Below are 223,762 nucleotides of genomic sequence, written 5' to 3'. Positions count from 1 at the left end.
CTGGGCGGCGCGGATCCGGTGCATGCTGTTCACCGAGATCGCGTTGTTGTGCATGTTGGTCGGTGCGCGCCGGTTGGCGTTCGCGAACAGGTAGAGGCCGAGACCGTGGTCGACGTGCATCCAGGCGCCGACGTGCTGCTCGACGAACCGGACCCAGTTCGGGTTCCACTGGTCGAAGGCCTTGGACTGCCGGGCCGCCTCGACGTTCTGGGTGACCTGCCGGACGACGTTGGAGTTGTAGCGGTAGAGCGTGAGCTCCCACTCCTCGTTCGGGTCCCGGAACTCGTGCCAGCCGGTCGCCGGCCATTCCTTCACGACCAGCCCGCCGGTTCCCGGGCCCCGCTGCGGTTCGGGCTGGTCCGAACCCCAGGCCTTCAGCGCGGTCCAGTCGAGCGGGTACCCGCCGCGGCCGTCGGAGAAGCCGTACAGCCAGCCCTGCGTGAGGTAGTGCCGCGGATCCGGCTGGACGTCGACCGTGACGTCCTCGTAGTGGCTCTGCTTGCGCTTCTGCGGCTTGTAGTAGTTGTAGCGCCGCTCGTTCGAGTCGGGGAACTCACGGGCGCCCGCCTCGGCGTCGGTGAAGACCGGCTTCGGAACGCTGCGTTCGACCTTGCTCGGGTGGTCTTCTGTGGTCGTCATCGGCTCTCTGCCTCCAGCACCTTCGAGTCACCGGCGTCGCCGGTCGTGGTGAACTTGTCGTAGTAGATGTGCTTCGTCGCGACCCCGAGGCGTTCGAGCAGCGGGATCGCCGCCTCGACCATCGGTGGTGGACCGCACACGTACGCGTCGGCTCCGGTCAGGTCCGGCTCGAGCCGGCGGACCACGTCCGTGATCAGCCCGCTCTCGCCGTCCCACTCCGCCCCCGACGACTCGGACAGCGCGGGCACGTACCGGAACCGCGGCAGCCGCTGCTCCAGCTCGTGCAACTCGTCCTCGAAACACAGGTCGGGCTCCGTCCGGGATCCGTAGTAGAACGTCGTCGGCCGGTCGATCCCGCGCTCGGCCATCGAGCGCAGCAGCGCCAGGATCGGCGCCATCCCGGCGCCACCCCCGACGAAGACCAGCCGGGCGTCCGGGTTGTCCCGGAGGGTGAACACCCCGAACGGCCCGGTCAGGTCCAGGCGGTCGCCGACCTGGAGCCGTCGGTCCAGGAATTCCGAGAACAGGCCGCCCGGGTACACCTTGATCACGAATTCCAGCTGCCCACTCTCCCGGCTGGAGGTGTTCGCCATCGAGAACGACCGGCTGGCGGCCTCGCCGGTGCCGGCGCCCGGGACGGTGATGTCGACGTACTGGCCGGGGAAGAACTTCAGCTCGCCGGGCTCGGTGAGCTTCAGCACCAGGTGCCGGAGGTCGTGCGTCACCGGGGTGATCGCGACGACCTCCGCGGTGCGTTCCTGGATCGGCAGCCCGGAGCGGATCATCTCCTCGTCGTAGTTGAGCAGCTCGATCGTGAGGTCCTCGAAGGCGTGCGCCCGGCAGAGCAGGGTGTAGCCCTCGTCCAGTTCGTACTCCGGCAGCGCGAAGGTCGAGTACCGGTCCAGGTCGATGTCCTCACCGTCGAGGACGAACGACTTGCAGGACGCGCACTGGCCCTCCTTGCAGCCGTGCATCAGCATCACGCCCTGCTCGGCCGCGGCGCGGAGAATCGTCTGGTCCTCGTCGACCTCGATCTCGATGCCGACGGGCTCGAACCTCACGACGTGCTTGTCTCCCATGGGATCAGGCGTCGGCAGGAGCGAAGCGTCCGGCCGGGCCACCCTTGACGTAGCGTGCCGCGAACGCGGTCCGCTCGTCGTCGGACATCTCGTTCAGCAGTACGTTCGGGCTCGCCAGCGGCGGGCACTTGCGCAGGTGGTCGAGGGTCCACATCTTGCTCGGGTCCAGGTCGAGGTGCGGCTGCGCGACCATGGTCTTGCCGTCGTCGCGGACGAAGCCCATGTCCGACACCACGTCGGCCCAGTTCCAGCCGTGGTACAAGGTCTCCCACTCGCGGTGGCCGATCAGCTTGCCCATGTTCGGCGTGTTCCGGCCCATGTACGTCGGGCGGAACGCGGTCTCGTCGGTCCACTTGCACATCTCGTGGCAGTACGTCCGCCACTGGCCGTCGACCTTCGCCATCACCATGTCCTCGCGGACCAGGCAGGGCACCATGCATGTCCAGCAGCGGTGCGGGTACTCGTAGTCCACGTCCTCGAAGACGATCGGCTTGTGCCCGTTCGGCCGCGACAGCCGGTTGTAGTTCTCCCACCACTTGCCGTACTTGTCGTACCAGCCCGGGTACTTGTACTCGAACCACTCGAAGTCCTTGTCGGTCATCGGGTCGATCCGCCAGTAGTTGGCGAGCCAGCCGGTGGCGAAGAACTGCGCGACCTCGTGCACGTAGCCCTTGTTCCAGATCTGGTTCCACGCCTCCTCGATCAGGTCGTGCGGGATCTCGAGTCCGTACTTCTCCAGCGGCACCAGGTAGCTGCGGTAGTAGTCGTCGTAGATCCAGCGGCGCCACATCTCCGCGTACGACTCGCGGTCCTTGCGGCGATCCTTCGTGCCGTACTCGATGAAGGTGCCGATCGCGGCGTCGACGACGCGGTGGTTGTTCCACCAGGCGTACCGCAGGTCGCGGGCGAGCAGCTGGTGGTTGTCCTCGTCGGACAGCGCCATCAGCAGCGTGGCGTACCCGTTGCTGATGTGCCGGGACTCGTCGGACTGCACCGAGTGGAAGACCGTCGGCAGCAGGTAGTCGCCGTTCGCGGCGGCCTCGGCGGGCATCGCGACGAACAGCGTGTTGGTGAACGCGGTCTCGGCCACGATCGTCAGGTAGATGCTGGCCGCGGTGATCGCGTCACCGGTGATGAACCCCTCGGCGAACTGCCGGCCGATGGTGCCGCAGTAGTCGCTCTGGAAGTCCCGCAGGCTGGAGTTGAAGCCCGCCGGGTCGATGTAGTTGTTCATGTACAGGCGTTTGAGGTTCTGCTGGATCGTCGAGTGCCTGACCTCGTCGATCATCTGGATGGCCTGCCCGTTGTGCAGTTCCGGGTTCGGCACGGTCCGGAACAGCAGCGGCATCGCCCGCGCCGCCGAGATCTCCGGCAGCGGAATGATGCTCAGGAACAGCTTCTGCCACTCCAGCCAGCGTTCCTGCACCTGGCGGAACATGTTGCCGCGGATCGCGCCGTCGGAGGCGCCGTACACCCGGTGGTCCTTCTCCTCCTGCATCGGGAAGTACGACCGCAGGACCTGCTTGAGGGGGTCCTTCTTCTGCGCCTTGCGGAACGTGTAGTCCGTTCCGTACTGGGAGACCGGCTCGTGGTACGCCGGTTCCCATGACAATTCCTGGATCTTCTGGTGGGCCTTCGCCACGCTCTGGCGACTCATGGCACTCCTCCCGCTCATGTGGCCGGCTTCGTTCTTGCAGTACATCGCCGTCCGGAGTGCGCCGAGGTCTCAAATTGAGATGGGTGTCAGGGCTCCTCGAGGTACGCCTGCCGGAGCTCCGCGAGGCGGGTCTCGGTCTCTTCGGCCAGTCGTTGGTCACCCTGCGGATCGGGCCGGATACCCAAGCAGCGCAGGAGTTCCGCGGCCGGCTCGCCCGGGTGCCCGGTCACACCGAGGACCGGATGCAGGCCGACGTCGGCCAGGTGCTCGAAGACGACATTGACGACCGTCCAGGGGTTGTACGACTCCGCGGGCTGCGAATCAGTCATCGAAACCTCCTCTGGCATCCTCCTGGCATCACAAGCCCGCCAGGTCCGGATGGTTGTCTCATTCTGAGACGCTGCTTGCGCGGCGGACTGGACTACCCTCGAAGAGGACCGGGTGGGGCCCCGCGATTCCGCCGTACCCACTCGGCGCTCGGGGAGGCCCCATGGACGAACTCGCACCGTCGATGGAAGACAACCGGCGGGCCGCCACGGCTCGGCTGAACTTCCTCACGCTCGATCCGGTCACGCCCCGCGACGTCCGGCCGCCGATCCTCGCCTCCTGGGTGCGATCGCGGCGCTGGAACCTGCCGGCCGACCGGATCACACTGCCGTACGTCGCGGACCCGGATCTGGACGTCCCGCTGACCCGCAGTGCGAGCGGGGTGTTGCGGCAGCTGCACGAGAACCTCGACGGTCAGCCGATCAGCGTGATCCTGACCGACCGCACGGGCCTGGTGCTGCAGCGGCTCACGGCGGACGCCGAGCTGGCCAGGCACCTCGACAAGGTCTTCCTGGCCCCAGGGTTCAGCTATGCCGAGCAGTTCGCCGGCACCAACGGGATCGGGACCGCGCTCGAGGGTGGCGGGCCGATGCACGTGTTCGGTCACGAGCACTACGCCGAGGATCTCGAGGACCTCGCGTGTGCCGGCGTACCGATCAAGCATCCGGTGAACGGCAAGACGGTGGGCGCGATCGACCTGACCTGCTGGCGCAAGGACGCGGGCTCGTTGCTGATGGCGCTGGCGAAGACCACGGCCGCGAACATCCGCGCCGCGTTGCTGAAGGACAGCTCCGCGCGCGAGCTCTCGCTGCTGGAGGCGTACCTGCAGAGTTCGCGCCGGCTCGGTGACATGGTGCTCGCGGTCGACGACGACCTGCTGCTGATGAACGCGCAGGCGCGGCAGTCGCTGGACGCCGCTGACCAGCGCGCGGTGCTCGGGCATGCGGCCGAGATCCTGGCCAGGGGTACGACGGAGTCCGTCACGGCCGAGCTGCCGACCGGCGCGCGGGTCCGGATCACGTGCCGGCCGGTCAGCGGTGGGCCAGGCGCCGGCGTGATCCAGATCAGCCCGCACTCGTCCGGCTCCGGCCTCAGTACGCCGGCCTCGGGCCACCGCCCGCCGCCGCGCCCGGTGCTGCCGGGTCTGGTCGGCCGGAGCGCGCCGTGGCTGGTCAGCAGCCGCGAGGTCGACAACGCCTGCCGGACCGGCCAATGGGTCGTGCTGACCGGCGAGCACGGTGTCGGCAAGGTCGCGCTCGCGCGTGCCGCGCACCAGCAGAACACCCCGGCCGGACTGTTCCATATCGTCGACGCCGCACGACTCGGCGCCGGTTTCGCCGCCGAACTCGAGGCCGAACTGGCCGACGACTCCGTGCAGGCGCTGGTGATCCGGCACGTCGAGTGCCTCGACAAGGGCGGCGTCATGGCCACGCTCGAGGCCTTGTACGACGTCCTCGAGCACCGCCCCGCCGACCCGCCGTGGATCGCGGTCACGCTCACCACCGAGGACACCGAACCACCCGATCTCGGTGAACTGTTGTCGCTCTTCCCGCTGACGATCGAGGTGCCACCGCTACGGCACCACATCGAGGACGTGCGTGAACTGGTACCGCACTTCCTGAACCAGCTGAGTCACGGCGAGCTGACCTGTTCGCCGGACGCCATGCAGCAGTTGCTCCGCTCGGCGTGGCCGGGGAACACCGCCGAGCTGTGCCAGGTCCTCAAGCAGGTCGTCGTACGCCGTCGGCGGACCGGCGTGATCACGCCCGCGGACCTGCCGGCCCGGGCGCAGGCGACCAGCCGGCGCAGCCTGAGCCAGCTCGAGGCGCTCGAACGGGACGCGATCATCCGCAGCCTGGTCGCCAACGACGGTCACAAGGGCCGCGCCGCCAAGTCCCTCGGGATGTCCCGCGCGACCATCTACCGCAAGATCCACGACTATGGAATCCAGCCTCCCTAGCGCCGATCTACGGCGTTGACGGGGCGCTCAAGTGTGATCGGAGCTGCACCGGGATTCGTCACTTTAGGCATATTTGATCAATTTGCCCTTGCCGGGAGCGTTCCGCTCGGGGTGAGATGGGCGAATGACGCAGACGCGCGCCGCCGGGGCGGTGGAGGGCGGGAGTTTCTCCTATCGCCCGTTGATCTGGCTGGCGGTCGCGACGTTCTCGATGGGGATCGACGGCTACGTGCTGGCCGGACTGCTTCCCCAGATCGCCGGCGACCTCGACGTCACCGCGGCCGCCGCCGGGCAGCTGATGTCGGTCTTCGCGTTCACCGCGGCGCTGGCCGGCCCGGTGCTCGGCACCCTCACCTCCCGCTGGGAACGCCGGACGACGATCGCCTTGGCACTGGGCGTGTTCGTGCTCGGCAACCTGGTGGTCGGGATCGCCACGAACTACCCGATCGCGCTCAGCGGCCGGGTCATCGCCGCGCTCGGCGGCAGCCTGCTGAACGCGGCCGTCACCGGGTACGTGATCGCGCTGACACCGGTCGAGCACCACGGGAAGGCGCTGTCGTTCGTCCTCGGTGGCTGGATGACGGCGACCGCACTCGGCGTACCGGTCGGTCTGCTGCTCGGGCAGTCGAGCTGGCGGTTCCCGATGATCCTGGTCGCGGTGGTCGGCACGATCGCGCTGATCGGCATCCTGCTCGGCCTGCCCCGGCTGCACCTGGCCGGCGGAACGCTCGTCGAACGCCTCCGGCCACTCGGCCGGCCGCGGCTCGTCGCCGGACTGCTCGTCACCACCGGCATCCTGTGCAGCAGCTACGCCTGCTTCACCTACGCGACGCTGATCCTCGGGCCGCACTTCCACGCCGGCTGGGCAATCATCGTGATCATGTTCGGGTACGGCGTCGCGAGTATGGCCGGCAATGCGGTGACCGGACGGCTGGTCGACAAGTTCAGTGCGATCCGCGTGCTGACGATCGTCCTGATCGGGCTCCTGCTGAACGCGGTGCTCGGCATGATCGCGTTGATGCTCGCCCCGGCTGTCGTGGCTGCCGTGTGGGGCCTGATCTGGTTCTTCGGCGCCGGGGTCGGGAACGGCGGCGCCGCCGTACCGCAACAGGCCCGGCTGGCAGCACTCGCACCGGACTCGGCGGCGATCGTGATGGCCCTGAACGGCAGCGCGATCTCGCTCGGATCGGCGCTCGGCAGCGGTCTCGGCGGTGTCGCCCTGACCGCCGGCTCGTCGGCGAACGGACTGCTCGGCGTCTCGGCCACGATCCTGGCGGTCACGGTCGGCCTGCACCTACTCGTCGTCCGCGCCTCGCGCAGCGCGGAGCCTATAATTCGGTCATGACCGAAAAACTGCGGATCGTGCTGGCCGCGACGCCGGTGTTCCGGGAGATGGTGTTCGCCCCGGCCAGTGTGGCGCGCCTGGAGGCGCTCGGGGAGGTCGTCGTACTGGACGATCCCGCCGACGCTGAGGCGTTGACGGCGGCGCTGCCCGGGACCGACGTACTGATCACGTCGTGGGGTGCGACACCGCTGACGGCCGCGGTGCTGGATCACGCGGACCGGCTGCGGCTGATCGCCCACAGCGCGTCGTCGGTGAAGCACTTCGTGACCGACGACGTGTTCCGCCGGGACATCCGGATCACGCAGGCGGGTCAGGCGATGGCACGACCGGTGGCCGAGGTGTCCCTGGCGTTCACGCTGAGCATGCTGCACCGCATCCACCGGTTCGACCACGCGATGCACCGTGGCGCCTGGCGCGAAGACGAGCCGCCGCAGCACGGCCTCCCGGCCTCGCGGATCGGGGTCGTCGGCGCGTCCCGGACCGGACTCGAGTACCTCAAGATGCTGGTCGCCCTGGGTGCGGAGGTCGTCGTCCACGACCCGTATCTCACCGACGGGCGCGCCGCCGAACTCGGCGTCCGCCGACTCCCGCTGGACGACCTGCTCCGCACCAGCCGGGTGGTCGCGCTGCACGCGCCCACCCTCCCGGAGACCCACCACCTCATCGGTGCCCGGGAGCTCGCGCTGATGGCTGACGGCACCTCGCTCGTCAACACCGCCCGCTCCTGGCTCGTCGACACCGCTGCCCTGCTGACCGAGCTGAAGTCCGGCCGGCTGGACGCCGCGCTGGACGTCTTCGACGAGGAGCCGTTGCCGGCCGACAGCCCGTTCCGCTCACTGCCGAACGTCCTGCTGACGCCGCACCAGGCGGCCGCGACCGTCGAGTGCTACCTGGAGATGGGCACCATCACCGCCGGCGAGATCGAGCACTACGCGGCCGGACGCCCGCTCGAACACGAGCTGACGGAGGCCGCGCTCGCCCGCATGGGGTGATCAGCAGACGGTCGCCGACGCCGTACGGACGGCTTGGCGGTGCAGCTGGTCGAGGTGGTGCCGGATCTCCGCCGACGTGGTCGACACGAACAAGGCGATCGCGCACCGCGGGCCTGTCCGGCGGAGGTGGTCGACACGGACCAGCTCAGCGAGCAGCTGCGTGGTGAGCGCGTCGAGCTTCTCGCGGATCACGTTGAGGTCCGGGCCGGTGGCCGGCGCCTTGTCCGGGTGAGCCGCCCAGTAGGCGAGCAGGCCGCGCTGGACGACCTTGCTGGCGTCGATCTGCGCCTGGAAGAACTGCGCCGTCGACTCGGGATCGATCCCGAGCTGTACGGCGGACTGCCGCACCGAGTCCAGGATCTGCTGCTCACGCACCGGGTCGTCGACCGGCTTCCCACTGAAGTACTTCGAGGCCGCCACGTCGTCACCGATCAGGATCCGCTGGATCATCAACTCGGTCAGCCCGTCGAAGGACGGCACCCGGCTGCCGACCGGCACGTGCACTCCCCTGTCCTGCACGGTGCCGATGTCTTGCCCGGTGCCGGCCGGTGCCGCGTAGGCCATTGGCGCCAGGAGTGCCGTCGTACCGGCGACTCCGGCCGCGACGGCTCCGGTGATCAGCTTGCGAAGCATGTGGTCCCACCCTCTCGCGTGACGGTCTCGAACGGCACGCGACTGTACGCCGCGCGGGGTGCACAAGCGTTCACTTCGACGACACTCGAACCATCCGCGCCACCGGCGGCCCCGAACACCTGCCATGAACAGGGCACTCGGGGCACTCGGTGGTGTGGTCGCGGCCGGAGCAGCACTCGCGGTCGGTTATCTCGTCGCGGACCTCACCGGCGGGCCGTGGCCGGTCGACGCGGTCGGGGTCCAGGTCATCGACTGGGCGCCCGGATCGGTGAAGGACTGGGCGGTCCGCACGCTCGGCACGGCCGACCGGCCGCTGCTCCGGGTCGGGATCTGTACGGCGCTCGTGATCGTCGCCGCGATCGCCGGGATCCTCGGCGCCCGCGGCCACCGCCGGTTCGCGGTCGGGATCGCCGGCGGGCTGGGTCTCGTCGGCCTGGTGTTCGCGATCACGAGCCGTTCGGCCGCGGGCAGTACGTCCGACCGTTTGCTCCCAGCAATCATCACGCTGATCGTCGCCGTACTCGCGATGGCGCTGGTGGTCCGGCAACCCCGCCACCGAACCGCTGAGCAACCGGAAGGTTTCGACCGGCGCCAGTTCCTGCTCACGGTCGGCGCGCTGGCCGTGGCCGGCGCCGGATCCGCCGGCGCGACCCGCCTCGTCGGGACCTCCGGCGACGAGTTGCGCGCCCGCATCCGCGTGCCTGCACCGCAGAGCTCCGCCGGCCCGCTCCAGCCCAGCCTGAACGTTCCCGGGATCAGCCCGTTCACCACTCCGAACGCCAAGTTCTACAGGGTGGACACGCTGCTCCAGGTCCCGAAGATCGACCCGCGGGACTGGGAGCTGCGCATCCACGGCCTTGTCGACAAAGAGCTCCGGCTCTCCTTCGACGACCTCGTCCGGCGCCGGTTGATCGAACGCGACATCACCCTGACCTGCGTCTCCAACGAGGTCGGTGGCCCGTACGTCGGCAACGCGCGCTGGATCGGCGTACCGATCGCGGACATCCTCCGCGAGGCCGGCGTCCGACAAGATGCGGACGCGGTGAAGTCGACCAGCGTCGACGGTCTGACCATCGGTACGCCGCTCGCGGCGCTCACCGACGGGCGGGACGCGATCTTCGCGGTGGCGATGAACGGCGAACCACTCCCGTTCGCGCACGGCTTCCCGGTCCGGATGGTGGTGCCCGGCCTCTACGGCTACGTGTCCGCGACCAAGTGGATCATGGACTTCGAAGTCACCCGGTTCCGGGACTTCAGCGCGTACTGGACGGATCGCGGGTGGTCGGTGGAGGCACCGATCAAGACGTCCGCGCGGATCGACGTACCCACGGGGTTCGCGAACCTGAAGGCCGGGCCGGCGGTGGCCGCCGGGGTCGCGTGGGCGCAGCACCGCGGGATCGCGAAGGTCGAGGTTCGGGTGGACGACGGTCCGTGGCAGGAGGCCCGGCTGGCTCCGGTCGCCGGGATCGACACCTGGCGGCAGTGGACGTTCCGCTGGAACGCGACGCCCGGCACGCACAAGCTCACCGTGCGCGCGATCGATGCCACCGGCACCGTTCAGACCGACCGCCAGGCGCCCCCGCGACCGAACGGTTCGAGCGGGCTGCACAACACCGTCGTGATGGTCGAGTGATTCGGACCCATCCGGTCCGCGAGCAGCTCCGAAGTACCGATGTCAGCAACGTCCTCAGGAAAGTGATCACCTCATGTCCAAGCACCTCACCCGCGCCGGACTCGCCGCCACCGCGCTGGCCCTCGCACTGACCGCATCCGCTTGTGGGGGCAGTGACGACAACAACTCCAGCGGATCCTCCAGCAGCGCCGCCAGTTCGCCGTCGATGAGCGACTCCACGTCGGCGAGCGCGTCGCCGTCGATGAGCGGTGCCGCCGACATGGTCGGCCCGGGCTGCGCCGACTACGCCAAGGCGAACCCGAGCGGCGCCGGCTCGATCGACGGGATGGCCGCCGCTCCGGTCGCGACCGCCGCGTCCGGCAACCCCTTGCTCAAGACTCTCGTCGCGGCGGTGTCCGGCAAGCTGAACCCGAAGGTCAACCTGGTGTCGACGCTGAACGGCGGCGAGTTCACCGTCTTCGCGCCGGTCGACGCCGCGTTCGCGAAGGTCCCCGCGGCCACCGTGAACACGCTGAAGACCAACGACGCGCTGCTCACCAAGATCCTCACCTACCACGTGGTGGCCGGCCAGCTCGACCCGATGGCCGTCGTCGGCAAGCACCCGACCGTCGAGAAGCAGGACCTCACGGTGACCGGCTCGGGCGACGCGCTCAAGGTCAACGGCGCCAACGTGATCTGCGGCGGCGTGAAGACCGCGAACGCTACCGTGTACCTCATCGACTCCGTACTGATGCCGCCGGCCAGCTGATCGTGACCGAACCCACCGCGCTGCCTTGGCCCGCCGGATCGCCACTGCGATCCGGCGGGGCCTCGGACGCCGACCTACTGACGCTGACCGCGACGGGTGACACCGCCGCGTTCAGCGCGCTTTACGACCGCGTCTCCCCCTGGGTGTTCGGTCTGGTCCGCCGGATCCTCCGCAACCCGGCCCAGTCCGAGGAGGTCACCCAGGAGGTCATGCTCGACGTCTGGCGGACGGCGACCAGGTACGACGCCGGCCGTGGCTCGGCGCACTCGTGGATCCTGACCATCGCGCACCGCCGCGCGGTGGACCGGGTCCGCTCCGAACAAGCCGCCGCCGACCGGACCGAACTCGCGGGCGCCAGGTCCGTCGAGGTCGAGTTCGACCAGGTCGCCGACACGGTCTCCACCCGCCTCGAGGCAGAGCAGGTACGGCGCTGCCTCGGCACCCTCACCGAGTTGCAGCGCGAGTCCATCGAGCTCGCCTACTACAACGGCTACACCTACCCGGAGGTGGCCCAGCAGCTCGGTGCGAAGCTTCCGACGATCAAAGCGAGAATGCGCGACGGCCTGATCCGGCTCCGCGACTGCCTCGGTACCACGAAGGGGCACACGTCATGACGGAACCCGATGTGCACACCCTGACCGGCCCGTACGTTCTCGACGCGCTGCCGGACGACGAGCGGGCCCGCTTCGAGGCACACCTGAGCGAGTGCGCCTTCTGCACGACCGAGGTCGCCGAACTCCGTGAGGCCGCGGTCAAACTCGCCACCCAGGTATCGACACCGCCGCCGCCCGCGGTGAAGGCGAATGTACTGGCCGCGGTCGAGAACGTCCGGCAACTGCCGCCTCAGGTCCCCGGCGAACGCTCCACGTCGAAGGACCGGAGAGTCGGCCGGCGCTCGGTGCTCGCGCTGGCAGCGGCAGCTGTGGTGGTGGCGGCCGCCGGCGGCGTCGCGATCGACCAGTACCGGGACCGGACCACTGCGGAACAGGCCAACCAGCAGATCGCGGCGGTCCTCACCCAGCCCGATGCCCGGACGGTCCACGGCGGCGTCGAAGGTGGCGGTCAGGCCACGGTCGTGGTGTCGGCGGCCGCGAACAAGTCGGTCGTCGTCCTGAAGGATCTCCCGAAGCTCCCGCACGACCGGATCTGGCAGTTGTGGATGATCGACTCCGGGAAGACCGCCCACTCGGTCGGACTGGCCACGGGCGATCTGACCACGGTGATCGACGGTTCGACCACCGGCATGGCTGCCTTCGGCGTCACCGTCGAACCCGACGGCGGATCCGCCAAGCCGACACTCCCGGCAGCCGCGATGATCTCGTTGGCCTGACGCGAAAATCTTCCTCATCGCACCGATGAGTTCGGCACCTCCCGCTGGTCTGTAGGGGTGTGAAGCAATCCTCTGGACGAACGACGAGTCAACAACGATGGGTTCTGGGGCTGACCTCCCTCGGATCGGTCATGGTGGCGCTGGACACCCTGGTGGTGGCCGCGGCGCTGACCACGATCCGCAGCGATCTCGGCGCTTCCGCCGAGCAGCTGGAGTGGACGGTCAACGCCTACGGCCTGAGTTTCGCGATGCTTCTGATGACGGCCGCCGCGATCGGCGACCGCCTGGGCCGACGGCGTACCTATGCGGCCGGGCTGGCTCTGTTCACCGCGTCGTCGATCGCTTGCGCACTGGCGACGTCGCTGCCGTTCCTGATCGCGGCGCGGGCCGTGCAGGGTGTGGGGGCGGCGATGGTGATGCCACTGGCGATGGGCCTGCTCGGTGCGGCGTTCCCGCCGGAGCGGCGCGGTCAGGCGATCGGCGTGTTCAGCGGCGTGACCGGTATCGCCGTCCTCGGTGGGCCACTGATCGGCGGTGCGGTGACCGAGGGATTGTCCTGGCAGTGGATTTTCTGGATCAACGTTCCGATCGGCGTGGTCGCGATCGCGCTGGTGCTGGCGAAGGTCCCGGAGAGCACCGGCCCGGCGCGGCGGCTCGATCTGGTCGGTGCGGTGCTGATCAGTCTCGCCGTACTCGGGCTGGTGTGGGGCACCGTGCGGGGCGAGTCGGCGGGCTGGACGAGTGCCGAAGTACTCGGCGCGTTCGCTGTCGGAGTGGTGATGCTGGCGGCGTTCGGTTTCTGGGAGCGACGGACGGACCACGCGATGGTGCCGCTCGGGTTCTTCCGGAACCGGACGTTCACCGCGGCGAACTCGGCCGGCTTCTTCCTGAGCGCGGCGCTGATCAGCGCGGTCTTCTTCCTCTCGCAGTACATGCAGGCCGTACTCGGATCGGGCCCGTTCGAAGCCGGTCTGCAACTGCTGCCGTGGACGGCGACGCTGTTCATCGTCGGGCCGGTCGCGGGCCGGTTGGTCGACCGCATCGGAGAGCGTCCGCTGGTCGTCATCGGTATGGCGTTGCAGACCGGCGGCATGTTCTGGGTGAGTCGCGGTGCTGATCACTACTGGGAACTGATCGTGCCGCTGGTGATCACCGGCTGCGGGATCTCGCTCGCGATGCCCGCGGCTCAGAGCGCCGCGATGGCAGCGCTGCCGCGGGAGGCGGTCGGTATCGCGTCCGGTCTGTACAGCATGAACCGCCAGCTCGGCGGGGCCGCCGGGGTCGCGGTGCTCGGGTCGGTGTTCACCGCGGCCGGCGGCTACACCGGGGACGGATTCAGCCGGGCGCTGGCGGGTGGCGGCGTACTGTCGTTGCTCGGGGCGGTCTCGGGCCTCGCGATCGCCGCGCGGCGGCGGCCGAAGGGTCCCGTCGAGCCGGTCGAGTCGGGCGCCGTGAAGGTGGTGGAAGGAGCCGGATGAATCTCGAGGAGGAGTTCGCGCAGCACCGGGGCGAACTGGTCGCGCACTGCTACCGGATGCTCGGCTCGCTGCACGACGCCGAGGACGCGGTCCAGGAGACGTACCTGCGCGCCTGGCGGGGCCACGCGGACTTCGAGCACCGTTCGACGGTCCGGACCTGGCTGTACCGGATCGCCACCAACGTGTGCCTGAACCTCTTGCAGCACAGCAGCCGGCGGGTGGTCCCGTCGGCGCTGGGTGCCCCAGGCAACGATCCGGACGAGTTGCATGCCCAGGCCCTGGAGGTCCCTTGGCTGGAGCCCTTCCCGGACCAGTTGCTCGGAGCCGACCCGGCCACGGTGGTCGGCGACCGGGAGAGCCTGCGACTGGCGATGGTCGCCGCGATGCAACACCTTCCGCCGCGGCAACGCGCCGTACTGATCCTCCGCGAGGTGCTCACCTGGCCGGCCGCGGAGGTCGCCTCGTTGCTCGACACGACGACCGCCGCGGTGAACAGCTCGCTGCAGCGGGCCCGCGCCGAGCTGGCCCGGCGGCAACCGCGGGAGGACGAGCTGAGCGAGCCGCACGAGCCGTTACGCCGGGCGTTGCTCGACCAGTTCCAGGCAGCGATGGAGAGCAAGGATCTCGTCGTCCTCGAGGGGTTGTTCACCAAGGACGCGCGGTGGGAGATGCCGCCGATCCCGACCTGGTTCAGCGGGCGCACCGACGTACTGCGGCTGCTGGACTCGAAGCTGCGGTCCGGGCCGGACCGACGGGTGCTGGTCGAGACGTCGGCGAACGGTCAGCCCGCCTTCGCGCTCTACATCCGCGGCACCGACGACGCGTACCACGCGCACTCGATCAAGGTCCTCACCTTGGCCGGGGCCGGGATCTCGGCGGTGCTCGCGTTCCACCAACCTTCGTTGTTCCCAGCCTTCGGGCTGCCGTTGATCCATCGGAGATCTTGATGTCTTTGGCAACTACCCTGCGGGGGCTGCACGTCCCCGGCACACCACTCGTGGTCCCGAACGCCTGGGACGCGGCCTCGGCCCGGCTGATCGAAGCCGCCGGATTCCCCGCCGTCGCGACCAGCAGCAACGCCACCGCGGCCGTTCTCGGGTACGACGACGGCGAGTACGCTCCCGTTGGTGAGGTGCTCACCGCCGCGACGCAGATCGCACGCTCGGTCGCCGTGCCGGTCACTGTCGACTTCGAACGCGGTTACCGCCTGGCGCCGGCCGAACTGGTCGAACGCTTCCTCGCCACCGGCGCCGTCGGTCTCAACCTCGAGGACTCCGAACCGTCGACCGGCGAGCTGGTCGACCCGTCCGAACAGGCCGACTTCCTGGCCGCGGTTCGCGCCGCCGCGGGCGACGCGCTGGTGATCAACGCCCGGATCGATGCCTTCGTCCGCAAGGCCGGTACGGCGGAGGAACAGTTACGGACCGCACTCGATCGTGCGACCCGGTACCTCGCCGCCGGCGCTGACTGTGTGTACCCGATCGGTGTCGGCGATCTCGACCTGATCGGCACGCTGGTGAAGGAAACCGACGGTCCGGTGAACGTCGGCTACGGGCAGGGAACCAACTCGCTCGCCGACTACTCGGCGCGCGGCGTGGCCCGGATCAGCTTCGGGCCGATGTTCCAGCGGCACCTGTACGGAACCTTCGCCGGCAGCGTCCTTCCAGCGCTGCGAGCGGACCGGAATCCGTTTGCCGGATAAATCCGCGCGCGACCCGTGTGGGATCCGGACTTTCGGGTAATGGCGACTAGGTAGGGCAAGGCAACCATCGACGGAACGGGGAAGAAACGATGGGTATGTTCGACAACATGAAGGACAAGGCCGGCGACCTGGCGCAGGAGCACAGCGACCAGGTGGACGAAGGCCTGGACAAGGCCGGCGAGTTCGCCAACGAGAAGACCGGTGGCGAGCACGGCGACCAGATCGACCAGGGCAAGGACTTCGCGCGGGACCAGCTGGACAACCTGGGCGGGGACGACCAGGGCGACGGGTCCTGAACGCTGTCCTGAACCGGCACACCCGAGCGGCCGCGGATCACTCCGCGGCCGCCCTCCGGTGGCCTCTGATCAGCTTTCTCTCAGCTTCCTGAGTACGCTCTCAGTCACCACCGCGTGCGCGCGGTCACCGAGTAGGTGCTCCGGGCAACAACTTGGCTGGGAGTCTGCTGGACGTTTCCTGGTGTCCGGCCGCTTGCTGTTGGTGAAAACGCTGAGAGGTCTTCGCCAACGGGGAAACAGGCCGTAAGCTCTGCTCCCAGGGGATGGGGTTGGGTCGGCAGGGGGGAACTGCATGACGCTGGATTTATGCCTGCACTCGGGGGAGGGCATGACATGAGTCCGTTGCGCCGCGTACTGATCTGGATCTCGGGGGCTTCGGCGGGCCTGGGTGCGGCACTGGCTGCGACCGTCCCGTTCGAGAGCGCGGAACTGGTCGACATCTCGCGCCGTGGCGGGGCGCCCGGTGCCTTGCACGTCGCGGTGGATCTTGCGTCACCGGACGCGTGGACGACCGTCGAAAAGGACTTCAGGCAACGGATCGAGGCGGGTGATCCGGATCTGGTCGTCTTCATCCACAACGCCGGGACGCTCACGCCACTGGGTCCCGCGGACCGGGTGGACACCGAGCAATACACCCGGAACGTGCTGCTGAATTCAGCGGCCGCCCAGGTGCTCGGACACTCGTTTCTGAACGCGGTCGCCGAAGGGGACTTCGAGAAGCACCTGATCATGGTGTCGTCCGGCGCGGCGAAACGACCGCACGAAGGCGAATCGAGCTACTGCGCCGGCAAAGCAGCGATCGACCAATGGGTGCGCACGGTCGGGCTGGAGCAGCGACGCCGCAGCCCGGGCTGCCAGGTCGTGTCGGTGTCCCCCGGTTCGGTCGACACCGATATGCAGGCCGAACTACGGGCGTCCAGTCCGGAGCAGGTGCCGGTGTCGACCCGCTTCCGCGAGATGGCGGCCGACGGCAAGCTCGCCAAACCCGAGACCGTGGCCCGCGCCATCTGGTCACTCCTGGACCGCGACCTCGACAACGGGTCGGTCTTGCACGTCCGCGATCTGACCTGATGCCTACTGCACCGACCTGGCCAATCGGTGCACCTGATCCCTGGTCGCCGGGTAGAGCTCGCCGTACGTCTGGAACAGCTCGGCGTACGGCGTCGCGGTCGAAGGATCGGGGGTGACAACGTGATGTGGTCTGGTCCAGTCCGTGTCGGGCGCAACGGCCCCGATTCCGATCGCGGCCAGCAGCGCGTCGCCGTACGCGGCGCCGATCGTCTGCTCGGGCACGGTCTGGGAGATACCGGCCACGTCGCTGACGATCTGGGTCCAGAGGCCGCCCTGCGTTCCGCCGCCGACGGCAACGATCCGGTCGGCCGGACCGAAGATGTCGAGGATCTGCCGCACGCCGCAGGCGATTCCCTCGTACGCCGCGCGCAGCAGGTGACCGCGACCGTGGCGCAGCGTCAGGCCCGCGATCACACCGCGGGCCAGCGGGTCGTAGACCGGCGTTCGTTCGCCGCTGAAGTACGGCAACATGACCAGACCCTCACTGCCTGCAGGGACTGCAGCCGCCTCCTGCAGCAGCGTGTCGAAGGGCGCACCGCCAGTGAGCTCCTGCAGCCAGGTGGTGACCGTCCCGGAGGTCGCCATACCGGCGGCCAGGGTATGTGATCCGGGCTCGACACCTGATGTCGTCCACAGGCCGTGCACGCTGGTCGGTGCATCGAGCACCTGGACGAAGAACATCGTCGAGCCGTACATCACCATCAGATCGCCAGGACGTCGTACGCCGACGCTGAACGCCTCGGCCCAGGCGTCGACGGTCCCCGCGACGACCGGCGTACCGATGGGGAGGCCCGTGGCCGCGGCGGCCGCTCCGCGCACCACACCGACCTGTTCGGACGGCCACACCAGCCGCGGCAACGCGAGACCGGGCAGCACCGCCTCGACCCAATCGGTCGCCCAGTCCTGGCGGTGGATGTCGTAGAACGGATCGCATTGGCTGGCGGTGTGGTGATCGAGAATCCACTCGCCGGTCAGCCGCGCGACGACGTAGGAGTGCGCGCTGAACCAGCGGTCCTGGGGGCGCCAGGCCGCGCCGGCCTCGCGACGCAACCACGCGAGTTTCGGGCCGATCGCCTGGCTGGACAGGTCCTTGCCGCAGCGTTCCAGGATCGCGTCCGCGCCGAGCTGCTCGGTGATCTCGGCGATCTCCCGGGTCGATCGGGTGTCGACGCCGTACAGGATGGCCGGCCGCCGCGGGCGCAGGTCGTCGTCGGTCTGGACGACGCAGGGACCGAGGCCGGAGACGCACACCGCGGCGACATCTCTCGGTGTAGCGGTCAGTTCAGTGAGGACCTCGGCGACGTCGCCCCACCAGTCGCGCTCGGGATCCATTTCGGCCCAGCCCGGCTGCGGCAGGCTCGGGGCGTGGTCGCGGCGAGCGACCGCCACGACCTCCCCGTCCAGCGTGCTCAACACAGCCTTCGTACTGCCGGTTCCGATGTCGACCCCGATGACGAAGCTCATCCGGTCATTGTCCAGGTGTGCGGAACCCCGGCGGTCAGAGACACCTCCTCGCGGCGATCCCCGTGCCGGAGCACGACCGTGGTGTCCCGATCAGCCGTGAGTACGGCGTTCGCGGCCTCGCTGGACCACGTCAGGTCGACCGCGACACCGCCACGCGCCCGCAGCCCGGTGATCGCACCCTCTGGCCAGGCCGCGGGCAGCGCGGGGAAGATCTCGAGCTCGCCGGCGTGGCTCTGCAGCAGCATCTCCGCGATCCCGGCGGTGGCGCCGAAGTTGCCGTCGATCTGGAACGGCGGGTGCGCGCAGAACAGGTTCGGATACAGGCCCGAACCGTCGCCGACGTAATCCGTACCGGAGTCCCCGGCCGGGGTGAGCAGCTCGCGGACCAGCCGGTGCGCGGCGGCGCCGTCGCGGAGCCGCGCCCAGAGTGAGATCCGCCAGGCGAGCGACCAGCCGGTGCTCTTCTCACCACGCAACTCGAGCGTGCGGGCGGCGGCGGCCGCGAGTTCCGGCGTACCGTCCGGGGTGATCTGGTCACCGGGGTACAACCCGACCAGGTGCGACGTGTGGCGGTGCAGCGGCTCGGCTTCGGGAAGGTCCTCGAGCCATTCCTGAAGCTGACCGCGACTGCCGACCTTCGGGTCCGGGATCCGCTTGCGCGCCGCGGCCAGGTCGTCGATCAGCGGGTCGGCCAGGCCGAGCTCGGCCGCGGTCTGGGCGCAGCGGTCGAAGAGGTCGGCGATCAGGGAGAGGTCCATCGTCGCCGAGGTGGTGACCGACGCCGGGCGGCCGTCGGCGGCGATGTACTCGTTCTCGGGCGAGGTCGACGGCGCGGTGCCGAGCGAGCCGTCGGGGAGTTCGATCAGCCAGTCGAGGCAGAACTCGGCGGCGCCCCGCAGTACCGGCCAGGCGTCGGCAAGGTAGTCGCGGTCGCCGGTGAACGCGTAGTGGTCCCAGAGGTGACGGCACAACCAGACGCCGGCCATCGGCCAGTTCGACCACTTCGGGTTGCCGTCGACCGGAGCGGTCCAGCACCAGGCGTCCGCGTTGTGATGGGCGGTCCATCCGTTGGCGCCGTACAGGACCTCCGCGGTACGACGGCCCGCGCGGGCGAGATCGCCGACGTACCGCAGGAGCGGCTCGTGGCACTCCGGGAGCGACGTGGTCTCGGCGGGCCAGTAGTTCATCTCGGTGTTGATGTTGACCGTGTAGTTGGAGCTCCACGGCGGCCGGAGGTGCTCGTTCCAGATCCCCTGCAGGTTGGTGGGCAGGCCACCGGGACGGGAGCCGGCGATCATCAGGTAGCGGCCGAAGTTGTAGATCAGTGCGGCGAGACCGGGGTCGTCGCCTGCCTGCGTGAGGCGACGGTCGGTGCTCAGCTCGACGGTCGACGGCAGCGTGAGGACCGAGCGCCGGAACAGCGCCTGGTAGTCGTCGACGTGCTCCTGCTTCAGGGCTTCCGGGGCTTTCGCCAGCGCGCTGAGAACGACTGCGTCGGCCGCGTCACGGCACTCGGCCGGCGTCTTGGCCGGGGCGGTGTGCGGGTCTACATAGCCGGTGGCGGTGGACAGCGCGACGGTGAGATCGGTGGCGTTGGCGATCGTCAGCGCTTCGTCGGTCGGCTGGAGTGCGCCGTCGGTCTGCGCGCGCAGGACAGCCGCTGCGCTCATGCCGCGGTCGTCGCCGTCGGAGTACTGGATCGGTTCGTCGACATCGCCGTGCGGAGGCGCGACCGACGACGGGCAGACAGCGAGCAGCGCGAGTCCGTTGTCGCCGACGGCTTCGGTCCCGGCCCGGAGTTGCGAGGTGAGGCGGAGCGTGACGGTGAGTGGTTGCGAGGAACCCAGACGTAGGATCAATGCCTGCGCCGGTGCGCTCACGAACACTTCCTGCCACACCGCGACCCCGCCCACCTCGTACTCGGCACGAGCCACCGCCGAGTCCAGATCGAGGCGCCGACGGTACTGCGTGACCTCGCCGTCGAGCTGGAAGTCGAGCACCAGGTCACCGAGCGGCAGGTACGCCTGCGAATACCCACTGTGGAACCCGTGCGCGAGCTCCTCAGCCTTCCGTACGTCGCCCGCGGCCACGGCTGCCCGCACCCGATCGACCGCCGCGGACCCGAACTCGCCGAGTGGCGTGGCGAGCCGGCGCGTGGTCTCCGGGCCGCCTGACCAGCAGGTCTCGTCGTTCAGGGCGATCCGGTCCCGCACGGGCCCGCCGAAGCACATCGCCCCGATCCGTCCGTTCCCCACCGGCAACGCCTCGAGCCAGTCCGCCGCGGGAGCGTCGTACGTCAGCTCGGTGGCGGCCGCAGTCATCCGATCTCTCATGGGAGGATCCTCCCCCGCCGGACGCCCGCGGCGCGACCGGGGGTCCAGCTCTCGGTCAGGCGGCCTTGGCGAACTGGGTCGCGTAGAGGTCGGCGTACAGGCCGCCCCGCGCGAGGAGCTGCTCGTGGGTACCGCGTTCCTGGATGCGGCCCTCGTCGAGGACCAGGATGACGTCGGCGTTGCGGATCGTGGACAGGCGGTGCGCGATCACCAGCGACGTACGGCCGACGAGCGCATTCGCGAGCGCCGTCTGGACGGCGGCCTCGGACTCGGAGTCCAGGTGTGCCGTGGCCTCGTCGAGGATCACGATCGACGGCGACTTGAGCAGCAACCGGGCGATCGCGAGACGCTGCCGCTCGCCTCCGGACAGTCGGTACCCGCGATCGCCGACCACGGTGTCGAGACCGTCGGGCAGGCTGTTGACGAGCGCCGCGATCTGCGCCGCTTCCAGGGCCCCGTGCAGGTCGTCGTCGGTGGCGTCGGGACGCGCGAGGAGCAGGTTCGATCGGATCGTGTCGTGATACATGTGCGAGTCCTGGGTGACCACACCGATCGCCGCGCGCAGCGAGCTCTGGGTGACTTCCCGGACATCGTGACCGCCGACCAGGACGGCTCCGCCCGTGGCGTCGTACATCCGGGAAACCAGCGACGACAGCGTCGACTTGCCGGCACCGGACGGACCCACGACCGCGACCATCTGGCCGGGCTCGACGGTGAACGTGACGTCCTCGAGAACCTCTTCCCCGGTCTCGGCCGACAGCGTCGCGACCGACTCCAGCGAGGCGAGCGAGACGTCCGCGGCGGACGGGTAGTGGAACGACACGTGGTCGAACTCGATCGACGGCTCGGCAGTCGCCGGGAGCTTCACGGCATCCTTGCGGTCGGCAACCATCGGCGGGAGGTCGAGCACCTCGAGCACCCGCTCGAAGCTGACCAGCGTGGTCATCACGTCGACCTGGATGTTGGACAACGCGGTCAACGGCCCGTAGAGCCGGTTCAGGTACGCCGTGAGCGCGACGACCGTACCGATGCCGAGCGCTCCCTCGACGGCGAACACACCGCCGACGCCGTACACCAGGGCGACCGCGAGCGCGGCGACCAACGTGAGCGAGACGCGGAAGACGCTGGCGTACATCGCGGTGGTGACGCCGATGTCGCGGACCCGGGCGGCCTTGCCGGCGAAGTCCTTCGAGGAGTCCTGGGTACGGCCGAACACCTTGGCGAGCACCGCCCCGGCGACGTTGAAGCGCTCGGTCATGGTCTGCGCCATCGTGGCGTTCAGCTTGTAGGTCTCGGCCGTCGCCTCGCGCAACTTTCCGGCGAGCAACCGGGCCGGGATCACGAAGAGTGGGAGGACGACGAGCGCGAGCAGCGTGATCTGCCAGGACATCACGAACATCGCGCCGAGCACGAGAGCGACGCTGAGCAGGTTGCTCACGACGTTCGACAGCGTCGAGGTGAACGCCTGCTGGGCGCCGAGGACGTCGCCGTTCAGCCGCTGGATGAGGGCACCGGTCTGGGTACGGCTGAAGAACGCGACCGGGAGTTGCTGGACGTGGTCGAAGACGGCGGTGCGCAGGTCGTACACGAGACCTTCACCGATCCGCGCCGAGAACCACCGCTCGGCCAGGGTGATCGCGCCGTTCGCGAGGGCGAGCGCGGCGACGACGAGGGCGAGCCAGACGACGACCTGGGCATGGCCCGGGACGATGCCCTTGTCGATGATCGCGCGGAACAGCAGCGGCGTGACCGCTCCGGTGCCGGCGTCGAGCGCGACCAGGACGAGGAACGCGGCCAGGAAGCCGCGGTACGGGCGGGCGAAGCCGAGGATGCGGCGCAGGGTACCCGCGGAGAGTTTGTGGTGCCGGACGGAGGAGTCCTTCAGGAGCGAGCGCATCGCCCGCCCGCCGCCGCCTCCCCCACCCGGAAGTCCGGACAGCTGTGACATGCGGATCCTTCCGTTGGGCAGTCGGACATTACTGAGCTTAACTCACTATGAGTCAACCTCACAACATGCCCGTTTGTTCCCCCGCGCCGAGGTGCCACACCGAGTGCCGCGCAGTAGGCGGGGGATTGGGAGACACGCCCTAAGCTCTGCACATGACTGCGCCTGACGACGCCGCCGAGCAGATTGCCGGGTTGCTGGACCGGATCGTCCGGCGGCAGCGGCGGGCGTCCCGGGAAGGCTTCGGCGACAGCGTCACGCACGGGCAGTTCCGCGTCCTACGGACCTTGGACAACGCCGAACAGACGCTGCGCCTGAGCGAACTCGCGGCCCGGCTGGGCATCGTGCCCCGCTCGGCGACCTCGGTCGTCGACGACCTCGAGTCAGCCGGTCTGGTGGCCCGTCAACCGGACCCGCACGACCGCCGCGCAACCCTCGTGGACCTCACCCCCGACGGCCGCCAGATCCTCGCAACCCTGCGCGCGAAACGCCGCGACGTGATGGTCAGCCAACTGTCCCGCCTGACCGAGGCCGAACAACAGACCCTGATCACCCTCCTCCAAACCCTCGCCGAGGACTGACCCATGCGCACCGCCACCCGCCCGTGGCCGACGTACGCCGGGCTGACGTGCGGGCTTGGGGAGGATCGGTGCCCGATACGGGCGGATGATCCTCCCCAAGCTCGGGTCAGGCGCGATGGATTGCGGACTTTGCGCAATCCAGCTGGGCCGGGTCTGTGGGCCTGATTGGTTGTCGGTATGCGAACACCGACAACCATGCCGGCGCAGGCTGCCGAGCTGATCCGGCGCGACCAGCGACTGTTGCTGAACCGGGTCGAAGGACAGCGTGAGGACCAGCTGCGAGCGCCGTACGACGTCAGCGCCGGACCGCTCGGCGACTTCTGCGACTCCCTCCACGATCTCGTCGCGCACGTCCTGATGTGGGACGAGATCAATCTCGCTGTACTCCGCGACGCCCGGGCGGGACGTCTGCACTGGAGCCTCGATCCGCGCTGGGAGACCGCCGAGATCGGCCGTGCACTCAACCTCGGCGGGGTCGAGGCCGGACGGCGGATCCCGTCCGAGCTTGTGCTGCACCGGTTCCGCAGCGTCGGCGCCGCATTGGTGGCCGAGATCGAGCAGTACGACGAGCAGACCTGGGCAGACCCGTCGACCGGGGCCGGGTTCGACGGCGGGATCGGCGCCTTGGCCGAGTACGTGTGTACGACGCCGGACGGGTTCCTCTTCGCGCACGCCGCCCGCCACCTGCAGCCGGTGGCCGCGTGAGGGCCGAGCTCGTCGACAGCCCGACGTACGGTCCGGAGACCGACGCGCTGCTGAAGCACCTCGCCAACCAACCGGCAGACCCGACCCTGGACGCCTACCAGGCACTCCTTCTGGACCGCGAGGACCTCCCCGACCCGGAGGTCGCGGGCCTGGTTGATCCGCGGGCAACTGTCGAGGACCTCACCATCGAGCTGCCGGGCCGGTCCCTGGCGGCTCGCAGCTACCGGATGTCGGCAGGCCCCCGGCCGATCGTGCTGTGGCTGCACGGCGGGGGATTCATCGGCGGGCACCTGCGCGACATCGAGTATGCGGCCTCCGGGATCGCCGTCGCCGGTGATGTCACCGTGCTCTCATTGAACTATCGGCTGGCCCCCGAGGACCCCTATCCGGCGGGGCTCCACGACGTCCACGACACGCTCGCTTGGATCCGCGAGCACGTTCACGAGCTGAATGGCGACGGACGGATCGTGGTGGGCGGGCAGAGCGCAGGTGCCGCGCTGGCCGCCGGTGCCTGCCTGCTCGCGCGCGACGAGGGCACCCCGCTCCCCGACCGGCAGATCCTCTGCTATCCGACGCTCGATCTGCATCCGGACGCGGACTGGCACGAGTGGTATTTCCCGACGGACGATGCGCCGCCGACCGCCGTACCGCTGCGCGCGAGCACGCTCGCCGGTCTGCCGCCGGCCCTGGTACTCGCGGCCGGTCGGGACTCGTTGCGCGACGATGCACTGGCGTACGCGGATCGCCTCGCGCGGGACGGCGTACCGACGCGGCTGGTCGAGTACGCCGACACCATGCACGCGTTCCTCAACTTCCCCGCCGCCCTGTCGGCCGGGCGGCACGCGGTGGAGCTGATCGGGGCCGACCTGCGCGCCTTCAGTGGTCGGCGCGGTGGGTGAAGAACCGCGCCGGGTCGCCGGCGGCACGCGGGTTGGAGGCGAGCCAGCTCGCGAACGAGTCGGGATGCCGGCGCTCGAGTTCGTCCAGGTACGCCCGCCGTACGTCGACCATGGCCTGCCGCCGGTCGGGAGCCAAGGCCCGCTGGAGCTGGGTGAAACTGCGGCGCCACGCCAGGCAGAGCTCCTCGTCGCTCAGCTCGCCGACGCTCCGCACCACGGCCGCCAGGTACTTCGGCATCGGCCACTCGGTCCCGGGACGGCTGTCGGCCCGGACGGCGGCCAGCCTCCGACTCGATGCCTTGGGCAACTTGATCGGCGGGCGCCGGCGCAGCCGCCGCGGCGGCCGGTCGGCGCGGCCCGAGCGCAGCCAGCCGACGACAGGTGGGGAGACACCGCCCACCAGGAGCAGCAGGGCGAGGGTGCGCGCGCCGACCGCGGCGGCGTACCCGCAGATCGCGAGCACGCCGAGCCCGCCGAGCACGGCCCAGCGCGGAACCATCTGGACCAGGTCCCCGGACGGTAGGTCACGACCGAGCCCGAGACTCAGGCAAACGGCCCCGACCGTCAGTCCGGCGACCAGGAAGGCCGCCAGATTGGTCGCCGGTGCGACGAACACCAGCGAGGTGATCACGCCGATCGCCACCAGCACGCCCACGGCCGCTCGCCAGATCCGCACATACCGCAGCTCGACGTCCACCATGCTCACCAAGTGCCCCATCGCAGGGACCTCCAACCGGAGTCGCAGCGGCCCCGCTACCCCAGTGTGACTCGTTTCAGGGCTGCAATGAAGGCTGCCGTGGCCGGTGGTTCGGGAGGTTCGCCGTACGTCGCGAGGTGGATCCGGCGGACGATCGGCAACACACTGGTCCGGACCCCTTCGGCGAGATGCGACCGGAGCGCCAGCGCGGGCATCGTGGTGACGCCGAGACCAGCCGCGACGAAGGCCTGCTTGACGATGATGTCGTCGCTGGTGAACGCGATCCGCGGGGTGAATCCCGCGTCCGCGCAGTGGTCGAGGAGCTCACGCCGGCAGTTCACACAGCCTGCGATCCAGTCCGAGTCCCGGTGGTCGGCGAGAGTCTCACCGGTACGCCGGCTGAGCAGGTGCACCGGGTCGTCGCGAAGGTGGGTGTAGCGCAGACCGTCCTCGGGCAGCGCGTCGTCGTACCGGAACACGATCGCGAGATCGAGGTCGCCGGCGCGCAGCTGGTGGGTGGCGATCCGGGGGTGGACGTCGGTGAGCTCCAGCTCGAGGTTCGGGTGCGCGCGGCGGAGCTCGGCGGCGGCCGGTGGGACGAGCACGCTCAGGGCCGAGCTGAAGGCGCCGACCCGGACCCGGCCGGAGCGCAGGCCGACCAGTTCGGCGAGCTCGGCATCGGCCGCGTCGACCCGGCCGATGATCTCCGTGGCGCGGCGGGCGAGCACCTCACCTTCGGGCGTGAGACGGACGCCGCGACCGACCTTCTGCAACAGCTTGGCGCCGGTCGCCGCTTCGAGGCGAGCAAGGTGATGGCTGACGGTCGGCTGGGTGTAGTGCAGTGCCGCGGCCGCCGCGGTGACCGAACCGTGCGCGGCGACCGCGGCCAGCACCCGCAACCGGACGAGATCGAGCATGTATCGATGTTATCGATGTGTTCGCGGCCGGATTGGCATTGGACGCATGGATTCTGCGGCAGGCACGGTGGACGCATGACCGGCAGAGTGATCTGGCACATGACGATGTCCCTCGACGGCTTCATCGCGGACCGGGACGGCGCCGTCGACTGGATGTTCCTCGCGGACGGCGGGCCGTCCGGACTCGGCGCCGAGGTGATCGCGACCACCGGCGCGTTCCTGTGCGGTGGCAAACGCGTCGAGACGGTCGGCGAGAACCGCCCGTACGGCGGGGCGTGGACCGGACCGATCCTGATCTACACGCGCAAAGACCCGGCGACCAACCCGATCCCCGAGTTCACCTACGTCTCCGGCGACATCCGCGACGTCGTGGCCGGTGGGCTTGCGGACGCCGGTGGCAAGAATCTCGTGGTGACCGGCGGCGCCGTACCGCGGCTGGCGCTGGAAGCGGGGCTCGTCGACGAGATCGTCCTGCACATCACTCCGGTGTTGCTGGGCGAAGGCATCCGCTTCTACGACAGTCCTGGCGTGCAGCCGACGAGGCTGAAGGTCCTTACCGCCGAAGGGTTGAACTTCCGCTTCGAAGTACTGAACTGATCAGGCTGCCGACCTGGTCGAGTTCGATCAGGAAGCCGTCGTGGCCGTAAGGGGACGTGATGGTGTGCAGCGGAACGCCCGCGGCGACGGCCAGGGCTTCGGACTGCGCGGGCGGGTAGAGGCGGTCCGAGTCGACGGCGGCCACGACCAAGCGTGACGTCAGCCGGCCGAGCGTGGTGGTCAGGTCGCCCCGATCGCGGGTGATGTCGTGGGAATTCATGGCCCGGGTCAGGACGACGTACGAGCCGGGGTCGAAGCGGTGGGTGAGCTTGGCGGCGTGGTGGTCCAGGTAGGACTCCACCGCGTAGCGGCCGCCGGTGGCGGGGTCCTCGCCGGGCTGCGGATCGCGGCCGAAGCGGGCAGCGAGTTCGTACTCCGAGCGGTAGGTGATGTGCGCGATCCGGCGGGCGATGCCGAGGCCCGCGGTCGGCGTACGCCCAGTGTCGTAGTAGTCGCCGCCCTGCCAGTCGGGATCGGACGTGATCGCCGCGAGCTGCGGTGCGCACCAGGCGATCTGCTCGGCCGAGGCGGCGCCAGTGGAGGCGAGCACGACCGAGGTACCGACGCGGTCCGGGTACATCAGCGGCCATTCCAGTGCGCGCATCCCGCCCATCGAGCCGCCGATCACGGCGGCCCAACGGTCGATCTCCAACGCGTCGGTGAGCGCGGCCTCGGCGGCGACCTGGTCCCGAACGGTGAGCGCGGGGAAGCGACTCCCCCAGGCTCGCCCGTCCGGGGCCGTCGTGGCCGGACCAGTGGTTCCCTGGCAACCACCGAGCACGTTGGCGGCGACGACGTACCAGTCCGCCGGGTCGAGGTAGCCGGTCAGCCCGTCCCACCAACCCGCTGTCGGCTGCCCGGGACCGGCCGGACCGACCACGTGCGCATCACCGGTGAGCGCGTGGCAGATCAGTACGGCGTTGTCCCGGGCAGCGTTCAGCCGGCCCCAGGTCTCGTAGGCGATGCGGACACCGGGAAGCGATGTACGGCTGTCCAGCGACAGGTCCCCGACCTCGGCGAACTGCTTCACGATCAGGCCTTGGCCGCCGCGAACCCGACCTCGAGATCGGCCAGGATGTCGTCGATGTGCTCGATGCCGACCGCCAGCCGGACGAGCCCGGGCGTCACGCCGGACGCGAGCTGATCCGCCGCCGACAGCTGACTGTGCGTCGTCGAGGCCGGGTGGATGACCAGCGACCGTACGTCGCCGATGTTCGCGACGTGACTGTGCAACCGGAGCGCGTCGACGAACCGCTTGCCCGCGTCGACACCCCCCTTGATCTCGAACGCGACCACCGCCCCCGCACCCCGCGGCGCGTACTTCTGCGCGAGCTCGTGCCACGGCGACGACGGCAGGCTCGCGTACGCGACGGAGTCCACCTCGTCGCGCTGCTCCAGCCACTGCGCGACCTTCAGCGCGTTGTCGACGTGCCGCTCGATCCGCAGCGACAGCGTCTCCAGGCCCTGTGCGATCAGGAACGCGTTGAACGGCGACGCCGCCGGTCCGAGGTCCCGCAGCCACTGCACGCGCGCCTTCAGGATGTACGCCAGGTTGCCCAGGTCCGAGCCGACGCCGAGATCCCGCGCGTAGGTGAGCCCGTGATAGCTCGGGTCCGGGTTGTTGAAGCCCGGGAACCGCTCGGGGTCGGCCGCGTAGTCGAACCTGCCCGAGTCCACGATCACGCCCGCGATCGCCGTACCGTGGCCGCCGAGGTACTTCGTCGCCGAGTGCACGACGACGTCCGCGCCGTGCTCGATCGGCCGGATCAGGTACGGCGTGGCGACGGTGTTGTCGACGATCAGCGGCACGCCCGCGGCGTGCGCGACGTCCGCGACGCCGGCGATGTCGAGGATCTCGCTCTTCGGGTTCGCGATCGTCTCGGCGAAGAACGCCTTGGTGTTCGGCCGGACCGCGGCACGCCAGGACTCCAGGTCGTTCGGGTCCTCGACGAACGAGACCTCGATGCCGAGCTTCGGGAACGTGTAGTGGAACAGGTTGTACGTCCCGCCGTACAGGCTCGGGCTGCTGACGATGTGGTCACCGGCCTCGGCGAGGTTCAGCAGCGCGAGCGTCTCGGCGGACTGCCCGGACGCGAGCAGCAGCGCGGCCGTCCCGCCCTCGAGACTGGCGATCCGCTGCTCGACCGCGTCCTGGGTCGGGTTCTGGATCCGGGTGTAGATGTTGCCGAACTCCTGCAGGCCGAACAGGCTCGCGGCGTGGTCGGTGCTGTCGAAGGTGTACGACGTGGTCTGGTAGATCGGCAGTGCCCTGGCCTTGGTGGTCAGGTCGGAGGTCTGGCCGGCGTGGATCTGCCTGGTCTCGAACGACCAGCTGGGTTCGGTCATCTCGTCCTTCTCTCGGGGGTGACGGTCCGTCGTCAAAAGGTACTAATTCGATCGACTTACTTTTCTAAATCTCACGACCTGGACAAGCCGAAGTCTGCAACCGGTTGCAGGCAGGCCTTATGGTGGTCGCATGTCGTCACGTTCGGGCCGGCCGCCGGGGGTCACCATCGGCGACATCGCGGCCGCCGCCCAGGTGTCCCGGTCGACGGTGTCGCGCGCGTTCACCCGCCCGCAGCTGCTCAGTCCGGAGACCGTCGACCACGTCCGCGCGGTCGCGGCCCGGCTCGGGTACGTCGGCAACCAGGCCGCCCGCGCGCTGTCGACGGGACGGTTCGGGAACATCGCGGTCGTCGTCCCGGATATCGCGAACCCGTTCTTCCCGCCACTGGTCCGGAGCCTGCAACTTGCCGCGGAGACCGCTGACCTCGCCGTCTTCCTCGGGGACTCCGACGAGTCCGCCGACCGCGAGGCCACGTTGATCGCGCGACTGGCGCCGCAGGTCGAGGGCTTCGTGCTCGCATCCCCGCGACTGTCCGGCGAGCTGATCCGCGAGCTCGCCGCGACCCGTCCGGTCGTCCTGGTGAACCGGGACCTGGAAGGCATTCCCCGCGTGCTGATCGACTCGTCGGGCGGGATGACCGAGGCCGTGCTGCTGTTGAAGAAACTCGGTCATGAGCGGCTGGCGTACCTGGCCGGCCCGCGGGACTCGTGGTCGGACCAGCAGCGGCGGGCCACCTTGACCCAGACGTCCGAGAAGGCCGGCCTGACGGTCGAGGTCATCGAGGTCGGCCGGCCGAGTTACGCGGCCGGGCGGGACTCGGTGTCGGCGGTCGTCCGGTCCGGCGCGACCGCGGCGATCGCGTTCGACGACGTGGTGTCGCAGGGTGTCCTGGCCGGGCTCGAGCTGCGTGGGATCTCGGTGCCGTCGGACTTCAGCCTGGTCGGCTGCGACGACACGCTCGCCGCGCTGACGACACCAGCCCTGACCAGCGTCTCGGCCGGCGCCGCGACCGCGGGTACGGCGGCCGCGAAACTTCTCGTCCAGCTCCTGGAGACCAGCGAACCGGACGCCGAGCGCGTGACGATCGGCACCCATCTGGTGACCCGCGCGACCACCGCCCAGGCACGCCCAGAGCGTTGACGTGCAACCGGTTGCATGCTGGAATCAAATCCATGACTCGCATCGCCATCGCCGGCGCCGCCCATCCGCACGTGGCCTACGCGACCGCCGAGGTCGATGCGGTCGCGGAGTACCAGCTCGTCGGGGTGGCGGACCCGGACCGGGCGACCGCCGAGCGCTCGGCGACGCCGTACGAGGCCCAGGTGTTCACCGATCACCAGGAGATGTTGCGCGAGGTCGCGCCTGACGTCGTGATGGTGGCCGGGATCTACGGCGACCGCGGCCGGGTCGTCGTCGACGCCTTGGAGGCGGGCTGCCACGTGATCGCCGACAAGCCGCTGTGTACGTCGCTGGAGGACCTCGACGCGATCGCCAACGCCGCCCGGCGTACCGGCCGGCACGTCACGCTGCTGCTCGAGAAGCGGTACTACCCCGTCACGCTCGCCGCGCTGGAGATCGTGCGCTCGGGCCTGCTCGGGACGATCCACGGCGTGACGTCCTCCGGCCCGCACAAGCTCAACCGCCCGACTCGGCCCGACTGGTTCTTCGACCGCGCGCGGTACGGCGGCCTGCTGAACGACCTGGCCGTCCACGACATCGACGCCGCGCTGCTCTTCACCGGACTGACGAGCGGCCGGGTGAGCGGCGCGATCGCGGACAACTCGTACGGCGTCGCGAGTCTGACCGGCGCCAGGACGGTCATCTCGGCCGCGGTGGACTGGATGAACCCGGCGGGGTCGCCGGTGCACGGTGATTACCGGATGAAACTCATCGGCACCAAGGGCACGGCCGACCTGCTGTGGGCCCGCGGGCGGCTCGTCCTGACCACAGGCGAGCTGGCGCCGCACGACGTACCGCTGCCGGATGGATTCCGCCCCGCGGAGCTGCCACTGCAGGCGCTTGCCGCGGGCAACGAACCGGACATCACCACCGCTGGCGGCCTGCTGGCCACGCGGATCGCGCTGCTCGCGCAGCAGTCCGCCGAGAGCGGCGGCGTACCCCTTGCCTGGACGACAACCTGAGAGAGGTCCTATGCGTTTCGCCCTGATCGGTGCCGGCGTGATCGGCGCCGTGCACGCTCGCCTCATCGACACTCTCGGCGACGATGCCACTCTGGTCGCCGTCGTGGACCAGAGCCCGGATCGCGCCGGCAAGATCGTCTCGGAGTACGGCGGGCACGCGTACGCCACCGCGGCCGAGGCGTACGCCGCGGAGGAGATCGACGCGGTCGCGATCTGCCTGCCCAGCGCGCTGCACGCGGACAACGCGATCGAAGCTCTGCACGCCGGGAAACAGGTGATCGTCGAGAAGCCGGTCGACATCACACTCGCCGCCGCGGACCGTCTGATCGCGGCTCAGCGCGAGACGGGCCGGACAGTCGCGGTGATCAGCCAGCGCCGCTTCCAGCCACCGGTCACCCAGATCCGGACCGCGATCGACAACGGCGCCCTCGGCCGGGTCACCTCCGGGATCGCCGAGTCGGCGTTCTTCCGCCCGCAGTCGTACTACGACGGCGACGACTGGCGCGGCACGCTCGCGGTCGACGGCGGCGGCGCACTGATGAACCAAGGCATTCACGCGCTCGACCTCCTCGTGTGGATGCTGGGCCGCCCGGTCCAGGTGAGTGCGCAGACCGGCCGGCTCGCGCACGAAGGCATCGAGGTCGAGGACCTCGCCGGCGCCTCGATCCGCTTCGAGAGCGGCGCGATCGGGCTGATGCTCGCGAGTACGGCGGCCTACCCGGGCCGGCCGGTGCGATTGACGGTCCACGGCGACCAGGGAACGGCGGTCCTCGACGACGACCAACTCGCGTACTTCGCGTCCGCAGAAGGCGCCCGACCTGACGCACCCGTGGTGGACGGGCCGGACGGCTGGGGACCGACCGAGCTCGCGCACCTCGCGCAGTACCGCGACTTCGTCGCCGCCGTCCGCGACGGCCGCGAGCCCGCGGTGACGCTGGAAGCCGGCCGCCGGTCGCTCGCCACCGTGCTCGCCGTCTACGAATCCGCCCGGGAAGGGCGTCCTGTCGAACTGGAAGAGGACTGACCCATGCCGCTGCGCGTCGCCCTGGTCGGCACCGAGAACAGCCACGCCGACCACATCATCGAGCACCTGAACGTCGACCCGGTCGCCGACACCGCACGCATCGTGGCGCTGGTCGGCGCCGACGACGAACGCAACCGCAAGCTCGCCGCCACCGGTGGCATCACCCAACTCGTGCCGACGTCGGCCGAACTGATCGGCAGTGTCGACGCCCTGATCGTCACCAACCGCGACGGCGCCCAGCACCGCGAGCACGCCGTACCGTTCCTCGACGCCGGGATCCCGGTCTGGGTCGACAAACCCCTGGCCGCCGGTACGGCGGATGCGCGCGCGATTCTCGAAGCGGCACAGCGCAGCGGCACCGCGGTGACGTCGTACTCGGCGGTGCGGTGGGTCGCGGACGCCGACGCGGTGGCCTCGGCCGACGTCGGCGAGATCCAGACCGTGACGGTGACCGGGCCGGCGGATCCGGACAGCGAGTACAGCGGGATCTTCTTCTACGGCATTCATGCGGCCGACCTCGCGCAACGACTGGCGCCCGGCGAACCAGGCCCGGTCGAGGTCGAGCGGGTCGGGTCGACGGTGGTCGTGCGGTACCGGAGCAACGGCGTACTGGTCACGTTGCAGTTGGTGAAGCCTACGGACGACGGGCGGGTCCCGTTCCACGCCGAGGTCGTCGGACGGACGGGGCTGGCGAGCCGCGACCTGACGCTCGGGGCGGACTACGTCGTACCTGGTCTGAAGGTGTTTCTGGAGATGCTGGAGAGCGGGCGCCCACCGCTTGACGACGCGACGATGCTGGCTCCGATCACGGTGCTGGAGCAGGTGTGAAGCGTCTCGTCCTGCCGCTCGCGCTGCTGCTTGCCGTTGGCTGTGTGACGCCTGCTGTCGCCGACAGCGGTACGCCGACGGTCACGATCGACTCGCCGGTCGACGGCGCCCGGGCGTTGACCGTCCATGGGCACTACAGCCAGGTGTCGGACATCCAGTTGGTGGTGGACGCGCAGCGGACCGTGCCGGTGACGATGGACGCCGCTACCGGGACGTGGAGCGCGACTGTCGACGTGAGCGACGCGGACGGGACGGTCGGGCTGGCGGCCTACGGCAAGAATCTGCAGACGCTGTACAACCAGTGGTCACAGTTCATCTCGGTGCCGGTGCACAACCCGGGCGCGGCGAAGCCGGTGGTCGCGGTCGTTTCGCCGGCGATGGGCGCCACGGTCGGCGGAGCTTTCGAGGCGACGGTCCAGGTCAGTGGAGCCGCCCGCCCGCTGCGGCGGGTCGAGGCGCGGATCAACGGTGGGGCGTGGCGGACCGCCGTCCACGTGCCTGGGCCGGGTGATCGCTATCGGGTGCGGCTCGACGCGGGCAAGGGGTTCGCCGGTGTGGAGGCGCGCGCGGTCGACATGGCCGGGCGGGTCGGGACGTCGGCCAGCACTTACATGTCGGTGGGCGGAGCCGTGAAGCCGACGCAGCAGCTGTACAACCAGGATCGCGCGATGTGGTTGTGGGAGCAGAACTCGTACCCGGCGGTGTTCGACCAGGCAGCTCGCGACAAGCTCGGCCGGGTCATGGACGACACGTCGACCTTCGGATCCGATCCGGTGCGGACCGTGTACGTGGGCGTCGCGGCGTACGGCGGGAAGGACATGCTGCGTGACTCGCGGAGTCAGGTGGCGGCGTTCGTCCGGTGGGCGCGTGGGCGTGGCTATCACGTACAGGCGGTGATCTCGGGCGGCACCGTGCCGCCGTACCTGGGTGCGTTGCCGCAGTACCAGGATCGGGCGGTCGCGGAGTTCACCAAGGTACTCGACTACAACCTCGCGGTCGGGGCGGATGCACGCTTCGACGGGGTGAACGTGGACATCGAGCCGTACCTCCTGCCGCAGTGGAAGGAGCCGGGGACGACGCTGCCCACGCAGTGGCTCGACTCGCTCGCCGAATTCATGCAGTTGCGGGACGCGTCCGGCCAGCAGTCGCTCGTGGGGCCGGCGATCCCGTTCTGGTTCGACAGCTCGGACTGTTGTACGGCGATCACGTGGCACGGGAAGACCGCTCCGCTGAGCGACCACGTGCAGGACCTCACCGACTACGTCGCGCTGATGGACTACACGGACACCGCGCCCGGGATCATCTCCCGCGCCTCGCACGAGATCGCCTACGGGAAGCCGCTGTCGGTCGTGATCGGAGTGGAGTCGAAAGACCTGTCCGGGACCGGCGATCCGGAGTCGGTGACCTTCTACGAGGAGGGACGCACGTACATGGAGTCCGAGTTGGACAAGGTGTACGCCGCGGAGGCGGGCCAGCCGTCCTTCGCCGGGATCGCGATGCATCACTACGGCAGCTTGCTCGTGCTGCCGTCCGCGTGGGGTGCGGGCGGCGTGTACTACCCGGAGTAGCCCTCACATACCTGTGGTGCCGGCCGTTCCACAGGTATGGACAAGTACGAGCGACGAGTAGCCAAAGCCGATTGGGACAGTGTTGCGGCCTCGGCGAACGACCTCGGGTGTGCGCTGCTCCCACAGTTGCTGACGCCTGCCGAGGCCGCGGGGATCGCCGGGCTGTACGACGACGTACGACGGTTCCGGGCGACGATCGACATGTGTCGGCACCGGTTCGGCGAGGGGCAGTACCGGTACTTCGATCGGCCGTTCCCGGAGGCCGTGGACGCGTTGCGGCAGGCGCTGTACCCGCGGTTGCTGCCGATCGCGCGCGACTGGTATGCCAAGCTCGGTCGCGAGGCGGAGTGGCCGGACACGCTCGACGAGTGGCTCGAAATCTGCCACCGGGCCGGGCAGAACCGGCCGACGCCGATCCTGCTGCGATACGGCGAGGGCGACTGGAACGCGCTGCACCGGGATCTGTACGGCGACAAGGTGTTCCCGCTCCAGGTCGTGATCAACCTGAACTCGCCTGGCGTGGACCACACCGGCGGCGAGTTCCTGCTGGTCGAGCAACGCCCACGCGCCCAGTCCCGGGGCACGTCAACGCTGATTCCGCAGGGGCACGGGTTGGTCTTCACGACTCGCGATCGGCCGGTGCGGTCGGCGCGGGGGTGGTCGGCTTCGCCCGTGCGGCACGGGGTTTCGGTGGTTCGGTCGGGGAGGCGGCACACGCTGGGGCTGGTTTTTCATGATGCTCAGTGAGATTTGGGTTCGCGTTTATTCGAACGTATGATCGAGGGCATGAGTGAGTGTCCGGTTGAGTCGGCGGGCTCGCGGCCGTCGGCCGGGCGAGCGTCGTTGTCGGTCGTGCCTGGTGGCGCTGAGTTCTCGGCGCTGCGGGATCGGTTGCGCGACGAGGCGCGGGTGGCGGCGCGGTTCGGGTTGTTGGCGCGTGACGACGTACCGGATGATCCTGATCGTGGTGTCGGGTTGTTCGAGGCGATCGCGTTTCAGGACACGTCGGAGCTGAACGACTCCGGGTGGCTGGATCGGGTGGAGATGATCGGCCGGACGGAGGCGCGGCTGGCCGCCCTGAAGGCGTCCGCTGTGGCGGGGTACGAGGCCTCCCTGCGTGGCGTGTCCGCTGACCTTGGACATCGCCACCCCGAGCCTGGGGATCGGGACGCGGAGCCGGGTGAGCGTCGATGGGTGGCTGGGGATCTGCGGTCGACTGCTGATGAGCTTGCGCTGGCCTGGCAGCTGCACAAGGGTGCCGCGACCGCGCGGATTCATACATCGTGTGAGTTGGTGCACAACTTTCCTGCGACGTTGCGAGCGTTGGCGGAAGGGGAGCTGACCGAGCGGGCGGCGTTCACGATCGTGCGGGAACTGTCGGTTCTCGATGACCCGGCTGAGATGGCGGCGGCCGAGGCCGCGGTGTTGGAGTGGGCCAGCGAGCACCCGCTGCAGAGGATCAAGCAGGAGGCTCAGCGTGAGGCCGCGCGGCGGTCCTCGACCGCGCGGAGCAAGGCTCACGCGCGGGCGATGGACGAACGGTCGGTGCGGATCTTCCCGACCAGCGACGGTACTGCGGAGCTGATCCATACTCAGGATGCTTTGGATGCGGCCGCGGTGATGAACAGCCTGACGCGTGCTGCGAACCGGTGTCGCCGGAATGGTGATCCGCGGACTATGGATCAACTGCGGGCTGACATCGCGTTGAGTCGGCTTCTGCCTCGGAACAAGGCTGGTGGTGCTCCGGAGGACGTCGGTGAGGCGTCTGTGGGTGCCGAGGCAGCGGTTGTGATCCATGCAACCGGCGCTGAGATCCGGGCGTTGGTCAACGGTGCGAGCGACACCGGTGGTGTGGCCGAGCACCATGGTCCGATCCCTCAGGAGTCGTTGCGTAAGCACCTCACGCGGGTTCTGACGCGGAGCCTCCTCGGTGACGCCGGGAGTCCGAGTCGATCGCGGCTTGCTCTTCGGCTCATTGACGAACCGCCGGCTGGGACCCCAGAGAGGTACACGCCGAACGCGGCGACTGATCGCTTCGTTCGGTTGCGCGATCGCACCTGTCAGTTCCCTGGGTGCAACCAGCCTGCTGAGTTCGCGGACATCGACCATCGGGTCGCCTTCGCGGCCGGTGGCCGGAGCAACACCGATAATCTTCACTGTCTTTGCCGACATCACCATCGACTGAAGCACGAGGGCGGATGGGCAGTCGCTTCCGATGCCGACGGAACAACGACCTGGACCAGTCCTAACGGTCGGCGCTATCGCACGCCTCCGCCTGACTCCGATCCGCCTGACTCCGATCCGCCCGGCGATTCTGATCCGCCGTCTGATGCGAGCGTTACTGCCCCGGCCTGAACCGCCAGGTCGGGGAGGTCATTCGGCTGCGCTCAGGTCTGAGCAGATGTCCCACGCTGCCTCTTGAAGAAGGGCTGCCGTGTCCTGCTCCAGACCCTTCACCGGTGTGTCGACTCCGACCGGGTCTTCGTCGAGCAACGCGATGAGGAACACGCACGCCGCGAGATAACTACCCGCGAGGGCCGGGTGGCTGCTGTCCTCGTCGTGCAGGGCTGGTGCGTCGTGATGCTTCAGGAAGTGCTCCCAGACCATCCCGACCGGGATGAGCGTCGCGCCGAGCTCCGCTGCGGCCGCGCCGTACGCGTCGGTGAGGGCCCGCTGGGTCTCCGGTGCGTTGCGCCGCGCCCACGTCAGGTAGAACGCCGTACGGGCGCCGGCCGCGGTGATCGCCTCGCCGAAGTCGCGCGCGCTCTCCCGGAAGCGGGCCGGGCTCTTGATCGGCAGCGTGCTCTGCTCCTGCAGTACGACGGTGTCGAAGCCGCCGCTCGCGATCTCGTGCAGCGCCTTACCGGCGTTGAGATGCTGCCGCAGCGACGCACCACCCGCCGAGATCAGCTTGTGCTCGATCGAGATCCCACGCGCACCGGCCAGGCCCTTGATCAGCCCCGGCAGGTTGTTCCGCGAGGTGAAGCTGTTGCCCACGAAGAGAATCCGCACGAGTTGGACGGTACTACTGGACCGGCCGGAATGGGTTTGACCAGCCGAGGCCCCGGGCTGTTGGCTGGCGGGATGAGTGGGCTTCGGATCGTCCCGGTCGCGGACGACGTCACGCTGCAGGACTGGCAGCGGGTGCACAACGAGATCATCCCGACGGCCCCGCTGTCCCTCGACGACATCCGGGAGCGCCGGACCCGGAACGTGCTCGAGGTGGCGTACGACGGCGACGTCCTGGTCGGATGCTCGACAGTCCGGCCGCCGGACGAGGACACCGCGGCCGCCGTGGTGATCGCGCGGGTACTGCCGGAGTACCGGCGCCGGGGATTCGGCGCCGCGATCTACGCACACTGCCTGCGGCGCGGACGTGAGCTCGCCGCCGGCATCGAGACCCATATCCTCAGCAGCAACACGGACGGCCTGCGCTTCGCGAAGTCGCACGGCTTCGCCGAGGTGGAGACCTACCTGCTGCCGGGCGACACGATTCCCTTTGTCGAACTACGGTTGGGCGAGTGACCATGCGCTTCAGTGTCAACATCCCGAACTTCGGCGACTTCGCCGACGCCCACACGGTCGCCCGGGTGGCGACAGCCGCCGAGGAGGCCGGGTGGGACGGCCTGTTCGTCTGGGACCACGTGGTGCACAGCAAGGAGCGGCGCCGCGGGCAGGCGTTCGGCGATCCGTGGATGCTGATGACGGCGGCCGCGCTCGCGACGTCCCGGATCAAGCTCGGTCCGCTGGTGACTCCGGTCGCGCGGCGCCGGCCCGAGCAGCTCGCGCGGCAGGTCGCGACCCTGGACGCGCTGAGCGGCGGCCGGGTGATCTTCGGCGCCGGTCTCGGCGGCCCGATCGATGACGAGTTCGGCAGCTTCGGGGACGAGACGGATCCGAAGGTGCTCGCCGAGAAACTGGACGAGGGCCTCGATCTGATGGCGGAGTACTGGTCCGGCGCTCGGGTGAATCACGACGGCAAGCACTACCGCGCCGTCGACGTGGAATTGCTGCCGGCAACGGTTCAGCAGCCCCGCCCGCCGGTCTGGATCGCGGGCTACTGGCCGCGCAAGGCGCCGATGCGCCGCGCCGCGCGCTGGGACGGCGCCGTACCGCTGTTCACCAGCGCGAACCACGGTCAGGCACCTGCGGTCGAGGAGCTGCGGGAGCTGATCGGCTTCCTCGACGAGCAGCGCACGGACCGGAGTACGCCGTACGACGTGATCGTTGGCGGGATCAGCCCGGGAGACGCGGCCGGCGCGCGGGCGCTGGTCGAGCCGCTCGCCGCGGCGGGCGCCACCTGGTGGGACGAGCGGCAGCTGCTCGGCGGCACCGACTTCTACCGCCTGGACCCGGTACTGCGCCGGATCGAGCAAGGCCCGCCGACCCTCGGCTGACCGCTCGGACCACCGATTTAAGCTTGCACGCATGAGTGACGACCTTCCCTCCTGCTGCGCGCCGTCCCGCGGCGAGGCGTCCGCGCCTCCGCCGGCCCCGGCCGAGCGCGGCGAGCACCGGATCGAACAGGTCGAGCTCAGTGGCGGCGTGTTCGCGATGGGTAACCCCAACGGCGACGAGAATGCCGGTGACGGCGAGACCCCGGTCCACCAGGTCGAGCTCGCGCCGTTCAGCATCGACGCGACCAGCGTGACGAACGCCGACTTCGCGCGCTTCACCGACGCGACCGGCTACCGCACCGAGGCCGAGATCTTCGGGTACTCCGCGGTGTTCCATCTCGCCCTCGCCGCCGAGCCGGACGAGGTGATGGGCCCGGCCTCCGGTACGCCGTGGTGGGCCGGCGTCCGCGGCGCCGACTGGCGGCACCCGGGTGGCTCCCGGTCCGATCTCGACGGGCTCGACGAGCATCCCGTCGTCCATGTCAGCTGGAACGACGCCACGGCGTACTGCAAGTGGGCCGGCCGTCGGCTGCCGACCGAAGCGGAATGGGAGTACGCGTCCCGCGGTGGTCTCGAGGGTAAGCGGTACCCGTGGGGCGACGAGCTGATCGGCGACGACGGCGAGTGGCGGTGCAACATCTGGCAGGGCGAGTTCCCGCGGGCGAACACCGAGGAGGACGGCTTCCTCACCACCGCCCCGGTGCACACCTTCCGCCCGAACGGCTTCGGGTTGTGGCAGACGGTCGGCAACGTCTGGGAGTGGTGCGAGGACTGGTTCGGTCCGCGCTACTACAAGTTCTCCCCCGCCGAGAACCCGGCCGGCCCGTCGCTCGGCGCCGCGCGGGTGATGCGCGGCGGGTCGTACCTGTGCCACGACTCGTACTGCAACCGCTACCGCAACGCGGCCCGCTCGTCGAACACCCCCGAGTCCTCGATGGGCAACGCCGGCTTCCGTACGGTCGGTCTCACGCGTCCTGAGTGACGGCGGGCTGCCGCAGTCCCGGCGTGCTGACGGCGACCGCCGCCACCGCCGCGGCGCACAGCAACGCACCGGAGGCGAGGGACGCGACCGGTGAGGTGAGCTGCGCGACCACACCGCCACGCAGGTTGCCGAGGTCAGGGCCGGCCTGACCGACGATCTGCTCGGCGGCGCTGACGCGGCCGAGCAGCTCGGTCGGCGTGTGCAGCTGAACGATCGTGCTCCGCGAGACGACAGCGACCGTGTCCGCCGCACCGGCGACGGCGAGACAGGCCAGCGCCAGCCAAGGCACCGGCGAGAACGCGAACAGCAGCAACGCGATCCCCCACCCCGCCGAGCCGCAGAGCATCACCACGCCGTGCCGCGGCAGCCGGGTGAACGATCCGGAGAACAACGACGCAGCCACGCCACCCACGGCGATCGCGGTCAGGAACAGCCCGAGGGTCCGCGGGTTGTTGCCGAACCGCTCGGCGTTGACGACCGGGAACAGGCTGATCGGCATCGACAGCACGGTCGCGGCGAGGTCGGTGATCAGCGCACCCCGGATCACCGGCGTCGACGCCACGAACGTCAACCCGTCCCACACGCCACGCAGCCCCGGCTTGGCGGTCGTCCCGATCCGCATCCGCGGCAGCCCGAGTACGCCGTACAGCGCCGCCAGGAAACTGAGTGCGTCGATGAGGTAGCAGACACCGACGCCCCAGGCACCGATGATCAGACCACCCAGCGCCGGCCCGAGCAGCATCGCGCCCTGGAACCCGATCCGGTTCAACGCGATCCCGGCGGCGAGTTGATCGCGCGACAGCAACTGCGGCAGCACGGTCCGCGCCACCGGCCCGGCCGTCGCCCCGAACGCCGCCTGGACGGCGATCAGCGCCAGCAGCACCCCAACCGGGACGGGGCCGAACAGCAACTGACTCGCCATCACCGTCGCGACGAGCCATTGCCCGATGGTGGTGACCAGGTAGATCCGGCGCCGCTCGAGCCGGTCGGCGAGCGTGCCCGCGAAGAGGCCGAGGACGATCAGCGGCAATGCCTGCGCCAGCCCGACCGCACCGGTCCACGCCGGGCTCGACGTCTGGTCCCACACCTGGAACATCACCGCGACGAACGTCAACTGCCCACCGATCCCGGACAGCACCTGACCGATCCACAACCGGCGGTACGTCAGAACGCGGAGCGGTCCGAGGTCGATGAAGGCGCGCTTCACTCCGCCACGTCCGCGAGCTTGTCGGTGATGCGGTCGTGGAAGCTCTTCCGGCTCAACGCCGCCTCGATGTCGCGGACGACCTGGGTCATCGGGTACGGCAACTCGGCCTCCAGCTCGGCGATCGCCGCCTCGGTCGCCTGCCACTCCGCGGTCAGCAGCTCGACAAGCTTCTTCGACTTGGCCGTGAGCGTGACCTTCTTGCTCCGCGCGTCCGCTCCCGGCACGGTCCGGACCAGGCCGGCGGTGCGCATCGCGGACACCTTCTGGCTCAGCGCCGAGTGCGTCCGGCCGACGGTGTCCGCCAGCTCGGTGATCGTCAGCGGGCCTTTCAGGTGCAGCTGGATCAGCTCGCGGACGTAGCTCGGCTTCAGTCCCTTGATCTCCCGGTCGGTGTAGATCCGCCCGATCTCGTTGTCCATCCTGGCCAGCAACTCATGCAGCGGCCGCCACTGACTCTGCGCGGTGGGATCGTCCATCCCAAAATCATAACAGTACTTATATAAGCACTGTCGATTCAGCCCGCCGCCAGACCACCGCGTGCTGTCCACCCACCCGAACGAACCACGCGCCCGGGAAGACGGCGCCGTACACCTGCTCGAAGGCGGGCCGGCTCAGGTAGCGGTCGCTGACCCGGTGGTCGAGCCAGTCGCCGGTCCCGAGCCGGAAGATCTCCCAGGCATCCGCGGCGTTCCGGTGGATCAGGTTGCGGGCGAGCTTGCGCACCTCACCGCCGTACAGCCACCAGCGTGGATTCGCGGGGCGCGGCGACACCGTGTCGGCGAGGGCCGCGCAGCCGCCGACAGCGACGAGCGAACGGATGTGCCGCAGTACGGCGGGAAGGTCGGCCACGTGATGCAGGGTCGCGGAACTGGTGACGAAGTCGTACTGACCGGACACGTCGAGGATGCCGGACTCGAGATACGTCACGTTCGCTCGCGGACGCTTGCGCCGGGCGAGCCGGATCATCGGCCCGGAGAGGTCGATCGCGTCCACCTGATCGAAGTACTCGGCCAGTACCACGGCGTGCCGGCCGGCGCCGCAGCCGAGGTCGATGGCGCGGCGCCGGCGGGACGGGAGGACGGTCGGCAGCCAGTCGGCGACCGCGTCGGTGGTCAGCTCGCCGAGGCGGTCATACCGCTCCGCCAGGTGATCGAACGATTGGTCGCGCCTCATGGTGGTTGGATGCGGCACGGGCCGAAATGGTTGCTCGGATGCGGAGCGCCGCCGCGCCTGCCGTCAGCACGCTGATCAGGGCGACGACCGCGAAGCCGTACCGGGTGTCGAAGCGCCCGGTGACGACCGAGGCCATCAGCATGACGACGACGGTCGCGGCAAGGCCATACCCGTTCGCCATCCCGAAGGCGTGCCCGACCCGGGATTCCTCCACCGACGTCATCAGCAAGGACCGCGTCGCGATCCGCGCCTGCCCGAAGAGGAACGCACCGACCAGAACAAGAGACATCAACGCAGGTACGCCGAACAGCGGCTGCAGCGCGAACAATGCGCTGCAGAACAAGAAGCCGCCGACGGCCAACTTCAGATCACCGAGCCGCGCGGCCGACCGCCGATAGGTCGCCGCGGCGAGCAGGAAGCCCACGCCACCCAACGCGTCGACCACACCGAGAGCCGCCGGGCCGCGATGCCACTCCCCGATCAGCAGAACCGGCAGCAACGCATTGAAGACCGTCACGACGACAAGCCCCTGCCCGAACAAGACGACGAGCCCGCCCAGCGGGACGATGCCCACTCGACGCGGTACCGCCGCCTGGCCGGCAACCGGCTCCGGAGACGGACGACCGGTCCCGACCAAGTAGACGAGCACGGCGGACACCAAGAACGTCAGCGCGTTGAAGGTGAAGAGCGGCCGCGGACCGAAGTACTGGAGGGCCAGGCCGCCGACCGACGCGGACAGCAGCATGCCGGACTGCAGAGCGATCTCGTAGTGCGCGTTGAAGCGCCGGAGTTGCCCGGAGGCGACGCGCTCACGGATCAGCGCCGCACTGGCCGGCGTGAACTGCGCGGCGATGACCGCCAGCGCGAAGTTGGTCGCATACACGAGCGGCTGCTGACCCACGCCCAGCGCGAGCCCGACCGGCAAGGCGAGCGCGGCTGTCGCGCTCACCAGGTCGCAGACCACCCACAGCCGGCGCCGGTCGAAGCGGTCCGCGAGCCGGCCGAAGTACGGGGAGAGGAGAGCCTGCGGTACGGCGACGGCGATGAACAGCCACCCGACGTCGAGCATCGAGCCCTGCGCGCGGACGAGCAGCAGCGCGGCGCCGAGGAGCTGGATGTTGTTGCCGAGGGACGTGATGAACGCTGCGGGCAGCAGCAGACGGGGTCTCGAGGTCACGACGGCAACGCTGCCAGCAAACCCTGACAAACGATGGCAGTGATTAAAGCCGCAACCGCAGTCGCGCTCGCGGACACCAGAGCCGGGCATCGGGAGCTTGCACATGTTGCGGGGGGTGAGGACCAGGTATTACCTGTCCGCGGCAACCAATCCCCCTCCACGGGCCCCAGTCCCCTGCCCAGACCCCACTCCCCTGCCCGGACCCCAGATCCCCTGCCCGGACCCCGCCTCTCGTCCTACGCGCGGGACGGGTGCGTCGGCCGGGCGTTGGTGCGGGCGGTTGTCGTGGGTCTGCAGTTCGACAGGAGGTGTCATCTGGCGGGGTAGTGCAGGGAGCCTGGGCGGACTCGCGTGTACGGCGTACAGCGGGTGCACTACCTGTCGAGCTGCAGCGAGAGGGTGCCGTCAGGAGAGGGAGGGGGTGGCGGCTTGGGCGATGAGAAGTTTGGGGGGTGTGGTGAGGCCTACTGACCAGATGTTGTTGTCGCGTGGGTAGAGGAGAGTGGTGTTTCCTGCCCAGACCGGCTGGTCGTCGACGGAGTTGGGTTCGGGTGGGTGGGTGATCCGGCGCGTGGTGAGATCGAGTACGGCCAGGCGCCAGGTGCCGTTGGCAACCTTCTGCTTGTAGGCGATTCGGCGACCGTCCGGGGAGACCGAGGGGCATTCGACGTTCTCGGCGATCGCGGTGCCGCGGTAGGCGCGGAAGCCGGCCTCGATCAGGTACGTCTTCCCCTTGCTCGCCATCGTGACGTAGAAACGGTCGCCGTCGGCACCGAAGGTGATGCCCCAGTAGTTCACGTCCGAGGCGAAGTATCGTTTGCCGCCGACGAAGACGGCCAGTTCCTCGACGGTTTTCACCAGTCGGCCGGTGTCGACTTCGTAGAGACCGGTGCGGGTGGAGAAGCCGGTGGCGGCGTACGAGTCGCCGGTGACGAAGAGGGTCCAGTTCACGAAGCGGCCGTCGGGTGAGACGCGGGCCCGGCTCGGGGTTCCGGGGAGGGTGTCGCGGTGGCGTTCGTGGAGGTTCGCGTCGAGGACGATCAGTTCGGTCAGCGGGGGTAGGGACCCGGGCTTGAGGCGCAGGCAGATCGCTGTGCCGTGGGCTGCGGCGAAGCGGTCGCAGTGCAGGTCGCCGACTCGCCGGGCCGCGGCTGGATCGCCGATGGGTACGGCGGCCAGTTTGCCGGCCTCGGGGCCCGGGGCGAGGTTGCGGAAGAACAGGGTCTTGCCGTCGAGCGCCATGGGTTGACCGGTGACGACTGGTACGGCGTTCTCGGTGGCACCGCCGTCGCGGGCCTGGACGACGTACGTGATCGCACCGCCGACGAGCGCGAGAAGGCCGATCGCGGTGGCGAGGAGCCGGCGGGTCATCGGCGTACCTCCAGGGGTTTGAGGATGGCGGCGGCGATGGTGACCGCGAGCAGTGCAACGGTGATCGCGAGGATCGCCGGACGGAGGTCCCAGAGCGTCCAAAGCAGGCCGACGGTGACGGCCGCGGCCATGCGGGCGAGCGCTTGGCCGGTTTGGAGTACGGCGAGACCGCTCGCGCGGAGGTGTTCGGGGAGGAGCGGGCCGACTGCGGCAGGGAGCACACCGTCGGTGGCCGCGTAGAAGGTGCCGTGGAGGACGAGGACGAGCCACCAGGTGCCGACGGGTCCGCAGACGGCGAGCAGGGCGAGGACGAGGGCGAGGTGGCCGCCGAGAAAGACCTTCCAGCGTCCGATGCGGTCGCCTAGGCGGCCGAGCGGGATGGCGAGCAGGAGGAAGGTGCCGGCGGTGCCCAGTGGGAGCAGAGGAAAGAGGCTGGTCCCGATGTCCCACCGGCGTTGAACGGCGAGATAGACGAACGAGTCGGTGATGGCGAACAGCCCAAGAGCGGCCGCCCAGAGGCAGGACCGGCGAAAGGCGGAGTCCCGGAGCAGGCCGAGAACCGGCAACCGGGACGGCGCGAGGCGGGCGGATGGAGGCGCTGACGGGAGTTGGGGTGCGGCGTGGTCGCGGACGAAGGTGGTGAGAAGGAGGACGGCGCAGACGGCTAGGGAGAAGCTGGTGACGAAGACCGAGTCGTAGTCGCCGAGGCTGGCCCACAGCACGGCCGTCGCCACCAGCGGACCGAGGAACGCGCCGACCGTGTCGAGCGCGCGATGCACGCCGAACGAGCGTCCCAGCGTCTCCGGCGCACTGCTCAAGGAGATCAGCGCGTCCCGCGGTGCCGTCCGGATGCCTTTCCCGGCCCGGTCGACGGCCAGGACCGCGCCGATCGCCGGCACCGCGGACCCGGCGGCCAGGAAGCCGAGCTTCGAGACCGCCGAGAGCGCGTAGCCGATGCCGGCGACGGTCTTCAGCCGTCGCCAGCGGTCGGCCACGTGTCCGCCGACCAGCCGCAGTACGGCGGTCGCTCCGGCGTACAGGCCGTCGAGGAGGCCGAACTGCAAGGGGTTCAGCCCGAGGCCGAAGACCAGGTACAGCGGCAGGATCGCGGTCACCATCTCGGCCGACACGTCGGTCACCAGACTCACGAGGCCGAGGGCAACCACATTCCCCGGGACCCGCCGCAGCGGAGTCCGCAGCGGGCCGACGGATGCGAGGTACATCAGTGGCAGGTGTACGTCGGGCTGCTGTCCAGGACCTTGCCGTCCAGACCGATCAGCTGACTGGCGAACGTCGTGTCGGTCAGCGACAGCTTCAGCACCCCGAAGTCCGAGATGATCTTGGCGGTCGCCGGATGCGCGGCGTGCACCGGGTAGAGCGGCGCGCCGCCCATGCCGCCGATGATTTGCGTCGGGCCGTTCGGGTCGCGCTCACCGTCCGCGTTCTGGGGCAGGAACCGTTCGTAGTGGTGGTCGTGACCATTCAGGATCAGATCGGTCTTGGCCGACACCAGCGTCTGCCACAGCGGATCGGCGTCCGGGTTGTCACCGTGATCCCCCGACGAGAACCGCGGGTGATGGTAGTACGCCGCGATACAGCCCTTGGTGTTCTTCGCCAGGTCCTGCTTCAGCCAGGTCAGTTGCGCCGGCTCGCGCAGGTCCTCCTTCACGAAGTCGTTGGAGTCCAGCGCGATGAAGTGCCAGTTCCCCATCTCCCAGCTGTAGTAGTTCTTCCCGGCCGGCGTCGCGATCGAGCCGAAGTACTTGTGGTACCCCTCGTACGGCGTGTCGTCGTACGTCTCGTGGTTGCCGGGAATCGGGTGCGTGATGCTCTTGAACTTCCCCCACGTCTTCGCGTAGTAGTTCTGGAAGTCCGCGTAGTGCGCGTCGTCGTACTGGTTGTCGCCCATCGTGATCACCGCGGCCGGGTTCATCGCCTCGACCAGCTTGGCGGTCTTCGGATGCACACAGCTCGAGTCGGACGCGGTGCAGCGGTCCGCGATGTCGCCGGCCGCCGCGAGGACGAACCCACCGGTCCCGCCGGCGCCGGTCGTCACGGTCAGCGCCGCGGTCTCACCGGACACGTTTCCGGCCAGGTCGCGCGCACGAATTGTGTAGCGGTACGCCGTGTTCGCGGTCAGCCCAGTGTCGTTGTACTGCGTGTTCGGCGTGGATGCGACGACCTTCCCGTCGCGAAGGACGTCGTACCCGCTCACTCCGACGTTGTCGGTTGCGGCGGACCAGCCGAGCGCGACGGATGTCGCCGTGGTGCCGGTGCTCTTCAGGCCGGTCGGGACGGTCGGGGCCTGGGTGTCACCGGTCGAGTCGGTCGTGCCGTACACCTCGATCTCGAAGAGCGAATAGCCGTACGACGTCGCGCGCTGGGTGCCGACCAGTCGCAGGTACCGGCCGTGCCCTTGCAGGCCGGTCAGGTCGTCGGTCGCTCCGTTGCCGTTCGCAACCTCCTTGACGGTGCTGAAGTTCGTGCCGTCGTCGGAGACCTCGATCCGGTACGCCTTCGCGTACGCGGCTTCCCAGGTCAGCGTGACCCGGCCGACGGTGGCCGCCTGGCCGAGGTCGACCCGGATCCACTGTGGATCGGTTCCTTCGGCGCTGGCCCAGCGGGTCGACGGGTCGCCGTCGACCGCTTTCGTGGCGGCCAGGGAATCGCCTTCGATGCTGGAAGCAACGACCGGTCTGCCCTGCGACAGCAGGGCGTCGGCGGTGGTCCGGGCGTCGGCGGCCGAACCACCGAGCGCGGCCAGCAAACCGACGGGGAGCACCAGCGCGAGCAGGCGCAGTTTCATGGGATACCTCCGGGGGCGCGGAGTTGAATTGTTAGGAAGGTTACCTAACAGTGCACTGGTAGGTAAAGGGCTGATTTTCGTCATATACGTGCAGCGCATGAACTCATGACAAAAGATTCATTGGACGGATGATTGGCGAGCTGGTTGAGTCGGGCCCATGGACATGCGCAGCTTGGGTCGTGCAGGAATCGAGGTCAGCCCGGTCGGGTTCGGGTGCTGGGCGATCGGTGGACCGTTCAGCAACCCGGCCGGTGAACCGTTGGGGTGGGGTGTCGTCGACGACGACGAGTCGGTGCGGGCGATCCGGCGCGCGATCGAGCTCGGCGTGACGTTCTTCGACACCGCGGACGTGTACGGCGCCGGGCACAGCGAACGCGTGCTCGGGCAGGCGATCAGCGGGATCCGCGACCAGGTGGTGATCGCCACCAAGTGGGGCAACACCTTCGACGAGTCGACGCGGGTCATGCACCACCAGGACACGACACCGGAGTACGTGCACAAGGCGGTCCGCGCATCACTCGACCGGCTCGGCACGGACTACCTGGATCTCTACCAGCTGCACTTCGACACGACCGACGAGATCGCGCTACCGCTCCGCGAGGCCTGCGAGGAACTGGTCCGCGAAGGACTGATCCGCAGCTACGCCTGGAGCACCGACACCGTACACAGCGCGGAGCTCTTCGCGCGGGGCGAGCACTGTGCAGCGGTGCAGCACGAGGCGAGCGTCCTGCACGACGCCCCGGACTTCTTCGCGCTCTGCGAGCGGGAGGATCTGGCGAGCATCAACCGGACACCACTCGGGATGGGCATCCTCGGCCGCCGCGACGCGAGCCGGCCGGCTACCGGCGCCGACATCCGCACCCTTCCGCCCTCCTGGCTGCGGTACTTCGCCGAGGGCGGTGTACCCGCACCGCAGTGGTGGGACAAGGTGGCAGCGATCCGCGACGTGCTGGAGAGCGAGGGGCGGACGCTGGCGCAAGGTGCACTCGCCTGGCTGTGGGCGCGGAGCCCGCGGACCGTGCCGATTCCCGGATTCCGGACCGTGGCGCAGGCCGAGCAGAACGCCGGCGCGATGGCCCACGGAGCGTTGCGGGACGACCAGATGACCGAGATCGCGAAGCTCCTGAGCGAATGATCCGGGCCGCCGAGCTCTTGCCCGGCGTGCTGGTTTATCGATATATCTAGGTCCATGCCGGGCCCGCCGACGGACTCACGCCAATGGTTTCGTCGTGCCCCGGATCATCAGCTGAGCGGGGACGACGAGCTCCTGTGGTTCCTTCCGCGGGCTCCCGTTGATCTGCGCTATCAGCAACGACGTGATCGCCTCGGCCATCGCGTCGTGCCCGGGATTGACCGTGGACAGCGCCGGCACCAGGTACGCCGCTTCGTCGATGTCGTCGAACCCGGTCACCTGGACGTCGTCCGGCACCCGCAGCCCGCCGTCGGCCAGCGCGCGGATCGCCCCCATCGCCACGACGTCGGTGAGTCCGAACACCGCGTCGAAACCGATCCCGCGATCGCGCAGCCCCCGAATCGCGTCGTACCCGTCCTGCAGCCGGAACGGGCAGCGGATGTTCAGCTCCGGGTCGACCGGTACGCCGGCCTCGCGGTGCGCGAGCGCGTATCCCTCGGCGCGGAGCGCGGGCATCGTCGCGGTGCCGGCCGGGTCGCCGCCGATCATCGCGATCCGGCGGGCGCCGGTGGCGAGCAGGTGCGCGACCGCCTGCCGGGCGCCGTCGACGTTGTCCATCATCACGTGGTCGAACCGCGACGGCAGCGCGCGCTCGCCGATCATCACCACCGGCGCGTCGGTGCGGAGCTGGCTCAGCTCGGCCGGGTCGATGTCGACCACGCTGAGGATCAGGCCGTCGTACATCCGCAGGCGGGAGAACGCGACCGCGTCCAGCTCGCCCTCACGGCTGGCGCCGGTGCGCTCCGTCACGATCCGCAGGTCGTGCGCCTCGAACCGATCGGCGAGCCGCCCGGCGAGCTGCGCGAAGTACGGCCGCTCCAGCTCCGGTACGGCGAGGCCGACCACGCCCGTCCGGCCGGCGCGCAGATGGCGGGCGGCCAGATTGACCTGGTAACCGAGCTCCCCGATCGCCGCGAGCACCCGTTGGCGCGTGTCGGGACCGACCCGTGGACGGCCGTTGATCACGTTCGACACCGTCATCGTCGACACCCCGGCGAACCGGGCGACGTCGGCCATCGTCACCACGCTCGAGGTTTTCTTCATGCCGACCACTGTAAGGACACAGGAGGGCCCTATGCCTGAAGCGACGACTTCCCGGGTCGTGATCGACCTCGACGTCCCCGGGCCGACGATCAGCCGGCACCTGTACGGACACTTCGCCGAACACCTCGGACGGTGCATCTACGGCGGCTTCTACGTCGGTGCGGACTCCCCCATTCCGAACGAAGGCGGGATCCGGCGGGACGTCGTCGACGCGTTACGCGCGCTGGACATCCCGAACCTGCGCTGGCCGGGCGGGTGCTTCGCGGACGAGTACCACTGGAAGGACGGCATCGGGCCGAAGGCGGACCGGCCGTCGATGGTGAACACGCACTGGGGCAACGTCGAGGAGAACAACCACTTCGGCACCCACGAGTTCATGGCGTTGTGCGAGCTGCTCGGCGCCGCGCCGTACGTGAACGGGAACGTCGGCAGCGGAACCGTCCGCGAGATGAGCGAGTGGGTCGAGTACCTGACCCGCGACGGCGACAGCCCGATGGTGCGGCAGCGGAAGGCGAACGGGCGCGACGAGCCCTGGAAGGTCCCGTTCTGGGGTATCGGCAACGAGGCCTGGGGCTGCGGCGGCAACCAGCGCGCGGAGGCGTACGCCGACCAGGCGCGGCAGTACGCGACGTTCCTCAAGGACCACGGCGACAACAAGCTGTACCGGATCGCGGCCGGCGCGGCCGACGACGACCTCGCCTGGACCGAGGCGCTGCTGAAGGCGGTCAGCTGCCTCGGCTGTGATCGCGGCCCGAAGAACATCTTCCAGGCGATCTCGTTCCACTACTACACGGTCGCCGGCAGCTGGGAGAACAAGGGCAGCGCGACCGAGTTCGACCTCGAGTCGTACTACCGGACGATCAGCAAGGCGCAGGACATCGACCGGGTGATCCGCGCGCACTCCTCGCTGATGGACGCCTACGACCCGGACCGGAAGATCGGCCTGGTGCTGGACGAGTGGGGTACCTGGTGGGACGTCGAGCCGGGGACCAACCCGGGCTTCCTCTACCAGCAGAACGCGATGCGGGACGCGCTGGTCGCCGGCCTGCACTTCGACATCTTCCACCGGCACGCGGACCGGCTGGTGATGGCGAACATCGCGCAGACAGTGAACGTGCTGCAGGCCATGCTGCTCACCGATGACAGTGACACCGGGGGCGGGCTGGTGAAGACCCCGACGTACCACGTCTTCGAGATGAACAAGGGGCATCACGACGCGGTCGCCGTACCGACGCATGTGGTCGAGGGACCCGCGCCGTACCAGCTGGACGGGAAGCCGACGGAGCTGATGTCGGCGTCCGCGTCGGTGAAGGACGGGCGGGTGCTGGTCTCGGTGAGCAATCTCGATCCGGTCGCGGCGCTGGACGTCGTCCTGGACCTGCGCGGCGGCGCGGTCCGCGACCCGGCCGGACGGTTGCTGACGGCATCGAAACCGCAGGCCTTCAACACGGTCGCGGAGCCGGGCGCGGTGGCTCCGGTCCAGCTCGAGGTGGAACCGGAGCCCCGCGGTTTCCGGGTGACGTTGCCGCCCCACTCGTTCGCGACGGTCAGTTCCGCTTACTGATCGGGATCTGGAACTCGTGCACCCAGTTCGCCGGGGTGTCCCTGTCGAACTGGAGTGTCACCTCCCGCGCGTAGCCCTGGCTGCGATAGCCGTTGTCCTCGATCCAGCGGGCCAGCGTCTGCATACTGCGGTCGGCTTCCATCATGTCGCCCTTGTGCACGATGGTCGCGGCCTGGGCGAGCGCGGGAAGTTCCAGGAACTCGAGATCGATCGCCTCCCCGGCACCGACGGGTACGGCGGCATGGACGCGGATCGTGTCGTTGTCCGCGTCCTCGTAGTACGCGACCGGCGAACCGGACGGGGCGACCCCGGCGGCGCCGAGGCGCTCGAAGAGCTGGCCGAACAAGGGCTGCAGCACGGGGCCGATGTCCTCGCCGTCGTAGCTCGGCGAGATCGCGGACAGCTCCGCGACTCTTGTGGCGGCGATGTGTTTCAGGACGACGTCGTCGGTGGGCATGTGACCTTCCCTCTCGATGAGCCGGAGCCTCGCCTCGACGCCGGCCAGCCGGGCCGTGCTGCGGGCCAGGTCGTCCTCGAGCTGGGCCTGCCGCAGCCGCAGCATGCCGCGCAGTTCCTCCGCGGACAGCTTGGCGTCGACGATCTCACCGACCTGCTGCAGGCTGAACCCGAGATCCTTGAGCGCCATGATCCGGTTCAGCCGGCTGAACTGGTCGGCCGAGTAGAACCGGTAGCCGGTCAGCTCGTCGACGACGGCCGGCCGGAGCAGCCCGAGCGCGTCGTAGTGCCGCAGCATCCGCGCCGACACCTGACCGAACGCGGCGAAGTCTCCGATGGTGAACATGCAGCCACCCTCCGCCTTGACACAGTGTCAAGGTCAAGCCGTACCACTCCACGACCGGCTTTGTGCCCCCACCAACCATTTTCTGGTGCGCGAAACGGTAGGTGGAGGCCCAAAGAGGTGGGTCAGGAGGCGACGCGGGTGCGGCGATCGCGGATCGCGGCGATCGCGACGGCGGTGACGATCAGCGCGACACCGCCCGCGCCGAAGCCGGTGACGAGGTTGCCCCGGCTGCTCAGCCGGGCGTCGCACTGCATCGGCGTGATGCCCTTGTCCGGCTGGAAGACCGAGCCGCAGGAGTCGCCACCCGCGTGCACCGGACGCACGGCGAGTACCACCCCGACGATCAGCAGGACCAGACCCACGGCGCCGAGGACCTTGTTCAGCACCGGCCGTCCTCTCGCGCCGTCGCACGCACGTCAACCAGGACCGACCGTAGTCGCTTGGCCCGATCCTGCATACGCACGGTCACACTCCCTGGTAGCGCGGTAAGATTTGATCAAATCTAACGCAGCTAGCAGGCCGCCCTGAAGTTCCGCACGGCCCAGCGGTGGAATCTTCACCCAGTTCTAACGCACATCGGGTCCGTCCGGTTCAGTTATTCATGCCGGTATTCACAGCAGCAATCAATGAGCCACTGGCGCGGCCGTGAGCGAGGTCGGCGAGCGCCCGGTCGACGGCCTCGAACGGCACGACCGTGGTGTGCGCGGCGACCGGCAAGCGCGCGACCAGACGGAACAGTTCCTCACCGTCGCGACGGGTGTTGGAGGTGACGCTGCGCAGGTCCCGCTCGTGGAACAGGTGCCGCTCGTAGTTCAGCACCGGCACGTCGGACAGGTAGATGCCGGCGACCGCGACAGTTCCACCGGGCTTGAGGGCTGCCAGCGCGTACGGGACCACGTCACCGGCCGGCGCGAACACGATCGCCGAGTCCAGCGGCACCGGCGGCGGATCGGCCGTCTCCCCCACGAACGTCGCACCAAGTTCGCGGGCCAGCTCCCGGTTCCCCGCGCCACGCGTCATCACGAACAGCTCGCCCCCCTGGGCGGTCGCGATCTGCGCGGTGAGGTGCGCGCTGGAACCGAACCCGTAGATCCCGAGCCGGCCGCCCGGTGGCAGGTTCGCGCGGAGCAGCGACCGGTAGCCGATGATCCCGGCACACAGGAACGGCGCGAGCTCCACCGCCGGCCGATCGGCCGGCAACGCGTAGGCGTAGTCCTCGGGTACGACGGCGTACTCCGCGAAGCCGCCGTCCGCGTCCCAGCCCGTGTACGTCGACCGCGGGCACAGGTTCTCGGATCCTTTGCGGCAGAACTCGCAGACGCCACACGTGCTCCGCAGCCAGGCGATGCCGACGCGATCCCCGACAGCGAACCGGTCGGCCGACGACCCGCGGCGGACGACCGAGCCGACGGCTTGGTGCCCGGGGACGACACCGGGCCGCTTCGGTGACAGATCACCCTCAGCCAGGTGCAGGTCGGTGCGGCAGATCCCGCAGGCCTCGACCTTCACGAGCACCTCGCCCGGGGCAGGTTCCGGGACGGGACGACGTACCCGCCGGAGTGGACCGCTGTCGATGGGTCCTGGACGGTCCACTGCCCACGCCTGCATCTGGTCAGTCATATCTCCATCATGCGACGCGGCGCAGCGCGCGCTCCCGACGCTCGGCGACCTTCGACCCCGACTCCCGGCGGGCCATCCGCCGCAGTACGACGGGAGCGAACAGCAGTCCCGCGACGGCCCAGAGTCCGAGGACCGCGGCCGTCTCGAGATGCCGCCACGACTCGCCGACCTCCACCACGACCGCTTCGGGCGGCAGCAGGGCGGACCGCATCCCGAGACCCATCCAGTAGATCGGGGTCAGCTGGCCGATCCAGCCGACCCATCCAGGCAGGGCGGTGAGCGGATAGAAGATGCCGGAGATCGCGATCAGACCGAGCATCGGCAGCTGGATGAGGCCCTGCGAGCGGGCCGTGGTGAAGACCGAGCCGAGGATCGCGCCGATCGGCAGCGTCGCGACCAGGCCGAGCAGCAGTACCCAGAGCAGGGTGAACCAGTGCGCCGAGCCGAGCGCGATCCCGTCGACCAGGAACAGGCCGGGGATCAGCAGGATCGCGAGATCGACGAGTAGTCCGCCGGCGACCGCGACGACCTTGCCGACGACGTACCCGGTCATGCCGTTCGGGACGGCCTTGGCGCGCAGCAACGTGCCGTCCTCGCGATCCGCGGTGAGTTGCTGGCTCATGCTGACCATGCCCATCGCGGCGTTCATCCCGAGGATGCTCGGCAACGCGAGCGCACCGAGCAGCAGGCCGGTGGAGCCGAAGCCGTGGTGCCGGAGGAAGAACAGCGCGACCAGCATCAGCACCGGCCAGAGGAAGTGGCTGAACAGTTCAGGCCCGTTGGTGAACGACTGGCGGAGCTCGATCAGTCCACGCCGCCAGCCCAGTCGGATCGTCATCGTTGCTCCCGGACGAGTCTCAGATAGGTGTCCTCGAGCGAGGCCCGGCGTACCTCGAGGTCGCCGAGCGCGTCGCCGTACGTCGTGAACAGCTCGCGGACGAAGGCAGTCGACTCGGTCGTCGACTTGCGGTACGGCAGACCGTCGACCGACCAGCGGACCTCGTCCGCGCCCGCGATCAGCGCGGTGAGCTCGGCCGTCGTGCCCGCGGCGATGATCCGGCCCGCACCGAGGACGAGGATGCGGTGCGCGAGTTTGCTCGCCTCGTCCAGGTCGTGGGTGGTGAGCAGGATCGTCGTACCCTGCTCGGTCGCGAGCCGGCGGACCAGGTCGTGGAACTCGGACCGCGCCTCCGGGTCGAAGCCCGCGGTCGGCTCGTCGAGGAACAGAACGTCGGGGCGACCAACGATCCCGATCGCGACGTCGAGCCGGCGGCGCTGGCCGCCGGAGAGCGTCCTGACTTTCTGCGCAGCGGCCGCGGTCAGGCCGACGGCCTCGAGCAGCTCGCCGGTCGGCCACGGACGCGGGGCCGCCGGTGTCGCGTACGGCGCGTAGTAGCTACCGAGGTGGTGCAGGAGCTCCCGCACCCGCCAGTTGCCGTGGTCGCGCCAGGACTGCAACACGATCCCGATCCGCGAACGCCAGCGCTCGTCGCCAACGGCCGGGTCGACTCCGAGCACCTCGACATGGCCCGCCGACCGTAGCCGGAAGCCTTCGAGGATTTCGATCGTGGTGCTCTTCCCGGCACCGTTCGGACCGAGTAGCGCGAGCACCTCACCGGGTCGTGCGCTGAACGACACATCGTGCAGGACCTCGGTCTCGCCGTACCGCATGCGCAGACCGTCCACTGTCAGAACCATGCTGCGACGCTATGTTGCGTTCACTCTGTCGGCAATCAATCGGTAGCCTCATGGAATCGCGAAACTCTTTAAAACATGGCAATCTGTGCAATGAGACTGCGACGGAACGCAATTCGTTGCAATGACCCTGGCAGTAAACGCGCGGAGGTGACCGATGCCCGGAGGCAGACTGAGTCACCAGGACCGGCTCGACATCGCAGCCGGCCTGGCCGACGGACTCGGATACGCCGAGATCGCGCGGCAACTGCAACGTCCCACCTCGACGGTCAGCCGCGAGATCGCCCGCAACGGTGGTGCGAGCGGATACCGGGCCGACCACGCGCACTATGCGACCGCCGCCCGCGCCCGGCGCCGCCGACCGGTCTCGCCCCTGACGGGCCGGCGTACCACCGATCCACGGCAGGAGTACGTCGAACGGTTCGCCACGATGATGGTCGACGGCGGACTCCCCCGGATGGCCTCCCGCGTGCTCGCACTGCTGTATACCTCCGACTCGCGCACCCTCACCGCGGCCGATCTCGTCCGCGAGCTGCGGGTCAGCCCGGCGTCGATCTCGAAGGCGATCGGCTATCTCGAACGGGTCGGGATGGTCCACCGCGAGCCCGATCCCGTACGCCGCCTGCAGCATTACGTGATCGCCGAGGACGTCTGGCTGAAGGCCTGGGAGGTGAGCGCGCGGACGAACCACAACTGGGCCGAGACCGCCGCCGAGGGCGTCGAGCTGGTCGGCCGGGACACACCAGCGGGCGAGCGGTTGACCCAGATGGCGGAGTTCTTCGAACGGCTCAGCGAGGACATGTCTGGCGGCGCGGGCTTCCAGGACTGCTTTTCGGTCCTCGCCGTGGTCTGGCAGGCGGACCGGCGGCTCGCCGCGGACGAGGTCGCCGCCGCGCTGAGCTGGCCGGTCGAGCGGGTCGAGGACACGCTGGCTTACGCGATCAAGACCTCAGGGCAGGAGCTTGCGCAGCAGGCGGCGAGTCAGGATGCCGTCGGCGAGGCCTAGCTCGACGAGGTCGTCGAAGATGTGCTGATCGGCGGCGGCCGCCCGGATCCCGGCGTCGAGGATCCGCTCGGAGCGACTCAGCTGCGCGACCAGCGCGGTGTGCCGCAAATGTCTGGAGAGCAGACGTGAGGTCCGGCGGCGGTACGGCGTACCCGCGTCGGTGCTGCCTGCTCGAATGGCGTCCGCGATCGACCGGCCCGCGAGTAGTCCGGTGGCGACCGCGTAATAGATGCCTTCGCCGGTCATCGGGTTGATCAGGCCGGCCGCGTCACCGGCGAGCAGCACCGGACCGCGTGCGGGGCGCCAGCCCCAGCCGGCGAGCGGGAGGTGATGTCCCCACCAGGACTCGCCGCCGTCGGTCGATCCCGGGAGCAGCGCCTCGAGGTTGGCGAGCAGGTCGGTGCGGGTCGGGCGCGGCCGGGCGCTGGTCAGCAGTTCGCCGTACCCGACGTTGGACCAGCCGTCGCCGCGGTCGAAGGACCACGCGTACGACGGTTGCCTGCCGGGACCGTACGCGATCACCTGGCTCGCCGCGCGCGCCGCCGGGGTCGGTGCGTACCCACGGATCGCGAGCGCGACCGGACCGGCTTTGATCCCGAGCTCCCGCCGTACGACGGAGTGGGCGCCGTCCGCGCCGACCAGGAACCGGCCGTGCAGGTCACCGTCGACGACAGCGGAGTCCCGCCGCAGCTCGACCTCGCGGACGCGCCGGCGGACGAACTGCGCACCGGCCGCTTGCGCCGCCTCGACGAGTCGCTGGTCGAACACCGTGCGCGGAACCACCCAGGTCGGTCGCGCCATCTCCCGGTCGACGCCTGCCTGACCACGATGCAGCACGAAGCGGCGTGCCGGGGTCCAGTCGTCGAGGATGCCCGTCACGCCCACGCCGGCGAGCAGGTCGAGCACGTGCGGCGCGATCCCGTCGCCGCAGGCCTTGTCCCGCGGGAAGTCGTGCCGGTCGAGCAGCAGGACCGAGAGACTCGGATCCGCCGCCAACGCCCCCAGAGCCGTCGCCGATCCCGCCGGCCCGGCCCCGGTGATCACCACATCCCACACATCCGCCTCCCGTGGTCCCGCTCAGTCTCGCAGCCGCCTGCGAACGCCGGGACTCGGGATCGTCAGGTACCCGGACGGCGCCCAGGCTTGTTGGTACGCCGGGCACTCGTCCGGCGCGCGCGGGGCGTATGGGAACCGACAGAGCCCGACGCGGTCACCGGCCGCGGCTCGTCGGGGTCGACCACCTTCGGGGGTGGCGGGACGAAGACCGGGACAGTCTCCTCGTCGTCCGCGACGACGACCGGAGGAGGTGGCGGTGGCGCGGCGGCGCGGGCCGCCGACTCCTTACTCACCTGCGGCCGCGGCGCGGCGACCGCCGGAGCGGCGATCGGCTCCCGGTGGTGCGCCCGGCGGTGCGGCAGCTTGGTCTGCATCTCGATGCCGAGCGCATCGATCAGCTTGCTACCAGCAACGATCGTGAGGGCGACAGCGAACACCGTGCAGGCCGCGAACAACACCGACTGACCGCCCGACGACCAGTTCGACGGGTTGGTGCGGACCATCGCGGCGATCATCGCCACCACGATCGAGTTCGTGATGCCGAGAGCAACGGCCAGGCCAACGGTACGGAGCAGCACCCCGCGCCGCAGGTCGACGTCGTCGGCCGCGGCAACCAATCCGGCGATCAGACCCGCCAGCACCGGCACCGTGTAGACAAGCGCCAGCGTCAGGCCGGGGCTGGCGACGAGATAGAAGACGTCGAAGACCAGCGCGGTTCCGGTCAGCGCCGCGGCGAAGCACACCACCATCGGTGGGTAGGCGCGCAGGATCGCGACCGCGTCCGCGGGCACGGTCCTGAACATCCGCAGCGCCAAGAGCAACGACTCATCCCCTCTTCCTCCCCATTGTGCATGGACCCCAGCACCCTGAGTGAGATTCACCGGCCAGCGAGTCGCGAGGTCCGGCGGCGATCGAGTCGGGATGGCGCGTCGAGGCGGTACTGCGGCCACTACGCCACTGCGCCAGTACGCCGGTTCGTCGCCAGACCGATCTGGCGACGAACCGGCGGCGAGACCTACGCGGCCGCTTGCACCGGGGCCAGCTTCTCCCGCAGGTCGTCGAGGATCCGGCGAAGGACCCGTGAGACCTGCATCTGGCTGACGCCGATGTCGTTGCCGATCTCCGACTGGGTCCAGCCCTCGACGAACCGCAACTGCAGGATCCGGCGGTCGCGTTCACCGAGACCGGCGAGTACCGGCTCCAGCATCTCGACGGTCTCCAGCTGGTCGATCGTGGCGTCGTCGTCATCGGCGACGACATCCGCCAGGGTGAGTTCGGCATCCGCCTCGGCCGGGCGGTCCAGCGACAACACGTTGAAACAGCCTTTGGCCGCCAGCGCCTGCTCGACCTCGGCCACGTCGACCTCGAGGTGTGCGGCCAGTTCGGCCGGCGTCGGCTCGCGGTTCAGCTCCTGCTCCAGCGCCGGCAGCTTGGTCGCGATCGTGCCTTGCATCTCCTGCAGGCGGCGCGGGATCCGTACCGTCCAGGCACAGTCCCGGAAGTACCGCTTGACCTCGCCCCGGATGGTCGGGATGGCGAACCCGATGAACGGGGTCTCCGCCTCCAGTTTGTAGTGGTGGGCTGCTTTCACCAGCCCCAGGTAAGCGACCTGTTCCAAGTCGTCGGCCTCGGCTCCCCGACCGCGGAAGCGGCGCGCGATGCCCTGGGCCATCTCCAGGTTCAGTTCGACGACCTGCTCGAGAAGTTCCTGCCGCTCGCTTTCCGAGGTACTGGCAGCCCGGCGTTCCATCAGCTCCCGGGTGGCTGCTTCGCGTGCGGCCCGGTCCGTCGGGGCGCCGCTGCGGGCCGAAGCCCGCTCCATCGTGCTCGTAACCATTGGTATGACCTCGCGACTGTTGTCACGGCGTGGCACTTAGCTGAACCACGGTCATGCCTCCAAGAGAAGTCGTACCCACCAGTCCGGATCTCATGCGTCCGATCCGAAGATCGGTCCGAACCGTCACCGATGGCGATCGGGAGCGCCCGTCAAGCGGGCGTTTGAGCGCGACACCATCACAGGAAGTAAGGGTGCGGACACACGCCCCCAAACCGTGTACGATGCAAATGCAAGGCCAAATGCACGTGCATATGCCAAGGACGTATGGAAGGTGCAGCTGATGACTGCGATCTACAACGGCATGCCCGGCGACTCGAACAGTGCGCTGATCTGGAAGAAGAGCCAGCGAAGCGGCCCCAACGGAAACTGTGTCGAGGTCGCGAAGCTGCCGGACGGTGGTGTGGCGGTGCGCAACTCGCGCTTCACCGACGGCCCGGCCCTGGTGTTCACGAAGGCCGAGATCGAGGCGTTCCTCGGCGGCGTTCACGACGGCGAGTTCGACTACCTCGCCTGAGCACCAATAACCGCGGTACCAAGCAGTAGCGAGTAACAAACACGCATCACAGAGCAAGGGCCCCTTCGCCAGGCGAGTGACGAAGGGGCCCTTCTGTATGCCTTGGGACGGGCAGCGCCTCAGGTACGCCGAGACGCCGCCGGCGAGCCCACCGACAACATGGAAACGCCGGGACCAACTCTCCGGCGAGAGTCGGTCCCGGCGTGCCTGAGGGGCAGGTCAGGAGATGCTGACAGCGCTACTGGACGGTGAGCGGCCAGAGCTGTTCGCTCGGCAGCTCGGACGCCTTCCCGGTGACCGAATTGTCAACGGTGATTCGCAATCCGGTGAACTTCGGGGTCATCACCCGCTGGTACCGCGAGGCGCGGTCCGGCTCGGCGGCGTACTCGGCGATCAGGTGATCACCCAGCCAGATCCGCACCATTTTCCGTCCTCCTCCTGAGGTCTCAGTCGTCATGGGGCCAGACTCACGATCGGGTCGCCGTCGAGCTGACGGACACCGCGCAACCAGCCCTCGAAGGCCCAGCGCTGTTGCTCGGGGCAACGCGCGACCAGATCCTGGATCTCCCGCTCCGTCAGCTCCTCGGGCGCGCGGCCGCCGGACAGGGTGGCGGTCTGCTCCACACGTTCACTGTCGTCGTCGTTCATCGACTCGGGTTCCCCAACCAGTCATGCCAACGGGGGGCCGTCGGCGCTCTGTAGGACCGGCCTGCCGGTTCACGCGATGTCACTTTTCGCGAGATCCAGCTCACCTTCTGTGCATGAATCAATCATGGCGTCGGCACGCGGCGAATGCAAGCGCCCGATGCACGTGCATCCGCACGTTTTCCATTTCGAGACCACTTCGCCGCTGTTTCCGCCTGGATCGGGGGTGTCCGGACCCGGACGAACGGTGTTCGACACCCCATGGACCGTCTACTATGTACTGACAAATAAGCTCGATCTCGCGTCGACTACTCTTACGCTCCGTGATCGCAGGTGCGGAGTCGACGGTGTTGGGTAAGAACTTCGGCAGATCGGCTACCTGCCGTGCGATGATGTGCACTCGCGGGTGAGATTTCCGCTGATGACGATCGCTGGGGCCGCTGGGAGGTGGGTGTGACCGAGTCGGGCGCGCAGAGCGGACCGACCGCGCTGCGCATCATTCTCGGCGGGCACCTTCGCCGGATGCGGGTGGCAGCAGGGATCAGCCGATCGGACGCGGGCTGGGAGATCCGGTCGTCGGAGTCCAAGGTCAGCCGGATGGAGCTGGGCCGGGTCGGCCTCAAGGAGCGCGACGTCCGTGACCTGCTCACGCTGTACGGCGTCGACGACGCGGAAGAGCGGGAGCGGCTGCTCGCGCTCACCCGTGAGGCGAACAACCCGGGCTGGTGGCACCGCTACGGCGACGTGCTGCCGAGCTGGTTCCACTCCTATCTGGACCTCGAGGCCGCCGCACAGTTGATCCGTGTCTACGAGCTCCAGTTCGTCCCCGGCCTGCTGCAGACCGCGGACTACATCCGCGCGGTGATCCAGCTCGGCCGCGGCATGATCGCGGCCGAGGAGGTCGAGCGCCGGGTCGCGCTGCGGACCAACCGCCAGATCGTGCTCACCCGTCCGGACCCGGTGCGGATCTGGGCCGTCGTCGACGAGGCGGTGCTCCGGCGCCCGATCGGTGGCGTCAAGACGATGATCGACCAGCTGGACTACCTGATCGACGCGTCCCAGATGCCGAACGTCACGCTCCAGGTGATGCCGTTCCACGTCGGCGGCCACGCGGCCACCGGTGGTGCGTACAGCATCCTGCGGTTCCCGGAGCAGGACCTGCCGGACATGGTCTACATCGAGCACCTGAGCAGCGCGCTGTACCTCGACAAGCTCGAGGACCTCGACCAGTACACGGCCACCATGGAGGCCCTCTGCGTCGCGGCGCCGCCGCCGAACAAGACCCGCGACATCCTCACCGACATCCGCAAGGACTTCGAGGCCTGACCCCCATCCGGTCAGCTGTTGTCGGTCAGCCAGGTGATCAGCGGTTTGGTCGCTCGCCAGTCGCTGCGGATCTGGGCGACCAGGTCCGCGGTGTGGATGACGGGCTCGAAGCCGTAGTTCTTGCCGACGCTCAGCGACTTGTGCCGGAGCAGGTCGATCCGCGGGTGGTCCGCGTCGTAGCCGCGCGGGCTGGTCTTGAGCTTCTCGCCGCCGACCTCCCAGCCGGCCCTGCGGAGGCCGGCCAGGATCTTCTCCAGCTGCCAGCCGCGGCGGTCCTCGTCGATCGCCGCGCGGACCCGGCCGAGCCGTTCGGTGCTCGCCTCGTAGAAGCCGGCCCCGACCCGGACACCGGGCGCGGACACCTGCACGTACCACCCGGTGGCCGGCGCGACCGCGATGTACGCACCCTGATGGGTCTTGTACGGCGTCTTGTCCTTGGCGAACCGGACGTCACGGTACGGACGGAACAGCTTCGCCGGACCGAACTCCTCCTCGAGCTCTGCCAGCAGCTCCGCCATCGGCGCCCGGACCGACTCCTCGTAGACCTGCTTGTGCGCGGTCCAGAAGCTCTTGGTGTTGTCCATTTCGAGATCGTCGTAGAAGTCCAGCGCCGCAGCCGGAAACCCGGTAAAACTCATGGGGCAACGATAGTTCGCCCGACGCGGAGGACCGACACCGAGATGCGCGCCGTCCAGGTCACCGAGTTCGGTGGCCCCGAAGTCCTCGTCCCGACCGAACTCGACGCACCGACCGCCGGCCCCGGCCAGCTGCTCGTCGAGGTCAGCGCGGCCGGGGTGAACTTCGCCGACACCCACCGCACCGACGGTTCCTACCGCGGCGGCGTGACCCTGCCGTTCGTCCCCGGCGTCGAGATCGTCGGCCGCACGAGGCTTCGGCCGGGGCTGGTGAACTACGGCAACGCGGGCTGGTGAACTACGGCAACGCGGGCCGGGAAGGGCGGCCCGCCGTCGACCCCAGCACCCTTGCCCAGCGCAACCTCTCGATCGCCGGCTTCTGGCTGGTTCCCGCGATGGAACTTCCCGGCAAGTACGCCGAACCGCTCGCCGCGCTCCTCGACCTGACCGCCCGCGGGCAGCTCCGTCCACTCGTCGGCGCCGAGTACCCGCTCGCCGAGGCGCGCCGCTCGCACGAGGACCTGCTCGCCCGCCGGACCACCGGGAAGCTCGTGCTCAAGCCCTGAAGAACGAGCGGATGTCGGCGGCCAGCACGGCGGGCTGTTCGAGCGCGGCGAAATGGCCGCCGTGCGGGTGGCTGGTCCAGCGGACGATGTTGTCGCTGTCGGCAACCTTGTGCCGCAGCGGGACGAAGTTCTCGTGCGCCAGGTCGAGCAGCGCGGTCGGCGTCCGCGACGGCTCGGCCGGCTGTCCCCAGTACGGCGCGTGCGCGCGCTCGTAGTAGATCGCACCCGCCGATCCCGCGGTCCGGGTGAGCCAGTAGAGCATCACGTTGGTGAGCAGTACGTCGCGATCCACCGGGCTCGCCGGATCGGTCCAGGTCGCGAACTTCTCCGCGATCCACGCCAGCTGCCCGACCGGTGAGTCGGTCAGCGCGTAGGCCAGAGTCTGCGGTCGCGTCGACTGCAGATCGGCGTACCCCTGTTGCTCGGTCGCGAACTCCTGCTGGCGGCGCCAGGACGCCCACGTCCGTTCGCGCTCGGCCGGGTCGAGCGGCGCGAGCTCCTCCGGCGTCGGCTCGGAGCTCGCCCCAGCACCCGGGATCAGGTTGAGGTGTACGCCGATCACGCGATCCGGATCGATCCGCCCGACCTCCCGGGAGATCGCCGCACCCCAGTCGCCGCCCTGGACGCCGTACCGCTGGTAGCCGAGCCGGGTGACCAGCTCGGTCCACGCGCGCGCCACCCGCTTGAACTCCCAGCCGGGCTCGCGCGTCGGGCCGGACAGCGTGAACCCGGGAATGGTCGGGAGGATCAGGTGGAAGTCCCTGAGCAGGCCAGCGACCTCGGTGAACTCGACGATCGAGCCCGGCCAGCCGTGGGTGAGGACGAGCGGGATCGCGTCCGGGTCCGGCGACGGGATGTGGGCGAAATGCACCCGCGCACCGTCGATCGTGGTCGTGTACTGCGGCCACTCGTTCAACCGTGCCTCGGCCGCGCGCCAGTCGTACGCGTCCCGCCAGTACGCGACCAGTTCCTGCAGATAGCCGAGCGGTACGCCGCGGGTCCACCCGGAGCCCGGCATCTCGTCGGGCCAACGCACCAGCTCCAGCCGCCGGCGCAGATCGTCCAGCTCGCTGTCGGGTACGTCCAGCCGGAAGGGTTCGATCGTCACTCCGGCACCTTCGCGCACCGGATCGGGCTCCGCAAAGGATTTGCGAAGACCCGGGTCAGGCGCCGACCTTCGCGTGGCCGCGGTCCCGGACCACCTTGACCGCGACGGCCGCGATCAGGCAGAGCACGCCGGCACTGATCACGACCGTGACCAGGGTGCTCGCGCCGTTCAGCGCGTTGTCGCAGGACATCGGTGTGATGCCACCGGCCGGCTGGAACGCCGAACCGCAGTCGGTTCCGCTCGCGGAGACCGACCGGAAGCCGAGCAGCGCCCCACCGAGCAGGAGTACCAGCCCGGCGACACCGAGAATCTTGTTCAGCGTGATCACGGCGCGACCGGATCCGCTGATGGGCATGCCGACGGCACGTCCCGTGAGCCCCGTAGCACTTCGTTCACTCCTGACTTCGACGGACCACCCGTCATCGACGGTACGGTCCGGCCTGCGAGGATCCCCACCCCGGCAGCCGGTCAGGATCGATTCTTCACAGAGTCCTTACTCAGAACATGACCGGCTGTGACGGTGATCTCAGATCAAACGGAAGTCACTGTCAACCGAGACGTTCCTCCAGATGCACGGTGACGTGGTCTCCTGGCTGCTTGCCGAGCAGGTTGCGCAGCTCACCCTTGACCGGCAGCTTGTGGGTGCCGTCACCGAGAGCCATGAACGAGGTCTCGAACGGGTGCCCGTCCATCGTGCCGCGCACCTTCACCAGCCCACGCGTCCCGAAGTACTCCGCCGAGTCCGGCATCTGCAGATAGGTCCAACCACCTTTGGCGTCGCTCTGCAGCAGCGGCGCGGTGAAGGTCTTGTCCAGCTTCCCGGTCTTCTCGCTCATCGTGAGCTCCTCTCTACACTCCTCAGTAGAGACTGTTCGCCGTCTTTCGACATCTCCGGCCAACTTATTCTGGATCCGTGCAGATGATGATCCGCCGGGCCGGGCGGGACGACGTACCGGCGGTGCTGGCCCTGCTCGACGGGGCGACGGAATGGCTGGTTGCTCGCGGCCGGATCGACCAATGGGGTACGGCGCCGCATTCGACCAGCCCGCGGCGGGTCGAGCAGATCACCGGGTTCGCGGACGACCACGGATTGTGGGTCGCTCAAACGAATGATCGGGTCGTCGGGGCGCTCGCGGTCGGGGCGGCGATGGAGTACGTGCCGCCGGCAACCGAGCCCGAGTTGTACGTCCGGTTGCTCGTCACGGACCGCGCCTCCGCCGGGCAGAACATCGGCGGCACTCTCCTCGACCACGCCCGCGGTCTGGCCCGCGAGGACGGCGTACACCTCCTGCGGGTCGACTGCTTCGCGGGCGGCGACGGGGCGCTGGTCCGGTACTACGAGCGGCAAGGGTTCACGCGGGACGTCGCATTCGCCGTACCGCGGATCAATGAGCCGGACTGGCCGGGTCAGGTGCTTGCGCAGCGGTTGTGATCGACCGGTGGACCGTCCCGTGCGCGTCGCTGCAATGGGCCGACGGCTCGTCGCCGGTCGCGTGGTCGACCTGGAGCGTGGAGTGCGTCAGGTGGTGGCGATCGGCAAGCAGCTGCTCGACCCGGACCCGGATCTGGTGACAGTCGAGGCCCTCGGCAACCAGGATGTGCGCGGAGGCGGCCGGCTCGCCCGAGGTGATCTCCCAGACGTGCAGGTCGTGCACCTCGACGACGCCCTCGATCGCACACAGCTCGGCGCCGAGCGCCTGCGGGTCGATGGCGCTCGGGGCGGCCTCGAGGAAGATCCGGCCCGAGTCCCGGACGAGTGAGATCCCGGCCTTGAGCATCAGCGCGGCGACCACCAGCGCGGCGATCGCGTCCGCGCGGGCGAAGCCGGTGAGCAGGACGACCAGACCGGCGACCGCGGTCGCGATGAACGCGAACAGGTCGTTCAGGATGTGCTGGAACGCGCCCTCGACGTTCAGGCTGGAGCGGTTCGCCTTGCTGATCAGCCAGGTGGCGAGCAGGTTCACCACGATGCCGGCCAGGCCGGTGATCAGGACGAGCCCACCCTTCACCTCGGGTGGGTGGATCATCCGGCTGACGGCCTCGTAGACGAAGTACACCGCGAGCAGGAGCAGCGTGATGCCGTTCGCCTGCGCGGAGAGGATCTCGACCCGCTTGAAGCCGTAGGTGTACCCGCCGGCCGGTGGCTTCGCGGCGAGCCGGATCGCGAGCAGTGCGAGGCCGATCGCGATCGCGTCGGTCAGCATGTGCGCGGCGTCGGTGACCAGGGCCAGCGAGCCTGCCGCGATACCCACCACGACCTCGGCGGCCATGAAGCCGACGATCAGGGCGAGCGCACCGCTCAGCAGCTTCTTGTCCGCCGCCGCGCTCACCCCGTGGCCGTGGCCGTGTCCGGCGCTCACGACTCGGCCCTCTCCGGGTGGATGGCGTCGGTGTGCTCGGTGTGCGTGACCGCGAGATCCAGCAGCATCCGCACGTGGGCGTCGTCCAGGCGGTAGAACGCGTTCCGCCCGTCCCGCCGTACGGCGACCACGCGGTGCGCCCGCAGCAGTCGCAGGGCATGCGACGTGGCGGACTCGCTCAGTCCCGTGATCGCGGCCAGATCGCAGACACACAGCTCTCCGTCGAGCAGGGCCACCAGCAGCTTCAGCCGCCGCGGATCGCCGAGCAGGCCGAACACGTCGGCGGTGTCGACGATGTCGTCCTCGCCGGGCATCCTGGCATGGACGCTCGCCACCCGCTCCGGGTCGACCAGCCGGACGTTGCAGGAGTCGAGCTGCACATCTGCAGAACTCTTCATATGTTCACGGTAAGGCATCGCTCACCGACCGGCAAGGATCACCGTCAGCGAGTGGTCCACTTCTCTTCGATCCGGCCGTACTTCCAGATCGCCTGTGCGACCAGCCAGGTGACCACGAACAGCCCGACGATCGCGTAGCCGACGTAGTTCAGGTCGACGGCGGCGATCGCGGCCAGCGGACCGTGGTCGATGTGCAGCCGGTCGGTGAGGATCGAGATCAGTTCGATGCTGCCGATCACCAGTGCGACGGCGACGGACAGGCCGGTGATGGTGATGTTGTAGTAGACCTTGCGGACCGGTTTCGCGAACGCCCAGCCGTAGGCGAAGTTCATCAGGCAGCCGTCGATCGTGTCGAGCAGGCTCATCCCCGCCGCGAACAGGATCGGCAGCGTCAGGACGGCGTACCAGGGCAGGCTGAACGCGGCGGCGCCGCCGGCCAGCACCAGCAGGCTGACCTCGGTCGCGGTGTCGAAACCGAGGCCGAACAGGATGCCGATCGGGTACATCTGCCACGGGCGGCTGACCGCCTTCGTGACGCCGGACAGGATGCGGTTCAGGAAGCCGCGCCGGTCGAGGTGGTGCTCGAGCGAGGCTTCGTCGTACTCGCCGGTGCGCATCCGGCGGAAGACCTTCAGCACCGCGACCAGGACCACCAGGTTGAGGACGGCGATCAGGTAGAGGAAGACGCCGGAGACCGCCGTACCGATCAGGCCGGTGATCTGTTGCAGCCGGGACGAGTCGTTGGCGACCTGGCCGGCCAGCGTGCGGACGCCGAGCCCGAGCAGGAAGCACAGCACGAACACCACGGTCGAATGCCCGAGCGAGAACCAGAACCCGACCGACAACGGCCGCCGCCCGTCCGCCATCAACTTCCGGGTGGTGTTGTCGATCGCCGCGATGTGGTCGGCGTCGAACGCGTGCCGCATCCCCAGCGTGTACGCCGTGACTCCCAGCCCGACCCCGAACACCCCTGCCGACCCCAGCAGGTAATGACGCGGCGCCACCACCAGCGCCAGCACTCCCCACCCCACCAGATGCAACAGCAGCACAAACGCCGCCATCGCCCCCACCGAGCCCCACTCCCGCCCGGTAACACCCATCCGCCTCACAAACCGCAGTAAACGCCTGCCCCGATTCAGATGCAACCCAGTCGCAGAAGGATCAGGCCAGGCCGAGGCGGTAGGCGTAGGCGACTGCTTGGGCTCGGTCTCGGAGGTTGGCTTTGGCGAAGAGGTGGTTGATGTGGGTCTTGACGGTGGCCTCGCTGACGACCAGGTGGCGAGCGATCTCGGTGTTGGACAGGCCCTCGGCGATCAGGCGGAGGACCTCGAGTTCGCGTGGGGTGAGGCCCGAGTCGGAGGCTGCCACCGGTCGTGACGAGGCGGCGGTGCCTTCGATCAGGCGGCGCTGGACGTCGGCGTCGAGGATCGACTGGCCGGCCGCGGCCGCCTCGAGTGCGCGGCCGATCGACTCGGCGTCGGCGTCCTTGGTGAGGAACCCGCGCGCCCCGGCCCGTAGCGCGGACAACACCGAGTCGTCGTCGCTGTACGTCGTCAGCACGACGACCTCCGTCCGCGGATGCTCGGCCCGCACCCGCCGCGTCGCCTCCACCCCGTCCATCGTCGGCATCCGGAGATCCACCAGCAGTACGTCGGGATCGTGCTCGGCCACCAAGTGAACGGCCTCCTGACCGTCCGACGCCGCCGCGACCACGTCGATCCCGGGCAGCAGCTTGAGCAGCGTCACCAGCCCGTCCCGCACCACGGTCTGATCGTCCGCGACCACCACTCGCACACTCATGCCGGCACCTTCAGCTCGACGCGCCAGCCCGTCGGCACCGGGCCGGCCTCCAATGATCCACCGGCCAGGTCGGCCCGTTCCCGCATCCCGAGCAGACCGTAGCCACCCGGCGCCGCCCGTTCCGGCCGCTTCCCCTGCTGATCCTCCACGGTCAGCCGCAGCGGATCGCCGTACGCCAGCTCCACCCGCACCGCGGCGCCCGGCGCGTGCTTGCGGGTGTTGGCCAGCGACTCCTGCAGCGTCCGGTACAACGTGCCCATCACGTCGCCCGACAGCTCCCGCTCGTCCCCCTCCACCACGAACTCCCCTGCCGCACCCGTCTCCAGCCGGTACGCCGTCACCAGATCCGCCAGCGCCCGTACGTCGGGAACCGCGTCCTCCCGCAACGCCGCCACCGCCCGCCGCGCCTCGGCGAGCCCGTCGGCGGCCAGCCCCTGCGCCCGCGTGACCTGCTCGATCGCCTCCGGTGACGCCCCGTCCCGTACCAGCATCAACCGGGCCCCCTGCAGAGTCAGCGACAGCCCGGCCAGCGAGTGCGCGAGTACGTCGTGCACGTCGCGCGCGATCCGGGCCCGCTCGGCCAGCGCCGCGGCCCGCTCGTGCTCCTCGATCGCGGCCTGCTTCCGCGCCAGCGACACCTCGAGGTCCTCGAGCTGCTGTTCGCGGGTCCGCCGGTTGATCGACGCGAACGTCAGTGCGATCACCCCGAACGCCGCCCCGAACGCGACGGTCCACGACCGGCTGGTGGCGTACAACGGGAGGCTCGCCCCGAGGACGCCGATCCCGACGATCACCCAGGCCAGCCGGCCGGGCTTGTAGTACCTGACCGCGGACCGGGTGACCCAGAACGGGGCCACGATCATCACGCTTCCGGGCAGTGCGTACCAGAGCAGCGAGCCGGCGATCGCGAACACCAGCAGGCCGTAGCCGGCGCGGCCGAGGGGTTCGCCGTACCGGAGCCAGAGCGTCGAGATGTTGCTGACCACAACGATCACGCCGAGGGCGACGATCACGGCGTACGGGAACCGGTGCTCGTCGTGGTTCCGGGCGGCGACCACGACCGAGATGATCGTCAGCACGCTCGGGACCGCACGCAGCAGCAGACCGGGCACGGACGAATCCGGGGCCCGGTCTGCCAGCGTCCATCTCATGACGTCATCATGCCCGGTCGACGGCGAACGGGATGCGCAGCGCCTGCGAGCGGCGGTAGATCACCGCGTTCTGGGCGGCGATCGTGACGCCGATCGTCAGCGCCAGCGTCGCCTGGCTGAAGCTGTTGTGCGGCCACAGCGCGGCCGACGCGAACGACGTACCGACGCGGAGCGCGATGGTCACCAGCCAGAGCACCAGCGTCATCGCGGTGCCCTTCTGGAACAGGCCCTCGTCGGTCTGCGTCAGCCGGATGCTGGCGCCCCGGGCGAACCCGAAGCCGATCAGCAGGACGCAGTCGAGAGCCAGGAAGGCGATCTCACCGGTGGATGCGGTGTGCACCGCGGACGACGTCGACAGCAGTCCGACGCACAGCAGGATCCCGGGCATCAGGAACAGCGACCGCTGGGTGACCAGCGAACCGGTCACCTGCCGGCCGACGACCCGGAACAGCACCAGCAGGCCAAGCAAGATACCGATCACGGCCGACATTTCTGGGGTCCTTTCGGAGGAGTTGTTGTTGGTGACAACACTCCTCGCACCGGGCGTCCGGAACGTCAGCCCCGAGGTGAGACCCGGGTGGAACCGGGCCTCAACCCGAGGGTTGACTCAGGACACTAGGCCAAGGACACCAGGTCCAAGTAGTCGTCCGACCAGAGGTCCTCGGTGGCGTCCGGGAGGATCAGCACCCGGTCCGGGCGGAGCGCCTCGATGGCCCCCTCGTCGTGGGTGACCATCACGATCGCGCCCGGGTAGCTGCCCACCGCACCCAGTACTTCGTCCCGCGAGGCCGGGTCGAGGTTGTTGGTCGGCTCGTCCAGCAGCAGCACGTTCGCGCTGGAGTGCACCAGACCGGCCAGCGCGAGCCGGGTCTTTTCGCCGCCGGACAGGACGCCGGCCGGCTTGTCCACGTCGTCGCCGCTGAACAGGAACGAACCGAGCACGTTCCGGACCTCGCCGTCGGTGAGCCCGGGCGCGACCGCCGCCAGGTTCTGCCGCACGGTCCCGGCCAGATCCAGGGTGTCGTGCTCCTGGGCGAAGTACCCGAGCCGCAGACCGTGACCGGGTACGACGCGTCCCTCGTCCGGCTGTTCGCGGCCGGCGAGCAGCCGGAGCAGCGTGGTCTTGCCCGCGCCGTTCAGTCCGAGGATGACGACCCGGCTGCCCCGGTCCACGGCCAGGTCGACACCGTTCAGTACCTGCAGACCGCCGTACGCCTTCTTCAGGCCGACGGCGGACAGCGGCGTCCGGCCGGACGGCGCCGGGGCCGGGAGCCGGATCTTGGCCACCCGGCCGGCCCGGCGGACCGGTTCGAGGCCGGCGAGCAGTTTGTCCGCGCGCCGGGCCATGTTCTTGGCCGCGACCGCCGTCCCCGCGCTCGCCTGCATCTTCGCCGCCTGGGCGTGCAGCACCGAGGCCTTGCGCTCGGCGACCGCGCGCTCGCGCTGCCGCCGCCGCTCGTCCAGGCCGAGCTGTTCGACGTACTTCGTGTAGCCGGTGTTGTGCAGGTCGACCGTGCGCCGCTGCGGATCGAGGTGGAACACCCGGTTGACCGTTGCCTTGAGCAACTCGCGGTCGTGGCTGATGACGATCAGGCCACCGGCGTACGACTGCAGGAACTGCCGCAGCCACAGCACCGAGTCGGCGTCCAGGTGGTTGGTCGGCTCGTCGAGCAGCAGCGTGTCGTGCTGCGCGAACAGGATCCGGGCCAGCTCGACGCGCCGGCGCTGCCCACCGGACAACTCACCGATCGGCTGCACCAGCGCGCGATTCGGCAGCCCGACGCCGGCCGCGAGCCGCGCCGCTTCCGCCTCGGCCGCATAGCCACCGCCTGCTTGGAATTCGGCCTCGGCCCGCGCGTACGCCGCCATCGCCTTCTCCTGGGCCTCGCCGGTGGCGGTGCTCATCGCCGCCTCGGTCTCGCGCAGCCGTCGTACGGCGGTGTCGAGGTTCCGTGCCGACAGGATCCGGTCGGTGACGGTGATCGCGGGATCGGCCGCCCGCGGGTCCTGCGGCAGGTAGCCGATGGACCCGGTGACGGCGATGTCGCCCGCCGCCGGACGTTCCTCACCGGCCAGCGTCTTCATCAGCGTGGTCTTGCCGGCGCCGTTGCGGCCGACGAGCCCGACGCGGTCGCCGATGCCGACGGTGAACGAGATGTCGGCCAGCAGCAGCTGCGCGCCGACGCGAAGTTCTACACCGCGAACGGTGATCATGATGGTTACTCTCCGTGGTAGCTAGTGGACACACCTCACCTGCAGAAGCGGGTGCGTCAGCTAGACACAGAGGCAAGTAGCCATATGCCCACGGTAGCCGGGCGGGCCAACAGCCGTCAGCTGATTTTCGCGGGCAGCTCGACGACGAAGCGGGCGCCGCCGCCCGGGCGGTCGGTGACCTGGATGCTTCCGTGATGCCACTGCACGTGCCGGGCGACGATCGCCAGGCCCAGGCCGACGCCGCGCCCACGACCGGAGGTCCCGCCGCGGCCGAAGCGTTCGAAGATGCTCGCCCGGTCCTCCACCGGGACGCCCGGCCCCGCGTCGTCGACCGTGATCACGACCCCCAGACCGCCGGCCTGGACACCGACGCCCTTGCAGCCACCGGCGTGGTCCTCGGCGTTCTCGACCAGGTTGGCGATGACCCGCTCGAGCCGGCGCTTGTCGGCCTGCAGGGTCAGCCCTTCGGCCTCCGGCTCGACCGTGGTCACGTCGCGACCGGCCGTCGCGTCCGCCGCCGCGCGCACCAGGTCGGCGATCCGGACGATCTCCCGGCTCCCCCGGTCGCCACCGTCGTCGCGGGAGATCTCCAGCAGGTCGATCACCAGCCGGCGGAACCGGTCCAGGTCGTCGCCGAGCAGCTCGACCGGCTCCCGTACGGCGGCCGGCAGCTCCGCACTGTGGTTCTGGATCAGCTGCATCGAGTTCAGCATCGTCATCAACGGCGTCCGCAGCTCGTGGCTCACGTCGCCGGCGAACCGCGCGTCCGCCTCGACCCGCCGCTCCAGATCGGCGGTGGTCTGGTTGAACAACCGCGCCAGGCCGCCGAGGTCCTTGTCGCTCTCCGCCTGCAGCCGCGCGTCCAGCTTTCCGCGCGCGACGGCATCCGCGGCCCGGGTGAGCTCTGCCAACGGCCGCAACGCGAGGGTGCTCGCCAGCCTCCCGACCGCGAGCCCGATCAGCGCGGTCGCGATCGCCGCCGCGACCAGCGTGAACTTCAGCGTGCGCAGCGTGTTGTCCAGGCTGGTCAGCGGGTGCCACTCGAAGAACGCCTCGCCCTGCCGTCCCATCGGCACGCCGACCGCGAGCACCGGCCGCCCGCCCACCTCGATCCGCCGCTGGACGACGGTACCGGCGAGCGCGGTCTGGATCAGGTCCGACGGCAGGTCGGACGGCTTGCCGGTCAAGGCGTACCAATGGTCCTCGATGTAGACCATCGACGCCGCCGCGTCGGTCGACGGCAGGCTGTTCATGACATTGATGACAGACACCCCGGGCTGCAGGGTCGGGCCGCTGCACTCGGCCCGTTCGTGCCCCGGGCTGCACGGCACCGGTGCACCGAACAACCCGTACCGCAGCGCGGCGGCGTTGTCGGCGGTCACCGTCACCGCCGACGACTCGCGCTGGTCGGTCAGGTAGTTCGAGACGACTTTCCAGGTCACGATCGCCAGCACCGTCGACAGGCCGAGCGCGAGCAGGCCGTACGCCAGCATCACGCGGCTCCGCAGGCTGAACCGGCCCAGCAAGGTCAGCTCACCAGTCGGTAGCCCAGACCGCGGGCGGTGACGAGATGCTTCGGGCTGGCCGGGTCGCGTTCGATCTTCAGCCGGAGCCGCCGGACGTGCACGTCGACGATCCGGCTGTCCCCGAAGTACCCGTACCCCCAGACCTTCGACAGCAACTGCTCCCGGCTCAGCACCTTGCCCTCGGCACCGGCCAGCTCGGCCAGCAGCTTGAACTCGGTCCGCGTCAGCGCCAGCGGCTCGCCGTCCCGCGTCACCTCGGCCCCCGGTACGTCGATCCGCAGGTCACCGATCTCGAGCAGGTCCGCCTGCCGCGCGTTGGACGGCTCGACCCGCCGCAGCAGCGCCCGGATCCGCGCCGACAACTCCTTGGCAACAAGCGGTTTCGTCACGTAGTCGTCCGCACCGGCCTCCAAGCCGGCGACCACGTCGTGACTGTCGGTCCGCGCCGTCACCATGATCACCGGTACGTCGCTCGCGCGCCGGATCTCCCGGCAGACGGCGAATCCGTCCCGATCCGGCAACATCAGGTCCAGCAGCACCACATCCGGTGTCTCCCGGCGCAGAGCCGCCAACGCGTCGTACCCGTTCGCCGCCTCGGCGACCAGATACCCCTCGTCCTCCAGGGCAAGCCGCAGCACCCGCCGGATCCGCGGCTCGTCGTCAACCAGCAACAGGCTGTGTGCCACGGGACCAGTGTCGCTCATGCGGAGGGCCCCGCACCGGTTACGGCTGTCATGAATCCGTCATGTTCGCGCCTGGCGTGGTTGACATCCTCTTGACGGTTACGTGCTCGCTGGTTCCGGCTGCGCCCGGAAGTCCTAACTTCGGCGCTATCGAGTCCCGGAGGAGGACCAATGGCCAGAAGACGGCTGGCGGCATTTTCTCTTGCCGCCGCCGCGAGCATCGCGCTCGCGGCCTGTAGCGGGGGTGGCACCACACCGTCCGGATCCGGCACCAGCACAGCCGGTACTCCGGTCACCGGTGGCACCCTGAACTTGCTCGGCTCGGGTGACGTCGACTATATGGACCCGAACGTCAGCTACTACTCGGTCGGGTACATGAACCTGCGGATGTGGAGCCGCCAGCTGTTCACCTACCCGGCAGATCCGGGCAAGGACAACACCGACCCGGTGGCCGACCTCGCCACGGAGATCCCGACCACCGCGAACGGCGGGATCAGCGCCGACGGCAAGACGTACACGATCAAGATCCGGCCCGGCGCGAAGTGGAACACCACCCCGGCCCGGGCGGTGACCGCGGAGGACATGGTGCGCGGCGTGAAGCGGACCGCGAACCCCGTCCAGCCGTTCGGCGGCATCCCGGACTACGCCAGCCTGCTCGTCGGGTACCAGTCGTTCCTCGACGGGTTCTCCAAGGCACCGAAGACGATCGCGGGCATCAAGGACTACATCGACAAGACGCCGCTGCCGGGCGTGGTCGCCAAGGATGCGAGCACGGTCGAGTTCCACCTCGTGCACCCGGCGACGTACTTCGTCGGCATGCTGACGCTGACGGCGTTCTCACCGGCGCCGGTGGAGTCGCTCAACTACCTGCCGATCAGCACCGAGCTCGGGAACCATTACCCGTCCGACGGCCCGTACAAGGTCGACAGCTGGGTGCCGACCAAGTCGATCTCGTACTCGCGCAACCCGGCCTGGGACCCGGCGTCCGACCCGGTGCGTAAGGCTTACGTCGACAAGATCCTGGTCAACGAGACGGTTGCCCAGGACTCGATCCAGCAGCAGTTGCAGACCGGGACGCCGACCGCGGACCTCGAGTTCGACATCGGCCCACCACCGTCCCAGCTGCCGGCTCTGATCGCCAAGAAGGACCCGGGCCTCAACCTCGGCCTGACCGCGTCCAGCAACCCCTACGTCGTCTACAACACCGCGTCACCGAACAACAACAAGGCGCTGGCGAACGTGAAGGTGCGGCAGGCGATCAGCTACGCGATCAACCGCGACCACATCCTCCAGGTCATCGGCGGACCGACGATCAACCCGCCGCTGACCCACGTGCTGCCGGACAACATCCTCGGTTCCAAGCAGAACGACCCGTACCCGTACAACGTGGACAAGGCCAAGCAGCTGCTGCAGGAGGCGGGCTTCCCGCACCTGACGCTGAAGTTCCTGTACCGCAACGCGTCCGAGGGCAGCAGCAAGACCTTCCAGACCGTGCAGCAGGACCTGTCCAAGGCGGGGATCACCGTGACCGGCGTCCCGTCGCCGAACGCGGACTTCTACGTGAAGTACCTGCAGGTGCCGACCGTCGCGCAGCGCGGCGTCTGGGACCTCTCGCTGGCCGGCTGGGGCGCTGACTGGTACGGCAACGCCGCCCTGTCGTTCTTCAACCCGCTGTTCTCCGGTCAGCCGTCGTTCCCGCCGATCGGCAGCAACTTCGGGCTGTACAACAACCCGCAGACGAACACCATGATCCAGCAGGCCGCGATGGCGACGAGCGACCAGCAGACGGCGGATCTGTGGGCGAAGGCCGACGCGCAGGTGATGGCCGACGCGCCGTTCTACCCGCTGACCAACCCGAAGAACGCGAACTACCACGCCCCGCAGGTGCAGAACGCCGTCTACGTGCCGGCTCTGCAGGGCTTCGACCCGACGAACGTCTGGCTCACCAAGGACAAGCAGGGCGGCTGACAACCTCATGGCTGTACTGAATGCCGCGCCTCCAGGACGGGAGGCCCCATGGCCCTGCTCGAAGTAAGGGACCTCAAGGTCTCGTTCGACACCCCGGACGGCACCGTCCGTGCCGTCCGGGGGGTGTCGTTCGACGCCGAAGCCGGTCAGACGCTCGCGATCGTCGGCGAGTCCGGGTCCGGCAAGAGCGTCGCCACCCAGACGATCACCGGCCTGACCCGTGGCGCGGAGGTGTCCGGTACGGCGTTCTTCGACGGGACGGACCTGATCACCGCGGACGAGGCCACGCTGCGGCGGCTGCGGGGCGCCCAGATCGGGATGATCTTCCAGGATCCGCTGTCCAGCCTGCACCCGCTGTACCGGATCGGCTGGCAGATCGTGGAGATGATCCGGGCGCACGACCTGGAGATCAGCAAGCAGGCGGCCCGGAAGCGGGCCGCCGACCTGCTGACGATGGTCGGCATCCCGCGCGCCGAGGAACGGATCGACGACTATCCGCACCAGTTCTCCGGGGGCATGCGGCAGCGGGTGATGATCGCGATGGCGATGGCCCTCGACCCGGCGCTGCTGATCGCGGACGAGCCGACCACGGCGCTCGACGTGACCGTGCAGGCCCAGGTGCTGAACGTGATGCGCCGGCTCCAGGAGGAGTTCGGTACGGCGATCATCCTGATCACCCACGACCTCGGGGTGGTCGCCGAGATGGCCGACGAGGTGGTGGTGATGTACGCCGGCTCGGTGATGGAGCGGGCGCCGCGCCGGGAGATCTTCTACCACAACCATCACCCGTACACCCAGGGTCTGCTGGCCTCGCTCCCGTCCCGCAGCGGTGACCGGCTGACACCGATCCCGGGGACGCCACCGAGCATGATCGGCGAACGCAAGGGGTGCCCGTTCGCGCCCCGCTGCGAGCACGTGTTCGACAAGTGCCGCACCGAGGTGCCGCCGCTCACCGATGTTGCCCGCGATCCGCGGCACCAGTCGGCCTGCTGGCTCCCGCACGACAAGACCGAGGCGGCCGCATCGTGAACGACGACGTACTGCTCAAGGTGGACAACGTCCGCAAGGAGTTCCCGACCCATTCCCGCGAAGTGGTCCAGGCGGTCGCCGACGTGACTCTGGACGTGCACAAGGGCGAGACGCTGGGCCTGGTCGGCGAGACCGGCTGCGGCAAGTCCACGCTCGCCCGCTGCATGGCCCGGCTGTACGACGTGACATCGGGAACGGTGTGGTTCGAGGGACAGGACATCACCACGCTGTCCCGCAAGGCGATGCGGCCGCTGCGGCGCGACATCCAGGTGATCTTCCAGGACCCGTACGGCTCGCTGAACCCGCGCCGTCGGGTCGGCTCGATCATCGGTGACCCGTTCGCGATCCACAAGCTTGCCTCGGGCAATGACCGGAAGAAGAAGGTGCAGGACCTGATGGAGCTGGTCGGGCTGAATCCCGAGCACTACAACCGGTTCCCGGCCGAGTTCTCCGGTGGCCAGCGGCAACGGATCGGGGTCGCGCGGGCGCTCGCGCTGCGGCCGAAGCTGATGATCTGCGACGAGCCGGTGTCCGCGCTGGACGTGTCGATCCAGGCCCAGGTCATCAACCTGCTGGGGGATCTGCAAAAGGAGTTCGACCTGACGTACGTGTTCATCACGCACGACCTGTCCGTGGTCAGGCACGTCAGTGACCGGATCGCGGTGATGTACCTGGGCAAGATCGTCGAGCTCGCACCGACCGACGAACTGTTCGGGCAGACCCGGCACCCGTACACCCGGGCGTTGCTGTCGGCGTTGCCGGTGGCGGACCCGGACACCGCGGACAGCCGCGAACAGATCATCCTGGGCGGCGACATCCCGGCCGCGACGAACCCGCCGGCGGGGTGCCGGTTCCACACGCGGTGCCCGAAGGCCCGGGCCGACTGTGTCCAGAGCGAGCCGCCGCTGATTGCCGTACTCGACGACACCGACGAACACCGCACCGCCTGCTTCCATCCACTCACGGTGGGCGAAGACTTGTCCACCGCCGTCCCCGACTTGAAGGCATCATGACTGAGCTATCTGCCGGGCCTTCGGCACCGGCGTGGTCCTGGGGCCTCGGCTCCCGGTCTTCCCTCGTCGCTCCAGTCGCTGCGCTCCCTCCACTCCTCAGTCCAGACCGGGAGGCCCCATGACCTCAACCATCGAACTCGTCGATGTGGTCGACGAGCCGCGGGCGATCGAGGGGCGTAGTCCGTTCTCGCTGGCCATGCGGAGGTTGCGCAAGGACAAGGTGGCGATGATCTCGCTGGTCGTGATCCTGCTGATCGTGCTGATGGCGATCTTCGCGCCGGTCTTCGCGGCCGTCACGGGCCATCCGCCGAACGAGCAGTACCGCGACATCGGACTGACGCCGGACGGGTTGCCGCGCGGACCGAACGGCACGTTCTGGCTCGGCACCGACGACCTCGGCCGGGACATCCTGGTCCGGATCGCGTACGGCGCCCGGATCTCGCTGCTCGTCGGCGTCGCCGCCACCGCGATCACCGTCGTCATCGGCGTCGTACTGGGTCTCGCGGCGGGGTTCCTCGGGGGGATCACCGACACGCTCCTGGCCCGGCTGATCGACGTCATCCTGTGCGTACCGTTCCTGCTGGTCGCGGTCGCGCTGGTGGCGATCACCGGCCCGAGCCTGACCGTCACGGTCCTGGTGATCGGCTTCTTCAGCTGGGCGGCAGTGGCCCGGATCGTCCGCGGTCAGGTGCTGACGCTGCGGGAGCGTGAGTTCGTCGAAGCGGCCCGCTCCCTCGGGGCGAGCGACCGGCGGATCATGTTCGTCGACATCCTGCCGAACGTGCTCGCGCCGGTGATCGTCTACACCACGCTGCTGATCCCGGTGGTGATCGTCGTCCAGGCCACCCTGTCGTTCCTCGGCCTCGGCCTGCCGCCACCCACCGCCGACTGGGGCGGCATGATCAGTACGTCGCAGAACTACTACACGACCGCCTGGTGGTTCATCCTGTTCCCCGGTCTGGCTCTGCTGATCACCACGCTCGCCTTCAACCTCTTCGGTGACGGGGTCCGGGACGCCTTCGACCCCCGCGCGGATCGGACCTGACATGGGTAGGTTCCTGCTGCGCCGGATCGGTCACGGGATCCTGGTCCTGTGGCTGGTCACGGTGGCCGTCTTCGGACTGTTCTTCATCGCGCCGAACAACGTCGCCCAGACCCTCGCCGGCCGGCAGGCGACACCCGAGACGATTTCGCTGATCAGGCATCGCCTCGGTCTCGACCTGCCGCTGTGGAGGCAGTACCTGGACTTCCTCGGCAACTCGTTGAAGGGGAATCTCGGGTACGACTACTACCACCAGGTGCCGGTCACCCACATCATCGCGCAGGCGCTGCCGATCACGCTGTCGCTGGCCCTCGGCGCCGCCGTCCTGTGGATGGTCCTGGGGGTCTTCAACGGCGTGGTCTCGGCAACGCACCCGCGAACGTTCGCCGACCGCGGACTGACGCTGTTCTCGCTGGTCTTCTACTCGTTCCCGTCGTTCCTGCTCGCGCTGTTGCTGCTGTACTTCCTGTACTTCCGGCTCACCGTCGCGGGGTTCGCCTGGTTCCCGGCCGGTGGCTACGCGCCGCTGACCAGCGGGATCGGTCCGTGGTTCCAGCACCTGATCCTGCCCTGGGTGGCGCTGGCCTTGTTGCTGGCGGCCACATACACCCGATTGACCCGCGGCTCGATGCTGGACGTGCTCGGCGAGGACTACATCCGGACCGCGCGCTCGAAGGGGATCCGCGAGCGCCGGGTGGTCTACCGGCACGGTCTGCGCAGCGCGCTGACACCGGTGCTCACGCAGTTCGGTATCGACCTCGGGCAACTGATCGGAGGTGTGGTCGTCATCGAGACCGTGTTCAGCATGCCCGGTCTGGGGCAGACGGCCATCGTCGCGATCAACCAGCAGGACCTGCCGGTGATCATCGGCATCGTGCTGTTCGCGTCCGCGGCGGTCGTGGTGGCGAACATCCTGGTCGACATCGGGTACGCCGTCCTGGATCCGCGGGTGCGCCTGCATTAGGAACGACTCCCTGGGGTTCCTTGGTCGGGTTGGCCCCGGGGCCGGTACCGAAGAACGGGCAGTGGGTGCGCCGGAGGACCCGCCGGAACGGGTCTCTCCCGCACACCACCCGTTCTTCGGTACGTTGTCGGGGTGCGGATCGCGGTCTACGGTGCCGGCGGCATCGGTTGCTACGTCGGCGGCCGGCTCGCCGCGACAGGGACGCCGGTGACGTTCGTCGGCCGGCAGCGGATGGCTGCCGAGGTGGCGGCGTCCGGGTTGCGGCTTACCGACTACCTCGGCGCCGACCTGCGGGTCGGGGACGTGCGGTTCGAGACGACACCCGCCGGAGCCGCCGCGGCCGATCTGGTGCTGGTGACCGTGAAGTCCGCGGCGACGGACGGTGCCGCGGCCGAACTGGCGGGCGTGCTGAAGCCGGGCGCGGTCGTGGTGAGTTTCCAGAACGGGATCCGGAACGGCGAGGTCCTCCGCTCACGATTGGGCGCGCAGGTCGTCGTACCGGGGATGGTTCCGTTCAATGTCCTGAACCGGGGTGGCGGGGTGTTCCACCAGGGAACGGAGGGCGCGCTCGACGTACAGCGGGACGAGGCGCTGGCGCCGTACGTCGAGGCCTTCGCGCGGGCCGGACTGCCGCTGAAGCAGCACGACGACATCGTGCCGGTGCAATGGTCGAAGCTCTTGCTGAACCTGAACAACCCGGTCAACGCGCTGTCGAACCTGCCGTTGCGGGACGAGCTCTCGCAACGGGCGTACCGGCGCTGTCTCGCGGCCGCGCAGAGCGAGACGCTCGGGCTGCTCGCAGCGGCGGGGATCGAGCCGGCGCAGCTGCTGCCGTTGCCGATGCGCCGCTTCCCCGCGATCCTCCGGCTGCCCGACTTCGTGTTCCGGCGGGTGGCCGGGAAGATGCTCGCGATCGACCCGCTGGCCCGCACGTCGATGTGGGAGGACCTCGAGGCCGGTCGCCCCACCGAGATCGACTACCTGAACGGCGAGGTCGTGCGGCTCGCGGAGTCGCTCGACCGGCCGGCGCCGGTCAACCGTAAGCTCGTCGCGCTGATCCGTGAGGCCGAGCGCAGCCGTCGGGTCTGGTCAGGACCCGAGCTCCTGCACGCCCTTCAGGGGTAGCTCCGCGCGGACGTTGACGCTCACCTGCTGGTAGCTGAACCCGAGGTGCTCGTTCAGGCGCCGCATGTTCGCGTTGCCTTCCTGCGTCCAGGTGTAGATCTCGGTGATGCCGTGCTCCGCCGCCCACGCCATGCTCGACCGCTTGAGCGTCGACGCCACGGCCTTGCCCCGCCAGTCCGGCCGGACGGCGGTGTAGGCGACCTCGGCGCGGTCGGGATTGTCGGTGTCGAGCATCAGCCCGGCCACACCGATCACCTCATCGCCGGCCACGGCCAGGAACATCGCGGCCGGGTCGTTGATCCACTCGGTCGCCCACTCCTCCGCGGTCACGTCCATCGGCGACGTGGTGTCCAGGTCCGGGAGCGTCGGAATCGCGACCTGCTCGTACGCCGCGGCCCACAGCTCGGGACGCTCCGCGACCGAGACCACGTCGTACTCCGCCGGCTTGGCGGGCCACGGCTCGTCGGCGATCCGGCGTACCTGCTCGACCTGGCGGAGGAACTCGGTGAACCCGAAGCGTTTCGCGAACGCGAGCGAACCCTCGTCGTCGATGCTGCAGCCGGCGATCCGGAAGCCTTGTCCGTACGCGTGATCGGCCAGCACCGGCAGCAGCGCGGTGCCGACGCCCTGCCGCCGGGCGTCGGGGTGCACCCGCGCCATCACGAAGGCGCGGTCAGCCTCGTTCGAGCGGTCCGCGGCGCCGTGGGCGACGACCTCGCCGCCCAGCTCCGCGAGCAGGTACAGCCGCTGGGGCGTCTCGGCACGCCGGAGTTCGGCGACGCTCGGGGCGCGCTCGCCGGGCAGTACGGCGAGCCGAATCTGGCGCCAGGCCTCGTAGTCCGCGTCGGTCTCGACGGGCCGGATCTCGATCATCCGGCCATCAGACGGTCCGGACCGTCTCGGCGGCCAATGGATTTTAGAATATGAGACGAACTCTCTCGTATAGTGAACGCATGGAGCGTAAGGACATCGCGGTGATCGGAGCGAGTGTGGCGGGCCTGCAGGCGGCGCTGACGCTCGGACGCGCGCGGCGGAGCGTGGTGCTGTTCGACGACGGACAGCCGCGGAACCGCGCGGCGTCGCACGTGCACAACTTCCTGGGCGCCGAGGATCTCGCGCCGAGCGAGTTGCTCGCCGTGGGGCGCCGGCAGGTGGCGGAGTACGGCGTCGCGCTGCGGGAGACGAGAGTCTCGGAAGTCGCTGTGGACGACGACGGGTTCGTCGTCGACGGGGAACCCGTCCGGGCTGTCGTGCTGGCGACCGGGCTGTGGGACGAACTGCCGGATGTGCCCGGAGTGGTCGAGGGCTGGGGGCAGTCGGTGGTGGCGTGTCCGCATTGCCACGGGTGGGAGGTACGGGACCGGCCGTTGGTGCAGTTGGGCCTGCGTGGTGCGCCGGATCGGTCCGTGGCGCGAGCGCTGCTCCTCAGCCGGTGGAGCGATGACGTCGTACTGTGCACGGACGGGGACGAGCCGACTGACGCACACCGTGTCCAGTTGGCTCGGGCTGGTGTGAGCCTGCGCACTGAGCGCGTCGCCGCACTGTCGGCCGGTGAGCACGAGACACAGGTTGCGCTGAAGGACGGATCGGAGCTCCAGGCCGCGCGGGTGTTCGCCGTGGTGCGCCAGCATCAGCAAAGTGACCTCGCGGAGCGGCTCGGGTGCCAGGTGACCGACGGCGCGGTGGTTGCCGATGACGGCGGACGGACGACGGTTCCTGGCGTCTACGCGGTCGGTACGGCGGCCAGCCCGGCGCTCCTCGCGATCGGGGCCGCGGGTCACGCGAGTACGGCGGCGGTCGCCGTACACGGGGATCTGCTGGAGCTAGATCTGGGCGGCCGGTGGTAGCCGGGCGGGGTCTGCGATCGGCCAGTCGGTGGGCGGCGTGGTGAGCTCGTCCAGTTGCAGCAGGCACCATGGCGAGAGGTCAGGGACGGCGCGCAGCTCGTCCCAGTGCGCCCAGCGGTAGCCCGCGACCTCGGCCGGGTTCGGCGTCGGGTCACCGGTCCACCACACTCGGTAGACCGGGCAGATCTCGTTCTCGACCAGGCCGTTCGGCATCTCCGCGCGGTACCGGAACTCGGGCAGCACCAGGTCGACCGCCTGGGCCGGGTCGACCACGATCCCGAGCTCGTCCGCGAGCCGGCGCCGTACGGCGTGCTCGAGCGGCTCACCCGGAAGTGGGTGCCCGCAGCAACTATTCGTCCAGACGCCGGGCCAGGTCGGCTTGCCGAACGCCCGCTGGGTGAGCAGCACCCGCCCGGCCGCGTCGACGACATAGCTGGAGAACGCGAGGTGCAGCGGCGTCGCCGTGTGATGGACCGCCGCCTTCGCCTCGGTCCCGAGCACCCGCCCGCCGTCGTCCACCAGCACAACCCGCTCCTCGATCACGCTCCGAGCCTAGGCCACCGTCTGTTAGCCTGAGGACGTGATCAGGATTCGCGTGACCTATCGACCGGCTCTGGGAGGAGCCGGCGTCCGGTAGTTCGCGCAGTCGCTCCACCCAGAGCCTCCGAGGCAGGAACCGTCCGGTTCCTGCCTCTTTCCGTTGCCGGAGGCACTGGCGATCGTGATCGGGGTGCCTCGAGCTGTGCTGCCGAGAGGAATCCCATGAACGCTGTGATCGAGCGATTACGCCGTACCACCGACACCGTCGTCGGTGCCGACGACCTGCGGGAACGGCTGGAGTCCGGGCGCCCGCTGCGGATCAAGTACGGCGTCGACTGCACCGCGCCCGATCTGCATCTCGGGCACGCGGTCAACCTGTGGATGATGCGCCAGTTGCAGGACGCCGGGCACCGCGTGGTGTTCCTGCTCGGGGACCTGACCACCCGCGTCGGCGATCCGACCGGCCGCTCCGAGACCCGGCCGGTGCTCACGCCGGAGCAGATCGACGCGAACGCGGCGTCGTTCCTCGAGCAGGTCTCGCTGGTACTGCGCACCGACCCCGAGGTCTTCGAGGTGCGACGGAACTCAGAATGGTACGACGCGATGCCGGTGGCGGAACTGTTGAGTCTGTTCGCGCAGGTCACGCAGGCGCAGCTGATGAGCCGGGACATGTTCCGCGCGCGGGTCGCGGCCGGGCGGGAGATCGCCGTCCACGAACTGGTGTACCCGGTGCTGCAGGGCTACGACAGTTTCGCGATGCGCAGTGACCTGACGATCGTGGGGTCGGACCAACTGTTCAACGAGCAGCTCGGGCGGCACTTCCAGCAACGCCTGGGCGCGCCGCCGCAGGTGGTGATGACGACCACGATCACCCCCGGGATCGACGGCCGGGCGAAGCAGTCGAAGTCGCTGAACAACTACATCGGGCTGACCGACAGTCCGCGGGACAAGTTCGGGAAGCTGATGAGCATTCCGGACTCGCTGGTCGAGTCGTACGCCCGGGTGTACACCGAGCTCCCACTGGACGATGTCGCGGCGCTCGGCGACTCCGCGGCGGCCGGTGGTCCGGCGGCTCGCGACGCCAAGCTCCGGCTGGCGGCCGCGGTCGTGACCCGGTACCACGGCGCGGGCGTGGCGAAGACCGAGCTCGACACGTTCCGGCACACGTTCTCGGAGCGCGCCGAACCGGCCGAGATGCCTGGGATCGTCCTCACCACCGAGGCCGCGACCGCCCTCGACCTACTGCGAGCGGCCCGCCCGAACGACAGCAACTCGGAGCTCCGCCGGCTGCTCCGCCAGGGCGCCGTGACGATCAACGGCGTCCGCACGGACGATCCGGCCGCGGCCGTCGACCTCAGCACCGACGTCGTCCTGAAGTCGGGCGCTCGCACTTGGCACCGATTCACGCGACAGTAGCCGGATGGACACCAAGACAGTCGAGGCCTTGGTCAGCGTCGGCGCCCGCTATATCGGCCGGGCGCCGACGTTCGAGGTCGAACCCGGCTGGTGGTCGGAGGTCGAAGCGATCACCCGGCAACTCGAGGAGCTGCTGGGCGTTCCGACAGTGGTACTCCGGCTTGTCCACGCCGACGACGCCGCCCGGGGACGCGGTGGACGCGTCGTCTACCACGTCCAGGCGCTGGATGAGCCGTCGCCAGGCGTACTCGACACGACGCCGCCCCCAGAGTGGGACTCGATCGTCGCGCCCGATCCGCTACGGGCCGGCTGGGCGGAGATCGACGGGCCCGGCCGGTTGATCGACTGGGCCCGAAGCGTTGTCGGCCCGCTCGACGCCGTCCAGGTGAAGACGTGGAACCTGTCCTGCCTGATGCGGCTCCCGGGTGCATGGGCCAAGGCAAGCAGCAGGTTCTGCAGCCTCGACGCCGACATCATCGAGCACGTCCGGCGGTACGACGAGACTCTCGCGCCGGAGGTCCTCGCGGCCTCCCGCGAGGACCGTTGGTCGCTGCTCGCCCATGCCGACGGGGTCGACTGCTGGGATCCCGACCTGCCGACCATCGAGACCGTCGTGGACCGCTGGGTCGCGGTGCAGGTCGCGCTCGCGGCGCAGGTACCTGACTTCAGCGCACCACGGGTGACACCGCAAGCGCTGGCAGCCGGGCTCGACGAGCTGATACCGCGCGTCGCCCTGTCCGGCAACGAGGTCGACGGCCTGTGCCGCCTGGCCGCGCGGCTTCCCGCGATCATCGACGAACTGGACTCCGCGGGCTTGCCGACCACGCTGGTGCACGGCGATTTCCATCCCGGGAACTGGCGGTCGGACGGGACGCACGCGGTGATCGTCGACTGGGCGGACACGGTCGTCGGTCATCCCGGGCTCGACATCAAACGCCTGCGGGACTTCCTGCCGCCGGAGAAACGCGACTATGCGACCGAGGTCTGGGCAGCAGCTTGGCGGCGGGAGGTCCCGGGGTGCGATCCGCTCCGGGCGCTGTCTCCGATGAATGTGCTCGGGCCGCTGACCTACGCGCTGACTTACCAGCGGTTCCTCGACACCATCGAGCCCAGCGAACGGGTCTATCACCAGGACGACCCCGGCATCTGCCTCCGCGAAGCCCTGCGGGGCGGGCTTTTGGTGTGACAAGGTGATCGTGTGACGATTCTGGTGACGGGCGCGAGTGGGAATGCCGGTGGTGCGGTGGTTCGATCGCTTGCTGCACAAGGGGTTCCGGCTCGGGCGCTGGTTCGTTCGGCGATCGAACTGCCTGCCGGTGCCGAGGCGGTGTACGGCGATCTGAATCAGCCCGACACGTTCGCCGACGCGTTGGCCGATGTCACCGGCATCTTCCTGCTGAGCGGGTACGACCGGCTCGACGAACTGCTCGCGAACGCGGTGCGCGCGGCGGTCCGGAGGGTCGTGGTGCTGTCGAGCAGTTCGCTCGACGGTGACGTGACGAACGCGATCGCGGCGTACCACCACGCGACCGAGGAAGCGGTCCGGGCGGCCGGGCTGGAGTGGACGTCCCTGCGGCCGAACTCGTTCATGTCGAACACGCTGCGCTGGCTCGACCAGCTGAAGGCCGGTGACGAGGTGCGGGTGCAGTTCCCCGACGTACCGGTGTCGACGATCCATCCGCTGGACATCGGCGACGTTGCGACCCGGGCGCTGCAGGGCGAACACGACGGCGCCGTACTGCGGCTCACCGGCCCGGTCGCGCTGACGCCGGTCGAGCAGGTGGCGATCCTCGGCGCGGGGATCGGGCGGGCGCTCACGGCGTACCCCATGAGCCGGCAGGAGACGCACGACGCGCTGTTCGCCGCGATGCCGGAGCCGTACGCCCAGGCGATCGAGGGCTTCTTCGGCGACGGCACGGTCGACGAGACCACGGTGAACAACACCGTCGAGGAGGTCACCGGCCACCCGGCCCGGACCCTCGAGCAATGGGTCCGGGAGAACGCGGCCCGGTTCGCCTAACCGAGAGCAGCCTCGTACTCGGCGGCGGTGCAGACCGCGCCGAGGCGAGGGAAGACGTACGAGACGGCGAAGTCGTGGGCGTGTCCGTCCAGGCCGGTCATCGCGTCGGTGACGAAGAACGTCTCGTACCCGAGGTCGGAGGCCTCGCGGCCGGTGGACTCGACGCCGAAGTTGGTGGCGATGCCGGTCAGTACGACGTTCACGATGCCACGCGACTGGAGTTCGGCGTCGAGCGGTGAGCGCCCGAAGGCACCCACCGCACGCTTCACGATCTCCAGGTCCCCCGGCAGCGGAGCGGCCTCGGGTGCGAAACCACTCCCCTCCGGTTGTACGTCGACGCCGGGCCGCTCGACCCGCACAGGCACGACCAGTCCGCCGGCCGACCGCGTCGCCGCGGCCAGCGCGACCGACCGTTCCAGCACCTCCGGCCCACTCAACGGCGCGGTCTCCAACGCGACGATCCGCGGCATCAGATCGATCAGGACGAGAGCGGTACGACGGGGATCCAAAGGGTTCACGTCGCGAGCTTAAGGTCCAGGAAGTCGACCCCGACCAGGTAGCCGGTTGCGGCCGGGTTCTTGCCGGTAACAGTCACCACATACTGATGGGTGCCCGCGCCGAGCTGGACGGACCCGAGGTCAACCGTCTGCGTGCCGACCCCCGAGGCCTGGTAGCCGTCGAAGCTCACTGGCGGGTTGCCGTCGATCTGCACCTGGACCGTCGCGTAGTCGCCCGCTTTGGTCAGGACCGTCGACAAGTTGTACGACCCGGCCGTTGGGACGGTGAAGCCGAACACCGTCTTGTCACCCGCCTTCGTGCCGTGGATCCACGCCTGCGCACCACCCGACCAACTGACGCCACAACAGTTGCCCTGCGGGTCGACGGCGACCGTCGACGACACCGGGGGCAACATCGCCTCGCCCTCGATCCGCAGCGTGCTCCCGCTGATGGCCTGCGCCGCCGCCGACTTCGGTCCCGCGTGACCGGCGAGGTCCACCGCCGCGACCCGGTACGTCCAGGTCTCGTGCAGTCCGAGACCGCGATGCAGGAAGCCGGGCAGCGGTGTGGTGCCGAGCAGCTTCTCCGCTCCCCCGGCTTTGGTCCCGAACACCTGGTACGCCGAGATCCCGCTGTCGTCGCTGGTGTCGTTCCAGGTCACGTTGATCGCGTTGTCGGTCCGCCCCGTCGCGGTCACGCCGTCCACCGCGCCGGGAGCCCGCTTGTCGGCGTACGGGGTCACCAGGGACTGGACGACGTACGACGACGCGGTCCAAGCCGGTCCGGTCGGGCGGAGCTCGATGTCGAGGCGATTCCGGCCGAAGGTGAATGCGGCGGGCAACTGGTAGTTGTCGTCGAGCCACCGCTGGTGGGTGTTGCCGAGAGGCTGCAGCCAGGTGCCGGCGTCCTGGCCGTTGACGATCACCTGGGCGGACTGGCCGGCGGTGTTCTGATCGCTCGTCCGGCGCAGCGTCACACCACGGTTGGCCGGGTCGATCTTCACGCTGAAGCGGATCGGCTGCGTGCTGGATCGCACCTGGTCGGCGAGGGTGATGTCGTCGTGATCGCCTTCATACACGGCGCTCAGGTCGGCCTGCGTGCCGTTGTCGGCGTACCCGTGCTGGTCGCGGCTGGTGGCTGAACCGGTGTCGATGCGGTCGGTCTCGCGGGCGCCGAACTTCGCCGCCGTGTAGAGGAAGGCCGTCGAGCCGTAGGTCGCCGGATGGTCGTCCTGCTGGCCGTGCTCGATCCCGAAGTCGAGCTGGTTCTCGAACGCGACCGAGTCGGTGATGTGCAGCCGCCAGGCGCCGTCGCACTCATTCGTACAGAAGCCGGCCCGCACCTCGTGCGCCGAGTTTCCGTGGAACGGCGTGGAGTAGGTGCCGGCGTTGAAGTACCAGCCGGACTCGTAGAAGTCCTCGGTGCCGGTGCCGTGGATCGCCGGCGTCCGCTCGCCGTCGACCGACACCCGCTCGTCGCCCTCGAGGTACCCCCGAGTGTTGCCGTCGGCAAGCAGTCCTTCCATGGTCTGCGAGACGCCGACGAACTTGCCCCGGCCGGCGACGTCCGCGAACATCCAGTCGCTGCCTTGCGTGGTCTCGCCGCGTTTCGAGATCGCGGTGAAGTAACCGATCTTCCCGGTCGCCAACTGGACCGCCTTGCTCGCGTCCCGAGCCGACGTGACTTCCGCCCGACCCTTCAGCGGGTACGTCGTGGTGTTGACGAGGGTGACCGTGGCGCGGGCGACGTACGGCATCGGCCACCAGGACGAGTACCAGCCGTCGGGGTCCATCGCGAAGAACAGCGAGTGGACCGGGTTCTCGCCCAGGCCGGAGCCGAAGAACTCGCCGAGCGGGGCGTCGACGCGCTGCTGGCCGTCGATTGCCACCTGGACGCGGACGCCGGCCAGCAACGAGTCGGAGGGCTTGACGCGAGCGGCGTCCGCCTCAGTGGCGGCGTACGCCATCGCATGTTCGCCGCTCCAGTTCTGCTTGGTGATCGCGTAGCCGTGGGCCTGCTCATCGGCGATGTGATTCGGGCCGACGTCGAGCGTGTCGGTGCGCTTCGCCTGAGCGCCGACCGTCGAGTCGGCCGTGTAGAGGAACTCGTTGAAGTCCAGATCGGACGACACGAACTGGTTGGTGACGGTGATCCGCGACTTGCCCGCGGTCAGCGCGGCCGGGAGGTCGACGGATTGGTCGTACCACTGCGCGCCTTGTGCTTTCAGCGGTGCCCACTCACCGGCCGGAGCGCCGTCGACGAGGATCTTCGCGCGCTGGTTGCCGATCCGCAGGTCCATCCGCCGGGTCAGTTTCACGCCGGTGTTCGCCGGATCGATCTTCAGCGTGAACGTACTGCCGCCGAGGAACGCACGGCCATCGTCGGCGAGGTTCTTCAGGTCCAGGCCGACGATGTCCGGCAGCTTCAGCCGGAGTGCACTCAGCTCACCGGGACCGTTGGCGTTGGCGAGCGTGACCTGCTTGCCGGGGGCAAGGTTCAGCGAGGTCTTCGCGGTGGTGCTGTTCGGCTGCGCGGGCTTCGGGTCCTTGGTACCGGCAGCGTTGAGCAGTGCCAGGACGTCCTCGGCCTTGTCCGCCGGGTCGAAGGTGCGGATGCCGTTCGCGTCCGGGAACTGGCGGTAGTCGACGTGGTAGAAGAGCGGGTTCGCCTGCGTGGTGATCCGCATCGAGGAGCGGTACGGCATCGGGACGCGGATGTAGACGCCCCCGCTGGTCTGTACGCCGTTCGCGACCAGCGGATAACTGAACGGCGCACCGAGCTTGCCGTCGACGATGTCCTGCAACGAGCCCTTCAGCACCTGCTTGCCGTCGAGTTCGACGGTGATCGTGCCGGTCTTCGTCACGTTGCCCTCGTCCCGGGTGAACCAGATCGAGGCGACCTCCCCCGGTCCCGAGTCCTCGGCGATCACGCAGCCCGCGTCCGTCGTACGGAGGCAGGAGTAGGTGCCGTCGAAACCGTCGTTGTTGGTCCCGTCGCGACCGAAGCTGGAGAACTGCTTGGTGCGGACGCCGGTCTGCAGCTCGGGCAGCCGGTCGAGGTGGCGGTAGACGTCCCAACCGACAGGTCCGTTGTCGTTACCGGGCGGGGCTGCCGCGGCGCCGTTGACGGGCAGGGCGAGGAGCGCGCAGGCGGCGAGGGCGATGACACGACGGAGCATGGGCGGCCTTTCTCCGTGGCGGGAAATCGATTTCTGAGATGTCTACCATCGATGCACGGTGATTGAGAAGGGGTCGCGGCCGGTCAGTTACTGTCCAGGACTTGGCACCCGCTGGACCACGCCCGTGCTTTTGGCAGCAGACTGGACCCTGCACACAACTTGAGACCGCGGGAGATTCGATGACCTCAGGCAAAGCCCAGATCGGCGTCACCGGCCTAGCGGTGATGGGCCGCAACCTGGCCCGGAACCTCGCCCGGAACGGGTTCCGTGTCGCCCTGCACAACCGGTCCCAGGCGCGCACCGACGCGCTGGTCGCGGAGTTCGGCTCCGAGGGTGACTTCGTCCCGTCGACGGACCTGGCCGGCTTCGTCGAGTCGCTGGAGCTGCCGCGCCGGATCATCATCATGGTCAAGGCCGGCGCCCCGACCGACGCCGTCATCGACGAACTGGTGCCGCTGCTCGACGAGGGCGACATCGTCGTCGACGCCGGCAACGCGCACTTCCTGGACACCCGGCGCCGCGAGGCCGCGCTGAAGGAGAAGGGCCTGCACTTCGTCGGCTCCGGCGTGTCCGGTGGCGAGGAGGGCGCACTGAACGGCCCGAGCATCATGCCGGGCGGCTCGCCGGAGTCCTACGCCGCGCTGGAGCCGATGCTGACCAAGATCTCCGCGCACGTGAACGGCGAGCCGTGCTGCGTGCACGTCGGCCCGGACGGCGCGGGGCACTTCGTGAAGATGCTGCACAACGGCATCGAGTACGCCGACATGCAGCTGATCGCCGAGGCGTACGACCTGCTGCGGCACGTGCTCGGACTGTCTCCCGAGGAGCTGGCCGACGTGTTCCGCGAGTGGAACACCGGCGACCTCGAGTCGTTCCTGATCGAGATCACCGCGGAGGTGCTCAGCCAGACCGACCCGACCACGGGCGGCCCGTTCGTGGACGTCGTACTGGACCAGGCCGAGCAGAAGGGCACCGGCCGCTGGACCGTGCAGTCGGCGCTCGACCTCGGCATCCCGGTCAGCGGTATGGCGGAGGCCGTGTTCGCGCGGTCGCTGTCCGGTGACGTCGTACGGCGGGAGGCCGCGGCCGGCGTACTGCCTGGCCCCGCGGACACGAAGGCGGATGTCGACCGCACCGCGTTCATCGACGACGTACGGCACGCGCTGTACGCGTCGAAGCTGGTCGCGTATGCGCAGGGATTCGACGCGATCCGGGCCGCGAGCGACGAGTACGGCTGGGACATCGACCTCGGCGCGATGGCGACCATCTGGCGTGGCGGCTGCATCATCCGGGCCCGCTTCCTCGACCGCATCAAGGAGGCGTACGACCGGAACCCGGACCTGCCGTCGCTGCTCGTGGACGACTACTTCCGGGACGCTGTCGCCGGCGGCCAGGAGGCGTGGCGCCGCGTCGTGGCGACCGCGGCGACCGTCGGCGTACCTGCTCCTGGATTCTCGGCGGCGCTGTCGTACTACGACGGGCTGCGGGCCGAGCGGCTGCCGGCCGCGCTGATCCAGGGGCTGCGTGACCTGTTCGGTGCGCACACCTACAAGCGGGTCGACCGTGAGGGCAGCTTCCACCTCGAGTGGTCGGGCGACCGCTCCGAGAGCACCCAGTAGACCGCTAGCGCCGCGACACAGAGGAAGCCCGCTGCTCCGAGGCTGGCCACGTTGAAACCGTGCACAGCATCGGAGCGGGCGGCTACCGCGCCGGCGACCGTACTGAGCAACGCCGTACCGAGCGAGGCTCCTATTTGCTGGGACGTCATCACCATGGCGCCGGCCACCGCACTGTCGGAGCCGGCGCCCAGGGTGGCGGTGCTGTTGGCCGCGACCAACACCCATCCAGCGCCCAGCCCGACCAGCAGGAACACCGGCATGACATGCAGCCAGTAACTGCTGTCCGCCCTGAGCAAACCCAGCAATGCGAGCCCCGCTGCGATGGTGAGTAGGCCGGGACAGATCAGCGAGCGCACCGCCGCCTTGGCGAGCAGTCTGCTCACCGCACGCACTCCGACCATCAGACCCACTGTCAGCGGCAAGAAGGCTAGTCCAGCCTTCACCGGTGAGTAGTGCTGGATGGTCTGCAGGTAGAAGGTCAGGAAGAACAGGGCGGCGAACATCCCGACCGCGAGGCTGAAGACTGCCAGGTAAGAACCACCTCGCCGACTGTCGGCGACAACTCGCAGTGGCAGCAGTGGGGACTTCACTCGGGCTTGCGCTGCCAGGAACGCGGCGAGCAACACCACTCCGGCCGCTAGCGGGATGTACGTCGCCGGCGCGCTCCAACCGTCCGACTCCGCTCGCGCGAACCCGAACACCACGGCCATGAGGCCTGCGGTCGCCAGCAGTGCACCTACTACATCGACTCGCACCCCACTGACGGGCGGGACCGAGCGTACGGCGTACAGGACTCCTCCTGCGGCCAGTGCGGCGATCGGGAGGTTCACGTACATGCACCAGCGCCAGTCGAGGTACTCCGTCAGCACTCCACCGGCCAGCACGCCTAGGCCGGAGGCGCTGCCCATGACGGCGCCGTAGATCCCGAACGCCTTGCCACGCTCGGCCGGCAACGGGAACGAAGCGGCGAGGGTTGCCAGCACCGCCGGTGTCAGCAGGGCGCCGAAGACGCCTTGCAGGGCGCGTCCGCTGAGCAGCATCGCCGAGCCGTTCGCGGCCCCACCCAGTGCTGAGGCCAGGGCGAAACCGGTGAGCCCGATCAGAAGCGCGCGGCGGCGCCCGATCAGGTCGCTCATCCGTCCACCGAGCAGCAGAAGTCCGCCGTACCCCAGGGCGAACAGGGTAATCACCCACGGCCGGGTCGGATCAGACATCCCCAACTCCCGCTGCACCGACGGCAGCGCGATGTTCACGATCGTCAGATCGATCCCCACCATCAACTGGGCCGTCGCCACCGCTCCCAACGCCAACCACCGCCGCGTATCGACCTCAGGCGGCACTTCGGTCTGTTTCATGCGTCCGCTCATGATCATCCTTAAGTGAACAGCTGTAGTGCTACGACTGTAGGGCAACGGGCGTTGCAATACAATCGACTCATGGACGCTGGAACGACGCGGAGCCGGAACCGTCGCGGCCAAGGTGAGCTGCTGCGACGCGAGATCATCGACGCGGCCCTACGGATGCTGAACGAGCTCGGCGACGACGAGGCGCTCTCGCTGCGCGCCGTCGCCCGCGAGGTCGGCATCGCGGCAACCTCGGTCTACATCCACTTCAGCGACCGCGACGAGCTCGTGTTCGCCGCGCTCGAACAGAGCACGACCGACCTCCTCCGCGACCTCGAGCAGGCCGAAGCGACCGGCGGCGACAACCCGGTACGCCGACTGCGCGCGCGACTACTGTTCCTCGGCAGCTGGGTCCGCGACTACGCCGGCCTCTACAAGGTGCTGCACGAGAGCACGCTGAACCGGCGCATGCATCTGGTGTTCAAGGAGGAGCTGTCGACGCGCGCGACCGCCGCCGTACAGGCGTGCATGGACGCGGGCATGGCACCGATCGACGACGCGGCCGCGGTGGCACTCGATCTCCGCGCGGCGGTGCACGGCGCCGTCTCGATCCGGATCAACGAACCGGAGGCCGACCTACCACCGCTGGCGGACCAGATCGATCGCTTCCTGGACAAGCTGGTTGGCGTGCGAATCGAACATGTGTTCTAATAGTCGCACTGCGCCAGTTCCGAAGGAGATCGCCGCAACGATGACTGTAGATACTCTGGCAGTAGAGACGCCGTCCGACCTCGCCGACACTCCCGACGCGGTGAACCTGTCGACGGCCGCCCCTGAATCCAGCACCGACACCAGCACCGACACGACGCCGGCCGAGGCCGCGAGCACCGAGCCCGCGACGGCCGAGCCCGCGAAGCCGAAGAAGGCGCCGGCCAAGAAGGCCGCCGGTAAGAAGACGAAGACGCTCGAGCTCACGCTGACCGTGACCGGCACGGCCGACGGCGAGTGGAAGGCCGAGCTCAAGCAAGGTACGACGTACCTCGCCCGCGACCTGGCCGTCGCCGCCGCCGCGGTCTCCCGCGCCGCCAAGGAGCTGCACGAGGACCTCTCGACCCCGATCGACGAGGTCATCGAAGAGGCCCGCGCCCAGCAGGCCGCCAAGGTCGCCGCCCTCGAGGCCGAACTCGAAGCCGCCCGCAAGGCCCTTGCCGACCTCGACTGAGCTCCCGCTCCCACCCCCAGCTCCCGTGGTCGATCACCTTCCCTGATCAACCACGGGCACCAACCCCAGAACCCGTCCGCACCTGTGAGGTGGCCGCGGACGGGTTCTGCGCATTCCCCGCACCCCACCGTTCCGGCACCCCGCACCCCGCACCCCGCACCCCAGCGTTCCGGCACCCCGCACCCGGCAGCCGCAGCCGCGCCTCTCCCGAGCCCTCACCCAGGGCCACCTGGCAACGCACCCCAGCACCACCACGGGCCGCCCGAACACCGCCACTCCACCCCCACCTCCGCACCACACCCCACCACGCGCCGCCACCTGCTCACACCGAGCACCCACACCCACCACGCGCCGCCACCTGCTCACACCGAGCACCCACACCCACCACGCGCCGCCGCCTGCGCCCACCTACGCCCGGCGACGCGCCGCTAACTTCGCCCGCACCCAGCACCCGCGCCCCGGCCACGCGCTGCCACCTTTGCGCAGGCCCAGGCACGCCTCGATCGCGAGCACCAGCGTGCGCAGCTCGGCGAGACGACCACGAGCGCCAAGCGCAGCCGCCCTGCACGCCCGCCCGTTCGGCACCACCAGGAAGCCTCAACGCCAGCACAGCCCCTGCGGGTGCCACCGCGCAGCCCCAGCCTCCCCACGAGTGCCACCGCGCAGCGCCAGCACAGCTCCTGCGGGTGCCACCGCGCAGCACCAGCCGTCTGTGGTGCCACCGCACAGCGCCAGCCGTCTGCGGTGCCACCGCGCAGCGCCAGCCGTCTGCGGTGCCACCGCGCAGCGCCTGCGCAATCGCCGACACCGAGTGCCTCGCGGCGTGATCGAGAGCGCGACGCCTGGCCGCGCCTCGACGACCCCGCCCGCCTCGCACCCACTCTGCACAACACCTTCGCCAAACCCGCCGCACCGCCTGACCCCACCCTCGGCGTTCGAGGGGTTATCCGCCCGCGTTGTGGGTTCTTCGTCGTCATACCAACGAAGAACCCACAACAAGAAGGGATAACCCCTCATGTGACATCGGCCGGCCGGGCGCACAATGTCTGAATGCTGGGCGCGGCGGGCCGGCGCCGGGGCTAGCCGCACACCTCCGGCGGGACGCTCGGGCAGGTCGGTGGTTGTTTGGAACCGCTGCGGCCGGCAGCGGGCTGCCCTTGGGCTGGCGGGTGCGCTGGGCTTCGCACAGGTGCTGGGCTTCGCGCAGGTGCTCGGCTTCGCACAGGTGCTCGGCTTCGCACAGGTGCTCGGCTTCGCACAGGTGCTCGGCTTCGCACAGGTGCTCGGCTTCGCTCAGGTGCTCGGCTTCGCTCAGGTGCTGGGACTGGGCACAGGTAGTCGGGACTGTAGACCCGCTGCTGGGCTTCGCGCAGGTGCTGGGACTGGGCACAGGTAATCGGGACTGTAGACCCGTTATTGCCTATCCGCAGTCCCCGTTGCCTGTGCCCGGACCCCGCATCCGCACCTCCCGGCCGCTCGGCTGGCTGGCTTCGCCGGTGTGGTCGGCGGCGGCTGGGGTTTCGCGAACCTGCAGGTCGGCAGGAGTCACGTGGTTGCCCCTGGTGGACGCGGAGCCGAACGGTCTCGCGCTTATCTGGCCGCAGCGCAGCGTGAACCCATTGCTGCATCTGCTGCTCACCGAGAGCCGTCGTACCCTGCAGCCGATCTCTTTGCCGTCAGCAACGACCTAGCGGCCGGCTACCTGGGTGGTTTGCGTGGACGGGGGCTCCTCGGCGGCCGAGCTGAGGGCGCTCGTCACCAGGATGACGACGAGCGTCGTGCTGGCCAGGACCCCTACCAAGGTCCAACGGGCTGCGGTGTTGCTCATGTCCTCATCGTGGCGTGTGCACCGGCGGCGCGGAACAGCTGTACGCGGGTTTCAGGGACCGCTCCGGGGCCCGCTCAGGTGGAGTCCTGACCGCTGCCACGCAGTCGAACGCGACATGAACGGGATGTGACCGAAACGGCACGCCGAAACTCTGGGCGGGTCTGCGGGGTTGGCCTTACCGTGGGTGACCTGGGCCGGTCCGAGGGCCCTGGCCGCTCCGGGGTGAGAAGGGGTCAGATGAGCACTTTCGAGGACTTGGGTTCGCTGCTGCTGGTGCGCGGCGCCGACGAGATCGACCACGCGGGCGGAAGTCTCTACGTCCATCTGCACCGGGTCGCGAAGCGGCTCGGCTCCCTCGGCGCCGGCGACACGCTGGTGCTGGCCGGCCTCGCCCACGCCGCGTACGGGACCGACGGTTTCCCGACCCACCTGTTCGACTGGCAGACCGAACGCCCGGTCCTGCAGTCGGTGATCGGCACCGACGCCGAGGCGATCGTTTACCGGTACGGCGCCTGCGACCGGGAGACCACCTGGCGCGACCTGGCCGAGCACCGCACGGTCACCGATCGCTTCACTGGTACGTCGGAAGAACTCGGCACCGAGACGCTCCGGGACTTCGTCGACCTGACGATCGTCAACGAGCTCGACGTCCTCGACCACGACCCGAAGCGCGCGCTGAAGCTCCGCCCGTTCCTGCAGGAGCAGATCCCGCGCTGGCAGTCGCTCACGTCCCCCGGCGTACTCTCCGAGGCTCAACGCATCCTCGGGTTGTAACCGGCGGGCACACTAGGAGCCGTGAAACGGTTCCTGTGGCGGGGGTTTCTGGGACTCCTCGGGCTGTGGCTTGTCGTCACCGCCGCGTCGTTCGGCTACAACCTCGCCACCAACGGAACCACCGCGCCACCACCCGGCCTGAAGTTCGTCGAGGCCGGCGACGTCACCACGCGCTACGACTCCTGGGGTACGGCGGGAACGCCCGTCGTACTCGTCCACGGTGCGGCGGAGTCCGTCGACACGTGGTCGCGACTCGTCCCGCTGCTCGCGAAGAACCATCGCGTCTACGCCTACGACATCACCGGATACGGGTACTCCGAGCGCAAGGCGCCGTACACGATCGAGCATCTCGCGGGACAACTGCTCGGGTTCCTGGACGCTATGCACCTGGGCGGCGCGGGACAGCCGAAGCCGATCCTGGTGGGGCACTCGCTCGGCGCGGGTGTGGCGGCCGAGGCGACCTTGGAGGCGCCGGAGCGAGTCGGCGGGATCATGTTCCTGGACGGCGACGGGCTACCGCTGCCGGGCGGTCAGGCCGGACCGCCACGCTGGCTGATCGTCCCGCCGTACCGCACGTCGTTGTTCCGGTTGGTGCTCGACCAGGGCTGGCTTCTGAAGAAGATCTACAACAGCGTGTGTTCGCCGAACTGTCCGGTGATGGATGTCGACGAGTGGACCCGCCCGTTCCGGCAGCCAGGTGCCGAGGACGCGCTCTGGCAGATGACCGCGCACGGGATCCCGGCGGTCGCTCCCGATCGGCTGGCCACGCTGCGTGATCTGCCGGTCCCGAAGTCGGTGGTGTTCGGCGCGCTCGACACCAACGGTGGCAACCCGACCGAGACCGCGAAGCGGATCGGTGCCCCGGCGCCGACACTGATCCCGAACGCGAACCATCTGACGCCGATCTCCAGCCCGGCCGAGGTGGCGGCGGCGATCGACGCACTTCGCTGAGCGCAGATTCCTGGAAATCGCCGCGGCCGCGAGTGATGATCGGTACATGGCCCGTTACGAAGTGGTTGCGCGCGCGAAGACCGATCGACGGCTGTCCAACTCCGACTACATCGACCTCGCCCTGAAGTCCTGGTCGCTGGACAAGGGCCTGCGGTTCCAGCGGGTCGAGGATCTCCCCGACGGGACGATCGCGGTGGTCCTGCAGCAGAAGCTGTCGCCGCGCAAGCACGACGCAGCCTGCGCGATGGCGAACCGCAGCCTCGCCCAGCTCGGGATCCCAGCGGCTCACGTGCAGCAGATCGACCTGCACCGGATGACTCGCAAGGGTGGCCGGACACTGGTCCGCTCCTGGGTCGGCCCGGGCGAGGGCCCGGGCGGCACCGCTGGGGATCGCGAGCCGCGCCGGCCGAAGCCGACGCCGCCGCACCTGCGGGCCTATCTCAAGGAGTGAAGACCTCGAAACGCGCGGCGTACTTCGTTCCGAGCAGGGTGCCGGCCGGACGCGACGTGCCCTCGAGGAACTCCTCAGGGTCGAAATCCGGCCAGCCGAGGCCGTCGATATAAGCCTTGTGCGCCTTGAGTGACTCGACGCCGAGCTCGAACGCGTCGGTCGTGTCCACGCCGTGCTTCGAGTTCGGCGAGCCGGACGCCCACACCTGCCGGACACCGCTCCACTTCTCCCCCGCGTCCGGGAAGATCCACCGGTTCGCGGCGTCCCGGACCGCGTCGAGGGTCGCGCGGCCGGTGTTGATGTGGTCGGCCTGGTTCAGCAGTACGTCGCCGTCCCAGGTGTCCCGAAAGTTGTTCGTGATCACGATCTCGGGCTGGTGCCGCCGGATCGCCGCCGTGATGACGCGACGCAGCGCTACGCCGTACTCGATGGTGCCGTCGGGCTGGCCGAGGAACTCGACCGCGGAGACGCCGACGATCCGTGAGGACTCGATCTGCTCGGCCTCCCGCAACGGGCCGCACTCGGCCGGGTCGACCCCGTCGATCCCGGCCTCGCCGGACGTCAGCAGGCAGTAGACGATCTGCTTGCCCTGACCGGTCCAGCGCGCGACCGCCGCCGCCGCACCGAACTCCAGGTCGTCCGGGTGCGCGACCACCGCCAGCGCCGTCTGCCAGTCCTCGGCCACCGGTTCCAGCCGGTCCACAGTGCTCATGCTCGCAGGCTAACGCCCGAAGACCTGGGCGGTGTAGGCGTTCTCGAAGGTCCGCTGCGGATCCAGCCGGTCGCGGACGGCGACGAAGTCGTCGAAGTGCGGGTACCGGGCGCGCAGATCGGTCGCGGTCAGTGTGTGCAGCTTGCCCCAGTGCGGCCGCCCGTCGTAGTCGGCGACGATCTGCTCGAAGGCCTGGAAATACGCGTCGTGCGGCAGCCGATGGTACTGATGGATCGCGATGTACGCCGTCTCGCGCCCGGACGCCGTGGACAACCAGATGTCGTCCGGCGCAGCCACCCGCACCTCGATCGGGAACGGGATCCGCGACCCGGACGTATCGATCCAGTCCCGCAGCCGGCGCAGCACCTCCACCACCTGCTCCCGCGGTACGGCGTACTCCGACTCGCGGAACACCACGTTGCGCTCGGAACAGAACACCTTGTACGACGCGTCGACGTACTCGCGCGCGGACAGCGCCCGCGAGGCGATCCGGTTGATCCGCGGCACCATCGCGGGTCGCCGGACCGAGAGCCGGTTGGTCAGCTCGAACACCTTGTTGGACAGCAGTTCGTCATCGACCCAGCCGCGGACCCGCCCCACCGGCGACGCGTCGACGCCGGCGCCGACCCGGTTGTTCCGCTTGGTCAACGCGATGCCGGTATGCGGGAACCAGTAGAACTCGAAGTGATCGTTGCCGTCGGCAAACTCATCGAACCCGTCCAGTACGTCGGCCAACGGCAACGGCATCTCCTGGGCTCGCAGGAGGAACGCCGGCACGCACTGCAGGGTCACCGAACTGATCACGCCGAGCGCGCCGACCGAGACCCGCGCCGCGGCGAAGACGTCCGGGTTCTCGTCCGCGGAGCAGTGCAGCACCGAGCCGTCCGCTGTCACCAGATCGAGTGCGACGACCTGCGTGGCGAGGCCACCGAGCTTCGCACCGGTTCCGTGGGTGCCGGTGGAGATCGCGCCGGAGATGGTCTGCTTGTCGATGTCGCCGAGATTCGCCATCGCGAGATCGAACGCCGCGAGGCCCGGGTTGAGCTTGCGCAGCCCGGTGCCCGCGCCGACCGTGACGAGGCCGGATTCCTTGTCTGCGTTGACGATCGAGGACAGTCCGTCCAGCTGGACCATCACCTGTTGCGGCACCGAGCACCCCGTGAACGAGTGCCCGGAGCCGACCGCTTTGAGCTTCTTGCCCTGGTCGGCGGCGGACTTGACCGCGGCCGCCAGTTCGTCGGTCGAGCCCGGACGCAGGATCTCGAGACCGGTCGCCGACTCGGTGCCGGACCAGTTCCGCCAACTGCTCATCCGAAGTTCTTCCCTTCGCCCCGATACGTCATGAGCTCGGTCACCTCGTCACCGTCGATCGCGTGGACAACATCGAACCGCTCCAGCATCTCCCCGGCCTTCGCGTATCGCATCCACACTCTGTCTCCAAGACGTAGCCGTTCGGCCGATTGTCCCTGGACCGGAGTCTGCACCTCGCCGGCGCCTTCGGTCCCGAGCAGCTTCAGACCGGACGGCCAGGCAGGCAACGGCAGCCGGGACTTCTTCGCCGGCCCCGAGGCCACGTAGCCGCCGCCGAACAGCGTGGCGATCCGCGGCGCGGGACGGCGTACGACGTCCAGCGCGTAGGCCATCGCGGGCGCGGGCTGGAAGACGTCGTACTTGTCGAACAGGGTGGGGCCGTAGAGACCGGAGCCGGCGGTGACCTCCGTGACGACCGGATCGGCGCTGCTGATCTCGAGGCTGCCCGTCCCTCCGCTGTTCACGATCCGGAGCGGCGCGATCTGCTTGACGGCGTCGACGACCGCGCCGCGGCGGTCGGCGAGTTCGGCGGCCGAGCGGCGCTTCACCCAGCGGACGGCCGGTGACGTGTCCGGCAGACCGGCGATCTGGGCCTCGTAGAACATCACCCCGGTCAGCTCGAACGCGTCGTCCGCGGCAACAGTCCGGGCCAGTGCCGCCACGTCGACCGGGCTCCGCAGCGGCGAGCGGCGTACGCCGAGGTGCTGGCCGAAGACCCGCAGCGAGGCGTCGACGTCGAGGCAGACCTGGATCCGCGCAGTGCCGGTCGTGGCGGCCTGGATGTAGGCCAGGTGCTCGGGCGAGTCGATCATCAGCGTGATCCGGGCGGCCGCCTCGGGATCCCCGGAAAGCTCGCGTAGCGCTGTCCGGTGCGTGGTCGGGTAGCCAAGCAGGATGTCGTCGACGCCGTTGCGCGCCAGCCACAGCGCCTCGGGAAGCGCATAGCTCATCACGCCGTGGAACCCTGGCCGCTCGAGCGCGGCCGAGATCAGTGCCCGGCAGCGGACCGACTTGGAGGCGATCCGGATCGGCGTCCCCGCGGCGCGTCGGACCAGGTCGTCCGCGTTCCGCCGGAACGCGTCGAGGTCGATCACCGCGAACGGCGCGTCCAGGTGCGTGGTGCTGCGGGCATACCGGTCGAAGTCACCCATAACCGGAGTGTAGGTCACGAAATACTGAAAGGTAATACAACTTCTGTGCCAACTTCGCACCCCCGTGGTGCTGGACCAGGGGGTCTCACTGGCGCGAGCCGCGCGGCGCCCGGGCGAAGGTTGAGGCATCAACCCCTCCCCGAAAGGCCCGTCATGAATCTCAGCCGCCGCACCCTCCTCCGGACCACCGGCGTCGCCGCGGTGACCGCTGCCGTTGTCCCGGCCGTCACCGGCGGCGCCGGCGCGACCCCCAACCTGTCCTTCGGCCCGGTCCGGCAGATCGACGCCGGCGTCCTGAACATCGGGTACGTCGAACTCGGGCCGGCGCAGGGCACCCCAGTACTCCTCCTGCACGGCTTCCCCTACGACATCCACAGCTTCGAGCGGGTCGCCCCACTGCTCGCCCAGCGTGGGTACCGCGTCATCACGCCGTACTTCCGCGGACACGGGAGCACGACGTTCCGCTCGGCGTCCACTCCGCGCAACGTCGACCAGGCCGCCTTCGCGCTCGACACGCTGGCGCTGATGGATGCCCTCGGCATCGAACGGGCCGTGCTGGCCGGCTACGACTGGGGATCGCGTACCGCTGACATCATCGCGGCGCTCTGGCCGGAGCGGGTCAAGGCGCTGGTCTCGGTGACCGGTTATCTGATCACCAACCTGGAGGCGAACAAGAAGCCGCTGCCGCCCGCGGCGGAGAACGCCTGGTGGTACCAGTACTACTTCGCCACCGAGCGCGGCGTGCAGGGCCTGCACCAGTACAAGCGGGAGATCGGCGAGTTCATCTGGAAGTTCAACTCACCGACGTGGAAGTTCAGCGCGGCGACCTACGACCGGACCGCGGCCGCGTTCGCCAACCCGGACTACGAGGCGATCGTGATCGGAAACTACCGCTGGCGGCAGAGCCTGATCCCGGCCGAGCCGGAGTACGCCGAACTGGAGGCGAAACTGCAGAACGCCCCGAAGATCGGCGTACCGACGATCACCATCGACGGCAAGTACGACCCGTTCACGCCGGACGGCAACGGGAACTCGTATCGAGCGCACTTCACCGGGCGGTACCAGCACCGGACCTTCGCCGTCGGCCACAACGTGCCGCAGGAGGCACCGCGGGAGTTCGCGCAGGCAGTAGTAGACGCCACGCGGCTCTAGTCGATCACGGCCTCCAGACCAGGTACGACGCTCCGCGCCCAGTCCGCCTGCTGCTCGGGGCGGGCGGAGGTGGTGGCGAGCAGAGCGACTGTTGATCCGTGCAGGACGGACAGGTCAACATACGACTCTGCACCGGCGTAGGAACGGACCGCTGCGGCTGCTGACTCCTCGGACCAGAGCTGCTGGACAGACAGATCACCACCCGAGCCGCACGCCTTGATACGTGCCGCATAGCCCTCGTAGTAGCTCTTCGCCTTGCCTGCGTCGCTGAAACGTAGGAGCAGTGCGGTGGCGGGCAGTGCGTCGCCGGTGCGGTAGCTGCCCGTCAGCGCGTACGCCGGGACTGGCAGCGAGCCTGCAACGGGCTCACCGGCGCAGCCGGACGGGAGCGCTTCATAGGACGCCTGGTGCGCGTCGCGGCGACGGGTCCACGTGTTGTTGCCGATGAAGCCGGCCTCAGCACCACCTGGGTCGGTGTAGGTCTTCCAGCCATCCCCCAGCTTCTCCGGTGCGGGCAGGTTGCTTGCTGACAGCGGCCCGGCGTTAGCGGGCGGCGGTGCAGTCGCTTGCTCGGGCACCTCCGGCGGGACGGCGGCATCTGTCGGTTCAGTGGTGTTGAGCGTGTTCGTGGGCACCGGGACGGTTCCACCAACCACACTGGGGATCGGCGTAGGAGTCGGCGTGCTCTGCTGGGCCACGGAGTTGGAGCTGCATCCGACCAGCGCCGCAGCCAGCAGGCACCCGCCTAGTAGGGCCCTCACTTCGGCTCGAAGTGCTGGTAGTCGGGCTTGGCCCAGCCGGCACCCCAGAAGTAGCCCTGGCCGACCAGGGACTTCGTGGCGGTGCTGCTCGCGAACAGCATGCCAGGACGGGACACCGATCGGTTGCGGTACGCCAGCCCGTTCGACGGGTACCAGACGCCGTTCGCCGCCAGGTACGGGTTCTCCACGGTGTTGATGTCGATCGCCCACCCGTAGGAGTGCGGCGACAGCGAGTACGGGTCACCGGTGACCCGGCGGCAGTTGAACATGGAGGTGTTGTCGGCCGCCATCGACCTGACGTCGTTGCCGCCGTACACGTCCACCCGGCGCATCTGCCGGATCGGGAACTTGGCGGCGAACGTCGACGTCCAGACCGTGATCATCTTGGCCACCGCGGCGTCCCGGAGGATCAGCTCGCCGCGGTGCACGTGCCCGTCGAAACCCCAGTAGTTCAGCTGCAGCAGCCGCAGCGACGTGGGCTTCACCGGACAGCCGGCCCGGTACGTGTTCGGCACCATCGCGGCCGAGACGGCGTACACCTTGGGGTTCAGGGCCGCCTTGACGACGATCTTCGCGAGGCCGGAGTACTCCATCGCGGTCTGGCTCACGTTCCGCGTGACCACGCGCACGGTGCGCGTGGACGGCAGGTCGTCCGGGACCCGTAACCGGAAGTTGCCCTTGGCATCCATGGTGGCGACGTTCAGCAGCCGCCACGTGCCGCTGCCGAGGTACTCCTGCAGCGCGAGCTCCTTGCCCGGCTCGGCCGGCACCATCTTCCCGGTGACCGACACACCGGTGAGCGTCGCGTACCAGGCGGCCGGGGTGTTGATCACGATCTTCCGGTCCTGGATCGGCACGGTCCGGTAGTCCGAGATCGCGAGCGCCGTCTCGGCCTTGACACCGATCATCGTCCGGAACGCCCACGTCCCGGTGTACGGCGAGACCCAGCTGAACCTGTAGACGCCGCCCGCCGTGGTCCGGGTGGATGCCCGCAGCACCCACGCGCCGGGAACGCGCTGCCACAAGGTGATGTAGGACCCGGTGATCGCCTGGCTGATCTTTCCGGTGAAGACCGTCGGCTTGTCCTCCCAGGACGCGGCCGGCTGGTTCAGCGTGATCGACCAGGCAGGCGCCGGCGTCGCCACCGCCGGAGTCGGCGTGCTCTTCGGCTCCGGCGTGGGTGACGGCGTGGGTAATGGCGTAGGTGTTGGCGTGGGTGAAGGAGTTGGCGCCGGAGTTGGCGACTCGGCTACAGACGGCGTCGCGCCAGGCGTCGGACTCTCGTCCGCGTAGGCGACACCGATCGATCCGAGACTCAACAGAACCGCAACCGCCACCCCAGCAAAGCGTCGCATCCGCCCACCCTCCCTGAACATCACCTACCCCTTTTAGAGGCAGTGACAACAGGGAGACGTCACACGACACGGGGAAGTTCTTTATTCCTGCAGTCGCTTCACCGCGGCGTCGATGCGCTCATCGGTCCCGGTCAGGGCCACCCGGACGTGCCGTTCCCCCGCGGTCCCGTAGAACGCCCCGGGGGCGACCAGGATGCCCCGGTCGGCCAGTGCGCCGACGGAGCCGTACGCGTCGTACGACGGGTGCGAGGCCCACAGGTACAGGCCGCCGTTGGACAGGGTGATCTCCCAGCCTGCGTCGGTCAGCGCGTCTCGCAGTACCGCTCGGCGACGTAGGTACCGGGCCCGCTGCTCCTCGACGTGCGCGTCGTCGGCGAACGCGGCTGCCATCGCGGCCTGGATCGGCGACGGCACCATCAGACCGGCGTGCTTCCGTACGGCGAGCAGCTCGGCGACGACCGTCGGGTCGCCCGCGACGAAGCCACCGCGGTAGCCGGCCAGGTTGGAGCGCTTGGACAGCGAGTGCACCGCGAGCAGGTTGTCGAAGCTGCCGCCGGACACGTCCGGGTGCAGCACCGACACCGGCTTCTCGTCCCAGCCGAACTCGGTGTAGCACTCGTCGCTGACCAGCAGTACGTCGTTCGCGCGCGCCCACTCGACCGCACGCCGCAGGTCGGCCGCCGGGGTGATCTCACCGGACGGGTTGCGCGGCGAGTTCAGGTACGCGACCCGAACCGGACCGTCGTACGCCGTGGGGTCCGCGACCGGCACGCTGGTGGCCCGCGCGAGCGCCGCACCGGCCTCGTAGGTCGGGTAGGCCAGGTCCGGGATCAGGACCGTGTCACCGGCGCCGATGCCGAGCAGCGTCGGCAGCATCATGATCAGCTCCTTGGTGCCGATCACCGGGAGCACCTCGGTCTTCGGGTCCACCCCGGTCACGCCGAGCCGGCGGGCCATCCAGTCCACGGCCGCCTGCCGCGCCGCCGACGTACCGATGGTCGTCGGGTACGCCGGGGCGTCCGCAGCGTCGGCCAGCGCCTGCTTGACCAGCGCCGGCACCGGGTCCACCGGACTGCCGACCGAGAGGTCGACGATGCCGTCGGGATGCGCGGCCGCCTTCTGCGTGTAAGGGGCGAGCTTGTCCCACGGGAAATCGGGCAACCGGCTGGAGGTCTCGAAGATCACCCGTCCATTCTCCCCCGTCCCGCACCGGCCCCGCCTCCGACCGCCCGCTCTGCGAGAAGCAACTAGGCTTTCGAGTCTCGATCAGAGGGGGTCGGATGACGTACGACGTGGCAGTGGTGGGAGCCGGGGCGATGGGATCGGCGGCCGCGCGGGCGCTGGCGGCCGCGGGGCGGGAGGTCGTCGTACTGGAGCAGTTCACGCTCGGGCACGAGCGGGGCGGCTCGCACGGCGCGACACGGCTGTTCCGGCCGGCGGCTGACGACGCCGAGGTCGCCGCACTGACCGAGCGGTCGCGTCCGCTGTGGCGGGAGCTGGAGGCCGAGTCAGGCGAGACGCTGCTCGAGGAGACCGGTGGGATCGACCACGGCCTGCACGACGCGTCGGTAGAGGCGTTCCGGTCGTTGCACGGGGCAAACGGCACGGTGCTGAGCGCGGCGGAGGCTGCTGAGCGCTGGCCTGGCTTCCGCTTCGAGACACCCGTGCTCTACCAGCCCCGCTCCGGTCGTTTGTACGCCGATAGGACAGTCCACACGCTGCACGTCCTGGCTGAGCGTCGAGGTGTCGAGTTCCGCGTGCAGTCCCCAGTGCGCGCTCTGCGGACTCACAACGGTCTGGTGGAACTCGACGTACCAGGTGGTGCGGTGCGGGCGCAGCACGTCGTGGTGACGGCTGGACCGTGGTCCCCGAAGCTGCTGGGCAGCCTGGTCCTGTTACCGCCGTTCACCGTCACGCAGGAGCAGCCCCGGTTCTTCGCGCCGCGGTCCGCGGACCTGGAGTGGCCCAGCTTCGTTCACTGGGGTCCGGACGCCTACGGCCTCTTCGAGCCCGGCTCCGGCGTCAAAGTCGGCCTGCACGCGTCGGGTCCCGAAGTCGATCCGGACACCCGCGACTTCCGCCCCGAGCCGCAGCGGGACGCCGAGCTACTGCGGTACGTCGAGCAGTGGTACCCCGGGCTGGACCCGAACCGCTCCACGGCGATCAGCTGCCTCTACGACAACACTCCGACGTCCGACTTCGTCATCGACCGCGCCGGACCGATCACGGTCGCGGCCGGCTTCTCCGGCCAGGGCTTCAAGTTCGTACCGCTGGTAGGTGCATTGGTCCGCGACCTGGTCATCGGCAGCGCGGACACACCGCGCCGTTTCCGGTTTCAGAGGTAGAGACCGGTCTGGCCGTCCTCCAGACGGCCTGCCGCGACGGCGTGCAGGTCACGCTCGCGCAGCAGGATGTAGTCGTCGCCGCGCACCTCCACCTCGGCGCGGTCCTCCGGGTCGAACAGCACCCGGTCGCCGACCTCCACGGTGCGCACGTTCGCACCGACCGCGACCACCTTCGCCCAGGCGAGCCGGCGGCCCATCTGGGCGGTGGCCGGGATCAGGATGCCCGCCGACGACTTCCGCTCGCCCTCCTGCTCGAGGGAGACCAGGACCCGGTCGTGCAGCATCCGGATCGGCAGTTTGTCGTCGTCGAGCTTCTTACGAGACGTCACCGGCGACCCACCAGCCGGCGGATCACCAGCAGCACGCCGACCACGCCGACGACGGCACCGGCGACCGCGGCGATCTTCTGGGTCCGCAGCTGACCCTGCTCGTCGAAGACCTGGGACTTGGCCTGCTCCACCTGCCGCAGCGCCACGTTCTTCGGGTTCGCCCGGTCGACCAGCTCGTCGACGGTCGAGGCCAACCGCACCCGGGTGGCGGCGATGTCCGCCTCGATCTGCTCGGCGGTCCTAGCTTTCGTGTCCGACACCTGTCGGCGCTCCCTTCCGTCGGTGGGCCAACCCGGGGAAGCCCCGATCTGCCCCTCGTCACCACCATCCTCGCAGGTCATCCCCGCAAGTCCACGACCACCTTGATGTCGTCGGGATCACGCACCAGCGCGTCCGGCCACCGCGACAGCGGCACCGACCGGGTGATCAGCCCCTCCAGCCAGGCCCGATCCGCCGCGAGCAGCACCTCCACAGCCTGCACGTAGTGTCGCTTCGCCGCATTGACGGTCCCAACCAGCGCGGCGTTGCGCACCACCAGCTGCCGGACCAGAGCGTCGAGTTGTACGTCGACAGTCGCCGGACCGGGGTGGATCCCGGCCAGGCACATCACCCCGGCCGGCGGGAGCAGCGACGCGCAGTCGAACACCAACTGCCCCACTCCGGTTGCCTCTATAACCACATCGGGTACGGCGTCCAGTTGTCCCAGGTCGGTGATGTATGTCCCGCCAAGCGCCCGTACCAGCTCCGGCTTCGGCCCGTCCTGCACACGGTCCAGCACGTGTACGTCGTACCCGCGCTGCCGGGCGATCAGTGCGGCCAGCAGACCGATCGGACCGGCACCTGTGACCAGCACCTGCCGCGGACCGAACCACGAGCGCGACCCGACCTGGTCCACCTGCTCCCATGCTTTGGTGAGGATGCTGGCGGGCTCCACGAGTACGCCGAGCTCCCCGAGTACCGCGGGCACCGGCGCGGCGAAGTACGGGTCGACCCGCCAGCGTTCGGCGCCGTACCCGTCCATTTCCTTGATGCCGCGCTCGGTGTACAGACCGTTGCGGCAGAAGTCCCACTCGCCGCGCGCGCACGCCGGACAGGGTAGCGGGTCCGGCCGGCGCACGATGCCGGCCACCAGATCGCCGGGGTCGAAGCCGGAGCCGACCGGTGCCTCCAGTACCCGTCCGAGCGACTCGTGACCGATGACGAGGTGATCCGCACCGGGACGTCCGCTGCCGAACGCTCCGGAGACCATCTCGATGTCGGTCCCGCAGATGCCCGTGAGCAGGCCCTCCACGAGGATCGAACCGTCGACGACCGGAGGCTCCGCGACCTCACCGACTGCCGCCGAGTCGGACTTGCCCGGCGTGATTGTCATGGCCCGCATGGGCTCAGGCTAGCCGTGCCGTTGCGCACGTAGCATTGCCACACCAGAACTACTCGTGGAGGACCTGATGTCCGATCGTCTGTCCGTCGGCGACACCGCGCCCGACTTCACCCTGCCCGATGCCGACGGCAACGATGTGGCGCTGGCGGACCTGCGCGGGAAGAACGTGATCGTCTACTTCTACCCGGCCGCGATGACACCTGGATGCACCAAGCAGGCCTGCGATTTCCGAGACTCGCTGGACTCGCTGCAGGCCGCCGGGTACGCCGTCCTCGGGATCTCACCGGACAAGCCGGCCAAGCTGGCGAAGTTCCGCGAGCGCGACGGCGTGACGTTCCCGCTGCTCAGCGACCCGGACAAGGAAGTACTGACGGCGTACGGCGCGTTCGGCGAGAAGACGATGTACGGGAAGAAGGTGACCGGGGTGATCCGGTCCACGTTCGTCGTCGACCCGGAGGGGAAGATCGCGGTCGCGCAGTACAACGTGAAGGCCACCGGGCACGTCGCCAAACTGCGCCGCGATCTGGGGCTGTGACTTGGATTGTGACTTGGGCTGTGACATGGGCTGTGACATGGCAACACCGCGGTTCGCGGAGGGAAACCCTCGACCGTTTCATGGGGATGGTCCATAGAACGGTCGTTTGACCAAACTTTTGTTGTGATTTGGGTCACACAAACTTCTGAGCGGACCGGAGCGGAGTCGGCACGCAGGGTGAGTTTTTCAGCCCTCCTGCGAAAGAGCCGTACTCCGCGGCCGGTTCCGGTTCAGCGACGGGTGTGTCACGACCGTTCCAGACCTTCGCGGTGACCTCGCGAAACCGGGTAATCTGCGCGCGCAGTCAGCCTCTGGGAGGGAGGGACCTGCCGCGATGGGAAAACACTCCTCTGCGGTGACGCGAAGTAACAACAACCGTCGATCGGTGTACATCACCGCGATCGGGCTCTTGGTGCTGTCGCTGGGCGCGGTCTTCGTGGTGCGGTCCTTCGGATCCTCGAGCGGCGCCGACGGCCTGCTCGCGGGCGGCAAGGCCTGCGAGGACCCGACGCAGATCCAGCTCGCGACCACGCCGGAGATGCAGTCCGCGCTCGAAGCCGCGGCCAAGTCGCTGGCGGCCAAGGGCGGCAAGGACGGCAACCCGTGCCTGCAGTTCACCATCAGCCCCGCCCCCTCGGCCCAGATCGCGCGCGACGTCGCGCACGGCGCCGACACCCGGCCCGACCTGTGGGTGCCGGACTCGTCGCTGTGGGTCGCACAGGCCGACGACGGCGAGAGCGTCCCGAGCATCGCGGTGGCCTCGATCGCCACCTCGCCGATGGTGCTGGTCGGCCGGAGGTCCAACTTCGGCGACACCTCGTCCTGGCTGCGGCTGCTGGCCGGCTCCGAGCCGGCTCTGCTGGACCCGCTGAACACCTCCCCCGGCGCGCTCGCCCTGCTGGCGGTACAGATGGAGCGGCAGAAGACTTCCGCGGCGGACGGTCAGGTGGCGCAGGTCGTCGTACCGCTGGCGCAGCGGCTCGGGTCGATGGCCAAGCCGTACACGGATGTCAACGCACTGTTCGGTCGCGCGGACCAGGACGGCAGCACGACCGTCGTACCGGCGTCGGAGCAGAGCTTCGTGAAGTACCAGGAGGACCATCCCGACGCGCAGCTCCGGGCGGTCCTTCCGGCCACCGGCACCCTGTCGCTGGACTATCCGATCGTCGTGACCGCGAAGTCCGACACCGAACAGGCCGACGACGCGGCCAAGGCGCTCGCGGGCGAGCTGCTGAGCGACGGGGCCGCGCAGTCCCGCGACCAGGCCGGGTTCCGGGACACCACGATGAGCCCGCTGAGCGGCGGCCGCGGCGTCGGTGACGTCACGCAGCTCAGCAAGCCGACCAGCGCGGCGATCGACACGACGCTGCAGAACTGGACCCGGCTGTCGCTGTCGACGCATTCGCTGGCCGTCATCGACGTCTCCGGCTCGATGGCCGAGAAGGTCGGCAACAAGACCCGCTGGCAGCTCACGGTCGAGGCGGCGGCGGGCGGCCTGAAGCTGTTCCCGGACACCGCCCAGCTCGGCCTGTGGACGTTCTCGACGACGATCGGGACCGACAAGGCCGACTACAAACCGCTGGTGCCGATCGCGCCGCTGTCGAAGAACCAGCGCGCCAAGATCATCGGGCAGCTCAGCACCCAGCACCCGATCGCGGGCGGTGGCACCGGGCTGTACGACACCGCGATCGCCGCGGTCCGGACGGTCCGCCAGGACTACAAGTCGAACGCCGTGAACACGATCCTGCTGTTCACCGACGGCAAGAACGACGACCCGGGCAGCCCGACGCTGCAGCAGGCCGTGCAGACCCTTCAGGGCCTGCAGGACCCGTCCCGACCGGTCCGCATCATCGCCCTCGGCATGGGCCCCGAGGCGAACGCGGACGAGCTCAGCACCCTGGCCCAGGCGACCGGTGGCCAGGCGTACGTCGCCCGCAACCCCAGTGACCTGAAGAACGTCTTCATCGACGCCCTGCAGAGCCGCTGACCCCACCCGAGGCCGGAGCCTCCCCTAGGATGTCTGTCCAAGGGGAGGCACGCGCCTCCTCAGCCAGAGTGGTGGAACGGCAGACACACCGGCTTTAGGTGCCGGCGCCCCCGGGCGTGCGGGTTCAACTCCCGCCTCTGGCACAACTAGGTCGTGTCTAGTCGCGCAGGTCGGCGACGAGCTTCTCCACGTGGTCGCGGATCTCGTCGCGAACCCGGCGTACGACGTCGATCGGCCGGCCGGCCGGATCGGTCAGTTTCCAGTCCTCGTAGCGTTTGCCGGGGAAGTACGGGCACGCGTCACCGCAGCCCATCGTGACCACGACGTCGCTGGCGTGCACAGCCTCGGTCTCGAGGATCTGGGGTACGGCGCTCGCGATGTCGATCCCGACCTCGCGCATGACCTCCACCGCGACCGGGTTGATCTGATCGGCCGGCTCGGAACCCGCGGACCGAACCTCCACGGCATCTCCCGCCAACTCCCGCAGCCAGCCCGCGGCCATCTGGGAACGGCCGGCGTTGTGAACGCAGACGAACAAGACGCTGGGTTTACTCACGAGGATTCTCCCGCAGTGGTTTCGATGACGGCTCGGTCGGCGGCAATGCCCGCACCCGGGTAGAGGACCTTGACGAGGGCGACGCCGACGATCGCGCCGAGAAGCTGGAAGGCGATGAAACCGGGGACGGAGCTGGGTGCGATACCGGCGAACGTGTCGCTGAACGCACGGCCGACGGTGACGGCCGGGTTGGCGAACGAGGTCGACGAGGTGAACCAGTACGCCGCTCCGATATAGGCCCCGACGGCCGGCGGTGCGAGGTGGGCACGCCCGGTCGTGGCGAGGGTGAAGATGAGCAGCACGAGGCCGGCCGTGGCGACGATCTCGCCGATGTAGAGGTGTCCGGCGGATCGGTGGGTCGTCGACCAGGTCACGGGGGCTTCGCCGTACATCAGGTTCGCCAGGATCGCCCCGGTTGCACCGCCGACGACCTGAGCCGGGATGTAGACGGCGACGTCCTGAGCGGTGAGGCCGCTTCCGGTGCGTCGGCCGAGCCACCAGTCGGCCAGGGAGACGACAGGGTTGAAGTGAGCGCCGGACACCGGGCCGAAGATCAGGATGAGGACGGTGAGCCCGAGTGCGGTCGCGAACGAGTTCTCCAGCAGTTGCAGGCCGACGTCGCCGGGTGAGAGGTGGGCGGCAGCGATTCCGGATCCGATGACGACGGTCACGAGCAGTCCGGTACCGAGTCCTTCGGCCAAGGCTCTGCGCCACGGGTCCCTGCGCGGCTCACCGGTACGGCGAGTTCGTCCGGGACCCGGGTGCCGGGCAAGTTCGGTCATCACTCGCTCGCTTCAGGTGTAAGGGCCGGGGCCAACCGGTCGATCCGCTCGGTGATCTCGGCGTAGGCGGCCTCGAAGGCCGCGTCGGTGTCCAGCGGCGCGGGGTCCGGGATGGACCAGTGCAGCCGGGGCCGCTGTTCCGCGGGCAGGTGTTCGTGGGCGTTGTCGCAGACCGCGATCAGCAGGTCATCCCGGTCGACGACATCGCGCAAGTTCGCGGTACGCCAGCCGGACGGGTCGAGACCGTGGCGACGGGCCACCTTCAACGCACGCGGGTGGACGCGTTCGGCGGGTTCGGTGCCGGCCGAGACCGCGGGGACGTGGCTGCGCCGGGACCAGATCGCGGCGGCGAGCTGTGAGCGGGCGGAGTTCCGCGTACAGACGAACACGACCCGGTCGGCCGCGAGCCGAGCGGGCGTAGCGATCGCTGCCAGCGCCTCGGGCTCGAGCCGTACATAGGTACGGCGACGGTCGCCCTCGGATCGGGTCCGCACGACGAGGCCCGCGTCTTCGAGCACCTTGAGGTGATGGGCGACGAGATTGGTCGGCAGGTCGAGTGCGGCGCCGAGCTCGCCAGGCGCGGCATCACCTGCGACGAGGGTGTCGACGATCGAGAGCCGCGCGGAGTCGCCGAGCGCCGCGTAGATCCGGGCTCGGTCCGCCAGGGTAAATCGCTCAGCGTTCATTGACTCAATGATCGTTGAGCTATTTGCCGCCGTCAAGCGCCGGCCCCGAGCACCGGGGCCACCGAATCAGCGCGTAGGCGCGGGGTCCGGTACGGCGAGGAGGCCGGTGACCCACCGCAGTTTCTCGGGGACCGGCCAGTAGTAGACCCAGGTGCCGCGGCGCTCGCAGTCGACGAGGCCCGCGGCGCGGAGCACCTTCAGGTGATGGGAGATCGTCGGGCCGCTCACGTCGAACCGCGGCGTCAGATCGCACACACAGATCTCGCCGCCGGCCGAGGTGATGATCGAGAACAGCCGCAGCCGGATCGGATCGGCCAGCGCCTTGAAGACGGACGCGCCCTCCGCGGCGCCCGCCTCGTCCAGCGCGACATCGGAGATCGGCGCACAGCAACCACCGACAGCGACCGGAGTCAACGCGATCTCTTGTTTCGACATGGATCTATCTTGACTCTTGTCTAATCAGGAGGCAAGCTGACGTTGTTTCGATGATCTTCTAGACAGGAGCTGGATCGTGGGCGAGCAGACAGCAGCGCCGATCGTCGTCATCGGCGCGGGCCCGATCGGCCTCGCGGCGGCGGCACACCTCGCAGAGCGTGGCCTGGACTTCGCCGTACTCGAATCGGGGCCGGGCGTCGCGGCGGCGATCGGGGAATGGCGGCACGTGAAGCTGTTCAGCCCGTGGCGCTACGACATCGACAGCGCGGCCCGGCGGCTGCTCGAAGGCATCGAGTGGACCGAGCCGGATCTGGGCACGCTGCCCACCGGCGGCGACCTCATCGACTCCTATTTGACGCCGTTGACCAAGACGCCGCAGTTGAACGACCGCATCCGCTACAACGCGCACGTGGTCGCCGTGACCAGGGTCGGGTTCGACCGCATCCGCACCGCGGGCCGCGAGAACGCGCCGTTCCTCATCCGGCTCGCTGATGGCGCCGAACTGCTGGCCTCCGCCGTGATCGACGCTGCGGGTACGTGGCGAAAGCCCAACGTGCTCGGGGGTTCGGGCATCCCGGCCCGCGGCGAAGGAGACGTCGATGGCGTCGCGCACGCGCTGCCCGACGTACTCGGCGCGGACCGAGAGCGGTACGCAGGCCGTCGTACCGCGGTCGTCGGTGCCGGCCATTCCGCCGCGACGACGCTGCTCGACCTCGGCCGGCTCGCAGATGAGGAGCCCGGTACCGAGATCGTGTGGGTCGTGCGCGGGACCGACCAGGCCCGCACGTACGGCGGCGGTGACGCCGACGAGCTCCCCGCCCGCGGCGCACTGGGCTCGCGGTTGAAGAAGCTCGTGCAGTCCGGACGCGTCGAGCTGGTCAGCTCGTTCCGCATCGAGTCCATCGGTACGGCGAACGGCCGCGTCGTACTCACGTCCGGCGAACGAACCGTCACCGCCGACACCGTGGTCAACTCCACCGGGTTCCGCCCCGACCACGAGATGGTCTCGGAGCTGCGTCTGGACCTCGACCCGATCATGGGTTCGACCCGCGCCCTCGCCCCGCTCATCGACCCCAACCAGCACTCCTGCGGCACGGTCCCGCCGCACGGCGTCGACGAGCTCGCGCACCCCGAACCCGGCTACTACGCCATCGGAGCCAAGTCCTACGGCCGCGCCCCAACCTTCCTGCTCGCCACCGGCTACGAACAGGCCCGCTCCGTCGTCGCCGCACTGGCCGACGACTGGGACGCGGCCCGAGACGTGCAACTCGATCTCCCCGAGACCGGCGTCTGCTCGTCCAACCTCGCATACGGCGGCACGGCGGACGAGGCCGGCGGCTGCTGCGGACCCGCGCCGCAGGCTGTCGAAATCGGCGCTCCTGCGAGCCGCGGACTCGCGACCGGGATCAGCGGCGGCCTCCTGACCGTCATCGAGAACGACACCAAGTCGTCGGGCTGCTGCGGCTGATGCACGCCATCACCTCCGCGACCGGTCGCAGGCCGGCTGGTCGCGGAGGTATCCGGCGGGAGGTGATCGCCGCCCTCGCCATCACCACAACCGTCAGCTACGGCACTCTGTACTACGCGTTCAGCGCGCTCCTCGAACCGATGCGTACCGAACTGGGGCTCTCGGCAACCACCGCCACCGGCGCACTCACCACCGCTTCACTGATCAGCGCCGTCCTCGGCATCCCGGTAGGCCGCCGGCTCGACCGGCACGGCGGCCGCGGCCTGATGACTCTCGGCTCGGTCGTCGCGGCCTTGTCGGTCCTCGCGTGGTCGCGCGTACAGACACCGGCCGAGCTGTACGCCGTGTTCGTCGTACTGGGCATCGCATCGGCGATGGTGCTCTATCCGCCGGCGTTCGCGGTCATCGTCGCGGTCACCGCACCGGATCGTCGTACGACTGCACTGCTCAGCGTCACTCTCGTCGCCGGGTTCGCCAGCTCGATCTTCATCCCGCTCACGGGCCAGCTCATCCACGCGTACGGCTGGCGCCACACTCTCTTCATCCTTGCGGGCGTACTCGCCGTACTCACGATCCCGCTGCACGCCTTCGCGCTGCGCTCGACCGGCCACGCCGTACGGACGACCCAGCAGCACGCCATGAGACCAGGCCGCGTACTGCGCGACACCGGATTCTGGCTCCTCGCCGTAGCCTTCGTGCTCCACAGCGCCGCACTGGCCGTCATCGGCGTACACCTGGTCACCTACCTGACCGAACTCGGCCACACGCCCACCACCGCGGCCGCCCTCGCCGGCCTCCTCGGACTGCTGTCCGTCACCGGCCGCATCACCGTCACCATCCTGCGCCGATGGTTGCCTATGACATCCATCAGCGCCGTCATCATCGGACTCCAGGGTGTCGCGCTCGGCTTGCTGCCGACCGCCGGCCACAGCGTCGCCGGAGCCGCGATCTGCCTGATCGTCTTCGGCCTGGGATTCGGCGTGGCTTCCCTCGCCAAACCCGCCATCATCCTCGATCGGTACGGCGACCACGGCTACGCCACGAACGCCGGAATCCTCGGCACCCCGACGACCATCGCGGGCGCCACCGCACCCCTCGCCGCCGCAGCCATGGCAACCGCCCTCGGCTACACGCCACTCATCCGCACCGCGGCATCCGCCTGCCTCCTCGCCGCAGTCGCCCTCATCACGACCCGCTACCTACCGACGCCAGCCCCAGCCTGCTGCGACTGACCGCGCCATGGTCGCCCGACTCGCACGGCACCCGAGGTACGTCGTACCGCGTCGTGCGTTCAGTGGATATTGGTCCAGGGGCCGCAGTAGCGGGTTTCGAAGGCTTTGTCGGTCTTCTTGATGGTGATGACCTGATTGCCGCCGTTGCCGTTGGCAATGATGGCGTCGAGGTCGCCGTTCGTGGTCTTGAGGCGGGCCCAGTAGCAGTCGGGCTCGTTGCCGTTGCGGTAGGTGCCGGGCTTGATGTCGGTGCCTACGAGGTAGGTGCCGTCCTCGGAGATCGCGGCCTTCGGGACCGGCAGTGCCGCGGTGACGGTCCTCCCCCTGTCCCCGAGCCCCTCGGGATCCAAGGGAGCACAGTAACTGGGAGTAATCGCGCCTCGCGAGTCCGGATGTCCTTCAGAGGTGGATGGTGCCGGTGGTGCCTTCGATGGTCAGGTGGGGGTGGTTGCGGAGGCGGGTGGTGGCGTGGGGGACTCCGAGGACGGCGGGGATGCCGCGTTCGCGGGCGACGATGGCGGCGTGGGAGAGGACGCCGCCGGTCTCGGTGACGACGCCGGCGGCGATCGTGAGGAGCGGGGTCCAGGCGGGGTCGGTGAACCGGCAGACGAGGATGTCACCCGGGCGGACCTGTGCGAAGTCGCCCTGCCCCAGGACGACCCGGGCAGGACCAGTCGCCGTACCTCGGCTACCAGGAGTGCCAGTCAGAACCCGCTCACCCGTGACAGGTTCGGCGGGGGTTGGTGGGTTGGTAGTGATGGGGCGGGACTGAAGGAGCCAGGGGGTTTCGCCGGTGAGGGCCCATTCGATGTCCTGGGAAGGGCCTAGAAGGGTGGTGACCTGCTGGGCCAGGCCGGCCAGGTGAGTGGCGGCTGCGGCAGACAGCGTCGGGGCGCGGCGTTGGATGGTGGGTACGTCGCGAGTCACCACGCGGGAACCTTCGCGGTGCAAGGACGTTGGCTTGTCGGCGATGGTGCTGGTGACAGAGCCGTCTGGCGCGACGCGGTAACTGTCGGGCGTGACGCGGCCCTCGGCGACACTCGGCCCGAGTCCCCAGGACGACTCGATCAGAGTTGAACCAGCCGGGTCGGTGAACATCACGCCGGAGACATCCGCGTCGACGTGGAGCTGGACGATCACAGCCATCGAAGCGTCGGAGGCACCGCGGTAGGCAGTCGCACGTGGAGACCACAGCGACGCCAAGCACGCCCGTACGGCATCGGCGACAGCCGCAACCCCTTGTACTCCGAGGAAACTGTCGTGCTGCCCCGCCGCGGACCTACCCGCGGTGTCCTCGTTCGACGCCGACGAGCGCACGGCCACCGGCGGGTTGCCCACACTCTCGAGCCACCGGCCGAGGCCGTCGCCAAAGCTGCTGTTGAACGGGATCACGACACCGTCGGGCACCGGCAGACCAGCACGGAGGAGCGTCCCCAAAGTCGCTGCCTTCGCGCCACAGCGGTCCGGTGTGGCGGCGGTCAGCGGGACCAGCATCAGCGCTCCTATCAACGAAACGTTGACAACACTCTGTTGACAACGTTCTGTTGATGATCCACTGTGTGGCCATGCGACGCAACCAGGACCAGGCGGATCAGCTGCAGGCGCAACGCCAGCGCGAGGCCCGTGACCGGCTGCTCGAACGCGGCGCGAGCGAGCTTCCCGAAAGGCCTTGGCGCCCGGCGCCGGTCCCGATGTCCGCCGTGGATTTCGTGCAGTTCGCGCTCTGGCGTGCGGCCGAGTTGACCAAGGACGACCTGCTGGACGCGCTGGCCCTGCTGCCGGCCGCGCGAGCCGAGGTCGACGAACTGGAGTCCGGCCTGCTGTTCCTCGCGCGGAGCGAGGGGCTGACCTGGGCGGACATGGCGGACGCGATGGGCTTCAGCTCACCGCAGGCCTGCCAGCAACGATTCAACCGCCTGGCAGCCCGGCAGGACACAGCGCCGTGATGCTTCTCGTCCTGCATGCGGTCCGGCTGCTCGGGTTCGCGGACGAACCGCAGATCGCACAGCGGTTCGACCTACCGCACCCCAAGGTCGCAGATGCACTCCGGACCGCCGAAGCACACGGCTGGGTGACGCACAGCTCGTTCGCCGGTACGTCGGGATGGTCCCTCACCGACACGGGCCGCACAGAGAACGAGCGCCTACTCACCACCGAGCTAGGCGAAGGCGCAAACCCCGTGCGACAGGTGTACGACGACTTCCTGCCCCTCAACGCCCTTCTGCAACAGGCCTGCACCGACTGGCAGCTGCGACCGTCGACCACCGACCCGCTGGCCCCGAACGACCACTCGGATCCCGCCTGGGACGCCGGCGTCCTGCACGAACTGGCGGTGCTCGACCGCGCCCTCGGCCCGATCACCGCCCGGCTGGTCGCCGTACTCCCGCGCTTCCGCGACTACGACACCCGCTTCTCGGCCGCACTGAAACGCGTGACCGCGGGAGAGCCGGCGTACGTCGATCGCAGTGACGTGGATTCGTGTCACCGGGTCTGGTTCGAGCTGCACGAGGATCTGCTCGCGACCCTCGGACTACACCGTTAGTTGCCCTCGGCATCCAGGTACGCCGCACCGCGCGGCGACAACCGGTAGCCGACCTCGAGACTGTAGGTCAGCCCAAGGTTCTTCAGCTTCCGCACGTCCAGCTTGAACGGTGCCGTCTGACGCCCGACCGACGCCGCCAGATCACCCGCCCGGGTCGCCGGCCTGGTCTGGATCAACCGCAGTGTCTCGATCGTCCAGGGTCCGTGCTGGCTGAGCGCGTCGAACTGGGCCAACCGCTCGCGCAGATCGGCCAAGTCCGCCGCGGAGAGCTCCGACTGGGCGGCCAGCTCCTCCCGGGGATCCGGCCCCTCCACGAGGTGGAACCGGATCAGGAACGTCGGCAGGGTGTCGTCGCCACGCAGTCGCCGGCGGACGTCCTTCGCGTTCCGGCGGTCGGCGAGCGTGAGGTCGGCGTCGGTGTCCGCGATCAGGTCGGGGTTCACCTCACGGATGCTGTCGATCTCGATCCGCCCCGCGTTGGTGCGGTACACCCGCCCCTCGACCACCCGCGGCTCGGCCCAGCGCCGGTACGCCACGGTGATCTTGCCGTCGGCAACACCATCTCGATCAGAGCCCGCGAACAACATGACTAACTCCCCAACGCCTTGGCCACGATCGGCGCCAGCGTCCGCAGCGCCTTGCCCCGATGGCTGATCGCGTCCTTCTCTTCGATCGACAGTTCCGCGGTCGTCCGGTCATAGCCTTCGGCCTGGAACAGTACGTCGTACCCGAACCCGCCGGTGCCGCGGAGCTCCCGGATCACCGAGCCGCGCATCTCGCCGAGGACGATCTCGTCCGGCCCGTCCGGGCGCACGAATGCGACGGCCGCGACGAACGACGCCCCGCGGCGCTCGTCCGGCACGTCCTCCAACTGGCCGAGCAGCAGCACGTTGTTCGCGTGATTGTCCTTCGCCGGACCCGACCAGCGCGCCGACAGCACGCCGGGCATGCCGTTCAGCGCATCCACGCAGATCCCGCTGTCGTCCGCGATCGACGGCAGACCGGTCGCCTTCAGCGCGGCATGCGCCTTCAGCAACGCGTTCCCCTCGAACGTCGGCTCGGTCTCGGGCGGCTCCGGGTACGGCGGGACGTCGCCGAGCCCGAGCACCTCGATCCCCGGCACGATCGGGGTCAGGATCCGCCGCAGTTCCTCGAGCTTCTTCTTGTTGTTCGACGCCAGCAGTACTTTGGTCACGCCAGCGCCTCCTGCTGGATCTTGGCGAGCTCGGCGCATCCCGTCGTACCCAGTGCCAGCAGGTTGTCCAGCTCGGCCCGGTCGAACGGTGCGCCCTCGGCCGTCCCCTGCACCTCGATGAACTTGCCGTCGCCGGTGATCACCAGGTTCATGTCGGTCTCGGCGCGGACGTCCTCCTCGTAGCAGAGGTCCAGCATCGGCGTCCCGTCGATGATCCCGACCGACACCGCGGACACCGTGCCGGTCAGCGGCTCGCTCTTCAGCAGCTTCCGGTCGCGCAGCCACGAGACCGCGTCCGCGAGCGCGACGTACGCGCCGGTGATCGCTGCCGTCCGCGTCCCGCCGTCGGCCTGCAGGACGTCGCAGTCGAGCAGGATCGTGTTCTCGCCGAGTGCCTTGTAGTCGATCACGGCCCGCAGCGAGCGCCCGATCAGCCGGGAGATCTCGTGGGTGCGGCCACCGATCTTGCCCTTCACCGACTCGCGGTCCGAGCGGGTGTTGGTGGCCCGCGGCAGCATCGCGTACTCCGCGCTGACCCAGCCCAGGCCGGAGCCTTTCCGCCAGCGCGGTACACCCTCGGTCACGCTCGCCGCACAGAGCACCCGGGTGCGCCCGAACTCGACCAGCACGGAGCCCTCGGCGTGGTCGAGCCAGTTCCGGGTCAGCTTCACCGGTCGGAGCTGATCAGCAGTACGTCCATCGATACGGGCCATGCCCTGACCCTATGCCTCCAGGCGCTGGACCTCCGCATTGGCTGCGAGGGGCGAAGAGCCCGGCCTGAGCTGCGTGACCGCCATCCGGGCGGCCCACGGCAACAAGTCGTTGGCGCGGCGTCCTACCCATGGCACGCCTTCCTTCACCAGCCACACGGCGTCCGCCCACCGGCTCGGCGACCGGTGCGCACAGTCCAGCTCCGGCCGTACGTCGATCCGCATCCCGCGGACCGCGAGCTCGTCGGCGAACGCCCGGGCGAGCTTGCGGTGCCCGAGTTCGCCCGGATGCAACCGGTCGATGCTCCAGAAATCCCGCCGGTACACCTCGGGGTAGTCGGCCATGTCGAGCCGGATCCCGCCGTAGCGGGCGTGCAGGTCGTCGAACGCCACGTTGACCTGTTCGATCCGGTGCCACAACGGCCTGCGCAGCCAGCGTGGCAGGCCGAACACCTTGCCGTGGTCATGGAACCGGACCGTGAGCAGCAGGGCGCCCCGATTGGTGAGCTGTTCCGCGCACTCGTACAGGTGCTCGCGGATCCGCCCCGGGTCGAAGGTCGAGCGCAGTGTGTCGTTCACCCCGACGATCAGGGAGGCGAGGTCGATGGGACCGTCGCCGGTCTCGGGCAGTTGCTCGGTCGCGACGACCGGCACGGTCGCGCCGCTGGTCGCGAAGTTGGAGAACGTCACACGGTGGGTGCTGGCCAGGGAGTCGGCGAGCAGCGAGGCCCAGCCCCGCCACCCCTCGCCCGGGCGCGCACCGGCACCGGACAGATCCGTCGTACTGCTGCCGTTCATCGGGTCCCCGACGCCTACGGTGGTCGAGTCCCCCAGTGCCACGTAGTGGAGGTTCACATTCCGCCATGGTCCGCGCACGGAGCGAGACCCCGATGTTCGCTGGATGTCTTCTCAGCCAATTCCAGCTGGAGGACGGGTGATTGATTGGCAGAATTGCTCGGAGTTAGGCTGCTACAAACAACTATGTGCAGGAGTTGCCTGGTATGACTGATCTTCGGTTTGGCGTGGTGGGGCTCGGCGCCCGCAGCCGCATCGCGCAGTACGCGCACCGTCCCGGCGAGGGGTCCGAGGTCGTGGCCGTCGCCGACCCGTCCGCACCGCAGCGGGACGGCGCCCTCGAGCTCTATCCGCAGGCGACCGCGCACGCAAACCACACCGAGCTGCTGGACCAGAAGCTCGACGGCGTGTTCCTGACCACCCCGGACGACCTGCACGAGGGACCGGCGGTCGACTTCCTCGAGGCCGGCGTCTCGGTGTTCGTGGAGAAGCCGCTGGCGATCACGACCGAGGGCTGCGACCGGGTCCTGCGCGCGGCGTACGAGTCCGGCGCCCGGCTGTACGTCGGCCACAACATGCGCCACATGCCCGTCGTCCTCACCATGCGCCAGCTGATCCAGGACGGCGCGATCGGCGACGTGAAGGCGATCTGGTGCCGGCACTTCGTCGGGCACGGCGGCGACTTCTACTTCAAGGACTGGCACGCCGACCGCAGCCGCACCACCGGACTGCTGCTGCAGAAGGGCGCCCACGACATCGACGTGATGCACTGGCTCGCCGGCGGCTACACGACCCGCGTGAACGCGATGGGCGCACTGACCCTGTACGGCGGCATCACCGACCGGCTCGACCGCAGCGACCAGCGGTTCCGGGAGTTCGTCTCCAACGACAACTGGCCGCCGCTGGAGCAGAAGGGCCTCGCGCCGGTGATGGACGTCGAGGACATCTCGATGGCGAACCTCCTGCTGGACAACGGCGTCTTCCTCACCTACGAGCAGTGCCACTACACGCCGGACTACTGGCGCAACTACACCGTGATCGGCACCCACGGCCGGCTGGAGAACTTCGGTGACGGTCCCGGCGGCGTGGTGAAGGTCTGGAACAGCCGCCGCTCCGGGTACCGCGAGGACGCGGACCAGGTCGTCGAGATCGGCGGCGACAACGAGAACCACGGCGGCGCGGACCCGCACCTGGTCGCGGAGTTCGTGAACTTCGTCCGCGACGGTGGCGCGACGCTCACCTCCCCGGTCGCCGCCCGCGCCGCGGTCGCCGCCGGTTACGCCGCGACCGAGTCCCTGCGCGCGAACGGCGTACCGCAGGACATCCCGGCGCTCGACCCGGCCCTGGTCAGCTATTTCGACAACGGCCAGGCAAAGTGAGGGTGCTAACATCCTTGACGTGACCAGGTACGCCGCGATGCGAATGCTGAGCCCTCGATGCGGAGGACTCTAGCGGCGTAGGCACGTGTGCTTGCAGCGAGAGGCCCCCGATGTCGGGGGCCTCTTTCGTTTCCCACCACTGCCAGCATCCGGAGCCACAGACCCATGTACCCGATCACCTACATCACCGACTGTCACGACGCCAACGCCCGTGCCAGACTCAGCACCCGGATCGGTGCGCTCTTCGGCCAGTCGCCGACGATCGTGGCCGCCGACGGACCCGATCCGGAGTCGTTCGCCGCGCTCACCCTGCTCGACTGCCTGATCGCCACCTCGCTGCTCGGCGAGGACGGTCACCCGACCATCACACTGCTGAACATCGCGCCCCGCGACGGCGTCTGGCCGAACGGCGTCCCGTTCTGCTTCTTCTGGTTCGGCAAGCACCTGATCGCGAGCACCTTCAACGCCCGTGCCCTCTCCCTGGTACGCCGGGAGCTCGGGATCGACCGCGTCGAGGTCACGGACATCCGCGAGGTCGTCGCGGCGGCCGGCTTCGACGCGAACGACACCGCGAAGATCGCGGGCACCCAGTTCCGCAGCCTGTGGTATCTCCCGTTGCTGGCCAAGTGGGTCGCGGACGGGCGTGCGGTGCCCGCGACCGAGACCGCCGTACCGGAGGTCCTCGACGCGGAGCCGGTGGTGAGCGTCGTCGACAACTTCGGCAACTGCAAACTGGACCGGGCGCTCGACCTGGCGCCGGGCGACACACTGTCCGTTGCCCAGCGCAACGATGACGGCTCGGTCACGATCGTCGACGTGACCTGCTACCCGCACCTGACCGCCGTACCGCGGAACGCACCGGGCATCGTGCCCGGCAGTTCCGGCGCCGGGTTCACCGAGCTGGTCATCCGCGGCGGCTCAGCAGCCGAGGCCTTCGGTCTGCAACCGGGCGACCCGCTGATCGAGCCCGTCACCGAGCAGGTGGCCTAGGAAACCACTACCCCCGGACCGCTGCTCGCAGCACCTCCCGGACCAGATCGGGCTGCTCCAGCCAGGGATCGTGACCGGCCTCGGGGATCAGCTCGAAGGTGTGGTTCGGCGTGTGCGCGGCGAGATCGCGGACCGCGGCGGCAGGCCGCGGGTCACCCGCACCGTGGACGAAGGTGACCGGCGCGGTGATCGCCGTGGCGCGAGCGGCGATCTCGTCGTCCGACCAGGTCGCGACCTCGGAGGTCAGCGCGCGATTCACAGCGAAGTTGATCGGCAGGTCCACGGACGCGCTCTCGTGGGCCCAGGCCATCGCCCGCTCACGATCGAAATGGTCGGTGAACCACGACAGCACGCGGAACTCGGTCTCCTCGGCGGGCGTGCGTGGCCGGCCGGAGAGGTCGTCGAGCCGCGCCACCTGCTCCGGGGTCATCCGTCGCAGTTCCTCCGCGTGGCACGGCGTACGCCAGTCGCCGATGCCGACCCCGTCGAGGTAGACGACGCCGGCCACGTGATCGCCGTACGACGCCGCGTAGCTCATCGCCAGCGTCGCGCCGAAGGAATGCCCGATGACCACGATCCGCTCGTGACCGAAGTACGCGCGGAGCTCGTCGATGTCCTGGGCGTGCCGCGCCATCGTCTGGGTGTCGGACGGACCCGACCGCCCGCAGCCGCGCTGGTCGTAGCGGTGCACGACGGTGATGTCGTCGAGCATCTCGGCGAGGGCCGCGTGATCACTCCAGAGCCCCGGCCCGCCGTGCACGACCACGACCGCGGGTACGCCTTCGGTCGCCGCACCGGTGGTCGCGGTCCACAGACGGACGCCGTCAGATGTCGAAAACGGCATGCGGCGTCGCGATCTCGACCGGACCGGAGAAGGTACGCCGAGCGTTCTCGGCCTGGGTGACGCGGTCGTACCACGGGGGGACGTGGGTGATGATCAGCCGCTTCACGCCGGCCTTCTTCGCATGCTCGCCCGCATCGGACGGCGTCAGGTGCAGGTCGACCGGGTTGTTCGGATCGTTGTCGGGTAACGCGGCCTCGGACAGCAACACGTCGGCGCCCCGCGCGAGCTCGGTCAACGCATCGTTCGGCCCGGTGTCTCCGGTGTAGACCAGCGACTTGGCGCCGTACTCAACCCGAATCGCGTACGCCGGCACCGGGTGCACCATCGGCGCGGTCCGGATCGTGAACGGGCCGACCTGCTGAACTTCCTTCCAGGCATGGAATTCCAGCTCCTCCTCCATCCCGGGATCGAGCGGCAGGTCGTACGCCAGCGCCATCCGCTCCGACGTACCCGGCGGTCCGAACACCGGGATCCGCGGGATCGGCGAGCCCGGTGCGTACCGCGCCGCGACGTACAACCCGCAGAGATCCATGCAGTGGTCAGGATGCAAGTGGGACAGGCCGATCGCACCGATTTCCGGAACGGCCAGGTGCCGTTGGAGAGCACCGAGCGCGCCACTACCGAGGTCGAGGATCAGGTGGAACCCGTCAGCCGTGACCAGATAGCTCGAGGCGGCCGAGTCCGGCCCGGGTACGGACCCGGAGCAACCGATCACGGTGAGCTTCATACCTGGAACATTACCGGCGAGTCGGCCGGTTCGCAGGACCACCGGACGCGTCGATTCGGTTACCACACAGGCATCGCCGACATTCATGAGCAGGTGCCGCTTTCCGGTGCCTTGGACAACGGGTCGGTGGGATGCAAGTCACACGGCTGCTCTGCCCACTGTCGCGATCAGCGGACCCAGGCGAACTGGTCGACCGCCGACAGCACCGGCCCGAGGAAGCGCGAACCGATCGCGGCGAACTCGTCCGGGCTACCGGTGGTGACGAAACGGTGCTGCGGGTCCGGGAGGTTGTCCGGGCGGAGCAGACCGGTCTTCGTGAGTACGCCGTACACGTCCTTCGCGCACTCCTCCGCACTGCTCACGAGCGTCACGTTGTCACCCATCACGTACGAGATGACGCCGGTCAGCAACGGGTAGTGCGTGCAGCCGAGAATCAGCGTGTCGACGCCGGCCTCGACCAGCGGATCGAGGTACTCGTGCGCGGCCTCGAGCAGCTCCGGACCCGACGTCACCCCGGACTCCACGAAGTCGACGAACCGCGGGCAGGCACGCGTGAACAGCTCCACCTGCGGTGCCGCCGCGAACCCGTCCTCGTACGCGAGCGACTGCGCGGTGGCACGCGTGCAGATCACGCCGACCCGCTGGTTCCGCGTGGCGGCGACAGCACGGCGCGCCGCCGGCAGGATCACCTCGACCACCGGTACGTCGTACCGCTCGCGCGCGTCCCGCAGCATCGCGGCGCTCGCCGAGTTGCACGCGATGACGAGCATCTTCACACCGGCCTCGACCAGATGATCCAGACACTCCAGCGCGTACTCGCGGACCTCGGCGATCGGCTTCGGGCCGTACGGCTGCCGCGCCGTGTCGCCGAGATACAAGATCGGTTCGTGCGGCAACTGGTCGAGTACCGCGCGGGCGACGGTGAGTCCCCCGAAGCCTGAGTCGAAGATCCCCACCGGTGCATCTGCCACACCGCAGAGCTTATACAGGTCCGCTCGCGGGCAGACCCGAAGGCAGCCTTACCTAACCGCCGCGAACGACACGCCGAGGTTATCCACATCTTTACGTTATGGAATTGCCTTTTCGCGTGATGCACGCCACTCTGGAGCGATGTTTGTTCGACCGCCCCTCGTGATGCCATGAACCTGGCGCACCACATCGCGGTGGTGCTGACTACCACCGCACCAACTCCACAGCCCGACCACGTGACTGCCGCGGGGCAGACGGCGAGTCAGGCCGCGGAGACGAACAACAGCACCGTGACAGACGTCGCGACGGCCATCGGGCCGACCGGGATGCTGCTCGTGGTGCTGATGGCGGCGTTCGCTTTCTACGTCGTCTCGCTGTCCCTGCACCCGAACGCCAAGTGCAACAGGTGCAAAGGTGCCGGCCGGCACCACGGCAGCCTCTTCAGCTACGCCCAGCGCCCCTGCAACAGCTGCAAGGGCCGCGGCGTCCACCCTCGACTCGGTCGCCGAGTCCTGTTCAAAGAACCGTAGGCGGACATGACGTGATGATCCTTTAGGTGCCTAAGGCAACAACAGGCGCCGACGGCTCGGACCGGCCCCTCCGCCCGCCGGCCCGGCCGCCGAGGCTCAGGCCCAGAGTTGGCCCTCGAGCCGGTCCTCGGCCTCGTCGATCGTGCCCTCGTAGGCGCCGGTCGACAGGTACTTCCAGCCGCCGTCCGCGACCACGAACGCGATATCCGCGGACTCGCCGTCCCGGACACACTTGGCCGCCTGGCCGAGCGCCGCGTGCAGGATCGCGCCGGTCGAGATGCCGGCGAAGATGCCCTCGTTGTCGAGCAGTTCCCGAACCCGGCGGACGGCGTCCCGCGGGCCGACCGAGAAGCGGGCGTCGATCAGCGTCTCGTCGTACAACTCCGGGACGAAGCCCTCGTCGAGGTTGCGCAGGCCGTAGACGAGTTCGCCGTACCGCGGCTCGGCGGCGACGATCTTCACCTCCGGCTTGTGCTCCCGGAAGAAGCGGCCGGCGCCCATCAGCGTGCCGGTGGTGCCGAGGCCGGCCACGAAGTGCGTGACCGACGGCAGGTCGTCGAGCATCTCCCGTGCGGTGCCGTCGTAGTGCGCGAGGGCGTTCGACGGGTTGCCGTACTGGTACAGCATCACCCAGTCGGGGTGCTCCTCCGCGACCTGCTTCGCGACCCGGACCGCTTCGTTGGACCCACCCGCGGCCGGCGACGAGATGATCTCGACGCCCCACATCCGCAGGATCTGGCGGCGCTCCTCGGAGGTGTTCTCCGGCATCACACAGACCATCCGGTACCCGCGCAGCTTGGCCGCCATCGCCAGCGAGATGCCGGTGTTGCCGGAAGTCGGCTCGAGGATCGTGTTGCCCGGGCGCAGCCGGCCGTCCTTCTCCGCGTCCAGCAGCATCCGCAGCGCCGCCCGGTCCTTGATCGAACCGGTCGGGTTGTGGTCTTCGAGCTTCGCCCACAGGCGCACGTCGCCGGACGGCGACAACCGCGGCAGTCCGACCAGCGGCGTACCGCCGACCGAGTCGAGCAGGCTGTCGAAGCGCATGATCAGCCGCCGGCGACCGCGGGCAGCACGACGACGACGTCGCCGTCCTTGACGCCGGTCTTCAGGCCGCCGGTGAACCGGACGTCCTCGTCGTTCACGTACACGTTCACGAACCGGCGCAGTTCCTCCGGCTCGCCCTCCACGATGCGCTCCTTGAGGCCCGGGTGGTTGCCGTTCACGTCGTCGATGAACTCGGCCAGGGTCGCGCCGGCGCCGTTGACCGCCTTGGCGCCACCGGTGTAAGTGCGCAGGATCGTCGGCACGCGCAGCTCGATCGCCATATCAGTGCTCTCCTTCTGTCTCTTCGTAAGAACCAACCACGCGTACTTCTTCTTCCTCGACCTCGCCGTCGATGATCCGGTACGAGCGGAACTCGACCGGACCGTCGTACGCCGGGGAGTCCGCACCGTCCCTCGTCGACACCAGCACGTAGTGCGCGCCGGGCTCCTGGGCCAGGTTGATGTCGGTCCGCGACGGGTACGCCTCGGTGGCGGTGTGCGAGTGGTAGATCACCACCGGCTCCTCGTCCCGCTCGTCCAGCTCCTTGTACAGCCGCAGCAGATCACCGGAGTCGAACTCGTAGAACGTCGGCGACATCGCCGCGTTGAGCATCGGGATGAACCGGGTGGCCCGATCCGACCCCTCGGCCCCCGCGACCACCCCACACGCCTCGTCCGGATGATCCTTCCGCGCATGCGCCACGATCGCGTCGTACGTATCCCTCTCGATGACCAACACGCCTCCACGGTACGGCGACCGCGCGACCGACCCCGCCAACCACGGAGTCGGTCCACATGGCGGACAGTGCGTTACCAGCGGTGGTGGATCTGGGGCTTGAGGAGGGTGTTGTAGGTCTCGCGGACGGTGGATTGCTGGGCGGGGGTGAGGGGCGGGAGGGCGGCGGCGGAGGCGTTGGCGGCTACCTGGGTGGGGTTGCGGGCGCCGGGGATGACGACCGTGACGCCGGGCTGGTCGAGGATCCAGCGGAGGGCGAACTGGGGCATCGTGACGCCGGCGGGGACGGCAGGCGCGAGGCGGCGTACGGCTTCCAGGCCGGTACCGAAGTCGACGCCGGAGAACGTTTCACCGACGTCGAAGGCCTCGCCGTGGCGGTTGTAGGTCCGGTGGTCGTCGGCGGCGAACGTGGTGTGCTCGTCGTACTTGCCGGAGAGCAGACCACTCGCGAGCGGGACGCGCGCGATGATGCCGACGCCCGCCGCCTGGGCCGCGGGCAGGACCTCGTCGAGCGGCTTCAGGCGGAACGCGTTCAGGATGATCTGCACGGACGCGACGTTCGGCCGCGCGATCGCGGTCAGCGCCTCCGCGCAGGTCTCGACGCTCACGCCGTACGCCGCGATCCGGCCCTCGTCGACCAGCGTGTCGAGCGCGTCGAAGACCTCGTCGTTCGAGTACACGGGCGTCGGCGGGCAGTGCAGCTGGACCAGGTCGATGGTGTCGACGCCGAGGTTCTGCCGGGAGCGGTCGTTCCAGGCGCGGAAGTTCGCCAGCGTGTAGTTCTCCGGTACCTGCTCGACCCGGCGCCCCATCTTGGTCGCCACGGTCAGCCCGTCGTACGCCGCGAGCACCTGCCCGACGAGCCGCTCGCTCCGCCCGTCGCCGTACACGTCGGCGGTGTCGATGAACGTCACGCCGCCCTCGACCGCGGACCGCAGTACGGCGAGCGCGTCGCTCTCGTCGACCGATCCCCAGTCCGCGCCCAGCTGCCACGCCCCGAGCCCGACCACACCCACGTCCCGCCCGGTCCGCCCGAGCCTGCGCGTCTCCATACCCGCCAGCCTAGGCGACCCACCGCCGCGCCAAATCGGCAGCTCGACAGGAGGTATCAGCCGGTCGGGTAGTGCACCTGAGCGCAATCGGCGCCGCGCGTACAGCGTCACGCCGGTGCACTACCTGTCGAGCTGCCGATCTACGCCGTCACGCCGACCGACAGCTCGGGCCCTTCCGCGACCTCGAGGGCGGTGGCCAGCGTCTCGTCCATGATCAGCGTGCGATGGGTCTCGACCGCGGCGAGTACGGCGGGCTCCGCGGTCAGCGTCAGCCGGACCCGGTCGGCGATGTCGAGCCCGGCGTCGCGCCGCGCCTGCTGGATCGCCCGGATCACGTCCCTCGCGACACCCTCCGCCTCCAGCTCCGGCGTCGCCGTCGTGTCGAGTACGACGAACCCGCCGCCGGCCAGCAGCCCGCTCGCGGAACCGCCCTCGGCCAGCGTGGTCTCCAGGGTGTACTCCCCCTCGACCAGCTCGATGCCACCGGCAACCACCACGCCGTCCGGGGAAACCGACCAGTCGCCGCTCTTCGACGCCTTGATCACCTGCTGTACGTCGCGCCCGAGCCGCGGACCCGCCGCTCGCGCGTTCACGGTCAACCGTTGTGACACCGGTGCATCGACGGCGTCCGCGGTGGTCAGCACCACCTCGCGAACGTTCACCTCGGCGGCGATCAACGGCACCAGCGACGCGAGGTCGACCGAGGTCGCGACCGTCAACGTGGGCAGCGGCTGCCGTGCGCGGATCCCGGCGGCCTTCCGGATCGAGGACGCGACCGAGCACACCTCCCGCGCCTTCTCCATCCGCGCGACCAGTTCCGGGTCGTCCGGCAGTTCGTCCACCGACGGCCAGTCGGTCAGGTGTACCGACCGCTCCCCGGTCAGCCCACGCCAGATCTCCTCGGTCACCAGCGGGAGCAGCGGCGCCGCCGTCCGGCACAGCACCTCGAGCGCGGTGTACAGGGTGTTGATCGCGTCCTGCGAGCCCGCCCAGAAACGGTCGCGGGAGCGGCGGATGTACCAGTTGGTGAGGACGTCGACGAAGCCCTGGACCGAGTCGCAGGCGGTCGCGATGTCGTACCGGTCCAGGTGTTCGGTGACATCGACGACGAGACCGCGCAGGCGGGCGAGCAGGTAGCGATCGAGGACATCACTGGACTCGGTCGACCAGCGCCCGGTGAGTCCGGCCGTGTTGGCGTAGAGCGTGAAGAACGACCACGCGTTCCACAGCGGGATCAGGGTCTGCCGTACGCCGTCCCGGATGCCGTCCTCGGTCACGATCAGGTTGCCGCCGCGCAGGATCGGGCTGGACATCAGGAACCAGCGCATCGCGTCCGCGCCGTCGCGGTCGAACACCTCGGTGACGTCCGGGTAGTTCCGCAGCGACTTGCTCATCTTCTGGCCGTCGTTGCCGAGCACGATCCCGTGACTCAGACAGGACGAGAACGCGGGCCGGTCGAAAAGCGCTGTCGCGAGAATGTGCAGCGTGTAGAACCAACCCCGCGTCTGGCCGATGTACTCGACGATGAAGTCGCCCGGGAAGTGGCTCTCGAACCAGTCGGTGTTCTCGAACGGGTAGTGCACCTGCGCGAAACTCATCGACCCGGAGTCGAACCACACGTCGAGCACATCCGGCACGCGCCGCATCGTCGACCTGCCGGTCGGGTCGTCCGGGTTCGGACGGGTGAGCTGGTCGACGTACGGGCGATGCAGGTCGGGGACCTTCACGCCGAAGTCGCGCTCGAGGTCCTCGACCGACCCGTACACGTCGATCCGTGGGTACGACGGGTCGTCGGACCGCCAGACCGGGATCGGCGAGCCCCAGAACCGGTTCCGGCTGATCGACCAGTCGCGCGCGTTCGACAACCACTTGCCGAACTGCCCGTGCTTCACGTGCTCCGGCACCCAGGTGATCTGCTCGTTGAGCTCGACCATCCGGTCCCGGATCCGGGTCACCTCGACGAACCAGCTCGAGACCGCCTTGTAGATCAGCGGGTGGCGGCACCGCCAGCAGTGCGGGTAGCTGTGCACGTAGCTGTCCTCGCGCACCAGCGCACCGGCCGCGCGCAGGTCGCGAATGATCGGCCGGTTCGCCTCGAAGACATGCATCCCCTGGTACGGCGGAACGATCGACGTGAACAGTGCGCCGTCGTCCACGGTCAGGATCGTCGGGATCCCGGCGGCGTCACACGCGAGCTGGTCCTCCTCGCCGTACGCCGGGGCCATGTGCACGACGCCCGTACCCTCGTCGGTGGTCACGTGCTCCGCCGCGATCACCTGGAAGGCGTTCGGGGTGTCGGCGAGGAAGTCGAACAGCGGGGTGTAGCGGCGTCCGATCAGCTCGGAACCCTTCAGCCGGCGCAGCACCTCCGGCCCGAGACCGGCGGAGTCGCCGTACGCCGCCAGGCGGGCCTCCGCGAGGATCGTCGGGCGCCCCTCGGCATCGTTCACCACGACGTAGTCGACATCCGGTCCGACGGCCATCGCGAGGTTGCTCGGGAGCGTCCACGGAGTGGTGGTCCAGGCGAGCAGGCGCTCACCGGTCTCCAGCTCGACCGCGACCGTCACCGACGGGTCCTGGCGCGGCTGGTAAACGTCGTCGTCCATCCGGAGTTCGTGGTTGGACAGCGGGGTCTCGTCGTTCCAGCAGTACGGGAGCACCCGGAGGCCCTCGTACACCAGACCCTTGTCGTAGAGCGTCTTGAACGCCCAGATCACCGACTCCATGTAGTCGCGGTTCAGGGTCTTGTAGTCGTTCTCGAAATCGACCCAGCGCGCCTGCCGGGTGACGTAGCTGCGCCATTCGTCGGTGTACTTCAGCACCGACGCGCGGCACGCCTCGTTGAACTTCTCGATCCCGAGCTCGAGGATCTCCGCCTTCGTCTTCAGCCCGAGCACCCGCTGCGCCTCGAGCTCGGCCGGCAACCCGTGCGTGTCCCACCCGAACCGCCGGTCCACGCGGTGCCCGCGCATCGTCTGGTACCGCGGTACGACGTCCTTCACGTACCCGGTCAGCAGGTGCCCGTAGTGCGGCAGCCCGTTCGCGAACGGCGGCCCGTCGTAGAAGACGAACTCGTCCGCACCCTTCAGCGAGGCGCGGAACGTCTGGTCACGGTCCCAGTAGTCCAGAACGTCGCGCTCGATGCCCGGGAAGTCCGGCGTACCAACCTTCGGATAGCTCACTCACCGCATGTTATGCAGCAGCGCGGACTGCAAGTACCCCAGCCGTCCCCCACCACCCGCGCGAAGCGCGGAACTGCTTCTCACCGCATGTTGTGCAGCAGCGCGGATTGCAAGTACCCCAGCCAGTCGTACAGGTCGTACGTCAGGCGGCGGGGGTCCTCTTCGGGGAGCTTCTCCCAGGTGCTGTAGTCGTCCTCGTCCTTGATGTCCAGGCGGGTCCCGATCGCCAGCCGGAGGTCGTTCAGCGCGCGCAACCAGGACAACTGCTCGTCCGGCTCCAGCGCGATCTCGTCGGCGCCGGACTCCTCCAGCGCGGACAGCACCCGCTTGGCGTCGGTGACCTTCCCCTCCCGCAGCCCGCGCTCGGTGAACCGGCGGAACTCGGCCGACGCCAGGTCGTCCTGCTTGTACGCGTCCGGCAACAACCGCTGCAGTACGACGTCCTCGGGCGGCGACGTCGGCCCGTCCGACTCCAGCAGCGCGGCGAGCGGGTCCGACGACTCGGCCGAGCGCGGCGGCAGCCCGTCGTACAGCAGCTCGACCAGGTTCCGGAGCAGGTTCGCCAGGATGTCCGCCTCGTGTTCGGCGAAACTGACGACGACGGTCTTACGGCGCTTGCGGAACCGCGTCACGACTTCTCGCAGGTGGCCCACAGGCCGTAGGTGTGCATCGCTTCCACGTCGCGTTCCATCGCTTCCCGGTTGCCGTTCGAGACCGCCGACTTGCCCTCCTGGTGCACCTGCATCATCAGCTTCTCCGCCTTCTGCTTGGAGTAGCCGAAGTACGTCTGGAACACGAACGTGACGTAGTCCATCAGGTTGACCGGATCGTTCCAGACGATGGTCACCCAGGGCGGGCTCAGCTCGATCGCCTCGTCGACCTCGGCGCTCTCGAGCTCGCTTGGTGCGGTGGTCACCTGTCCATTCTCCCCATCATCGCTTCCGGTCTCGCAATAGGCTGCTCTCGTGAGCCACTCGACGGCGTTACTGACAGACCACTACGAGCTGACCATGCTGCAGGCCAGCCTGGCCGACGGCACGGCCCAGCGCCGCTCGGTGTTCGAGCTGTTCGCCCGCCGCCTCCCGGACGGCCGCCGGTACGGCGTGGTGGCCGGCGTCAACCGGCTCCTCGACGCGCTCGAGCAGTTCCGGTTCGACGAGCAGACGATCGCCTTCCTGGCCGATCGCGGCATCGTGGACCAGGCTACCCGGGACTGGCTGGCGGACTACCGGTTCACCGGCGATGTCTCCGGCTACGCCGACGGCGAGATCTTCTTCCCCGGCTCACCGGTGCTCGTGGTCGAGTCCAGTTTCGCCGAGGCAGTGATCCTGGAAACCGTTTTCCTCTCCATTCTGAACCACGACTCCGCCGTCGCGTCGGCAGCCTCCCGGATGACCTGGTGGGCCGGCGGCCGCCCGTGTATCGAGATGGGCTCGCGGCGCACCCACGAGGAGGCGGCGGTCGCCTCCGCGCTGGCGGCGTACATCGCCGGCTTCACCGCCACCTCGAACCTGGAGGCGGCCCGCCGGTTCGGCATCCCGAGCACCGGCACCGCGGCACACTCGTTCACGCTCCTGCACGACCGGGAGCAGGACGCCTTCCGGTCCCAGGTCGACGCGCTCGGCAAGGGTACGACGCTGCTCGTCGACACCTACGACGTCGCCGAGGCGGTCCGGACGGCGATCGAGCTGACCGGCCCCGAGCTCGGCGCGGTCCGGCTGGACTCCGGCGACCTCCCGTCGCTGGCCGGGCAGGTCCGTGAGCAGCTCGACTCACTCGGTGCGGCGAAGACCCGCATCATCGTGACCAGCGACCTCGACGAGTTCCAGATCGCCGCGCTGGCCCCGGCCCCCGTCGACGGGTACGGCGTGGGGACGTCGCTGGTCACCGGCTCCGGCTACCCGACGTGCGGTTTCGTCTACAAGCTCGTCGCCCGGGAGGACGCCGGCGGTGAGCTGGTCCCGGTCGCGAAGAAGAGCCCGGACAAGATCTCGATCGGTGGCCGGAAGTGGGCGCTGCGGCGCCGGTCGGCGACCGGGGTCGCGGAGATCGAGCTGATCGGCGTCGGCGAGCAGCCGGTCGACGACGGCGACGACCGGGTGCTGCTCCGCCCGTTGGTCGAGGCCGGCAAGGTCGTCGGCCGGACCACCCCGGCCGAGTCCCAGGCGCACCACGAGAAGGTCCGTGACGAGCTCCCGCGCTCCGCGAGCCAGCTCAGCCGTGGCGAGCCCGCCATCCCCACCGAGTACGTCGGCGACTACGACGCCCGGAACCCCTTCCGCTCCCGGACTCACACGTGACCTCCGCGGAGCCGCAACCAAACACCGCGGACGCGCGGGCCGCTGTGCGGGAAGAGGACGGGTCCGGGCGGGAGGAGTGGTCGGCGGACGCGCCGGCGGATGAAGCCGACGTGCTGATCGCTCTCCGGTTCGCGGACCGGGCGGCGCGCAAGGCGGTCGCCGAGGAACTCGCCGGGACGGAGCTGCACACCGGTCAGGAGCTCGTGCTCGCGAAGCTGCTCCACCACGGCTCTCTGCCGGTGGCGCGGCTCGCGAAGGTCCTCGACGTCGAGGTACCCACGGCGACCAGGACCACCCAACGCATGGAAGCCGCCGGCCTGGTACGCCGGGTTCGCAACGCGACCGACGCTCGCCAGGTCGGCATCGAACTCACCGACCGCGGCATCGAACTCGCCCACACAGTCCAAGAGGTCTACGACCGTGCGGGCCGCCGCGCCCTGGCCCGCCTCACCCCCGAGCACCGCCGTACCCTCCGCAACCTCCTCTGGACAATCACCACCACCCTAGAAGACCACCCCTTCTAACCCCCCGCCCCGCCCCGCCACCGCGGCTCTGCTGGCGGGGTTAACCACCCGCGTTGCCCGTTCGCCGCTCGTATGTAGGTGGGGAACGGGCAATACGAGTGGTTAACCCGACGAGGGGTCAGGGGCGTGGGAGGGTCAGGGGCGTGGGAGGGTCAGGGGCGGGGGAGGTACGTGTCGAGGTACGGGTTGCGGAACTTGCCGGCGGGGTCGTGCCGGGCTGCTAGCGCGATGAAGTCGGGGAGCTTCGGGTAGCGCTCGGCGAGCGTGGCTGCGTCGGCCTCGAAGACCTTGCCCCAGTGCGGCCGCGCGTCCAGCGGTGCGAGCCGTTCCTCCAGCGCCGCGACGACCGGCCGGACGACTGCCTCGTCCTGGACCCAGGTGAAGTGCAGCGCGACCGTGTCCCGCCCCTGGCTCGGGCTCAGCCACAGCTCGTCGGCCGCGATCGTCCGCACCTCCGACACCTGGATCACCGGCGCGAACTGTTTGCCCAAGGCCCGCAGTACGTCGAACGCCTCCACGGCCCGCTCGCGCGGCACGAAGTACTCCGACTGCAGTTCGTCCCCGTTGCTCGGGGTGAACTCGAGCCGGAAGTGCGGCAGCCGCTCGTTCCACGGACCGGGAACCCCGCCCTGCTGGGTCGCGTAGTCGGCCGGCATCACCTTGATGGGGTGCCGCGGTCCGTCGGCGAGGCGCGCGCCCAGCCACTCGGGGTCAGGCGGGGTGAGGTCGCGCTGCTTCCGCCAGACCATCACGTCCGGGTCGAGCCAGTCGGTGAACGCGCTCACGCTGTACGCGCTGCCCGTCACCGCGTCCAGATCCGTCGACAGCCGCTCGACCGGCAACCCGTCGTACACCACCTGGCTGATCTGGTACGTCGGTTGTACGTCGAGCGTCAGGCTCACGGTCACCCCGAGCGCGCCCAGCGAGACGATCGACCCCGCGAAGTCCGGGTCGTCCCGGGTGAGCGTGACGAGTTCGCCGGCAGCGTTCACGAAGGTGATCGAGCTGACCGCGTCCGCGAGCGGACCGTTGCCGTCGCCCGACCCGTGCGTACCCGTCGAGCACGCGCCGGCCACCGAGATGTGCGGCAGCGAACCGAGGTTGTGCAGCGCCAGCCCCTGTGCCTGCAGAGCCGCGGTGATCTCGCCGTACCGGAGGCCGGCGGAGACGGTCACGCCACGCTCGCCGATCTCGACGACCTTCGGCAGGTCCTGCACGCTGACCAGGGCACCGGAGCTGTCGGCGATCCGGTTGAAGGAGTGTCCGGTGCCGAGCACGCGGACCTTCTGCGCGGCGGCGACCAGCTCCTGCAGTTCCTCGACCGATCGCGGCCGCTGCAGCTCGCTCGCAAAGCTGACGTTCCCTGCCCAGTTCGTGACAGCGCTCACGACGCCCCTGCCTCTCCTCGACCACCCGGCCCCGTCCCCCGCAGCCTCGCACACCGGCGCCCGGAACGGACCGCCCGTCCATCCCCCGAGCCTCCCCCACCTCGGCGACCGAGCGTGCTTTGATGACGCCCGATGGTCATCTGCTTCGGCGCCGCCGCCTTCTGGTTCCTGATCTTCGGCGTCAGCTTCCTGCGCGACCGGCGGCTGTTCAAGAACGGGATCTTCCTGGTCCTGAGCCTGATGTTCGCCGTCCTCGGTGTGGTCTTCACGGTCGCGAAGATCAACCAGACCGCCGGCAGCTGGCTGATCGTGGCGATCCTGGCCGCGATCCCGGTGACGATCGCCGTCCTCGCGATCTTCCTGGTCGTCAACGGCGTCACCATGCTCCGCCGCGAACGCCGCCGGCTGTCCAACCTGCTGTCTCTGCTGGTCGGCCTGGGCCTCATCGGTTTCGTCGTCTTCAGCGTGCTGGTCCAGACCATCGGCTGGGAACCACTGGCCGCCGTACGGTCGGTTCTGCTCGGGGTGCTGACCTACATCTCGTTCCTGTTCTTCTGCTTCCTGGTGTACGCGTTCGTCTACAGCCGGATCCGCTCCTCGCGGAAGGTGGACTTCGTCGTCGTCCTCGGTTCGGGCCTGATCGGATCGCGGGTCCCGCGGCTGCTGGCCAGCCGCCTCGACCGCGCGCAGCAGGTGTACGAGCGCGCCCTCCGCAAGGGCCGCTCGCCGCGGATCATCACGTCCGGTGGGCAGGGGCCGAACGAGGATCTTCCCGAGTCGCACGCGATGGCGGCGTACCTGGTCGAGCGCGGGGTGCCCGACGACCAGATCCTCCGCGAGGACAAGTCGACGACCACCTGGGAGAACCTGACGTTCAGCCGCGACCTGATGGTGCAACTGCGGCCGGAGTACCGCTGCCTGATCGTCACGAACAACTTCCACGCCTTCCGCGCGGCGCTCACCGCCCGGAAGGCGAAGATCAACGGTCAGGTGGTCGGCTCACCGACCGCGGCGTACTACTGGCCGACGGCAACGATCCGGGAGTTCGTGGCGATCCTGGTCAGCCACCCGTACATCAACGGCGGGATCTGCCTGCTGATCGCCGCCGGCGCGATCCTCCAACACGTCTAGTGTCCTGGGGACACTAGAGCAACATCAGTACGGCGGCGATCACGCCCGCCGAGACGATCAGACCCCGTAAGAGTGTGGCGGGGAGCCGGCGTCCGATGTGCGAGCCGACGTACCCGCCGACGATCGAACCGGCCGCCAGCAGTCCGGCCGCGGCGAGATCGAGGTCCGCGACGAACACGAAGATCACGCCGGCGACCAGGTTGGCCACGCACAGTGCCAACGTCTTGAGCCCGTTGACGACCCGTAGCTCCAGGTCCAGGCCGAGCCCGAGGACCGCCATCATCATCACCCCGGCGCCCGCCCCGAAGTACCCGCCGTACACGCCGGTCAGCGCGGTGAAGACGGTGGTTGCCGGTGACATCGACCGGCGGACGCCGTGCGGTTGCCGGGAGCGGGACCGCACCCAGCGCGAGATCCACGGCTGCACGCCGACGATCAGGCAGGTGAACAGGATCAGCCACGGCGCCGCCGTCGCGAACACGCGAGACGGCAGCGCGAGCAGTAGCGCGGCGCCGCCGATCGCCCCGGTGGCACAGATCACCACGACAGCGACCGTCTGCCGGCGCGGGATCTCCCGTAGTTCGCGCCGGTAGCCGAACGAGCCACTCATCGTGCCGGGCAGCAGACCGAGCGTGTTCGACGCGTTCGCGACCACCGGCGGGATGCCCATCGCGATCAGCACCGGGAAGCTGAGCAGCGACGCGACGCCGACGGTCGACGTCAGGATGCCCGCGCCGAATCCGGCTCCGACGACGGCCAACTGCTGCAGACCCGTCACGCGTACCTCACCTGTGTGCTCACTGTCGTCGATTATCGGCCAGAGGTCCGGCCCTTCGCCGGTGTGATCTCACCGGCCGAAACTGCCCCGGCCCGGCGTGAGTCATCGCCGCCGCGGCTGCACCAGGTTTTATTCGTAGGCGGCGATCACCAACTGGGCGCGGTCGCGCGCGTGCAGCTTGGCGAGCAGATGTCCGATGTGGGTTTTCACCGTGCCGCGGCCGACGTTCAGGTGCGCGCAGATCTCCTCGTTCGACAGCCCACGGGCGATCAGCCCCAGCACCTCGCGCTCGCGGTCGGTCACCCCGTCGAGTCCGGCGAGCGGCGTCTGGCCAGGCTCCGCCGTACGGGCGAACTCCGCGATCAGCCGTCGCGTGATCGACGGCGCGAGCAGTCCCTCGCCGGCCGCGACGACCCGGATCGCCTGCAGCAACTCGGCGGGCGGCACGTCCTTCAGGAGGAACCCGCTCGCGCCGGCGCGCAACGCGGCGTACACCGAGTCGTCCAGGTCGAACATCGTCAGCATCAGCACCCGGGCGGCCTCGTCCTGCTGACAGATCTGCCGGGTCGCCTCGATGCCGTCGAGGTGGGGCATCCGGACGTCCATCAGCACGACGTCCGGCCGCTCCTGGCGCGCGAGCTCGACTGCCTCGGCTCCGTTCGCGGCTTCGCCGACCGTGGTCAGACCGGGCGTCGTGTCGATCAGCACCCGGAAGCTCCCGCGCAACAACGCCTGGTCGTCCGCGACCAGCACCCGGATGTCGTTCACCGCGCCACCCGCCGATGGGGCAGCTCGACGACCACCTCGAAACCGCCGTCCGCGCGCGGGCCGGCCCGATGCGTCCCGTCGTACATGCTCACCCGCTCCCGGATCCCGATCAGCCCGTGCCCTTCCACCGCGGCCCCACCGGCCCCGTCATCGGTCACCTCCACGCGTACGCCGTTCGCGGACGAACTGATCGCCACGCGGCAGCGTCGCGCCCGCGCATGCTTCGTCACGTTCGTCAGGCACTCCTGCACGATCCGCTGCACCGTCAGCTCGACGGCCTCCGGCAGCCCGTCCGGTACGTCGATTGCGAGCTCGACCTGCACGCCCGTCGATTCCACCCGGGACACCAGCTCGGGCAAGGCAGCCAGCCCGGCCGGTGGCGCGAGGTCCGCCGGTTCGCTCGTCGTCCGCAGCAGGCCGAGCATGTGCCGCAGCTCGACCAGCGCGTCCCGGCTCGTCGACTCGATCACCGACAGCGCGTCCGACACCTCCTCGGGGCGCACCGCCAGCACATGATTCGCGACGCCGGCCTTGACCGCGATCAGTCCCATGCTGTGGGCAACGATGTCGTGCAGCTCACGCGCGATCCGCAGCCGTTCCTCCGCGACCGCCTGCTCCGCCAGCACCCGTGCCGCTCGCGCGGCCGCCGCGCGCCGGTCCCGTACGACCCGCCCCAGGATCCACGCTCCGTACAGCGCAGCGATCCCGGTCAGCACCAGTGCGACGTCCGCCCGCCCGGCCGGCGCCCCGGCCACCATCGCGAGCACCAGTACGAGGAACCCGACGCTCCCCGCCAGCCAGATCAGTCGACGGCTGGACAACGGCCGCGCTGACGCCCGGGTGAGCGCCACGACGTACAGCACGTAAGCCGCGGCGAGCAGCGGATCGCGCAACAGACCGGTAGCGATCGCGATCACGGACACTACGGCGACGACAGCGAAGGCGTGGACCGGCCAGACCCGTCGTACGGCGATCGGGCCCGCGAGACCGATCACCACGAGCACGCCGGCGCCTGTCGGCGTCATCGTGAGCTGGACGAGGACGGCGTACCCGAGCGCGACGATGCAGTCCGCGACGATCAACTGTCGCCGGCTCAGGCCGTACTCCTCGGTCACGCGTCGAAACTAGCCGACGCGGCGGGCGATCACCTCGGCCCCAGGTCCGTCGGCCCCTGGTCCGATGTGCCGGCGGGCGATTCACGGAAACGTGGCCGGCATGCTGAAACTACTCTCCCTCGCGGCGAGCGGCCTGCTGACGACCAGCGCCCTCACCCCGCCCGCGCCGACGCTCACCTGGGGCGAATGCCCTGGCGGACCAGGTACCGTCGGCATCGAATGCGCCACCCTGAAGGTCCCGGTCGACTGGGACCGTCCGGACGGGCGGCAACTCACGTTGACGCTCGGCCGGTTGCGCTCGACCGCGCCGAAACCGCAAGGACCGGTGATCGTCAATCTCGGCGGTCCGGTCGGTTTCAGCATCGACCTGATGCGTTCGTACGGCGGCGGCGAGGCCTTCGCCGGCCTGCGCCAGACGATGGACATCGTCACCTGGGACCTTCGGGGCGGACCGAACGCACCCGGTCTGAGCACCAATCTGCCCTGTGAGTGGACCGGCATCCGTCAGCCACGGGTACCCCGGACCGTGGGCGAGTTCGACGCGCTGGCCGCCGCGAACCGGGCGATCGCGGCCAAGTGCCGGGCGAAGGATCCCGAGCTCTTCGCGGCGATGGACTCCGCCAGTCACGCCCGCGACGTGGACGCGATCCGCCGTGCCCTCGGCGAGTCGACGGTGAACTTCTACGGGGCGTCGTACGGCGGGTTCATCGGGCAGACGTATGCGCGGCTCTTCCCGCAGCACGTCCGCTCGCTCGTCCTCGACGGCACCTGGAACCACAGCACGAACAACTGGGACCGCGAGCTGACCCGGCTGGCGCGCGACGTGCAGACGTACCTGACGCGCTTCTTCAACTGGTGCCGTACGCAAGGAAACTGCGCCGAGGCTCCTGCGCTCTGGCAGCGCGTGGTGGCCCGGGCGCAACACACTCCGCTGCCCGCCGGAAGCACGACGTACGACGGGAACGAGATCCGGGCGACCGGTCTGAGTCTGGCGCGCGGCGGCGAGGCGTCGTACCCGAAGCTGCTGGCCGCGCTACGGAAGGCCGCCACGAGTGGTGACGCATCGGGCTTCGTGCCCGCGCCGCCGAACTCGCCGTACCCGGTCTTGCCGGCGCCAGGGGTTGTGGAGTGCACCGATTGGCCGCACCCGACCACTCAACGGCAGCTCACGCAGCAGATCCGGCGGATGGAGGCCGCCGCGCCGTTCACGGGGGCGGCGGGGACCATCCAGCTCTCGATGCTGTCCTGCATCGGTTGGCCGGTCCCGGTACAGAACGAGCCGGCCGCGCTGCCGAAGGGTCTGCCGCCCCTGCTGATGGCCGGCAACTGGAGCGAGTACGACACGGCGGCGCGCGTCATCGACCAGGTGCCGGGTAGCGGGTCGATCTACCACGACGGTCCCGGCCACACGCTGTACCTGTCCAACGAGTGCGCCCGAGCGAAGATCGACGCGTACCTCGCCGACCTCGCCGTACCTCCGCGCGGGAGCCGCTGTTGATTCAGCGCACGCGGACCGAGACCGACGGGCCTTTCCGGACATTGCGGCCGTCACTGACCTCGACGTGGTACGACAGCTTCTGGCCGCTGGTCAGACGCGAGTCAGTGACCGATGTGACGATCGGTTTGGTCCACCACGTCGACGACCGCGACCAACTGCCGATCCGAGTGCTTCCGCGATAGACGAAGTACGTGAGCGCGATGTTGTCCCGGTCGAGCACGGTGTCGAAGGCGATCGTCACCTTGTTCGGCCGGGCGCTCGCGACCTTCGGCGCCGCCGGCCGGGCCGGTGCGGCACCACCCGGCGCGCTGCTGAACCACGTCAGGCCTTCCTGCGGTACGCCGTTCACCTCGGTGAAGTCACCACCCGCCCAGAGGTCGTCGCCACCCGACGCGAACGCCAGCGGACCGACGAGCGTCGTACCGCCCGCATCGGTGTTCGGGAACCACGGGCCCAGCTTGCCGGTGATCGTGCTGTAGACGAGCAGGTGATGCATGCCGGTCTTGTCCGGGAACGCGCCGTCCGCGCTGCAGTCGTGCGCGTGCGAGCCCTTGTACAACCAGTTGCCGATCGCCTTGATCGCCTCGGTCGCGCCCAGGCACTTGCTCTGCCAGAGCAGCTTGCCGGTCTTGGTGTCCGCGGCGAGCACACCGTCGTAGCACTGCTCACTGTGGGTGCCGGCGTTGGACGCGAAGACCTTGTTTCCTTGGACTTCCAGGTCCTTGACCCGGCTGTCGCACTCCTCGGACTTCGGCGGGATCGCGGCCGCGGCGGGCATCGAGAGCGCGGCGCCGGTGGTGGCGTTCAGCATCGCGAGCGCGTGCTGGTCGCGGCCGCCGATCCGGGTGAACCCACCGCCCACGAAGACCCGCGACCCGTCGGTCGACACCTCGATGGCGTGCACGTCGTCGTCCGCGTCCGGATTCCAGGGCAGCAGCGCGCCGCTGCTGACCGTCACCGCCGCGACCCGGCTGCGGGCCTGCTTGTCGACGGCGCCGAACGACCCGCCGAGGTACACCGTGGTCCCGGTGATCCGCAGCGCCGCGACCCGGTAGTTCACCACCGGGTCCCAGTTGGCGACAAGCTTGCCGGTGGCAACATCGAACATCGCGACCTTCGACCGCGGCACCCCGTCGACGACGGTGAAGTCACCACCGATGACGACGCGGCGACCGTCCGGCGAGGTAGCCACGCTCCACACCGGTCCGTTCACCTGCGGCGCGAACCGCGTCGGTACACCGGTCGACCGGTTGAACACCGCGAAGTACTTCCGTGCCGCGTCGCCGACCCCGCGGGCGTTCCCCGGCGGCCGGACCCGGGTGAACAACCCACCCGCGAACACCAGGTTCCCCGCGACGGCGAGCGCGTTCACGCTCGCGTTCGTCTGCCAGGACTTGGCCCGCACCGACGACAACGCCGACCCGAAACCTCGCGGCGCGCTCTGCACCGCGGTGTCCTCCGTCGCCGCCTGCACCGCGGGCCCCGAAGGAACCAACGCCGCGGCGACCACGGCCGCACCTGTGACAACAGCCAGAACAGCCTTCTTCATGAGCGAACCCCCAGGGCCCGCTCCGGCGGAAGAGGCCGACCCATGACTTTGGTGACAATGCGCCGTCAAACGATAACGGTCAGCACATGGCACACGGAAACCCGCCGCGGCTTGCTCCTGGTTTATTAGTCGGCTAAGTTTCATGATTAGCCGACTAAAGAATACGGAAGGACGGGTCATGGACCTGGGACTCGAGGACGCGGCAGTACTGGTCACCGGCGGGTCGTCGGGGATCGGGCGGGCCACCGCGATCGCCTACGGGCGAGAGGGTGCGCGGGTCGCGATCACCTACAACTCCCGCAAGGATGCGGCCGAGGCGGTGGCCGAAGAGATCGAGGCGGCGGGCGGCACGGCGTACGTCGTACCCCTGGATCTGGGGGCGCCGGAGACGATCAAGACGGCGGTGGCGTCGGTCGTCGAGCACTGGGGCGGGCTCGACGCGGTGGTGGCGAACGCGGTCAGCTGGGGCACGCTCGGGTACGACGAGCGGCCGGAGAAGGTCGAGGACTCCAACCCCGAGTGGTGGACCGGAATCCTGCGGGCGAACCTCGAGGGGAACTTCCATCTCGTCCAGCAGGTCGCGCCGGCGCTGCGGCGGTCGGGCCACGGGCGGCTGGTGCTGATCTCGACGGACCTCGCCGAACGCGGGATGAAGGGTTCCTGGGCGTACGGCGCCGCGAAGGCCGGACTGCACGGGCTAGCGGCGAGCCTGCAGCACGATCTCGGCGCGGACGGCGTACTGGTCAATGTCGTGCTGCCCGGGATCACACTCGAGGACGGCGAGCACCGGGTCATCCCCAAGCCCGCGCTCGAGCGGATCGCGGCCGGGTTCACCGCGCGGCACCTGCCGGACGCGACCGAACTGGCCGACGCGATCTTGTTCCTGACGTCGCCGCGGACCAGGGCGATCCAGGGCCAGCGGCTGCACGTCACGGGCGGCGATCTGATTCCCGGATGAGCGCGCAATACGGCGCCGACGGGTCCGACGCTTGTACGGTGGGCTCAGGGAGTACCCCGGCATAAGGAGCGTCGCGATGGCTCGGGCACTGATCGTGGTTGATGTGCAGAACGACTTCTGCGAGGGCGGAAGCCTGGCCGTCGCCGGTGGCGCCGACGTCGCGTTCCGGATCGGCGAGCTGCTGCACCACTGGCACGAGGCCGAGCCGCGGGACCGCCAGTACGCGTACGTCGTGGCCACCCGGGACCACCACATCGACCCGGGTGACCACTTCTCCCGCGAACCCGACTACGTGAACTCCTGGCCGCCGCATTGCATCGCCGGCACCGACGGGGTGAGCTTCCACCCGAACCTCGACCCGCAGCCGTTCGACGCGATCTTCGACAAGGGCGAGTACTCGGCGGCGTACTCCGGTTTCGAGGGCAAGTCCCACGAGGGCGGCCACGCGCTCGTGGACTGGCTCCGCGACAAGGGCGTCACCGACGTCGACGTCTGCGGCATCGCCACCGACTACTGCGTCCGCGCCACCGCCCTCGACGCCTGCCAGGCCGGCTTCGGCACCACCGTCCTCACCCCCCTCACCGCCGGCGTAGCCCCCACCACCACCGCCCAGGCCCTGACCGACCTCCGCCACGCCGGCATCACCGTCACCTGAGAACTGAGCGCAGCCTACGAGGACCTCGGACAGGCTATTGCTTGTCCGAGGTCCGCAAGCGGGGTGCAAGGTCAGCACATCCGGGCGCCGCGCGGGGCTATCTGACCGGAGCTCCGGGGCCGAGGGGGATGCCTAGGGCCCACCAGGCCAGGAAGAGGAGGGTCCAGGCCAGCGTCATCGCGATGGCCAGGGGGACGGTGTACGACGCCAGCGTGCCGACGCCGGCGTCTTTGCGGTAGCGCTGGAGGAAGCCGAGCGCCATCACGAAGTACGGGCTCATCGGGGTGATCGCGGTGGAGCCCGAGTCGGCGATCCGGAAGAGGGCCTGGGTGGTCTCGGCGGGGACGCTGAGCAGCAGCATCATCGGGACCAGGATGGGAGCAGTCAGGGCCCACATCGCCGATCCGCTGGTGACGAGCACGTTGATGATCGTGAGCAGCGCGAGGATGCCGAGGAAGATCACCACCTTCGGCGCCCCGAGATCACCGAGGACCCGGGCCGACTCGGCCGACAGCAGGTCGCCGAGGTTGCTCCAGTCGAAGTACGCGAGGAACTGGGCGATCGCGAAGAACAGCACCAGCACCGGCGCCATCTGCTTGATCCCCTCCCCCATCAGCTTCGGTACGTCGGCCGCGCGCTCGATCTTCCGCACCGTCACGCCGTACGCGATCCCGACCAGGCCGAACAGTACGGCGACCACCATCGCGATCCCGTCCAGGAACGGGGAGTCGACTATGCTCCCGTCCTTGCCCCGCAGCGGCGAGCCGTGCGGGAGCAGTACGGCGACGATCGCGGCGGCCGCGACCAGGAAGACGATCCCGGCCCGACGCAGCCCGCTGCGCTCGTCGTCCGACACCGCGAGTTGGTCAGGACCGTCTCCGGGCGCGTCGGGGTCGGCGTCGAGGTCGGTCCGCTTGCTCAGCACGAGCCGCGTCACCAGCGTGATCACCAGTGCGAGCAAGACCGACGAGGCGATGTTGAAGAACCAGTTCGACAACACCGACACGTGCGCGTTCGGGTCGATCGTCTTCGCGGCGGCGGTGGTGATGCCGGCGAAGATCGCGTCGTTCGGGGTCGGGATCGGACTCGCGTCGTACCCGGAGGCGATCGCGGTGTACGCGACCACGATCCCCAGGATCGGCGACCGGCCGACCGCGCGGAACGCGAGCCCGCCGAGCGGCACCAGGATGATGTACGCCGCCGCGGACGCGACATGCGCCATCGTCCCGGCGAAGGCGACCGCGAACACCACCATCGACTGCGGCACCCGGGACACGCTGACCCGCATCAACGTCTGCAGGAACCCGGTGCGCTCGGCCAGCGCGACGCCCATGATCACGACCACGATCGTCGCCATCGGCGGGAACTCGGCGAAGTTCGAGATCGCCGTCGAGACCGCCATCTGCAGGCCGTCCCCGGACAGCAGGTTCTGGACCACGACCTCCTTGCCGTTCTTCGGCGAGATCACGGACACGTCGAACGCGGCCAGGATCGCGCTGACCACGGCCAGGATCGCGGACAGGATCCAGAACAGCCAGAACGGATGCGGCAGCGCGTTGCCGACCCGCTCGATGACCGCCATCGCGCGCACCAGGCGCGGCAGCTCCCTCGTATCGGTCGCGGTGCTCATCGCGTGTGCGCCTCGAAGAAGTCACCGATCAGCTCCGACGCCTCGAACGTCTGCGTGACGTATCCCGGGCCCGACGACGAGTCGGAGCCGGGCCAGCTGTGTCCGCCGTCGGTCACCGCGACGTGCACGACATCGGCCTTGCAGCCCTTGTAGGTGAACGTCAGTACGTCGTCACCGAGCTGACTGGTCCGCGGATCCTGCTTGCAGTGGTCGCGGACCGCCCAGTCCCGGACCCACGTCCGGACATCAGGCAGGTCCCGCTCGCCGTCACCGCCGTACGGGATCGTCGTGTCGCCGGTGCCGTGGATGTCGAGCACCGGGACCGGGCGGCTCGGAGCGCAGTGCGTGCCCTCGATGTAGAACGCTCCGGAGACCGGGGCGATCGCGGCGAAGCGGTCCGCCATCCGACAGGCGAGGATCCCGGTGAAGCCGGCACCGTTCGACTTGCCGGTCGCGTAGACGGCGTTCGTGTCGACGCAGTACTTCGACTCCAGATCATCGAGCAGGTCGCCGGTGAACTTCACGTCGTCGACCCCTTTGGCGGAGTACGGCGCTCCTTGCCATGCCTGCTTGTTCTCGTCACCGATCACACCGTTGGGGTAGGCAACGACCGCGTCGAGTCCCGAGAGGCCCGAGAACGCCTCGGTCTGCGCGCCGGTCTTGCCGCGGCCGTGGTACACGACGATCAGCGGGTAGGACTTCGACGGCTTGTACTCGTCCGGCACGTGCAGGCGGTAGGTGCGGGTGATACCGCCGGAGACCAGGGTGTAGTCGCCGGTCGGAGCCGCCTGCGTCCCGCATCCGGCGCTGCCCGTGGCGGCGGCGGTTGCTGATGGCAACGTGGTGGCGGCGGTCACCAGGCCGGCCGCCGCCAGCAGTGCGCCGACCCGGCGACGGATCGGGCGGCTGTCACGGCTGGAGGTTCTGGGGCGTGCGAGGTTCATCAGGGGTCCCTCCTCGGGGCGTGCGGCCTGCGGGCGGGCAGGCTCGCGCCTGGGCCTCCCTGAGCGGAGGTCCAGTGTTCGGGGGTGCGGCGTCAGGCCGAGAGCAACTCGTCGGCGAAGGCGGCTATCCGGTCGGCGGCGGTCTCCACCAGGAGACGGCCGTCCGCGGCAGTGGCACGGCGGGGATCACCCAGCACGCCACGCTTGTGGTACTCGTCGAACCCGACGGACAGCCGCGGGCCGCGCGACCCGCGGGCCAATCGGGCCGCAACGGTGAGCTCGTCGAGCGTCAACGCGCCCGGCTCCAGGCGATCCGCCTGGACCAGCTCCGGGGCGAGATACAGCATCTGCGCGGTCTCCGCTTCACCGGCGTGACCGTGGACAGCGCTGACATCGGTGATCAGGTCCGACACCACGGACGTGACCGGGGTCCAGGCGAACGTGACGTCGCCGCGGACGTACTCCTGCGCGAGCACGGACAGCGCGGGGTTGTTGCCGCCGTGGCCGGTGATCACCAGGAACTGCTTCCAGCCGTGTTCGTGCAGGCTGGCGACGAGGTCCCGGAGTACCTGCTGGAATGTTGCCGGGGACAACGTCATCGTGCCGGCGAAGGCCATGTGGTGCGGCGAGACGCCGTACGGGACGACCGGGGCGATCACCGCGCGGCCGGCCAGCCGTTCGGCGACCCGCTCGGCGACGCCGACGGCGCGGACGGTGTCGGTGGACATCGCCATCCCGCCGCCGTGCTGCTCCTGAGCGCCGACCGGGATGATCACGAGTGGCGCGCTGCGGACGGCCTCGAGAGCCTCGTCGGTCGTCATCTCGGCGAGTCTCATGAGAACTCCGGGGCGGCTTCGACGGCCTGACGGATGTTGTCCAGGTGCTCGCGGGTCAGGCGCTCCGCCCGTACGGCGTCCTGCGCGCGGACCGCGTCGACGATCGCCTGGTGCTCCTCGTGGTCGCGTTCACGATTGTCGTACAGCGCGCGGATCTGCTGCTGCTCGCGGACCCGGACCTTCAGCAGCGAGGCCAGCACCTCGTGCAGCAACGGGTTGCCGGACGCGGCCGCGAGCTCAATGTGGAAGTTCAACGCGAACGCCGGACCGCCGGGCGGAACCAGTGCGTTGGTGACCGCTGCCTCCAGGCGCTCCAGGTTCTCCGGTTGCCGCGCCACGGCGGACTGCGCGGCGACGGCCGGCTCGATCACCAGGCGTGCGCCGATCAACTGCAGCACGGAGTCCTTGGTGATCGGCGGTCGATGCGGGTTCGCCAGTACGACGTTGTTGATCGTCGGGCCGACGTACGTCCCGGAGCCGTGCCGGAACTCGACCGCGCCGGTGGCCTCGAGCTTCCGGAGCGCTTCCCGCACGGTCGGCGTGGTGATCGCGAACCGTTTCGCCAGCTCGCGGGCCGACGGGATCGCGTCCCCTGGCCGGAGCCCGCCGTCCCGGATGATGCCGAGGATCGACTCGGTCAACCGGTCGGACAGACTGGGCAGCGCCTCAGATGCTGAGTAAGTCACAAACTGACTAAATCACTTAGCCTTTCCGCTGGTCAAGCCCTCGCGCCGATCCGAAACGATCCCCCGGTCGCTGCCCTGGAGCGGACAGGGACCGGGGGTCGCGGGGACTACGCGGGGAGCAGCCGGATCGGGTTGCCCTTGGCGTAGTTGTAGAGGTTGAAGTAGCCGTCGGCACCGATCGGGTTGTTGGCCTTGGTGTCGACCTGACTCCACACCGTTCGGCCGTCGACCTTCAGCACCACCCGGTTTCCGCCGCTGGTGCCGAACGCGATCTCGTGGGTGCTGTTCGGCGCGATCACGTCGTTCGGGATCACGTCGAGCAGGGTCTGCCCGGGTGTCCAGCTCTGCAGCTCGATGGTGTCCTCCTTGATCACCACCAGGTAGCCGGTGTTCGAGTTCTGCCAGGCCGGTACGCCGGTCTCGTGCGATCGCACCTGGAAGCCGTACCAGCCGCCCGCGAACGCGCCGACCTCGGCCTTGAACCGGAGCAGCCCGTCACCGAATTTCTGCGCCTTGTACCCGAACACGCCCTCGCCGGTCGCCCGCACCGTGCCCTGGCTGAAGTCCAGGTTGGGCGAGGTCGTCCAGTTCGCCTGGTCCGAGAGCTGCGTGGTCAGGTCGGAGACGGCGTACTGGCCGTCCCGGACTGTGACGGTCAGCGTGGCGGAGACCGCCGGGTTGGACACCGAAGTGGCTTTGACGGTCGCCGTCCCGGCCCCGGCCGCGGTGACCTTTCCGGTGCTGTCGACCGTCGCCACCGCCGGGGTGTCGGAGGTCCAGGTCAGTCTCGTGTCCGACGCGCCGGCGGGCGAGACCGTGGCCTCGACGGTTCGGCGCTCGCCGGTCTCCATCGCGAGTTGCGCCGTACCGAGATCGATGCCGCTGACCTGGGTCGAGACGATCGAGAAGCCGACGTCGTCGAAGTCCAGCCGGCTCGCTCCGGACACGTAGAACCCGACCTTGCCGGCGGCCGCGGGAGCCGGGTTCGCCCCGGTGACCACCTGCTGCCCGTTGACCGACACCGTGATCCCGCCCGGCAGGACGGCGACCTTGACCGCGTACGTCGTGCCCGGCTTGAAGGCCGCGTCCGCGCCGAGGGTCACCTGCTGGATGACCGCCCACTTGCTGTCATAGATCGTCCACACGGGTCCGGACGCCAAGTGGCGATACCTGATGTAACCACCCGGGGTGGTCCCGGTCCGGTCGTAGACCAGCATCACCGCGCCGTCGGGCAGATCCGCGGGAGTCGTCACCGTGAAGTCGAGGACGTACTCGGTGAAGTCCCGCGGGAGCTGCGCGTTGGCGCCGTTGACGATCCGGTACACGTGGTTGCCCGAGCCGTCGTCCACGACAGTGCGGTTGGCATCGACGGGCCACCCGTTCGCGCCCGACTCGAAGTCGGTGTAGTGCAGCACCCCGTCACCCTCGTGCACCACGAGATTCGTCTCGTCCTTGATCGACGGATCGGCCGTGGACGTCACGGTGAGCGTCGCGGTCCCCGGGGCGACCGCGGTGACGAGTCCGTTCGCGTCGATCGTCGCGATCGTCGGATCGCTGGAGGCGTAGGTGACCGTCGCGTTGGTGCTGTTCCACGGTACGGCGGACGCGGCGAACGGCACCTGGTCACCGAGATCGATCGAGAGGTCGCCGGACGGGAACGCCAGCGACTCCAGCGGGACCGTCTCCGGAGTCCGCGTCTGCCCGATGTGCCCGTGGGTACCGATCCGATCGAACGCGATCGGCGTGAACCCCGGGATGTGGTCGAAGACCGGAGCATCCGCGCGCAGCCGGAAGTCACCCTGCTGCCAGTCGACGAAGCCTGGATCATCGGTCGCGACCCAGTTGCCGGCGTAGTTCAGCAGGTTCTTCACGTCCCGCGCGCCGTTGGCGTTCACGTCGGACTGGCGGGCGAGCGTCGGGTTCCAGACCAGGTTCTTCGCGAACGTGTTGTTCGCCGGGTAGTAGTGGTTGTCCTCGAAGAAGTGCCCGAGCTCTGGGTACTTCCGCAGGTACGGCGTGCCTTCGAAGTTGTTGTTGTCGGCGAAGAGCTTCTTCCAGGCCGGCAGGTACGACCGGTCGACGACGTTGCCCTCCTGGTTGCCCATCCACATCTCGTAGTTGTCGTACGGCACCAACGTGTCGACAAAGATGTTGTTGGTCGCGGTCACGTAGTCACCGGACCCGCTCTTCACCGCGTCGTTGCCCATGTCGGCGAAGACGTTCTGCTCGATGGTCAGGCCCATCGTCAGGTTGTCGGCATAGATGCCCTCGACGCCGGCGCGACCCTTGCCGATGTCGTGGAAATAGTTCCGCCGGAACACGTTGCCGCGCTGCTGCGGTGTCGACCCGGCGTTCATGTAGATCGCGCCGAGATCCTGGAACGTCTTGCAGACGTCGTAGATCTCGTTGTCCTCGATCAGCTGGTCGTTGCCCTGCACAATGATGCCCGGATGTGGCGCGTCGTGGATCTCGTTGCCCCGGGCGATGTTGCCGACCCCGTCGAACATCACGCCGGCGTTGTAGGCCTTGTGGTAGTAGGCGAAGTCGTGGATGTGCGAGTTCTGCACCTTGTTCCGGCCGGGTGCGAGCGTGGTCTTGTTCCCGCCCTGCAGCACGACCGGGACACCGCCGATGTGGCTGAGCTCGGTCGACACGATCGCGTGGTCCGTCCCGCCGCGGTTCACCGGGATGCCGTCGTAGGTGTAGCGGCCGGGTGAGTTGATCAGGACACCGCCGTCGGTGAAGTTGCGGATGTCGCTGCGCGAGATCGTGACATGACTGCCGCCGAGGACGACCGCCGCGGTCGCCCGCCCGTACTCCATCACCAGGTCGTCGAACGTCACGTACGACGTGTTGTCGGTGCGGATCATCGGCTCGTCCAGCGTTGTCACCGTTACCGCGCCGCGCTTGGCCAGGAAGGACGCGTTCGGCACCAGGTAGAGCACGCCCTTGTCGCGGTCGATGTAGTACTCACCCGGGGCGTCCAGTTCCTCGAGCAGGTTCTGCGCGAAGTGGAAGTCCGGGAACCACGACTTCATCAGCCCGGACATCTCGCCGTACCGCAGGGTGATCGTCTTGGCGGTGGTGTCGATGGACTGGATCTTGTTGTACGACCACTCCCAGCTGTACCCGAAGATGCCGTCCAGCCAGATGTCCTTGGCCTGGGTCCAGTACTTCGGGCGGTCGTAGGAGTAGCTGAAGGTGCCGCCGCGGTCCTGCAGGTCCGGGTCGTTGTGGGTCGGGCCCGGGTCGATGATCTTGTTCATCTGCACGGTGCCGTTGTTGGGCCAGCGGGCGAGTGTCTGGCCCTCGCCGTCGACGTACAGCTCCATCGGCGGAGTCTTGCTGACATCGTTCGCGTGCCAGTAGCCGTGCCGGCTGATCGCGCCGTAGTCGGTGAGGCCGAGCGCGCGGAGGTCGACCTGGAGGATCTTGGGACGGGCGGACTTGTCGACCACGCGGTCCAGGACCGATTCGTCGGTCACTGGCGCGAAGCCGTCGTACGGGAGCTGGGTGCCACCGGTGAGCGTCGCGGTCTCACCGGGATAGGACTTGTAGGTGATCGGGGAGTCCGCGGTGCCGGAGTCCTGATCGGTGAGGGAGAACGTCGCATCGCGCTGGTAGCTGCCCTGGCGCAGGTAGACGGTCACACCTCCCTTGGGCAGGTGTGTCTTCTTGAGCGTGCGGATCGCGTCGCGGGCGCCTTCCAGGGTCCGCAGCGGCTTGTCGATACTTCCCCGGTTGTGATCGTCGCCGGTGGTCGAGACGTAGAGGGCGCGCGGGCCCGGGCCAGTAGTGGAGCCGGTAGTGGCGGCTACCGCTGGAGTTGCGGTCGCCAGCAGACCGGCGGCGAGCACGGCTGCCAGATATCGCTTCATCGCAGAACATCCTTTGGTCGATTATCGATTACAACTACTCGCAAGAGCCCCTTTCTCGAAAACGGGTCACGCCCTAGACCAACGACTGCGGGACGAAGCCTTCGAGCGCCAGCCGCTGCCAGAGCTCGGCAGGTACCGGCTGCTCGAGTGCGGCGACGTTCGCGGTCACCTCGGCCGCGGAGCGACAGCCGACGACGACGGACGTCACCGCCGGATGCAGGTACGGGAACTGGATCGCGGCGGCCGGCAGCGGTACGCCGTACCGCGCGCAGAGCTGGCCGCAGCGCTGGGCTCGGGCGAGCGCGCCCGGGTCCACCGGGCGGTAGTTGAACATCGCGGCGGGGTTGGGATCCGCGAGCAGACCGGTGTTGAACACTCCCCCGACGACGACCGACGTGCCGCGACGTCGGCACAACGGCAGCAGGGTACCCATCGCATCGTGGTCGAGCAGCGAGAACCGTCCCGCGATCAGCACCACGTCGACGTCGTACTCGTCGACGAACGCGGCGAGCGGCGCACTGTGGTTCATCCCGAAGCCGATGGCGCGCACGAGGCCCTCGTCGCGCAGCTTCCGCACGGCCTGATAGCCGGTACGACGGATGTCGTCGGCGTACTCGTCCGGGTCGTGCAGGTAGAGGATGTCGACCGAGGAACGGTTGAGCCGCTCGAGACTGGACTCGAAGGACTCGCGAATCCCGCGCTCGCTGAAGTCGGCACGAGCGCCGCCATCGGGCTCGAGCCGCCAGCCGGTCTTGGTCGAGATCACCGGCTCCTCGACGGCACCGAGGGTTCGGCCGAGGCGTTCCTCGGCGAGCCCGTGGCCGTACCGCGGTGCGGTGTCGAAGTAGCGGATACCGGCCTCGGCCGCGGCCTTCACCGTGGCGGCAGCGTCCTCCTCGCTCACCTCGCGGAACAGTCCGCCGAGTGGCGCCGTACCGATGCCCAAGCGCGGCAGCATCACGCCTCCCATGGCGATCGGTTCACCGGCTTCCGGCCGTGCAACGTCATCGCGAGGGTCAACCGCACCTCTGACGAGGCCGGGAGCTCGACCCGCACGTACTGGCCGTCGACAGGCGCCGGGGCGGCGTCGTCCACGGCAACAGTCCGTACGACGTGCTCGCCGAACGACCCGGCCTGGACGAGCAGTGAGCGCGGCGCGGCGCCGAGGTTCACGAGCTCGACGACCGTGTGCTCGGGGCGAATGTCCGACACCAGCGCCGCGACGTCGTCCGGCAGTCCTGGTCGTTGGGCCGAGGCGTCGAAGTACCGGACATGTAGTTGTGTGAGGCCGCCGTTGTACAGGACCTGGGGTGAGCCGGTGGTCAGTTGGAGAAGCGCCTCGGTGACGACCGGGTTCACGTTCTGCCAGTGGTGGATGCCGAGCGCGTCCGGACCGACCGCCGGGTCGATGCCGTCGTTCTCGATCAGGTCCAGACGGGCGGCGGAGATCGCGAGCGCGGAGCGCAGCATCCGCTCGGGGAAGTCCGGGTTCCGCGCGGCGAGGAACTCGTACCAGGGCTCCTCGTGACCGCCCTCGTCCTTGTTCCGCTGGTCGTGGACGGCGGTCCAGTCCCAGTCGGATCCTTCCCGCAGCCGGTCGATCCGCTCGGCGTCGACCGGGTCCCGGCTGAAGTGCCAGAGCGCGATCGGCAGCTGGGTCGGCATCACGTTGTAGTCGAACCAGCCGGAGTCGTTGTAGCGCTGCGGCACCGCCAGCGTCGGCCGCTCCGGATCGAGGTGCCGCAGCCAGCGCTTCGTCAAAGTCCCCAGGTCGGCGAGCGTCCGGTACTCCGCCTGCTTCAGCACCGCATCGAGCGGGTTCCGGCCGAGCTCGAGGTACCCGCGATCGCCCGAGACGAGCGTTGCGTTGACCGCGCCAACGACCGCCGACGAGCCGACGGACTCGATCCCGTGCGGCCAGGCCCAGCCGTAGTGACCGCCGTACCATCGACCGTCGAGGTGCTCCCCCACCACACCGTTCAGGCCGGCGTTGTCGGGGATCACCTCCCGCCCGGCGAGGCGGTCCTGCCAGGTGCCGACGTACTCGGTGACCCAGTCGGCGTACGACGTGTCGCCCTGGAAGAGGTAGGCGTTCGTGGCGAGGCCGGTCGCGGCGAGGTTCGCCACGGTGTCGCCGCGGCCCATCCGGTCCCACATGATCCGCCCGTACTCACGGGCCTTGGAAGGATCGTCGACGAGTTCGTCGAAGGACGAAACGCCGATCCAGTCCAGCGGCAGACCGTACGGGCGCAGCGGGAGGCTCCACGGGAAGTACTTCTCGCCGTCGATGAACCCCCAGCGCGGACCCTCGGCACCGTTGTGCGGCGCCCGGATCACCCGGTGCCCGGCGTCGTAGTTCGGGCCGCCCGGGAGGTAGAGGTCGGCGAACTGGCCGGCCAGCCGACGCAACTCGGCGTCGTCCGGACGGGCCAGACACAGCGCGTAGAACAGCACCATGCTCTCGCCCTGGTGGAACCAGTCGTAGCCGCGCTCGTAGCCGTCCACCAGCATGCCCATCTCGGACAGTTGGTTGGTCACGCCGTGCCAGTGCCGCAGCGAGGCGTCGAGCAGGTCGGCGCTACCACCGAGCAGGTACAGCGTCGGCCAGTTGAAGAACGGTTCGTAGAAGTCGTCGACGCCGTCGCGGCCGTCCAGCCCGACCCCGAGCCGATCCCGGAACACCAGCCGGCCGTCGCCCTCGGTGTACCGATCGGCGAACACCCGCCAGGCCCGGTCCTGCTGGGCGAACAACTCCCGTTCCAAGGTGGCCCACGCCGGTGGCGTGGTCAGCCGACGGGTCGCGTGCACGGGTTCCGTGCTGAGCATGAGGAGACACACCCCTTATCGCTGATCGATACCCGATGATTTAGCCTGATCCGACGCGACGGTGTCAAGACCGCGAGAGGGGTACGACGATGCGCCTGATCGACTGTCACGCGCACCTGTGGCACGCCGGCCACGGCTTCGGCTGGATCACGCCCGGATCCGTGCACGACACGACCTTCACGGTGAGCGATCTGGAGCGCAGCGGCGACGGCCTGGAGCTGGCCGGATCGATCCTGGTGGAGGCGTCCCGCGGCGATCGCGGCGAGACCCTCGCCCTGCGCGAGCTCCGCCTCACCCGCCCCGACCTGGTCGCCGGATACGTCGGGAACCTCAAGGTCTACGAGGGAATCGCGCCGTCGACGTTCGCCCAACTGCTGACCGAGGCCCGCCCGAACGGCATGCGTCTCGGCGGCGCCGGACGGCCGGAACCGCACGAAACAAGGCTGTTGCCGGTCCTCGCGGAGCTCGGCGTGACGCTCGACCTGAACCTGCTGACCGACGCGCTCGGCGTGGCCGCCGCGCTGGCGCAGGCGCATCCGGGGCTCACGGTCGTCGTGAATCATCTCGGCAATCCACCGAATCTGCGGACTGGTGATCTCTCCGAGTGGGAGCGTGGACTGCGGCTGGCGGCACAGGAGCCAGCCGTGTTGCTGAAGATCTCCGGGTTGCTCACGCAGCAGAGCGGCGTACCGCTCGGGCAGGTTGTGGCGCTGGTGGAGCGGGTGCTGGACGCGGTCGGACCGGAGCGTTGTCTGGTCGGATCGGACTGGCCGATCTGCCTGCCGCGGGGGTCGCGGGCGGACTCGCTGGAGCTCGCGTGCGGTGGGTTGGCGAGATTGACGAGCGACGAACGGGCACAGGTCCTGCACGGCACCGCGGTTCGCGCCTATCGTCTGGCCGGGAACCTGATGGAGGGGACGAACGTTATCGATACCTGCTAGGCGATCAGAGAAGTATGATGACAAGGGTTTTCGGGACATCGCACGAATCGGGGCTTTCATGGCTAAGGGTGACTTCGCCTCCACGCTGGCGAGCAACAAGGACCAGTTCCGCGCCACACTGATCTCGGAGCGCGCGTACGAGCTGCTCCGGCAGGCCATCGTCGACGGCGACCTCGGGCCGAACGAACGCGTCGTCGAGTCCGAGATCGCCCGCCAGCTCGGGGTCAGCCAGGCTCCGGTGCGCGAGGCGGTCAAGCAACTGGCCCGCGAGGGGCTGCTGGTGCACATCCCCCGGCGCGGCAACTTCGTCGTGGAGATCTCACAACAGGACGTCGAGTACGCGCGCCAGGTGCGCGAGCCGCTCGAGCGGCTCGCCGCGCAGCTCGCGGCCACCCGGATGAGCGAGCAGGACCTCCGCGAGCTCGACGACCTCGTCGAGCAACTGCACAAGGCCGCCAAGTCCGGCGACCTGAGCATGTTCCGGGATGTCGACATCGCCTTCCACACCCGGGTGATCCAGCTGGCCGGCAACCCGTTCCTGACCCGGATGTGGGAGGTCCTGGAGCCGAACCTGCGGGCCCTACGGGCGATCAGCGATCCGCTGTTCGAGGGCGACTGGGACGCGATGGCAGACGAGCACGGCCGCCTTGTCCAGCTGCTGCGCGAGTCGGACGCCACCGAGGCGGCGGCCGCGTTCGCCAACCACGCGGGCGGTCGCGGACCGGTGCCGGACGCGCGGACAGCCAAGAAGAAGGCGAAGCGCGCCACCAAGAAGTGAGAGCGGAGGTGCCCCGCGGAGCACCTCCTTCTCAGCCCTTCACCGCGCCGACGGTCAGCCCGCTGATGATGTGCCGCTGCATGTAGATGAAGAAGACGATGACCGGCGCGATCGCCAGCAACAGGTTCGGGAACACCTTCGTCATGTCGGTCGAGTACTGACTGATCCCGGCGTAGATCGCCGTCGTCACCGTGTACCGCCCCGAGCCCGGACTGAGCAGGATCTGCGGACTGACGAAGTCGTTCCAGATCCCGATCGAGTTCAGGATCAGCACCGTCACCACGCCCGGTCGCATCAGCGGGAAGATGATCGTCCAGAACGTCCGGTACCGGCCCGCGCCGTCGATCTGCGCCGCGTGGTCGATGTCGACCGGGATGGTCCGGATGAAGCCGACGAACAAGAAGATGCTCACCGGCAGCGTCGACGCCACGTCGTGCGCGATCAGTCCCGCGACCGTGTTCGCCAGCCCGAGCGAGCGCAGTACGTAGATCACCGGGATGATCAGCGCCGCGCCCGGGATGAAGGTCCCGGCCAGGAAGTACAGCAGCAACAGCTGCGTACGGCGTTTCATGCTCCGCGCGATCACGTACGCCGCGGGTCCGGCGAACAGGATGCACAGCACGTCAACGGTCACCACCAGGAACAACGTGAACCCGTAGCCGCGGATCACGTTGAACTGCGGGCTGCTGATCGCCGCCTGCAGATGCTCCAGGGTGAGCTTGCCGAACGGGATCGAGAACGGTCCGCCGAGGATGTCCTGCTGGTCCTTGAAGCTGTTCACGAGCAGCAGGTAGACCGGGATCGTCATCAGCACGAACAACAGTCCGAGCATGATCGGGCGGACCACGGACCGGCGTACCGCCGGTGGTGGCTCCCGCCGTGGGATCGCCTGGATCGTTGGTTTCGTCTCGAGATCGAGTGCCATCGCGTCTCCTACCCCGTCGCCGCTCGGTCCTGGCGGTTCCGCAGCGCGGTCACCAGCAGCGCCAGCGCGGCCGACACGATCATCAGGAACACCGCCTGCGCCGTCGCATAGCCGACCTTCGTTCCCTCGAACGACCGGGCCAGGATCAGGTAGCCGTAGGTCTGTGTGGCGCCGGCCGGTCCACCGCCGGTCAGGCTGACCACCAGGTCATAGGTACGGATCAGGCCGATCAGGTTCAGGACGGTCGCCACCGTCACCACCGGTGCGATCATCGGGACGATCACCTGGGTGTTGATCTGGCGAGCGCTCGCCCCGTCGATCTGCGCCGCCTCGAGCAGCTCGGCCGGAACCGTCTGCAACGCGGCCACGAACAGCACGACGTTGAACCCGAAGCCGGCCCAGGCGATCACGGCGATCAGCGTCACCAGTGCCAGCCTCTCCTCGAACAGGAACCCGACCGGCCCGACACCGAACTTCTGCAAGGTGTTGTTGACCGCGCCGTTCGTGCCGAGGATCGCCGCCCACAGGTAGCCGAGGATCAGCGCGCTGATCACGTGCGGGTAGTAGGCCAGCGCCCGGAAGAACGAGTTGACGACCGACTTCTCCTTCAGGATCAGCGCGTACGACAGACCGCCGCCGAGCATCAGGATCGAGCCGGCCACCGCCACGATCGCGGTCACGTACCACGCCCGCGTCGAGTTCGGGTCGTCGAACAGGTGCCGGTAGTTGCCGAGCCCGATGAACACGGCGTCCGAGAAGCCGTTCCAGTTCGTCAGGCTCAGGTAGACGGCGACGCCGACCGGCACGATGGTCATCACGGTGTACAGCAGCACGGCCGGGCCCGCGAGACCCACGGAGATCGCCGTCTCCCGGAGCCTCGCGGTCCGCACCTGCCGCCGGTGGGTCAGCTCTGCGAGTTCCACCACTTGTCCAAACCGTCGGCGACCTGCTCCGGCGAGGCGCCGGTGAACAGGGACTGGATCCGCGTGTTCAGCTCGCCCGAGAACCCCTCGATCGGCTGGTGGGTGCCGGACTTGACCAGCACCGACGGCGCACCGTCGAGGATCTTCTGGACGCCGGTGCCGAGGCTGGACGTCTTGTACGTGAAGCCCTTGCGGAGGTTGCCGTCCGACGCCAGCTGGCTCTCGACCGCGGCCGGGTCGGTGACCAGCCACTTCACGAACTCGATCGCCTGCGTCTTGTGCTTGGAGTTGTTGACGACGACGTACGGGCTGGCGATGTTGCCGAACTGGCCGGACGGGTAGGCGCCGTCGGTCGGCATCGTGAAGACACCGATCTGGTCACTCTTCTTCGCCTGGTCGACCGCGGGCACGAAGTACGAGCCCATGATGTACATCGCGGACTTCCCGTTCAGGAACGCGGTCTGCCCGTCGGCGTAGGTCAGACCGAGCGCGCTCTTGTCGAGGTACCCCGCGTCGATCCAGGACTTGTAGGCCTTCAGGTACGGCAGGTACCCGCTGTCCTTGAACGTGGCCTGCTTGTCGTTGCGCTTCACGGTCCAGTCCGGGTCGGCGGTCAGTACGCCGGCGTCGGCCATCATCGAGAACTGCGCGCCCGGCACCCACTGGCCCGCCGTCTGCAGCGGGGTGAACCCGGCCGCCTTCAGCTTCGCCATCGCGGCACCGAACTGCTCCATCGTCTTGATCGTCGCCGGGTCCAGACCGGCCTTGGCGAACGCGGCCTTGTTGTAGAACACCAGCGACTGGATCTGCTCGCCGACGCCGACGACGTACCGCTTGCCGTCGATCGCGTACTGCTCGCTCAGCGGAGTGTCCTTGACCCACGCCTGGTCGGTCAGGTCGGCGAGCAGGCTGACGTTGTCCTTGGTCGGCGTGATCTGCTGCGCGATGTCCGGCGGGTCACCGGCGGCCAGGTCCTGCGTCAGCTTGGCGCTCGCGGAGATCGTCCCGGTCAGCTCCAGCTTCACCTTGACGTCCGGGTGCGCCTGCTCGTACTTGCCGAACAGCTCGGTCCAGTACGCCTCGGTGAGGTTCGGGGTGATGTTGACGATCACCCGCAGCGTGGTCGGCCCGGGCTGGCCCGACGACCCGGACTCGCCGCCACCACAGGCCGCCAGTCCGATCAGTGCCGTCGCCGCAACCGCGGCGATTGAGGCACGACGCCACAGTTGTCTCATGTCGCTCACACTCCAGTGCTTAGTCGTTGTCAAGGGCAAGCGGTGACCTGGTCACCACGTGGCCCCCGGGATCCAGAACGTTCCCCCGTACTGGTAGGCGCCGAGGCTCGGCACCGGGTCGGTCGATCCGTCCGTGACGCCGGCGATCGGCGTCGCGGCGTTCCGCGCGGGTGACGTCGCCCGCAGGCGATAGTCGAGACCCGCCGGATCGACGTACTGCGGATCGGTACTGGCCGGCAGGTTGTTCGAGATGGTGATCCCGGAACCGGCCGCGGGCGGGTTGGCCACATCGCCGAGGTTGTTGACGATCTGGGTGCCGGACGCGCTCGTGATGCCGAGCAGGTAGACCCCGCCGTCGTTGTTGTAGACGAGGTTGTTCGGGCTGGCGCCGTTCAGGCCGTGCAGCATGATCGTGTGGTGCAGGTTGCCCCAGCCGACGTTGTTGTGGAAAACCAGATTGCTCTGCCCGTTGTCGGCGTACGCTCCGGCTTCGGCGAAGGCGTTGATCCCGGGCAGGTTGGCCGCGTCGTGCAGCCAGTTGTGGTGCACCGTCGTACCGGCCATGTCGGAACCGCAGCACAAATAGACGGCGGCGCCGTCGGTGCTGAGGTGGTCGTAGCCGGACAGGTCGTTGTACGAGATCGTGGACGGGCTGAATCCGTTGCCCCAGACAAGTGACACATCTGCTCGGCCGACGTCGGTGACTGTGTTGCGGGTGACGGTCGCTCCGCTGCCGGTGACGGCGATGCCGGACGCGTACGTGCCCATGTAGTCGACGTAACTGATCTTGTTGTTGTCGACCCGGTTGTTCGTTCCGGCCAGCAGTACGCCGGATCCCGCGCTGTAGGCGATCGTGCTGTTCTGCAGCACGTTGTTCGAGCCGCGGAGCTGGAGGCCGGTACTCACGCCGACCGAGACGTTGCAGCTCGTGCCGGGGGCGGTGAGCTGGGTGTAGTGCGTCAGGTAGCGGGCGTCGAGACCGTCGAAGAGGTTGTTCGTGCCGGACGTCTTGAGCGTGGCGCCGAAGATGTCGAGGTTGCGGACCGTCGTATAACTGGCCGACGTCAGGTTGAAGGCGAGATCGCGCGCCTTCGCCCGTACGGCATGGCCCGCGGGATCGCCGTACAGGTAGAGGGCACCGGCGTTGTAGAACCATTCGCCGGGGTGCGCGAGTTCGCCGAGTTTGCCCCAGAGCGCGTAGCGGGTGTCACCGGCGTTGATGCCCGCGCAACCGGCCGCTGCGTTCAGCGTGATGGAGCCGGGTGACGAGCTCGCGACCGTGCCGGTCTGGGAGGCGTACCAATAGCTCATCAGGACGGTCGCGCCGTTCCAGTAACCGGCCGGCCGGCTCTGGTTCGCGTCCACGATCGTGGTGTTGGTGGTGCCGGTCTGGGTGCGCTCGATGGTCGGGTTTATCAGGTCGAGACCGGGGTACGGCCACTGCGCCTGGATGTACATCTGGTCGTCGACGAAGATCTGCGGGTCGGCGCCGAGCGTCACGTTCGCGCGGTAGATCTGGCCCTGCCCCACGGCGGTCGCGAAGTCCGAGCCGGCGAGGTAGGCGTCGGAGGCTTCGAGGGACGCGAGGTCCGCCGCGGTCACCTTGGCGAACCCGGTGACCGGCTCGGTGCCGTCGACCCGGACCGTGGCCCCGGCCGCGGCCTGGTACGTGATCGGCGCGGACGACGTACCGGAAGCCGCAGGTACGACGGTCTCGTGGTAGGTGCCGGACCTGATCTCACAGGTGTCGCCGGCAACCATCACCGTCGCGCACCGCTGGATGTGCTGGAAAGGCGCCGTCGACGTTCCGGCTGCCGAGTCGTCGCCCGCGGGCGCGACGTAGTAGGTGGTCGGACCGGCCGCCTGCGCCGGAGCGACGACCGGAGACGCGAGCAGGGACACCGCGAGTGCCGCCGACCAACGACGTACTGCCATCCGCCTCACCTCCTATGATCGCCTATCGATAGATGATCTTATGGAGAAGCTGTCCGGAGTCAAGATCCAGTTGACAGCGAACCTGTCTCGGCAGTTACATCTATCATCGATAGGCGATAAAGTCATCGGCGCAGCGAAAGGCAGCACATGGACCTGAACGGTGATCGCGCGGCGGCGCATCCGGAGACCTACGACGCACAGCTGTCCCCGGTGCAGACGGCGACGTTCTCCCGGCCGACCGCCGAGATGCTCGGCGCGCTGACCGACGTCAGCGCGGCGACGGCGTGCGCCAAGCTGCACCAGCAGGGCATCACGCGGACCTTCATCAACGGGCCGGTGCCGCTGCACCGGACGCCCGATGTGAAGGTGTTCGGTGGTGCGGTGACGCTGCAGTTCCTGCCGCAGCGCGAGGACATCTTCACCAGCGCGGACCAGGAGTACGCCGAGCGGAAGACGGCGTTGTGGGGCGTGCTCGAGTCCATTCAGCCGGGTGACGTGCTGGTGGTGTCGGCGTACGCGAGTCAGTTCACCGGGTGCCTCGGCGACATGCTCGTTCGGTACTTCAAGCTGCGTGGTGGCGCCGGCATCGTGGTCGACGGCCGGGTCCGCGACGCGGCCCGGATCCGGGCGCTCGGGGTGCCGGTGTGGTGCACCGGCGTGACACCGCACTACGCGTCCCAGACCGAGCTCTTCCCGGCCGCGTTCAACGTGCCGGTCGGTGTCGGCGGGACGCTGGTGACCCCCGGAGACATCATCGTGGCCGACGAGGACGGCGCGGTCGCCGTACCGCAGAAGGTCGCCGTCTCCCTGTCGGCCGACTCCCTCGAGCTCCAAGGCCGCGAAGAATTCGCCCGCCGCCGCCTCGACGAAGGCGGCCGCCTCTCCGACTACTACCCCCTCAACGGCCCCGGCCTGGACGAATACCTAGCGACCCAAGCCCGCTAACCCACCACGGCACCCCGAGCACGCGGCGGACCGGAGCGCCCTCTTACCCACCGCGGACCTCCGCTCAGGACCTCGGACAAGCTATTGCTTGTCCGAGGTCCTCCCCGGGTGTTCGAGCGGCTCGCGTCGACGGCGGGGGCGGCGTTTGGACACCACGAGGTGTCAGGGGGTGACTGTGATGGGGGTGCCGTTGGAGACCAGGGACCAGTCGGTGGTGTGGAAGGTTTTGGGGTCTACGGTGCCGGTGGTGGTGACGTAGTCGATCATCAGCTGGCGGATCTCGACCTGGCGGTTGTAGACGACCGGCGCGGTCTTGACGTGCGGGAAGTTGCCGCCGCCGGACTGGCGGTAGTTGTTGACCGCGACCACGAACTGCTGATCGGCGGCCAGGGGTACGCCGTCGTACGCGAGGTCCGTGATGCGAGAGCCGACGGCCTTGGCGATGTCGATCTTGTACGTCAACGGCTTCGTCAGCCCGCCGAGGATGTCGTAGTTGTAGTCCGGCGTACCGCTCGGCGCGGTCGAGGTCGGCGCGTTGGTGACCTGGTCGGACGGGAACGGGCCCGTCCCGGTGACCTGCTTGAAGTACTGCGCGGAGAACTCCAGGTACTCCTTCACCTGCGCCCCCGTCATCGTCACCGCGAGCAGCGTGTTGTCGAACACGTACAGCCCCGCAACATCGCGGACCGACACGTCACCGGCCGGGATCGCGGCGTCCCGGTTGAACGGCGCCGCGATCGCGAGCACCGGCAGCGTCGCCTGCGGCGTACCGGCGAGTGCTTTCGAGACCGCGTCGGCCTGGATGAAGTTCACGAAGTCGAGCGCGGCGGTGTCCTCCCACGGCGCGGTGGCCGCGGACATCGCCTCGGTGCAGGTGCCGATCTTCGAGTTCACGTACTCGACGACCTTGTCGTGGTCCTTCTGCAGCAGGGCCACCACACGAGGATCGGCGTCGACGGTGTTCGCGTTCAGTACCTGGCTGTGCCGGCCGACCACCTTCCACTGCCCGCGGACCTTCTGCAGGTCCAGGTCGAACAGCGACAGCCGCATGCCCCACTTCAGCGGCTCGCTCAGCACCACCTGCTCGCCGCTGGTCTTGTTCGTCACCAACCGCTCAGGGATCTCCTGGTGCGCGTGCCCGACGAGTACGGCGTCGATGCCGGGCACCGTCTCGGCCATCAGCACCGACGCGTTCTCCGGGAACGGCAGCGCGTCGCCGTACGACGAGGACAGGTCCATCCCCGAGTGCACGGAGACGATCACGAGGTCGGCGCCGGCCTTGCGGACTCGCGGCACCCACACCTTGGCCTGCTCGACGATGCCGCCGAACGTGAGCTTGTTCTCGACGTTCGCCTTGTCCCAGATCGCGATACCCGGGTTCGTCAGGCCGAGGATGCCGACCGTGATCGGCTTCTCGCCCGGCACGTGCACCCGCTTCAGCACGTACGGCGGGAACGCGGGCAGACCCGTGGTCGAGTCCTGCGCGTTCGCCCCGAGCAGCGGGAACTGCAACTGCCGCTGGAACTTGCGGAGGATGTCGAGGCCGTAGTTGAACTCGTGGTTGCCGAGCGCGGCGGCGTCGTACCCGATCCGGTTCATCGCGGCCGCCATCGGGTGCAGGTGACCGCCGGTGATGGGCTCGATCTTCGCGAAGTAGTACGCCAGCGGCGTGCCCTGGATGGTGTCACCGGCGTCGAGCAGCAGCGGCGGCGGCGCGTGCCGATCCTCGGCGATCCGGTCGCGGACCGCGGTGACCAGGGTGGAGACCTTGGCCAGGCCGATGTCGTTGTGCGCGGAGTCGTCGTACTCGGTGTTCTTGAAGTAGTCCCAGTTGAAGACGTTGCCGTGCAGGTCCGTGGTCCCCATCACGGTCAGCCGGACGGTCTTCCCGGATCCGCCCGGTGCACTTCCGGCGTACGCCGGAACGGCCTGGAACCCGGCCGCGGCCAGGGCGGTCGCGCCACCGATCAGGGTTCGTCTGGTCATCGTCGTACGCTCACCGCTGTCCGTCATCGGCCGCCTCACTGGTCCTTTCGCCGGGATCTCCGGCACGGGAGCCCACGATACGGGCGACACACCCCCACCCGGTGGACGGATGGCCCGGGTCGCAGGAGAAGATTCCCCCCATGACCAAGCCGCCCGGCAAAGTTCTGCCGTTGGTCGCCGCCCTGCTCTGCGGTGCCGTCCTCGCCCAAGCCGCCACGCCCTCCTCGCCGCCGGTCACGTCTGCCGCCGCACCCGTCGCGCAGACGCCCAACCACGGGTTGCTGAGCGTTCCGGTGACCTCCAAACGCGGCGAGCCGTCGTCGACCGCGACCCGGAAGCCTCCGGCGCCGAAGCCGCCGGCTCCCAAACCGCCGGCCGACGACTGGAACCTGGCCGCGCACGGCAAGGTCCTGTACCTGACGTTCGACGACGGACCGCAGCACGAGTGGACGCCGAAGGTCCTGCAGGTACTGCGCAAGCACCACGCGCAGGCCACGTTCTTCGTGCTCGGGATCCAGGTCGCGCAGTACCCGGAGCTGGTCGCGGCCGAGCGCGCCGCCGGTCACCACGTCGGGAACCACACGTTCGACCACAAGACGCTGACGCTGCTCCCGGACGCGAAGATCCGGCAGGAGATCGGCACCGGCGTGAAGTCGAAGTGCCTGCGTCCGCCGACCGGTGCGACGAACGCGAAGATCCAGGCGATCGCGGCGGCGTACCACCAGCGGCAGGTGCTCTGGGACGTCGACACGTTGGACTGGGAAAAGCCCGGCACCGCCCACATCGAGCACGCGATCATGTCGGGTGCGCGGCCCGGCGCGATCATCCTGATGCACGACGGCGGCGGTAACCGCTCCCAGACCGTCGCCGCGCTGGACCAGGCCCTCACCAAACTCACCAAGCTCGGCTACACGTACCGACCGCTCCCCTGCTGAGCGCGGTACTGCGCGGCGGTCGGCGTCGGCTGCTGACCACTCAGCGGGCTTGATCGCGGAGTGACTTCCGCAGCTTGCGGAGGCGGGCGGCACGAGTGGCTGCCGCGCCGTACACGAAGAACGCGCTCAAGGCGACGAGCAGGCCGGGCAGGGGAGTGTCGAGCAGGAACAGCAGCACCAGCCCGGTCGCGACGAGCAAGCCGGTGGCGATGCGCAGGCGGATCACTTCCGTCCACAGCCTGCGGGCCGCCCAGACCTGCTCCTGGGTCATCGGTCGATGCCTGCCCTGCCGTCGGAGAAGTGCTTCATGGCCTCGTCGATGATGTGGACGGGCTGGTCGAGGGCGGTGACGAGGAACAGGCCGATCGGGCGGAGCAGCGGGTTCGGCTTGACGACAGTGCGGACGGACGGCTGGTCGAGGCCCCGTACGCCGGCGGTCGTCGCGCTCACGCCGCGCGCCAGCGACAGGTCGAGCACGTACTGGCCGAGGAGCTTCTGCTGGCGGAACCCGCGCACCGTCGCCCACGGCAGCACGACCGGGTACGCCGCTCCGTCGCAGGCGAGCTCGAGTCCTCTCGCCGAGATCCGCATCGCGACGGGCGGGAGCTCGTTGGCGGCGTACCATTCCTGCCGCTCGGCCTGGATGCGGAACACCATCACGGTGCTGAGCGCGAGCGGGACCATGGCGAGGATCAGCAGCAGCGCGAACGGCCACATCCCGGCGCCCCGGAACGCGACGAGCGCGTAGAGGGCCGCGACGGTCCCGATCACCGCGATCGCCAGCGTCACCCAGGCGCCGCGGCGCTCGACGGTGCGCACGACCGCACGCCGGTGCACCACCGCGTCGCGGTCGATCCCGACCACGAACGGCCGGCCCAGGTCGTGCTGTTGTCCCGGCGGCACCTCCACCTGCACCTCCGGCGGTCCGGCCGCCTCAGGCGGCGCCTCTGACGTCAGCTGCGGTGAAACCTGTTCCGAATCCTGGTCCGAGTCCTGCTCCGGATCCTGCTCGACAACCTGTTGCGATGTGTCCCCGTCCTCACTCACGGGGAAAGAATCCCACACGCCGGCCGGGGACACGCCCGCACACTCAGTTCTTGCGGCGCCCCGCCCAGGTCCAGGCGTAGACGCCGTCGTCGACGGCCTGACCGGCTTCGCCCAGTTCGAGCGGACGGAAGGTGTCGACCATCACCGCGAGCTCATCGAACCGCTCCGCACCGAGCGAGGCCTCGATCGCCGACGGCTGCGGTCCGTGCGCGTACCCGCCGGGGTGCAGCGAGATCGACCCGAGCCCGATCCCGGAGCCCTTCCGCGCCTCGTAGTCGCCGCCGCAGTAGAACATCACCTCGTCGGAGTCGACGTTCGAGTGGTAGTACGGCACCGGCACGGACAACGGGTGGTAGTCGACCTTCCGCGGCACGAAGTTGCAGACCACGAAGTTGTACCCCTCGAACACCTGGTGCACGGGCGGCGGCTGGTGCACCCGCCCGGTGATCGGCTCGAAGTCGCTCACGTTGAACGTGTACGGGTACAGGCACCCGTCCCACCCGACCACGTCGAACGGATGCGTCGCGTAGGTCATCCGCGTCCCGACGATCCCGGCGGGCCCGTTCCCCCGGTGCTTCACCAGCACCTCGACGTCGGTGCCTTCCTCGACCAGCGGCTCACCCGCGGCGTGCAGGTCCCGCTCGCAGTACGGCGAGTGCTCGAGGAACTGCCCGTACCGGGACAGGTAGCGCTTCGGCGGCGCGATGTGCGAGTTGCCCTCGATGCAGTACGCGTGCACGCCCTCCGGCCCCGGGATCCACCGGTGCGTGGTCGCGCGCGGGATGATCACGTAGTCGCCCTGGACCGCGTTCAGTACGCCGAACACGGTCTCGACGGTCGCCGAGCCCTTCTCGACGTACACGCACTCGTCGCCGATCCCGTTGCGGTAGTACGGCGATGGTTGCTCCGCGACGACGTACGAGATCCGGACGTCACCGTTGCCGAGCACCAGGCGGCGGTCCTCGACCGCGTTCGTCTTCGAGGTGTCGGTGAACAGGTCGTGCAGTTTCAGGTGCCGCGGAGTCAGCGGGTGGTTGGCGACGGTGGCGAGATCCGGCAGGTCCCACACCTGGGAGTCGACGATCGCGGACGGTACGCCGGCGTGGTACAGCAGCGACGAGTCGGACGAGAAGCCCTCCTCCCCCATCAGTTCTTCGTAGTACAGCTCGCCGTCCGGTTTCCGGAACTGCGTGTGCCGCTTCGGCGGAACTTCCCCGACCTGCCGGTAGAACGCCATCGTCTCCCACTCCACCCGTACGATATTCGAACGCGAGCGTCCGCTTAACGAAAGCATCCGTTAGGCTCGGACCCATGTCAACCGTCCCCCCGCTGTACCGGCACCTGGTCGACGACGCGTCGATGTTCCCGCCGGGCAACCTGCCGCTGCCCGCGGCGGTCGCCGCACACCAGTCGCACCTGCAGGCGCCGTACGCCGGCCTGGTCGGCCCGTTCATCTGCACCGACGACGACCTGATGAAGGTCGCCGCCGAGGCCGCGCGCTCCGGCGCGGCCCCGCTGCGGGTGTCCGTGGTGATCTCCGGCGGCGCCGGCGGGATCGAGCCCACGGTCCGCTGGGGTGACCGATCGAAGGACGTCGAGGTGACGGCCGTCGAGGTCCGGCTGCGCGCCGAGGACGATCTGTCCCGGAACGCCTTGCGCGTGGTCCGCGCGTGCGACGACTGCCTCGACGAGGAGTCGGCGTACGTCGAGGTCGGTCTGGACGGTGGGTGGGAACGCGCCCTCGACGTGATCGCCGACGCCGGGTACGCCGCGAAGCTCCGTACCGGCGGACTCGACGCCGTGCTGTTCCCGACCGAGCAGCAGGTCGCCGCGTTCATCACGGCGTGCCTCGATCGCGAGGTCGCGTTCAAGTGCACGGCGGGGCTGCACAACGCCGTCCGGCACACGGCCGCGGACACCGGCTTCGAGCACCACGGCTTCCTCAATGTCTTGCTCGCCACCCGAGCCTCACTCGACGGTGCGAACCAGGACGAGCTGGCGGCGCTGCTCGGTGAACGCGACGGCGAGACGCTCGCCGAACGGGCCCGGAACCTGTCCGACGACCAGGCGGCGAGCACGCGCCGCTGGTTCACGTCGTTCGGGTCGTGCAGTATCGACGAACCGCGTGCGGACCTGACGACCCTGCGGTTGCTGGAGGACTGAATGACCTGGATCGACATCCCGGCGGGCTCGCCGTTCGGGCCCGGCAACCTGCCGCTCGGCGTGTTCCGGCTCGGCGACGAGGAACCGCGGGTGGGTGCCGCGATCGGCGACCAGGTCATCGACCTCGCCCCGGTCGCGTCGGCGCAGATGCTGGACGGCGCACAACTGTTCGCCGAGCCGACACTGAACGCGTTCCTCGCACTCGGCCGCCCGGCCTGGCGCGCGACCCGGAACTGGCTGCTCGACCTGGTCCGGAACGAGAACGACCGCGACACCGTCGAGCCGCACCTGATCCCGCAGTCCGCCGTCACCATGCAACTCCCGTTCGAGGTCGGCGACTACGTCGACTTCTACGCCTCCGAGGAACACGCCTCGAACCTCGGCCGGCTGTTCCGCCCCGACTCCGAACCGCTGCTGCCGAACTGGAAACACCTCCCGGTCGGCTACCACGGCCGGGCCGGCACGATCGTTGCCAGCGGCACCGACATCGTCCGCCCGTCCGGCCAGCGCAAGGCCCCGGACGCCCCCGCCCCGACCTATGGCCCGTCCCAGCGCCTCGACATCGAGGTCGAGCTCGGGTACGTCGTCGGTACGCCGTCCTCGCTCGGGCGGCCGGTGTCCGTGGACGAGTTCGAGGACCACGTGTACGGCGTCGTGCTCGTCAACGACTGGTCCGCGCGTGACCTGCAGGCGTGGGAGTACGTCCCGCTGGGCCCGTTCCTGGGCAAGTCGTTCGCGACGTCGATCTCCCCGTGGGTCGTGTCCCTCGACGCGCTGGCGGCCTCCGCCGTACCGCTTCCGGCGCAGGACCCGCCCGTTCTCCCGTATCTGTCGGGCGAGAGCCTCGTCAACTACGACATCACGTTCGAGGTCTTACTGAACGGACATCTGGTCAGCACGCCGCCGTACAAGGACATCTACTGGTCCCCCGCCCAGATGCTCGCGCACATGACCGTCAACGGTGCCAGCATCCGCACCGGCGACCTCTACGCCTCCGGCACGGTCAGCGGCCCCGGCAAGGACCAGCGTGGCTCGTTCATCGAGCTCAGTTGGGGCGGTCGCGAGCCGCTGATCGTCGACGGCAAAGAGCACACGTTCCTCGAGGACGGCGATGTCGTCACCATCACAGCCTGGGCAACGGGACCCGACGGCTCCCGCCTCGGCCTAGGCGAGGTAACCGGCCGCATCACCCCCGCCCCCGCACCCCCGCATTTCAGTGGTTAACCACTGAATCAGCCCCTTCGCCGTCCGTATACGAGCTGCGAACCGGCAACTTCCGGGGTTAACCAGTCAAATCCGACCGCTCTGCCACCCGACACCCCGGCGCCCAGCCGTCCCTGCCGCCCGAAGCGCTCCGTTTTCCTTCGCAGATGCCGGCGGCGAGGCGAATGTTGTTCATTACTGTTCGTTTCTCTTGACCTCTTAGCGGTTACGTGCGAACTTCTTCGGCATGAAACGTTCAGTGGGGTGTGGAGTACTGGCTGTAGCCATGGCTGCTGGTGTGCTGGGCGTGCCGTCGGGTGCGCAGGCTCAGCTCGCCGATACCGCTCCGGCGCTGCGGTCGCCGGAGCTGACGGTCACCGTCGGAGCGGACTTTCCGCGGGTGATCACGTACGTCGACAACGCGTCCGGGCAGGTTCTCGGTGGTCAGCCCGACGCGATCTCGACCATCACGATCGACGGGGTCGCCCGTACCGCGCACCTCGTCGAGCCGCCGGCGATCGACGCGACGAAGGCGTCGTACAAACTTGGGTTCGACGCGTTGCCCGGTGTCGAGCTGGATGCGAGCTTGAGTGTCGCGGGGCGGGTGACGACGTTTGCGGTCGATGCGGTGCGGGATGCCGAGGCGGGTCGGGTGCACACGATCGACATCCCGAATCACGACCTCGTGTCGGTGGCCAGTACGGATGCCGGCGCGACGACCGCGTTCACGACCCTTGATCCCGACTCGACCCGGACGGCGGACAAGATCACGCCGGTGACCGCGAGTACGCCGGCCGAGACGGCCGCGACCGGGGCGGCGTACGCGTTCGTCAACACGAGTGGGCTGGCCGCGGGCATCGAGTCGAACTCGACGTACGACAAGCCGTCCGGTCCGTCGGTCGACGACGGCGCGCGGTTCTGGCACCAGGCGCGCAAGGCCGCGGACGGCAGTACTCGGGTCGGCGTGTGGAGCGGGCAGTGGACGTACCGCGCCGACACGTCGCCGTACACCGAGCCGCTGCCCTGGGCGAAGGTCGTCGTGACGCCGGACGCGAACAACGACCAGACCGTCGACTGGGAGGACGGCGCGGTCGCGTTCCGCTCGATCATGACCGAGCCGAACGGTGGCGACCAGGTCAGGGACCGGGTGGTCACGCACATCCCGTTCAACTTCGCGAGTCAGGCCACCCACCCGTTCCTGCGGACGCTCGACGACGTCAAGCGGATCTCGCTGTCCACCGACGGGCTCGGCCAGATGGCGATCCTCAAGGGGTACGGCGCCGAGGGCCACGACTCCGCCCACCCGGATTACGGCGGCAACTACAACACCCGCGCCGGTGGCCTCACCGACCTGAACACGCTGCTGAAACAGGGCAAGTCCTGGAACGCCGCGTTCGGTGTGCACGTGAACGCCACCGAGTCGTATCCCGAGGCGAACGCGTTCAGCGAGGACCTGGTCGACAAGTTCTCCAAGGGCTGGAACTGGCTGAACCAGAGCTACTACATCAAGCAGCGCCCTGACCTTGCCTCCGGCAACATCGTGAAGCGGTTCCAGCAGCTCCGCGACGAGACCGACAAGAATCTGCAGGAGCTGTACATCGACGTGTACTACCAGTCCGGCTGGCTGGCCGACGGCCTGACCCGGCAGCTGTCCGGCCAGGGTTGGCAGATCGCCACCGAATGGGCCGACCGGCACGAGCGCACGTCGCTGTGGTCGCACTGGGCCAACGACCTCGACTACGGCGGCGCGACCAACAAGGGCCTGAACAGCAAGATCATCCGGTTCGTTCGCAACCACGAGAAGGACGTCTGGAACAACGACCCGATCCTGGGCCAGTCCGCGATCGTCGAGTTCGAGGGCTGGACCGGTGAGACCGACTGGAACGCGTTCTATGCCAACATCTGGCAGCGCAACCTGCCCGCGAAGTTCCTCCAGCAGCAGAAGATCGTGGACTGGAACGCGAACGACATCGCCTTCACCGGCGGCGTCCGCGGCGCCGTCGAGAACGGCAAGCGCACCGTGTACGTCGGCAACGCGAAGGTGCTCGACGGCGACAAGTACCTGCTCCCGTGGGACAACAACAAGAAGCTGTACCACTACAACCCGGCGGGCGGCCGCACCACCTGGCAGGTCCCCGCGGCCCTCGCCGGCGCGGGCACGTTCTCGGTCTACAAGCTGACCGACACCGGCCGCGTCAAGGTGACGAGCGTCCCGGTGCACGGCGGCACGATCACGCTCGACGCGGTCAAGGGCCAGCCGTACGTGCTCTACCCGGTCGTCGCTCCGCCGCAGAAGCCCGCGAACTGGGGCGAGAGCTCGCACCTCAAGGACCCCGGCTTCAACGCCGGCGACCTCGAGGCCTGGAACGCGACCGGTGGCGCGACCATCGCAACGCTCGAGAACGGGCAGCACGTGGCCCAGCTCGGCACCAAGGCCTCGTCGGTTCGCCAGCGCATCACCGGGCTGACCAGCGGTCGGACCTACAGTGCGTCGGCGTGGGTCGAGGTCGAACCGGGCACGTCCCGCCCCACGACGATCAGCGTCGACGGGGTCAAGAACGTGGTGACCCGATCGACCGCTCAGAACATGGTGGCCGCCGACGACAAACACGATGCGTACTACCAACGCGCCCGCGTCGTCTTCCAGGCCAAGGGCACCGGCGCCGACCTGACGATCGGAGCAGCAGCGGATACGGCGCGAGTTCGGTTGGACGACGTCCGCGTCGTCGAGACCACACGGCCCGCGGCGGGACTCGTCGACGACTTCGAGAACGTCGATCAAGGCTGGGGCCCGTTCGTGAAGGGCGATGCCGGCGGGGTGACCGACCCGAGGACCGTGCTCGCTCGCAAGCACGCGCCGTACACGCAGGCCGGCTGGAACGGGAAGCTGGTCGACGACGTGCTGGACGGCGACTGGTCGTTGAAGTCGCACGAGGAGAACCAGGGTCTCGTCTACCGGACCGCGCCGTGGACGGTGAACTTCCAGCCGGGCCACAAGTACAAGGTCAGTTTCGACTACGAGAGCGGTCGAGCCGGACAGTACGCCTGGGTCCAGGGCGTCGACCGTCCGGATTCGGTTGAGGTGAAGTCCACTCCGATCGGCGAGCAGCGGAGCAAGGCGACGTACAACCAGGAGTTCGTGGCCGGCTGCGGTGGCGACTACTGGGTCGGGTTGCGCAAGCTGACCGACGGTGGCGACCAGTCCGACTTCATCATGGACAACTTCGCCGTCACCGACCTCGGTACGACGTCGGAGCCGGCCGACTGCACCTCGGTCGCGATGTCCGGTCTGACCGGTCTCGTCTCGGGTGAGGCGAACACCGTGACGACGACGTTCACCAACAACGACGTGGTTGCTGCCAGCAACATCACGCTGGGTCTGACGGCACCGGAAGGCTGGACTGTCGCGGCGACGACCCCGGTGACGCACGCCACCGTGGCCCCGGGCGCGACCGCCACGACCACCTGGAACGTGACGCCGCCCGCCGGAACGCCCGAAGGAAAGTACGTGCTGACGGCAACGGGTGGCCAGGCGACGATCACCGGCGAGGCGACGGTTCTACCGCCGGGCATCGTCCCGCAATCCCGGATCAAGGTCGCCGCCGTGGACAGTGAGGACACCGCGACGGGTGGTGCCGCGACCTCGGCACTCGACGGAAACCCCAGCACCATTTGGCATTCCGCCTGGTCCGAGGTCAGTACACCGGCCGGTTTCCCGCACTTCATGACCCTCGACCTCGGGTCGACGTACCAGGTGAACGGCTTCAGCTACCTGCCCCGGCAGAGTGGCACGAACGGGATGTTCAAGGGGTACGAGATCTATGTCAGCGCGGACGGTCAGGACTGGGGTACGCCGGTGGCGAGCGGGCAGTTCCCGAACTCCACCGCCGTACAGCGGGTCGACTTCACCGCGAAGCCCGGCCGGTACGTGAAGTTCGTCGGCACCAGTTCACTCAACGGCGCGGTCTTCGGCTCGGCCGCCGAGTTCAACGTCTACGGAACCCACTAACAGGGGCCAGATACACCAACCGGGGGCCTTGAACAGGTTATTGCCTGTTCAAGGCCCCCAGTAGTTGTCCCCACCCCCGGCGTATGGCCGGCGCCGGACTACTTGGTGATGGTCACCGAGACCGGCGCGGACGCCGTGTTCGCCGCGACGACGCGGAACTTGTTCACGCCGACCCGGCCGCTCTGCACCCAGACGGAGTACGTCGCCCGGCTGGTCACCTTGGTGGTGGCCGGGAAGTTCACCCACTTGCCGTTCTGCAGCCGCTGCACCTGAACGACGGTGTTCGCCGCGATGCCGGAGGTCTTGCCGGTGAAGGAGACCTTCGCCCACGCCTTCGCGGTGGCCTTGTCCGACTTGATCGTGATCGACTTCGCCGCGGCCGGCGTCGAGACCGCCGCCAACTGCGTGGTGGCGGCGTTGGCCTGCAGGGCGCCGGCGACACCGAGACCGGCGGCGGCCAGCGCGACACCGGCGAACGTGGCAGCGGTACGACGAACGAACTGAGTACGCATGATGATTGGTTTCCCCTCGTTTTGTTGGTGTTACGGAGAGGAAGACGCGATGGGGTGCGGAAAGGTTGTGTTACGACTCCGTCTCAGGTCCGACCGGGAGCACCAGTCGGGCCAGCGCACCGCCACCAGGTGATTCGCCGAAGGTCAGCTCCGCACCGAGAACCTTGGCGTGACCGGCCGCGATCGTCAGCCCCAGACCGTGGCCGACGCCGCGCTCGGCCATCCCGGACCGGAACCGGCGCGGGCCCTCGGCAATCAGCTCCTCCGGGTAACCGTTGCCGTGGTCAACGACCTCGACGATCCGGCCGCAGACCGTCACCTCGACCGGCGGCTTGCCGTGCCGCAGGCCGTTGACGATCAGGTTGGCCAGGATCCGCTCGATCCGGCGCGAGTCGGTGGACACGGTCTCGTCCGGGCCGGCCTGGTGCACGATCACGCTGTCCGGAGCGAGCGCCTGCTGCATCCGCAGCCGGCCGACCGCAGACCCGACGAACGCACCGAGCCCGACCAGTTCCAGATCGGCCTGCTCGACGCCCGAGTCGAAGCGGGCGATCTCCAGGAGGTCCTCGACGAGCCGGCGCAGTACCTTGGCGCGATCGCGGACCAGCTCACTCGGTCGCCCGGGTGGCAGCAGCTCGGCCGCGGTGGTCAGCCCGGTGACCGGCGTCCGGAGGTCGTGGGCAACGTCCGCGGTGAAGCGGCGCTCGGCTTCGAGCTGACCGCGCAACGAACTGGCCATCGTGTCCAGGGCGTTCGCGAGTGACTGCACCTCGTCCTTGCCCTTGCCAACGGCCTCGGACGCGGACGCGTCCAGGTCGCCGGCCGCGATCCGGCGGGCCGTGCCGGCGACGGCGACGATCCGCTTGGACAGGCTGCCCGCCAGGATCACACTCACCAGGCCGACCAGCGCCACCGTGCCGATACCGCCCAGCAGCAAGGCCTGCTGCAGGGCCTTCATCGAGTCGTCGCTGTTCTGGTAGTCCTGCTCGATCGAGAGGATCTTGCCGTCCTTGACCGCGACCGCCGCCCACATCTTCGCGTGCGGCGACCCGGTCTTGAACGTGGCCCGCTTGCCCTCGAGCACGGCGTCCCGCAGCTGCGGCGGCAGATCCGGATCGTCGAGCTTCGCCCCGAACACCGGTACGTCGTTGGTGTCGTAGCTCTGCGCCGCGAGCTGGATCCGCTCGTCCGCGAAACTCCGCGTCCGGTCCAGCCGGGCCGACTGGGCCTGGGTGTAGACCGCGACGCAGAGTACGAGGATCGCGAGCGCCGAAACCAGCAGGAAGATGAGACCGAGCTTGCCTCGGAGGCCCATCCCCTAGGCTCGCAGCTTGTACCCGAAGCCGCGGACGGTTTCGATGCGGTCGGCACCGATCTTGGTCCGCAGCCGCTGCAGGTGGACGTCGACCAGCCGGCCGTCGCCTCCCCACTCGTAGTCCCAGACCCGCTGCAGCAGCGTGGACCGGCTCAGCACCACACCGGGGTTGTTGGCGAACTCGATCAGCAGCTTGAGCTCGGTCGGCGTGAGCTGCACGGTCGCGCCACCGCGCCGTACCTCCAACGCCTCGCGGTCCAGCTCGAGATCGCCGAACGACTCCACGCCGGAGCCGGCCGCCGGTGCCGGGCGCTCCGGGTCCGAGACCGCGCGCCGCATCACCGCCCGCAGCCGCGCCACCAGCACCTGGGTGTCGAAGGGTTTGGTCACGTAGTCGTCCGCGCCGGCCTCCAGACCGAGGACGACGTCGAGCGCGTCACCGCGCGCGGACACCATCACGATCGGGACCGTACTGGTCTCGCGGATCCGTCGGCACACCGAGATCCCGTCCAGCCCGGGGAGCATGATGTCGAGCATCACGACATCCGGGTGGATCTTCTCGAATCGCTCGATCGCCTCCAGGCCGTCCTCGGCCGTGGTCACGTCGTAGCCGTGCCGCTCGAGGGTCAACTGGGTCGCCTCACGGATCACCGCGTCGTCCTCAACCATGAGAATGCGCGCTGCCGGTTCTTCCGGTACCACCGAACTTCAGTCTCCCTACTGGTCCGTCGAGCTCACCTTGATCATCTGCCGACCGTTCCAACGGTAGACCTCGACCCGCCGGCCCGACGGGCAGCAGACCGGGTCGTCGATCGCGAAGATCTTCGACTCGACCACCAGGTCCCCTTGCGGGCTGGCGTTCACGGTCGGTTGCTCGACGTTCAGACTCCAGATCGGTCGTGGACCCGAGGGTTCCACGGCGATCAGGAAGAAACCGAAGACGAACTTCTCCAGGGTGTGGATCAGGACGATCTGCTGAGGTGTACCGCTGTGCAATACATCAACGGTCTTACCCCTGCTGAGGCAACGCGAAATCACGGTGCAATTCGAAAGGACTGTCCGGGAGTAGCTCGACAGGCGCCGATCGGCGAGCAACCGGGCCCGGACCTTGTACAGGTCGAGGGCCACTTCCGGGGTCTCCTCGGGGCGTGGCGAGGTGCCACCGGTGCCCAGCGCCGGCGTCGGCGCGGTGCTCGACGGCGGCGGTGTCTCGGGCCCCTCGACCCGCAGGCCACTGCCGTTCCCACAGGCGGACAGGCCGGCCAGCGCGAGCACGGCCGCGACAGCAGGCAGCAAAGTACGGCGCCACTGACCCATCGGGCGCCTCCTACCCTGCATCCAGTCCCCCCGCGTTCAGATCACTGCCATCCATGGTGTCGGCCGGACGTCACATTCGACGGGCATGGACATCGAGTGGGCTCGACAGTTGTATTGCGGTTGCGTCACAGTGTCAGCCGGCCACGATCTTTCCGGGATTCAGCAGGTTCTTCGGGTCCAGCGCCGTCTTGATCGCGCGGTGTACGTCGAGCGCGACCGGCCCGATCTCCTCGGCCAGCCAAGTGCGCTTGAGTACGCCGACCCCGTGCTCGCCGGTGATCGTGCCGCCGAGCTCGAGGCCGATCGCCATCACCCGGTCGAACGCCTCCTGCGCGCGCTCGGCCTGCGCCTGGTCGGTCTGGTCGAACACCACGGTCGGGTGCATGTTGCCGTCGCCGGCATGCCCGAGGACGCCGATGGTGATGTCGAGCTCGGCCGACAGCTCCTCGATCCGGCCGATGAACTCCGCCAGCCGCGAGCGCGGTACGGCGACGTCGTCGATCATCGTCGTACCCAGCTGCTCGAGCGCGGTCAGTGCGGCCCGCCGGCCTTCGAGGAGCAGCTCGCCCTCGGCGTCGTCCTCGGCCTCGATGCACTCCAGCGCGCCGTGGTCGCGGCACAGCTTGGCGACCGCCGCGACGTCGGCCGCGCCGGCCTCGCCACCCGCGTCGGACTGCGCGATCAGCATCGCGCCCGCCTCGTCGGGCAGGTCCATCCGCTTGTACTTGTTGACCGCGCGGATCGTGGTCCGGTCCATGATCTCCAGCAGGCTGAGCGAGACGCCACTGCGGATGATCTCGAGAATCGCGTTACCGGCCTCGACGCCGGAGCCGAACAGCGCGGCCATCGTCCGCGGCCGGGCCGCCTGCGGACGCAGCGCCAGCGTCGCCTCGGTGATGATGCCGAGCGTGCCTTCACTGCCGACGATCAGCTTGGCCAGGTCGTACCCGGCCACGCCCTTGACGGTCTTGCGGCCGGTCCGCAGCACGCGGCCGTCGGCCAGCACGACCTCGAGACCGAGCACGTAGTCCGTGGTCACGCCGTACTTCACGCAGCACAGGCCACCGGAGTTCGTGGACAGGTTGCCGCCGATCGAGCAGAACTCCCAGCTGGACGGGTCCGGCGGGTAGAACAGCCCGTGCTCGGCGACGGCACGCGACAGCACCGCGTTGTACACGCCCGGTTGCGTGACGACGTACCGGTCGACCGGTTCGACGGCCAGGATGCGGTCCATCTTCTCCAGCGAGACCACGATGCAGCCGTCCAGCGCGTTCGCCGCGCCGGACAGGCCGGACCGCGCGCCCTGCGGCACGATCGGTACGCCGGTCTCGTTCGCCACCCGGACCGCCGCCTGGACGTGCGACGTCTCCCGGGCCAGCACGACAGCGAGCGGCATGCCGGCCGGGCAGAACATCGCCCGGTCGTACCGGTAGCTCTCCATCCGGTCCGGATCGGTCACCAGCGCCTCGGGCGGCAGCACCTGACGCAGCTTGTCGACAACCTCACTCATACAGCGAGCCTACGGTCTACTGCGCGGTACTGCGCCCTTCTCCGGTGACCGTCTCAGGTCAACGGGCGCGTCTGGTGGCGTTCTCCGAGATCTCCTCGTAGCCGCCGCCGTAGTTGTGGTACTCGCGGCCGATCGCGACGAACGTGATGCTCCCGCTGGACGCCTTCACCTTCGGCGTCCGGCAGGTGCGCTGGCCGGCGATCACCGAACCGTTGCCGCCGCTGCTGTCACAGCTGAGCACCCGGCCGTTGCTGCCGCCGCCGTACTGCACCAGGAAGGCGTTGGCCTTCGCGTTCGCCACCACGGGCGACGCCATGGTGATCTCGGCCCAGTACTGCGAGCAGTTGTCGCGGACGAGCCGGATGGTGCCCCAGCTCGGCGGTTGGTGGTTGCGAAGCATCGGCGCCGATGCGATGGATGTCGCGCCTGAGCAGCTGGCGGCCGTGACCGCCTCGGCGGGTGTGGCGGAAAGGGCGATCGCGCCCACCCCAGCCAGGCCCGCGGTGCTGAGCAGAATGCCCAGTGTCTTCATGACGAAACCCTTCCTGAGTGCACGCCCCGACGTCCACTCAGGAAGGCACACTACGCGAACGGAGCTTGCCCCGACAGTCATTCCGGTAATCGGACGGCGACACGCCGTGTCCAGTTGCTCCGGGCAAGGTTCTGCGCCTGGCTTACCCGATTAACCTCGCCCAGGAGCCGCCGGACGGGCGCCGTCAGAGGTTGCCGCGGCGCTCTTGTTCGCGTTCGATCGCCTCGAACAGCGCCTTGAAGTTGCCCTTGCCGAAGCCGAGCGAACCGTGCCGCTCGATCAGTTCGTAGAACACGGTCGGACGGTCGCCGAGCGGCGCGGTGAAGATCTGCAGCAGGTAACCGTCCTCGTCGCGGTCGACCAGGATGCCGCGCGACTGCAGCTCCTCGATCGGCACCCGCACCTCGCCGATCCGGGCCCGCAGCTCCGGGTCCTGGTAGTAGGAGTCCGGGGTGTTGAGGAACTCGACACCGTTCGCCCGCATGATGTCGACGGTCCGCAGGATGTCGTTGGTGGCCAGTGCGATGTGCTGCGCGCCGGCGCCGTCGTAGAACTCCAGGAACTCGTCGATCTGCGACTTCTTCTTCGCGATCGCCGGCTCGTTCAGCGGGAACTTCACCCGGTGGTTGCCGTTGGCGACGACCTTGCTCATCAGCGCCGAGTAGTCGGTGGCGATGTCGTCACCGATGAACTCCGCCATGTTCACGAAGCCCATCACCTTGTTGTAGAAGGCAACCCACTCGTCCATCTTGCCGAGCTCGACGTTGCCGACCACGTGGTCGATCGCCTGGAACAGCCGCGTCGGGTGTCCCTGGGGCCGCGTCACGTTGGTGGTCGCCACGACGAAGCCGGGCAGGTACGGACCGTCGTACCGGCTGCGGTCGATCAGGGTGTGGCGAGTGTCGCCGTACGCCGCGATGGCGGCCCGCCGGATCGTGCCGTGCTCGTCGGAGACGTCGTTCGGCTCCTCGAGGACGACCGCGCCGACGCTGCGGGCGTGCGCGATGCACTTGTCCACGTCCGGGACCTCGAGTGCGATGTCCGCGACGCCGTCGCCGTGCTTGCGGTGATGGTCGTGCAGCGGGCTCTTCGGGCTCACGCCACCGGTGATGACGAAGCGCGCGGAGCCGGCCTTCAGGACGTAGGCCTTGCTGTCCTTGAGCCCGGTCTCCGGGCCGGCGTACGCGACCAGGTCCATGCCGAACGCGAGCTGGTAGTACTTCGCGGTCTGGGTGGCGTTGCCGACCACGAAGACGAGCGCGTCCATCGAGGTGACCGGGAACGGGTCGGTGCTCTCGTCGTACGGCACCAGGCCGACGAGCTGCTTCAGCTGGTCGAGGTCGAGATCGGCGTCGAGCTCTGCGGGGGTGAGGTCGGTGCTGGTCATCGGGGTCCTCCCGGGTCGGGTACGTGCACCGAGCCTCGTCGGAGGGGGACAGGTTGTGCAACAGTTTGTTATTTCACTAGGCAGGTTGTGCAGTATTGTGGGGACTTCGCTGGACTGTTTGGTCAGGCTGACTATCTCCCCGGAGGTGCCATGTCGGTGGATGCGCTGGATGCCCGGATCCTGGAGTTGTTCGCCGCCGAGCCGCGGGTCGGCGTCCTCGAGGCGTCCCGGCGGCTCGGGGTGGCGCGCGGGACGGTGCAGGCGCGGCTGGACCGGCTGCAGCGCGACGGCGTGGTGCGGGGCTGGGGTCCGGACATCGACACCACCGCGATCGGCTATCCGGTGACGGCGTTCGGCACGCTGCAGATCGAGCAGGGCTCCGGACACACCACGGTCGCCGAGGCGCTCGCGCGGATCCCCGAGGTCCTGGAGGTCCACACGATCACCGGCGCCGAGGACCTGTGGTGCCGCATCGTCGCCCGCTCCAACGCCGATCTGCAACGCGTGATCGACCAGGTGGTCAAGGTCCGGGGCATCCAACGCGCCTCCACGGTGATCGCCCTCGCCGAGCAGATCCCGCACCGCGTCCTCCCGCTGGTCGAGGCCGCAACCCGGACCGCCACCACTCACTAACCGCTCAGGATCGGTCGGCCCACCGGCTCGCCAGGCGGGCGGCTCGGCGCGGGGCCGGGGTTGTTGAGTGGTGGACGTCCGCCCCATCACCATCCCGTCCGCGACTCGCGCCCCCGCGGGACAGCGGCGGGAACCGCGGATGTGGTGGCCTGGCGGCCCCGGCGGTGGTCAGGCCAGGCGCTTGGCGACCTCGACCGCGGCGCGGGCGACGCGGGGGCCGACGAAGTCGCGGTCGAGTTTGCCGAGGACGACCACGCCGATCGAGGCCTCGACACCCGGTACGCCGAGTACGGGCGACGACACACCCTGCGCGCCGGCCTGGAGCTCGCCGGACGTGATCACGAACGGCCGGCCGGCCGGATCCGGCTTGCGACGACCCGCCAGGATCGCCTTACCCGCCGCACCCTGGTCGAGCGCATGCCGCGAACCCATCCGGTACGACACGTGGAAGTCGGTCCAGCTCGGCTCGATCACGGCGATCGCCAGCGCTTCCTCACCGTCCGCGACGGTCAGGTGCGCGGTCGCACCGGTGTCCTCCGCGAGTGAGCGCAGTACCGGCAGGGCGGCGTCACGGAGCGTGGGCTGCACGCGCCGGCTGTAGTGCAGGACGGCGAGACCGAGGCGGGCCCGGCCCTCGCTGTCGCGGCGGACGAGCCGATGCAGCTCGAGGGTGTTCACGAGGCGGTACACCACCGTCCGACTGACTCCCAGCGCCGCGGCGAGCTCGGTGATGGAGAGCCCGTCCGGTGCGTCCGCCAGCAACTCGAGGACGGTGAGTCCCCGGTCGAGCGTCTGCGAGGTCTCGGCTGGCACGTTGTCAGGGTATCCGTTATTCGGGCGCGGACCGATGGGCCCGTATCTTGCTGCCGTGCGAAATTACTGGTCGCTGCTCCCCGCCGTCCTCGTGGCCGTGGTGTTGATCCTGGTCTACGCCGTCCCGACCATCATCAATCCGCAGTGGACGAGCTCGATCACCGCACTGTTCCGGAGCACGCCGGTGCCCGCCGACGCGACCCCCGAGGAGGCTCGCCGGGCGGCCGGCATCCTCGGCCCGCAGCAGCTGAAGTCGCGCCGGATGCTGGCGATCGCGATGGTGATCGGCGCGCTGATCCTGGTCGGCTTCAACATCTCGTTCAACCGCGAGGCGGTCGGCTGCTACAAGGCCGCGCGGGCGTTCGGCGCGATCGACGGCCCGGACATGAAGGACCCGTGCGTCGACATGATCTTCGGCACGTTCCTCGGCGACGGTACCGGCAGCACTTCGGAGAAGAACCCGCAGCCGGTGCAGTACTACCAGGTCGTGAAGGGCAACAAGCCGAAGTACCTGAAATGGATCCAGAACGCCCCGAAGTACGACGAGGCGGACCTGCTGATCGCCACCACCCTGAGCTGTTCCGGGGACCTGCGCGTCGAGCAGGAGGAGGACAAGATCCTCGCGTACGTCGACGTCGACACCCCCTGCCCACCGGACAGCAACGCCTCGGTGACCCCGATCAAGCTGAAGAAGCCGCTCGGCGACCGGAAGATCGTCACCGTCGGCGACAAGCCGATGACCGAGATCAACCCGGACATGGACTCCTGGTTCACCGTGCTGGGGAAGCTCGCGACCGGGGGCTAGCAGTCAGCTGAGCTTGCGGGTTCGCGAGTCGTAGAGCCGGAACGGGCGGTTGCGGGCCAGCAGGATCAGCAGGCCGGTGATGCAGACCGCGGCCCCACCGAGCAGCGCGACGGTCGGGCTGGTCAGCGACGCCGTCGTCCCCGCGACGAAGTCACCGAGCCGCGGACCGCCGGCCACGACCACGATGAACACGCCCTGCAGCCGGCCGCGCATCGCGTCCGGCGCCGCGGACTGCAGCACGGTGTTGCGGTACGCCGAGCTGACCATGTCCGCCGCGCCGGACAGCGCGAGCAGCGCCACCCCGAGCCAGATCGTGCGGGACAACCCGAACAGCCCGACCGCGGTCGCGTACGCCGTGATCGCCAGGACAATCGCCACGCCCTGACGCCGTACCCGGGTCACCCAGCCGGAGAAGATCACGCCGATCAGAGCCCCGATCGCCGGCGCGGCCTGGAGCACGCCGACCGTCCGGATGCCGCCCGCGAAGAACGCGCCCGCGACCGCCGGGAACAGCGCCCGCGGCTGCGCGAACACCATCGCGAAGATGTCCGCGAGGAACGTCGCGAGCAGCGCCGGTGCCGCCCGCAGGAACGCGAACCCCTCGAGTACCGACCGCAGACCGGCCCGCCGGACCGCTCCGGTCGGCGGCACCGCCGGGAGCCGGAACAGCGCGTACAGCGCCGCGGTGAACGTGACCACGTCGACCAGGCACGCCGCCGCGAAGCCCCGCCACGCGATCACCGCCGCACCGAGCAACGGTCCGGCGGTGAAGCCCAGGTTGAACGCGGCCTGGCTGAGCGTGTTCGCGGCCGGCAGCAGTTCGGGCCGGATCAACCGCGGGATGATCGCCGACCGGGCCGGGTTGTTCACCGCGAAACACGCCGACTGACAGGCCACGACGGCGTACAGGACCCCGACCTGTCCCCAGCCGAAGTGCGCCTGCAGCACCAGGACCATCGACAGCAGCCACAACCCCGTCGACGAGACCAGCGAGAGGGTACGGCGGTCGATCGCGTCGGCCATCGCCCCGCCGTACAGCCCGAAGACGATCAGCGGGACCAGCGAGAACAGGCCCACCAGTCCGACCGAGAACGTCGAGTGCGTCAACGCGTAGACCTGGATCGACACGGTGACGGCCGTCATCTGCTGGCCGAGCTGCGACACCGTGGACCCGATCCACAACCGCCGGAAGTCGGCGGACTCACGCAGCGGGCGGATGTCGGTGAGCAGACGCACGATGACAACTTATGCCACGGTGTAAACGCTCACACGCGCGGGAACATCTCATGTTCGAAGGGCTCGCCGACCGGCAGGTCGAGGCCGTCGGTGCAGACGTGACCGCCGCCGGTGAACGTCGCGTCCGCGTCGATGTAGATCGCCACGTGCGCGATCCGCGGGTCGTCGGTCAGGTTCGGCGTCGCCGAATGCGCGAGATAGGCGTTGTGGAAGGTGCAGTCGCCGGCCTGCAACGGGATCGTCAGCCGCTCCTCCCAGCGCAGATCGGGCGCGGCGCGGAACATGTCGTCACGATCCGACAGGTCCTGGCTGCGCAGGTCCTGGTGGTTCTGCGAGCCGGGGATGAACGTCATACAGCCCTTCTCCACCGGTACGTCGACCAGCGCGACCCACGCCGACAGCGACGCCCGCGAGCCGGCATGCGGCCAGTACGGCGCGTCCTGGTGGAACTCGGTCGCGGCCCCGTTGTGCGGCGGCTTGATCAGCAGCTGGTCGTGCCAGATCCGCAGCGGTACGCCGGCCAGCGCGGTGGCGGCCGCCGCGAGCCGCGGGTCCAGCGTGAGCTCCCGCAGTACGTCGTTCTGCCGCCAGACGTTGACGTACTGGTTGAAGATCTTCGACTCCTTGAACAGGTCGTCGGCGTTCGCGGTCCACTCGGTCGCGGCGGCGGCGAACCGGGCCGCATCGTCGCGGCTGATGATGTTCTTGATCCGCACCACGCCGTCGCGGCGGTAGGCGGAAATGGTCTCCTCATCGACGGTCACAGGTGCCGTAGGCTCGGTGGTGGTCATCGGCGTACTCCTCGGATTCCGTTGGCCTGGAAGGTGGTTCCAGGTTCGCGGACGGCTACTCGCCGGGGACAGGCGGTGGTTGACCAGGACTTGACTGATCTTGACCTCCTGGAGGCGGCGGTGCACAACGTGCTGAGCAGTGCGGTCTTCCCGGATCCACGGCTGCCGGTCGCGGGTGAGCGGATCGAGGTCGTCGCGGACGTCGCGCCGCACAGTCATGCGTTCTTCGAGGTCGCCGTGGTGCTGGCGGGGCGTGGGACGCATGTGTCCGCGGCGGGCGAGGTGGAGTTGGGGCCGGACGCGCTGGTGGTCATCCGGCCCGGGGAGTGGCACGGGTACACCGGGTGCGACGGGCTGGTGGTGCGGAACGCGTACCTCGGTCCGGACGTGTTCGCATTGCTGTCCGGCGCGCTCGTGCCGGGGGCGTTGGCCGCGGGCAGTGCACCGCCGGCGCATCCCGCCGTACAGCACGCGATGCGGCTGCTCGAGGCGGATCTGGCCGAGGCGTGGACGCTCGAACGGCTCGCGGCGGCCGTCAACCTCGCGCCCGGGTATCTGGTCCGGCTGTTCGGGCGGACGGCCGGGATCTCGCCGATGGCCTACCTGAACCGGGTCCGGGCCGAACGCGCGGCCGGCCTGCTGATCGAGACCGAACTCCCGGTCGCGACCATCGGCACGATGGTCGGCTGGCACGACCCGAGCCACGCCACCCGCCGCTTCCGCACCACCTTCGGCCTGAGCCCCACCACCTACCGAGCCACCTTCCGCCCGACCACACCCCCACCCCACTAACTTCCCAGCCATACGCAGATTCACCATCTGTGCCCATCCCGGTAGCTTCGTGGTTCGCCACCCACCTCCCTCCCCCACTCACATTCACCATCTGTGCCCATCCCGGTAGCTTCGTGGTTTCGGGGGGTAAGCGAAGATGTCCCCATGACGTCGTCGTTGCGCACGCCTGACCCGAACCCCGGCTGGCTCTCCGAGTTCGCGCTCGCCGAGACCCGCACGCGGGTGCCGATCCTGTACGTCGAGGCGGTCCCGGCCCGGGTCGACACGCTCGGCCAGATCGAGCACATCGGGGTCCTGCTCCGGACCTCTCCCGCGACCGGCGAGATCACCCGCACGCTGGTCTCCGGCCGGGTGCTCCACAACGAGTCGATCCGCGACGCGCTGCAGCGCAACATCGAGAAGGACCTCGGCCCGGCCGCGTTCCCGCGGCTGCCCGCCACGCTGGTCCCGGTCACGGTCGCGGAGTACTTCCCGTTCCCCGGCATGACCCCGCTGCACGACCCCCGCCAGCACGCGGTCGCCCTGGTGTACGTCGTCCCCGTCACCGGCGAGTGCAACCCGCGCCAAGACGCCCTCGAACTCACCTGGCTGACCCCCGAGGAAGCCCTCGCTCCGAGCCTCCTGAACGACCTCGAAGGCGGCCGCGGCCAGCTGCTCAAACAAGCCCTCGCCTGGTCCGGCGCCATCGTCTGACCAGCTCTGCGCGCCTCACCAGGGGAGGCGGCCCGCTGCGGCGTACACGTGGCCGGTTGGGCCGGCGGCGTTCAGCGTTGCGAGCTCGACCGCGACTGCTGCGCCCTGGGCGGGGGTGCGCTGCGCGGTCCAGCCGCCCATGTCGGTGGCGCAGTTGCCGGGGTCGGCGGCGTTGACCAGGATGCCGGTGCCGCGCAGCTCGTTGGCGAGCATCACCGTGACCATGTTCACCGCCGCCTTCGACGCGTTGTAGCCGAGCGTCAGCACCGTCGACATCCGCGATTCCGGATCCCCGACCTGCGCGAACGACGCCAGCGACGTCGACAGGTTCACGATCCGCGCCTGCCCTGCCTTCTCCAGCAGCGGCAGGAACGCCTGCGTCACCGCCACCAACCCCACGACATTCGTCTCGAACGCGGACCGCAGTACCTCGGCGCCGATCCGCGTCACCGCATCATCCCCCTCGGGAATGATCGCCGCGTTGTTCACCAGCACGTCGAGCCGCCCGTACGCCGACACCCGCTCGACCGCCGCCCGCACCGATACCGGATCCGTCACGTCCAACTGCAGGCCGACCACATCCAGGCCCTCGGCAACCAACTCCCGCACCGCGACCTCCCCGCGCCGCAGATCCCGCGACCCGACCAGCACGCGGAACCCACGCTCCCCCAACTGCCGCGCGATCTCCTTGCCAATCCCTTTGTTGGCGCCCGTCACGAGCGCAATCTTCGTCATGCCGTCCACGCTGCCCGCACCCGATCACCCGAGGCAGAGCGAGCCGACCCTGGGACCGGCGCTCCCTGGATACGTCCGGCCAGGCCTGCGATCCTGGACGACGTGGATCGCGACGGACTGGCCGAGTTCCTCCGGGTACGCCGGGAAGCGCTGCGACCGTCCGACGTAGGCATCCCGTCCGGACCGCGCCGCCGTACCCCGGGCCTGCGCCGCGAGGAGGTCGCGGCCCTCGCCACCATGTCCACGGACTACTACACCCGCCTCGAACAGGGCCGCGGCCCGCGGCCGTCCCGTCCGGTGCTGACCGGGCTGGCTCGCGCACTGCGACTGTCCGACGACGAGCGAGCCCACCTGTTCCGGCTGGCCGGCGAACAGCCCGGTCCCCCTCCTGGTCCACCCTCCGACGTGCGCACCGGCGTACTGCGGATGCTCACGCGCCTCGACGTACCGGGTCTGGTCCTGGACGCGAAGTACGACGTCCTCGCCTGGAACCCGCTGGCGGCGGCCCTGATCACAGATTTCTCCGCACTCCCGCCCCGCGACCGCAATCTGCTACGGCTGCGTTTCCTCACCGACCGGCAGACCGAACTGTTCGGCGAGGACGCCACCCGCGAGTTCGCCCGGGAGGCAGCGGCCGACCTGCGCGCCGCGACCAGCACCTACCCGGACGACCCGGAACTCGCCCGTCTGGTCCGCGATCTGCAGAACGGGAGCGCGGAGTTCGCGGAGATCTGGGCGCGGCATGCAGTCGGGCGCCAGCAATCGTTGTGCCAGACGATCTTCCACCCGCAGGTCGGCCGCATCGACGTGATCTGCGAGGTTCTCGTCGTCCCCGAACGCGACCAGCGCGTGGTCCTCTACACCGCCGAGCCCGGCTCGCCGTCCGACCAGGCGATCCAGCTGCTGGAAGTGATCGGAATTCAGAAGTTGACAAGCCGCGCCTGATCAAGCGACTGTTTGATCCGTTGGATTCCGACGGAAGGATCTGCTTGATGCGTAAGTTACTTACGATTCCGGTGGTTCTCGGGCTGCTGGTCATCCCGGCGGCCGCGGCGGTGGCCGATCAGCGCAGCGAGCCTACGGTGCCGGCGGGTCCGGGCACGCTGGTGTTCGCCGACGAGTTCGACGGGACGGCGATCGACCGGAGCAGGTGGGCCATCCACTCGAACGCGGAAGCCGACCAGTGCCTCGGCAACAAGGGCAACCAGCAGCTCGAGTGGCACACCTGGGACGCACTGTCGGTTGCCGACGGCAAGCTGACGATGACGGCGCGGAAGAACAACCCGGCGAACGGGTACGAGTGGTCCGGCGCGCTGATCACGACCGGTCAGGCGTGCGGGCACGAGCCGTCGAAACCGTTCGCCGTGCAGACCGGTGACTACATCGAGACCCGGCTGAAACTCCCGGCGGACAAGGGATTCTGGCCGTCCACCTGGACCTGGAACGGCAACGGTTCCAACGAGCAGGACACCTACGAGTTCTACAGCGACAACCACAAGGCGCTGTACCTGACCAACCACCAGTCGCCCGGCGGCGGGTGCACGTACCAGTCACCGACCGACCTCACCACGGACTGGCACACGATCGCGCAACAGCTCGGACCGGACCAGACGGTCTGGTACCTCGACGGCAAGGAGATCTGCCGCCAGGGCGCGTACACCGCCGGCAGCAGTGACGCACTGATCCTCGACCTCTTCGTCTACGGCAAGATCCCGCCGGCCGTCACGTCCGGCTCCGTGCAGATCGACTACGTGCACGTCTACCGCCCGTAAAGGCTGAGGCCCAGCACCCCGACCTCGTGATGGGGTGCTGGGCCTCGGGGGAACACCGGGCGGGGCTGTGCCCGGTGCGTGCGTACCTATTGCCCGGTGATCGTGAAGGCAGACCCGGGCTCCTTGAGAATGTCGCCGTCGCGGGAGTTCGTGATCGTGACATTGCTCAGGCCGGCGCTGCCGCGCGCTCCGGACATCGCGAGGATCCCGGAGCCGTTGTTCGACTTGTCGATCTTCACGTTGCTGACCGCAACGTTCGGCATCTCCCCGCCACCGGTCTTGAACTGAATCCCGTCGTACGTCGAGTCGTAGATGTCGGTGTCGCGGATCGTCACCCCGGGGATCGGAAGGTTCGACGGGAACAGCGTGATCGCGCCGAACTCCTGCGCCTCGCCCCAGAACACTCCACCACAGCGGTACAGCGCGTTGTTCGCGATCGTCGTCGTACCGGAGAACGGCAGCGGGTCGTGGTCGGTCGCGAGCATGATGCCGGGGTAGTTCATCGTGTCGGAGACCAGGTTGTTCTCGATCTTGTTGCCGTAACCGCCGTAGATCGCGATCCCGTTCGCCCGCCACGGCAGCTGGACGGTGTTGTTGGCGAACGTGTTGTCGTGGCCGATGTCGACCGACTGGTCCTTGACGTACTTGTTCGCCCAGACCGCGAGCGCGTCGTCGCCCGTGGTGCGGAAGGACGAGTTGAACACCTTCGAGTTCCGGGTCCCGTTGGAGAAGTTGATGCCGTCGGCGTAGGTGTCCCGGATCCGCATCCCGCTGAACTCGAGCCCGTCGGCCGGTCCCCACAGCTCGGGGATGTTGTCGTAGTCGCGGCCGACCCAGACCCCGACGTTCGAATGCTCGATCCAGACGTTGCTGATCTTCGTCCCGGTCCCGAACCGGCCGTTCAGCCCGACCCCGCCCTCGGCGTTCCCGTCACCGCCGCGGATCCGTCCGGAGCCGAAGATCGCGATGTCGCTGAGCTGGACATTCTTGTCGATGTCGAACCCGAAGTTGCCTTCGTGCGGGTGGTTGATGCCGCCGGCGTTCTGCGGCTCGATCGTCGAGTACAGCTGTGAGTACCACATGCCCGCGCCGCGGATCGTGGCGTTGCTGATCCCGACCTGGTTGTACTGGCCGCGGTTCTGCGGGTCGTCGGTGAGGATCTTCTGCTCCTGCCGCCACTGCCCTTCCGGGATCCACACGCAGCTGATGACGCCGTTCTGGTCGTCGGTCACCGCGCGCTGGATCGCGTCCGCGTCGTCGATCCCGTCGTTGGGCACGGCGCCGTACTGCGTGATCGACGTGCAGCCGGCCGGCTGGCTCAGCGGCGGCGCGACCTGCTCGAGATCGACCAGGTCGATGACGTAGTACGCCGCGGAGTCGCCGGCGTCGCGCTGCAACCTGAACTTCGTGCCCGCCGGGTACGACTGGTTGAGCAGGGCATGTGATTCGTCGAAGAGCCGGCGGGCGTCGCCGCCCGGCGTGTTGGTCAGGCCTTCGGGTTGGTCGGTGTTGCCGTAGAGCCAGCTGTTGTGGCTCGACAGAGTGAGCTTCTGCTTGAACGTGCCGTCGACGTACAGGCTGATGGTTGCCTGCAGCCCCTGTCCGTCGGCGGAGTCCGGGATCGAGTTGCGGACCACGATCGAGTTGGTCGGGACGGTCGACGTGAACTCGACGTACTGGCCGCTCGAGTTCAGCCGCACCGACTGCCGGCCGGACGACTCGGTCGCGAAGTTCGTGTGCCCGAAGGTCCGCTTCGCGTCCGCGGTCAGCAGGGTTCCGGTGTAGTCACCGGCCTCCGCCTCGTACGAAGTGAACGGGACCGCCGCACCGCGTCCGACGACGACCGACTTCGTGAAGATGTTGTTGGTTTCGTTGGTCTCGGCAACAGTATCGGTCGCGTCGGCCGTTCCGACGAGAGTCGCGCCGCCGTTCGCGGCCGTCCAGGTGCCGCTGATCGCTACGTTCGCGGTGGATCCGGCAGCGATCGATGGCGTGCTGCCGTTGAGCGTGGTGGATCCGATGGTGAGACGGGTCACGCTGGTCGCCGCGGCCGTGGTGCCGCGGTTGTTGACGGCGACGGTGAAGGAGACCTGGTTTCCTGGCGCCGGGTTGGCCGGGTTCGACGTGACGCCGGTGATCTGGAGGTCCGGGCCCGCGGCTTGGGCGATGGCCAGTTGGGTTGGGGCCTGGAGGGTGTTGTTGTCGTCGTTCTGCTCGACGACCGAGTTGGCCGGATCGGCGACGGCGGCGACGGTGTAGTTGCCTTGGGCATGTGTACCGGTCGTGGCGGTGACCGTGCTGGAGGCGCCGGCTGCGAGGGCCTGGACGTTCGCGGTGCCGGCGACCGAGCCGCCGAGGAGGAAGTTCAGGCTGCTGGCCGGGGCGGCCGCGGAGCCCTCGTTCTTGACGGTCGCGGACAGCGTGATCGGGGTGGTTTCGGTCGGGTTCGCGGGTGACCAGTCGACGTTCGTGACCACGAGATCGGGATTCGGAGCCGCCGTACCGAACACCTGGAACTCGGCGACCTGACCGCCGGGCGCGCCGGAATTGCCGAAGAACTGCAGTCGAAGGTCGGCGTACCGGCCAGTGACAGGGATGGTGACCGTGTTCTGGTTGGCCGACGGGTCGAACTGGTAGTCGGTGCGTGCGACGACCGAGGTGAAGGTTGTTGCCGACTGTTCGCGGCCGAGGACCTCGATGCTCTGGGCGCGTGCACCCCAGATCTGGTCGGGGTCGAGCCGGACCGCGACCGAGGTGACATCGGCGTTCGCGCCGAGCTTCACGGTGAGCGTCGACGGGTAGCCGTTGGACTCCCAGTAGGTGCCGGCGTTGCCGTCGTTCGCGTTGGTGGCGACGAAACCGGCGACCGAGGTCGACGCTTCGATCGTCTTGCCGGCGGCGAGATCTGTGCCGGTCGGCGGTTCGACCGGCCCGCCGCTGGGCCCGGCCACATCGAACTCCGAGAGTTGCGCGGCCGCCCAGCCCGTGTTCGCGGTGAATGTCAGCCGCACAAAGCGTGCCGAGGTGGCACTGAAGTCGATCGTGACGACATTCGTCCCGCTGAAGCTGTACGCCGTACCGCTGACGACTGTGGTGAACGCCGAGCCGTTCGCGCTGGCCTGGACCGTCAGCGTCTGGGTCCGCGGGCCCCAGGCGGCGGGCAGCTTCAGCGTGACCTGATCGACGTCCCTCGTCGCGCCGAGATCGGCCTGGATCCACTGCGGAAAGGTGTTGTTGGCGCTCTCCCAGTAGGTGTTCTGGTTGCCGTCGCCGGCGTTCGCGCTGGGGTATTCGGGGAGTGACGTGCTGGCGGAGAGGGTCTTCGCCAGGTTGGCGGCTGTCGCCTTGGCGGCGGCTGTCGCTTTGGCGGCGGCCGGGCCAGGGCTCGAGCCGAGGGTGAGCAGGACGGCGGCGAGTAACAGCCGCAGCAGGATCTTCCGGCGCATCGAGAGGTCCTCCATCGGGGGCGGTAGGGAGGTTTGTTTGAGAAATTGCGTTAGATTGACGACTTCTTGCAGCTTGGTAGTCGAAGCTTGCAGGACCACTAGCACTACGTCAACACTTCGCCACGCACGGAAACACCCCGTCCTGGATCCCAGGACGGGGTGTCAGGTGTGCTTGGTGCGGGCGGGCTCAGGCTCGGCGCTGGGCGGCCCAGTCCCGGATGAGTTCGATGCGTTCCTTGAGCTGGATCGAGGAGGCGTGCGCGGCCGCGGGACCGCCGAGTTTGCGGCGCAGGTCGTTGTGAATGACGCCGTGTGGCTGGCCGGTGCGGTGATGCCACGCGGCGACCAGGCCGTTCAGCTCGCGGCGGAGCAGTGCGATCTGCTCGTGGGTGGCGAGCTCGGCCGGGGTCGGGTCCTCGCGCTCGGCCGCCGCCGGCCGGGACTTCTTCTGCGCCGCGAGCGACTTCTGCTGCCGCTTGTGCAGCAGCTCCCGCACCTGATCCGGCTCCAGCAGTCCGGGCAGGCCGAGGAAGTCGAGCTCCTCGTCCGACGCGTTCTCGCCGCCGGTCCCGTAGTCGCCGCCGTCGAACACCACGCGGTCGAAGCTCGCGTCCGACCCGAGCGCCTCGAAGTTGCCCTCGATCTCGTCGCTGGCGCCTTCGGCCTGGTTGGCCTGCTTCAGCAGGTCGTCCTCGAGGGCGAAGATGTCGCCGTCCTCGTTGGTGTTCTTCCGCCCGAGGACGTGGTCGCGCTCGACCTCCATCTCGGCCGCGAACCCGAGCAGCCGGGTCACCGACGGCACGAACACCGACGCCGTCTCACCCCGCTTCCGCGCTCGGACGAACCGGCCGACCGCCTGCGCGAAGAACAGCGGCGTCGAGGTCGGTGTCGCGTACACGCCGACCGCCAGCCGCGGCACGTCGACACCCTCGGACACCATCCGTACGGCGACCATCCACCGGGACTCGTCCTCGGAGAACTTCGCGATCTTCTTGCTCGCCGCCTTCTCGTCGGACAGCACGACGGTCGGCGACTCGCCGGTGATCTCCCGGAGCGTCTTCGCGTACGCACGGGCCGTGTTCTGGTCACCCGAGATCACCAACGCGCCGGCGTCGGGCATGTGCCGCCGGACCTCGGTCAGCCGCTTGTCGGCCGCCGAGAGCACTGCACCCATCCACTCACCGGCCGGGTCGAGCGCGGTACGCAGCGCCTGCGCGGTCAGGTCCTTGGTCAGCGGTTCGCCGAGTCGTGCGGCGACCTCGTCACCGGCCTTCGTACGCCAGCGCATCTCGCCGGAGTACGACATGAAGATCACCGGGCGGACGACGTGGTCACGCAGGGCGTGCCCGTACCCGTAGGTGTAGTCCGCCTTGCTCCGGGCGACGCCGTCGTGACCCGTCTCGTAGGTGACGAACGGGATCGGGTTGTCGTCGCTGCGGAACGGCGTACCGGTCAGGCAGAGCCGGCGAGCGGCGGGTTCGAAGGCCTCGCGGACGCCCTCACCCCAACTGAGCGCGTCACCGCCGTGGTGCACCTCGTCGAGGATCACCAGGGTCTTGAACCGCTCGGTCCGGACCCGGAACGCCAGCGGGTTCACCGCGATCCCGGCGTACGTCACCGCGACGCCCTGGAAGTCCTTGTTGGTCTTGCCCCGCCGTCCGGCGAAGGACGGGTCGATCGCGATCCCGGCGCGGTCGGCGGCCTCGGCCCACTGGACCTTGAGGTGCTCCGTCGGCGTCACCACGGTGATCCGCTCGATCTGCCGCCGATGCAGCAGCTCGGCGGCCACGGTCAGTGCGAAGGTGGTCTTGCCCGCACCCGGCGTCGCGACCGCGAGGAAGTCCCGCGGGTTGCTGTCGAGATAGAGCTGGAGCGCCTCCGCCTGCCAGGCTCGCAGTTTGTTCGCGGTTCCCCAGGCGGCGCGATCCGGGTACGCCGGGGGGAGCACACCGGGGCTGGCCGGCACATGCGAATCCACAGAGAGCTACTCCCCCGAAAGACGACAGTGAGCCGGGCAGGAAGGTTACCCGAGATCCGTTACGAGATCAGATCCGCCGGCACCACCGTCACGTCGAACGGGCTCGTCAACCGCACCGATTCCTCCCCCGTAGCCTTCGCGACCTGCGTATATGCGCCGTCCCGCAACTCCCAGGCGATCAGACTCGGCGTGTCGGGATCCACCACCCAGTACGCCGGACACCCCGCCGCCTCGAGTCGCGAGAACTTGACCATCACGTCGAAGCGCCGCGTGCTCGGCGACAACACTTCGACCGCAAGCAGCGGCGGCCCGGGCAGGTCGCGCTTCGTGAACGCGTCACGGCGAGCGACCAGGAGGTCCGGGATCATCACCGTGTCGTCCGCCAGCACCACATCGAACGGCGCCGCCATGACATAGAGCTCCGGCGGGCACGCCTGCCTCAGCTGGATCAACAGGTTGACGGCCATATCCTGGTGGTTGAACGACGGGCTCGGTGTCACGAGGAGCGCCCCGTCGATGAGTTCGTGCCGGTACCCGTCATCGAGCATCCGATCGAGATCGGCTCTGGTCATCGGCGCGGCCACTCGGGTCAGGACGTCCGGCGGGTCGGGAGTGGGTTCCACGAGACTCATACTGCCTCCTTCGATCGGTCACGTCAGAGAACATGCCGCGATCTGCCCCGGGTTGGCCCGCGAATCGTCCGGCTGTGGAAAAGTTCCGGATCGGCTGGTGACGCGGCCTACACTCGGGGGTATGAGTACTCAGCTGACCCCCGGCGCGGAGACGGTCGTCGACGAGCGCACCAAGCCGTCACTGGACGACGGGGACCACGAACGGTTCTCGCACTACGTGCCCAAGGACAAGCTGACCGAGGCGATGGTGATGGGCACGCCGGTCGTCGCCCTCTGCGGCAAGGTCTGGGTCCCGAGCCGCGACCCCGAGCGCTTCCCGGTCTGCCCCGAGTGCAAGGAGATCTGGGACTCCCTCAACCCCGGCGACGAAGGCAACGACGGCGGCGAGGAGTAGCCCGCCACTGCGTCAGGCCGCGCCGGCTCCCGTCGCTGCCGCACGCCTGGCGGGTTATGTGGTCGCTGGCGTGCTGCAACACGCTAGCGGTCACATAATCCGCCACCGCTCACAGCCGCCCACCCAACCGAGCACCTCACCCACCGCGGTCGCCTCAGGCGGCGCTCGTTCGACAGGTCAGGGTCAGTTCTGGGTGGGGTCGTCGGGGTAGGTGGCTAGGTAGGCCATTTGGTCGTTCTGGCGGCGGAGGACTCGGCGCCAGAGGGTTTCGGGGGCGTGGCCGAAGACGTCTTCGGGTTCGGACTCGACGACGTACCAGGCGCCTTCGGCGATCTCGCCCTCGAGCTGGCCGCTGGACCAGCCGGCGTACCCGGCGAAGATCCGCATCCGGGCGATGGCGCCCTCGAGCAGCTCCGGCGGTACGTCGAGGTCGACCAGCCCGATCCTCCCGAAGCAGCCACGCCACCCGGGTGGGTCGGTGGACTCGATCACCTCGGCGACCGCGAGGGCGCTGTCGGTGCCGACCGGGCCGCCCATGAACAGGACGCCGGGCTCGTCGACCGTGGACGACCAGTCCGGCAGTACGCGGTCCACGGACAGGTCCGCGGCGCGGTTGACCACCACCCCGAGTGCACCGTCGTCGTCGTGGTCCAGCAGCAGGATCACGGACCGGCGGAAGGGCGGTTCGTCGAGCAACGGGGTCGCCACCAGCAGCGAACCGGTCAGGGTCGAGACCGTCATACCCCCATCATGGCGTACGACGGTTCGCGCGGAAGCCGATCCAGGCGCCGAACGCGACCCCGGCCAGGTCCGCGAGCGCGTCGAGCGGGTCGCCGTCGCGCTGCGGAAGCAGCCAGTGCTGGACGAGTTCGCTGACGATCGCGTTCGCGGCGAGTGCCCCCAGCAACCAGCGAGCGGGTACGCCGACCTTCAGCCCGGTGAACGCCACGGCCGCGAACAGGAAGAAGTGCGCGACCTTGTCGATCTGCGGGATCCCGACGTGCGGACCCGCCTCGCGCGGCGCGTACACGCCGTACAGCTGCAGCGCGACGGCCGCGACGAACGCGATCCGCCAGAGCCAGACGGTCCGCCGGCTCGCTTTGGTCTCCCCCGCCACGGACACGGTCACGCCGGCGCGTCGTCCGGGTAGTTCTCGTGCGCCGGCGCCTTGCCGCCGGCGGCGTCGCGGACGGCGTGCGCCACCATCGTGTGCACCTCGGGGTGGAAGACGCTCGGCACGATGTACGCCGCGTTCAGCTCCTCGTCGGTCACCACGCCGGCCAGCGCCCGGGCGGCGGCCAGCTCCATCTCGACCGACACCTTCGAGGACTGCGCGTCGAGCAGACCGCGGAACACCCCCGGGAAGACCAGTACGTTGTTGATCTGGTTCGGGTAGTCGCTGCGGCCGGTCGCGACCACGGCGGCGTGCTCGCCCGCCTCGGCCGGGTCCACCTCGGGGGTCGGGTTGGCGAGCGCGAACACGATCGAGTCCTTGTTCATCGTCGCGATGTCGGCACCGGTCAGGATGTTCGGCGCGGAGACGCCGATGAACACGTCCGCCCCGGCGACCGCGCCCTTCAGATCGCCGCTGTACTTGGCCGCGTTGGTGTTCTCCGCGATCCAGCGCAGCTCCGGCGACAGCCCGGCGCGCTCGGTGTGGATGACACCGTCGATGTCGGCGACGCAGGTGTCCTTGACCCCGGCCGCGAGCAGCAGCTTCAGGATCGCCGTACCGGCCGCGCCGGCGCCGGACAGCACCACCCGCACGTTCGTGATGTCCTTGCCGACCACGCGGAGCGCGTTGTACAACGCGCCGACCACGACGACCGCCGTACCGTGCTGGTCGTCGTGGAAGACCGGGATGTCGAGCTCCTCGCGCAGCCGGGCCTCGATCTCGAAGCAGCGTGGCGCGGAGATGTCCTCCAGGTTGATGCCGGCGAAGCCCGGCGCGATCGCCTTGACGATCGAGACGATCTCGTCGGGGTCCTGGGTGTCCAGGCACAGCGGCCAGGCGTCGATCCCGGCGAAGCGCTTGAAGAGCGCGGCCTTGCCCTCCATCACCGGCAGCGCGGCCTTCGGGCCGATGTTGCCGAGCCCCAGTACGGCGGAACCGTCGGTGACCACCGCCACGCTGTTGCGCTTGATGGTCAGCCGGCGGGCGTCGTCGGGGTTGTTGGCGATCGCCAGGCAGACCCGCGCGACGCCCGGCGTGTAGACCATCGAGAGGTCGTCGCGGTTGCGGATCGGGTGCTTGGACTCCATCTGGATCTTGCCACCGAGGTGCATCAGGAACGTCCGGTCCGAGACCCGGGCGATCTCGACGCCGGGTACGGCGCGCATCGCCTCGACCAGGCGGCCGGCGTGCTCGGTGTCGGCCGCGGCGCAGGTGACGTCGATCCGCAGCCGCTCGTGCCCGGACGCGGTCACGTCGAGCGCCGTGACCAGGCCGCCGGCCTGCTCGACCGCGGTCGTCAGCTTGCTCACCGTCGAGCCACCCGCGGGCACCTCGAGGCGAACGGTGATGGAGTACGAAACACTCGGCAAGGCAGTCACGCGGGTGATCCTCTCATGTCACTGGTAAGCCCTGGAGGTTACGTACGTAAAGTGCACGACAGAGGTCCGGGTGCACCGCGCGGCCCTCGATCTGCTCAGCCGGCCCCGGTCGCCGGACGCCCTGCTGTCGGCGAACAGACCCACCCACCGCCTCAGCTTGGGGGGGTTCACCTCGCCCGTTGCCCGTTCACCCGCTGCACGCAACTGGTGAACGGGCCAAGTGACGGGTGCACCCCTCAAATGCCTGGGCGGCCGGGCGGCCGGTAGGCGGGCGGCGGGGCGGGCGGTGGGGTGAGCGGGTGGGGTGGATGGGGTGGGTGGGTGGTTAGCTGGTGGGGTTTTCTTCAGCGTAGATCTTGGCCGCGTTGGAGGCGTCGATCAGCCGCGTCGGGAGCGTCTGGGTCTTCTCGATGGTGCCGCAGTCGACCAGGATCTTCTTGGCCGCGGCGATCGCTTCCTTGCCGTTCGTCGGGTAGGTGAAGGTGGCGGACAGCCGGCCCTGTTCGACGGCCTTGATACCGCCGGACGGGATCGGCAGCGCGTCGATACCGGTGAACTTCATCTCCTTCTCGCGGCCGACCGCCTTCGCGGCCAGGTAGGCGCCCTCGGCCATCGGGTCGTTGTGCGAGAACACGACGTCGATCTTCGGGTTCGCCTTCAGCAGCGCGTCCATCTGCGACTGGCCCTTCTCCCGCAGCCAGTCACCGCTCGCGCTCGCGATCACCTTGACCTTCGGGTTGCCCTTGATCCCCTCGACGAACCCCTCGTGCCGCTCGGCCTGCGGCGTCGCGCCGGCCAGGCCCTTGAGCTCGACCACGTTGCCACCCTGCGGGAGCAGCTTCTCGGCGATGTACTTGCCGGCCTCGCGGCCGATCTGCACGTTGTCGCCGCCGATGAACCCGGTGTACGCGTCACCTTCGACCTTGCGGTCCAGCACGATCACCGGGATGCCCTTGTCGTAGGCCTTCTTCACCACCGCGGTCAGCGGCTTGGCCTCGTTCGGACTGATGATCAGCAGGTCGATCTGCTGGGTGATGTAGTTCTCCACGTCCGCGACCTGCTTGGCGTTGTCCTGCGCCGCGTCGGCGAACTTCACGTCGAACTGTGGCACGTCCTTGGCGGCCGCCTTGATGTCGTCGTCCATCCGCTGCCGGTACGGCTCGGCGACGTTCGCCTGGCTCATCCCGATCGTGTACTTGCCGTCGGCCCCCTTGCAGGACTTGGAGGCCCCGGGCGACGCACCAGACGTCCGGTCGTTCGTCGTACCGCAGCCGGCCAGCGCGAGGGCAGCAACGGTGGTGGCAACGGTGGCGGTGGCGATCGGCAACTTCAGTGAGCGCATGACAGAGCCTTCCTTACGAAGTGGGGCGGAGTCGCTGCAGCGCGGCCGCGGCAACGATCACCAGTCCCTTGATCAGGAGCTGGATGTTGGAGTCGATGTTGTTCAGGGCGAGGATGTTGTTCAGTACGCCGAGCAACAGCGCCCCCGCCACGGTCCCGGCCACCGAACCGCGGCCACCCGCCAGGCTGGTCCCGCCGATCACCACCGCGGCGATCGCGTCCAGCTCGTAGCCGAGGCCGTCGTTCGGGCTGCCCTGGTTGAGCTGTACGGCGTGCACGATGCCGGCCAGCGAGGCGAGCAACCCGCAGATCGCGAACACCGCGATCTTCACCCGGACCACCGGTACGCCGGACAGCCGCGCGGCCTTCTCGTTGCCGCCGACGGCGTACAGGTGCCGGGAGAACGCGCTGACCCGGAGGAACACCACCGCGGCGATCGCGACCACGGCGAAGATGATCACCGGGATCGGGACCAGACCGCCGAACGTGCGCTCACCGAGCAGCGCGAACGACGCCGGCGCCTCGTTCGGCCCGTCGCCGTACGCGATCGCGACGCCTTGGCCGCCGGACCAGATTCGGGCCAGACCTCTGGCGATCTGCAGGCCGGCGAGCGTGACGATGAAGGACTGGATGCCGATCATCGCGGTCGCGATGCCTTGCAGCGCACCGAAGAGCAGGCCGATCACGAGCACCAGCACGACCGAGGGCAGGAAGCCCCAGTTGTTCTCGACCATCAGCACGGCCGACCCGACCGCGGCGAGCCCGAGCACCGCGCCGACCGAGAGGTCGATGCCCCCGATCAGGATCACGAACGTCATCCCGACCGCGATGATCCCGATCTCGGACACCGCCCGGACCACGTTGGCCAGGTTGTCCGCGCTGATGAAGAGGATCTCGCCGTTCTTGCGTGGTGAGAACACGATCGCGGCGACGAACACCGCGATCAGCCCGAACACGCTCTGGAACCGGAACAGCGTCGCCGCGACGCTGCGCTGCTCCCGCGGCGCGGCCTCGACGGTCTTGTCCTGTACGTCGGTCACTGCACTCCTCCGACCTCGTCGAACACTGCTCCCTGTCCCATCGCCGCCGCCAGCAGATCGCCTTCACCCGAATCCGCCGTACTGAACGACGCCACGTCGCGCCCGTCCCGCAGGACGACGACGCGGTCGCAGACACCGACCAGTTCGGGGAGCTCGGACGACGCCAGCAGTACGCCGAGTCCTTGCGCCGCGAGCTCGCCGAGCAAGCGGTAGATCTCTGCCTTCGCACCGACATCCACGCCGCGGGTCGGCTCGTCGAGCAGCAGCAGCCGCGGCTCGGTGAGCAGCATCCGGCCGAACACCACCTTCTGCTGGTTGCCACCGGACAGCGTGCCGACCTGGTCCTGCAGGCGGCCGAACTTCAACCGCAGCCGGTCCGCCATCCGCACCGACGCGGCCCGCTCCATCCGCCGCGCGACCACCCCGAGCCGCCCGTACGCCGGGAGACTCGAGACGACCGTGTTGGCGAGGATCGAGTGGAAGAGCACCAGGCCGGACGCGCGCCGGTCCTCGGGCACGAATCCGATGCCTTGGGCAAGCGCCTGCCGCGGACCCCGCGGGCGGATCGGCTTGCCCTGCAGGAGGATCTGGCCGGTTCGGGTGCCGCCCGGCGCGACGCCGTACAGGGTCTCGAGGAGCTCGGTGCGGCCGGCGCCGAGCAGGCCTGCGAGTCCGACGATCTCGCCGGAGCGGACGGTGAGCGAGATTCCGTCCGGGTCGCGGCGGCCGGGGCGCGGGCGACGGGGCTTCAGGGCCAGGTTGTCGACACGGAGTAGTTCGTCGCCGGTGGCGGTGTCCGGCGTGGTGAACATCGTCTGCACCGGTCGGCCGACCATCGCCTCGACGACCTCGGCGGTACTGAGTTCGCGCGGGTCGAAGCTGGTCACGATCCGGCCGTTGCGGAGCACGGTCGCGCGGTCGGCGACCTGCGCGATCTCCTCCATCCGGTGCGAGATGTAGACGATGCCGACGCCGTCGCGGCGCAACTCACGGATCACGTCGAAGAGCCGCTCGACCTCGGTGGTGGTGAGCGCGGAGGTCGGCTCGTCCATGATCAGCACCCGCGCGTCGAGCGAGATCGCCTTGGCGATCGTGACGAGTTGCTGCTCGCCGACCCGCAGCTCGCCGACCGGGCGGCGCGGGTCGAGCCTGACGCCACCGCGATCGAGCAGCTCGCGGGCGGCGCGTTCCATCCGGCGGCGGTCGACGGTGCGCAGCGGGCTGCGCAGTTCGCGACCGAGGAAGATGTTGTCGGCGACGGACAGCGCGGGGACCAGGTCGAGCTCCTGGTGGATCATCGCGATCCCGGCCGCCTGCGCGTCGGTCGGCCCGTTGAACCGGACCGGGGCGCCGTTGATCGCGATGGTGCCGTCGAACTCGGTGACGTCGCCGGACAGGATCTTCATCAGCGTGCTCTTGCCCGCGCCGTTCTCGCCGAGCAGCGCATGTACCTCGCCCGCGCCGAGGGTGAAATCCACCTCGTGACACGCCTGGACACCGCCGTACCGCTTCCCGATCCCGACCATCCGGATCAGGGCAGGTGCTTCGGTCATGCGGCCTCCGCGCTCGGCTGAGCAATCGATTTCCCGGACGCTAGACCGCGCCCCTCCGGCCCGTCAACCCCTGACCAGGTCAACGGTCGGAACCGTGACCAAGCTTCGGTGCTGAACGGGCGGGAGGGGCAGCTTTTCCATGTCACTCGAAAGGTGTCGCTCGAAAGGCGCGGACCTGCATCACTCACCAACTTGCCCGGACCGGCACCGGCGCCGTGGCCGCGAGCGTGAACTCGCGGGCGCGGCGCCGGTTACTGGGTGCTGCAGGTCCGCTAGCTTCCCGAGACCGAGACCTTCGCGAACAGCGGGCGGCCGCTCGGCGGCATCACGAAGTCCTTGACCCGGTTCCGGACGGCCGCGTTGGAGGCGAGGTCGGCGGGGAACACCCCGACGGCGTCGTCCCAGATGATCTGGCCGGCCTGCTCGTAGAGCTTCGGGCGGGCGGCCTGGTCGACCGACGAGCGGGCGTCGAGCAGCAGCTTGTCGAGCGCGGGGTTGCAGTAGCCGTTGCGCTTGGCGGAGCACACGTACAGGCGGGCCAGTGTGTAGTCGGCGTCACCAGTGCCGGTCACGTTGGTCTGCAGGTTCATGTCCCAGTTGAGTTTGCCGAAGTCCTCCAGCCACTGGGCACGTTCCTTCTCCAGCGGCTTGACCGTGACGCCGATCTTCGCCCAGTCCGAGATCATCGCCTGCGCCAGCGCGCGGATGTTCGGCCCACCCTCGAGCGGCCACTGCATCGACGTCGTGAACCCGTTCGGGTACCCGGCCTCGGCGAGCAACTGCTTCGCCTTCGCCGGGTCGTAGCTGTACGGCGCGAGCTTCGGCGCCCCGATCACGCCCTGGGTCACCGGCGCCTGCGCCACCGACGCCAGATCGCCGAACAGGTCCTTCACGGTGCCGTCGAGGTTGAGCGCGTGCCACATCGCCTGCCGCACCCGCTTGTCGTTGAACGGCTTGCGGTTCGAGTTGAACCAGTCGAAGTAGTACGTCCAGCTCGGTGTGGTGGAGTAGGTGATCGCGTCGCTCCCCTGCACCGACCCGACCTGGTCCGGCGGGATCTGGGTCAGCACGTCGACCTCGCCGTTCTCCAGTCCGGTGATCCGGCCCGCCACCTCCGGGATGTTCACGAACTCCAGCTTGTTCAGTTTCGGAGCTCCGTCCCAGTACGTCGGGTTCGCGGCCAGCTCGAGCTTCTCGTCGGGCTGGAACGCCGTGACAGTGAACGGTCCGGTCCCGATCGGCTTGCTGAAGAACCCGTCGGTGTTGATTTTGTCGGCCGGCCCGATGAACAGCAGCGTCAGCGAACTCAGCAACGTGCCGAGCGGCTTGCTGGTCTTCACGGTCACCGTCTGGTCGTCGGTCGCGGCGAACGAGGTCACCGTCGAGTACAGCGGGACGAGCGGACCGTCGAGCTTCTGATGCCGCTGGTACGACGCGACGACGTCCTTCGCGGTGAACGGCGTACCGTCGGAGAACTTCACGCCGGAGCGGAGTTTGAAGACCCACGTGTTCGGGTCCGGGTTCTCCCACGACGTCGCCAGTACCGGGACGATCTTGCCGCCGTCGACGCGGACCAGCGGCTCCATGATCTGCTGGATCGCGGTCTGCACCGCCTCCTCACCCGCGTACTTGTGGGTGTCCAGCGACACCGGGAACATCGCCGGCGCGTACCGCAGGATCTGTTCGCCGTCACTGCCCGGCTCACTCGCCGGTGAACAGGCACTCAACGCCGCGAGGGCGGCCACAGCCAGCGCCGCGACGATTCGCTTCCTCAACACAGGGGTCTCCTCAGGGGTGCTGCAGGGTGTAGGTGGCGACGACCGGGTAGTGGTCGGAGGGTGCGCGGCCGTCGTGGAAGAAGTCGACGACCTCGCTGGACCGGGCGGCGAGCGGGCCGCGGCCGAAGATCCAGTCGATCGCCTTGGGGGGCGAGGCGAGCGGTGACAACCGGGTGCCGATCGGGCCGGTGGCCACCGTCGGCACGACCGGGTGGGTCACCGGGGAGTGCCGGCCGAGGGCGGTGAAGCTGTCCAGGAACCCGGCGTTGCCGAGCTCCCACTGCGGTGGTCCGATGTCGTTGATGTCGACGGTGAACAGGCAGGCGTGCGCGCCGGCCAGGCGTTCGAGCGCCTCGCCGATCGCACGCGCCTGCGCGATCCGGCGGTTGACGTGGTCGGCCCGCTCGTCCGGGTGGCCGGGCCAGGTGAGGTGCGCCGTACTGAAGAGCAGTTCGGTGCCGTCCGGGGTGCGGAGCCGGACCCAGAAGAGCCGGGCGTCGGGCGACAGGATGCCGACGTCCTCGGCGCCGTGCTCCAGGTAGCCGAACAGGTCGCGCCGCCACCAGAGGTTGCTCTGGGTCTCCCAGCCGGCCGTCCCGTCGACGCGGTCGTGCTCGGGAAGGGCGTCGTCGAGGAGCTTGCGGGTGACGGGCCGGAGTTCCTGTACGGCGAGCAGGTCAGGCGGCCGCGTCGTGAACAGACTGGTGAGTGCGTCCCGGCGCTGGTCGAGGTGGAAGTCGGCCCACAGGTTGTAGGTCATCGCGACAAAGGTGAAGGTCATCGGTCCGTCCCGGTCGGTACGTTGTACGCCGCGAGTCCGTCGAGGCGCAGCGTGGTGAGCGAGCAGTTCAGCGGCGGATCCAGCGCCATCTCGGCCCCCGCCGGCAGCCCGAGCGCCGCCGCAGCCGCCACTCGAATCGGCCCGCCGTGCGTTACGACAAGCACCCGCCGAACGCTCCGGCCGACCCTCGCCCCCGCGTCCGCATCCACCCCGCCCCCGGCGCCGGTTTCATGCCCGGCAAGCTCACTTACCGCCTCCCACACCCTGGTGCGGAGTTGTGCGAACGTCTCCCCGCCCCCGCGGGCGAGGTCTTCGCCTCGGGCGAAGGCGTCGACGACCTCCGGCTCGTCGGCGTACACCTCGGTGAAGGTCCGGCCGCCCCACGTCCCGACGTCGATCTCCCGCCAGCGTCGATCGACGCGGACCAACGGCTGGTCGAGCGTGTCGAGGTACGGCTGCAACGTCTCGGTCACGCGCTGGAGATCACTGGCAACGATCGCGTCGAACGAGTACGACCGCAGATAGTCCGCCGCCTGTTTCGCTTGTTGCCGTCCACGAGCGCTGAGGCCCGTACCCTGCTGGCCTTGGTACCGGTGTTCGGCGTTCCACACGGACTCGCCGTGCCGGAGGAGGACGAGTTCGGTCATCGGGCGGCTCCTGCGAGCTCGGTGGCGAAGTGGCACGCGGCGGGGTGCGACTCGAGGCGGGTCGTCAGCTCGGGAACGTCGTGCGCACAGCGGTCTTCCGCCTTCCAGCACCGCGTGCGGAAGCGGCACCCCGACGGTGGATCCGCCGGAGACGGGACGTCGCCGCCGATGATGATCTGCTCACGGGCCGGCTTGTCCCAGGGCTTCGGGTCCGGCACCGCCGACAGCAACGCCTGCGTGTACGGGTGCAGCGGGCGCGTGAACAGCTCGTCCTGCGACGCCGTCTCCACCACGCGCCCGAGGTACATCACCGCCACCCGGTCCGAGATGTGCCGGACGACGGACAGGTCGTGCGCGATGAACAGGTACGCGAGCCCGAGGTCGCGCCGCAGGTCGTCGAGCAGGTTCAGTACCTGCGCCTGCACCGATACATCCAGCGCGGACACGGCCTCGTCGCAGATCACCAGCTTCGGTCGCAGCGCGAGCGCTCGCGCGATCCCGATCCGCTGCCGCTGCCCACCGGAGAACTGGTGCGGATAACGCTGCGCGTGGTCGGGGTTGAGCCCGACCCGCTCGAGCAGTTCCCGGACCTCGACGCGATGCCGGTTCCGGGGTACGACGTCGGTGTGGATCAGCCACGCCTCGGCGATGATCTGCTCGACGGTCGCCCGCGGGTTCAGCGACGCGTAGGGGTCCTGGAAGATCATCTGCAGCTGCCGGCGGACCCGCCGCATGGAGGCCTTGGGCAACGAGGTGAGCTCCTCGCCGTCGAAGACGATGCTCCCCGACCGCGCCTTCTCCAGCCCGATGATGGTCCGCGCGACGGTCGACTTCCCGGAGCCCGACTCCCCCACCAGGCCGAGCGTCCCGCCGGCCGGGATGTCGAACGAGACCCCCGCCACGGCCTGGATCTGACCGACCGTACGCCGCAACACCGACGACCGCATCGGGAACGAGGTGTGCAGGTCCCGTACCGACAGCAGCGGAGACTCAGTGGACATCGGCGAGGGCTCCTTCCGGGTGGTGACAGGCGGCGAGGTGGGTCGCGGGCCGGTCGGCGAGCTGCCGCAGGGCGGGTTCCGCTTCGGCGCACAGCGCGTCGGCGTACTGGCAGCGGGGACGGAACGAGCAGCCGGACGGGAGCGCCAGCAGGTCCGGCGGTGATCCCTGGATGGGGACGAGGCGATCGCGGGGACCGTCGAGGGCGGGGACGGAACCCATCAGGCCGGACGTGTACGGGTGCCCGCTGTGCTCGTAGACCTCACGCAGCGGGCCGGTCTCGACGACGCGACCGGCGTACATCAGCACCACCCGGTCGGCGACGTCCGCGACCACGCCGAGGTCGTGGGTGATGAGGACCAGCGACATGCCTTCCTCGGCCTGCAGCCGGGTGAGCAGGTCCATGATCTGCGCCTGCACCGTGACGTCCAGGGCGGTCGTCGGTTCGTCCGCGATCAGCAGCCGGGGCGACAGCGCGAGTGCCATCGCGATCATCACCCGTTGCCGCATCCCGCCGGAGAACTGATGCGGATAGTCGTCCAGCCGCTTCGAGGCGGCCGGGATCCCGACCCGCTGCATCAGCTCCAGCGCGGCCGCCCGGGCCTCCTTCCGCGATGCACCGCGGTGTCTGCGGAACATCTCCCCGATCTGCGCCCCGACCCGGAACACCGGGTTCAGCGAGCTCAACGGGTCCTGGAAGACCATCGCGATCTCGCGGCCGCGCAGGCCCTTCGCCGTACCCGGGGCGAGCAGGTCGCGGTCGTCGTACGTGATCGAGCCGCCGCTCACCCGGCCGGCGGGCTTCGGCACGATGCCCATCACGGCCTGCGCGGTGACACTCTTGCCGCTGCCGGATTCGCCCAGCAGGGCAACGGTTTCACCGGCGCCGACCTCGAACGACGCACCGTCGACCGCGGTCACCACGCCGCCCGATGTGGCGAACTCGACGCGCAGGTCGCGCACGCTCAGCAAAGCCATCACATGCTCCTCAGCCGCGGGTCGTAGCGGTCCCGGAGCGCGTCGCCGAGCACGCCGAGGGAGATCACCAGGAAGGCCAGCGCGATGCCCGGAATCGTCGAGATCCACCAGGCGTCGGCGAGATAGTTCCGGCCGTTCGCGATCGTGACGCCCCAGCTGGGAGTCGAAGCCGGCGTCCCGAGACCGAGGAAGCTCAGCGACGCCTCGGCGAGGATCACGTGCCCGATCTCGACGGTCGCGACGACCAGCACCGGCGCGACGCAGGCCGGTAGCACGCAGCGGGTGATCAACCGCCAGGTGCCGGCGCCGAGCGTCCGCGACGCGTCGACGAACTCTCGCCGCCGGGTCGCCAGCGCCTGACCGCGGGCGACCCGCGCGAAGGTCACCCAGTTCGCGACCGCCAGCACGATCACGACGTTCACCACCGACGGGCCGAGCAGCGCCGCGATGAAGATCGCCAGCAGGATCGACGGGAATGCGAGCTGGATGTCCGCGAGCCGCATCAGAACGCCGTCCAGCCAGCCGCCGAAGTACCCGGCGGCAAGGCCGATCGTCACCCCGATGGTGCCCGCCAGCAGCAGCGTCGCGAGTCCGACCGCGATCGAGATCCTTGCCCCCTGCAACATCTGCGCCAGCAGGTCCTGGCCGACCTGGTCGGTGCCGAAGATCGCGAACGACCCGTCGGACAGCCGGCTGAACGGCGGTTTCAGCCGGTCCGCTGTACGGGTTGCGACCGGGTTGTAGTGGATCAGCCACGGTCCGATCACCGCGGCCACGACGTACACCGCGATCACCGCGAACCCGAAGCGGATCCGCACCGATCCGGCCTTGGTACGGCGGCGCGCGGTCGCCGGGGCCGCTATCGAGAGTTCTGCAGTCACGTCAGTCACCAGCCAGCCGGACCCGCGGGTCCAGGAATCCGTAGAGCAGGTCAACGAGCAGATTGATCACCACGAAGATGGTTGCCACCAGCAAGATCGAGGCCTGGACGACGCCGTAGTCGCGGCGGCCGATCGAGTCGATCAGCAACCGTCCGACGCCCGGCCAGGCGAACACCGTCTCGACGATCACGGTGCCGCCGAGCAGCGCGCCGAACTGCAGCCCGACCACGGTCACGATCGGGATCAGCGCGTTCCGCAACGCGTGCACCAGGACGACGACCCCTTCGCCGAGCCCCTTCGCCCGCGCGGTCTGCACGTAGCCCTCGTGCACGACCTCGAGCAGACCGCTGCGGGTCAGCCGGACCAGGATCGCCAGGAACGGCAGCGCCAGCGTGATCGTCGGCAGCACCAAGTGCGACCACGTCCCCGATCCGGCGCTCGGCAGCACCTTGAGACCGCGTGCGAACACGAGGATCAACACGATGCCGAGCCAGAACGACGGCGTCGACTGGCCCATCAGCGAGAAGACCGAGATCGCCCGATCCACCCAGCTGTGCGCCCGCAGCGCGGCGATCACCCCGAGCGGCAGACCGATCAGCAACGACAGCAGCAACGCGGTCGTCGCCAGCTGGATCGTGGCCGGAACCCGTTGCAGCACCAGCGTCATCGAGTCCGCGTTCAACCGGAACGACTGCCCGAAGTCCAGGTGCACGACGTTCGCCAGGTACGTCGCGTACTGCTGGATCAGCGAATGGTCGAGACCGAGCTGCGCCCGCAACGCGGCCACCTGCGCCTGGTCCGCGTCGGGCCCGAGCATGATGTACGCCGGGTCGCCGGGCACGAGTCGCAGTACGACGAAGATGATCGTGACGGCGCCCCACAGGACGAACAGCGAGAAGAACAGTCGCCGGACGACGTACGCCGCCATCAGACGCCGCTCCGCAGTACGGAGACCACGCGGCGGAGTTCGTCGACGGAGCCCGGCTGGATCAGCTCGGCGCCCAGAGCGCCCGCGCAGGAGCCGTCGTTGGCCCGCACCGGCACCGCGACCATCCGCGGCAGCGAAGCCACCGGTCGCGCGTTGTGCGCGAAGCCGGACACCCGGATCCGCTGCAAGGCGTCGAGCAGATCAGGCGTTCCCGTCACCTGGTCGACCGGCAGAGCGGAGAGGTAGGCGCGACCGAGCGCGCTGCGCCGCAGCGAGACCGCATGACCCGGCTGAACCGGTGAGCGGCCGGCAACGCTGCTGGCGGCCGGCCCAGAACCGCTCACCGCTGCACCACCCCGCGGCGGTAGCGCGTCGAGCGCGTAGTCGGCACTCGCACGTGCACCGCCGCCTGCCACGTCGGCGACTTGGAGGACCAGGCCGGCGCTCTTCGGCAGCGGCTTCGCGAGTACGACCAGGCGACCGAGGCGGGCGCCGAGCTCTGCCAGCGAGTGCTCCGGCGACGCCTGACGTGCTGTTGCCTGCCGCAGCGCGGCCAGACCGTCCTTCGCGGTGTAGCGGTGGTCGTCGACCTGCGCGGCCAGGCCGTGCGCGCAGAAGGTCGCCAGGATGCGATGCACGGTGCTCTTGTGCAGACCGACGGTGCCGGCGAGTTCGGTGACGCCGTACGGGCGATCCTCGCGGTTCAGCTCGGCGAGCACGGTGAGGGCGCGGCTCAACGACTGCATGCTGCCTCGATTCCGTGAACGTTAACGGTAGCGTTAATGCACCGTAGAAGTGTGTGATTTACGTGTCAATAGACCGCCGTTGCAGGGGGCGGAACAGTCGATTGACGGTCATTTCCCGTGAACGTTAACTTCACCCAATGACGACCTCCGACGTCCGGGCCGCCTTACTGTCCGCCGATCCGAAGCTGTCCAAGTTCTCGCCGTTGCCGCGCATCCTGGCGTTCGACGAGTTCGACAGCGGGACGCACGGCTGGACCGAGCTGCTCGGCAACTACAACGGCCGCGGCGACCTCAGCACGGTCGACGACCACATGCGCGACTTCCGGCCGCCCCAGCTGTCGGCCTGCAACTTCTTCGACATCGGTACCCACGGAGCCCTCAGCGGCACGTACGCGTTGAAGCTCGCGACCCGCCCGTACAAGGGCCACACCGCGGTCGCGATCCGCCGGCTCACGATGAGCGGCCGCGGCCTCGTGCAACTGGAGACGTACTTCGCGTTCAAGTCCGAGGCAACCCTCGGCGGCGGCGCGGAACTGGACAACTTCGGCGACGTGCAGTGGGACGGCAACACCCACCCGTCGGAGGCCCAGTTCGGCGCGTTCACGGTTGCCACCGACCTGTGCGGCGACGGCGGGCTGCGCTACCACACTGTCGCGCGCTACCAGAACACGGACCTGGACAACCACTTCACCCGGCAGTGGATGGCGCCGACCGTCCCCGAGCCGACCCCGCGCGAGCACTTCGAGGGCAAGGTGAAACTGGAGTACGCCGCCGACTTCACCGCGCCGAACCCGGAGGACTGGCAGCCGTTCGGCGAGCCGCAGGAGCTCTGCTACAACGAAGTACCGACCAAGGTGAACTGGCACTACCTGCGCTGGCTGATCGACACCGAGAAGCGACAGAACGTCGAACTGCAGGTCAACGACCGCGTGATGGACATGCGCGACGTCCCGGTTCCGCCGTACGAGGAACGCTACGAGACGCTCGAGAACCTGCTGAACTTCTACTTCTCGGTGCGCACCCACAGCTCGGTGCGGAACTTCCTCTTCCTCGACTCCGTCCTCATCTCGGTTGATTGGTAGGCCCATGCGACAGTCCATGACGGCGGTGCTGGAACGCGACACCACCTTCGACACCCGGTTCGCCACCGAGCCGTACGAGGTCGCCTGGGCGAGTGAGGCACGCTGGTTCGTGCAGCACGTCGGCGGCGACGGTACGGCGACGTACGTGACCCAGGTGTCGCCCGACGGCCTCACCTGGTGCGATCTGGACGACACCGAGCACGTGGTCGAACCAGGCAAGCTGGTCAGCTGGCCGGCCAGCGGGTTCGGCCACTGGCTGCGGCTGCGCGCTAAGGTCGAGGGCTCGGTCCAGGTACGCATCCACCTGGCTGTGAAGGCATAGGAGAGGACGATGGGCGAGGCACGGCGGCCGACGCTGCGGGACATCGCGTCGGCGCTCGGGCTGTCGGTGAACACCGTGTCGCGCGCGCTCGGCGACAAGGACAGTGTGAGCGCGCGGACGCGGGCCGCCGTACAGGCCGAGGCCGCGCGGATCGGGTACGTCCCGAACACGCTGGCCCGGTCGCTGGTGCTCGGGTCCGCGATGACGCTGGGCCTCGTCATCACCAACCCCTCCAACCCGTTCTACGCACAACTGATCAGCAGCATCGAGCTCCGGGTCCGCGCCCAGGGGTACTCGTTGCTGCTGCTCGTCACCGACGAGAGCGCGGAGAACGAGCAGCGCGCCACCGAGGCGTTGCTGCGCTCCGCGGTCGACGGCGCCGTGGTCGTCCCGGTCCAGGCCGAGTGGGACCACTGGCGCCGTGTCCGGGACGCCGGCATCCCGCTGGTGTTCGTCAACCGTGACGTGCCCGAACTCGACTGCGACATGGTCGGCGTCGACAACGAGCGCGGCGCGTACGAAGCGACCAGCCACCTGATCGCGGGCGGTGCACGCAAGTTGCTGGTACTCGAGGAGGACCTGCCGATCACGACCACGGCGGACCGGGTCATCGGGTTCCGGCGGGCGATGGCCGACGCCGGCCTGCCCGTCTCGGACGACCAGGTGCGCGCGGTGCCGACGAAGCGGTACGACTCCCTCACGCTGCCGTGGCAGCCGGAGGAGGCGTACCGCTTCGCCCAAACCCTGCTGGCCGACGGACACCCCGACGCGATCATCACCGGGAACGACTACTTCGCCCTCGGTCTGCTCCGGCTGCTCGCCGAGCAGGGCCTCGATGTCCCCGGAGACGTCGCGATCACCGGATACGGCGACCACCCGTACGCCGCCTACCTGCAGACACCGCTCACCACGGTCCGGCTCCCCGCGGCCGAGGTCGGCTCGACCGCTGTCGACCTGCTGATGCAGCGGCTGAAGAGCGACGCGAGCGAGCGGCCGCGCAAGACGCTGATCCGCCCGGAGCTGGTGATCCGCGCGTCGACGGGCGGACCGCCAGCACTCACCAAGCGCCGCGAACACTCGCGTTCGGCTCCCGGCTGAGCGTGGGCTCGGCGGCTTCTCGGTGGTTGGTGAGTGGTGCAGACCCGCCTACTCGTCCAGCCAGCGACGCACCGACACGTTGTGCTCGCCGAGGCGGGGCGGCGGGAGGTTCGTCTCGCGAGCGCCGGCGTACGGGTTGTCGTCGAAGCGGAGTGGCGGCCCCGGGAGCTGGATGGTGCCGAGCGTCGGGTGGTCGACGTCGATCAGCAGACCCTGCGAGAGCGTCTGCTCCCACTCGTAGACCTGCTGGAAATCGCGGACCTTCCCGGCCGGGATGCCCTTCTGCGCAAGGCGTTCCAGCCACGCGTCCGCCGACTCGGCCGCGAACGCGGTCTCGATCGCCGCGGTCAGCTCGTCCCGCCGGGCGACGCGCTCGGAGTTCACCGCGAACCGCTCGTCGTCCGGGTCGAGCCCGACGATCGGCGCGAACAGCCGCCAGAGGCCTTCGCTCCCGACCGCCACCTGCACGATGTCGTCCCGCGTGCGATAGAGCCCGTACGGCGCGATCTGCGCATGGTGATTGCCGACTCGCTCGGGGAGCTGGTGCGCGACCGTCCACTTCGTCCCGTGGAAGGCGTGCACGCCGACGACCGCGGCGAGCAGGCTGGTCCGCACGACGCGGCCCTTGCCGGTGACGGCTCGTTCGTGCAGCGCGGCGAGGGCGCCGTACGCGCCGTACATGCCGGCCAGCAGGTCCGCGATCGGGGCGCCGACCTTGGTCGGTTCGGTCTCGCCGGTGATGCTCATCAGACCGCCTTCGCCCTGCGCGATCTGGTCGTACCCGGCGCGGCCGCCCTCGGGGCCGTCGTGGCCGAAGCCGGTGATCGAGAGGATCACCAGGCCCGGGTTCAGCTCGTGCAGCCGCTCGGTCGAGAACCCGAGCCGGTCGAGCACGCCCGGCCGGAAGTTCTCGATCAGCAGGTCGGCCTTGCGGACGAGCTTGGTGAGGAACTCCTTGCCCTCGTCCGACTTGAGGTCGGCGGTCACCGACTCCTTGTTCCGGTTCGCCGACAGGTAGTACGTCGCCTCGCCGTCGACGAACGGCGGACCCCAGCCGCGGCTGTCGTCGCCACCGTTCGGCGTCTCGACCTTGATCACCCGCGCGCCGAGATCCCCCAGCATCATCGCCGCATGCGGCCCGGCCAACGCCCGCGTCAGATCGACGACGACCACATCGGAGAGAAGATTCTGCACACCCGCGAGCCTAGGCCAGGAATCCGCCGCCGGCCGTGACGCGCTTCTCAGTCGCGGATCTTGCGGACCAGGGAGGCCAGGCGGTGGGTGACGTCGCGGGGGCGTTCCTGCATGAGCATGTGGCCCGCGCCGGGATAGATCCAGAGGCGCGCCGTCGGGAGCTGGGCGGCCATCCGGTTGGCGTGGCGGGGCGGTAGCAGGCGGTCGCGGGTGCCGTGCATGATCTCGACCGGGAGCTGGTCGAGGACCTTCAGTGCGTGACCGCGGTCGTGCTCGAGCATCGTCTCGAAGAACCCGCCGTACGACAGGCCCGGGACGACCGCGAGATCTTGCAGGAACAGGTCGACCTCGGCGGGGTCCGCCTTCTTCCCGAACACCACCTGCCGCAACGCCGGTCGCTGCAGGTTCGCCGCGAGCACGGCCGCCCGCCGAGCAGCACCCGCAACCCGCGAAGACCTCGCACCCGCTTCCGCCTGCTCGCGGGCCGCCTCGTCTGCCCGTGCCTCGATACGGCGGGCGATCGCATCGGCACGGCGGTCTGCTCGGGTGCCTACCAGGTTGAGGACGCGCGGTGCGATCCGGGACGCGGCCGGGTCGAACCGTTTGGGGATGCCCAGTGCACCCTCGGTGAGATGCCCCGACGTCGTGCTGACCAGGGCCGCCGCCCGGATCCGGGACCCGAACAGCTTCGGGTACTGATCCGCGGCCGCCATCAGCGTCATTCCGCCCATCGAGTGCCCGGCGTACACCACCGGCCCGTCGCCGACGACGGTGTCCATCACGGTGACGAGGTCGTCGGCCAACTGATCGAGCCGCGTCGACCCCGCGGGCGCGGCGTCGGACCGCCCGTGACCCCGGTGGTCGTAGGTGACGATCCGTACGCCGTCCCCCATAATCTCCGGCAGGTTCTCGACCTGGTTGTGCCAGGACCGGGTGGAGCAGGTCCAGCCGTGCACGAGGAGCACCGTCACGGGGGCGTCGGCGCGGCCGGTGACCTCGACGTTCAGCCGTACTCCGTCCGGCGTCGTGATGCCGGATCGCTCCAACTGGATCGTCACGCGGTCTCCCGTTCCCGTTCGCCGGCGGCCAGGTGGGCCGCCCGTAGCCGCCCGCCGCGGGCACCACGCCCGACCAGCCAGGCGATCCCGATCACCTCGAGCAGCCCGACCACGCCGAGCAGCGCGTAGCCGCCGTTCCACATCCATCGTGGCACGTCGGTCCGCTCCTCGCGACGCAGCACCGTCTGCTCGTTGACGAAGTCGACCGTCTGCCCGTTCGACACCTGCACCGCGGGCTTGGCGATCGCGAGGTCCTCCGGCGCGTACACCCAGGTCGCCACCATGTCCCGCTGCCCCTGGTGCAGCCGGATCATCGACTTCCACTTCCCGTACATCGGCAGCGCGTCCGCCGACCGGTACGTGCCGTCGGCAACCTTCTCCATCGGGTGGTACACCAGCCCGCCGCCCTGCCAGGCCATCGCCTCGAACCACCGCGCGCCGTCGGCCGCGTCCGCGGGCGACAGCGTGATCGTCACGTACGCCGTCGGCTCGGCCCCCGTGGCCGCCCTTTCCAACGTCACGACCCCCGACACGCCCGGATCCGCGGACCGCGGTACGCAGAAGAACACGGTCGCGGCGACCGCGACCAGGCCGGCCGCGCCGAGCTGATGGGTACGCCGGACCGCGACCGGCCGGATGTGCTTGATCCCGACCGCCCGTTCCTCGCCCGCGACCTCGGCGTACCGGGTCGCCAGCCAGGCCCCGGCGAGACCCGCGCCGATCCCCGCGACCACGCCGTACCCGATCGCGGACGGCAGCGTCGAGGACGGCCACGCGATCGGCATCCAGACGTGACTCCAGGCGTACTCCGCGACGACGCCGACGGTCCCGATCAGCAGACCGGAGACGGCGCCCAGACGGAAGCGGAACTTGTTGCCCAAGGCAAACGCGGTGAGCTCGACCAGGAGCGCCTCGACGACCAGCAACGGGAAGTGCCCGACGATTTCGCCGAGCGGCTCGGCGACGGCCCACGCGATGCCGCCACGGATGATCAGGTACACGGCCAGCGCGGCGAACGTCGACCCCGGACCACGCCGCGCCCGCAGGATGGTGAAGGCCATCGCGGCGCCGAACACGATCAGGATCGGCTGCAGGATCAACGGGAACTGCGGTACGCCGTAGTTGAACTCGGTGCTGAACAGGTCCCACGCGATCAGCAGCGCGCCGACCGAGACGATCTCCTGGAACCGGCGGCGGACGTTGATGCCGATCAACTGCTCCACCTCGGCCAGCGCGAGCAGCCGGGCGAAGATCGAGAAGACCACGCCGCCGATCATCAACAGGTGGGTCGGGCCCCACAGCGTGACGTCCTCACCGAACAACCGGTGCCAGACGTCGTCGAGCGGGAACCCGACGAGCGCGAACGTCCCGCAGACGGTCACGAGCGCCGCACTGCACGGGATCCGCCAGCCCTTGGTGAGCTTGATCGTCCTGGCCGGCAGCGGTTTGCCGGCCAGCGCGATCGGCAGGACGCCGGACACGATCACGCCGAGGATGCCGAAGAAGATCGGGTAGTGCGCCGGCGTCCCGAACGGGCCGGTGTCGCGGCCGCGGTCGATGTGCACCGCGATGTCCCACCAGACGCCGAACGCGCAGGCGAGCAGCGAGACCGCGTGCAGGTACGGCGTCAGCGCGGCCCACCGGGGCACTCCGTCGAGTCGCCCGATGAAAGCCGCGAACCGTCCGACGAGCGTGACGCGGCCGGTGCGTTCGCGCCACAGCAGGACCGCGAGGGAGAGGTACAGCAGCGACACGACGCCGGTGACGATGGCGATCTGGTCGAAGCTCGCCGTACCGGTGGTCGCCAGCGGGATCGCCATGGACAGTCTCCTTCAGGACATGAGGCATGCGCCATGGAGCATGTTACATCTACTATGTAACGTGGAGTCTGCAAGACTGTCAAGGGTGGAACGGAACGCGGACGAGGAGCTCACCGTCGACCAGCTCGCCGCCAAGGTGGGCATGACGGTCCGGAACGTGCGTGCCTACGCCGGGCGCGGGCTGATCCCGCCGCCGCGGCTGGTCGGCAGGACCGGGTACTACGGTCACGACCACATCGCCCGGCTGACCCTGGTCCGGGAGCTGCTCGACAAGGGCTACACGCTGGCCGCGGTCGAGCGGATGATGGGCGAGCTGCCCGACGGAGCGATGGCGCTCGGGGTCTTCGAGACGCTGGTGAACCCGTGGACCCCGGCGGAGCCGGAGGAGCTCGACGAGTTCCAGTTGGCCGAGCGGGCCGGCGTACCGCACGACCCGGCGGTGATCGCGCAGATCGTCGAGCTCGGGATCGCGGAGCGGCTGGACGACGGCCGGCTGCGGATCCACAACCCGGACCTGCTCCGCACCGGTCTCGAGGTGATCAAGCTCGGCGTCCCGATGCAGGCGATCTTCGAGATGCTCCCGAAGCTGTTCGCGCAGGCCGACGCGGTCGCCAAGATCTACGTCGAGCTGTTCCGCTCGACCGTCTGGCGCGAGTTCACCAACGCGGGCATGCCGGCCGACGGCTGGCCGGAGATCCAGCGCACCCTGGAAGGCATCATCCCGCTCGCCGGCCAGGCCCTCGTCGCGGCCTTCCGCGAGGCAATGGGCCGCGAGATCGAACAGGTCGCCTACGAAGAACTCGGCTTCGACCCCAAAGCCCTCCCCTCAACCGGCTGACCTCCCCCAGGTGGCGTCAGGGATTCGTGGGGAGTGGGATAGGTAATCCTCCGCATGCGTGAACCGGGTTGCGCGCGGGACCGTGTAGCTGGCAGAACGGCCCGCACCGAAAGACCACGATCATGAGACTCCGGCTTCACGTTCACCACACGCGCGGCGGGGGTTGGTGTGCCGACATCGACGACGACAACGATCGGCAGCCCGACGACCCGTACTGGTGTGTCGACGACTGGCCGACGCTGGAGTCCGCTCTGATCGCCGGTTGCGCGCGGCTCGCCGAGCTCGTCAGCGCGCCTGGCATCTCGCGCGTCAGCGGGTACTACGAGCCGGCGCTGGCTGCCTGAGCCAACGGGGCAGGAGGCCCGGCGAACCGCAGGGGGTTTGCCGGGCCTCACTGAGGCTACTGATGATGCGCGCGCCGATCGGACGGCCTGTCCGGGAGATCCCCGAGGTCGGCGTCCCAGTCGTCACCGTCGTCGGGAAGGTTCGACTCGTTCCGGCGGGCGATCCGGATGAACGCGACGATCAGGAAGATCGGACCGAGAACCATCGCCGTCTCCGGGATGCCACCCATGTGCAGCGCGATCACGAGGCCGTCACCAACGCGATCCCGCCGGCCGTGAACGCGACCATCGCCGCGAGCATCGGGTACTGCGCCCGGCGCAGCTGCCGGCGACGGAACAGATCGGCAGCGCGATCGTGCGCGGACACCACCCCGAGTACGTGTCCGAGCACGATCGCACCGATCTGGACCCCCGCGATGAATCCGGTCCCGAGGAACGCATAGTCGATCCGCGTCCCGTCCGTCCCGAGCAGGTCCCAGCCGCGCCCGAACGGGTCGGTCGCGAGCAGCCAGCCCTCCTGCCCCTGGAACATCGCGAACGAGAAGTAGTGTGCGACGGCGTACCCGATCGCGATCGGGACCAGCGAGTGCACGAACGCGCCGGGCAGTCCGGCGTTTCCGAGGGCGCCGGGGCGTACGTCCGCGGTCGTCCGCGCCGCGAGTAGGAAGAGCCCGGTCACGACCGCCACGGCGACCATCAGACCGAGCGTGTAGACGATCAGGTGCTGCGGGCGACTGAGTTCTCCGGTGCGTCGCGTCCAGACGGACCAACGCGAGATGCCGTCGAAGGCCGTTGACCCGAGCAACAAACACAGCAGTCCGACGATGCCGGGCCGCTGCGGTAGTTTCGCCAGGCCGGCCAGCGGATTCCGCAGGACCAGCCGGCCGTTCTCGCGACCGAGCGGGCTGAGGTGCGCGAGCGTTTCGGCGTACACCTCGAAGCTGTCGCCGAGCGCGAACCAGCTCGGGCCGAAGACGATGCCCGCGGCAACATTCGCCACGGCGTACACCATCACGGCGAGCGCGACCGTGCGCGGCTCCGAACCGTCGGGATAGACCAGCTCGAGCCAGACGAACACGGCCAGCCCGCCAACCGCCGGCCAGTACGCGACCCGCTCCGGCAGTCGTCGGTACGTCGTCCGTCGCGCGAGCCTCGCGATCGTGCGGAACGGATTCGCGAGCCGCCAGATCGGGCCGCAGAGCAGCGAGAGCGGGATGATCCCGACCCAGATCCACACGTACAGCCAGGTCGGCGCCGGGTTCCGCGACGGCTCGGGATCACCGAACCACGCGGCCCCCAGCAGCAGCGCGAACGCCACCAGCCCGGCCGCCCGCAGTACGCCGCGCGTCGCCGGGTGATCGACGACGCGGGTCAGGACACCGAGCGGCCGCCCTACGGCCGGTTCGAACCGTGGGCGCGACCAGAACGCGGCGAGCGCGAAGAACGACACCGCGACCGCGGCGCCGGCGGAGTAGATCGCCAGCCACAGCGGCACCGGCAGGTCCCCTCGACCTCCGATCCCGTGCAGCGGCAGCAGCAACTCCGGCACCGCGGCATCCTCCGATCAGCCGGTCTATCCGACCGATCGAATGTAACACGCACGATGTCACATAGCGAGAGTCTGATACTCGCCGGCATCGAAGCGCCGGGTCCGCCGCCGGAACGTGAATGTGAACGACGGCCAGAGGGTGGTGTTGCGGCCCTGCGAGTCGAGGTACCAACTGGTGCAGCCGCCGCGGGTCCAGACCGTGTTCCGCATCGACGACCGGACGCCGTCGACGAACGCGCGCTGGACGTCGCGGCGTACCTCGACCTGCTTCAGGCCCTGGGCGTCCATGGTCTTCAGGGCGTCGATGATGTAGGCGATCTGGGACTCGATCATGAACACCATCGAACTGTGCCCGAGACCGGTGTTCGGGCCGATCAGCATGAAGAAGTTCGGGAAGCCGGCGATCGCCGTCCCGAGGTGCGCCTCCATGCCGTCGGTCCAGGCCTCGCGCAGCGAGACGCCATCGCGGCCGTGCACCATGTCCATCACCGGCAGGTCGGTGACCTTGAAGCCGGTGCCGTAGATGATCGTGTCGACCTCGTGCTTCACGCCGTCGGTGGTGACGATGCCGGTCGGGGTGACCTCGGCGATGCCGTCGGTGACCACCTCGACGTTCGGCCGCGCGACCGCCGGGTAGTAGTCGTCGGAGATCAGCACGCGCTTGCAGCCGAGGGTGAAGTCCGGCGTCAGCTTGGCGCGCAGCAACGGGTCGCGGACCTGGTGCGCGAGGTGCTTCTCGGCGACCTTCTGTGCCTGCTTCATGATCGCCGGCAGCTTGGTGAACCCGAGCACCATCGACTCGCGACCCCAGTAGATCCCGGCCCGGACGGCCTTCTGCACCATCGGGAAACGCCGGTACACCGCCTTCTCGACCGCGGTGATCTTGCGATCCGGCCGCGGCATCACCCACGGCGGCGTCCGCTGGAACAGGTGCAGTTCCTCGACCTCGGGCTGGATCGCCGGCACGAACTGGATCGCGGAGGCGCCGGTGCCGATCACGGCGACCTTGCGGCCACTGAGGTTCAGGTCGTGGTTCCAGCGCGCCGAGTGGAAGACCTCACCCTCGAAGTCGTCGATCCCCGGGAGCTTCGGGTACGACGGCTCGGCCAGCGGACCCATCCCGGACAGGACGATGTCCGCCGTGAACTCGCCTTGGCTCGTGCGGATCCGCCACCGGCCGTCCTCCCAGTTCGCCGACTCGACAGCGTGGCCGAAGCGGATGTGCGGGCGGACCCCGAACGCGTCGGTGACGAGCCGCAGGTAGTCCTCGATCTCGGGCTGCGGCGAGAACGTCGACGACCAGTTCGGGTTCGGGGCGAACGAGAAGGAGTACAGGTGCGAGGGGACGTCACACCGGCAGCCCGGGTAGGTGTTGTCCCGCCAGGTGCCACCGACGTCGTCGGCGCGTTCGAGGACCACGAAGTCGTCGTACCCGGCCTGCTTCAGGCGGACGGCCATGCCGATCCCGGCGAATCCGGTGCCGATCACCACGATCCGGTGCTGCTCGCTCATCCTGGCCTCCTGCTCGGCTGAACTTACTCGTAGTAAGTTACTCGGAGTCAGTTAGACTGCGCAAGTGACGTCGACCACCGTTCCGCAAGGCCCGCCGAAGCGCCGCCGTGACCGCGCCGCGCGGGAGCGGGAGATCCTCGAGGCGGCCGAGCGGATCTTCGGCGAGCGCGGGTACCAGGGCACGTCGATGGACGACATCGCCGCCCAGGTCGGGGTCTCGAAGCCGCTGATCTACCAGTACTACGGCTCGAAGGACGGGCTGTTCCTCGCGTGCCTGGCGCGGCTCCGCGGGCACCTGCTGGACACCGTGTCCGACGCGGTCCTGGCCGCCTCGGACGCCGAGGACGCGCTGTACGCCGGGTTCCTCGCGTGGTTCCGGTTCCTCGACGAGCACCCGCAGGCGTGGTCGGTGCTCGTCGACGAAGGCATGCTCAGCGCCGGCCCGGC

219 protein-coding genes, 1 tRNA gene and 2 pseudogenes (2 of these 222 cut by a window edge) are annotated in these 223,762 nt (G+C 69.0%); 89 read left to right on the top strand and 133 right to left on the bottom strand.

Annotation, left to right across the window (positions count from 1 at the left end; genetic code table 11):
* The 4 genes from ACFYRH_RS33205 to ACFYRH_RS33190 all read right to left on the bottom strand — a co-directional run.
* A protein-coding gene (locus tag ACFYRH_RS33205) for a hypothetical protein (RefSeq protein ID WP_387783568.1) crosses the window boundary here: on the bottom strand, positions 1 to 639 show its 5' portion. The gene continues 552 nt to the left of window position 1, outside the view; 639 of the gene's 1,191 nt are visible here — the first part of the coding sequence; its start codon is at positions 637 to 639; its stop codon lies off the left edge, out of view.
* Positions 636 to 1,700, bottom strand: coding sequence for an NADH:ubiquinone reductase (Na(+)-transporting) subunit F (locus ACFYRH_RS33200; protein ID WP_387783566.1), 1,065 nt, complete (start codon positions 1,698 to 1,700; stop codon positions 636 to 638). Before ACFYRH_RS33200 ends, ACFYRH_RS33205 begins: the two co-directional genes overlap by 4 nt.
* Positions 1,701 to 1,722: 22 nt before the next feature.
* On the bottom strand, positions 1,723 to 3,375 hold the full coding sequence (locus ACFYRH_RS33195) for a hypothetical protein (RefSeq protein ID WP_387783564.1): 1,653 nt from the start codon (positions 3,373 to 3,375) through the stop codon (positions 1,723 to 1,725).
* An 86-nt stretch (positions 3,376 to 3,461) separates the two neighbouring features.
* On the bottom strand, positions 3,462 to 3,704 hold the full coding sequence (locus tag ACFYRH_RS33190) for a hypothetical protein (protein ID WP_387783562.1): 243 nt from the start codon (positions 3,702 to 3,704) through the stop codon (positions 3,462 to 3,464).
* A gap of 161 nt (positions 3,705 to 3,865) precedes the next feature.
* On the opposite strand from ACFYRH_RS33190, the gene ACFYRH_RS33185 reads away from it, so the two are divergent.
* From ACFYRH_RS33185 to ACFYRH_RS33175, 3 genes are all read left to right on the top strand, one after another.
* Positions 3,866 to 5,662, top strand: a complete 1,797-nt coding sequence (locus ACFYRH_RS33185; protein ID WP_387783561.1) for a sigma-54-dependent Fis family transcriptional regulator — start codon at positions 3,866 to 3,868, stop codon at positions 5,660 to 5,662.
* A gap of 124 nt (positions 5,663 to 5,786) precedes the next feature.
* On the top strand, positions 5,787 to 7,007 hold the full coding sequence (locus tag ACFYRH_RS33180) for an MFS transporter (protein ID WP_387783559.1): 1,221 nt from the start codon (positions 5,787 to 5,789) through the stop codon (positions 7,005 to 7,007).
* Entirely contained in the window at positions 7,004 to 7,999 is a 996-nt protein-coding gene (locus ACFYRH_RS33175) for a hydroxyacid dehydrogenase (RefSeq protein WP_387783557.1), read from the top strand. The genes ACFYRH_RS33180 and ACFYRH_RS33175 overlap by 4 nt, the downstream gene beginning before the upstream one ends.
* Here ACFYRH_RS33175 and aroQ read toward each other — a convergent pair whose 3' ends face one another.
* Complete coding sequence (gene aroQ, locus ACFYRH_RS33170; protein WP_387783555.1) at positions 8,000 to 8,632, bottom strand: gamma subclass chorismate mutase AroQ; 633 nt, start codon at positions 8,630 to 8,632, stop codon at positions 8,000 to 8,002. It lies immediately after the preceding gene.
* A gap of 124 nt (positions 8,633 to 8,756) precedes the next feature.
* Between aroQ and ACFYRH_RS33165 the strand changes: the two genes are divergently transcribed.
* The 9 genes from ACFYRH_RS33165 to ACFYRH_RS33125 all read left to right on the top strand — a co-directional run bounded on the left by ACFYRH_RS33165 (position 8,757) and on the right by ACFYRH_RS33125 (position 16,890).
* The gene (locus tag ACFYRH_RS33165) at positions 8,757 to 10,265 is read left to right on the top strand and encodes a molybdopterin-dependent oxidoreductase (RefSeq protein ID WP_387783554.1); all 1,509 of its coding nucleotides are present in this window, start codon (positions 8,757 to 8,759) and stop codon (positions 10,263 to 10,265) included.
* A 73-nt stretch (positions 10,266 to 10,338) separates the two neighbouring features.
* On the top strand, positions 10,339 to 11,013 hold the full coding sequence (locus ACFYRH_RS33160; protein ID WP_387783552.1) for a fasciclin domain-containing protein: 675 nt from the start codon (positions 10,339 to 10,341) through the stop codon (positions 11,011 to 11,013).
* 2 nt (positions 11,014 to 11,015) lie between these two features.
* Entirely contained in the window at positions 11,016 to 11,627 is a 612-nt protein-coding gene (gene sigK / locus ACFYRH_RS33155) for an ECF RNA polymerase sigma factor SigK (RefSeq protein WP_387783550.1), read from the top strand.
* Entirely contained in the window at positions 11,624 to 12,343 is a 720-nt protein-coding gene (locus ACFYRH_RS33150; protein ID WP_387783549.1) for an anti-sigma factor domain-containing protein, read from the top strand. Before sigK ends, ACFYRH_RS33150 begins: the two co-directional genes overlap by 4 nt.
* A gap of 131 nt (positions 12,344 to 12,474) precedes the next feature.
* Positions 12,475 to 13,821 (top strand): DHA2 family efflux MFS transporter permease subunit, encoded by a 1,347-nt coding sequence (locus ACFYRH_RS33145; RefSeq protein WP_387783547.1) that lies wholly within the window; start codon positions 12,475 to 12,477, stop codon positions 13,819 to 13,821.
* The gene (locus ACFYRH_RS33140; RefSeq protein ID WP_387783545.1) at positions 13,818 to 14,768 is read left to right on the top strand and encodes a sigma-70 family RNA polymerase sigma factor; all 951 of its coding nucleotides are present in this window, start codon (positions 13,818 to 13,820) and stop codon (positions 14,766 to 14,768) included. Before ACFYRH_RS33145 ends, ACFYRH_RS33140 begins: the two co-directional genes overlap by 4 nt.
* Complete coding sequence (locus ACFYRH_RS33135) at positions 14,768 to 15,523, top strand: isocitrate lyase/phosphoenolpyruvate mutase family protein (RefSeq protein ID WP_387783543.1); 756 nt, start codon at positions 14,768 to 14,770, stop codon at positions 15,521 to 15,523. Before ACFYRH_RS33140 ends, ACFYRH_RS33135 begins: the two co-directional genes overlap by 1 nt.
* Positions 15,524 to 15,612: 89 nt before the next feature.
* Entirely contained in the window at positions 15,613 to 15,819 is a 207-nt protein-coding gene (locus ACFYRH_RS33130) for an antitoxin (protein WP_387783541.1), read from the top strand.
* Between the two features lie 333 nt (positions 15,820 to 16,152).
* Complete coding sequence (locus ACFYRH_RS33125; RefSeq protein ID WP_387783539.1) at positions 16,153 to 16,890, top strand: SDR family NAD(P)-dependent oxidoreductase; 738 nt, start codon at positions 16,153 to 16,155, stop codon at positions 16,888 to 16,890.
* A 3-nt stretch (positions 16,891 to 16,893) separates the two neighbouring features.
* Here the strand turns inward: ACFYRH_RS33125 and ACFYRH_RS33120 are convergent, their stop codons facing one another.
* The 3 genes from ACFYRH_RS33120 to ACFYRH_RS33110 are packed head-to-tail and all read right to left on the bottom strand — an operon-like array spanning position 16,894 to position 22,635.
* Complete coding sequence (locus tag ACFYRH_RS33120; RefSeq protein ID WP_387783537.1) at positions 16,894 to 18,354, bottom strand: FGGY-family carbohydrate kinase; 1,461 nt, start codon at positions 18,352 to 18,354, stop codon at positions 16,894 to 16,896.
* A complete protein-coding gene (locus tag ACFYRH_RS33115; protein WP_387783535.1) occupies positions 18,351 to 20,687 on the bottom strand; it encodes a glycoside hydrolase N-terminal domain-containing protein in 2,337 nt (778 codons plus the stop codon). Before ACFYRH_RS33115 ends, ACFYRH_RS33120 begins: the two co-directional genes overlap by 4 nt.
* Positions 20,688 to 20,742: 55 nt before the next feature.
* Positions 20,743 to 22,635, bottom strand: coding sequence for an ABC transporter ATP-binding protein (locus ACFYRH_RS33110; RefSeq protein WP_387783533.1), 1,893 nt, complete (start codon positions 22,633 to 22,635; stop codon positions 20,743 to 20,745).
* A 152-nt stretch (positions 22,636 to 22,787) separates the two neighbouring features.
* Between ACFYRH_RS33110 and ACFYRH_RS33105 the strand changes: the two genes are divergently transcribed.
* The 3 genes from ACFYRH_RS33105 (at position 22,788) to ACFYRH_RS33095 (ending at position 24,817) form a co-directional block, all read left to right on the top strand.
* Positions 22,788 to 23,213, top strand: coding sequence for a MarR family winged helix-turn-helix transcriptional regulator (locus tag ACFYRH_RS33105; RefSeq protein ID WP_387783530.1), 426 nt, complete (start codon positions 22,788 to 22,790; stop codon positions 23,211 to 23,213).
* Between the two features lie 177 nt (positions 23,214 to 23,390).
* Positions 23,391 to 23,918, top strand: a complete 528-nt coding sequence (locus tag ACFYRH_RS33100) for a hypothetical protein (protein WP_387783527.1) — start codon at positions 23,391 to 23,393, stop codon at positions 23,916 to 23,918.
* Positions 23,915 to 24,817: an alpha/beta hydrolase gene (locus ACFYRH_RS33095; protein WP_387783524.1), complete on the top strand. Its 903-nt coding sequence runs from the start codon at positions 23,915 to 23,917 to the stop codon at positions 24,815 to 24,817. Before ACFYRH_RS33100 ends, ACFYRH_RS33095 begins: the two co-directional genes overlap by 4 nt.
* Here the strand turns inward: ACFYRH_RS33095 and ACFYRH_RS33090 are convergent.
* Both ACFYRH_RS33090 and ACFYRH_RS33085 read right to left on the bottom strand, forming a co-directional pair.
* Entirely contained in the window at positions 24,795 to 25,535 is a 741-nt protein-coding gene (locus ACFYRH_RS33090) for a hypothetical protein (protein ID WP_387783521.1), read from the bottom strand. The genes ACFYRH_RS33095 and ACFYRH_RS33090 overlap by 23 nt on opposite strands.
* 35 nt (positions 25,536 to 25,570) lie before the next feature.
* Positions 25,571 to 26,431, bottom strand: a complete 861-nt coding sequence (locus ACFYRH_RS33085) for a LysR family transcriptional regulator (protein WP_387783519.1) — start codon at positions 26,429 to 26,431, stop codon at positions 25,571 to 25,573.
* Positions 26,432 to 26,506: 75 nt separating this feature from the next.
* Between ACFYRH_RS33085 and ACFYRH_RS33080 the strand changes: the two genes are divergently transcribed.
* Positions 26,507 to 27,028 (top strand): dihydrofolate reductase family protein, encoded by a 522-nt coding sequence (locus ACFYRH_RS33080; protein ID WP_387783517.1) that lies wholly within the window; start codon positions 26,507 to 26,509, stop codon positions 27,026 to 27,028.
* Here the strand turns inward: ACFYRH_RS33080 and ACFYRH_RS33075 are convergent.
* Together ACFYRH_RS33075 and ACFYRH_RS33070 are read right to left on the bottom strand one after the other, a co-directional pair.
* Positions 26,985 to 28,058, bottom strand: coding sequence for a homoserine O-acetyltransferase (locus ACFYRH_RS33075; protein WP_387783514.1), 1,074 nt, complete (start codon positions 28,056 to 28,058; stop codon positions 26,985 to 26,987). The genes ACFYRH_RS33080 and ACFYRH_RS33075 overlap by 44 nt on opposite strands.
* Positions 28,059 to 28,060: 2 nt before the next feature.
* Positions 28,061 to 29,374: a bifunctional o-acetylhomoserine/o-acetylserine sulfhydrylase gene (locus ACFYRH_RS33070; RefSeq protein ID WP_387783512.1), complete on the bottom strand. Its 1,314-nt coding sequence runs from the start codon at positions 29,372 to 29,374 to the stop codon at positions 28,061 to 28,063.
* Positions 29,375 to 29,504: 130 nt separating this feature from the next.
* Between ACFYRH_RS33070 and ACFYRH_RS33065 the strand changes: the two genes are divergently transcribed.
* Genes ACFYRH_RS33065 through ACFYRH_RS33035 form a run of 7 tightly spaced genes read left to right on the top strand, consistent with a single transcriptional unit; the run spans position 29,505 to position 37,291 of the window.
* A complete protein-coding gene (locus tag ACFYRH_RS33065; RefSeq protein WP_387783510.1) occupies positions 29,505 to 30,515 on the top strand; it encodes a LacI family DNA-binding transcriptional regulator in 1,011 nt (336 codons plus the stop codon).
* 32 nt (positions 30,516 to 30,547) lie between these two features.
* Positions 30,548 to 31,516, top strand: coding sequence for a Gfo/Idh/MocA family protein (locus ACFYRH_RS33060; RefSeq protein WP_387783508.1), 969 nt, complete (start codon positions 30,548 to 30,550; stop codon positions 31,514 to 31,516).
* Between the two features lie 10 nt (positions 31,517 to 31,526).
* Positions 31,527 to 32,540, top strand: coding sequence for a Gfo/Idh/MocA family protein (locus tag ACFYRH_RS33055; RefSeq protein WP_387783506.1), 1,014 nt, complete (start codon positions 31,527 to 31,529; stop codon positions 32,538 to 32,540).
* Between the two features lie 3 nt (positions 32,541 to 32,543).
* On the top strand, positions 32,544 to 33,368 hold the full coding sequence (locus tag ACFYRH_RS33050) for a Gfo/Idh/MocA family protein (protein WP_387783504.1): 825 nt from the start codon (positions 32,544 to 32,546) through the stop codon (positions 33,366 to 33,368).
* The gene (locus tag ACFYRH_RS33045; RefSeq protein ID WP_387783502.1) at positions 33,365 to 34,936 is read left to right on the top strand and encodes a hypothetical protein; all 1,572 of its coding nucleotides are present in this window, start codon (positions 33,365 to 33,367) and stop codon (positions 34,934 to 34,936) included. Before ACFYRH_RS33050 ends, ACFYRH_RS33045 begins: the two co-directional genes overlap by 4 nt.
* Positions 34,937 to 34,972: 36 nt before the next feature.
* Positions 34,973 to 35,683 (top strand): 2OG-Fe(II) oxygenase, encoded by a 711-nt coding sequence (locus tag ACFYRH_RS33040; protein ID WP_387783500.1) that lies wholly within the window; start codon positions 34,973 to 34,975, stop codon positions 35,681 to 35,683.
* A gap of 27 nt (positions 35,684 to 35,710) precedes the next feature.
* Positions 35,711 to 37,291 carry a DUF222 domain-containing protein gene (locus tag ACFYRH_RS33035; protein ID WP_387783498.1) on the top strand — a complete coding sequence of 527 codons (1,581 nt, stop codon included), beginning with the start codon at positions 35,711 to 35,713 and terminating at the stop codon, positions 37,289 to 37,291.
* Between the two features lie 18 nt (positions 37,292 to 37,309).
* On the opposite strand, the gene ACFYRH_RS33030 is transcribed toward ACFYRH_RS33035, so the two are convergent.
* Complete coding sequence (locus ACFYRH_RS33030; protein WP_387783496.1) at positions 37,310 to 37,948, bottom strand: hypothetical protein; 639 nt, start codon at positions 37,946 to 37,948, stop codon at positions 37,310 to 37,312.
* Between the two features lie 72 nt (positions 37,949 to 38,020).
* On the opposite strand from ACFYRH_RS33030, the gene ACFYRH_RS33025 reads away from it, so the two are divergent.
* Genes ACFYRH_RS33025 through ACFYRH_RS33015 form a run of 3 tightly spaced genes read left to right on the top strand, consistent with a single transcriptional unit; the run spans position 38,021 to position 40,315 of the window.
* Entirely contained in the window at positions 38,021 to 38,461 is a 441-nt protein-coding gene (locus ACFYRH_RS33025; RefSeq protein ID WP_387783494.1) for a GNAT family N-acetyltransferase, read from the top strand.
* A 2-nt stretch (positions 38,462 to 38,463) separates the two neighbouring features.
* A complete protein-coding gene (locus tag ACFYRH_RS33020) occupies positions 38,464 to 39,333 on the top strand; it encodes an LLM class flavin-dependent oxidoreductase (RefSeq protein WP_387783968.1) in 870 nt (289 codons plus the stop codon).
* 31 nt (positions 39,334 to 39,364) lie between these two features.
* Positions 39,365 to 40,315: a formylglycine-generating enzyme family protein gene (locus tag ACFYRH_RS33015; RefSeq protein WP_387783492.1), complete on the top strand. Its 951-nt coding sequence runs from the start codon at positions 39,365 to 39,367 to the stop codon at positions 40,313 to 40,315.
* Here the strand turns inward: ACFYRH_RS33015 and ACFYRH_RS33010 are convergent.
* From ACFYRH_RS33010 to ACFYRH_RS32980, 7 genes are all read right to left on the bottom strand, one after another.
* Positions 40,299 to 41,522, bottom strand: a complete 1,224-nt coding sequence (locus ACFYRH_RS33010) for an MFS transporter (RefSeq protein ID WP_387783490.1) — start codon at positions 41,520 to 41,522, stop codon at positions 40,299 to 40,301. The genes ACFYRH_RS33015 and ACFYRH_RS33010 overlap by 17 nt on opposite strands.
* Positions 41,519 to 41,998: a MarR family winged helix-turn-helix transcriptional regulator gene (locus tag ACFYRH_RS33005; RefSeq protein WP_387783488.1), complete on the bottom strand. Its 480-nt coding sequence runs from the start codon at positions 41,996 to 41,998 to the stop codon at positions 41,519 to 41,521. The genes ACFYRH_RS33010 and ACFYRH_RS33005 overlap by 4 nt, the downstream gene beginning before the upstream one ends.
* Before the next feature lie 19 nt (positions 41,999 to 42,017).
* The gene (locus tag ACFYRH_RS33000) at positions 42,018 to 42,695 is read right to left on the bottom strand and encodes a class I SAM-dependent methyltransferase (protein ID WP_387783486.1); all 678 of its coding nucleotides are present in this window, start codon (positions 42,693 to 42,695) and stop codon (positions 42,018 to 42,020) included.
* On the bottom strand, positions 42,652 to 43,872 hold the full coding sequence (locus ACFYRH_RS32995) for an MFS transporter (RefSeq protein ID WP_387783484.1): 1,221 nt from the start codon (positions 43,870 to 43,872) through the stop codon (positions 42,652 to 42,654). The genes ACFYRH_RS33000 and ACFYRH_RS32995 overlap by 44 nt, the downstream gene beginning before the upstream one ends.
* Positions 43,873 to 44,277: 405 nt before the next feature.
* Positions 44,278 to 45,243 (bottom strand): hypothetical protein, encoded by a 966-nt coding sequence (locus ACFYRH_RS32990; protein ID WP_387783482.1) that lies wholly within the window; start codon positions 45,241 to 45,243, stop codon positions 44,278 to 44,280.
* Entirely contained in the window at positions 45,240 to 46,466 is a 1,227-nt protein-coding gene (locus tag ACFYRH_RS32985) for an MFS transporter (protein WP_387783480.1), read from the bottom strand. The genes ACFYRH_RS32990 and ACFYRH_RS32985 overlap by 4 nt, the downstream gene beginning before the upstream one ends.
* Positions 46,466 to 48,049, bottom strand: a complete 1,584-nt coding sequence (locus ACFYRH_RS32980) for a discoidin domain-containing protein (RefSeq protein ID WP_387783478.1) — start codon at positions 48,047 to 48,049, stop codon at positions 46,466 to 46,468. Before ACFYRH_RS32980 ends, ACFYRH_RS32985 begins: the two co-directional genes overlap by 1 nt.
* A gap of 157 nt (positions 48,050 to 48,206) precedes the next feature.
* On the opposite strand from ACFYRH_RS32980, the gene ACFYRH_RS32975 reads away from it, so the two are divergent.
* Complete coding sequence (locus ACFYRH_RS32975; RefSeq protein ID WP_387783476.1) at positions 48,207 to 49,184, top strand: aldo/keto reductase; 978 nt, start codon at positions 48,207 to 48,209, stop codon at positions 49,182 to 49,184.
* Between the two features lie 75 nt (positions 49,185 to 49,259).
* Here the strand turns inward: ACFYRH_RS32975 and ACFYRH_RS32970 are convergent, their stop codons facing one another.
* The gene (locus ACFYRH_RS32970) at positions 49,260 to 50,285 is read right to left on the bottom strand and encodes a LacI family DNA-binding transcriptional regulator (protein WP_387783474.1); all 1,026 of its coding nucleotides are present in this window, start codon (positions 50,283 to 50,285) and stop codon (positions 49,260 to 49,262) included.
* 31 nt (positions 50,286 to 50,316) lie between these two features.
* Here ACFYRH_RS32970 and ACFYRH_RS32965 point away from each other — a divergent pair, with 31 nt between their 5' ends.
* Complete coding sequence (locus ACFYRH_RS32965) at positions 50,317 to 51,849, top strand: alpha-N-arabinofuranosidase (RefSeq protein ID WP_387783472.1); 1,533 nt, start codon at positions 50,317 to 50,319, stop codon at positions 51,847 to 51,849.
* On the opposite strand, the gene ACFYRH_RS32960 is transcribed toward ACFYRH_RS32965, so the two are convergent.
* The 5 genes from ACFYRH_RS32960 to ACFYRH_RS32940 form a co-directional block, all read right to left on the bottom strand.
* Positions 51,833 to 52,651, bottom strand: coding sequence for a MerR family transcriptional regulator (locus ACFYRH_RS32960; protein WP_387783470.1), 819 nt, complete (start codon positions 52,649 to 52,651; stop codon positions 51,833 to 51,835). The two genes, ACFYRH_RS32965 and ACFYRH_RS32960, sit on opposite strands and share 17 nt — an antisense overlap.
* Positions 52,652 to 52,773: 122 nt before the next feature.
* Positions 52,774 to 53,037, bottom strand: a complete 264-nt coding sequence (locus ACFYRH_RS32955; RefSeq protein WP_387783468.1) for a hypothetical protein — start codon at positions 53,035 to 53,037, stop codon at positions 52,774 to 52,776.
* A gap of 205 nt (positions 53,038 to 53,242) precedes the next feature.
* Positions 53,243 to 54,271 carry a zinc-dependent alcohol dehydrogenase family protein gene (locus ACFYRH_RS32950; RefSeq protein WP_387783466.1) on the bottom strand — a complete coding sequence of 343 codons (1,029 nt, stop codon included), beginning with the start codon at positions 54,269 to 54,271 and terminating at the stop codon, positions 53,243 to 53,245.
* 7 nt (positions 54,272 to 54,278) lie between these two features.
* Positions 54,279 to 55,109 carry an ABC transporter permease gene (locus tag ACFYRH_RS32945; protein ID WP_387783464.1) on the bottom strand — a complete coding sequence of 277 codons (831 nt, stop codon included), beginning with the start codon at positions 55,107 to 55,109 and terminating at the stop codon, positions 54,279 to 54,281.
* Entirely contained in the window at positions 55,106 to 55,969 is an 864-nt protein-coding gene (locus ACFYRH_RS32940) for an ABC transporter ATP-binding protein (RefSeq protein ID WP_387783462.1), read from the bottom strand. Before ACFYRH_RS32940 ends, ACFYRH_RS32945 begins: the two co-directional genes overlap by 4 nt.
* A 154-nt stretch (positions 55,970 to 56,123) precedes the next feature.
* Here ACFYRH_RS32940 and ACFYRH_RS32935 point away from each other — a divergent pair, with 154 nt between their 5' ends.
* The gene (locus tag ACFYRH_RS32935; protein WP_387783460.1) at positions 56,124 to 56,972 is read left to right on the top strand and encodes a MarR family transcriptional regulator; all 849 of its coding nucleotides are present in this window, start codon (positions 56,124 to 56,126) and stop codon (positions 56,970 to 56,972) included.
* On the opposite strand, the gene ACFYRH_RS32930 is transcribed toward ACFYRH_RS32935, so the two are convergent.
* From ACFYRH_RS32930 to ACFYRH_RS32920, 3 genes are all read right to left on the bottom strand, one after another.
* Complete coding sequence (locus ACFYRH_RS32930; protein ID WP_387783458.1) at positions 56,916 to 58,028, bottom strand: geranylgeranyl reductase family protein; 1,113 nt, start codon at positions 58,026 to 58,028, stop codon at positions 56,916 to 56,918. The genes ACFYRH_RS32935 and ACFYRH_RS32930 overlap by 57 nt on opposite strands.
* A 62-nt stretch (positions 58,029 to 58,090) precedes the next feature.
* Positions 58,091 to 58,831 carry a hypothetical protein gene (locus ACFYRH_RS32925; RefSeq protein WP_387783456.1) on the bottom strand — a complete coding sequence of 247 codons (741 nt, stop codon included), beginning with the start codon at positions 58,829 to 58,831 and terminating at the stop codon, positions 58,091 to 58,093.
* Between the two features lie 212 nt (positions 58,832 to 59,043).
* On the bottom strand, positions 59,044 to 59,865 hold the full coding sequence (locus ACFYRH_RS32920; protein WP_387783454.1) for a SigB/SigF/SigG family RNA polymerase sigma factor: 822 nt from the start codon (positions 59,863 to 59,865) through the stop codon (positions 59,044 to 59,046).
* Positions 59,866 to 60,145: 280 nt separating this feature from the next.
* Between ACFYRH_RS32920 and ACFYRH_RS32915 the strand changes: the two genes are divergently transcribed.
* A complete protein-coding gene (locus tag ACFYRH_RS32915; RefSeq protein ID WP_387783452.1) occupies positions 60,146 to 60,379 on the top strand; it encodes a DUF397 domain-containing protein in 234 nt (77 codons plus the stop codon).
* Positions 60,380 to 60,617: 238 nt separating this feature from the next.
* Here ACFYRH_RS32915 and ACFYRH_RS32910 read toward each other — a convergent pair whose 3' ends face one another.
* Positions 60,618 to 60,803, bottom strand: coding sequence for a hypothetical protein (locus ACFYRH_RS32910; RefSeq protein WP_209700137.1), 186 nt, complete (start codon positions 60,801 to 60,803; stop codon positions 60,618 to 60,620).
* A gap of 29 nt (positions 60,804 to 60,832) precedes the next feature.
* The gene (locus tag ACFYRH_RS32905; protein ID WP_387783450.1) at positions 60,833 to 61,027 is read right to left on the bottom strand and encodes a hypothetical protein; all 195 of its coding nucleotides are present in this window, start codon (positions 61,025 to 61,027) and stop codon (positions 60,833 to 60,835) included.
* Positions 61,028 to 61,477: 450 nt separating this feature from the next.
* On the opposite strand from ACFYRH_RS32905, the gene ACFYRH_RS32900 reads away from it, so the two are divergent.
* Complete coding sequence (locus tag ACFYRH_RS32900) at positions 61,478 to 62,350, top strand: helix-turn-helix domain-containing protein (protein WP_387783448.1); 873 nt, start codon at positions 61,478 to 61,480, stop codon at positions 62,348 to 62,350.
* A gap of 11 nt (positions 62,351 to 62,361) precedes the next feature.
* Here the strand turns inward: ACFYRH_RS32900 and ACFYRH_RS32895 are convergent, their stop codons facing one another.
* On the bottom strand, positions 62,362 to 62,988 hold the full coding sequence (locus ACFYRH_RS32895) for a DUF2461 domain-containing protein (RefSeq protein ID WP_387783446.1): 627 nt from the start codon (positions 62,986 to 62,988) through the stop codon (positions 62,362 to 62,364).
* Between the two features lie 42 nt (positions 62,989 to 63,030).
* On the opposite strand from ACFYRH_RS32895, the gene ACFYRH_RS32890 reads away from it, so the two are divergent.
* Together ACFYRH_RS32890 and ACFYRH_RS32885 are read left to right on the top strand one after the other, a co-directional pair.
* Positions 63,031 to 63,282, top strand: a complete 252-nt coding sequence (locus tag ACFYRH_RS32890) for an alcohol dehydrogenase catalytic domain-containing protein (protein ID WP_387783444.1) — start codon at positions 63,031 to 63,033, stop codon at positions 63,280 to 63,282.
* Positions 63,279 to 63,551: a zinc-binding dehydrogenase gene (locus ACFYRH_RS32885; RefSeq protein ID WP_387783442.1), complete on the top strand. Its 273-nt coding sequence runs from the start codon at positions 63,279 to 63,281 to the stop codon at positions 63,549 to 63,551. The genes ACFYRH_RS32890 and ACFYRH_RS32885 overlap by 4 nt, the downstream gene beginning before the upstream one ends.
* On the opposite strand, the gene ACFYRH_RS32880 is transcribed toward ACFYRH_RS32885, so the two are convergent.
* The 3 genes from ACFYRH_RS32880 to ACFYRH_RS32870 form a co-directional block, all read right to left on the bottom strand.
* Positions 63,541 to 64,659: an epoxide hydrolase family protein gene (locus tag ACFYRH_RS32880; RefSeq protein WP_387783440.1), complete on the bottom strand. Its 1,119-nt coding sequence runs from the start codon at positions 64,657 to 64,659 to the stop codon at positions 63,541 to 63,543. The genes ACFYRH_RS32885 and ACFYRH_RS32880 overlap by 11 nt on opposite strands.
* Positions 64,660 to 64,714: 55 nt before the next feature.
* Positions 64,715 to 65,014, bottom strand: coding sequence for a hypothetical protein (locus ACFYRH_RS32875; protein WP_387783438.1), 300 nt, complete (start codon positions 65,012 to 65,014; stop codon positions 64,715 to 64,717).
* A 193-nt stretch (positions 65,015 to 65,207) separates the two neighbouring features.
* Positions 65,208 to 65,495 (bottom strand): DUF1905 domain-containing protein, encoded by a 288-nt coding sequence (locus ACFYRH_RS32870; RefSeq protein WP_387783436.1) that lies wholly within the window; start codon positions 65,493 to 65,495, stop codon positions 65,208 to 65,210.
* Between the two features lie 83 nt (positions 65,496 to 65,578).
* Here ACFYRH_RS32870 and ACFYRH_RS32865 point away from each other — a divergent pair, with 83 nt between their 5' ends.
* Positions 65,579 to 66,091 (top strand): GNAT family N-acetyltransferase, encoded by a 513-nt coding sequence (locus ACFYRH_RS32865; protein ID WP_387783966.1) that lies wholly within the window; start codon positions 65,579 to 65,581, stop codon positions 66,089 to 66,091.
* On the opposite strand, the gene ACFYRH_RS32860 is transcribed toward ACFYRH_RS32865, so the two are convergent.
* The 9 genes from ACFYRH_RS32860 to ACFYRH_RS32820 all read right to left on the bottom strand — a co-directional run bounded on the left by ACFYRH_RS32860 (position 66,045) and on the right by ACFYRH_RS32820 (position 74,794).
* The gene (locus ACFYRH_RS32860; protein WP_387783434.1) at positions 66,045 to 67,019 is read right to left on the bottom strand and encodes a cation diffusion facilitator family transporter; all 975 of its coding nucleotides are present in this window, start codon (positions 67,017 to 67,019) and stop codon (positions 66,045 to 66,047) included. The genes ACFYRH_RS32865 and ACFYRH_RS32860 overlap by 47 nt on opposite strands.
* On the bottom strand, positions 67,016 to 67,417 hold the full coding sequence (locus ACFYRH_RS32855) for an ArsR/SmtB family transcription factor (RefSeq protein ID WP_387783432.1): 402 nt from the start codon (positions 67,415 to 67,417) through the stop codon (positions 67,016 to 67,018). The genes ACFYRH_RS32860 and ACFYRH_RS32855 overlap by 4 nt, the downstream gene beginning before the upstream one ends.
* A 44-nt stretch (positions 67,418 to 67,461) precedes the next feature.
* On the bottom strand, positions 67,462 to 68,478 hold the full coding sequence (locus ACFYRH_RS32850; RefSeq protein WP_387783430.1) for a HoxN/HupN/NixA family nickel/cobalt transporter: 1,017 nt from the start codon (positions 68,476 to 68,478) through the stop codon (positions 67,462 to 67,464).
* A 100-nt stretch (positions 68,479 to 68,578) separates the two neighbouring features.
* The gene (locus ACFYRH_RS32845; RefSeq protein ID WP_387783428.1) at positions 68,579 to 69,217 is read right to left on the bottom strand and encodes a response regulator; all 639 of its coding nucleotides are present in this window, start codon (positions 69,215 to 69,217) and stop codon (positions 68,579 to 68,581) included.
* Positions 69,214 to 70,368 carry a sensor histidine kinase gene (locus ACFYRH_RS32840; protein ID WP_387783426.1) on the bottom strand — a complete coding sequence of 385 codons (1,155 nt, stop codon included), beginning with the start codon at positions 70,366 to 70,368 and terminating at the stop codon, positions 69,214 to 69,216. The genes ACFYRH_RS32845 and ACFYRH_RS32840 overlap by 4 nt, the downstream gene beginning before the upstream one ends.
* 7 nt (positions 70,369 to 70,375) lie before the next feature.
* Positions 70,376 to 70,858 carry a hypothetical protein gene (locus tag ACFYRH_RS32835; RefSeq protein WP_387783424.1) on the bottom strand — a complete coding sequence of 161 codons (483 nt, stop codon included), beginning with the start codon at positions 70,856 to 70,858 and terminating at the stop codon, positions 70,376 to 70,378.
* 125 nt (positions 70,859 to 70,983) lie between these two features.
* A complete protein-coding gene (locus ACFYRH_RS32830) occupies positions 70,984 to 72,582 on the bottom strand; it encodes an ABC-F family ATP-binding cassette domain-containing protein (protein ID WP_387783422.1) in 1,599 nt (532 codons plus the stop codon).
* 116 nt (positions 72,583 to 72,698) lie between these two features.
* Complete coding sequence (locus ACFYRH_RS32825; RefSeq protein WP_387783420.1) at positions 72,699 to 74,075, bottom strand: ATP-binding protein; 1,377 nt, start codon at positions 74,073 to 74,075, stop codon at positions 72,699 to 72,701.
* Between the two features lie 35 nt (positions 74,076 to 74,110).
* The gene (locus ACFYRH_RS32820) at positions 74,111 to 74,794 is read right to left on the bottom strand and encodes a response regulator (protein WP_387783418.1); all 684 of its coding nucleotides are present in this window, start codon (positions 74,792 to 74,794) and stop codon (positions 74,111 to 74,113) included.
* Between the two features lie 168 nt (positions 74,795 to 74,962).
* Here ACFYRH_RS32820 and ACFYRH_RS32815 point away from each other — a divergent pair, with 168 nt between their 5' ends.
* The 6 genes from ACFYRH_RS32815 (at position 74,963) to ACFYRH_RS32790 (ending at position 81,932) form a co-directional block, all read left to right on the top strand.
* Positions 74,963 to 76,759 carry an ABC transporter substrate-binding protein gene (locus ACFYRH_RS32815; protein ID WP_387783416.1) on the top strand — a complete coding sequence of 599 codons (1,797 nt, stop codon included), beginning with the start codon at positions 74,963 to 74,965 and terminating at the stop codon, positions 76,757 to 76,759.
* Between the two features lie 48 nt (positions 76,760 to 76,807).
* Positions 76,808 to 77,788, top strand: coding sequence for an ABC transporter ATP-binding protein (locus ACFYRH_RS32810; RefSeq protein ID WP_387783414.1), 981 nt, complete (start codon positions 76,808 to 76,810; stop codon positions 77,786 to 77,788).
* Positions 77,785 to 78,801 (top strand): ABC transporter ATP-binding protein, encoded by a 1,017-nt coding sequence (locus ACFYRH_RS32805; protein WP_387783412.1) that lies wholly within the window; start codon positions 77,785 to 77,787, stop codon positions 78,799 to 78,801. The genes ACFYRH_RS32810 and ACFYRH_RS32805 overlap by 4 nt, the downstream gene beginning before the upstream one ends.
* A 118-nt stretch (positions 78,802 to 78,919) precedes the next feature.
* On the top strand, positions 78,920 to 79,846 hold the full coding sequence (locus tag ACFYRH_RS32800; RefSeq protein WP_387783410.1) for an ABC transporter permease: 927 nt from the start codon (positions 78,920 to 78,922) through the stop codon (positions 79,844 to 79,846).
* A 1-nt stretch (position 79,847) separates the two neighbouring features.
* On the top strand, positions 79,848 to 80,807 hold the full coding sequence (locus ACFYRH_RS32795) for an ABC transporter permease (RefSeq protein WP_387783408.1): 960 nt from the start codon (positions 79,848 to 79,850) through the stop codon (positions 80,805 to 80,807).
* 132 nt (positions 80,808 to 80,939) lie between these two features.
* Entirely contained in the window at positions 80,940 to 81,932 is a 993-nt protein-coding gene (locus tag ACFYRH_RS32790; RefSeq protein WP_387783406.1) for a 2-dehydropantoate 2-reductase, read from the top strand.
* On the opposite strand, the gene ACFYRH_RS32785 is transcribed toward ACFYRH_RS32790, so the two are convergent.
* Entirely contained in the window at positions 81,897 to 82,805 is a 909-nt protein-coding gene (locus ACFYRH_RS32785; RefSeq protein ID WP_387783405.1) for a GNAT family N-acetyltransferase, read from the bottom strand. The two genes, ACFYRH_RS32790 and ACFYRH_RS32785, sit on opposite strands and share 36 nt — an antisense overlap.
* An 80-nt stretch (positions 82,806 to 82,885) precedes the next feature.
* Between ACFYRH_RS32785 and ACFYRH_RS32780 the strand changes: the two genes are divergently transcribed.
* Positions 82,886 to 83,779, top strand: coding sequence for an NAD(P)/FAD-dependent oxidoreductase (locus ACFYRH_RS32780; RefSeq protein WP_387783403.1), 894 nt, complete (start codon positions 82,886 to 82,888; stop codon positions 83,777 to 83,779).
* Here the strand turns inward: ACFYRH_RS32780 and idi are convergent.
* Positions 83,756 to 84,322, bottom strand: a complete 567-nt coding sequence (gene idi / locus ACFYRH_RS32775; RefSeq protein WP_387783401.1) for an isopentenyl-diphosphate Delta-isomerase — start codon at positions 84,320 to 84,322, stop codon at positions 83,756 to 83,758. The two genes, ACFYRH_RS32780 and idi, sit on opposite strands and share 24 nt — an antisense overlap.
* Before the next feature lie 219 nt (positions 84,323 to 84,541).
* On the opposite strand from idi, the gene tyrS reads away from it, so the two are divergent.
* From tyrS to ACFYRH_RS32760, 3 genes are read left to right on the top strand one after another with little or no spacing between them, the layout of a single operon-like run.
* Positions 84,542 to 85,735, top strand: coding sequence for a tyrosine--tRNA ligase (tyrS, locus tag ACFYRH_RS32770; protein ID WP_387783399.1), 1,194 nt, complete (start codon positions 84,542 to 84,544; stop codon positions 85,733 to 85,735).
* 4 nt (positions 85,736 to 85,739) lie between these two features.
* On the top strand, positions 85,740 to 86,921 hold the full coding sequence (locus tag ACFYRH_RS32765; protein ID WP_387783397.1) for an aminoglycoside phosphotransferase family protein: 1,182 nt from the start codon (positions 85,740 to 85,742) through the stop codon (positions 86,919 to 86,921).
* Positions 86,922 to 86,933: 12 nt separating this feature from the next.
* On the top strand, positions 86,934 to 87,755 hold the full coding sequence (locus ACFYRH_RS32760; protein ID WP_387783395.1) for an NAD(P)H-binding protein: 822 nt from the start codon (positions 86,934 to 86,936) through the stop codon (positions 87,753 to 87,755).
* Here the strand turns inward: ACFYRH_RS32760 and ACFYRH_RS32755 are convergent.
* Both ACFYRH_RS32755 and ACFYRH_RS32750 read right to left on the bottom strand, forming a co-directional pair.
* Positions 87,752 to 88,273, bottom strand: a complete 522-nt coding sequence (locus ACFYRH_RS32755; RefSeq protein ID WP_387783393.1) for an isochorismatase family protein — start codon at positions 88,271 to 88,273, stop codon at positions 87,752 to 87,754. The genes ACFYRH_RS32760 and ACFYRH_RS32755 overlap by 4 nt on opposite strands.
* Positions 88,270 to 91,431, bottom strand: coding sequence for a DUF2961 domain-containing protein (locus ACFYRH_RS32750; RefSeq protein ID WP_387783391.1), 3,162 nt, complete (start codon positions 91,429 to 91,431; stop codon positions 88,270 to 88,272). Before ACFYRH_RS32750 ends, ACFYRH_RS32755 begins: the two co-directional genes overlap by 4 nt.
* 179 nt (positions 91,432 to 91,610) lie before the next feature.
* Between ACFYRH_RS32750 and gndA the strand changes: the two genes are divergently transcribed.
* Positions 91,611 to 93,050 carry an NADP-dependent phosphogluconate dehydrogenase gene (gene gndA / locus ACFYRH_RS32745; protein WP_387783389.1) on the top strand — a complete coding sequence of 480 codons (1,440 nt, stop codon included), beginning with the start codon at positions 91,611 to 91,613 and terminating at the stop codon, positions 93,048 to 93,050.
* Here the strand turns inward: gndA and ACFYRH_RS32740 are convergent.
* A complete protein-coding gene (locus ACFYRH_RS32740) occupies positions 92,978 to 94,417 on the bottom strand; it encodes an MFS transporter (protein WP_387783387.1) in 1,440 nt (479 codons plus the stop codon). The genes gndA and ACFYRH_RS32740 overlap by 73 nt on opposite strands.
* 69 nt (positions 94,418 to 94,486) lie before the next feature.
* Between ACFYRH_RS32740 and ACFYRH_RS32735 the strand changes: the two genes are divergently transcribed.
* Both ACFYRH_RS32735 and ACFYRH_RS32730 read left to right on the top strand, forming a co-directional pair.
* Complete coding sequence (locus tag ACFYRH_RS32735) at positions 94,487 to 95,104, top strand: TetR/AcrR family transcriptional regulator (protein WP_387783385.1); 618 nt, start codon at positions 94,487 to 94,489, stop codon at positions 95,102 to 95,104.
* 40 nt (positions 95,105 to 95,144) lie between these two features.
* Positions 95,145 to 95,615: a DUF6319 family protein gene (locus tag ACFYRH_RS32730; RefSeq protein ID WP_387783383.1), complete on the top strand. Its 471-nt coding sequence runs from the start codon at positions 95,145 to 95,147 to the stop codon at positions 95,613 to 95,615.
* A 1,687-nt stretch (positions 95,616 to 97,302) separates the two neighbouring features.
* Here ACFYRH_RS32730 and ACFYRH_RS32725 read toward each other — a convergent pair.
* Complete coding sequence (locus ACFYRH_RS32725) at positions 97,303 to 97,443, bottom strand: hypothetical protein (protein ID WP_387783381.1); 141 nt, start codon at positions 97,441 to 97,443, stop codon at positions 97,303 to 97,305.
* A gap of 237 nt (positions 97,444 to 97,680) precedes the next feature.
* Between ACFYRH_RS32725 and ACFYRH_RS32720 the strand changes: the two genes are divergently transcribed.
* The 3 genes from ACFYRH_RS32720 to ACFYRH_RS32710 are packed head-to-tail and all read left to right on the top strand — an operon-like array spanning position 97,681 to position 99,619.
* A complete protein-coding gene (locus ACFYRH_RS32720) occupies positions 97,681 to 98,217 on the top strand; it encodes a DUF6817 domain-containing protein (protein ID WP_387783379.1) in 537 nt (178 codons plus the stop codon).
* Between the two features lie 21 nt (positions 98,218 to 98,238).
* The gene (locus ACFYRH_RS32715; RefSeq protein WP_387783377.1) at positions 98,239 to 99,168 is read left to right on the top strand and encodes an alpha/beta fold hydrolase; all 930 of its coding nucleotides are present in this window, start codon (positions 98,239 to 98,241) and stop codon (positions 99,166 to 99,168) included.
* Positions 99,169 to 99,214: 46 nt separating this feature from the next.
* Positions 99,215 to 99,619, top strand: a complete 405-nt coding sequence (locus tag ACFYRH_RS32710; protein ID WP_387783375.1) for a hypothetical protein — start codon at positions 99,215 to 99,217, stop codon at positions 99,617 to 99,619.
* Here ACFYRH_RS32710 and ACFYRH_RS32705 read toward each other — a convergent pair.
* The 3 genes from ACFYRH_RS32705 to ACFYRH_RS32695 are packed head-to-tail and all read right to left on the bottom strand — an operon-like array spanning position 99,609 to position 102,793.
* Complete coding sequence (locus ACFYRH_RS32705; RefSeq protein ID WP_387783373.1) at positions 99,609 to 100,331, bottom strand: PIG-L deacetylase family protein; 723 nt, start codon at positions 100,329 to 100,331, stop codon at positions 99,609 to 99,611. The two genes, ACFYRH_RS32710 and ACFYRH_RS32705, sit on opposite strands and share 11 nt — an antisense overlap.
* Positions 100,332 to 100,340: 9 nt before the next feature.
* Entirely contained in the window at positions 100,341 to 101,642 is a 1,302-nt protein-coding gene (locus tag ACFYRH_RS32700) for a D-arabinono-1,4-lactone oxidase (RefSeq protein ID WP_387783372.1), read from the bottom strand.
* Positions 101,639 to 102,793 carry an amino acid deaminase/aldolase gene (locus tag ACFYRH_RS32695; protein WP_387783370.1) on the bottom strand — a complete coding sequence of 385 codons (1,155 nt, stop codon included), beginning with the start codon at positions 102,791 to 102,793 and terminating at the stop codon, positions 101,639 to 101,641. The genes ACFYRH_RS32700 and ACFYRH_RS32695 overlap by 4 nt, the downstream gene beginning before the upstream one ends.
* A gap of 153 nt (positions 102,794 to 102,946) precedes the next feature.
* Here ACFYRH_RS32695 and ACFYRH_RS32690 point away from each other — a divergent pair, with 153 nt between their 5' ends.
* On the top strand, positions 102,947 to 103,945 hold the full coding sequence (locus ACFYRH_RS32690; RefSeq protein WP_387783368.1) for an alpha/beta fold hydrolase: 999 nt from the start codon (positions 102,947 to 102,949) through the stop codon (positions 103,943 to 103,945).
* Here ACFYRH_RS32690 and ACFYRH_RS32685 read toward each other — a convergent pair.
* From ACFYRH_RS32685 to dapC, 3 genes are all read right to left on the bottom strand, one after another.
* On the bottom strand, positions 103,942 to 104,580 hold the full coding sequence (locus tag ACFYRH_RS32685; protein WP_387783367.1) for a hypothetical protein: 639 nt from the start codon (positions 104,578 to 104,580) through the stop codon (positions 103,942 to 103,944). The two genes, ACFYRH_RS32690 and ACFYRH_RS32685, sit on opposite strands and share 4 nt — an antisense overlap.
* Before the next feature lie 122 nt (positions 104,581 to 104,702).
* On the bottom strand, positions 104,703 to 105,851 hold the full coding sequence (locus ACFYRH_RS32680) for a M15 family metallopeptidase (RefSeq protein WP_387783365.1): 1,149 nt from the start codon (positions 105,849 to 105,851) through the stop codon (positions 104,703 to 104,705).
* A gap of 291 nt (positions 105,852 to 106,142) precedes the next feature.
* Positions 106,143 to 107,243 carry a succinyldiaminopimelate transaminase gene (gene dapC, locus ACFYRH_RS32675; RefSeq protein WP_387783965.1) on the bottom strand — a complete coding sequence of 367 codons (1,101 nt, stop codon included), beginning with the start codon at positions 107,241 to 107,243 and terminating at the stop codon, positions 106,143 to 106,145.
* 98 nt (positions 107,244 to 107,341) lie between these two features.
* Here dapC and ACFYRH_RS32670 point away from each other — a divergent pair, with 98 nt between their 5' ends.
* The gene (locus ACFYRH_RS32670; protein WP_387783363.1) at positions 107,342 to 108,406 is read left to right on the top strand and encodes an FAD-dependent oxidoreductase; all 1,065 of its coding nucleotides are present in this window, start codon (positions 107,342 to 107,344) and stop codon (positions 108,404 to 108,406) included.
* Here ACFYRH_RS32670 and ACFYRH_RS32665 read toward each other — a convergent pair.
* The 3 genes from ACFYRH_RS32665 to ACFYRH_RS32655 form a co-directional block, all read right to left on the bottom strand.
* Positions 108,397 to 108,690, bottom strand: coding sequence for a GroES family chaperonin (locus ACFYRH_RS32665; protein WP_387783963.1), 294 nt, complete (start codon positions 108,688 to 108,690; stop codon positions 108,397 to 108,399). The genes ACFYRH_RS32670 and ACFYRH_RS32665 overlap by 10 nt on opposite strands.
* Before the next feature lie 41 nt (positions 108,691 to 108,731).
* Positions 108,732 to 108,995: a DUF3618 domain-containing protein gene (locus ACFYRH_RS32660; protein WP_387783361.1), complete on the bottom strand. Its 264-nt coding sequence runs from the start codon at positions 108,993 to 108,995 to the stop codon at positions 108,732 to 108,734.
* A gap of 77 nt (positions 108,996 to 109,072) precedes the next feature.
* On the bottom strand, positions 109,073 to 110,116 hold the full coding sequence (locus ACFYRH_RS32655) for a glucose 1-dehydrogenase (protein WP_387783359.1): 1,044 nt from the start codon (positions 110,114 to 110,116) through the stop codon (positions 109,073 to 109,075).
* A gap of 67 nt (positions 110,117 to 110,183) precedes the next feature.
* Here ACFYRH_RS32655 and bcp point away from each other — a divergent pair, with 67 nt between their 5' ends.
* The 3 genes from bcp (at position 110,184) to ACFYRH_RS32640 (ending at position 112,781) form a co-directional block, all read left to right on the top strand.
* A complete protein-coding gene (bcp, locus tag ACFYRH_RS32650) occupies positions 110,184 to 110,651 on the top strand; it encodes a thioredoxin-dependent thiol peroxidase (RefSeq protein ID WP_387783357.1) in 468 nt (155 codons plus the stop codon).
* 355 nt (positions 110,652 to 111,006) lie between these two features.
* A complete protein-coding gene (locus tag ACFYRH_RS32645; protein WP_387783355.1) occupies positions 111,007 to 112,638 on the top strand; it encodes a substrate-binding and VWA domain-containing protein in 1,632 nt (543 codons plus the stop codon).
* 62 nt (positions 112,639 to 112,700) lie between these two features.
* A tRNA-Leu gene (locus ACFYRH_RS32640) sits at positions 112,701 to 112,781 on the top strand.
* Between the two features lie 14 nt (positions 112,782 to 112,795).
* On the opposite strand, the gene ACFYRH_RS32635 is transcribed toward ACFYRH_RS32640, so the two are convergent.
* From ACFYRH_RS32635 to ACFYRH_RS32620, 4 genes are all read right to left on the bottom strand, one after another.
* Positions 112,796 to 113,200 (bottom strand): arsenate reductase ArsC, encoded by a 405-nt coding sequence (locus tag ACFYRH_RS32635; RefSeq protein ID WP_387783962.1) that lies wholly within the window; start codon positions 113,198 to 113,200, stop codon positions 112,796 to 112,798.
* Positions 113,191 to 113,976, bottom strand: coding sequence for an MIP/aquaporin family protein (locus ACFYRH_RS32630; RefSeq protein WP_387783353.1), 786 nt, complete (start codon positions 113,974 to 113,976; stop codon positions 113,191 to 113,193). Before ACFYRH_RS32630 ends, ACFYRH_RS32635 begins: the two co-directional genes overlap by 10 nt.
* The gene (locus tag ACFYRH_RS32625; protein ID WP_387783351.1) at positions 113,976 to 114,662 is read right to left on the bottom strand and encodes a helix-turn-helix domain-containing protein; all 687 of its coding nucleotides are present in this window, start codon (positions 114,660 to 114,662) and stop codon (positions 113,976 to 113,978) included. The genes ACFYRH_RS32630 and ACFYRH_RS32625 overlap by 1 nt, the downstream gene beginning before the upstream one ends.
* 66 nt (positions 114,663 to 114,728) lie before the next feature.
* On the bottom strand, positions 114,729 to 115,097 hold the full coding sequence (locus ACFYRH_RS32620; RefSeq protein ID WP_387783349.1) for an ArsR/SmtB family transcription factor: 369 nt from the start codon (positions 115,095 to 115,097) through the stop codon (positions 114,729 to 114,731).
* A 76-nt stretch (positions 115,098 to 115,173) separates the two neighbouring features.
* Between ACFYRH_RS32620 and ACFYRH_RS32615 the strand changes: the two genes are divergently transcribed.
* Together ACFYRH_RS32615 and ACFYRH_RS32610 are read left to right on the top strand one after the other, a co-directional pair.
* On the top strand, positions 115,174 to 116,565 hold the full coding sequence (locus ACFYRH_RS32615) for an FAD-dependent oxidoreductase (RefSeq protein WP_387783347.1): 1,392 nt from the start codon (positions 115,174 to 115,176) through the stop codon (positions 116,563 to 116,565).
* Entirely contained in the window at positions 116,565 to 117,797 is a 1,233-nt protein-coding gene (locus ACFYRH_RS32610) for an MFS transporter (protein ID WP_387783345.1), read from the top strand. Before ACFYRH_RS32615 ends, ACFYRH_RS32610 begins: the two co-directional genes overlap by 1 nt.
* A gap of 59 nt (positions 117,798 to 117,856) precedes the next feature.
* On the opposite strand, the gene ACFYRH_RS32605 is transcribed toward ACFYRH_RS32610, so the two are convergent.
* The gene (locus ACFYRH_RS32605; protein WP_387783343.1) at positions 117,857 to 118,147 is read right to left on the bottom strand and encodes a hypothetical protein; all 291 of its coding nucleotides are present in this window, start codon (positions 118,145 to 118,147) and stop codon (positions 117,857 to 117,859) included.
* 49 nt (positions 118,148 to 118,196) lie between these two features.
* Positions 118,197 to 119,291 carry a PEP/pyruvate-binding domain-containing protein gene (locus ACFYRH_RS32600; RefSeq protein ID WP_387783341.1) on the bottom strand — a complete coding sequence of 365 codons (1,095 nt, stop codon included), beginning with the start codon at positions 119,289 to 119,291 and terminating at the stop codon, positions 118,197 to 118,199.
* Positions 119,292 to 119,362: 71 nt separating this feature from the next.
* On the opposite strand from ACFYRH_RS32600, the gene ACFYRH_RS32595 reads away from it, so the two are divergent.
* The gene (locus ACFYRH_RS32595) at positions 119,363 to 119,743 is read left to right on the top strand and encodes a hypothetical protein (RefSeq protein ID WP_387783339.1); all 381 of its coding nucleotides are present in this window, start codon (positions 119,363 to 119,365) and stop codon (positions 119,741 to 119,743) included.
* Positions 119,743 to 120,339: a transcriptional regulator gene (locus ACFYRH_RS32590; RefSeq protein WP_387783960.1), complete on the top strand. Its 597-nt coding sequence runs from the start codon at positions 119,743 to 119,745 to the stop codon at positions 120,337 to 120,339. Before ACFYRH_RS32595 ends, ACFYRH_RS32590 begins: the two co-directional genes overlap by 1 nt.
* Here the strand turns inward: ACFYRH_RS32590 and ACFYRH_RS32585 are convergent.
* From ACFYRH_RS32585 to ACFYRH_RS32570, 4 genes are read right to left on the bottom strand one after another with little or no spacing between them, the layout of a single operon-like run.
* Complete coding sequence (locus ACFYRH_RS32585) at positions 120,336 to 120,926, bottom strand: hypothetical protein (RefSeq protein ID WP_387783337.1); 591 nt, start codon at positions 120,924 to 120,926, stop codon at positions 120,336 to 120,338. The two genes, ACFYRH_RS32590 and ACFYRH_RS32585, sit on opposite strands and share 4 nt — an antisense overlap.
* 2 nt (positions 120,927 to 120,928) lie before the next feature.
* Complete coding sequence (gene rdgB, locus ACFYRH_RS32580) at positions 120,929 to 121,534, bottom strand: RdgB/HAM1 family non-canonical purine NTP pyrophosphatase (protein ID WP_387783335.1); 606 nt, start codon at positions 121,532 to 121,534, stop codon at positions 120,929 to 120,931.
* A complete protein-coding gene (rph, locus tag ACFYRH_RS32575) occupies positions 121,531 to 122,247 on the bottom strand; it encodes a ribonuclease PH (RefSeq protein WP_387783333.1) in 717 nt (238 codons plus the stop codon). The genes rdgB and rph overlap by 4 nt, the downstream gene beginning before the upstream one ends.
* A gap of 9 nt (positions 122,248 to 122,256) precedes the next feature.
* Complete coding sequence (locus tag ACFYRH_RS32570; protein ID WP_387783331.1) at positions 122,257 to 123,099, bottom strand: SGNH/GDSL hydrolase family protein; 843 nt, start codon at positions 123,097 to 123,099, stop codon at positions 122,257 to 122,259.
* A gap of 146 nt (positions 123,100 to 123,245) precedes the next feature.
* Here ACFYRH_RS32570 and ACFYRH_RS32565 point away from each other — a divergent pair.
* The 3 genes and pseudogenes from ACFYRH_RS32565 to ACFYRH_RS32555 all read left to right on the top strand — a co-directional run.
* A pseudogene (locus ACFYRH_RS32565) lies at positions 123,246 to 123,599 on the top strand (Gfo/Idh/MocA family protein); the annotation flags it as partial.
* Positions 123,600 to 124,418: pseudogene (locus ACFYRH_RS32560) on the top strand (Gfo/Idh/MocA family protein); the annotation flags it as partial.
* Between the two features lie 165 nt (positions 124,419 to 124,583).
* Complete coding sequence (locus ACFYRH_RS32555) at positions 124,584 to 125,408, top strand: SAM hydroxide adenosyltransferase (RefSeq protein WP_387783330.1); 825 nt, start codon at positions 124,584 to 124,586, stop codon at positions 125,406 to 125,408.
* A 7-nt stretch (positions 125,409 to 125,415) separates the two neighbouring features.
* On the opposite strand, the gene ACFYRH_RS32550 is transcribed toward ACFYRH_RS32555, so the two are convergent.
* From ACFYRH_RS32550 to murI, 3 genes are all read right to left on the bottom strand, one after another.
* Positions 125,416 to 126,252: an alpha/beta fold hydrolase gene (locus ACFYRH_RS32550; RefSeq protein ID WP_387783328.1), complete on the bottom strand. Its 837-nt coding sequence runs from the start codon at positions 126,250 to 126,252 to the stop codon at positions 125,416 to 125,418.
* The gene (locus tag ACFYRH_RS32545; RefSeq protein ID WP_387783326.1) at positions 126,233 to 126,979 is read right to left on the bottom strand and encodes an MBL fold metallo-hydrolase; all 747 of its coding nucleotides are present in this window, start codon (positions 126,977 to 126,979) and stop codon (positions 126,233 to 126,235) included. Before ACFYRH_RS32545 ends, ACFYRH_RS32550 begins: the two co-directional genes overlap by 20 nt.
* 167 nt (positions 126,980 to 127,146) lie before the next feature.
* On the bottom strand, positions 127,147 to 127,950 hold the full coding sequence (gene murI / locus ACFYRH_RS32540; RefSeq protein WP_387783324.1) for a glutamate racemase: 804 nt from the start codon (positions 127,948 to 127,950) through the stop codon (positions 127,147 to 127,149).
* Positions 127,951 to 128,118: 168 nt separating this feature from the next.
* Here murI and ACFYRH_RS32535 point away from each other — a divergent pair, with 168 nt between their 5' ends.
* Entirely contained in the window at positions 128,119 to 128,478 is a 360-nt protein-coding gene (locus ACFYRH_RS32535; protein WP_387783322.1) for a hypothetical protein, read from the top strand.
* A gap of 96 nt (positions 128,479 to 128,574) precedes the next feature.
* Here ACFYRH_RS32535 and ACFYRH_RS32530 read toward each other — a convergent pair whose 3' ends face one another.
* The 7 genes from ACFYRH_RS32530 to clpS form a co-directional block, all read right to left on the bottom strand.
* Complete coding sequence (locus ACFYRH_RS32530) at positions 128,575 to 129,525, bottom strand: PLP-dependent cysteine synthase family protein (protein ID WP_387783958.1); 951 nt, start codon at positions 129,523 to 129,525, stop codon at positions 128,575 to 128,577.
* Positions 129,525 to 129,803: a MoaD/ThiS family protein gene (locus ACFYRH_RS32525; RefSeq protein WP_387783320.1), complete on the bottom strand. Its 279-nt coding sequence runs from the start codon at positions 129,801 to 129,803 to the stop codon at positions 129,525 to 129,527. Before ACFYRH_RS32525 ends, ACFYRH_RS32530 begins: the two co-directional genes overlap by 1 nt.
* Position 129,804: 1 nt before the next feature.
* Positions 129,805 to 130,260, bottom strand: a complete 456-nt coding sequence (locus tag ACFYRH_RS32520; protein ID WP_387783318.1) for a Mov34/MPN/PAD-1 family protein — start codon at positions 130,258 to 130,260, stop codon at positions 129,805 to 129,807.
* A 71-nt stretch (positions 130,261 to 130,331) separates the two neighbouring features.
* On the bottom strand, positions 130,332 to 131,309 hold the full coding sequence (locus ACFYRH_RS32515) for an aldo/keto reductase (RefSeq protein ID WP_387783316.1): 978 nt from the start codon (positions 131,307 to 131,309) through the stop codon (positions 130,332 to 130,334).
* A 140-nt stretch (positions 131,310 to 131,449) separates the two neighbouring features.
* A complete protein-coding gene (gene ileS / locus ACFYRH_RS32510; RefSeq protein ID WP_387783314.1) occupies positions 131,450 to 134,491 on the bottom strand; it encodes an isoleucine--tRNA ligase in 3,042 nt (1,013 codons plus the stop codon).
* A gap of 80 nt (positions 134,492 to 134,571) precedes the next feature.
* A complete protein-coding gene (locus ACFYRH_RS32505) occupies positions 134,572 to 135,123 on the bottom strand; it encodes a DUF2017 domain-containing protein (protein WP_387783312.1) in 552 nt (183 codons plus the stop codon).
* On the bottom strand, positions 135,120 to 135,407 hold the full coding sequence (gene clpS / locus ACFYRH_RS32500; RefSeq protein ID WP_387783310.1) for an ATP-dependent Clp protease adapter ClpS: 288 nt from the start codon (positions 135,405 to 135,407) through the stop codon (positions 135,120 to 135,122). Before clpS ends, ACFYRH_RS32505 begins: the two co-directional genes overlap by 4 nt.
* Before the next feature lie 94 nt (positions 135,408 to 135,501).
* On the opposite strand from clpS, the gene ACFYRH_RS32495 reads away from it, so the two are divergent.
* Positions 135,502 to 136,791: a nicotinate phosphoribosyltransferase gene (locus tag ACFYRH_RS32495; RefSeq protein WP_387783957.1), complete on the top strand. Its 1,290-nt coding sequence runs from the start codon at positions 135,502 to 135,504 to the stop codon at positions 136,789 to 136,791.
* Positions 136,788 to 137,315, top strand: a complete 528-nt coding sequence (locus tag ACFYRH_RS32490) for a MarR family winged helix-turn-helix transcriptional regulator (RefSeq protein ID WP_387783308.1) — start codon at positions 136,788 to 136,790, stop codon at positions 137,313 to 137,315. Before ACFYRH_RS32495 ends, ACFYRH_RS32490 begins: the two co-directional genes overlap by 4 nt.
* 152 nt (positions 137,316 to 137,467) lie before the next feature.
* Here ACFYRH_RS32490 and ACFYRH_RS32485 read toward each other — a convergent pair whose 3' ends face one another.
* Positions 137,468 to 138,703: a D-arabinono-1,4-lactone oxidase gene (locus ACFYRH_RS32485; RefSeq protein WP_387783306.1), complete on the bottom strand. Its 1,236-nt coding sequence runs from the start codon at positions 138,701 to 138,703 to the stop codon at positions 137,468 to 137,470.
* Between the two features lie 132 nt (positions 138,704 to 138,835).
* Between ACFYRH_RS32485 and ACFYRH_RS32480 the strand changes: the two genes are divergently transcribed.
* Positions 138,836 to 139,834, top strand: a complete 999-nt coding sequence (locus ACFYRH_RS32480; protein WP_387783304.1) for a YdcF family protein — start codon at positions 138,836 to 138,838, stop codon at positions 139,832 to 139,834.
* A gap of 13 nt (positions 139,835 to 139,847) precedes the next feature.
* On the opposite strand, the gene ACFYRH_RS32475 is transcribed toward ACFYRH_RS32480, so the two are convergent.
* From ACFYRH_RS32475 to ACFYRH_RS32465, 3 genes are all read right to left on the bottom strand, one after another.
* Positions 139,848 to 140,612, bottom strand: a complete 765-nt coding sequence (locus ACFYRH_RS32475; protein WP_387783302.1) for a sulfite exporter TauE/SafE family protein — start codon at positions 140,610 to 140,612, stop codon at positions 139,848 to 139,850.
* A gap of 129 nt (positions 140,613 to 140,741) precedes the next feature.
* Complete coding sequence (locus ACFYRH_RS32470; RefSeq protein ID WP_387783300.1) at positions 140,742 to 141,380, bottom strand: response regulator; 639 nt, start codon at positions 141,378 to 141,380, stop codon at positions 140,742 to 140,744.
* A complete protein-coding gene (locus ACFYRH_RS32465) occupies positions 141,377 to 142,495 on the bottom strand; it encodes a histidine kinase (protein WP_387783298.1) in 1,119 nt (372 codons plus the stop codon). Before ACFYRH_RS32465 ends, ACFYRH_RS32470 begins: the two co-directional genes overlap by 4 nt.
* Positions 142,496 to 142,595: 100 nt before the next feature.
* Between ACFYRH_RS32465 and ACFYRH_RS32460 the strand changes: the two genes are divergently transcribed.
* Positions 142,596 to 143,993, top strand: a complete 1,398-nt coding sequence (locus tag ACFYRH_RS32460; protein ID WP_387783296.1) for an alpha/beta fold hydrolase — start codon at positions 142,596 to 142,598, stop codon at positions 143,991 to 143,993.
* A gap of 1 nt (position 143,994) precedes the next feature.
* Here the strand turns inward: ACFYRH_RS32460 and ACFYRH_RS32455 are convergent, their stop codons facing one another.
* Complete coding sequence (locus ACFYRH_RS32455) at positions 143,995 to 145,542, bottom strand: fibronectin type III domain-containing protein (RefSeq protein ID WP_387783295.1); 1,548 nt, start codon at positions 145,540 to 145,542, stop codon at positions 143,995 to 143,997.
* A 178-nt stretch (positions 145,543 to 145,720) separates the two neighbouring features.
* On the opposite strand from ACFYRH_RS32455, the gene ACFYRH_RS32450 reads away from it, so the two are divergent.
* Positions 145,721 to 146,500, top strand: coding sequence for an SDR family NAD(P)-dependent oxidoreductase (locus ACFYRH_RS32450; RefSeq protein WP_387783293.1), 780 nt, complete (start codon positions 145,721 to 145,723; stop codon positions 146,498 to 146,500).
* Positions 146,501 to 146,576: 76 nt separating this feature from the next.
* Positions 146,577 to 147,155 carry an isochorismatase family protein gene (locus tag ACFYRH_RS32445; protein ID WP_387783291.1) on the top strand — a complete coding sequence of 193 codons (579 nt, stop codon included), beginning with the start codon at positions 146,577 to 146,579 and terminating at the stop codon, positions 147,153 to 147,155.
* A gap of 97 nt (positions 147,156 to 147,252) precedes the next feature.
* Here the strand turns inward: ACFYRH_RS32445 and ACFYRH_RS32440 are convergent, their stop codons facing one another.
* The 7 genes from ACFYRH_RS32440 to ACFYRH_RS32410 form a co-directional block, all read right to left on the bottom strand.
* On the bottom strand, positions 147,253 to 148,737 hold the full coding sequence (locus ACFYRH_RS32440) for an AbgT family transporter (protein ID WP_387783289.1): 1,485 nt from the start codon (positions 148,735 to 148,737) through the stop codon (positions 147,253 to 147,255).
* 44 nt (positions 148,738 to 148,781) lie between these two features.
* A complete protein-coding gene (locus tag ACFYRH_RS32435; RefSeq protein WP_387783287.1) occupies positions 148,782 to 149,729 on the bottom strand; it encodes an alpha/beta hydrolase family esterase in 948 nt (315 codons plus the stop codon).
* A gap of 92 nt (positions 149,730 to 149,821) precedes the next feature.
* The gene (locus ACFYRH_RS32430) at positions 149,822 to 150,565 is read right to left on the bottom strand and encodes a creatininase family protein (protein ID WP_387783285.1); all 744 of its coding nucleotides are present in this window, start codon (positions 150,563 to 150,565) and stop codon (positions 149,822 to 149,824) included.
* The gene (locus tag ACFYRH_RS32425) at positions 150,562 to 151,251 is read right to left on the bottom strand and encodes a FadR/GntR family transcriptional regulator (protein WP_387783283.1); all 690 of its coding nucleotides are present in this window, start codon (positions 151,249 to 151,251) and stop codon (positions 150,562 to 150,564) included. The genes ACFYRH_RS32430 and ACFYRH_RS32425 overlap by 4 nt, the downstream gene beginning before the upstream one ends.
* Positions 151,252 to 151,358: 107 nt before the next feature.
* Positions 151,359 to 155,129 (bottom strand): Ig-like domain-containing protein, encoded by a 3,771-nt coding sequence (locus ACFYRH_RS32420; RefSeq protein WP_387783281.1) that lies wholly within the window; start codon positions 155,127 to 155,129, stop codon positions 151,359 to 151,361.
* A 73-nt stretch (positions 155,130 to 155,202) separates the two neighbouring features.
* Positions 155,203 to 156,087, bottom strand: a complete 885-nt coding sequence (locus ACFYRH_RS32415) for an aldo/keto reductase (protein ID WP_387783279.1) — start codon at positions 156,085 to 156,087, stop codon at positions 155,203 to 155,205.
* Entirely contained in the window at positions 156,087 to 157,955 is a 1,869-nt protein-coding gene (locus ACFYRH_RS32410) for a hypothetical protein (protein ID WP_387783278.1), read from the bottom strand. The genes ACFYRH_RS32415 and ACFYRH_RS32410 overlap by 1 nt, the downstream gene beginning before the upstream one ends.
* Positions 157,956 to 158,044: 89 nt before the next feature.
* Here ACFYRH_RS32410 and ACFYRH_RS32405 point away from each other — a divergent pair, with 89 nt between their 5' ends.
* Both ACFYRH_RS32405 and ACFYRH_RS32400 read left to right on the top strand, forming a co-directional pair.
* On the top strand, positions 158,045 to 158,896 hold the full coding sequence (locus ACFYRH_RS32405) for an amidohydrolase family protein (protein WP_387783276.1): 852 nt from the start codon (positions 158,045 to 158,047) through the stop codon (positions 158,894 to 158,896).
* Positions 158,897 to 158,954: 58 nt separating this feature from the next.
* Complete coding sequence (locus ACFYRH_RS32400) at positions 158,955 to 159,674, top strand: GntR family transcriptional regulator (protein ID WP_387783274.1); 720 nt, start codon at positions 158,955 to 158,957, stop codon at positions 159,672 to 159,674.
* A 31-nt stretch (positions 159,675 to 159,705) separates the two neighbouring features.
* On the opposite strand, the gene ACFYRH_RS32395 is transcribed toward ACFYRH_RS32400, so the two are convergent.
* Genes ACFYRH_RS32395 through ACFYRH_RS32380 form a run of 4 tightly spaced genes read right to left on the bottom strand, consistent with a single transcriptional unit; the run spans position 159,706 to position 164,692 of the window.
* Positions 159,706 to 160,599 carry a carbohydrate ABC transporter permease gene (locus tag ACFYRH_RS32395; RefSeq protein WP_387783272.1) on the bottom strand — a complete coding sequence of 298 codons (894 nt, stop codon included), beginning with the start codon at positions 160,597 to 160,599 and terminating at the stop codon, positions 159,706 to 159,708.
* Positions 160,600 to 160,607: 8 nt separating this feature from the next.
* On the bottom strand, positions 160,608 to 161,522 hold the full coding sequence (locus ACFYRH_RS32390) for a carbohydrate ABC transporter permease (protein WP_387783270.1): 915 nt from the start codon (positions 161,520 to 161,522) through the stop codon (positions 160,608 to 160,610).
* A complete protein-coding gene (locus ACFYRH_RS32385) occupies positions 161,504 to 162,757 on the bottom strand; it encodes an ABC transporter substrate-binding protein (RefSeq protein ID WP_387783268.1) in 1,254 nt (417 codons plus the stop codon). Before ACFYRH_RS32385 ends, ACFYRH_RS32390 begins: the two co-directional genes overlap by 19 nt.
* 51 nt (positions 162,758 to 162,808) lie before the next feature.
* A complete protein-coding gene (locus tag ACFYRH_RS32380; RefSeq protein WP_387783266.1) occupies positions 162,809 to 164,692 on the bottom strand; it encodes a right-handed parallel beta-helix repeat-containing protein in 1,884 nt (627 codons plus the stop codon).
* 147 nt (positions 164,693 to 164,839) lie between these two features.
* Here ACFYRH_RS32380 and ACFYRH_RS32375 point away from each other — a divergent pair, with 147 nt between their 5' ends.
* Entirely contained in the window at positions 164,840 to 165,637 is a 798-nt protein-coding gene (locus tag ACFYRH_RS32375; RefSeq protein WP_387783264.1) for a hypothetical protein, read from the top strand.
* Between the two features lie 162 nt (positions 165,638 to 165,799).
* Here the strand turns inward: ACFYRH_RS32375 and ACFYRH_RS32370 are convergent, their stop codons facing one another.
* A complete protein-coding gene (locus ACFYRH_RS32370; protein ID WP_387783262.1) occupies positions 165,800 to 167,623 on the bottom strand; it encodes a bifunctional metallophosphatase/5'-nucleotidase in 1,824 nt (607 codons plus the stop codon).
* Between the two features lie 140 nt (positions 167,624 to 167,763).
* On the opposite strand from ACFYRH_RS32370, the gene ACFYRH_RS32365 reads away from it, so the two are divergent.
* Entirely contained in the window at positions 167,764 to 168,558 is a 795-nt protein-coding gene (locus ACFYRH_RS32365; protein WP_387783260.1) for a polysaccharide deacetylase family protein, read from the top strand.
* Positions 168,559 to 168,598: 40 nt separating this feature from the next.
* Here ACFYRH_RS32365 and ACFYRH_RS32360 read toward each other — a convergent pair whose 3' ends face one another.
* From ACFYRH_RS32360 to ACFYRH_RS32350, 3 genes are read right to left on the bottom strand one after another with little or no spacing between them, the layout of a single operon-like run.
* Entirely contained in the window at positions 168,599 to 168,829 is a 231-nt protein-coding gene (locus tag ACFYRH_RS32360; protein ID WP_387783258.1) for a hypothetical protein, read from the bottom strand.
* Positions 168,826 to 169,605 carry a hypothetical protein gene (locus ACFYRH_RS32355; protein WP_387783256.1) on the bottom strand — a complete coding sequence of 260 codons (780 nt, stop codon included), beginning with the start codon at positions 169,603 to 169,605 and terminating at the stop codon, positions 168,826 to 168,828. The genes ACFYRH_RS32360 and ACFYRH_RS32355 overlap by 4 nt, the downstream gene beginning before the upstream one ends.
* Positions 169,606 to 169,648: 43 nt before the next feature.
* Complete coding sequence (locus tag ACFYRH_RS32350) at positions 169,649 to 170,842, bottom strand: homogentisate 1,2-dioxygenase (RefSeq protein WP_387783955.1); 1,194 nt, start codon at positions 170,840 to 170,842, stop codon at positions 169,649 to 169,651.
* A 74-nt stretch (positions 170,843 to 170,916) separates the two neighbouring features.
* Here ACFYRH_RS32350 and ACFYRH_RS32345 point away from each other — a divergent pair, with 74 nt between their 5' ends.
* The 3 genes from ACFYRH_RS32345 (at position 170,917) to ACFYRH_RS32335 (ending at position 176,980) form a co-directional block, all read left to right on the top strand.
* Complete coding sequence (locus ACFYRH_RS32345; protein WP_387783254.1) at positions 170,917 to 171,768, top strand: hypothetical protein; 852 nt, start codon at positions 170,917 to 170,919, stop codon at positions 171,766 to 171,768.
* The gene (fahA, locus tag ACFYRH_RS32340; RefSeq protein WP_387783252.1) at positions 171,769 to 172,992 is read left to right on the top strand and encodes a fumarylacetoacetase; all 1,224 of its coding nucleotides are present in this window, start codon (positions 171,769 to 171,771) and stop codon (positions 172,990 to 172,992) included.
* A gap of 265 nt (positions 172,993 to 173,257) precedes the next feature.
* Entirely contained in the window at positions 173,258 to 176,980 is a 3,723-nt protein-coding gene (locus ACFYRH_RS32335; protein WP_387783250.1) for an endo-alpha-N-acetylgalactosaminidase family protein, read from the top strand.
* A 98-nt stretch (positions 176,981 to 177,078) separates the two neighbouring features.
* Here the strand turns inward: ACFYRH_RS32335 and ACFYRH_RS32330 are convergent, their stop codons facing one another.
* From ACFYRH_RS32330 to hppD, 7 genes are all read right to left on the bottom strand, one after another.
* Positions 177,079 to 177,492, bottom strand: a complete 414-nt coding sequence (locus ACFYRH_RS32330) for a hypothetical protein (RefSeq protein WP_387783248.1) — start codon at positions 177,490 to 177,492, stop codon at positions 177,079 to 177,081.
* 70 nt (positions 177,493 to 177,562) lie between these two features.
* Entirely contained in the window at positions 177,563 to 178,807 is a 1,245-nt protein-coding gene (locus ACFYRH_RS32325; RefSeq protein WP_387783246.1) for an ATP-binding protein, read from the bottom strand.
* Positions 178,808 to 178,810: 3 nt separating this feature from the next.
* Positions 178,811 to 179,509 carry a two-component system response regulator CseB gene (gene cseB / locus ACFYRH_RS32320; RefSeq protein WP_141858852.1) on the bottom strand — a complete coding sequence of 233 codons (699 nt, stop codon included), beginning with the start codon at positions 179,507 to 179,509 and terminating at the stop codon, positions 178,811 to 178,813.
* A gap of 15 nt (positions 179,510 to 179,524) precedes the next feature.
* Positions 179,525 to 180,124, bottom strand: coding sequence for a hypothetical protein (locus tag ACFYRH_RS32315; RefSeq protein ID WP_387783244.1), 600 nt, complete (start codon positions 180,122 to 180,124; stop codon positions 179,525 to 179,527).
* Between the two features lie 133 nt (positions 180,125 to 180,257).
* Positions 180,258 to 181,634, bottom strand: a complete 1,377-nt coding sequence (locus ACFYRH_RS32310; protein WP_387783242.1) for an FAD-binding oxidoreductase — start codon at positions 181,632 to 181,634, stop codon at positions 180,258 to 180,260.
* A gap of 58 nt (positions 181,635 to 181,692) precedes the next feature.
* A complete protein-coding gene (locus ACFYRH_RS32305; protein WP_387783240.1) occupies positions 181,693 to 182,166 on the bottom strand; it encodes a hypothetical protein in 474 nt (157 codons plus the stop codon).
* Between the two features lie 184 nt (positions 182,167 to 182,350).
* Positions 182,351 to 183,553 (bottom strand): 4-hydroxyphenylpyruvate dioxygenase, encoded by a 1,203-nt coding sequence (gene hppD / locus ACFYRH_RS32300; protein WP_387783238.1) that lies wholly within the window; start codon positions 183,551 to 183,553, stop codon positions 182,351 to 182,353.
* A gap of 150 nt (positions 183,554 to 183,703) precedes the next feature.
* Here hppD and ACFYRH_RS32295 point away from each other — a divergent pair, with 150 nt between their 5' ends.
* Positions 183,704 to 184,186 (top strand): Lrp/AsnC family transcriptional regulator, encoded by a 483-nt coding sequence (locus tag ACFYRH_RS32295; RefSeq protein WP_387783236.1) that lies wholly within the window; start codon positions 183,704 to 183,706, stop codon positions 184,184 to 184,186.
* A gap of 168 nt (positions 184,187 to 184,354) precedes the next feature.
* Here ACFYRH_RS32295 and ACFYRH_RS32290 read toward each other — a convergent pair whose 3' ends face one another.
* Positions 184,355 to 184,999, bottom strand: a complete 645-nt coding sequence (locus ACFYRH_RS32290; RefSeq protein WP_387783234.1) for an IclR family transcriptional regulator — start codon at positions 184,997 to 184,999, stop codon at positions 184,355 to 184,357.
* Between the two features lie 55 nt (positions 185,000 to 185,054).
* Here ACFYRH_RS32290 and ACFYRH_RS32285 point away from each other — a divergent pair, with 55 nt between their 5' ends.
* The gene (locus ACFYRH_RS32285) at positions 185,055 to 185,804 is read left to right on the top strand and encodes a hypothetical protein (RefSeq protein ID WP_387783232.1); all 750 of its coding nucleotides are present in this window, start codon (positions 185,055 to 185,057) and stop codon (positions 185,802 to 185,804) included.
* 3 nt (positions 185,805 to 185,807) lie between these two features.
* Here ACFYRH_RS32285 and ACFYRH_RS32280 read toward each other — a convergent pair whose 3' ends face one another.
* Positions 185,808 to 187,040 (bottom strand): MFS transporter, encoded by a 1,233-nt coding sequence (locus tag ACFYRH_RS32280; protein ID WP_387783230.1) that lies wholly within the window; start codon positions 187,038 to 187,040, stop codon positions 185,808 to 185,810.
* Between the two features lie 29 nt (positions 187,041 to 187,069).
* Positions 187,070 to 187,831: a phytanoyl-CoA dioxygenase family protein gene (locus ACFYRH_RS32275; protein WP_387783228.1), complete on the bottom strand. Its 762-nt coding sequence runs from the start codon at positions 187,829 to 187,831 to the stop codon at positions 187,070 to 187,072.
* Positions 187,832 to 187,921: 90 nt separating this feature from the next.
* Here ACFYRH_RS32275 and ACFYRH_RS32270 point away from each other — a divergent pair, with 90 nt between their 5' ends.
* Positions 187,922 to 188,623: an AraC family transcriptional regulator gene (locus tag ACFYRH_RS32270; RefSeq protein ID WP_387783226.1), complete on the top strand. Its 702-nt coding sequence runs from the start codon at positions 187,922 to 187,924 to the stop codon at positions 188,621 to 188,623.
* 144 nt (positions 188,624 to 188,767) lie between these two features.
* On the top strand, positions 188,768 to 189,316 hold the full coding sequence (locus ACFYRH_RS32265) for an NUDIX hydrolase family protein (RefSeq protein WP_387783224.1): 549 nt from the start codon (positions 188,768 to 188,770) through the stop codon (positions 189,314 to 189,316).
* Positions 189,317 to 189,331: 15 nt separating this feature from the next.
* Here the strand turns inward: ACFYRH_RS32265 and ACFYRH_RS32260 are convergent, their stop codons facing one another.
* Positions 189,332 to 190,051, bottom strand: coding sequence for an SDR family oxidoreductase (locus tag ACFYRH_RS32260; RefSeq protein WP_387783222.1), 720 nt, complete (start codon positions 190,049 to 190,051; stop codon positions 189,332 to 189,334).
* Between the two features lie 102 nt (positions 190,052 to 190,153).
* On the opposite strand from ACFYRH_RS32260, the gene ACFYRH_RS32255 reads away from it, so the two are divergent.
* Positions 190,154 to 190,996: a helix-turn-helix transcriptional regulator gene (locus ACFYRH_RS32255; RefSeq protein WP_387783220.1), complete on the top strand. Its 843-nt coding sequence runs from the start codon at positions 190,154 to 190,156 to the stop codon at positions 190,994 to 190,996.
* Positions 190,997 to 191,043: 47 nt separating this feature from the next.
* Complete coding sequence (locus ACFYRH_RS32250; RefSeq protein WP_387783218.1) at positions 191,044 to 191,823, top strand: family 16 glycosylhydrolase; 780 nt, start codon at positions 191,044 to 191,046, stop codon at positions 191,821 to 191,823.
* Positions 191,824 to 191,909: 86 nt separating this feature from the next.
* On the opposite strand, the gene ACFYRH_RS32245 is transcribed toward ACFYRH_RS32250, so the two are convergent.
* From ACFYRH_RS32245 to ACFYRH_RS32235, 3 genes are all read right to left on the bottom strand, one after another.
* Complete coding sequence (locus ACFYRH_RS32245; RefSeq protein WP_387783216.1) at positions 191,910 to 195,269, bottom strand: CARDB domain-containing protein; 3,360 nt, start codon at positions 195,267 to 195,269, stop codon at positions 191,910 to 191,912.
* 187 nt (positions 195,270 to 195,456) lie between these two features.
* Positions 195,457 to 197,247, bottom strand: a complete 1,791-nt coding sequence (locus tag ACFYRH_RS32240) for a DEAD/DEAH box helicase (protein WP_387783214.1) — start codon at positions 197,245 to 197,247, stop codon at positions 195,457 to 195,459.
* A gap of 59 nt (positions 197,248 to 197,306) precedes the next feature.
* Entirely contained in the window at positions 197,307 to 197,879 is a 573-nt protein-coding gene (locus tag ACFYRH_RS32235) for a Uma2 family endonuclease (RefSeq protein ID WP_387783212.1), read from the bottom strand.
* A gap of 121 nt (positions 197,880 to 198,000) precedes the next feature.
* Here ACFYRH_RS32235 and ACFYRH_RS32230 point away from each other — a divergent pair, with 121 nt between their 5' ends.
* Complete coding sequence (locus ACFYRH_RS32230) at positions 198,001 to 198,273, top strand: DUF3039 domain-containing protein (RefSeq protein ID WP_387783210.1); 273 nt, start codon at positions 198,001 to 198,003, stop codon at positions 198,271 to 198,273.
* A 183-nt stretch (positions 198,274 to 198,456) separates the two neighbouring features.
* Here the strand turns inward: ACFYRH_RS32230 and ACFYRH_RS32225 are convergent, their stop codons facing one another.
* The 14 genes from ACFYRH_RS32225 to ACFYRH_RS32160 all read right to left on the bottom strand — a co-directional run bounded on the left by ACFYRH_RS32225 (position 198,457) and on the right by ACFYRH_RS32160 (position 212,498).
* Positions 198,457 to 199,014, bottom strand: coding sequence for a YqgE/AlgH family protein (locus tag ACFYRH_RS32225; protein ID WP_387783208.1), 558 nt, complete (start codon positions 199,012 to 199,014; stop codon positions 198,457 to 198,459).
* A gap of 7 nt (positions 199,015 to 199,021) precedes the next feature.
* Positions 199,022 to 199,402 (bottom strand): VanZ family protein, encoded by a 381-nt coding sequence (locus ACFYRH_RS32220; RefSeq protein ID WP_387783206.1) that lies wholly within the window; start codon positions 199,400 to 199,402, stop codon positions 199,022 to 199,024.
* Positions 199,399 to 200,826 (bottom strand): NAD-dependent malic enzyme, encoded by a 1,428-nt coding sequence (locus ACFYRH_RS32215; protein ID WP_387783204.1) that lies wholly within the window; start codon positions 200,824 to 200,826, stop codon positions 199,399 to 199,401. The genes ACFYRH_RS32220 and ACFYRH_RS32215 overlap by 4 nt, the downstream gene beginning before the upstream one ends.
* Before the next feature lie 325 nt (positions 200,827 to 201,151).
* Positions 201,152 to 202,168 (bottom strand): substrate-binding domain-containing protein, encoded by a 1,017-nt coding sequence (locus ACFYRH_RS32210; protein WP_387783202.1) that lies wholly within the window; start codon positions 202,166 to 202,168, stop codon positions 201,152 to 201,154.
* 13 nt (positions 202,169 to 202,181) lie between these two features.
* Positions 202,182 to 203,207, bottom strand: coding sequence for an ABC transporter permease (locus ACFYRH_RS32205; protein WP_387783200.1), 1,026 nt, complete (start codon positions 203,205 to 203,207; stop codon positions 202,182 to 202,184).
* Positions 203,204 to 204,760 (bottom strand): sugar ABC transporter ATP-binding protein, encoded by a 1,557-nt coding sequence (locus ACFYRH_RS32200; RefSeq protein WP_387783198.1) that lies wholly within the window; start codon positions 204,758 to 204,760, stop codon positions 203,204 to 203,206. The genes ACFYRH_RS32205 and ACFYRH_RS32200 overlap by 4 nt, the downstream gene beginning before the upstream one ends.
* A gap of 272 nt (positions 204,761 to 205,032) precedes the next feature.
* Positions 205,033 to 206,538: an ABC transporter substrate-binding protein gene (locus tag ACFYRH_RS32195; protein WP_387783196.1), complete on the bottom strand. Its 1,506-nt coding sequence runs from the start codon at positions 206,536 to 206,538 to the stop codon at positions 205,033 to 205,035.
* A 10-nt stretch (positions 206,539 to 206,548) separates the two neighbouring features.
* A complete protein-coding gene (locus ACFYRH_RS32190) occupies positions 206,549 to 207,319 on the bottom strand; it encodes an endonuclease/exonuclease/phosphatase family protein (RefSeq protein WP_387783194.1) in 771 nt (256 codons plus the stop codon).
* Positions 207,316 to 207,966, bottom strand: coding sequence for a histidine phosphatase family protein (locus ACFYRH_RS32185; RefSeq protein ID WP_387783192.1), 651 nt, complete (start codon positions 207,964 to 207,966; stop codon positions 207,316 to 207,318). Before ACFYRH_RS32185 ends, ACFYRH_RS32190 begins: the two co-directional genes overlap by 4 nt.
* The gene (locus ACFYRH_RS32180; protein WP_387783190.1) at positions 207,963 to 208,967 is read right to left on the bottom strand and encodes an ABC transporter ATP-binding protein; all 1,005 of its coding nucleotides are present in this window, start codon (positions 208,965 to 208,967) and stop codon (positions 207,963 to 207,965) included. Before ACFYRH_RS32180 ends, ACFYRH_RS32185 begins: the two co-directional genes overlap by 4 nt.
* Positions 208,957 to 209,943 carry an ABC transporter ATP-binding protein gene (locus ACFYRH_RS32175; protein WP_387783188.1) on the bottom strand — a complete coding sequence of 329 codons (987 nt, stop codon included), beginning with the start codon at positions 209,941 to 209,943 and terminating at the stop codon, positions 208,957 to 208,959. Before ACFYRH_RS32175 ends, ACFYRH_RS32180 begins: the two co-directional genes overlap by 11 nt.
* Positions 209,943 to 210,824, bottom strand: coding sequence for an ABC transporter permease (locus tag ACFYRH_RS32170; RefSeq protein ID WP_387783186.1), 882 nt, complete (start codon positions 210,822 to 210,824; stop codon positions 209,943 to 209,945). Before ACFYRH_RS32170 ends, ACFYRH_RS32175 begins: the two co-directional genes overlap by 1 nt.
* A gap of 1 nt (position 210,825) precedes the next feature.
* Positions 210,826 to 211,752, bottom strand: coding sequence for a nickel ABC transporter permease (gene nikB / locus ACFYRH_RS32165; RefSeq protein ID WP_387783184.1), 927 nt, complete (start codon positions 211,750 to 211,752; stop codon positions 210,826 to 210,828).
* Positions 211,752 to 212,498 carry a helix-turn-helix domain-containing protein gene (locus ACFYRH_RS32160; protein WP_387783182.1) on the bottom strand — a complete coding sequence of 249 codons (747 nt, stop codon included), beginning with the start codon at positions 212,496 to 212,498 and terminating at the stop codon, positions 211,752 to 211,754. Before ACFYRH_RS32160 ends, nikB begins: the two co-directional genes overlap by 1 nt.
* Before the next feature lie 137 nt (positions 212,499 to 212,635).
* Here ACFYRH_RS32160 and ACFYRH_RS32155 point away from each other — a divergent pair, with 137 nt between their 5' ends.
* From ACFYRH_RS32155 to ACFYRH_RS32145, 3 genes are read left to right on the top strand one after another with little or no spacing between them, the layout of a single operon-like run.
* Positions 212,636 to 213,580 (top strand): DUF6772 family protein, encoded by a 945-nt coding sequence (locus ACFYRH_RS32155; RefSeq protein ID WP_387783180.1) that lies wholly within the window; start codon positions 212,636 to 212,638, stop codon positions 213,578 to 213,580.
* 4 nt (positions 213,581 to 213,584) lie between these two features.
* Positions 213,585 to 213,902 carry a hypothetical protein gene (locus ACFYRH_RS32150; RefSeq protein ID WP_387783178.1) on the top strand — a complete coding sequence of 106 codons (318 nt, stop codon included), beginning with the start codon at positions 213,585 to 213,587 and terminating at the stop codon, positions 213,900 to 213,902.
* Between the two features lie 9 nt (positions 213,903 to 213,911).
* Positions 213,912 to 215,000 carry a LacI family DNA-binding transcriptional regulator gene (locus tag ACFYRH_RS32145; RefSeq protein ID WP_387783176.1) on the top strand — a complete coding sequence of 363 codons (1,089 nt, stop codon included), beginning with the start codon at positions 213,912 to 213,914 and terminating at the stop codon, positions 214,998 to 215,000.
* A 48-nt stretch (positions 215,001 to 215,048) separates the two neighbouring features.
* On the opposite strand, the gene ACFYRH_RS32140 is transcribed toward ACFYRH_RS32145, so the two are convergent.
* Genes ACFYRH_RS32140 through ACFYRH_RS32130 form a run of 3 tightly spaced genes read right to left on the bottom strand, consistent with a single transcriptional unit; the run spans position 215,049 to position 219,072 of the window.
* The gene (locus ACFYRH_RS32140; RefSeq protein ID WP_387783174.1) at positions 215,049 to 216,194 is read right to left on the bottom strand and encodes a CaiB/BaiF CoA transferase family protein; all 1,146 of its coding nucleotides are present in this window, start codon (positions 216,192 to 216,194) and stop codon (positions 215,049 to 215,051) included.
* A gap of 47 nt (positions 216,195 to 216,241) precedes the next feature.
* Positions 216,242 to 217,252 (bottom strand): alpha/beta fold hydrolase, encoded by a 1,011-nt coding sequence (locus ACFYRH_RS32135; protein ID WP_387783172.1) that lies wholly within the window; start codon positions 217,250 to 217,252, stop codon positions 216,242 to 216,244.
* Positions 217,249 to 219,072: a hypothetical protein gene (locus tag ACFYRH_RS32130; protein ID WP_387783170.1), complete on the bottom strand. Its 1,824-nt coding sequence runs from the start codon at positions 219,070 to 219,072 to the stop codon at positions 217,249 to 217,251. The genes ACFYRH_RS32135 and ACFYRH_RS32130 overlap by 4 nt, the downstream gene beginning before the upstream one ends.
* Before the next feature lie 85 nt (positions 219,073 to 219,157).
* Here ACFYRH_RS32130 and ACFYRH_RS32125 point away from each other — a divergent pair, with 85 nt between their 5' ends.
* Positions 219,158 to 219,910 (top strand): MerR family transcriptional regulator, encoded by a 753-nt coding sequence (locus tag ACFYRH_RS32125; RefSeq protein WP_387783168.1) that lies wholly within the window; start codon positions 219,158 to 219,160, stop codon positions 219,908 to 219,910.
* 122 nt (positions 219,911 to 220,032) lie between these two features.
* Complete coding sequence (locus ACFYRH_RS32120; RefSeq protein ID WP_387783166.1) at positions 220,033 to 220,254, top strand: hypothetical protein; 222 nt, start codon at positions 220,033 to 220,035, stop codon at positions 220,252 to 220,254.
* A gap of 56 nt (positions 220,255 to 220,310) precedes the next feature.
* Here ACFYRH_RS32120 and ACFYRH_RS32115 read toward each other — a convergent pair whose 3' ends face one another.
* From ACFYRH_RS32115 to ACFYRH_RS32105, 3 genes are read right to left on the bottom strand one after another with little or no spacing between them, the layout of a single operon-like run.
* Positions 220,311 to 220,499, bottom strand: coding sequence for a hypothetical protein (locus tag ACFYRH_RS32115; RefSeq protein ID WP_387783164.1), 189 nt, complete (start codon positions 220,497 to 220,499; stop codon positions 220,311 to 220,313).
* Positions 220,496 to 221,803 (bottom strand): hypothetical protein, encoded by a 1,308-nt coding sequence (locus ACFYRH_RS32110; RefSeq protein WP_387783162.1) that lies wholly within the window; start codon positions 221,801 to 221,803, stop codon positions 220,496 to 220,498. The genes ACFYRH_RS32115 and ACFYRH_RS32110 overlap by 4 nt, the downstream gene beginning before the upstream one ends.
* A 57-nt stretch (positions 221,804 to 221,860) precedes the next feature.
* Positions 221,861 to 223,315: a flavin-containing monooxygenase gene (locus tag ACFYRH_RS32105; RefSeq protein WP_387783160.1), complete on the bottom strand. Its 1,455-nt coding sequence runs from the start codon at positions 223,313 to 223,315 to the stop codon at positions 221,861 to 221,863.
* A 64-nt stretch (positions 223,316 to 223,379) separates the two neighbouring features.
* Between ACFYRH_RS32105 and ACFYRH_RS32100 the strand changes: the two genes are divergently transcribed.
* A protein-coding gene (locus ACFYRH_RS32100; protein ID WP_387783158.1) for a TetR/AcrR family transcriptional regulator crosses the window boundary here: on the top strand, positions 223,380 to 223,762 show its 5' portion. It continues 262 nt past the right edge of the window; only the first 383 of its 645 coding nucleotides appear in the window; the start codon lies at positions 223,380 to 223,382; the stop codon falls past the right edge of the window.

It is taken from the genome of Kribbella sp. NPDC004875 (assembly GCF_042873375.1).
GTDB lineage: Bacteria > Actinomycetota > Actinomycetes > Propionibacteriales > Kribbellaceae > Kribbella.
Note: the sequence above shows the minus strand (reverse complement) of the source record. Positions and strands in the feature narration are given on the sequence as shown.

Excerpts from the sequence above, each read along its gene's own strand:
- ACFYRH_RS33195 (WP_387783564.1), bottom strand. The coding sequence starts at position 3,375 with ATGAGTCGCCAGAGCGTGGCGAAGGCCCACCAGAAGATCCAGGAATTG.
- ACFYRH_RS33190 (WP_387783562.1), bottom strand. The coding sequence starts at position 3,704 with ATGACTGATTCGCAGCCCGCGGAGTCGTACAACCCCTGGACGGTCGTC.
- ACFYRH_RS33185 (WP_387783561.1), top strand. The coding sequence starts at position 3,866 with ATGGACGAACTCGCACCGTCGATGGAAGACAACCGGCGGGCCGCCACG.
- ACFYRH_RS33180 (WP_387783559.1), top strand. The coding sequence starts at position 5,787 with ATGACGCAGACGCGCGCCGCCGGGGCGGTGGAGGGCGGGAGTTTCTCC.
- ACFYRH_RS33175 (WP_387783557.1), top strand. The coding sequence starts at position 7,004 with ATGACCGAAAAACTGCGGATCGTGCTGGCCGCGACGCCGGTGTTCCGG.
- aroQ (WP_387783555.1), bottom strand. The coding sequence starts at position 8,632 with ATGCTTCGCAAGCTGATCACCGGAGCCGTCGCGGCCGGAGTCGCCGGT.
- ACFYRH_RS33165 (WP_387783554.1), top strand. The coding sequence starts at position 8,757 with ATGAACAGGGCACTCGGGGCACTCGGTGGTGTGGTCGCGGCCGGAGCA.
- ACFYRH_RS33160 (WP_387783552.1), top strand. The coding sequence starts at position 10,339 with ATGTCCAAGCACCTCACCCGCGCCGGACTCGCCGCCACCGCGCTGGCC.
- ACFYRH_RS33150 (WP_387783549.1), top strand. The coding sequence starts at position 11,624 with ATGACGGAACCCGATGTGCACACCCTGACCGGCCCGTACGTTCTCGAC.
- ACFYRH_RS33145 (WP_387783547.1), top strand. The coding sequence starts at position 12,475 with ATGGTGGCGCTGGACACCCTGGTGGTGGCCGCGGCGCTGACCACGATC.
- ACFYRH_RS33140 (WP_387783545.1), top strand. The coding sequence starts at position 13,818 with ATGAATCTCGAGGAGGAGTTCGCGCAGCACCGGGGCGAACTGGTCGCG.
- ACFYRH_RS33135 (WP_387783543.1), top strand. The coding sequence starts at position 14,768 with ATGTCTTTGGCAACTACCCTGCGGGGGCTGCACGTCCCCGGCACACCA.
- ACFYRH_RS33130 (WP_387783541.1), top strand. The coding sequence starts at position 15,613 with ATGGGTATGTTCGACAACATGAAGGACAAGGCCGGCGACCTGGCGCAG.
- ACFYRH_RS33125 (WP_387783539.1), top strand. The coding sequence starts at position 16,153 with ATGAGTCCGTTGCGCCGCGTACTGATCTGGATCTCGGGGGCTTCGGCG.
- ACFYRH_RS33120 (WP_387783537.1), bottom strand. The coding sequence starts at position 18,354 with ATGAGCTTCGTCATCGGGGTCGACATCGGAACCGGCAGTACGAAGGCT.
- ACFYRH_RS33115 (WP_387783535.1), bottom strand. The coding sequence starts at position 20,687 with ATGAGAGATCGGATGACTGCGGCCGCCACCGAGCTGACGTACGACGCT.
- ACFYRH_RS33110 (WP_387783533.1), bottom strand. The coding sequence starts at position 22,635 with ATGTCACAGCTGTCCGGACTTCCGGGTGGGGGAGGCGGCGGCGGGCGG.
- ACFYRH_RS33105 (WP_387783530.1), top strand. The coding sequence starts at position 22,788 with ATGACTGCGCCTGACGACGCCGCCGAGCAGATTGCCGGGTTGCTGGAC.
- ACFYRH_RS33100 (WP_387783527.1), top strand. The coding sequence starts at position 23,391 with ATGCGAACACCGACAACCATGCCGGCGCAGGCTGCCGAGCTGATCCGG.
- ACFYRH_RS33090 (WP_387783521.1), bottom strand. The coding sequence starts at position 25,535 with ATGGGGCACTTGGTGAGCATGGTGGACGTCGAGCTGCGGTATGTGCGG.
- ACFYRH_RS33085 (WP_387783519.1), bottom strand. The coding sequence starts at position 26,431 with ATGCTCGATCTCGTCCGGTTGCGGGTGCTGGCCGCGGTCGCCGCGCAC.
- ACFYRH_RS33080 (WP_387783517.1), top strand. The coding sequence starts at position 26,507 with ATGACCGGCAGAGTGATCTGGCACATGACGATGTCCCTCGACGGCTTC.
- ACFYRH_RS33070 (WP_387783512.1), bottom strand. The coding sequence starts at position 29,374 with ATGACCGAACCCAGCTGGTCGTTCGAGACCAGGCAGATCCACGCCGGC.
- ACFYRH_RS33065 (WP_387783510.1), top strand. The coding sequence starts at position 29,505 with ATGTCGTCACGTTCGGGCCGGCCGCCGGGGGTCACCATCGGCGACATC.
- ACFYRH_RS33060 (WP_387783508.1), top strand. The coding sequence starts at position 30,548 with ATGACTCGCATCGCCATCGCCGGCGCCGCCCATCCGCACGTGGCCTAC.
- ACFYRH_RS33055 (WP_387783506.1), top strand. The coding sequence starts at position 31,527 with ATGCGTTTCGCCCTGATCGGTGCCGGCGTGATCGGCGCCGTGCACGCT.
- ACFYRH_RS33050 (WP_387783504.1), top strand. The coding sequence starts at position 32,544 with ATGCCGCTGCGCGTCGCCCTGGTCGGCACCGAGAACAGCCACGCCGAC.
- ACFYRH_RS33040 (WP_387783500.1), top strand. The coding sequence starts at position 34,973 with ATGGACAAGTACGAGCGACGAGTAGCCAAAGCCGATTGGGACAGTGTT.
- ACFYRH_RS33035 (WP_387783498.1), top strand. The coding sequence starts at position 35,711 with ATGATCGAGGGCATGAGTGAGTGTCCGGTTGAGTCGGCGGGCTCGCGG.
- ACFYRH_RS33025 (WP_387783494.1), top strand. The coding sequence starts at position 38,021 with ATGAGTGGGCTTCGGATCGTCCCGGTCGCGGACGACGTCACGCTGCAG.
- ACFYRH_RS33020 (WP_387783968.1), top strand. The coding sequence starts at position 38,464 with ATGCGCTTCAGTGTCAACATCCCGAACTTCGGCGACTTCGCCGACGCC.
- ACFYRH_RS33015 (WP_387783492.1), top strand. The coding sequence starts at position 39,365 with ATGAGTGACGACCTTCCCTCCTGCTGCGCGCCGTCCCGCGGCGAGGCG.
- ACFYRH_RS33005 (WP_387783488.1), bottom strand. The coding sequence starts at position 41,998 with ATGGACGATCCCACCGCGCAGAGTCAGTGGCGGCCGCTGCATGAGTTG.
- ACFYRH_RS33000 (WP_387783486.1), bottom strand. The coding sequence starts at position 42,695 with ATGAGGCGCGACCAATCGTTCGATCACCTGGCGGAGCGGTATGACCGC.
- ACFYRH_RS32990 (WP_387783482.1), bottom strand. The coding sequence starts at position 45,243 with ATGACCCGCCGGCTCCTCGCCACCGCGATCGGCCTTCTCGCGCTCGTC.
- ACFYRH_RS32985 (WP_387783480.1), bottom strand. The coding sequence starts at position 46,466 with ATGTACCTCGCATCCGTCGGCCCGCTGCGGACTCCGCTGCGGCGGGTC.
- ACFYRH_RS32980 (WP_387783478.1), bottom strand. The coding sequence starts at position 48,049 with ATGAAACTGCGCCTGCTCGCGCTGGTGCTCCCCGTCGGTTTGCTGGCC.
- ACFYRH_RS32975 (WP_387783476.1), top strand. The coding sequence starts at position 48,207 with ATGGACATGCGCAGCTTGGGTCGTGCAGGAATCGAGGTCAGCCCGGTC.
- ACFYRH_RS32970 (WP_387783474.1), bottom strand. The coding sequence starts at position 50,285 with ATGAAGAAAACCTCGAGCGTGGTGACGATGGCCGACGTCGCCCGGTTC.
- ACFYRH_RS32965 (WP_387783472.1), top strand. The coding sequence starts at position 50,317 with ATGCCTGAAGCGACGACTTCCCGGGTCGTGATCGACCTCGACGTCCCC.
- ACFYRH_RS32960 (WP_387783470.1), bottom strand. The coding sequence starts at position 52,651 with ATGTTCACCATCGGAGACTTCGCCGCGTTCGGTCAGGTGTCGGCGCGG.
- ACFYRH_RS32950 (WP_387783466.1), bottom strand. The coding sequence starts at position 54,271 with ATGACTGACCAGATGCAGGCGTGGGCAGTGGACCGTCCAGGACCCATC.
- ACFYRH_RS32945 (WP_387783464.1), bottom strand. The coding sequence starts at position 55,109 with ATGACGATCCGACTGGGCTGGCGGCGTGGACTGATCGAGCTCCGCCAG.
- ACFYRH_RS32940 (WP_387783462.1), bottom strand. The coding sequence starts at position 55,969 with ATGGTTCTGACAGTGGACGGTCTGCGCATGCGGTACGGCGAGACCGAG.
- ACFYRH_RS32935 (WP_387783460.1), top strand. The coding sequence starts at position 56,124 with ATGCCCGGAGGCAGACTGAGTCACCAGGACCGGCTCGACATCGCAGCC.
- ACFYRH_RS32925 (WP_387783456.1), bottom strand. The coding sequence starts at position 58,831 with ATGTTCAGGACCGTGCCCGCGGACGCGGTCGCGATCCTGCGCGCCTAC.
- ACFYRH_RS32920 (WP_387783454.1), bottom strand. The coding sequence starts at position 59,865 with ATGGTTACGAGCACGATGGAGCGGGCTTCGGCCCGCAGCGGCGCCCCG.
- ACFYRH_RS32915 (WP_387783452.1), top strand. The coding sequence starts at position 60,146 with ATGACTGCGATCTACAACGGCATGCCCGGCGACTCGAACAGTGCGCTG.
- ACFYRH_RS32910 (WP_209700137.1), bottom strand. The coding sequence starts at position 60,803 with ATGGTGCGGATCTGGCTGGGTGATCACCTGATCGCCGAGTACGCCGCC.
- ACFYRH_RS32905 (WP_387783450.1), bottom strand. The coding sequence starts at position 61,027 with ATGAACGACGACGACAGTGAACGTGTGGAGCAGACCGCCACCCTGTCC.
- ACFYRH_RS32895 (WP_387783446.1), bottom strand. The coding sequence starts at position 62,988 with ATGAGTTTTACCGGGTTTCCGGCTGCGGCGCTGGACTTCTACGACGAT.
- ACFYRH_RS32890 (WP_387783444.1), top strand. The coding sequence starts at position 63,031 with ATGCGCGCCGTCCAGGTCACCGAGTTCGGTGGCCCCGAAGTCCTCGTC.
- ACFYRH_RS32875 (WP_387783438.1), bottom strand. The coding sequence starts at position 65,014 with ATGCCCATCAGCGGATCCGGTCGCGCCGTGATCACGCTGAACAAGATT.
- ACFYRH_RS32870 (WP_387783436.1), bottom strand. The coding sequence starts at position 65,495 with ATGAGCGAGAAGACCGGGAAGCTGGACAAGACCTTCACCGCGCCGCTG.
- ACFYRH_RS32865 (WP_387783966.1), top strand. The coding sequence starts at position 65,579 with ATGATGATCCGCCGGGCCGGGCGGGACGACGTACCGGCGGTGCTGGCC.
- ACFYRH_RS32855 (WP_387783432.1), bottom strand. The coding sequence starts at position 67,417 with ATGAAGAGTTCTGCAGATGTGCAGCTCGACTCCTGCAACGTCCGGCTG.
- ACFYRH_RS32850 (WP_387783430.1), bottom strand. The coding sequence starts at position 68,478 with ATGGCGGCGTTTGTGCTGCTGTTGCATCTGGTGGGGTGGGGAGTGCTG.
- ACFYRH_RS32845 (WP_387783428.1), bottom strand. The coding sequence starts at position 69,217 with ATGAGTGTGCGAGTGGTGGTCGCGGACGATCAGACCGTGGTGCGGGAC.
- ACFYRH_RS32840 (WP_387783426.1), bottom strand. The coding sequence starts at position 70,368 with ATGAGATGGACGCTGGCAGACCGGGCCCCGGATTCGTCCGTGCCCGGT.
- ACFYRH_RS32835 (WP_387783424.1), bottom strand. The coding sequence starts at position 70,858 with ATGTCGGCCGTGATCGGTATCTTGCTTGGCCTGCTGGTGCTGTTCCGG.
- ACFYRH_RS32830 (WP_387783422.1), bottom strand. The coding sequence starts at position 72,582 with ATGATCACCGTTCGCGGTGTAGAACTTCGCGTCGGCGCGCAGCTGCTG.
- ACFYRH_RS32825 (WP_387783420.1), bottom strand. The coding sequence starts at position 74,075 with ATGCTGGCGTACGGCCTGCTCGCGCTCGGCCTGTCGACGGTGCTGGCG.
- ACFYRH_RS32815 (WP_387783416.1), top strand. The coding sequence starts at position 74,963 with ATGGCCAGAAGACGGCTGGCGGCATTTTCTCTTGCCGCCGCCGCGAGC.
- ACFYRH_RS32810 (WP_387783414.1), top strand. The coding sequence starts at position 76,808 with ATGGCCCTGCTCGAAGTAAGGGACCTCAAGGTCTCGTTCGACACCCCG.
- ACFYRH_RS32800 (WP_387783410.1), top strand. The coding sequence starts at position 78,920 with ATGACCTCAACCATCGAACTCGTCGATGTGGTCGACGAGCCGCGGGCG.
- ACFYRH_RS32795 (WP_387783408.1), top strand. The coding sequence starts at position 79,848 with ATGGGTAGGTTCCTGCTGCGCCGGATCGGTCACGGGATCCTGGTCCTG.
- ACFYRH_RS32785 (WP_387783405.1), bottom strand. The coding sequence starts at position 82,805 with ATGATCGAGATCCGGCCCGTCGAGACCGACGCGGACTACGAGGCCTGG.
- ACFYRH_RS32780 (WP_387783403.1), top strand. The coding sequence starts at position 82,886 with ATGGAGCGTAAGGACATCGCGGTGATCGGAGCGAGTGTGGCGGGCCTG.
- tyrS (WP_387783399.1), top strand. The coding sequence starts at position 84,542 with ATGAACGCTGTGATCGAGCGATTACGCCGTACCACCGACACCGTCGTC.
- ACFYRH_RS32765 (WP_387783397.1), top strand. The coding sequence starts at position 85,740 with ATGGACACCAAGACAGTCGAGGCCTTGGTCAGCGTCGGCGCCCGCTAT.
- ACFYRH_RS32750 (WP_387783391.1), bottom strand. The coding sequence starts at position 91,431 with ATGCTCCGTCGTGTCATCGCCCTCGCCGCCTGCGCGCTCCTCGCCCTG.
- gndA (WP_387783389.1), top strand. The coding sequence starts at position 91,611 with ATGACCTCAGGCAAAGCCCAGATCGGCGTCACCGGCCTAGCGGTGATG.
- ACFYRH_RS32740 (WP_387783387.1), bottom strand. The coding sequence starts at position 94,417 with ATGAGCGGACGCATGAAACAGACCGAAGTGCCGCCTGAGGTCGATACG.
- ACFYRH_RS32735 (WP_387783385.1), top strand. The coding sequence starts at position 94,487 with ATGGACGCTGGAACGACGCGGAGCCGGAACCGTCGCGGCCAAGGTGAG.
- ACFYRH_RS32730 (WP_387783383.1), top strand. The coding sequence starts at position 95,145 with ATGACTGTAGATACTCTGGCAGTAGAGACGCCGTCCGACCTCGCCGAC.
- ACFYRH_RS32725 (WP_387783381.1), bottom strand. The coding sequence starts at position 97,443 with ATGAGCAACACCGCAGCCCGTTGGACCTTGGTAGGGGTCCTGGCCAGC.
- ACFYRH_RS32720 (WP_387783379.1), top strand. The coding sequence starts at position 97,681 with ATGAGCACTTTCGAGGACTTGGGTTCGCTGCTGCTGGTGCGCGGCGCC.
- ACFYRH_RS32710 (WP_387783375.1), top strand. The coding sequence starts at position 99,215 with ATGGCCCGTTACGAAGTGGTTGCGCGCGCGAAGACCGATCGACGGCTG.
- ACFYRH_RS32705 (WP_387783373.1), bottom strand. The coding sequence starts at position 100,331 with ATGAGCACTGTGGACCGGCTGGAACCGGTGGCCGAGGACTGGCAGACG.
- ACFYRH_RS32700 (WP_387783372.1), bottom strand. The coding sequence starts at position 101,642 with ATGAGCAGTTGGCGGAACTGGTCCGGCACCGAGTCGGCGACCGGTCTC.
- ACFYRH_RS32695 (WP_387783370.1), bottom strand. The coding sequence starts at position 102,793 with ATGGGTGACTTCGACCGGTATGCCCGCAGCACCACGCACCTGGACGCG.
- ACFYRH_RS32690 (WP_387783368.1), top strand. The coding sequence starts at position 102,947 with ATGAATCTCAGCCGCCGCACCCTCCTCCGGACCACCGGCGTCGCCGCG.
- ACFYRH_RS32670 (WP_387783363.1), top strand. The coding sequence starts at position 107,342 with ATGACGTACGACGTGGCAGTGGTGGGAGCCGGGGCGATGGGATCGGCG.
- ACFYRH_RS32665 (WP_387783963.1), bottom strand. The coding sequence starts at position 108,690 with ATGCTGCACGACCGGGTCCTGGTCTCCCTCGAGCAGGAGGGCGAGCGG.
- ACFYRH_RS32655 (WP_387783359.1), bottom strand. The coding sequence starts at position 110,116 with ATGCGGGCCATGACAATCACGCCGGGCAAGTCCGACTCGGCGGCAGTC.
- bcp (WP_387783357.1), top strand. The coding sequence starts at position 110,184 with ATGTCCGATCGTCTGTCCGTCGGCGACACCGCGCCCGACTTCACCCTG.
- ACFYRH_RS32630 (WP_387783353.1), bottom strand. The coding sequence starts at position 113,976 with ATGACCGAACTTGCCCGGCACCCGGGTCCCGGACGAACTCGCCGTACC.
- ACFYRH_RS32625 (WP_387783351.1), bottom strand. The coding sequence starts at position 114,662 with ATGAACGCTGAGCGATTTACCCTGGCGGACCGAGCCCGGATCTACGCG.
- ACFYRH_RS32620 (WP_387783349.1), bottom strand. The coding sequence starts at position 115,097 with ATGTCGAAACAAGAGATCGCGTTGACTCCGGTCGCTGTCGGTGGTTGC.
- ACFYRH_RS32610 (WP_387783345.1), top strand. The coding sequence starts at position 116,565 with ATGCACGCCATCACCTCCGCGACCGGTCGCAGGCCGGCTGGTCGCGGA.
- ACFYRH_RS32600 (WP_387783341.1), bottom strand. The coding sequence starts at position 119,291 with ATGCTGGTCCCGCTGACCGCCGCCACACCGGACCGCTGTGGCGCGAAG.
- ACFYRH_RS32595 (WP_387783339.1), top strand. The coding sequence starts at position 119,363 with ATGCGACGCAACCAGGACCAGGCGGATCAGCTGCAGGCGCAACGCCAG.
- ACFYRH_RS32590 (WP_387783960.1), top strand. The coding sequence starts at position 119,743 with ATGCTTCTCGTCCTGCATGCGGTCCGGCTGCTCGGGTTCGCGGACGAA.
- ACFYRH_RS32585 (WP_387783337.1), bottom strand. The coding sequence starts at position 120,926 with ATGTTGTTCGCGGGCTCTGATCGAGATGGTGTTGCCGACGGCAAGATC.
- rph (WP_387783333.1), bottom strand. The coding sequence starts at position 122,247 with ATGGCCCGTATCGATGGACGTACTGCTGATCAGCTCCGACCGGTGAAG.
- ACFYRH_RS32555 (WP_387783330.1), top strand. The coding sequence starts at position 124,584 with ATGTACCCGATCACCTACATCACCGACTGTCACGACGCCAACGCCCGT.
- ACFYRH_RS32550 (WP_387783328.1), bottom strand. The coding sequence starts at position 126,252 with ATGCCGTTTTCGACATCTGACGGCGTCCGTCTGTGGACCGCGACCACC.
- ACFYRH_RS32545 (WP_387783326.1), bottom strand. The coding sequence starts at position 126,979 with ATGAAGCTCACCGTGATCGGTTGCTCCGGGTCCGTACCCGGGCCGGAC.
- ACFYRH_RS32535 (WP_387783322.1), top strand. The coding sequence starts at position 128,119 with ATGAACCTGGCGCACCACATCGCGGTGGTGCTGACTACCACCGCACCA.
- ACFYRH_RS32525 (WP_387783320.1), bottom strand. The coding sequence starts at position 129,803 with ATGGCGATCGAGCTGCGCGTGCCGACGATCCTGCGCACTTACACCGGT.
- ACFYRH_RS32515 (WP_387783316.1), bottom strand. The coding sequence starts at position 131,309 with ATGGAGACGCGCAGGCTCGGGCGGACCGGGCGGGACGTGGGTGTGGTC.
- ACFYRH_RS32495 (WP_387783957.1), top strand. The coding sequence starts at position 135,502 with ATGCTGCAGGCCAGCCTGGCCGACGGCACGGCCCAGCGCCGCTCGGTG.
- ACFYRH_RS32480 (WP_387783304.1), top strand. The coding sequence starts at position 138,836 with ATGGTCATCTGCTTCGGCGCCGCCGCCTTCTGGTTCCTGATCTTCGGC.
- ACFYRH_RS32460 (WP_387783296.1), top strand. The coding sequence starts at position 142,596 with ATGCTGAAACTACTCTCCCTCGCGGCGAGCGGCCTGCTGACGACCAGC.
- ACFYRH_RS32455 (WP_387783295.1), bottom strand. The coding sequence starts at position 145,542 with ATGAAGAAGGCTGTTCTGGCTGTTGTCACAGGTGCGGCCGTGGTCGCC.
- ACFYRH_RS32450 (WP_387783293.1), top strand. The coding sequence starts at position 145,721 with ATGGACCTGGGACTCGAGGACGCGGCAGTACTGGTCACCGGCGGGTCG.
- ACFYRH_RS32445 (WP_387783291.1), top strand. The coding sequence starts at position 146,577 with ATGGCTCGGGCACTGATCGTGGTTGATGTGCAGAACGACTTCTGCGAG.
- ACFYRH_RS32440 (WP_387783289.1), bottom strand. The coding sequence starts at position 148,737 with ATGGCGGTCATCGAGCGGGTCGGCAACGCGCTGCCGCATCCGTTCTGG.
- ACFYRH_RS32435 (WP_387783287.1), bottom strand. The coding sequence starts at position 149,729 with ATGAACCTCGCACGCCCCAGAACCTCCAGCCGTGACAGCCGCCCGATC.
- ACFYRH_RS32430 (WP_387783285.1), bottom strand. The coding sequence starts at position 150,565 with ATGAGACTCGCCGAGATGACGACCGACGAGGCTCTCGAGGCCGTCCGC.
- ACFYRH_RS32420 (WP_387783281.1), bottom strand. The coding sequence starts at position 155,129 with ATGAAGCGATATCTGGCAGCCGTGCTCGCCGCCGGTCTGCTGGCGACC.
- ACFYRH_RS32415 (WP_387783279.1), bottom strand. The coding sequence starts at position 156,087 with ATGCTGCCGCGCTTGGGCATCGGTACGGCGCCACTCGGCGGACTGTTC.
- ACFYRH_RS32410 (WP_387783278.1), bottom strand. The coding sequence starts at position 157,955 with ATGCTCAGCACGGAACCCGTGCACGCGACCCGTCGGCTGACCACGCCA.
- ACFYRH_RS32405 (WP_387783276.1), top strand. The coding sequence starts at position 158,045 with ATGCGCCTGATCGACTGTCACGCGCACCTGTGGCACGCCGGCCACGGC.
- ACFYRH_RS32400 (WP_387783274.1), top strand. The coding sequence starts at position 158,955 with ATGGCTAAGGGTGACTTCGCCTCCACGCTGGCGAGCAACAAGGACCAG.
- ACFYRH_RS32395 (WP_387783272.1), bottom strand. The coding sequence starts at position 160,599 with ATGGCACTCGATCTCGAGACGAAACCAACGATCCAGGCGATCCCACGG.
- ACFYRH_RS32385 (WP_387783268.1), bottom strand. The coding sequence starts at position 162,757 with ATGAGACAACTGTGGCGTCGTGCCTCAATCGCCGCGGTTGCGGCGACG.
- ACFYRH_RS32380 (WP_387783266.1), bottom strand. The coding sequence starts at position 164,692 with ATGGCAGTACGTCGTTGGTCGGCGGCACTCGCGGTGTCCCTGCTCGCG.
- ACFYRH_RS32375 (WP_387783264.1), top strand. The coding sequence starts at position 164,840 with ATGGACCTGAACGGTGATCGCGCGGCGGCGCATCCGGAGACCTACGAC.
- ACFYRH_RS32370 (WP_387783262.1), bottom strand. The coding sequence starts at position 167,623 with ATGACCAGACGAACCCTGATCGGTGGCGCGACCGCCCTGGCCGCGGCC.
- ACFYRH_RS32365 (WP_387783260.1), top strand. The coding sequence starts at position 167,764 with ATGACCAAGCCGCCCGGCAAAGTTCTGCCGTTGGTCGCCGCCCTGCTC.
- ACFYRH_RS32360 (WP_387783258.1), bottom strand. The coding sequence starts at position 168,829 with ATGACCCAGGAGCAGGTCTGGGCGGCCCGCAGGCTGTGGACGGAAGTG.
- ACFYRH_RS32350 (WP_387783955.1), bottom strand. The coding sequence starts at position 170,842 with ATGGCGTTCTACCGGCAGGTCGGGGAAGTTCCGCCGAAGCGGCACACG.
- ACFYRH_RS32345 (WP_387783254.1), top strand. The coding sequence starts at position 170,917 with ATGTCAACCGTCCCCCCGCTGTACCGGCACCTGGTCGACGACGCGTCG.
- fahA (WP_387783252.1), top strand. The coding sequence starts at position 171,769 with ATGACCTGGATCGACATCCCGGCGGGCTCGCCGTTCGGGCCCGGCAAC.
- ACFYRH_RS32335 (WP_387783250.1), top strand. The coding sequence starts at position 173,258 with ATGGCTGCTGGTGTGCTGGGCGTGCCGTCGGGTGCGCAGGCTCAGCTC.
- ACFYRH_RS32330 (WP_387783248.1), bottom strand. The coding sequence starts at position 177,492 with ATGCGTACTCAGTTCGTTCGTCGTACCGCTGCCACGTTCGCCGGTGTC.
- ACFYRH_RS32325 (WP_387783246.1), bottom strand. The coding sequence starts at position 178,807 with ATGGGCCTCCGAGGCAAGCTCGGTCTCATCTTCCTGCTGGTTTCGGCG.
- ACFYRH_RS32315 (WP_387783244.1), bottom strand. The coding sequence starts at position 180,124 with ATGGGTCAGTGGCGCCGTACTTTGCTGCCTGCTGTCGCGGCCGTGCTC.
- ACFYRH_RS32310 (WP_387783242.1), bottom strand. The coding sequence starts at position 181,634 with ATGAGTGAGGTTGTCGACAAGCTGCGTCAGGTGCTGCCGCCCGAGGCG.
- ACFYRH_RS32305 (WP_387783240.1), bottom strand. The coding sequence starts at position 182,166 with ATGAAGACACTGGGCATTCTGCTCAGCACCGCGGGCCTGGCTGGGGTG.
- hppD (WP_387783238.1), bottom strand. The coding sequence starts at position 183,553 with ATGACCAGCACCGACCTCACCCCCGCAGAGCTCGACGCCGATCTCGAC.
- ACFYRH_RS32295 (WP_387783236.1), top strand. The coding sequence starts at position 183,704 with ATGTCGGTGGATGCGCTGGATGCCCGGATCCTGGAGTTGTTCGCCGCC.
- ACFYRH_RS32275 (WP_387783228.1), bottom strand. The coding sequence starts at position 187,831 with ATGACCACCACCGAGCCTACGGCACCTGTGACCGTCGATGAGGAGACC.
- ACFYRH_RS32265 (WP_387783224.1), top strand. The coding sequence starts at position 188,768 with ATGACGTCGTCGTTGCGCACGCCTGACCCGAACCCCGGCTGGCTCTCC.
- ACFYRH_RS32260 (WP_387783222.1), bottom strand. The coding sequence starts at position 190,051 with ATGACGAAGATTGCGCTCGTGACGGGCGCCAACAAAGGGATTGGCAAG.
- ACFYRH_RS32250 (WP_387783218.1), top strand. The coding sequence starts at position 191,044 with ATGCGTAAGTTACTTACGATTCCGGTGGTTCTCGGGCTGCTGGTCATC.
- ACFYRH_RS32245 (WP_387783216.1), bottom strand. The coding sequence starts at position 195,269 with ATGCGCCGGAAGATCCTGCTGCGGCTGTTACTCGCCGCCGTCCTGCTC.
- ACFYRH_RS32235 (WP_387783212.1), bottom strand. The coding sequence starts at position 197,879 with ATGAGTCTCGTGGAACCCACTCCCGACCCGCCGGACGTCCTGACCCGA.
- ACFYRH_RS32230 (WP_387783210.1), top strand. The coding sequence starts at position 198,001 with ATGAGTACTCAGCTGACCCCCGGCGCGGAGACGGTCGTCGACGAGCGC.
- ACFYRH_RS32225 (WP_387783208.1), bottom strand. The coding sequence starts at position 199,014 with ATGACGGTCTCGACCCTGACCGGTTCGCTGCTGGTGGCGACCCCGTTG.
- ACFYRH_RS32210 (WP_387783202.1), bottom strand. The coding sequence starts at position 202,168 with ATGCGCTCACTGAAGTTGCCGATCGCCACCGCCACCGTTGCCACCACC.
- ACFYRH_RS32200 (WP_387783198.1), bottom strand. The coding sequence starts at position 204,760 with ATGACCGAAGCACCTGCCCTGATCCGGATGGTCGGGATCGGGAAGCGG.
- ACFYRH_RS32190 (WP_387783194.1), bottom strand. The coding sequence starts at position 207,319 with ATGACCTTCACCTTTGTCGCGATGACCTACAACCTGTGGGCCGACTTC.
- ACFYRH_RS32185 (WP_387783192.1), bottom strand. The coding sequence starts at position 207,966 with ATGACCGAACTCGTCCTCCTCCGGCACGGCGAGTCCGTGTGGAACGCC.
- ACFYRH_RS32180 (WP_387783190.1), bottom strand. The coding sequence starts at position 208,967 with ATGTCCACTGAGTCTCCGCTGCTGTCGGTACGGGACCTGCACACCTCG.
- ACFYRH_RS32175 (WP_387783188.1), bottom strand. The coding sequence starts at position 209,943 with ATGGCTTTGCTGAGCGTGCGCGACCTGCGCGTCGAGTTCGCCACATCG.
- nikB (WP_387783184.1), bottom strand. The coding sequence starts at position 211,752 with ATGGCGGCGTACGTCGTCCGGCGACTGTTCTTCTCGCTGTTCGTCCTG.
- ACFYRH_RS32160 (WP_387783182.1), bottom strand. The coding sequence starts at position 212,498 with ATGCAGTCGTTGAGCCGCGCCCTCACCGTGCTCGCCGAGCTGAACCGC.
- ACFYRH_RS32155 (WP_387783180.1), top strand. The coding sequence starts at position 212,636 with ATGACGACCTCCGACGTCCGGGCCGCCTTACTGTCCGCCGATCCGAAG.
- ACFYRH_RS32150 (WP_387783178.1), top strand. The coding sequence starts at position 213,585 with ATGCGACAGTCCATGACGGCGGTGCTGGAACGCGACACCACCTTCGAC.
- ACFYRH_RS32145 (WP_387783176.1), top strand. The coding sequence starts at position 213,912 with ATGGGCGAGGCACGGCGGCCGACGCTGCGGGACATCGCGTCGGCGCTC.
- ACFYRH_RS32130 (WP_387783170.1), bottom strand. The coding sequence starts at position 219,072 with ATGGCGATCCCGCTGGCGACCACCGGTACGGCGAGCTTCGACCAGATC.
- ACFYRH_RS32120 (WP_387783166.1), top strand. The coding sequence starts at position 220,033 with ATGAGACTCCGGCTTCACGTTCACCACACGCGCGGCGGGGGTTGGTGT.
- ACFYRH_RS32105 (WP_387783160.1), bottom strand. The coding sequence starts at position 223,315 with ATGAGCGAGCAGCACCGGATCGTGGTGATCGGCACCGGATTCGCCGGG.